The sequence below is a fragment of the Mycetocola spongiae genome, assembly GCF_020424085.1.
In the GTDB taxonomy this organism is placed as follows: Bacteria; Actinomycetota; Actinomycetes; order Actinomycetales; family Microbacteriaceae; genus Mycetocola; species Mycetocola spongiae.
Genome location: NZ_CP080203.1, coordinates 2,801,638 through 3,027,457, shown reverse-complemented (window position 1 = coordinate 3,027,457; position 225,820 = coordinate 2,801,638). Strand labels below are relative to the sequence as shown.

Here is a 225,820-nt window from a genome sequence, read left to right as displayed (position 1 = left end):
GCCCGGGAATCCGGGGCCCGAATGCATACCGATGCGGTGCAGGCCGCCGGCTGGCTCCCCCTGAATATGCGCGAGCTCGGGGTGGATTCCGCGACCGTTTCCGGACATAAGGTGGGCACCCCCAAGGGCATCGGCGCGCTCTATATTCGCGGGCGGGTGCCGCTCGAACCGCTGCACTATGGCGGCGGTCAGGAGCGCGGCTCGCGCTCGGGCACCCAAAACGTGGCGGGGGCCGTGGGGCTCGCCCGCGCGCTGGAGCTGGCCGAGGCGGAGCGCGTGGAGGCATCCGCGCGGCTCGCGGTGCTGCGCGAGGAACTCATTTCGCGGATCCTTGCGGAGGTTCCCGGATCCGTGCTGACCGGGCATCGCACGCGCCGGCTTCCCGCACACGCGTCGTTTCTTTTTGAGGGCACCGCGGGCGAGGCGGTACTCCTGGAGCTGGAGCGCTCCTCGATCCTGTGTTCCAGCGGTTCGGCCTGCGCCGCGGGCAGCACCGAGCCCTCCCCCGCGCTCCTGGCCCTGGGCGTGGATTCCGGCCTCGCGCAGACCGCCGTGCGCCTGAGCCTGCCCCGCAGTTTTGGGGTGGCCGATAGTGTACGTATCGTGGCGGCGGTGCGCCATGCGGTCGAGACGCTGCGCGGGGCGTTCCCCGGGCGAGCCGCGCGCCCCGCCGCGGGGGAAGGCGAATAGAGTGGTAAATATGAAACGCATTATTCCGATTCTTGCCGCGGTTCTCCTGCTCGCCGGCTGTGCCCAGCCGAAGCCGGAGTCCCCGAGCGCCTCCGCCTCGGCGTCCCCGAGCGCCTCGGCCTCGGCCTCGCCGAGCGGGGAGCCCACCCCCGAGGAGACCTCGAATCCCGAGCCCACCGAGGCTCCCGCACCCGAGGAAACCTCGGGCGGGCCCAACCCGGTACCGCCGACGGTGGAGACCTCCCCGGGTATCGCCGCCCAAACCCAGACCGCGCTGCTCGCCTCGCTGGACATCGCGAGTTTCCGCGACGCCTGCTCGGTGGGTAGCCCGTACTGCTATGTGGATTCGATCGTGGAGAGCGCCGCGGGTACCGTGACCGTGAACTTCACCGGTGCCGTGCAGTCCGGAAACGCCGGCCCGATCGCGGGTGACGTGATGAATCGCGTGGCCGCCTCCGTTCCCGGCCTGAACACGCTGAATACCTCGATTGCGGGTGCGCAGGTCGGCTCGGCCGCTCGCCCCTAGTCCGCAGCGATAAAGCCCCGGCCCCGGCGGCCGGGGCTTTTTGCGCTCTACGGGGTCTGCTGCCCCCAAAGAACGGCCCCCTGCGCCCGCGCCCACTGCTTCCCCCAGCTATCGATTCCGTGCACCAGGGGACGCAGGGTCTCGCCCAGCGGCGTAAGCGCATATTCCACGCGCGGCGGAACCTCCGCAAAAACGGTGCGGCTGACCAGGCCATCGGCCTCCAGCTCGCGCAGCTGCCGCGTAAGTACACGATCGGTCACGGCACCCACGGCGCGGCGCAGCTCGCCAAAGCGCAGCGTGCCATCCAGGAGGTGTTCGATGATGGTGAGCTTCCAGCAGCCGCCGATCACGCTCATCGTGACCTCTACCGGGCAGACCTCGAGCGCGCTTTTTGTGGCTTCCCGCATTCCAATACTATCCTTTTGGTCGGTATGTGACATTAAAGTGCATACTTCACAGATCGTGAGGTACCTGTTGAAATGGTCTCATGACCGTTTCAGACACACAAGCACTCCCCCACGCCCTCTATGTTTTTGCGCATCCCGCGGAGCACTCCCTCAACCGTCACCTCTTTGACGCGGCCCGCGCGGAGCTGGAAAATACCCATACCGTTGCCACGAGCGATCTTTATAAAATGGGGTTCCAGCCGCTGCTGAGCCCCGCCGATCTGGAGCATGCCACCGATTCCGGAGCCGGTTTCCTCGAAAACTGGATCGCGGCGCAGCACGCCGGCGAGCTTCCCGCGGATGTCCGGGCCGAGCAGCAAAAACTCTTTGATGCCGACCTGCTGGTGATCCAGTTCCCGCTCTGGTGGTACGGCGTTCCCGCCATGTTGAAGGGCTGGATCGACCGGGTCTTTGGTGCCGGGCTGGGCACCGATGGCGTGGATTCCGAGACCGGGCTTCCCGAGCGCTATGGCGCCGGAAGGCTCGCGGGAAAACGCGCCCTTCTCATCGTGACCGCGGGAGAGGATGCCCGCACCCTGGGCCCGCGCGGGATCAGCGGCGACCTCGATTCGATCCTGTTTGGCCTGCGCCACGGCACCCTGTTTTATTCGGGCATCGACCCCTATGAGACCCACGCGATCTTTAACGCCGATGGGCTTGACCCCGAGGGCGTGGCCGCCGAGGTCACCCGTCTGCGCACCCGCATCGCCGGGCTCGCAACCGAGGAACCGGTGCGCTTCCGCACGCTGCGCAGCGGCGATTACCGCCCCGCCCGCGCGCTGCGCGAGGAGTTCGCCCCGGGCCGCCGGGATCTGGAGATCCACAGGGCGTAGCTGTACCCGGGCTCTCCTTGGGGATACAAATACCCTGCGCCCTAGCGGTTCTCCATCAGATTTACGTATAAACCGTAAGAACGGCGGTGCTCTTTCATCATAAAAAGCTATGCACCTCATAACCAACCCTGTTCCAGCCCGACGATCACTCTCTCGCGGGTAAAATCGCATTGCTTACGGGTAGCTCGTCGCGACTGGGGCACGGATCCAACCGCCTAGAGTCCCCCTTGACCCGAGACAGCGACCTTTCGTATCAGCCAGCGTACACAACGAGAAAATGGGCCGCGATTCGAATATCGACTAGCGAAGGGCGTGCTACATAAAAAGTATCGACAAAGTTACTAAATTCAGATTTACCTTCGCTTCAAGAAAGGAAATGTAATTCAGATCAGAATCTAACACTCACAAGAAAGCCATTCAGGCGTTGAATCCGATTACTTCTTTCATCACGAGTTCAAAAAGCTCAAAAGGTTCATTCGTTGCACCTTGTCCGCCATGTTTACGGACTTCAGCGACGTGCTCTGGGTGACGCGAGCTGGAATATACGATTAGAGGCGTAGTATCATGACGAGCTCGCATTGCGTCCAGAAGAACGTAACCTTCGCGTTCACCCTCGACTCGTCCCATGTCTGTGATAACAACGCTGAACGTATTTTTGTCAAGAAGCTCAAGCGCCTGTGTCGTGGTAGAAACCAAGACGCTAGGGAGACCTCCCGTTTCAAAAGTCTCTCGTTCCAGCGAGACCCATTCCGGATTGTCATCAACCCAGAGGATCTGTGCCGCATTCTTAATCGGAACAGCGGAGGCGGCCTGCACGTGAGCCACCTGTTCCTGGGTCAAAGGAGGTTTCGATTTCGATTTCTGCGACTTGTTGAAAAGACGGATTAAGACTCTGACTTTATCGTTCGCCGAACCCGAATTTCGTTCTGCGGCCTCGGATATTAGCCTAATCTCCTCTAGGAGATTTTTCTGTTCAGCGGCGTGAACTCTTGCTTGCGTTTCTTGATTTCGAAAAATCATAATCGCTAAATAAGCGGCGAAAGACGTAATAGCTAAGGATAGAAAGGCCAAAAAATCCAAGATATTTCTAGGAAACCCCTGCTCTGTGAATGCGGTAAAACTGATCACGAATGCCAGCCCAGCGAGACAAAGGAAAAATAAACTAGACACTCTAGAACCGTGGCTAAACACCCGATTCGAATTCGAACCTCGCGACCTGCTCATTCTGCCGCACGTAATTTCCGACAGACGGTCATGTTAGACATTAAAGCGGAACTCGACCACGTCGCCATCCTGCATGATGTATTCCTTGCCCTCCATGCGGGCCTTGCCCTTGGAGCGGGCCTCGGCCACCGAGCCGGTCTCGACCAGGTCGGCGAAGGAGATGATCTCGGCCTTGATGAAGCCACGCTCGAAGTCGGTGTGGATCACGCCGGCGGCCTGCGGGGCCTTGGCACCCTTGGGGATGGTCCAGGCACGCGATTCCTTGGGGCCCGCGGTCAGATAGGTCTGCAGGCCGAGGGTATCAAAACCGATGCGGGCGAGCTGGTCCAGGCCGGACTCGGTCTGGCCGGTGGAGGCCAGCAGCTCGGCGGCGTCCTCCTCGTCGAGGTCGATCAGCTCGGACTCCAGCTTGGCGTCCAGGAAGATGGCCTTCGCGGGGGCCACCAGGGCGGCGAGCTCGGCGAGCTTCTCCTCGCTCTGCAGCACCTCCTCGTCCACGTTAAAGACATAGATAAAGGGCTTCGAGGTGAGCAGGCCGAGCTCGCGGAGGGGCTCCAGGTCCACCTTCGCGGCCGAGAGGGGCGTGCCCGCCTCCAGCGCGGCGATGGCCTGGGTGGCCGCATCCAGCACGGCCGGGTCCAGGCGCTTGCCCTTGACGTCCTTCTCATAGCGGGGCAGGGCCTTTTCCAGGGTCTGCAGATCCGCGAGCATCAGCTCGGTGTTAATGGTCTCCATATCGCCGGCGGGGTTCACCTTGCCGTCCACGTGCACCACGTCGGAATCGGCAAAGCCACGCACCACCTGGGCGATGGCATCGGCCTCACGGATATTGGCGAGGAACTGGTTACCCAGGCCCTCACCCTCGCTCGCGCCGCGCACAATTCCGGCGATATCCACAAAGGACACCATCGCGGGCAGCAGTTTCTCGCTGCCGAAGATCTCCGCGAGCTGCTTTAGGCGCGGGTCGGGAAGGTTAACCACCCCGATATTCGGCTCAATCGTCGCGAACGGATAGTTCGCCGCGAGAACCTGATTCTTCGTCAGGGCGTTAAACAGGGTTGACTTGCCAACGTTGGGCAGTCCGACAATTCCAATAGTGAGGGCCACGAGGGTCTATCGTACCCGGCAACCGCCCCACACGGCCAGTCGGCGACCGAACCGGTGCGCCCCGTCGCCGATACCGGTAACCGCCAAACCCTACCGATTTTCAACAACGAGTGCTATTGTCCCCACATACCACAGCTTTATACGGCGCACCCCGGGAGTACAAATGAACGCTCAGAGTGAATCCCCCACCGATATCTTTATGGACCTCGATCGCTCCGGTCCGGTTCCCCTCTACCACCAGCTGTCCACCCGCATCGAGCGGGCGATCCAGGACGGCACGCTGCCCCCGGGCGCGAAACTCGAAAACGAGATCGCGCTGGCCGAACGGCTGGGGCTGTCCCGCCCCACCGTGCGTCGCGCGATCCAGGAGATCGTGGATAAGGGCCTGCTGGTGCGCCGGCGCGGCATCGGAACCCAGGTAGTTCAGGGCCAGGTGAGTCGCAAGATGGCGCTCACCAGTCTCTTTGACGATCTTGCCCGGGCCGGAAAAAACCCCGGCACCGAGGTGCTCACCCATGAGGTGGTCCCGGCACCCGCCGAGGTGGCCGCGGAGCTGAGCGTGCCCGTGGGCAGCGAGGTACTGCATATTCGCCGGCTGCGGCTCTCCGAGGGCAAGCCCCTCGCGATCATGGATAATTATCTTCCCGCCGCACACGCCGGAATCGGCGCCGAGGATCTTGCCACCTTTGGGCTATATCAGATCCTGCGCAATCGTGGCGTGAACCTGCGGGTGGCCCAGCAACGCATCGGGGCCCGCCTGGCGTCGCCCGTGGAGGCCGAGCTGCTGGATCAGCGCGGGGATACCGCGGTCCTCACCATGACCCGCTGCGCCTACGATAATGCCGGCGCGGCGATCGAGTTCTCGCATCATACGTTCCGTCCCGACCGCTATAGCTTTGAGGTCACCCTCGTAGATAAATAGGCCACCGCGCGCGGGGCCCGCCGGTCCCGGCAATGTCGGGGGTATGCCGCACACTTAGGACATGGACCCCCTACTTCTTCTCCTCCTCGGCCTGTTCCTGGGTCTCGCCCTGGGCGGCACCCTCGGGTGGTTGCTTGCGCGCGGCCGCGGCCCGGCCGCCGCCGCGGGGTTCCCCGATCCCGAGCTGCTGGAGGCCCGGCATCGCGCCGAGCTGGTCTCCCAGCGCGCGCAGGAGGCCGAGCTGCGTTCGGCCATGCGCGTGGAACTCGCCGCGCTTGAGGCTACCGCCGCGGAGCTGCGCGAGCAGGTGGGCGAACAGCACCGCCGCTTTGTGGAGCTCGATCAGCGCCAGCGCGAGGAGCGCGCGGCCCAGCGCGAGCGCGAGGGCTCCGAGAGTAAGGTGCTCGAGGCCCTGGCCCCGGTGCGTGCCACGCTCAACACCATGCAGGCCACGGTCACGGAGCTGGAGGCCCAGCGCTCGCGGCAGCACGGCGAGCTCAGCGAGCAGCTGCGCTCGGCCACCGAATCCGAGGAGCGGCTGCGCTCCACCGCGGAATCACTCGCGGGGGCGCTCCGGTCCAATAATATTCGCGGGGTCTGGGGCGAAACCCAGCTGCGCAACGTGGTGGAGGCCGCGGGGCTGATCGAGCGCGTGGACTTCACCGTACAGTCCAGCATCCTCAGCGATTCCGGCGCTGGCCGCCCCGATATGGTGGTGCACCTGCCCGGGGGCAAAAATATTGCGGTAGACGCCAAGGTGCCCTCTAACGCCTATCTGGAGGCCAGCGGCATCGCCGCCCAGGCCACCGGGGCCGAGGGGGCGCGGCGCGAGGCGCTGCTGCGAGACCACGTAAAGGCCGTGCGCGAGCACGTCACCGCCCTGGGCTCCAAGGCCTATTGGGAGGGGCTGGATGCCTCGCCCGAGCTGGTCATCGCCTTCATCCCCAGCGAGTCCCTGGTGTCCTCGGCGCTTGAGGCCGACCGCGGGCTCCTCGATTTTGCGTTCTCGAAGCGGGTCGCGCTGGCCTCCCCGGTCACGCTCTGGTCGGTCCTTAAAACCGTGGCCTTCAGCTGGCAACAGGACGTCCTCACCACCGAGGCCAAGGAGCTATTTGACCTCAGCCGCGAATTGCACTCGCGCCTGGCCACCACCGCGAGCCACCTGGATAAGCTCGGTCGTTCCATCGAGCGCACCGTAAAAAACTACAACGTTTTTGTGGGGTCCATGGAGCGGCAGGTGCTGCCCAGCGCGCGGCGGCTCGGCCGACTCGACGAATCCAAATTCATCGCCCCGCTCCCCGAGATCGAAGATACCCCGCGCGAGCTCACGGCCCACGAACTCGTGGAGGCCCTCGACGCCGAGCGGGAGGGCCCGGGCCTTAACGTCCCGGATGCCCGCGGGCGCGGCACGGTTCCGGGCGAGGACGAGGCAGAGGCAGAGGCAGAGGCAGAGGCAGAGGCAGAGGCAGAGGCAGAGGCAGAGGAGGCTCCCACACAATCCGGTGCCCCCGCGGATATCGCCCCTCCCCAAAACACCGCCGGGCCCGCGACCGCCCCCACCGAGGGCTCCGATCGCCGGACCGAAAAAACGGCCCCGGGCCTTCCCTCGACGTCCGGCCCGGAAGCGGGCCTGTTCTAGCCGCCACCCCGAGGCCACACCGGGTTCACCCCGGCCTCACCCCGCCCCCAGAAGTCGGCCGCCACCGGCAGCCCCCGGGCAGCGGACCTATTACCGACCGCCAAACGGGAAATCCTGCCCCCTCCCCTCGCGGAGGCCCAGGGCGGGCCTATCCCGGCATCAACCGCCCCGCACGCCCGCCGAGTGTGGCTCGGGAACGGCGGCAACCCCGCCGCGCAACTGCCTCTAAAGGAGCGCGCAGCCGCCAGACTCGCCGCCGCGACGCCATCCACCGGCAGGCCCCGCCACCTCGCCCTCCGAAACCAGGCAGGACGAGGAGCCGCGTAGGCCCGCGGGCCGAAACCACACAGGAACCCGGGCCGGAGCCATGCCGGGCCGCGGGCGGAAGCCACTCAGAGCCACGGGCCGGAGCCGCGCAGAGCCACGGGCCGCGCAGCACCACGGTTCCAAACCACACAGCACCACGGACTGAAGCCACACGGCACCACGCACCCGGACCGCGCAGAAACGCGCAGGGGCCCGGACCGAGGTCATGCAGGACCACGGGCCCGGCCCCGCAGCACCAGGGGCCGGCATCTCGCAGGATCACGAACCGCGCAGGACCACGGGCAGAAGCCACACAGCACCACGCACCCGAACCGCGCAAACGCAGGAGCCCGGACCGAGGTCTTGCAGGACCACGGGCCGAAGTCGCGCAAAACCACGAGCCGGAGTCACACAGAACCGTGGGACGCAGAGCGCCACGGGCCGGAACCGCACAGCACCACGGACCGAAGCCACGCAAAACCACGGGCCGAAGCCACGCAGAACCACGGGACACAGAACGCCACCGGCGGGAACCGCACAGCACCAAGCACCCGAACCACACAGCACCAAGCACCCGAACCACACAGCACCAAGCACCCGAACCACACAGCACCACGGATGGGAACCGCACAGTGCCACGGGCCGAAGCCACACAGAACCACGGGACGCAGAGCGCCACGGGCAGGAACCACGCAGCACCGAGGGCACGAACCGCACAGGACCCGAACCACGCAGCACCACGGGCCGGGCCACCCAGCACCACGGGCCGGGCCACCGAGCACCACGGTCGGGTGCCACCCGGAACCACGAGCCGCGCAGCACCACGCCCCGTGCCGGCAAAAAACCGGACCGGGTTCTGTCAAGAACCCGGTCCGGTTGTCGCCCCGAGGAGCTAAAAATGCGCGCTTAGGAGAGCCACTTCTCGGCCTGGTGATCGGCGATCACGCGGCGAATCGTGCCCGACTTCGAGCGCAGAACCACACTCTCCGTGCGGATGATCGGGCCGAGGCGGCGCACTCCGGCCACCAGACCACCATCGGTCACACCCGTGGCCACAAAGAAGGTGTTATCGCTGTTGACCAGCTCATTGGCCTCATAAACATAGTCCATCTTGAGCCCGGCATCGATGCCTCGCTGACGCTCCTCATCGGTCTGCGGATACAGACGACCCTGGATCAGCCCGCCCAGCGCCTTCACCGCACACGCGGTCACGATGCCCTCGGGGCTGCCCCCCACACCGATACACATATCGATCCGGGTCTCATAGCGGGCCGCGTTGATACCGCCGGCCACATCGCCGTCGAGCATCAGGCGGGTGCCCGCACCGGCCTGGCGAATCTCCTCGATCAGGCCCTCGTGCCGGGGACGATCCAGCACGGCCACCGTAATATCGGCCACGGAAACACCCTTGGCCTTGGCCAGCGCCCGAATATTCTCGGCCACGGGCTGGCGGATATCCACCACACCCACACCCTCGGGACCGGTCACGATTTTATCCATATAAAACACGCTCGAGGCATCCAGCATCGAGCCACGATCGGATACCGCGATCACCGAGAGCGCGTTCTGGCGGCCCGCGGCCGTGAGGCTTGTACCATCGATGGGATCCACCGCGATATCGCAGGCCGGGCCGCGCCCGTTGCCCACCCGCTCGCCGTTAAAGAGCATCGGGGCCTCATCCTTCTCGCCCTCCCCGATCACCACGACGCCGTCGAAGTTCACGGTGCCCAGGAAGGCACGCATGGCGTCCACCGCGGCACCATCGGCCGCGAGCTTATCGCCGCGCCCGATATAGGGAACCGCGCGAATGGCCGCGGCCTCGGTGGCTCGAACCAGCTCCAGCGCCAGGTTTCGTCCGGGCTGCAGATAGAGGGATTCGGTTTCGGGACTGGTCATCGCGAAGGACTCCTAGAAATTTATGGGACAGATGGCCGGCCACACGGGCCGTCCTGATGCCCTCAGCCTACCCGTCGGCGCTCCCCCCGGACCCGGTAAAGGCACGCCACAGAGAATTAAATTTCTGTATTCTTAACGTAATTTTCGAAAATAGGGCGGTGTGTGACCGTCCCGCGCGCCGCGTCGTCGCGGCACACCGCAAATCTTGCGCGCGGGCACAACCGGGCTAGGCGCCCCAGGACCAGATTTTCTCCTCCAGGCCGCTGCCGCTCACGCCGCCCATGGGTGAGCCGGGCACGATATCGCAATCGGTCACGGCGGTGACAAAAATCGCCGCCGGCCCGGCGCACAGCTCGTCGAGACCCAGGACCCGGTCCACGGCGATTCCCTCGCGCCCGAGCCGGGCACGCTCGCCCCGGCTCTGCGGCGCGAGCCGCACCTGCATCTGGCCGCCAAGCGCGCGGGCAGCCCCGGCCACGATCAGTGCCTCGGGCGCCCCACCGATGCCCACCAGGAGGTCCACGGGCGAATCCTCGTGCAGGATATTCAGCCCGCGCTCGACGTCGCCGTGCTCAAAGAGCACACACTCGGCCCCGGCCGCGCGCACCGCGGCAATGGCCTCGGCATTACGCGGGCGGTCCTGAATCGCGACCCGCACCGCCCCGGTGTCCACCCCGCGGGCCCGCGCGATCTTGAGGATCGTCTCGCCCAGCGGATCGGCGAGACTCAGGCCGGGCACCCGCCCCGAAGCGATAAATTTCTCGGCATAAAAGGCCGACCCGATCTCGGCAAAGGCCCCGCGCCCGGCCACCGCCACAACCACCATCGAGCCCGGCAGCCCGGCCGCGGCCAGGCGCGTGCCATCCACGGGATCCACGGCAATATCCACCTCGGGGCCGCCCGTGCCAAAAAGCTCACCCGCGGGCAGCATCGGCGCCTCGTCCTTCTCGCCCTCCCCCGCGATGATCCGGCCCGCCACGGCAATGCCGGCAAACTCGGCGCGCAGCGCGGTGACCGCCGCAAGATCCACGGCATCACCATCGCCGCCGCCCACGCGGGTCGAGGCGGCACGGGCCGCGGCCACGGTGGCGCGGCGGAACTGCTGGCGGAGTTCGGGGGACAAAAGGGATGCGCTCATGCCCCCATTCTGCCCGATCCGGGCGCCGGGTGGCCGCGCACGGAGGGATCGGCACGCGCGCGGCCAGAACCGGGGCCGACCGGGGCGCGGGTCGGGGCCGCACAAACGTGCACACCCTCCGGTCGTGACACCTCCCGGAGGCGTCGCACCGGGTTAAGATCCGCACAATTTACCGAACATGCCGCGGCCTCCCCTGGGTAGACTCGATACGAGTACTCACTAGACATCGCCACGAAGGAGAAGTAATGCCTATCGCAACCCCGGAGCAGTACGCACAGATGCTCGACACCGCCAAGGCGAAGACATTTGCCTTCCCGGCCATCAACGTGTCGTCCTCGCAGACCATCCACGCCGTGCTGCAGGGTCTGACCGAGGCCGGATCCGACGGCATCATCCAGGTCACCACCGGTGGCGCCGATTATTTCGCGGGACATACCGTGAAAAACCGCGCCTCGGGAGCCCTGGCCTTCGCCCGCTTTGTGCACTCGATCGCCGATAACTACCCGATCACCGTGGCCCTGCACACCGATCACTGCCCCAAAAACGCGCTTGACGACTTCGTCTACCCGCTGATCGCCGCCTCCGAGGAGGAGGTAAAGGCAGGCCGCAACCCCATCTTCCAGTCGCATATGTGGGATGGCTCGGCCGTGCCGCTGGGCGAGAACCTGGAGATCGCGCAGAAGATCATCAAGATGACCAAAAACATCAACGCCATTCTTGAGGTCGAGATCGGCGTGGTTGGTGGCGAGGAGGACGGCGTCAGCCACGACATCAACGAGCACCTGTACACCACGCTGGAGGATGCCATCCAGACCGTGGATGCCCTGGGCCTCGGGGAGCAGGGCCGCTATATGGCCGCGCTCACCTTCGGAAACGTGCACGGAATCTATAAGCCCGGCAACGTTAAGCTTCAGCCCTCGCTGCTCAAGGAAATCCAGGACGGCCTGGCCGCCAAATACGGCACCGCCGCCAAGCCCCTGGACCTGGTCTTCCACGGCGGTTCGGGCTCCACCGACGCCGAGATCACCGAGGCCGTGCAGAACGGTGTGATCAAGATGAATATCGACACCGATACCCAGTACGCATTCTCGCGTTCGGTGGCCGATAGCGTGCTGCGCAATTACGACGGCTTCCTCAAGGTTGACGGTGAGGTGGGCAATAAGAAGGTTTATGACCCCCGCGCCTGGGGCAAGACCGCCGAGAACGCGATGGCCGCGCGCGTGGTTGAGGCCACCCGCCAGCTCGGTTCCTACGGGCAGTCGCTCAGCATCTAGGCACAGAAAAACCCTCGCCGCGAATCTCGCGGCGAGGGTTTTTTATGCCCGGATACTACCCAAACGTGGTGAAGACGTCCTCCAGCGAGGGTTTAAAGTCCTGGAAGCTCGGGTCGATCTGCATTGCGGCGGCCATCACGATCAGGATCAGGACAAAACCGATGACCCCGGCGATCAGCGGAATCCACCACGAGAGCTTGCCGCGGTTCACCCGGCGAATGGTGAGGATCGCGGCTCCGGCCCAGGCGGCGATGGTCAGCGCGAGCGCAATCCAGCCAAAGATATTCGCGGTGCCCACCGAGTCATAACCCTCGACGTTAAACGCGCGCAGGGTGCGCTCGATCTCGGTGCCGAGGCTCAGATAGAGCGGCAGCGTATTAAAGATCATGAACAGGCCAAAGCCCAGCAGGATAAAGCTGATGATCCGATCGCGCGGCGGCTGCACGGGGGCATCCGCGGAGGCCGGGCGGTTACCCACCGGGCGATTCGCGAGCGAACCCGCCGGACGAATCGGCACCTCGCCACCCGCCGGGGTTTTCCCCAGCGGCCGGTTTGCGAGCGAACCCGCCGGACGGATCGGTACCTCGCCCGGGGCCGAGGCGGGCCGGGATGTCGTATCGTCCGCGGCGGGGCCGGCACCATAGAGCCCCGCATTGGGGCGCTGCGCCGCGGGGGTCACCGCGGTGGGGGCATGAGCCCCTCCCGCGCCGCCCATCCGGGCGGCCTGCTCCTCGGGGGTGGCATATTCGCCATATTCCGGACGCGCGGGGCGCGCCGCGGGTGTCTTCGCCGGTGCCGGGGCCTCCGCGGATGCGGGGGACCCCTCGGCCGGCGCGGCGGGCCCGGGCTCGGGAGCGCCGGGCGCGGTGCTCTCCGCCGCGGAATCGGTCAGCTCGTTAAATACGTCCAGCCCGCGGGCGGGCTCGGCCGGCTCCGCGGGGGTGGGGGTCTCCGCCTCGGAGGTATCCGGGGTGGGCCGATCCGCCGAGGCCGGGGCGTATTCGCCGAAGCGCGGTTCGGGGCGCGTCATCGGGTGCGCCCGCCGAGCGCACGGGCATCGCGGTTTCCGGCGAGGTCCTTACGCAGTTCCTTGGGGAGCGAGAACATCAGGTCCTCCTCCGCGGTTTTTACTTCCTGCACGTCGAGATAGCCGGCACCGGCCAGATCCCGGAGCACCTCGTCCACCAGAACCTCGGGGACGGACGCGCCGCTGGTCACGCCCACGGTCTCCACGCCGTCGAGCCACTCCTGGCGAATCTCGGTGGAATAGTCCACCCGATAGGCCGCGCGGGCACCGTATTCCAGCGCCACCTCCACGAGGCGCACCGAGTTGGAGGAATTGGCCGAGCCCACCACGATCACCAGATCGGAGTCATTGGCGATCTTCTTAATCGCAACCTGACGGTTCTGGGTGGCATAGCAAATATCATCGGAGGGCGGATCCTGCAGGTTCGGGAAGCGCTCGCGCAGCAGGCGAACGGTCTCCATGGTCTCGTCCACGCTGAGCGTGGTCTGCGAGAGCCACACCACCTTATTGGGGTTTTTGACAACCACGTGGGGAACATCCTCGGGGCCGTTCACGATGGTGGTGGCCTCGAGCGCGTGCCCGGCGGTGCCCTCCACTTCCTCGTGACCGGCGTGGCCGATCAGCAGGATTTCAAAATCATCGCGGTCAAAGCGCACGGCCTCGCGGTGCACCTTGGTGACCAGGGGGCACGTGGCGTCGATGGCCTGGAGTCCGCGGTCGGCCGCGGCGTTCACCACGGCCGGGGACACGCCGTGGGCGCTAAAAACAATATGGGATCCCTCGGGAACCTCGTCTACCTCCTCGACGAAGATGGCTCCCTGCTCCTCCAGTTCGGCCACAACATGCACGTTGTGGACGATCTGTTTACGCACATAAACGGGTGCGCCATAGAGGTTGAGGGCCTTCTCCACGGCAATCACCGCGCGGTCGACTCCGGCGCAATAGCCCCGGGGCGCGGCCAGGAGCACCTTCTTGGACCCGTTGACCGGGGTATTCTGGAGCCGGTTGCGGGCTCCGGGGATCCTCGGCATCGGCAGACTAATAGTTGTGTCACTCACGCCTCAATTGTAGGCCGACACAATGGATAACGGGTGAGAGGAGCAAATCATGGCGATTCAGCCAGCAACCGCGGAGGATCCGTGGCCGGTTTCCGTGCTCGGAACCAAGATTCGCGACTATATCGACCGCCTGGGCACGGTATGGGTCGAGGGTGAGATCACCCAGTGGGGTCAATCCGGCGGCAATGTTTACGGAAAGCTCAAGGATGTGGATCAGGATGCCACCGTGAGCTTCACCATCTGGTCCTCGGTGCGCGCAAAACTTCCCCAAAATCTGAAGCAGGGCGACCGGGTGGTGGCCCTCGTCAAGGCCAATTATTGGGTCAAGGGCGGCAGCCTCACGATGCAGGTCATGCAGATGAAGCATGTTGGGCTCGGCGATCTGCTGGAGCGGCTCGAGCGGCTGCGCCGCGCGCTCGCCGCGGAGGGGCTCTTTGATCCGGCCAGAAAAAAGCGTCTGCCGTTCCTACCCGGCGTGATCGGGCTGATCACGGGTAAGGATTCCGACGCCGAGAAGGACGTGCTGCGCAATGCGCAGCTGCGCTGGCCCGCCGTGGCCTTCCGGGTGCGGCATGCGGCGGTGCAGGGCGAGCGCACCGTGGGCGAGGTGGTTGCGGCCATCGAGGCGCTGGATGCCGATCCCGAGGCGGAGGTGATCATCATCGCGCGCGGCGGCGGTGATTTCCAAAACCTCCTGGGCTTCAGCGATGAACGGGTGGTGCGGGCGGCCGCGGCGGCCCACACACCGATCGTGAGTGCGATTGGGCATGAGGCCGACCGGCCGCTGCTGGATGATGTGGCCGATCTGCGGGCCTCGACCCCCACCGATGCCGCGAAGCGCGTGGTCCCGGATGTGGGCGAGGAACTCGCCGGGGTGGCGCAGGCACGTTCGCGGCTGAGCGGGCGCCTGGCGCAGTTTATTGGCGCGGAGATCAGCCGGATCGAGCAGATTCGAAGCCGCCCCGCGCTCGCCTTCGGGGACCGAATCGTGACCGAACGCTCCGAGGAGATCACCCGGTTTGTGGCGCGCGGGGCCGAGCTGATCGACCGCCGCATCGAACGGGCCGAGTCCTCCCTCGTGGATCTCACGGCGCGGCTGCGCACGCTGTCCCCGCAGCAGACGCTCGCCCGCGGTTATGCGATCGTGCAGGGCGCGGACGGAGCCGTGATTCGGGGGGTTGCGGATGCCCCCGAGGGTGTGACGCTGCGGGTGAGCCTGGCCGATGGCGCCGTGCGGGCCACGTCCACGGGGCCCGAATAATCACGCCGACGAACGCGATAGGATGAACACCATGTCTTCCTTTCCCGAGATCGATTCCCTCAGCTACGAAGAGGCCCGCGACGAACTGATCCGGGTGGTCGGCGAATTGGAGCAGGGCTCCTCCACGCTGGAACATTCTCTGGAGCTGTGGGAGCGCGGCGAGGCCCTCGCCGATCGCTGCCAGCAGTGGCTGATCGGCGCCAAGGCGCGCCTGGATGCCGCGCGTGCCGCGGCCGCCGGTGGCGAGGCCGCTCCCGCGGTCGCCGCCGAGGAGGAAGCGTTTTAATAATGGCCAAAAAGAACTCCGAACCGCGCGTTGTTGCCGAGCTGGGACGCCCCGAGACCGCGGCCGAGACCGCGGATCGGAAGGCCACCCAGTCGCGCAATTATCGGATGCGTAAGACCGTAAATAACCTGGTCTTTTCGCTGCTGGTCACGGTGGGCCTGGTCGCGGTGATTGTTCTTGCCGTGCCGCGCAGCACCGAATCACTCCTGAAGACCGTGGACTATGCGGAGGTTGCGTCTCACGCGCAGGACTCGGTGTCTCAGGTTTTAGTGACCCCAGAACTTCCCACGGGCTGGAGCTCCAATTACGCCGAGATGCGTAAAAAGAGCTCCGTGACGTCGTGGGAGATCGGCTTCCTCACCCCCAAGGAAGAGTTCATCGCGCTCGCGCAGGGCCTGGATGCCAATGACACCTGGACCGCCCAGCTGATGAAAAACACCCCGGCGAGTTCCGTCCGCACCATCGATGGGATCGAGTGGACCATCTACGATAACCGCAGCTCTCGTGCCGAGGTGGGCAATGCCCGCTATGGCATGACCACCGCGGCCGGTGCGTCCACCTACGTCCTGTGGGGCACCGCCCCCACCGAGGAGTTTGACGTTCTCGCCACTGCACTCACCCCCCAAATCAAGAACGAGGCAACCCGATAATGTCCGAAATGACCCCCGCCGAGGCCTGGCAGCAGATGAAGGCCGGCAACGAAAGATTTGTTGCTGGTAAGCCCAATCACCCGCGTCAGGATGTGGAGCGCCGGCATCAGCTGGCCACCATCCAGGTCCCGGATGCCGCGCTATTTGGCTGCTCCGATTCGCGTCTCTCGGCCGAGATCATTTTTGATAAGGGCCTCGGAGACCTGTTTGTGGTGCGTAATGCCGGACAGGTGATTTCCGATTCGGTGCTGGGTTCGCTGGAGTATGCGGTGGCGGTGCTGAAGGTTCCGCTGATCGTGGTGCTGGGTCACGATGCCTGTGGTGCCGTGCATGAGGCCATCGTGTCCTGCGGCCCCGAGGCCAAGCCCCTGCCTCCCCATATCGCCAATATCATTCGTCAGATTGTGCCCTCCGTGGTGAAGGTGGCCGGTCAGTCCGGCTCCGCGATCGTGGATGCCGACCCGATGGAGGTCGGAAAGCTCCATTTGCGCGGCACCGTCGCCGAAATGTTGGGCCGGTCTGAGATGATTAGTGCAGCGGTCGCCGAGGGAACTCTGGCGATCGTGGGTGCCAACTATCGTTTGATGGAGGGCACCGCTGTTGCCGATGTGATCATCGGCAACGTAGATCCCATCGACGCCGCTGGCGTCACAACCCCGAACGCGATGTAGCGTTCACACATCGAGGAGAGCAGCACACCGTGTCTGAGACCGCATCCGCCGAGTACCGTATTGAACATGACACCATGGGCGAAGTCCGTGTTCCGATCAATGCCCTCTATAGCGCGCAGACCCAGCGCGCGGTAGAGAACTTCCCGATCTCCGGATCGCGGCTTGAGCCGGCCCAGATTGTGGCCCTCGCCCGGGTGAAGAAGGCCGCCGCCGCGGCCAATGCCAAGCTGGGTGTGCTGGATGCCGGCATCGCCGAGGCCATTCAGGGTGCCGCCGATCAGATCATCGCGGGTGAGTACGCCGATCAGTTCCCGATCGATGTTTATCAGACCGGTTCGGGCACCAGCTCGAATATGAACATGAACGAGGTTCTGTCGAACCTGGCCACCACCCGCCTGGGTGCGCCGGTTCACCCGAACGACCACGTGAACTGCTCGCAGTCCTCCAATGATGTATTCCCCACCTCGGTGCATATTGCCGTGACCGGCGCCCTGATCGAGACCCTCATCCCGGCCCTGGAGCACCTGGCGGTGGCCCTGGAGAAGAAGGCCGTGCTGTGGAAGGACGCCGTGAAGCCGGGTCGCACCCACCTCATGGACGCCACCCCGGTGACCCTCGGCCAGGAGTTTGGTGGATATGCCCGCCAGGTGCGCCTGGGTATCGAGCGGATTAACTCGGCGCTGCCGCGCGTGGCCGAGGTGCCCCTCGGTGGAACCGCCGTGGGTACCGGCATTAACACGCCGATCGGTTTCCCGCAGGAGGTTATCCGCCTGCTCGCCGCCGATACCAAGCTCCCGATCACGGAGGCCCTGGACCACTTCGAGGCCCAGGCAAACCGCGATGGCCTCGTGGATGCCTCGGGTGCGCTGCGGACCATCGCCGTGAGCTTCACCAAGATTTGCAACGACCTGCGCTGGATGGGTTCCGGCCCGAATACCGGCCTGGGCGAGCTGCACATCCCCGACCTGCAGCCGGGCTCCTCGATCATGCCCGGCAAGGTAAACCCGGTGATTCCGGAGGCCGTGCTGATGGTGGCCTCGCGCGTGATTGGCAACGACGCCGCGATTGCCATCGGTGGCGCCTCGGGTGCGTTTGAGCTGAACGTGCAGATTCCGATCATGGGTACCGCCCTTCTGGAGTCGATTCGTCTGCTGGCCAATGCCGCGATCGTGCTGGCCGATAAGACCGTGGATGGCCTGGAGGCCAACGTGGAGCGCGCCGCCGCACTCGCCGGTATGTCGCCCTCGATCGTGACGCCGCTGAATAAGATCATCGGCTATGAGGCCGCCGCCAAGATTGCCAAGTATTCCGTGGCCGAGGGCATCACGGTGCGCGAGGCAGTGGTGGCGCTGGGCTTTGTGGAGCGCGGTGACATCACCGAGGAGCAGCTGGATAAGGCCCTCGACCTGCTGTCGATGACCCACGCCGGCTAGTTTTAGGCATTTTCTGCGGCCGTCCACCCCTCGGGGTGGGCGGCCGCTGTGCTGTCCGCCCCTTGACGCGGTCCGCCCGTCAATACTGTCGCGCTTCTAAGCTGACCTCCCTTCGAAGCTGACCTCCTTTCGAAGCTGACCTGCCTTCGAAGCTGATCTGCCTCCAAGACTTGTTGGCCTTCGAAACTCACGGGTCTCCATGCGGACCAATCGTCGCCCGGGCACGGCACTCACGGAGAACAACACCGGCCGGGAACCGTGCTGGGCGGCTACCGCGCCCGGGTCAGGGTGGCAGGAGAAAGACCAGCCAGAAGGCGGCGAGGAGCACGGGGCCAAGGGCGATCGTAGCGCGGGCGCGCGCGCCGTTCCCGGAGGTTTTGTGGAGGGCGGCCCGGGGCGGTCCGGGCCACCTTCGCCGCGGAGGGCGAGGGGCCGCTCTGGGGCGCGGGTCGGCGCGCGCCGTTCCGGGCCGTCTGCCGAGATATCGAGCGGCCCCGAGGCAGGTTGCGCCCACGGAGAGTACCAGGAGCCACAGTGCGATTCGGGGTGTCTCCGCGGGTGCGCGGCAGGCGAGAAGGGGAAGTAGGAGCGCCAGGAGCTTGGCGTCCCCCATGCCCCAGGCTCCGCGGAGCGCCGCCAGGACCGCCGCGGCAATGATTAGCGCGCAGATCAGGATGTTCGTGAGCGGCTCGGCCCGGGCAGGCAGGAGTCCGGGCGGCGGCTCCCCCGGGGAGGCGGGTCCCCCACCCACCAGATACTCACCTGCTGGGCACGCTCCCGGCGGAACCGCACCCGCCACACCTATATTCGCCACACCTGTATTCGCCGTACCTGAACGCGGAATTCCCGGAATCGGGAAACCCCGACCCCGTGCGCCCAGACCGTGCGGGTCGGTGCGTGAGTTGGAGAGTCCTGCGCCGCCCATCGCGGTTGAGAATAGGCCGGGCGGGGCCGAGTCCTGCGCCGCGTGCGGTGGCACAGCCGGGTGTAATGGCACAGCCGGGTGTAGTGCCGCGAATTCTGGCACCGACGGTTGGAGCGCCGCGAGTTGGGGCACCACCGGTTTTGGTGCCACGGGTGGTGGCTCCGCCAAGTGGGGAGCCACTTGTTGAGGGACCCCTTGTTGGGGAGCCACTTGTTGAGGGACCCCTTGTTGGGGAGCCCGTTGTTGGGGAGCCGCTAGGTGAAACAGAGCCGCATCCGCGGGGCACGCACCGGTCGGGCCGGAACCCAAGGCCCCGGACCTCGGGGCCACCCCTAAGCCGTGGAGCAGGAGGCCCATAAGCATTAGAGCCAGGCCGGGGAGTAACAGGAGATTGGGGAGGCGGCGCTGGCGCAGGTCACAGGCTATGAGCGGGCCCGTGACGACGGCAACCCAGGCCAGCGCGGGCCACAGGCCCGGCGGAAGCATCGGCCATGCCCCCGAGAACACTGACCCCGAAAGCGCAGGCCCAGAGAACACTGACCCAGAGAACACTTCCCCGGAGAGCGCTGGCCCAAAAAGCGCTGGACCGGAGAACTCCGCCCCGGAGTACATTGAGCCGGAGAACACCGAGCCAGAGAACACCGAGCCGGAGAACAGCGACCCAGAAAGCACCGAGATCAGGAGCGTCACCGCCCCTTCACATATCGGCCCTCCGAATATGATGCCGTCGAATAGTGTGCCGCCACATACCGGCCCGCCGGATATCGGCCCACAAAACTCGGGTCCCGCGGAAACCCCGGCGAGGCCCGAGAGCTCCGCGCCCCCGGGCACTACGCACCCTCCGGATACTCGCCCCGTGGAAAAATCTCGGGGACGGGCCCCGCCCCCGGGAACACGGGCTCGCGGGCCCCGAGGAGGACCCGTTGCGCCGCCTGCTGGAGTGAATTAATCATGCCTCCAGGCTAAAAACCGGCGGCGCGCCCGCGCGGAAAAAACTGCGGGCTGTGCACAACCATCGCGCCACTTCCGGGCTGGGGATAGCGATCCCTTTACCGCCTCCGTGCCGGATTCATCAGCCCCGGATTCATCAGCCCCGCAGGTCCGCGCCCGGGGCACAAGAATCACCCCGAGATCGCCCCGTCCCCACTCCCCCGGCCCCACGCGAGACCCGGGTTCTCGGCTCCCGCCGAGCCCGCCCCTAGGCCACGAAGTCGGCCGTGACCTCCGCGGAAACCTGAATCTCCCGCGGCGTCAGATCAAAGGATCCCCCACCCGCGGCATCCGCCGACATCATCATCGACTTCGCCATCATCGCCCCGCCCGGGCCCGCCGGCGCAGCGGTGCGCAGCCCCGGTTCGTAGATCGCGGTGAGTGCGGGGGTTCCCGCCCCCGCAGCACCCGCATAGACCCCGGCCCGCGCCACCGCATCGGTGACCGCCCGCGCCCGCATCAGCTCGGTGGCCTCCGCGAGTGCGCGCTCCGAGACATCCCAGGTGAGCGATTCGATCCGCACCGCGGCCTCGGCCCCGAGGAAATCCACCCACTCCTGTAGCGCCCCAAAATCGGAAAATCTCAGCATAAATGCCGAGCTCGCGCGCTGGGCATCGGCCCCGCGTACCCCGTCGGGACCCCAGGTGGGGGTGGTGCCGATGCTCACGCTATCGGCGTTCCAGCGCGTGGTGGCCCCGGCCGCGGCCAGCTCCGCCGCGCGCACACTCAGCTCGCGATGAATCCGCGCGGCCTCGGCCACCACCTCGGCGCGTGAGGCTCCCTCGCACTCCACGCGGGCACGCACGGTTCCGCGGGTGGCGGGCAGCGCGCTCTCGGCATATCCGGTCACGGCAATGGTGATCATCGGTTTATCCCCTGTTTCTCTCATCGAATAACGGCATCCGGTGGCGGGACGGTTTAGGGTCCCGCGAGATCCTGAATCTGCGGTCGCGCACCGCACAGCGAGGCCATCGCCTCGCGCAGCATGCGCAGGGTTTCGCGGTCGGTACCGGCGTGCACGGAGAGGCGGGTGCGCCCCTCGCGCAGCGTCGCCGTGATCCCGGCATTATGAAGCGCGGCGGCCAGCAGCCCGGCGTCGTCTCCCTCGGGCTCCAGCACCACGATGCCCGCCCTCCTATGGGCCTCTCGCGGGCTCACCACGGGCAGGTTGTACTCGGAGGCCATCTCGATGATTTCGCCCGCCAGATCGCTAATCACGGCCGCTATGGAGGAGACTCCCGCCGCGGCCGTCTCCTCGAGCGACGCGGCAAAGCGCGACTGAGCCAGCCGATCCGGATTGGAGACCGCATAGGCCGAGGCTCCCGGGCCCGGCTCGACCACGCGCCCCCAGGGCTCCACGTCGCCGGTCCCCATGAACCCGCTGATCACCGGCGTCATCAAATCCAGTGCCAGATCCGACAGCGCCAAAAAGCCCGTGCCCCAGCCGGCCCGCGCCCATTTATGGCCGCCCGCGGCGAGCACATCGGCCGCCGCATAATCGGCATCAACCACGCCAAAGCCCTGGATTGCGTCCACGATCAGCAGGCGATCGCCGATCACATCGCGGATACCCGCGAGGTCCGCGACAAATCCCGTGCGATAGTCCACGAGGCTCACCACCACCGCATCAATATCCACGCTCAGCTGTGCGCGCACCGCCTCGGGGGTGACGCGGCCATCCTCGGTCTTCAGCCAGTGCGGGGTGAGTCGCCCCACGTGCTCATGCGAGCGTGCCGCGGCGAGGGGAACACTCGGGAAGTCCTGGGCGCTCACCAGGAGCCCGCCGGAGAGCCCAAACATCGCCTGCATCAGCGCCGTTCCGGTATTGGGCTGGGCCACCACCTGCTCGGGGGCAAAACCGGTAAGCGCGCTCACCGCCGATTGAAACCGCGGGCCCTCCTCGGCGAGGAACGGCATCGTTCCGAACCGGCCGCGGCCGAGGGCCTCGGTATGCACCCGAATATCCTCGCGCACCGCGACGCTGAGCGGCCCCATCCGGGCATAGTCCAGATAGCCGGCCTCCTGATCGGCAAATCCGGCAATAAATTTTTTGATACCGCTCATAAATCTTTAGCCTCCGTAGCGGCGGTTGCGGCGGGAAAAATCTCGCAGCGCCCGTAGGAAATCAACCTCGCGCAGATCGGGCCCGAGGGCCTCGACAAAATAAAACTCGCTATGCGCGCTTTGCCACAGCATAAAGTCACTGAGGCGTTGTTCGCCAGAGGTACGGATCACTAAATCGGGATCGGGCTGCCCCCCGGTATAGAGGTGCTCGCCGATCAGGTCGGGGGTTAGGAGCTCCGCAAGACCCGCGATGGTCCCGCCGTTGGTGCCCTCATAATCGCTCACGATCGAGCGCATCGCGTCCACGATTTCGGTGCGTCCGCCATAGCCCACGGCAAGGTTAATATGCAGGCCGGGATTGTCCCGGGTGCGTTCCTCGGCCCCGCGCAGCGCGGCGATCAGCTCGGGCGGCAGGCCCTTGGTGGCCCCGACGTGTTGCACGGCCCAGTCGCGATAGTGCGAGAGTTCCTCGGCGAGATCCGCGATGATCTCGATCAGATCGCCGAGTTCCTCGGATTCGCGCTGCACGAGGTTATCGCTGGAGAGCAGATAGAGGGTGACGGTTTTGATGCCGAGGTCATCGCACCATTCCAAAAACTCACGCATCTTGGCGGCCCCGGCGCGGTGACCGTGTGCGGGGGTATCAAAACCGAGCTGCTTGGCCCAGCGCCGGTTTCCATCGATGATCATGGCCACATGCCGCGGCAGCGTCTCCGGGTTCAGGTTCCGGCGGATCTTTTTTTGGTACAGCGCATAGAGGAGTTCTCTGCCCGGCCGCGTCTTGCTATTCGTCACAACGTTACGCTAGCTCACTTTTCCTGATGTTCCTGTATTCGATCGCTAGGCTGGGGGCATGGTAGGCAAGAATGGGTCGGCGGCTCGCGGCCGCGCACACGGTGAAATCCCCGACGAGGGCGTAAACCTTCCCAAGCTGCCGCTGGTGGAGGCCGGGAAAATTGCCCCGGAGGAGGTCAAACCCACCTGGCGCGGATGGATCCATGCCGGAACATTCCCGGTGTCTATCGCCGCGGGAATCGTGCTGATCGCGCTCGCGCAGGGCGGCCCGGCCAAGTGGAGTAGCGCGGTATTTATGCTCACCTCGCTGCTGCTCTTTGGCAATTCCGCGCTCTATCACCGCATCAATTGGACACCGCGCGTGAAGATGATCTTTAAACGCATCGATCATGCCAATATTTTTCTGCTGATTGCCGGCACGTATACGCCGATCGCGGTGCTGGCCCTGCCGCCCGCGAAGGGCACGCTGCTGCTGGTCATCGTCTGGACCGGTGCGCTGCTGGGGATCGCCTTCCGGGTGTTTTGGATCGGCGCCCCGCGCTGGCTCTATGTGATTCTTTATCTGGCGCTGGGCTGGGCGGCCGTGATGTATCTGGGCGATATTGTGCGGGCCAACGCCGCCACGATGCTGCTCGTGGTCATCGGAGGATTGCTGTACTCGGCCGGCGCGGTTGTCTATGGCATGAAAAAGCCCAATCCGTTCCCGGGCCATTTTGGATTCCATGAGATCTTCCATGTCTGCACGGTCCTGGCGTTCCTGTGCCACTGGACCGGAATCCTGCTGCTGGCCCTGCACCCCGAGTTTCACGCCGGTTAACGCCCGGGCGGGACGGGACACCCCGTGGGGGTCCCGTCCCGCCCGGATACCGCCGGTTCCGGTTTAGGTGGGGACCACCACGATCGGATCGGTGGTGGGGGTCTGCGAGCCGCCCCGGGGTTCCACGGTGACGCCGATGGTATCCCCGGGCGCAAGCGTGCCCTCCAGCAGGGCCCAGGTGACGCCCTCGGCCTCGGGGCCGAAGGTTCCGGCGGGGGTTGCCCCGTTGCCATCGATCAGCCAGAGTTCCAGGACCCGATCGGCGGGCAGCGCGGGCAGATCGCTGACGGCAATCGCCGCGCCCGTGTGCCGGGCCGACCAGACCACGGTGGCGGTGCCGCCGCCGTCCACCGGTGTGACCACACGCTCCAGATCATCCGCGGCGAGCAGCGCTGACAGCCGCGCCTCCGCGGTGATCGCGGCGGGAGGGGCCTGCGGGGCGAGGAGCCCCTGACCGAGCGTGAGGCCCCCAAAAAACAGGCCCACGCCGGCGGCCACCCCGGCGATGATCCAGACCGGGCGCGATCGCCGGGAACGGGCAGCGCCGATCGGGGTCACGGTGCCCGCGGCGGAATCGGTTTCCGCGGGGCTCTCGGCCGGGGTGCTTGCGCGCGGCGCGGTGGAGTCGGCTCCGGTCTCCGCGGCGAGCGCCTCCTCCGCCCCGAGCTGGGGCAGGGAGTCCAGGCGGTCCAGGATGCTCGCGCGCAGCCCGGCCGAGGGCTGCACGGGTTCGGCCGCGAGGCCCAGCTCGGCGGCCACGGCCTCAAACTCGGCAATCTCGCGATCCAGATCGGCATCGCGTGAGCGCTCATTGCGCAGCTGCGCGGCCCGCGCGCTCTCCAGGGCGTGCAGGGCATAGGCGGCCGCATCCTCGCTGCCGGGGTTCTGGGTGTCCCGTGTGGGAGTCATCGTGCCACCTCCTGTCCTAAGAGTTCTCGTAATTTGATCATGCCATCGCGAATCCGGGTTTTCACCGTGCCGAGCGGTATCTTGAGCCGCTCCGCTATTTCCGTCTGGGTGAAGCCCGCATAATAGGCGAGGATCACGGCCTCGCGTTGATTTTCGCCGAGCCTCTCGAGCGCCCGGGCTACCCGTTCGTGTTCCACCCGTATCTCGGCGTTCTCCGCCACGCTATCGAAGGCCACCGGGATATCGCGGATTCCGATGCGTTCATCGCGCTCGCGGCTGGATTGCGCGGCGCGCACCCGGTCCACCGCCCGGCGATGCGCGAGGGTCATCAGCCAGGCCGTGACCGTGCCGCGATCGGGATCAAATCCCGCGGCCCGCTGCCAGACCTCCAGGAAAACCTCCTGGGCGATCTCCTCGGACTGGGCCGGATCCACCAACACCCGGCGGATCAGGCCCAGTACCCGGGGGGCAAAGAGGTCGTAGAGTTCCGCAAAGGCCTCCCGATCCGCGTCCCGGATGCGGAGCATCAGGGCAGCGGCGCGTTCAGCGATGGTCGCCGCGGGGGCGGGGCCCGCGGGTGGTGGGTCCTCGGGGACCCCGTGTGCACCGTACATCACGCTAGTTTGGCAAAGATTTGGGGATGGTGTGTACCGCCACTCCCCCGCACCCCGCACCCCGCCCGGAATCGGGCGGGGCCGCGCGGGCCTATCCAAACGTAAAGGAGTAGGCATCAACGCCCCCCGAGACGGTCACCGTGAGCTCCCCCGTGGACGAGGAATCGGCCCGGAAGATTTGATAGGAATTGGGAACGCCGCTCACGGGGATGGTCCGGGTATCGGAGCCGTTTTTCACCGTGATCTCGCCCTCTCCGCCCAGTACCATCCGAATCTCGGAGGCCGTATAGGTCAGCCGGATCCGGCCGTTTTCGGAGCCGATGGCCTGGCTGGTGAGATCCCAGGTGCCGTCGAGGGTGAACGTATCCGCGGGCTGCGAATCGGGGAAGGCAAACGTGCCCTCTCCCGTGCCATAGGTTTCCGAGCCCGCAAAATTTGTCATTTTGGTGGGGGCCAGATAGGTCTCCGGGGTGGTGGAGCCCAGCTCGGGGGTGGCATCCGTGGTCTCGGTGGCGGCGGAAAGCGTGACCCCCGGGGTCGCCGCGGTGAGCAATTCGCGGATCAGCTTCTCGGTATTGGCATAGCCGCCCTCACCAAATTTGATATGCCGCACGGTGCCCTCGGCATCGATCAGATAGTGGGCGGGCCAATAACGGTTGCGGTAGTTGGTCCAGGTGGAGAGATTATTATCCAGCGCCACCGGATAGGTGATTTTCTGCGCGGCGATGGCTGCCTGCACGTTGGCGGGCTCCTTCTCAAACGCATATTCCGGGGAGTGCACGCCGATCACCTCGAGGCCGGCATCTCGATAGGTATCGGCCCAGGCGGTGGTATGCGGCACCGAGCGCAGGCAGTTAATGCAGCTATAGGCCCAGAAGTCCACCAGGACCACCTTGCCGCGCAGCTCCTCCAGCGCGATCGGCCGATCCCCCTCGGTGTTATACCAGCGGTCGATATTTTTCAGATCGGGGGCGGTGCCGCAGCTCTCCAGCTCGCTTGCTCCATTGCTGCACTTATCCAGGTCGCGGTTTTGATCGTTGACCAGCCCGCCCAGGTCCAGGGCCTGGGACACCTGCTCGGAGTTATTAAAGCCGTCCTGCAGCCCGGCGGTATAGTCCGGGATGAGTCGCTGCAGCGCCTGGGGCACGTTAAAGACCAGCCCGATCGCGAGGGCCACCATCAGGATTCCGCCGGTGATGCGGATTCCCTTCTGCCGGCTGCGGAACGCCTTGACCCGCTCCGCGACGCGGCGCCCGGCCAGGGCAAAAAACAGCAGCGGGATCGAGGTACCCAGGGCGAAGCTCACGGTGAGCACCACGGTCTCCCACCCGATCGTGCCCGTGGAGCCCGCCACGGTGATCGCCGCGAGGATCGGTCCGGCACACGGAACATAAACGGCACCCAGCGCGAGGCCCAGGCCAAATCCGCGCCGCTCGGGCTTAATGGCGCGCTGCGGGAAGCGGGCGAAGGGACGCTCCAGCAGGTGCTGCAGGGGCTCAAAAATCAGGCCCAGGCCGATCGCGACCAGCACGATCAGTGCCGCCCAGCGCAGCACATCCTGCGGCAGGCCCAGCACGCTCAGTAGCAGCGAGCCGAGGAGCGTGAAGATGCTGAAGCTCACCACCAGCCCGGCCACCACCTGATAGGGACGCCAGCGCGAGGGGGGCTTCACCGCGGGGAGGGGCTGCCCGTCCGCACCTTTTTCCCCGGGCACGCGGGCACTCTCCGCACCCCCCGAGAAGAAGATCACGGGAAGCACGGGCAGGATACAGGGGGAGATGCCGGTGATGAGGCCACCGACCAATCCGATCAACGCCAGGGTAAGCATGGGAACAACCTTTCCGGGCCGGCTGTGTGGGGATACCCACGTGCGGCTGATGAACGGTATTCGGTGCGCCGCCCCGATCGGATTGGAACCCCCATTTTTCCGCGGGATTCCGGGGCTCGAAAAAAACTTTGATTTATTTCCCATCCGTTTGCCCGGGGGTTCCGAATACCTGTCAACAGCCGCCACAACACCGTGGCGGATTCGGTTCCGAGACACAGCCGTATCACCCTCGGATAGCGAATTCCTCGAATCAGGAGAAGATCATGAAGACTCGCCGCGCACTCATCACCGCTTCCACGCTTGCCGCACTGTCGCTGTTCGCCCTCGCCGGATGTTCGGCCACCACCGATACCGCCGGTTCCTCCCCCGCCGCCTCCACCATGGAGACCCCGAAGGCCTCGGCCTCCCCCGATGCCGCACTCACCGCCAACCTGGTGGGCGCAGGCTGCTCGGCCTATGCCGAGGCCGTTCCCACCGGTGCCGGTTCGATCCTCGGAATGTCCCAGGACCCGGTGGCCGTGGCCGCCTCCAATAACCCGATGCTGACCACCCTGGTGGCCGCCGTTTCCGGCCAGCTGAACCCCGATGTGAACCTCGTTGATACCCTGAACGGTTCCGAGTTCACGGTATTTGCCCCCGTGGATGACGCGTTTGCGAAGATCGACGCCGGCACCATCGACACCCTGAAGACCGATTCGGCGCTGCTGAGCAAGATCCTGACCTACCACGTGGTGCCCGGCCAGATCCTGCCCGATAAGATCGCCGGCTCGCACACCACCGTTGAGGGTCAGGACGTGACCGTGACCGGTTCCGGCAATGACCTCAAGGTCGGCGATGCCACCGTGATCTGTGGTGGAGTGAAGACCGCCAACGCCACGGTATACCTGATCGACTCGGTACTGATGCCCCCCATGTAATACCCGCTGTATACCCCACGGGGCCCCTCCGCACGCGCGGAGGGGCCCCGTTTTTTGGGAGCTGCGCGGCGCATCCCGGGGGTGCAAAAGAGAAACGGCGGGCCCGGAGGATTCTCCTCCGGGCCCGCCGCGGGGTATCTCGGGTTATTTACCCGGGGGCGTCTCGCCGGGCTCGGGCTGCTCGCGATCGAGCGCGGGCAGTCCGGCCTCGGCGCGAGCGAGGTCTTCCTTTTCGTGCTCCAGGCGCTCCACGATCTCGGCGCGATAATTGGTGCGGCGGATGCGGCGCATCATGTCCCAGACCAGGAAACACGCGGCAACGGCGACAAACGCGATCGCGAGGAAGCCGATAACACCCGGGGTCACCAGGTTATTATCCGGGGCCACGCCGGGGGTGCGCGGCGACGGGGACGGGGAGACGCTGAGCGTCCAACCGAGCAGGGTGGCGATCATGACAGGTCCTCAATTCCGGCGAACAGGTCGCTTTCGGGGATGGTGGTGGGCACGGTGCTCCGCGCCAGTTCAAAGTCTTCATAGGGCCAGGCGCGGCGCTGCAGGTCGTTGCTCCAGAAGAAAAATCCGGAGTCCGGCGGCACCTGGCAGGCATGGGCGCGCAGGGCGGCATCGCGCTTTTCAAAAAACTCGCCCACCTCCACATGGGTGGTGGCGCGATCGGGTCGGTCCCGCATCCAGGACATGCGCTCCTCCATCGCCGCGAGCTGCGGGGAATCGGGTTCGCTGCGCTGCATCTCGGCAAAATTGGCATTCACGCGGGCGGAGTTAAAGACCTGGTCGTAATAGAGCTTGGAGACCTGCCAGGCCGGGCCCAGCTCGGGATAGGCGCTCGGATCGGCGGCCACCTCATAGGCGGCCTCGGCGATCTGATTGGTGCGGATATGATCCGGGTGCGGATAGCCGCCGTTTTCGTCATAGGCGGTCATGACGTGCGGGCGATACTCGCGGATCAGGCGCACCAGCGGCTGCACGGAGATCTCCAGGGGGATCGCGGCGAAGCTTCCCGCGGGAACCGTACCGTCCTCCTGGGCCATACCCGAGTCGTAATAGCCGAGCCAGCGGTGCTGAATATCGAGGATGCGGGCGGCCTCGGCCATCTCCAGCCGGCGCAGGCCGGTGAGATCGCGGTGGGCCAGGTGGATCAGGGGCAGATTGTCATTTTGAATATCTCCCCGCTCGCCGCCCGTGCAGCTCACAACCATCACCTCGGCGCCGCGGGCGCGATAGGCGGCCAGCGTGGCCGCGCCCTTGCTCGATTCGTCATCGGGGTGGGCGTGCACGGCCAGAAGTCTCGGTGCCACGTGTGTTGTCTCCTTGGTATTGATAAGCGCCCGGAGGACTCATGTGGACGCACACGGCTCGCGAAACGGTTAACCTAGTACCAATAGTACTAATCCTTTGAACGGGTGTGAGTTGATGAGCCAGACAGATCTGTCTTTACCGGGTAAAGACCAGGCTGCCGATCCCGAGACCGTGCTGGCCGACCGCTATGGTCGCACGCCGCGCACCCATAAACGCGACCGACGCATTCTCGTGATCGTGGCCGCCGCGTTTGCCGTGGTACTGGGTGCCTGGGTGGTCTGGGGGGCGCTAGACGGCGATTCTGCCACGATCGAGGCCCGGGATACCGCGCATGCGATCCTCGACGACCATAACGTGGACGTGAGCTTTATGCTCACCGCCCCGCCCGGGTCCAGCCCGCTGTGCGTGGTGCAGGCGATGAACGATGAGTTCACCGTGGTGGGGTGGAAGCTGATCCAGATCCAGCCCGGGGAACAGAACGTTCGCACCTTCACGCAGCGGGTGAAGACCACCCAAATCGCGAGCACAGGGTTGATTAAGAACTGCTGGCTGCCCTAGGCTCGACGGATACCCGCGCTTTTGCTGCCGGGTAGTCCCAGCGCCTCGACCACCCGTCGAGGCGCTCGTTTATGTATTTAGGAGTTCACGATGGCTGACGACACGCAGGTCTCATTCCTCACCCAGGAAACCTTCGATCGACTGACCGCCGAGCTGGAAACGCTCTCCACGGAAGGCCGCACCGAGATTGCCAAGCGCATCGAGGCCGCCCGCGAGGAGGGTGACCTCAAGGAAAACGGCGGTTACCACGCCGCCAAGGATGAGCAGGGCAAGATCGAGCTGCGCATTCGCACGCTCACGCAGATGCTGCGCGATGCTGTGGTCGGTGAGACCCCCACCTCCAATGGCGTGGTTGAGCCCGGCACCGTCATCACCGCGAATGTCGCGGGCGATGAGGAGGTCTTCCTGCTGGGCAACCGCGAGATCGCGGGCAACTCCGAGCTTGATGTATATAGCGAGTCCAGCCCGCTTGGTGCCGCGATCCGCGGCCTGAAGGTCGGCGCGAAGACTGTTTATCAGGCCCCGAATGGCCGCGATATCAACGTGGAGATTCTGAAGGTGGAAACCTACGCCGGCCAGTAGTCCCGGCCGAAATACACGGGGCCCCGGCCCCACACCGCGCGGTGTGGGACCGGGGCCCCCGTGTTTTATCAGACCGGTTAGTCCTCCACCACGCGCGGGGTATAGGCGGCATCTCGCAGCGTCTCCAGCACCAGTTCGCGGTGTTCGGAGCCGCGGGTCTCGATGCTGATCTTCAGCTCCACCTGACCGATCTGCAGGCCGTTCCCGTGCCGGGTATGCAGGACCTCAATCACGTTGGCATTGGCCTGCGCGATCAGTTCGGAGATGCGCGCGAGCTGACCGGGGCGGTCGGGCAGCGGAATGCTCAGCGTGAGATAGCGGTCCGAGGCCACCAGGCCGTGGTTCACCACGATCTGCATCAGCCGCGGATCGATATTGCCGCCCGAGAGAATCAGCACCGTGGGTCCCGAAGCGGAGATTTTCCCGGCCAGGATCGCGGCCACACCCACGGCACCCGCGGGCTCCACCACCAGCTTTGCGCGCTCCAAGAGCACCACCAGTGCGCGGGCGATATCGTCCTCGGTTACGGTGATGATCTCGTCCACCAGCTCGCGGATAATCGCAAAATTGAGGTTGCCCGGACGGGCCACGGCGATACCATCGGCGATCGTCGGGGTGGTGATAATCGAGGTGACCTCCCCCGCGGCGAGCGATACGGGATAGGCCGCCGCATTGGCCGCCTGCACACCGATGATGCGCACCGTGCGCCCCTCCTGCTCGGCGCGCAGCCGGGCGGCCGTGGCCACACCGGAGATCAGTCCACCGCCGCCGATGGGCACGATGATGGTCTCCACATCGGGCACCTGCTCAAAGATTTCCAGGCCCAGCGTGCCCTGCCCGGTGATCACATCGGGGTGGTCAAACGGGGGAATGAAGATGGCCCCGGTTTCCTCGGCATATTCCGCCGCGGCCCGCAGGGGCTCCTCCACGGTATGTCCGCGCAGCACGATCTGGGCGCCATAATTCTTGGTGGCCTGCAGCTTTGGCAGCGGCACCCCCACGGGCATAAAGATCGTGGCGTTAATGCCCAGCTCGCGGGCGGCCAGCGCCACACCCTGGGCGTGGTTTCCCGCGGATGCGGCCACAACCCCGCGCGCGCGCTCCTCGGCGGTGAGGGAGGCGAGCCGGTTATAGGCCCCGCGAATCTTATAGGAGCCGGTGCGCTGCAGGTTTTCGCACTTCATGTGCACGGGAACGCCCAGCAGCTCGGCCAGATAGCGCGAGGATTCCATCGGGGTGATCTCGGCCACGCGGCCGACCACCTCGCGGGCGGCCTTCAGTGCGTCCAGGGTGGGTCCCAGGTTATTAGCGATCACGGTTTTCTCCCGGCTCCCCGCGAGCGCGGGGGCCTGTCTCTCTCGGAATTACGGGTATGGTGTTGCCGGCGCGGGACGGCGGCGGACCGGGGATAAGGGTTCCGGCTAGGCGGAGGGCGAGCTATCGGAGTCCCGGGGCGTTGCCGGGGTATCCGGGGTGGCCTCCGTGCCGGGTGTGGCGGCCTTCGGGTTCGGCTCGGTGGCGTTGCGGGCGGCAGCACCGGATTTTACGGCGCCGGCGATCTTGGCCGCGAGCCCCGAGAGTTCCACCGGGTCCGGGTTTGGGTCGGGGTCCGCCACCCGTGGGGCGGCCATCGCGAGTGCCTGAGGATCGTTTTTCCATCTGGCCCCGGCAATATAGCGGGTCATCTGGTTGATCACGGCGGTCACGGGCACCGCAAACAGTGCGCCCGGGATTCCGGCCAGCATTGCCCCACCGGTCACCACCAGCACCACGGCCAGCGGGTGGATCTTCACGGCGCTGCCCATGAGCAGCGGCTGCAGGACATGGCCCTCAACCTGCTGCACGATCAGGACCACCGCGAGCATGATCACGGCGATCCACAGGCCGTTATATACCAGCGCGATAAATACGGCCACGGCGCCGGTCAGCACGGCACCCACGATCGGGATAAACGAGCCCAGGAAGACCAGCACCGCGATCGGCAATGCCATCGGGATCCCGAGGAAAAAGGCACCCGCGCCGATACCCACGGCATCGATCGTGGCCACCAAAATCTGGGTGCGCGCATAATTGGCGAGGGTATTCCAGCCATCGCGGCCGGCCCCGTCAATCGCGGGGCGCGCGCGGCGCGGGAACAGGCGCACAATAAAGCGCCAGATTCCGGGGCCGTCGATCAGGAAAAACAGCAGCGAGAAGAGCGTGAGCAGCAGTCCGGTGCCCACATGTCCCAGCGTGGAGCCCACCGAGAGCGCGCCCGACCACAGCGCGGAACTATCCTTTTGGATCATCTCCATAAGCGACTGCAAATACGCCGTTAGATCGGCATCACCGATATGCAGCGGGGAATCGCGCAGCCACACCTTAAAGGCCTCAAAGGAGGCGATGGTGCGGTCCTTGACCTCGCCCGAGTCCTGGGCGATCTGGTTACCCGCGAGCCAGAGCAGGCCCGCGACCACCGCGATCGTCCCGAGCAGGGATACCGCCACGGAGAGCCCCTTGGGCACACCACGCTTGACCATAAACCGGTGGACGGGGGTGATCAGCGAGGAGATCAGCAGCGCCACGAGCAACGGAATCACCAGGAGCCGCAGCTCCATGATGAGGAAGATAAATACCGCCAGCACCCCAAAGAGCGCCAACAGCCGCCAGGACCAGGCCCCGGCAATGCGAATGCCACGCGGCACGGTGTCCTGAATATCGGTCTTCAGCACGCGCACGTCCGCGGCCTCGGTGTCCACCGATTCGGACCCGGAATCCGGGGCAGTACTATCCGTTATTTTCGACACAGGCTCAGTCTAAGCGCGGCAATATGCAGGAACGAGAAAATACGACCGAACGTGCGTTCGTGTCCGCTTTTCGGGGACGCCTAGAAGCGCTCCGAGTTTTCCTCGAGGCGGCGAATGCGGTCGGCAATCGGGGGGTGCGTGCTGAAGAGTTTGGCCATCGTGCCCGATTTAAGCGGGTTGGCGATCCACAGGTGTGCCATCGAGGAGTTCTGCTTTTGCATCGGCCGGCCGTAGGCATCCAGCTTGGCCAGCGCGCTCGCAAGCGCCTCGGGGTGCCGGGTGGTCAGGGCGCCCGTGGCATCGGCGAGATACTCGCGCTGGCGCGAGACCGCGAGCTGCACGAGGCTCGCAAGCAGCGGCGCGACCAGCATGGCCACGATGCCAAAGATCAGCATGAGCGGGTTATTGCCGCCGCCGTTATTGGAGTTATTATTACGGCCCATTCCGCCAAAAAAAGCCATCCGCATGAACATATCGGAGATAAAACCGATCACCACGACCAGGGCAAATACGATCATGGAGACGCGGATATCGTAATTGCGCACATGCCCCAGCTCATGCGCCATGACGCCCTCGAGTTCGGCGTCGGTCATGATCTCCAGCAGCCCCGTGGTGGCGGCCACGGAGGCGTGGGCGGGATCCCGGCCCGTGGCAAAGGCGTTGGGCGCGGGATCCTGAATCAGATAGACGGCGGGCATCGGTGTGCCCGTGGTGATCGCCAGGTTTTCCACGATGCGATAGAGCCGGGGGTTATCCTGCAGGGTGATCTGCTGGCCGCCGCTGATGGTTAGTGCCTGCCGGGAACCGGCGTAGTACTGAATGATCGCAAAGATAATCGCGCCAATAAACACCGCAATGGTCATGCCCGGGCTGTTATTTAGATAGCCCACCAGCCAGCCCAATAGCCCGATGATCAGGATGAAGATGACCATGATGACCACGGTGTTGATTTTATTTGCGCGTATCGCTCGATACATGTTTTAGTGCTTCACTTTCCGAAAAGTACGGCCGTCTGCCCGGCGCCGTATCCGGCCCGGCCGCTAGAACTGGATGCGGGGAGGCTCGGCGATGGACGCGGCATCCGCGACCTCAAAAAACTCGCGCTGGGAGAAGCCGAGCTGCCGGGCGAACATGTTATTCGGGAAGACCTGGATCTTGGTATTCAGCTCGCGCACGCCGCCGTTGAAGAACCGACGCGAGGCCTGCACCTTATTTTCGGTGTCCACGAGCTCGCTCTGCAGCTGCAGGAAGTTCTGACTCGCCTGGAGCTGGGGGTAGGCCTCGGCCACCGCGAAGATGGACTTCAGGGCCGACTGCATGTGGTTCTCCGCCGCGGAGGCCTCGGCGGGGCTCTGCGCGCTCAGGGTCTCGGAGCGTGCCCGGGTGACGGCCTCAAAAACCGACTTCTCGTGCGCGGCATAGCCCTTCACCGTCTCGATGAGGTTGGGGATGAGGTCGGCGCGACGCTTCAGCTGCACCGTGATATCGCTCCACGCCTCGTCTACGCGGACCTTCAGCGCCACGAGCGAGTTATAGGTGGCCCAGAGGTAGATACCGACGATGACCACGAGGGCCACGACGATGAGGACGGGAATGAGCCACTGCGACATGCGGGGCGCTCCTTAGGGGTAGCTGTGATTGCGAATGAGTTGGCCCCATTCTACGCACTCGGAGCGCACCTGGTCCGTGAATCTACCGGGAGAGGGTGCCCGGGCGACGTACCACGCCCGGGATTTTGGCGGCGCGCGATTGCAACGTTTATCTGGGAATGATTGCCTTTTGGGTCCGATGTCTTTGACAACGCCCCCGGTTCGGGCTGGAATGGGTGGTATCGTGTCGCCCACATCCACGAGATTCTCCCTTCTTCCCGCGTCGGCACCGCCCGCGGGGGGTTCGGTGACGGCCATCGCGCGCCGCTCCCGGATGCGGGGCCTTCCGCTTTTTGCCGCGCTCGCGCCGTTGCTGGCGCTGGCCCTCCTGCTGCCGACCGCGGGTGCCTCGGCCACGCCCCAGGTTCTTCCGGAATCGGCGGTGGCCGCAAGCCCCTCGCCCGGGCCCAGCGAGCCCGGCCTGGGCACCCCGGCCCCGGGCGCCACCACCATCTCCTCCCCCGCCAATGGCGCCTTCTTCGGAACCGATTCCCTCACCGCCTCCGGCTCCAAACCCGCGGGCTCCTCGGTGGTCATCTATGCCGAGGGTTCCGCCGTATGCCGGGTCGAGGCCACTCAGGACACCCGCTATGAGTGTCGGGTCCGCGGGCTCATCAGCGGCCCGGCCGTGCGCCTGACCGCCGCCTCGGTCAGCGGCAGCGATGGCACCCAGCGGGGCCTCTCGCAGCCCGTGACCATCGCGGTACTCACGCCCCCGACCATCGGCACCGATCCCGGGGCCGCGAGTGCCGGGCTGATCCGCGGCACCGGCTATCCGGGTGCCACCGTGCGGCTGAGCATCGCCGGGGTGGGCGCCTGGGATACCCCCGTGCAAAGCTCCGGTCGCTGGGCCTATTCCGTGCCGCTGGGCCTTCGGGGTTCCTATACCGCAACCGCCCGCCAATCGGCGAGCTTTAGCAACGGCGCCTCCTCCGATCCCAGCCCGGCGCTGAATATTACGATCGATAATGCCCCGCCGCCCGCCCCGAAGATTCTGCAACCCGCCACGGGCTCCTCGCTGCAGGGCGCCACCGTATTTTCCGGCGAGGGCGAAAACGGGTCCACCGTGACCGTCTACGCGGTGCCCGATTCCGGCGGCGATGCGGTGCTCTGCACCGCCCCGGTGAGTGCCGGGGCCTGGAACTGCACGGGAAGCTTTGCGATAAACGGCCCCGCCACGGTGGTGGCCTATCAGACCGATGCCGCGGGCAACCCCGGCGCGGGCAGCGGAACGCTGCGCGTGGTCTTTGGGCCCAATCCCGGCGGCGCAATCCCGCCTCCGCCGCCCGCCCCCGGGGCCTCGGCACCGCCGGCCAGCGCGCCGCCCACCACGCCCGAACCCACCCCCGGCGAGCCCGCGCCCGAAACCACACAGCCCACCCCCGAGCCTCCGCATGATCACTCCTGGGACTGGACCGCGGGCACCCGCTATACCCACGTTCTGCAACCCGCGCTCGGCGATACCGCCGCCGGGGTCTGGATCCGCGCGGCCGCCCTGGCCCTCGCTACGATCGGGCTGATCCTGGTGCCCGCCCGGATGCTCGCGGGTGGGTTGCGCCGCGGCGGCGGCCCGCTGCGATTCACCGGGCGCAACCGCGGGCCGCTCCCCGCCGAAACCGAGGAGCCCCTGCAGGTGCGCTATCCGTGGGCCACCTCGCTCGTGAGCATCCTCGCGCTGAGCGCAATTGTGTTATTTGCGATGCCCGTGCGTTCGGATGCCGCCTATCTGCGGCTCTACCTGGCGGCCGTGGTCTCCCTGACCCTCGTGAATGCGGCCGGCACCGTGATTCCCGCCTGGCTCAGCCGCCGCCGCATCAGCGGGGAACCCAGCGTGTTAATCGCGCCGCGCTATCTCGGGGCGGCCGTGGTGGTCTCGGTGATCTCGCGGGTGCTTGGCCTCGAACCCGCCCTGCTCTTTGGCCTGGCCTTTGCGCTGGGGCTCGGCGCCGATTCCACGCGCGGGCAGCGCGGGCGCAGCGGCCTGTTCCGGGTGATCGGGGTATTCCTGATCGGCGTGATCGGCTGGATCGGCTCCACCCTGCTGGGCACGGGAAGCGATGCGCTGGGCCTGTTTATCGCCGAACTCTTTAACGTGATGGCGATGGCCGGCATCGGCTCGGCGGCGATCCTGCTGATCCCGCTGGGCAAAACCAGCGGTCGCGCGCTCCTGGCCTGGGATTGGCGGATCTGGGTTGCCGCCGCGGTGCCCGCCTACACCACGCTCTTTGCGCTGCTGGCCCCCGCAATCGACCATATCCACAACCCCGGAAACGCCGTGCTCCTGCTTATTTTTGCGCTGCTTTTTGGCGGGGTCGGGCTCTCCTCCTATCTCTGGCGGCGGCTGATCCGCCCCGCGCTCTGGCCCGCCGAGAATACCGGGGCGCTCCCCCTGCGCTAGCGCGGATCGCGTGGCGCGCGCGGTTGTCGGCGGTGCGCGGCAGAATGGGGGCATGTATGTGCTGCTCACCGGCTCCCCGCACTCCGGTGCCACACTCACCCTTCTCGATGCCGAGGGCGCCCCGGCCGGCCCCGCGCGCACGGTATCGCCCGGCGATCTGGCAGCGGTCTGTGCCGAATATGAGGCCACACACGCCCCGCGCTGGGTCTGGTCCGATGCCACCCAGTGGTATCCGCAGCTGCTGCGTGCAGGGGTCACCCTCGCGCGCTGCGTTGACCTTCGGCTGGGCCACGCGGTTCTTGCGCACTCCCCCGCCGTACCCGCGGGGGCGTTTTTTGTGGCCGCGGATTCACCGTGGCCGCGCACCGATCCGGCGCTGGAACCGGATGTTCCCGAGGATCTGGTCACGCTCTTTGACGCGGTGGATCGGCGCGGCGACTTCGAGCCCGCGGAGGTATTTTCCGAGTTTTCCCGGCAGCGCGCGGCGCTGGCCACGGCCGTCGCGGCCGATCCAATCGCGGGCTCCCGGCTGCGCCTGCTGCTCGCGGCGGAGTCCGGTGGGGCGCTGATTGCGGCGGAGATTTACGCGCGGGGCCTGCCCTGGTCGGCAGCGGAGCACGACCGCATTCTCACCCGCGAGCTGGGCCCGCGGCCGCGTTTTGGCGGCCGCCCCGAGCGCCTCGAGGAGCTTGCCGTGGTGATCCGCGCCGAGCTGGACGCGCCCACCCTGAACCCGGATTCGCCGCAGGAGGTGCTGCGCGCACTTAATCGCGCGGGCATCGCCGTGGCCAGCACCAGCAAGTGGCTCCTGAAGGATATTAAGCATCCGGTGATCGAGCCGCTGCTGCGCTATAAATCGCTGTCCCGGCTACTCACCGCCAATGGCTGGACGTGGCTGGATACCTGGGTGCGCGACGGCCGCTACCGCCCGGAATATGTGGTGGCCGGAACCGCCACGGGCCGCTGGGCCACCAGCGCGGGCGGGGCCATGCAGCTGCCCGCGCAGATTCGGGCGGCCGTGCGCTCGGATCCCGGCTGGACCCTCGTGGTGGCCGATGCCGCGCAGCTGGAGCCGCGCATCATCGCGGGGATGTCGCGGGACGAGGCGATGGCCGCGGCGGGCGCGGGAAAGGACCTCTATCAGGGGCTGGTGGACGCGGGCGTGGTCCCCACGCGCGCGCAGGCCAAGCTCGCGATGCTTGGGGCTCTTTATGGTGCCACCGGCGGCGAGAGTGGCGCGCTGATGCCGCGGCTGCGGCGGGCGTTTCCGCGTTCGATAGAGCTCGTGGAATCCGCGGCGCGCGCGGGCGAACGCGGCCGCTCGGTATCCACCTGGCTGGGCCGGGCCTCGCCCGTTCCCGAGCCCGAGTGGTTTGAATTTCAGCGCCGGGCCGGGCAGGTGGACGGCAGCGAGGCCGAGCGGCGGCGCGCGGGCACCCTCGCGCGGGATTGGGGGCGGTTCAGCCGCAATTTTATCGCCCAGGGCACCGCCGCCGAATGGGCGCTGTGCTGGATGGCGGGGTTGCGCACGCGGCTGGCCGCGATGGATCCCGATCCCGTCGCCCGCCCGCACCTGGTGTATTTTTTGCACGATGAGGTGGTGGTGCATGCGCCGGTGCGCCGGGCCGCGGAGGTGGCCGCCGCGATCGAGGAGGCCGCGAGCGAGGCCGGGCGGCTCCTCTTTGGCCGGTTCCCGCTGGACTTTCCGCTGAGTGTGGCCATCGTCGAGCGCTATGACGAGGCCAAATAGCCCCGCGTACCCGGCTAGGGGCCGCGGGAAGTGGACGGCCCACGACCGGACACGGCCGATCGGAGCCTAATTTTGGTGATCGTCGGGCTTTCACCCGCCGACCTGAAACGAGATTAACGCGCCAGTCTTAACGCCGGGTAAGTGCCTGCTGAACAGTTCTTATGCGTGCGGGAAGCGCTCGCGCAGGAACGCCGGAATCTCCCGGCGCACGGTATGCGAGGGCACGGTGCCCAGGTGATCCGCCCCGGAAATCTCCCGATAGCGGGCATCGGGGAGGAGTTCGGATAGCTCCCGCGCGGCGGCGGCGGGCACCACCCGATCGCGATCGCCGTGCAGGATGAGCGTGGGAAGCGTCAGGTCGCGGGCGGGCGGCGCGATAAAACTCTGCGCATATTCCACATCGCTTGCGCTGCCCGCCATCCGCGGGCGATAGGGGAAGGTGGCGGCGGTCATCCGGCGCACATGGCGGCGCGGGTCCCAGCCATCCGCGGCGGGCTCCACGCAGCGGGTCATCGCGAGCTGCACGGGCGCGGAGACCGCGGCCCGGGCGATGCCGCGGCGGGTCAGCAGCAGGTCCACCAGCGCGGATCCCCGAATATTCTGGCGGCGCACAAGCGCCTCGATCAGCACCAGTGCACCAATCCGCTCGGGATCGCGCGCGGCGGCCCAGAGCGCGGCCATGCCGCCCGCGGACACGCCCGCGACCGCGGCACGCTCGATTCCCAGCTCATCCAACACCGCGTGCACCAGGGCACCCTGTGCGAGCGGGCCGGGGGCGGTGGACAGTGGGGTGCGCAGATAGCCGGGGCGCGAGAGCGCGATCACGCGCACGCCGGAATCCTCCCCCAGGACATCGGCGAGCAGCAGCCCCTGATCATAGCCCCCCGAGGTGCCGTGCAGGACGATCAGCGGGATACCGCTGCCGCGCTCGGCATATTCGACGGGGCCCAGCGCGGTGGGGAGGAGACGGGAGGCGGGACTCAGGGACGTGATCGACATGACGCTCTGACCTTTCCGGCGTCGATCCGTGGCGCCGATAGATTCCAGGATAACCCCGCGGGCGCGCCGAATAAAGGGTGTTCTCTCAGGGCTTGCCGCGAGTATCCTGCGCGGGAAAATACCGCCGTCCGCCCGCGGGCGGACGGCGGCCCGGCGGGTATCTTAGCGGTGGCCGCCGGCCGCTGAAATCAGCGCCGCGAGATTGCTAAAGCCGTTATTCAGGGCGTTATTAAGCGGGGTGCTTCCGCGCTTATCGCGCAGGTTTACGTCCGCGCCCCCGGCGATCAGGCGGCGCACGCTCTCCTGGTGGTTCTCGCCGTCGGTGCCGAGCAGCACCGCCTCCTGGAGGGCGGTCCAACCGGGATTATTAATGTGGTTGGGGTTGATCCCGGCGTCCAGCAGGATCTGAATGGTATCGGCATAACCGTGCTCCGCGGCGGGGATGATCGCGGTGCCGCCGTAGCGGTTCACGCTCTCCAGCTCGGCACCGTGTGCGATGGTGAGCTCCAGGATCCGGTTATAGCCCTCGGCCCCGGCATAAAGATAGGCGCTGTCCTGGAGATCGTCCTTCGCGTTCACGTCGGCGCCGGCCAGGATCAGGGCCTCCGCGGCGTCATCGAGCTGGGATTTGGTGGCCGCGATCACGGGGGTCTGATTGCGGTCGTTACGGGATTCGAGGTTGGCCCCGTCGGCGAGGGCCTGCGCGATGGCCTCGGGGTTATTCGCGGCGACCGCGTCAAAGAGGCGCGCATTGGCCTCGGGCGTCTCGGCGGGGATTTCCGCGGCGGCGGGCGCGGAGGAGGAGGCTTCGGGGGTGGGGGTCATGGCTGTCTCCGGTTTGCTGGCACATCCGGCGAGCAGGAACAGCGCGAGTGCGCCGCCACCGAGCGCCGTACCCACGCGGGCGCGCGGGCTTCGGGTGTCGATCATCTGTCTTTCCTTTGTGTCGGGTCGCCATGCGGGGTATCCCCGCGGCGGCCGGTCCCGTCACGCTACCCGGGGCCCCTGATACGACCCTGATAACGGTTCAAATGTGACGCCGCGGGTGTCGGATGCCCCCGAGCGGTCCCGGCCTAAGCCGCGCCCGGCCCGGCAGCGTCAAGCCCCGTGATCCGATAATCGCGGGCGATCCCGGCGGTCTCCCGACCCCATTCGCTCGCCCCCACGCGCGCCTGATGCGCGGCAAAACTTGCGGCATCGATAAAGCGCTCGGTCACGTCCCAGACCAGGGGATCATCGCTTTTCCGCACCTCAAAATGCAGGCACCCGGGCTCGGCCCGGGTCAGCTCGAGATGGCGCGGCAGATGGGCGCGTACCCGCGCACTCTGCTCCTGGTTCTCGCAGATTAGCCGGCCGTTCAGCGTAATGATGGACACGCTCAGAATCTAGCACGGCGGAGGGTCAAAAGGGCCCAGGATCGTGATGATCCTGGGCCCTGACGGTACCCCCAGTGGGACTCGAACCCACACTGGAGCGATTTTAAGTCGCCTGTCTCTGCCATTGGACTATGGGGGCAAGCGCGTGAGCGCCGAATTTAGTCTACGGGATGGGCCGCGCGATCCCCGCCGCGTGGGGATCGGGGTCGGCCCGCTCGCGCGCGCCGCACGGCAAAGGCGGCGATACTCCCCACCACCGGTGGAAAATATCGCCGCCTCGGAGCAGACCAAAAACTACTTGGTCTCCTCGGCCTTCTTGGCCGGAGCCTTCTTCGCCGCGGGCTTCTTGGCCGCGGGGGCCTTAACCTCGGCGGCGGGGGCTGCCTCGTCCTTGGCGGCGGCCTTCTTGGCCGGTGCGGCCTTGGCCTTGGGCTCCGCCTTGGGGGCGGCGGCCTCGGGGGCCGGTGCCTCGGCGGGCTTGGGACGCGAGGCAAACTCCTCAAATGCGCGACGCGGCGTCAGCGTGGCGCTCAGGCCCACGATGTCGCGGCCGAGCCATACGTTGTGCCACCAGCCCCAGATGACGCGCCACTTGCGCTCCCAGGTCGGCATGGCCAGACCGTGGTAGCCGCGGTGCGCGACCCAGGCGAGGAAGCCCTTCATCGAGAACTTGCCCGACTGGAAGACTCCGATGCCGATACCGAGGCCGGCAACCGCACCCATGTTCTTGTGCAGGTACTGCTTGGGCTGCTCGCCGCGCAGGACCGCCACGACGTTCTTGGCCAGCAGGCGGCCCTGACGCACGGCGTGCTGCGCGTTGGGAACGCACATGCCGCCCACTCCGCCACCCGAGAGATCGGGAACGGCGGTGACGTCACCGGCACCCCAGGCACCCTCGAAGATCTCGTCCTCGGTACCGATACGCAGGTCGGCGCGGGTGACCAGGCGGCCACGGCCCTCGACGGGAAGATCGGTATTGCGGACGATCTGCGGGGTCGCCATAACACCGGCGGTCCAGATGATCAGGTCCGACTCAAACTTGGTGCCGTCCGAGAGCTCCACATTGCCGTCCACGCAGGACGAGAACTGGGTCTCCAGGTATACCTTGGCGCCACGCTCGGCGAGGTTCTTCAGCACCCAGTGGCTGGTCTCCAGCGAAACCTCGGGCATGATGCGCGGGGCGGCCTCAACCAGGTTGAAGTGGATATCGTCAAACGTGAGCTGCGGGTAGAACTTGATCAGCGCGGAGGCGAAGCTACGCAGCTCGGCGAAGACCTCAATACCGGCAAATCCTCCACCCACCACGGTCACGGTGAGCAGGCGATCGCGCAGGGCACCGGCGGGCAGCTGGGCGGCACGATCAAAATTGGTGAGCATGCGGTCGCGGATCGCGACGGCCTCCTCGATGGTCTTCAGACCCAGGGCCTCATCGGCGACACCCGGAATCGGGAAGGTACGCGAGACGGCACCGGCGGTGATGACAATCTGGTCATACTCGAAGTCATAGGCCTCGCCGAGCGGCGGCTGAATCGTGGCCTTCTTCTCGGCGTGGTTGATATAGGTGACCTTGGCGGTGACCACATTGGTCTTCTTCAGGTGGCGACGGTGGGCGACCACCGCGTGACGCGGCTCGATCGAGCCCGCGGCCACCTCGGGAAGGAAGGGCTGATAGGTCATATACGGCAGCGGGTCAACCATCGTGACCTCGGCCTCACCGTTGCGAAGGTGCTTTTCCAGCTTCCAAGCGGTATAAAAACCCGCATAGCCGCCACCGACGATCAATATTTTAGGCACTGTGACAATTCTCCTGATAGAGGTGTGTAGGTCAAAATACGGGGTTCCCTCGCTGCCATCCGCATCTCGTGCCGGCATCATCGCTGGCGCCGAGCATAATAACGATATCACTGCCGCGACCCGGGGTCAGACCGCAAGTCAGATTCGGCAGGATGTGCAGCTGGATAAACCCTGTGAGCCCGGAGGGGCCGGAAACCCGGGGCTTAGGCCGGGTCCACCCCATAATCGGGGCACTGGCAGACCTCGGGAGACCAGGTAGCGCGCTCCAGCGCGAGGTCACCAATCGGGTTGACTCCGGGGCCCGCGGCGAGGGCGTGACCGGCGAGGGCGTGCAGGCACTTCACGCGCACGGGCATTCCGCCGGCGGAGATTCCCGCAACCTCCTCCACGTCGGCGATCTGCAGGCGGTCGGCGAGGAACGCCTCATGCGCGCGGCCATACTGCGCGCGCAGCTCCTCATCCTCGGCCAGGAGGTCGTTAAATTCGTTCATGACATGCTCGGCCTCAAGCTGCGAGATCGACGCGGTGGCCGCCGGGTGGCACAGGTAATAAAACGTGGGGAACGGCGTGCCATCGGCCAGGCGCGGGGCGGTGGAGACCACGGTGGGTGCACCGCAAACGCAGCGCGCGGAGATTCCCACCACATCGCGGGCCGGGCGGCCCAGCTGCGCGCTGACAATCGCGATATCGCGTTCGGTTACCGGGTCAAAGGGCGGGGTGGTCATGACAGAAATCTCGCTTTGTTCTACGGGTGAGTTAGGGGGTGGGGGCGTTTTCTCCGAGCCCCGCCTCCAGGAAGGACCCCAGGAGGCCGCGGGACCAATCGGAACTGGTGGCCTGAACCTCTTCGCTGATGGGCGGTTGGGAGCCGCCAAGCCGCCCCGGGTCAAGATCGTTTTTTACAATAAACGTGATCTCTCCGGGATTCACATAATACAGGCGATCCCGGGCCTGGGTTTCAATATAGGTTTTATCGTTCCAGCGCTGCCGCTCCGCGGTGAGGTCCTTCACCACGGTTTTATCCTCGGCCACAAGCTTTTCCAGCGCCGCGATCTGCTGGCGCTGCTCCACATACATTTTGAGGTTCGGGGCCACGATCAGCACACCCACGATGATCACGCCGAGCATGATCGCCGAGAACCCGGAAAACCGCAGGCGGCGCACCCAGCCGGCGCGGGCTGCGGTGCTCTCGGTGGTGCTCGTCATGCGGGCGCTCCTTTATCTAGCGGATCAAAAAAGCGCCCCCGGGAGACGGCACGCAATTTCTGCGGCCACCACCCGGGGGCGATTCACGTCTGGCTTAAGCCTACGCCTGGAAGCGGGGGAAAGCTCCGCGACCCGCGTAAACGGCGGCGGTGTCGAGCTCCTCCTCGATGCGCAGGAGCTGGTTGTACTTGGCAACTCGCTCGGAGCGGGCCGGGGCGCCGGTCTTGATCTGACCACAGTTGGTGGCCACGGCGAGGTCGGCGATCGTGGTGTCCTCGGTCTCGCCGGAGCGGTGCGAGAGGATCGCGGTATAGCCGGCGTTCTGCGCCATCGACACGGCGTCGAGGGTCTCGGTGAGGGTACCGATCTGGTTGACCTTCACGAGCAGCGAGTTGGCATCGCCGCGCTGGATTCCCTTGGACAGGCGCACCGGGTTGGTGACAAACAGGTCGTCGCCGACGATCTGAACCTTCTTGCCCAGCTCGGCGGTGAGGATGGAATAGCCATCCCAGTCGTCCTCGTCCAGCGGGTCCTCGATGGTGGCCATCGGGTAGTTGGCGACCAGGTCGGCGTAGTAGGAGGTCATCTCGGCGGCGCTGCGCGCCTTGCCCTCGAACTGGTAGGCACCCTCGCGGTAGAACTCGGAGGAGGCCACATCCAGGCCCAGCGTGATGTCCTTGCCGGGGGTATAGCCGGCCTTCTCGATCGCGGCCATCAGGAAGTCCAGGGCGGCGCGGTTGCTCGCGAGGTCGGGGGCGAAGCCACCCTCATCGCCGAGGCCGGTGGCGAGGCCATTGGCCTTGAGCTCACCCTTGAGGACGTGGTAGATCTCGGTGCCCCAGCGCAATGCCTCGCTGAAGGACTCGGCACCCTGGGGAACCAGGAAGAACTCCTGGATGTCCACGGAGGTATCGGCGTGCGAACCACCGTTGATGACGTTCATGAGGGGAACGGGCAGCACGTGCGCGTTCGGGCCGCCGAGGTAGCGGTACAGGGGCAGACCCGAGGAGTCGGCGGCGGCGCGGGCCACGGCGAGGCTCACGCCGAGGATCGAGTTGGCACCCACACGCTTTTTATTATCGGTGCCGTCCAGCGCGATCAGCGTCTGGTCGATGATGCGCTGGTCATCGGCGGGCAGGCCCTCGATGGCGGGAGCGAGTTCCTCGATGACGGCCTCCACGGCCTTGAGAACACCCTTGCCCTGATAGCGGTCCTTGTCGCCGTCGCGCAGCTCATAGGCCTCGAAGGCACCGGTGGACGCACCGGAGGGTACGGCGGCGCGGCTGAAGGAGCCGTCGTCCAGGCCGACCTCGACCTCAACCGTGGGGTTTCCACGGGAGTCAAGAATTTCGCGAGCGGTTACAAATTCAACAAGTGCCACAGTTGTATCTCCTCTGTAGGGGGCTTAGGTCCCAGTGTATCCGGGGGTGCGCGCTAGGCGAGCGGTTTTATGTCCAGATCCGCGGCGGAAGCGGTCTCGGAAGTCACGGTGGCGAAGGATCCATAGCCCGCGTCGGCCGCGCGGGCAAGCAGGGCGGTGAAGTTCTTTGCACGTTTGTCCAGGCGTACCCGCAGCCCGCGAGCCGCGAGCTCGTTTTTCAGCGCAAGCAGGTGCCCGGGGGCCACATTCTTGTCATAGACCAGGACCACGGAGTTCTCGGCATCGGCCGGGTCCAGCGCGATCAGATCCACGATCCGCTCGAAGCCAATCGAGAAACCGGCGGCCGGAACATCCTGGCCGAGGAAGCGGCCGATCATGCCGTCATAGCGGCCGCCGCCCCCCAGGGAATAGCCCAGCTCGGGGTGTTCAATCTCGAAGATCGGCCCGGTGTAATAGCCCATGCCGCGCACGAGGAACGGGTCAAAGAGCAGGCTGGAGGGCGCGGAGGGATCCTCGCGCGCGGCATCCACGGCGGCACCGATCTCGGCGAGTTCCGCGATCACCGCGGGATCGGCCCCGGCGGGGAGGCTCGCGGCAATCGAGGCGACCGTGAATCCCTCGGCCGCGGGGCGCTCGGAGCCCAGGTACTGATCGAGGGCATCCACGGCGGCGGCGGTGGCCCCGCGCTCGCGCAGCTCGGCGATCACTCCGGCGGCGGCGACCTTATCAAGCTTATCGATCGTGATCAGCACGGACTCATATTCGGACTCGGCAAAGCCAAAGCCCGCGAGCATGCCGATCAGCAGGCGGCGGTCGTTAATGCGCACGCGGGTGCCGCTCACGCCCAGCTCGGCAAGCACGCGCGTGGTGGCCGCGATCAGCTCGATCTCGGCGAGGATGCCGGGCTCGCCGATGATATCGATATCGGCCTGCACAAACTGACGGAAACGGCCCTTCTGTGGGCGCTCGGCCCGCCAGACCGGGGCGATCTGGATCGAGCGGAAAACGCCGGGCAGCTCGGCGCGGTGGCTGGCATAGAACCGCGCGAGCGGCACCGTGAGATCAAATCGCAGGCCCAGATCGGTCAGGGCCGAGAGGTCGCCGGAGGCGGCCGCGGCGGTCAGCGCGTCGGCGTCGAGCCCGCGGCGCAGGATGTTATAGGCGAGCTTCTCGTTATCGCCGCCGAGCCCGGAGTGCAGGCGGTCGAAGTTTTCCAGCACCGGGGTCTCGATCTCGTCAAAACCAAAACGGCGATATACCGAGCGCAGGACGCCGAGGGCGTGTTCGCGGCGGGCCTTATCGGCGGGGAGGAAATCGCGCATGCCGCGCGGCGCAGTTACGGAAGCCATAGCCCCAATTCTGGCACAGGGGTGCCCGCGGCGCCGACCGGGCGGGCGCGGCTAGTCCCGCGCTACCGCCTCCGCCGCGGCAATCTTCCGCGCGAGGTCTCCCACGGCGCCCTGAAGTGCCGACTCGGCGTCCAGGCCCAACCGCTCGGAGCGCCGCGCAATCGCATAGAGCAGCTCCCCCAGCTCCGCCTCATCCGCGAACTCCGGAAGCGCTGTATCCGGGAGCGCGGGCGCGTCCACGCCCTCCCCGAGCGGCGAGCGCGCGAGCCGGGAGGCCACCTTTTGGGCGCGGGCCAGGCCCGGCAGCGTCGGCGCGATGCCCGCGAGTAGCCCCGCACGGTCGGCCTTTTCGCGGGCCTTCGCGGCACCCCAGACGCTCTCCACCTCGGCCACGGTGCCCGCGCTCTCCGACCCAAATACGTGCGGGTGGCGGCGGATCATCTTGTCCCGGGTGGCGGCGGCCACGTCGTTGAGGTCAAATCCCTCCGCGATTTCGGCATGAAAAACCACCTGCAGCAGCAGATCGCCGAGTTCCTCGCGGATGCCCGCGGAATCCCCCGCCTGCACCGCCTCCAGAAACTCGTGTGATTCCTCCAGCAGATAGCGCAGCAGCGATTCGTGGGTCATCGAGGCCGACCAGACGCAGTCCCCGCGGACCTCGTGCATCGCCGCCGCGAGCTCCCCCATCGCGGGAAGCTCGGCGGCGGCGCGGGGATCGTCCGTCATAGGGTGTCGCCCCGGCGCCCGCGCAGCATGACCGCGGCGATGAGCCGCTTGCGCTCGAGGGTATAGGGAGGATAGATCAGGCGCAGCGTATCGGGCCGGGTGCCCTTGATCAGCACCGATTTTTCGTGGCTAAACGTGGTGATCGAGGCCTCACCGTGATACGCGCCGTGGCCGCTCTGGCCCACTCCCCCAAAGGGCAGGCCGGGCACCGTGAGGTGCGCAATCGGGATGCCCACACCCACGCCACCCGAGGAGGTGCGGCGCAGGAAGTGGCGGCGCACCCGCGCACTCTCCGAGAACAGATAGAGCGCCAGCGGCTTCTCCCGCGCGTTTATAAACTCGATGGCCTCCTCCGCGCCCGCCACGTGCACGATCGGGAGGATCGGGCCGAAGATCTCCTCGGCCATCACGGCGCTCTCCGGATCGGCACCGTTGATCACGGTGGGCGCAACATACAGGGATTCGGCGGAGGACTCCCCGCCGATCTGGGGGCTCTGCCCGCTCAGCAGCGCGCCGAGCCGGTCGAAGTGGTGCCGGTTCACGATGCGGCCATAATCGGGCGAGGCCGCGGGGTCCAGCCCATACATCTCGGTGATCGCCGCCCCCAGCTCGGGCAGCAGCAGCGCCGCGGTCTTGGGGCTGGCCAGCACATAATCGGGGGCCACACAGGTTTGCCCCGCATTGGTCATCTTGCCCCAGATCAGGCGGCGCGCCACGTCGCGCAGATTGGCCGACTCATCGATGAAAACCGGGGATTTGCCGCCGAGTTCCAGCGTGGTGGGGGTGAGGTATTCGGCGGCGGCCCGCGCCACGATCCGCCCCACCACGGCATTTCCCGTATAAAAAATGTGGTCAAAGCGCTGCGCGAGCAGCGCCGTGGTCTCGGGAACCGCGCCCTCCACGATCGATACCGCGCGCGCGTCCAGAAAACGCGGGACCAGCCGCGCCAGCAGCGCCGAGGTGGCCGGGGCCATCTCGCTGGGCTTCACCACGGCGGTATTACCCGCGGCCAGCGCGCCCAGCAGCGGCACCAGGAGCAGCTGCAACGGATAATTCCACGGCCCGATGATCAGCGCCACACCCAGCGGTTCGCGGATGATCCGGGCGCGGGCGGGCGCGAGCGAGACCGGGGCGGCCACGCGGCGCGGCCGCAGCCAGCGGCGCAGGTGGCGCAGCGTGTGATCAATCTCGCCCACGGTAAAGGAAATCTCGGTGAGCTGGGCCTCGGTGGCGCCCTTGCCCACATCGGCGAGGAGCGTGTGTTCAAACTCATGCCCGTGCGTGATCAGCATCGCGCGCAGGGCCCGGAGCTGGGCAACCCGCCAGCGATAGGAGTGGGTGGCCCCGGTACGGAAAAACGCGCGGCGGTCCCGAACCAGATTTTCCGCATCCAGCGCGGAAAAGTCCTGCTGTGAAACGATCATGCTGTGCCTCCTTGAGCCGAGCAACACGGGCGTCGCCCGCGATCCACCCTATGCGTTACGCCTGGGAAGGATAAGATGATGTTCGGTGAGCCGGGAAGTCTGGTCGGCACGTGAACTTCGCATTCGAAGTTACGGATGAGTAGGAAACGCGCATGAACGTGTTTCCTCTACGATCGGAATCCTGATGAACAGACTACGTTCGGAGCGCTTTAGCGCCTCCCTCCTGCTTGGCGCCGCCGTGCTGGGCCTCCTCCTGGCCAATACCGCCCTCGGGCCCTGGCTGATCGGGCTCCAGGGCACCCACCTGGGCGTGGCCGGCTTTGATCTCAGCGTGGGCCATTGGATCAGCGATGGGCTGCTGGCCGTGTTTTTCTTTATCGTCGCGGTGGAGCTTAAGCAGGAGATGACCACGGGTGAGCTTAATAGCGTGCGCCGCGCACTGCACCCGGCCATCGCCGCCCTCGGGGGCGTGATTATTCCCGCGGGACTCTATCTGCTGCTGACCTCCTCGAGCGGGGAAACCGGCGGCTGGCCCATCCCCACCGCGACCGATATCGCGTTTGCGGTGGGGGTCCTGGCGATGTTTGGCCGCGGCCTGCCGAGCCGAATTCGGGTATTCCTCCTCGCGCTGGCAGTGCTGGATGACCTCGTGGCTATCCTCATCATCGCGGTGTTTTTCACGGCCGATCCCGATCTGCTGGCGCTCGGTTTTGCGGCGCTCTCGCTGCTCGCATTTGCGATCCTCTCGCGGATCTTCGCCCGCCGCGGCGGGCCCATCCTGGGCGGCGCGCTGATCCTGCTGGCCGTGCTCACCTGGGGGCTGGTCTATCAGTCCGGCGTGCATGCCACCATTGCCGGTGTCCTGCTGGGCCTGGTGATGCCCGCGCTGCCCGCGCAGCGCCTGACCCACCGCCTGGAACCGTTCTCCAATGGGCTGGTCCTGCCGCTCTTTGCCTTCTCCGCCACGCTCGTGATGATCCCGCAGCTGCCGGTATCCGAACTCTCCGCCCCGTTCTGGGCCATCCTGATCGCCCTCCCGGTGGGCAAGCTGCTGGGCATCACCGCGGGTGGCCTGCTGGGCAGCGCCGTGATGCGCGGCGGCGGCTCGGGCATGCGCCCGGGCGAGATCGTCCTGGTGGCGCTGCTGGGCGGCATCGGATTCACCGTATCGCTGCTGATGACCGAACTCGCGTTTACGGGTGACGGCCCGCTGAAGGATCAGGGTATCCTCGCGGTGCTTCTGGGATCGCTCCTCGCCGTGATCGCCTCCGCAATTGCGCTCACCCTCGCCGCGCGGCGCGCGCGCCGCACTGCCTCCATCACGCGCGGATAATCACAGTATTTGCGGCGGCGGCCCCGCCCGGCACCGCTAGGGTGGGGGCATGCCGCCGCAGATACGCCCGTTCCACCCCGCGGATGCCCCCGGGCTCACCCGGATGCTGCACCTCGCCTATGCCGAACTCGGCGCGCGCGGGCTCAATTTCACCGCGGTGGATCAGGACGTGGGCACCACCCTGGAGCGCTGCGCGGGTGGGCTCAGCTGGGTCGCCGAGGCGCCCGGGCCGCACCGCTCGGCTCCCCCGCTGGGAACACTCACCCTGACGATCCCTCCCGGCACGGGTATCCGGGCGCTCACCCCCGCCGCACGGGTACCGGGGCGAGCCTGGCTGAACCAGCTTGCCGTGGATCCCGGGGCGCGCGGAACCGGCCTGGCCCGCATCCTCTGGGAGACCGGCCTGCGGGCAGCCCGCGCCGCGGGATGCACCTCGATTGGCCTCGATACCGCCGAGCCGGCCAGCCATCTGCTTGCGCTCTATGAGCGCTGGGGATTCACCCGGGCCGATACCGTGCGCTGGCCCGAGAAAAACTATGACAGCGCGATCCTGTTGCGCCCGCTGGCCTAACCGCCGAGGCGCAGTTCAAAAATCTCCGACTGGTTATGCCGCACCGAATCCACCACGGTATAGCCCGCGGCCTCGAGTGCGGGCAGATATTCGGCGCTGCGCTCGGGATCGGTGCTGAACTTCTCCGAGGCCTGCACAAACCATACGGTTGTGGCCCCGTCGAGCCGGGCGATGGTATCGTCCAGGCCATAGCTGCGGTCCCAGAGCCCATCAGTGAGATCAAAGCGCGTGCGCAGGCCCACATCCTCCAGCCCGGCAAAGGCCTCGGGGTAGAGGTGCAGCGCGAGCCGCGGCTTGCGGGCGTTAATCGGGGTGGAATCAAAGATCACGGCATCCCCGGGCTGCGCGCGCCGGTCCATGGTATCGGCGATCGCATTCCAGTCGGTTCCACCATTGCGCGGGAACGGGGTGCGCTGATCCAGATATACGGGAATCGTCGCCGCGATCATCGCGAGCGTGAGCAGGGGCGCAAGCCACGCCGCGCGCAGCGCCTGGGCCAGGGCCACCACTCCCACCGCCATCAGCAGGGCCACGGCCGGCGCGGTGAAGGCCAGATAACGCGGGGAATAGAGCGGGGTGATGAGGGTTCCCGCGGCGAGCAGCAGCGAGGGCACCACCAGCCAGATCACGCCGACGCTCAGCACCGTGGGCAGCGCGGCCCCGCCCTCGCTGCGCGGGGCAAATACCGCGGCCAGGCCGGGGCGCACGGCCAGGCCGCGCCGCAGGCGCACCCGGGTAATCACCCCGAGCAGCAGCCCGATCAGGATCGCCGACCAGCCGATCCAGGCCAGCAGGGTATTGGTGAACCACGGGGTCTCAAAAAGAGCCTTCGCGGTAAAGCCATTACGGGAGTGGAGGAAGGCGATCTGCTCGCGTTCCAGATAGGCAAAAACCAGCACCGGGAGCGAGACCAGCGCGCCGGCGCCGATCCAGAGGGCCCCGCGCCACGCGGTCGCGGCACCGGGCCGCATCAGCAGCCCAATCGCGGCAAAAACCAGGGCAAAAAGCACCGTATAGATAAACAGAATATTGGCCACCGCAAAAAGCGCGGCAAAACCCAGCCACGGCAGAACGCGCGTTTCGCGGCGCGCCACCAGCGAGATCAACAGCAGCAGCAGCCAGATCACCAGCACCATCGTAAACGCATAGGCGCGGGTCTCCATGCCGTAATACGTGGTGCGCGGCAGCGTGGCAAACAGGGCCGCCGCGGTGATGCCCACGGCCGGGCGGGAGAGCCGGGCACCCAGCACCGCGAGGCTCGCGGTGGCCAGCCCCACGGCCAGCGCGCTGGGCAGGCGCACCGAGAACGGGCTCGCCCCAAACAGATCGATCCAGACGTGCAGGAACGCATAATATAAGCCGTGTACCGCGTCCACCGTGCCCAGCATGGGCCAGAGCGAGGCCCAGGAACGCTCGGCCGACATGATGCTCGCCGCCTCATCACCCCAGAACGACGGGATCCAGGAACCGGTCACGGAGATTGCCGTGCCTGCCACACCCAGGAGTACCAGCAGCGGCCACGGAATCCGGCCCCGCGTGGGGGGAACGGGCGCGGGCAGGGGCGGGGAGGAAACGGCGGTAGTCACCGACTCATTCAACCATGTTCCACCACACCCGCCGCGCCCGCCCGACCCGCGCCCACCTACCAGGCTGGCGCCCACCCGCCTAGCCCGCGGCGGCGTCCCGCGGCAGCGGGAATAGCGCGTCCAGCAGCTCGCGAACCCAGGCGATCAGCTCGGCATCGGCCAGCGCCTCGCCGTTGATCACGGGCATCGGCACCACCAGGGCATCGCCATTGGCCAGGTATTTGGCGCTGGGATACATGCGCCGCAGCCGCGCCTGAAGCGAATCGGGCAGATGCGCGGGCGCGATGCGCAGATTGGAGCCCATCGTGACCACATCGCTCAGGCCCGAGGCCTGGGCGCGGCGGCGCAGGCGCGCAATATCGATCAGGTTTTGGACCACCTGCGGGGGCTCGCCATAGCGATCGCGCAGCTCCTCAAGCACGAGGTCGATGCGGTCCACATCGGCGACCACCTGGCCCGAGGCGGCACTCGACAGCTTCTGATAGGCCTCCAGGCGCAGCCGTTCGCTATCCACATAATCATCGGGGATATGGGCGTCGATGGGGAGCTCAAGGCGCAGCTCGGCCGGGCCCTCGGTATCGTCGCCGCGGAACGTGCTCACGGCCTCGCCCACCATGCGCAGGTAGAGGTCAAAACCCACCCCCGCGATATGTCCGGCCTGCTCGCCGCCCAGCAGGTTGCCGGCCCCGCGGATCTCCAGATCCTTGAGCGCCACCTGCATGCCCGCACCGAGCTCGTTATTGGCCGCGATGGTGGCGAGGCGGTCGTGGGCGGTCTCGGAGAGCGGCTTGGCCGGATCGTAGAGGAAATACGCATAGGCGCGCTCGCGCCCGCGGCCCACGCGCCCGCGCAGCTGGTGCAGCTGGCTCAGGCCGTATTTATCGGCGCGATCGATGATGATGGTATTGGCATTGGAGATATCCAGGCCGGTCTCGATGATGGTGGTACACACCAGCACATCAAATTTGCGCTCCCAGAAATCCACCACCACCTGCTCCAGCTGCGCCTCGGAGAGCTGACCATGCGCGATCGCGATGCGCGCCTCGGGCACCAGCTCGGCCAGCTGACTCGCGACCCGGCCGATGCTGGACACGCGGTTATGGACAAAAAAGATCTGCCCCTCGCGCAGCAGCTCGCGGCGAATCGACGCGGCCACCTGCTTTTCGTTATAGGGCCCCACAAAGCTCAGCACGGGCTGGCGCTCCTCGGGCGGGGTGGCCAGCGTGGACATTTCGCGGATGCCGGTCACGGCCATCTCCAACGTGCGCGGGATAGGGGTGGCGCTCATCGCGAGGATATCCACGTTGGTCTTAAGCTTTTTGAGCTTATCCTTATGCTCCACACCGAAGCGCTGTTCCTCGTCGATGATCACGAGGCCGAGGTCTTTAAAGACCACGTTATCGGTGAGCAGGCGATGGGTTCCGATCACCAGGTCCACGGTGCCGCGTTCCAGGCCGTCGATGACCTCCTTGGCCTCCTTTGCGGTCTGGAAGCGGCTGAGCGCGCGCAGGTGGATGGGGAACCCGGCATAGCGCTCGGCGAAGGTCTCGAAGTGCTGCTTCACGAGCAGGGTGGTGGGAACCAGGATGGCCACCTGCTTGCCGTCCTGAATGGCCTTAAACGCGGCGCGCACCGCCACCTCGGTTTTACCAAAGCCCACGTCTCCCGAGAGCAGGCGGTCCATGGGAATGGACTTCTCCATATCCGCCTTGACCTCCTCGATGGTGGTGAGCTGATCGGGGGTCTCCGCAAACGGGAACGCCTCCTCCAGCTCGCGCTGCCACGGGGTATCCGGGCCAAAGGCATGCCCGCGGCTGGCCATCCGCGCGGAATAGAGCTTCACCAGCTCCACCGCGATATCGCGCACGGCCTTGCGCGCCTTGCTCTTGGCCTGGGACCAATCCGAGCCGCCCATCTTGGAGAGCTGCGGGGCCTCGCCACCCACATAGCGCGAGAGGAGGTCGAGCTGATCCGTGGGAACAAGGAGCTTATCGCCCGGATAGCCGCGCTTATTCGGCGCGTATTCCAGCACCAGATATTCGCGCAGGGTTTTGGTGGGATTGCGGCCGCCACCCGAGACGGTGCGCTGGGTGAGCTCCACAAATTTTCCGATGCCGTGGGTCTGGTGAACCACAAAATCGCCCGGCGTGAGCTGGAGCGGGTCCACCACGTTTTTGCGGCGCGAGGCGAGCTTTTTTACGGCCCGGGAATCGTAGCCCACCGCGCGGCCATAAAACTCGGCCTCGCTGATCAGGGCCAGGCGAATCTCGGTCTCCTCGAAGCCGTGCTCGGCCGCGGCCTGCACCAGATAGGCCACACCGGTATCCAGCTCGGCGGGCAGGGAGTCCACCATGCGGGCGGCCAGCCCGCGCTCGCTGAGTACATCGCGGGCGCGCTCCACGAGGCCCGCGCCGCGCGCCGAGACCACCACGCTCCAGCCCTCGCCGAGGCGCTGGGCGATATGGTCGATCGCGCCCTCCACATTGCCGTGGAAGGTGGGCACGGCCTCGGCATCGATGCGGATCTCCAGCATCGCGTCCACATCGATCAGGTTGGTATCCTCGGGGCCCTGCTGGAATGAGCTCAGCGTCCACCACGGGTGATCGCCCGCGCTCTCGCCCGGGCGGGAGTATTTCAGCGAATCGCGGAACGCCCCGAGCGTGATGAACTCTCCGCTCTCGAGGTCGATTGGGGCGCCGGCCCCGGCCGTGGCGGCATTCCAGGCGGCGGCGAGAAACTCGCGGTTGGTCTCGCTCAGGCTGATGGCGCGCGTGGTGACACGCTCGGGGGCGATCACGGCCACGGCCGTGCCCTCGGGCAGATAGTGGCCCAGATTCACGAGCCGCTCCAGGAGCGCGGGGGCCAGCGATTCCATGCCCTCCACGGGGATACCCTCGGAGATTTTTTCGAGCATCGAGGAGAGATTGGGGAACTCGTGCAGCATCTCCCGGGCGCGCTGGCGCACGGGGGCCGTGAGCAGCAGCTCGCGGCTCGGGCCCAGCTCCAGGCCCGGGATGGGCTCGGGCAGGGAGCGCTGATCGGCCACCGAGAACGCGCGGATCTGCTCGACCTCATCGCCGAAAAAATCGACCCGGTAGGGGTGATCGGCCACGGGCGGGAAGACGTCGAGGATGCCGCCGCGCAGCGCAAACTCGCCGCGGCGGGACACCATGTCTACGCGCGCATAGGCGAGTTCCACGAGCTCGGCGGCGAGGCCGTGTAGATCGTAGCCGCGGCCCCCGGCCACGAGGGTGATCGGGTCTCCCGCGGCGAGGTTATCGGCGATGGGTTGCAGCGCGGCGCGCACCGAGGCCACCAGCACCAGCGGGGTTTTGCCGTCCCAGGTGCGCAGGCTGCGCAGGGCGGCGAGGCGCTTCCCCACGATCTCCGCGGAGGGGCTCAGGCGCTCATGCGGCAGGGTCTCCCAGGCCGGGAAGTCCACGATGAGGCCCCCGGGCAGCAGGGATTCGAGTGCCGCGATGAGGGACTCGGAATCGCGCCCGGTGGCGGTGATGGCCAGGAGCGCGGGCGGGGCACCCGCGGCCCCGCGCTCGGCAAGCAGCCCCGCCAGCAGCGGGGCGCGGAGCCCCTCGGTGACCGAGAAGTCGGCATCCCGCGGCGCATAGCCGAGGGCATTACGGAACGAGGGGGCACCCGAGAGTGCGGAAATCAAACCCGAAAGCATCACCGAGTAAGTCTAATCCGCGCCACCGACACCCGCGGCCCGCGCGGGTTGGTTTTTGCCCCGCGTTAACACCACACTCGTAATAATTACCCCCGGTTGGGGGGCTTTTTTGCCCGATTTGGGACGCCGCGCCCGGGAAGCCGACGCGACGTGATTCAATCCCGGACAGGCCCCCTTTGGTCGACGAAAAAACGGTGTTAGCCTGACCGCTCAACCACCGATCACGCACCCCCCAAATTTTGGCGTGAACCCGACACAGAAGGCTCCCCCACGATGAGTTTAGAGTCACCGCTCGATGAGACCACCGAGCTCCCCCTGCCCGTGGATCGCTTCCTCGCACTCCTGGGCGATAAAAACGCCCCGGCCGCCCTGGATCTTTTTGCCCCCGATGCCCAGATCACCTCGCGCTCGGGGCGGGTTTTCCGCGGCCACGGCGAGGTCATCGAATGGCTGAAGCAGGCCACCCCGAGCTATGCCTATAGCGTGACCCGCTTTGGCATCGAGCGCGATAACCGGCTGCTCACGGTGCTCAGCCGGGTCTCGGGAGACTTCCCGGCCGGCGCGGAGAACCTCGCGTTCCGCTTTAGCCTGAACCGCGATGAGAGCGAGATCACCTCGCTCTCGGTGGCGCTCGACGCCTAGGCCCCGGTGGCCCCGCCGCGCGGGCGGGGCCACCACCCGGCATTATTTGCCGGTATGAAACTTCAGCTGCGCGGCCGTCAGGCCCTCCTCGGCGAGGAGTTCCACGGCATCCGCGGCATCATCGATCAGGATCGGCAGCGTCTTGCGCTCCTCGGCGCTAAAGGGCGCGAGCACAAAATCGGCCGCGTCCTGTCGGCCCGGCGGGCGGCCGATGCCCGTGCGCACCCGCAGAAACTCGGGGGTACCCAGCGCCGCCGCGATATCGCGCAGACCGTTATGGCCGCCGTGTCCGCCGCCGATCTTAATCTTGATCGAATCAAACGGAATATCCAGCTCATCATGCACCACGATGATGCGCTCGGCCGGAACGCTATAAAACTGCGCCAGGGCGGCGGTCTGCTTACCCGAAACATTCATATAGCTGGTGAGCGTGGCCACCACCAGCTTGGGCCCGCCCGGTCGCAGGAAGCCCTCGGATACCTGGGCACCGCTGCGGTGACGCTTAAACGCCTGCCCGAGCCGGGCCGCGAGTACCGCCGCGACCATCTGGCCGATGTTATGGCGCGTGCGCTCATACTGGGGGCCGGGGTTGCCGAGGCCAATCACAAGCCAGGTATCTGCTGCTGCCACGGGAACGTGAGCCTTTCGCCGAAAAATTTGGGTCCATAGGCGGCGTCCGCCAGCCCGATCTGTCATGCCACTACCCTAGCCTCCCGGCCCCGGGCACCAAAAAACCGGCCGGACCGCGCGCCGTGAGGCGCGGATCCGACCGGTCTGGGTCTTCCGGGGAAGAAACCGATCCGAGATTACTCGGCGGCGGCCTCGGCTGCTGCCTCGGCGGGCTCCTCGTTCACCGCGGCGGCGGAGACGTTGATGATCAGGATGTCTCCCTCATCGGCGAGCTCGGCGCCGGCGGGCAGAACAACGTCCTTGGCGAAGACGTGCTGTCCCTCGCCCAGGCCCTCGATCGACACGACAACGTTATTCGGGATGTCGATGGCCGAAACCAGCAGACGCAGGGTGTTGGTGTCCACCGAGACGAAGGTGGACGGTGCGGCCTGACCCTCAACGTGGATCGGAACCTCAACCTCAACCTTTTCGCCCTTCTTGATGACGGCGAGGTCGATGTGCTCGATGATGCGCAGTACGGGGTCCTTCTGGATATCGCGAACCAGAACGAGCTCCTCGTTGCCCTCGATGTCGAGCGTGATCAGTGCGTTCGACTGGCGAACGATCAGGCCGGTGGCGTGGGCGGGCAGCGAAACGTGCTTGGGCTCGGAACCGTGACCGTAGATAACGGCGGGGATCTTGCCGAGGACGCGGAGCTTGCGAGCCGCACCCTTACCGAAGCTGGTGCGAAGCTCTGCTTCAAGCTTATAGCTGTTATCAGCCATGATTACTCCTTAATTGGGGCCGAGGCGACCCGGGATAGATTTCAACTCGAACGCATATCAGCGTGAGGAAAAGCCGAGGCCTTGCCCACCGCGTCGATAACGGCCGGAACCCACAGGGGGGTTCGGCCCTCGCCGAAGTACCTCAGCAGTCTAGCCCACCGCGGGCGGAGCGCGAAATTGCGCCCGGGACCGCGGCCCCGGGCAGCACGCGGCGGCGCCCGGCGCGGAGATTCCCGCGCCGGGCGCCACCGCCGCCGGCCGCTACCAGTCGTGCACGGTCCCGTCATGCAGGCGGTTAAAGGGCAGATACGCGGTCTGATACGGATATTTTCCCGCGGCATCCACGTCCAGGTCCACGCCCAGGCCGGGGCGCTCCCCCGGGTGCAGATAGCCGTCGTTAAAGGTAAACGACTGCTGGAAGACCTCATTGGTCATCTCGCCGTGCTTCATATACTCCTGGATACCGAAGTTATGGATCGCAAGGTCCAGGTGCACGGCCGCGGCCATACCCACGGGCGAAATATCGGTGGGGCCGTGGATGCCCGAACGGATCTGATATTGCGCGGCATAGTCGAGGATCTTTTTCATCGGCGAGATTCCGCCGGTATGGGTCACGGCCGAGCGCACATAATCGATCAGCTGCTCCTCGATCAGGGTCTGATAATCCCAGACGGTATTAAAGACCTCGCCGATGGCGAGCGGGGTGGTGGTGTGCTGGCGCACCAGCCGCAGCGCCTTCTGATTCTCCGCGGGTGTGCAATCCTCCAGCCAGAACAGGTCATAGGGCTCCAGCGATTTACCCAGCTTGGCGGCCTGGATCGGCGTCATCCGATGATGGCCATCGTGCAGCAGCGGCAGCTCGGGGCCAAACTCCGCCCGCACCGCCTCAAATACGCTCGGAAGATGCCGCAGATAGGCGCGGGTATCCCAGTCCTCCTCCACGGGCAGGTCCGCGCGCTGGGCCGGATCATAATCATAGCGACGCCCGGTATTGCCCTCGGCGGCGGCATTCGAGGCCACACCGTAGATGGACTTCAGCCCGGGCACACCCGTCTGCACGCGGATCGCGCGATAGCCCTGGTCCAGGTGCGAGCGGATCGAGTCAAAGAGCTCCGGGATATCCTTGCCACTCGCGTGGCCATAGGCCAGCACGCCCTCGCGCGAGGCCCCGCCCAGCAGCTGATAGAGCGGCATCCCGGCGGCCTTGGCCTTAATATCCCATAGCGCCACGTCCACCGCGGCGATCGCGGCCATCGTGACCGGCCCGCGCCGCCAATAGGCGCTGCGATAGAGGAACTGCCAGGTATCCTCGATCCGGTGCGGATCCTTCCCGATCAGCAGCGGCACGACGTGCTCGGTGAGATAGGCAACCACCGCGAGCTCGCGGCCGTTCAGGGTGGCATCGCCCAGCCCGGTGAGGCCGTCATCGGTGGTGATCTTCAGCGTCACAAAATTCCGGTCGGGACTCGTGACAATAACCTCTGCCCTATCGATTTTCACGGGGTTCTCCTTAGGTGGGGGTGGCGGTAGGCGCCAGGTCGGGGGCGAGCACCCGATAGAGGTGCTCGCTCGTGGGGGTTCCGGAGAGGATGTCTCCCTCGGAACCGGGGGTATCCGCGCGGCCCAGATAGGCCAGCCAGTCCAGGGCGATGCGCGGGGCCTCGCGCGCGGGTTCCAGGCCCGCGGCCCGGCGCGCACGCATCAGGTCAAATACGCGCGGCGGCAGCTTATGCGCTCCCCCGCGGGCAATCTGTTCCAGGTGGTGCCGGATCCGCGGATTGGCAAAGCGCGTGCGCAGCGCCGCGGTGGCCGCCGCGATCTCCGCGGCATCCAGCGGCAGGACCTCCGCGGCCTCGGCCCAGAGTGTTTCCACGCGCCCGGCGAGCACGGGATCGGCAAAGGCCTCGTCCACGGTATGGTGTCCGCGCGGCAGCCCGGCATAGGCCAGGAGCGAGTGCGCGGCGTTGAGTAGCCACAGCTTGCGGCGCTCATAGGGGTCAATATCGGTGACCTCGCGCACGCCCACGCTCGCCCAATCGGGGCTGCCCGCGGGAAATACCCCGGCGAGGATCCACTCCGAGAACGGCTCGGTCACCACGGGCATCGCATCGTGATGGCCCGTCTCGGCAAGCACGGTTGCGCGATCCTCGGCGGTGGTGGCCGGGGTGATCCGGTCCACCATCGAGGAGATAAAGGACACGTTTTGGGTGATCCAGGCGGCCAGGGCGGGATCCACCGCCGCGGCCAGCTCGGTCACCACCGTGCGGGTCACCTCGCCGTTGCCCGCGAGATTATCGCAGCTCAGGATCGCGAGCGGGCCCGCCCCTGCCTCGCGCCGCGCCCGCAGGCCGCGCACCAGTTTTCCGGGGGCGGTCACGGGTGCGCCGGGCTCCCCCGAGCCCAGCAGCCGGAGATCGGCGGCGACCTCCGGATCGGCCAGATCCAGCCCGCCGCCCGGGGCCAGGCGATACCCGGCCTCGGTCACGGTGAGCGTGATGATCGCGGTATCGGGGTGGCCCAGGCGTGCGTTCCAGGCCGCGTCCTCCGCCCCGCTGATGGCCGAGACTATCGACTCGATGGTCGTGAACGTATCGCCCTCGGCGGCGCGGGTCACCAGGGTATATACCCCGTCCTGTGCCGCGAGCGCGGTGGCGGCCGCGGGGCCGCGACCGGTATAGGCCTCGATGCCCCAGTCGCCGGGGGCCGCGCGCTGGATCCGCTCCAGATACCAGGCCTGGTGCGCGCGATGAAACGCCCCCAGGCCCAGGTGCACGATGCGCACCCGGGAGCGGGGGCGCGAGCGTGCGGGGGCGTCGCTAGCGGCGGGCACGATCCACCAGTTCCCGAATATAGGCGAGGTTATCGGCGGTGCGCCGGGCGAGGGGCAGCTCGGTGGAGAAGTCCTCGAGCGTAATCCAGCCGTCATAACCGTGGGCCACCAGATCGGCCACATAGGCGGCGATATCGGCCTGGCCGGCGCGCAGCGTGGCCCAGCCGTGGGTCCACGGAATCGAGCCATCCGCGCGGGCCTCCCCCGGCACCCAGCGCGCATTTTTAATGTGCACATGCGCGAGATATTCGCCCAGCAGCTCAAGCCCGGCGCGGTGGTTTTCGAAGCCCTCGATCACGAGGTTGCCCACGTCGTGGATCACCCCGATATGGGCGGGATCCAGGCCCTCCACGAGGCGGCGCGCGGCCGAGGCCGAGGGGGTGATCGTCTCGTGATGCAGCTCCACCAGCGCCATGACGCCGTGGCGGCGCGCGGCCTCGGCCACCCACTCCAGGTCGCCGCGGGTGCGCGCAAATAGCTCGGGATAGTTCCGGCCGTCCACGCGCGGCATCGCGATGCGCACCCGCCGGGCACCCAGCGCGGCGGTCGCGGCAAGCATACGCTCGGAGTTAACCCGATCGGAGGCCTGCGCATAGCCGCCGATTCCGGAGAATTCCAGGCCCGCGGAGGCGGTGATCTCGGCTATCTGCGGGATCGACTCCTCGAGGCCCTCGAGGGTCCAGGTGGCGAGGTTACCGGCCCAGAATCCGGGCGGGGTCGCGGCGGCCTGATCCGTCACGCGCCACTCGATGCCGTCCCAGCCCTGGGCGGCGAGGGTGGTGGCCGCCTCGGCGGGGGTCCACTCGGGCGTGGAGGCGGTAAAGACCGAATACTTCATGATGCGTTCCCCGTTTTCAGTGTCAGATCGTCGTATTTTCCGGCCAGGACATCCGCAAAAAGCACCGCGGTGCCCAGCGTCGCGGAGGCATAGAGTGCGTGCACCAGCGCGAGCGAATCGGTGGCATCGCGCGCGGTGATTCCCGGGGCCTCGCCGCCGCCGCCGAGGGCGCGCGCGAGGTCGTCATATTGGCGCGAGTGTGAGCGAATGAACTCGTCCTCGCGGCGCGGGGCCGCGGAGGTCTCACCCGCATCGATCACGCTATCCACCTGGTTGCCGCTGCCCACAGCGCTCAGGCCGTGGCCCGCGATGGATTCGCCGTCATCGGCCGCGTGGAAAAACTCCAGCCGGTCATTATCGATGATTGCGGAGCCGCGCGATCCCATGATCTGCAGCCGGGCACTCAGGCCCGGATATGCGGCGGTCGTGCAGTGGATTACGCCCAGGGCCCCCGAGGCGAAGCGCACGGTGGCCACCGCTGTATCCTCCACCTCGATGCGCTCATGGGCCAGGCGCGCGGTCTGCGCGGAGATCTCCACGGGCGTGCCGAGGCACCAGCGCAGCAGGTCCACTGTATGCACACCCTGGTTCATCACGGCCCCGCCGCCGTCCAGCTCCCACGTGCCGCGCCAGCTGCCGCCGTCATAATATTCCTGGCCGCGCCACCAGGCCACCGAGGCCACACCCGAGGTGATGGTCCCGAAGCGGCCCTGCGAAATTGCCGCCTTTACCAGCACGCTGGCGGGGTCAAAGCGGTGCTGGCTGATCACGGTGACAATCAGCCCGCGGGTCGCCGCCTCATCGGCCAGATCCGCGATCCGGCGGGCCTTCACGAGGCTCACGTCGATGGGCTTTTCGATCACCACATGCGCGCCCGCGGCGAGCGCCTCGCGTGCGGCCGCCACGTGCAGGCCGCTCGGGGTGGTGATCACCACCAGGTCGATCCCGCCCGCGGCGAGCGCCTCGGTGAGCGTGCCGTGGGTGCGCGGCGCCGGCACGGGGAACTCCCCGGCCAGCAGATCGGCGAGCGACCGGGTGGCCTCGGGCACCACGTCCACCACGGCCTCCACGCTAAAGCTCGGGTGTCCGGCGATCACGCGGGCGTGATGGGTTCCGATCACGCCGCAGCCCACGATCACGGCCCGATATACGGTGGTGCCGGTTCCCTCGCCGGCGAGCACGGCGTTGATATCGGTGAGTGTCATACCAGTTCCACCCCGAGCTCATCGGTCAGGCCCCGGAAGGCGCGCGCGGCCACCCCAAACGCGGCCGCCCCCGAGAAGCCCCCGGTGGCAAAGGCGCTCGCGAGGTGCGGTTCGAGCGAGGCGAAGCCCGAATAGCCATCCGCGGCGAGCGCCGCGAGGGTCTCGCGCAGCTGGCCGTCGCCCTCCCCCGCGGGCACCACGGAGTGATCCGCGGCGCGGGCGTCCTTGACCTGCAGATACTCCAGATAGGGGCGCAGCGCGGCGAAACCCTCGTCGAAGGGAACCGAGCCCACCTGTACGTAATTGGCGTTATCCCAGGCCACGCGCAGCGCCGGGGAGTTAACCGAGGTGATCAGGTCCAGGACCCGGGCGGGGGTATCCCCGTAGATATCCTTTTCGTTCTCGTGCAGCAGGATGACTCCGGCGCTTTCGGCGCGGCGGGCGAACTCGGCCAGGCGCTCGATCACGGGCTCGCGGATCGAGTCCACGTCCACACCCTCGCCGTAATAGAAGGAGAAGATGCGGATATAGCGGCTCTCCAATACCCGGGCGGCGTTGAGAGCGCGGTCCAGGCGGGCCAGCTCCGCGTCAAAATCGGAGGTGATATCCACCTTGCCGAGGGGGGAGGCGATCGCCGATACCCCCATCTCGGATTCCGCGAGCAGGGCCCGCAGCTCCTCGAGCCGGTCATCGCGCAGCTCCACAATATTGATGCCCCAGGCGCTGCGCACCTCGATATGCTTCGCGCCGAGTGCCTGCAGGACCGCGATCTGAATGCGCGGGTCCTCGTCGATTTCATCGCCGAACCCGGAGAGGGTCCAGCTGCTGGTGGTTTTGGTCATGTTATTTCACGCCTCCGGCGGTCAGGCCACCCACGAGGTAGCGCTGGAAAATGAGATAAAGAACAACAACGGGCACGGCACAGACCAGGGCGGCGGCCATCATCTGGCCATAGACGGGCACGGCCCCGCCCTCCTGGGTGGCCCCAAATATCTGTAGGGCCACGGCCACCGTGCGGGTCTCGGGTCTGGTCATCACCGACGCAAACATCACGTCATTCCAGCCGAGCAGGAAGGCGAAGATTCCCGAGACCACGATCCCGGGCCAGCTCAGCGGCACGATGATCTTGGTGAGGATGGTGAACGGCGAGGCGCCGTCCAGCCGCGCCGCCTCCTCCAGCTCGCGCGGCAGCCCGCGCAGATACGTCACCATGACCCAGGTGGAGAACGGCAGGGCAAACGTGAGATAGGTCAGGAACAGGCCCCAGCGGGTACCGATGATCTGGATCCCAAACGTGGACGCGGCACTGGAAAAGAGCACAAATACGGGCAGCAGCAGCAGGGTTCCGGGGATCGACTGCAGCGCGAGCAGGCCGCGCAGGAAGAGCAGCCGGCCGCGGAACGCATAGCGCACCAGCACATAGGCGGTGGTGACCGAGAGCGCGGCACAGACCAGCGCCACCGATCCGGCCACCAGCACCGAGTTCATGAGGCCTGTGCCCAGATCCACGGTGGTCCAGATCTTGGCGTAGTTATCCAGCGTGAGCTCGGTGGGCCAGAAGGCCCCGCGGGCCACCTGGATATCGGAGTTAATCGACGCAAAGAAGATATAGAGCACGGGCACCATGGCAAATACCAGGAGCACGGAGATCACGGCGATCAGCAGGGGGCGCGGCAGCAACCGGTGAATATGGGAGGTGCGCGCCTCGCTCTTGCGGGCGGAGGCCCGGCGCTCGGCGCCGGGACGTGGGGAGGCCAGGACGGCACTATTTCTTGACACGGGCGGCACCATCGTCTCCGGTATCGAGTTTCACGGCCCGCAGATAGGCAAACAGCGGGATGGCAATGAGGATCAGGGAGACCACGGCCATCGCGGCCGAGAGCCCAAAGCGGAAGTTCTGGAAGCCGGTGATATAGGTCAGTACCGGCAGCACGTTCACATCGGCCGGGGCCGGGATGCCAAAGAGCACAAACGGAAGCGTGAAGTTATTCACCGAGTGCAGGAAGGAGATGATCAGCGCGAGCGTGATCGGCCCCTTCAGATACGGGAAGATCACATAGCGCAGCTTGGTCCACCAGCCCGCGCCGTCCAGCGCGCAGGCCTCGTGAACCTCGCTGTCCACCGATTGCAGTCCCGAGAGCACCAGCAGATAGATAAACGGCCAGGAGGCCCAGATCTGCACAAAAACCAGCGCCCAATAGGACTGCGGCCCGTTGAGCCAGAGGCCGCCGTCGATGCCGAGGTTGCCCAGCATCTTATTGCCCACCCCATCGGGCTGCAGCATCGTGCGCCAGACGGTACCCACCACAAACATCGGCAGGACATAGGGCACCAGGAAGAGCGAGCGGACCAGCCCGCGACCGCGGAAGCGGTTCTGGGTGGCGAGGGCCGCGGCCACTCCCAGCGGCAGGCAGATCAGGGTCACCAGGACCGAATAGCCCACGCTGATGCCGATCGACTGGATCAGCGAGGACTTGGTGAGCGCCTCCACATAATTGGCCAGGCCAATAAAGGGGGCGTTAATCCACTGCCGCAGGCTGTACTGGTCGAGGTCCATCATGGAGATCGCCACACCCAGCAGCAGCGGGACGAGGATGACCAGGGCCATCAGGATACCGCCGGGGGCGAGCATCCACAGCGGCCGGTTGCGTTCTACCGGTTCCCGCGAGCGACGCGGGCGTCTCGGGCGCGGTGCCGCGGGCGGCGGGTCGCTGGGACCCGCCGCGCTACGGGCCGCGCGAGCATCGGTACGTTCGCGTACCGGAACTGGCGTAACCATCATGAACTCTTTTCGTACCGGTGTGTGGGGATTATTTGGCGCGGTCCAGGGCGGACTGAGCCTTTTCCTGCTCGGCACGCAGGGCCGTGGAGATCTGCTCGCTGCTGACCGATCCGGCGCTCAGCGCGGGGATGGCCTGCACGGCCACATTGGTCAGGCCCAGCTGGATGTCTCCCCAGGCCCCGGTGAACGGGGTGCCCACGGAGAGCTTGGAGGCCTCCACGATCGGGGCGAGCGTGGCATCCTCCTTTTCGAGGGTCGCGGCGGCATCGGCATTGGTGGGCATCTCACCAAATACATCAAAATAGATGCGCTGTTCCTCGGCGGTGGTGAGCATCTCGATCAGGGCGAGCGAGAGGTCCTTATTTTTGGAATAATCGGCGACCACAAAATTGGAGCCGGAGAGGATGCTCGCGGCCTCAACACCATCGGCGGGGCGCTTGGTCTCGCCCGGGGCCACGGTGGGCATCACGACGTATTTATACTTGCCGGCCACGGAGGACGCATCCAGCGTGTTAATCGAGGTGGCGGTGACCATCGGCATAAACGCGCTCTTGCCCTCGGCAAATGCGGCGAGTGCCTGGCTGGACTTCCAGCCCACCGAGGCGGGGTCCACGATCTTATCGGTCGCGAGCCAGCCAAAATAGGTTTCGAAGGCCTTCTGGGTGGCCGGATCGTCCAGGCGCACCTTCTTGCCGTCCACGATCGGGTTGCCGGCCTGGACCGACATGGCCCAGATGAACTTCCACGGGTCGAAGTTATCGGCATAGGCGATGCTCATGCCGTAGACGTCTCCCGAGGTGAGCTGCTTGGCCTGATCGCGCAGCCCGTCCCAGGTATCGGCGGGCTTATCAATTCCGGCGGCGGCAAGCAGCTCGGTGTTATAGGCCATCACAAACGGGCGGCTGCGGGCGGGGATGCCCACCTCGTTATCCTTATCGGGTCCGGAGATGCCGAGGCTGGCCTCGGTGAAGCGATCGCGGCCGCCCACCTTCTTCCAGGAGTCCTCGTCGAGCTTCAGGAACGCGCCGGTGGCATAGGCGGTGGGGGTGAACGTGGTGCCGAGGGTATAGATATCGGGGCCCTGCCCGGAGACCACCGAGGTCTGAATCTTGGTGAGCTCGTCATTGGCGGTGGCGAAGGTTTCAAATTTCACCTCGGCGCCGGTCTTGGCCTTGAACTTATCGTTGACGTCTTTAAACCACTGCTGCTGTTCCTGGGGGTAGAGGTTATTGGCATCCACCAGGACGTTGAGGGTCTGACCCTTTCCGTCGATCTCCCCGGGCGTGGCCGATCCCTCGGCCTCGGGGCTGCCGCCGGAACAGGCGGTGAGCGCCAGGCCCGCCGTCGTGAGCGTGGCCAGGGCCATAAATGCTCGTCTTTTCATCATCCGAACTCCTCCTTGAGTGGGTGCGATAAAACCGCTGTGACCCCGACTCTAGACACAACGGCAACGTTGTTGCAACCGTTTGCCATTATTTGCCAAGTGTGGTTTTATCTCCCTATGACCACGGAAGATGCCTCCCTCAGCGAGCGCCCCGCCACCATCGGCGATGTGGCGCGTCTCAGCGGCTTTGCCACCTCCACGGTGTCGCGCGCCCTGTCGAATCCGACGCGGGTGAATGCGCATACCCGGGAGAAAATCCTCGCGGCGGCGCGGGAGCTGAGCTATACCCCCAACGCGCAGGCGCAGGCGCTCACCTCGGGGCAGACCCGGGCCGTGGCCGTCCTGGTCTCGGATATCACCAACCCGTTTTATTTTGGCCTGATCCGCGGCACCCAGCAGCAGCTGAAGGCCGCCGATTATATGCAGATGCTGGTGGATACCGCCGAATCCGGCGAGTCCGAGGCCGCCACGATCGGCTCGCTGCGCCGCTCGGCCGATGGCGCGATCCTGACCGCCTCGCGGCTGAGCGATCAGCAGCTCGCGGCGGTCGCGGCGCGGATGCCGCTGGTCACGATCAACCGGCTCGCGCCGGATATCCCCAGCGTCGTGATCGATACCCCGCTGGGCATCGATCAGGCCCTGGACCACCTCGCCTCGCTGGGCCACCGCAGGATCACCTATATCTCCGGCCCCAATAGCTCCTGGTCCAATGAGCGCCGCTGGCTGCGGATGGAAAAATCCGCCACCAAGCTCGGCGTGGAGGCTGTGCGCAGCCGCGAATACTCCCCCGATATGAGTTCCGGGGCCGCCGCGGCCGAGGCCATGATCAACTCCACGTCCACCGCGTGCATCGTTTTTAACGACCTCCTCGCGATCGGAATGCTGGAGCGCTTCCGCGAGCGCGGGGTGCGGGTGCCCGAGGACGTCTCGGTGGTGGGCTGCGACGATATTTTTGGGGCCGATTTTTGTAATCCCCCGCTCACCACGCTCACCGCGCCAATCGAGCGCGCGGGCCGCGTGGCCGTGTCGATGCTGCTCGCGCGGCTGAGCGCGGGCCCCAATACCCCCGCGGGCCAGTCCGTGCTGCTGCCCACGCATCTCACGGTGCGCAAGTCCACGGGCCCGGCTCCGCAACGCTAGCCTTCCACCACCCAGCCAACGAAGACAGGGAAAAATTATCGTGACAGCACTCTCGCCGCACCCCGACCGCCTCCTGCCCAGCGACCCCACCGAGCGGGCCATCGCCCGCCGGCTCTATGCGGAGATCGCGGGGCTTCCCATCATCTCCCCGCACGGACATGTGGACGCGGCGCTGCTGCGCGATAACCGCCCCTTTGGGGATCCCGCCGAGCTGCTGATCACTCCCGATCACTATGTCACCCGGCTACTGCACGCCCACGGCGTGGGCCTGGGCCGGCTGGGCATCGCCGAAAACGGGGCGCCCTCCCCCGCGAGCGCGCGGGAAATCTGGGCGGAGTTTTGCGCGGGCTGGTCCCATTTTGCCGGCACCCCGGTGCGCTATTGGTTCGAGACCGAGCTGCACGATGTCTTTGGCATCACCCGGGCCCCCTCCGCGGCCAATGCCGGGGAGCTCTATGACGCGATCGCCGAGCGCCTGGCCACACCCGAGTATTTGCCGCGGGCCCTCTTTGAGCGCTTTAATATCGAGGTCCTGGCCACCACGGATGATCCCGCGGATGATCTTGCGGCGCATCGCGACCTGGCCGCGGACCCCGGCTTTAGCGGGCGCGTCCTGCCCACGTTCCGGGCCGATCGTTATATGGACCCCGCGGAGTCCACGTGGATCGCCGCGCTGGGGCGGCTCGCGGCGGCCTCCGATATCGACACGGGAAGCTATGCGGGACTGCTCGCGGCACTGCGCGATCGCCGCGCCTATTTTGCCCGGCACGGGGGCACATCCACCGATACCGGGGTGATCGAGGCCACGGGTGAGCCGCTGGCCGAGGCCGAGGCCGAGCGCATCCACGCCGCCGCCCTGGCCGGCACGCTGGCCCCCGGGGACGCCGTGGCCTATCGCCGCAATATGCTCTATCGCCTCGCCGAGATGGCCTCCCAGGACGGGCTGGTGATGCAGCTGCATCCGGGCGTGATCCGCAGCCACCATGCCGCTACGCTGGCCCGTTTTGGCCCGGATACCGGGCACGACCTGCCCGATAGCGGGGCCTTTACCCGGCCGCTGCGCCGGATCCTCAACGATTTTGGCGTGAATCCCACGTTCCGCCTCGCCCTCTTTACCGTGGACGAGACGGTGTTCTCGCGCGAGATCGGCCCGCTCGCGGGCTTTTATCCCTCGGTATATGCGGGCGCACCGTGGTGGTTCATCGATACGCCGGGCGCGATTGGCCGCTATCGCGCGGCGGTAACCGATAGCGCCGGTTTCGGGAAGACCACCGGGTTTATCGACGATACCCGCGCGTTTTGCTCGATCCCCGCGAGGCACGATATGTCGCGCCGCGCGGATGCCGCATTCCTCGCGGGGCTCGTGGCGGGGCACCAGCTTGGCGAGGACGAGGCGGCACGGATCGCGGTGGATCTCACCGTGACCCAGCCGCGCGAGGTCTTCCGGCTCTAACGCGGCGGCGGGGTCGGCGCGGGATACGGCCCCGCGCCCAGCTCCACCCCGGGGGCGGCGGCGGCCTCCGGCCCGGCCTCGCCCCCGAGTGCGGCCACGAGGCGCTCCCGCGCGCGGGAGAGGTGATCGTTAAGCAGGCCCGCGGCCCCCTCGCCGTCCCCCGCCGCGAGCAGCTCCAGGATGCGATCGTGCTCGGCGCAGATCAGCTCGGGTTCCAGGAGCCCGCGGCCCTGCACCTGGGCCATACACATCTTGACCTCGCGCACCAGCGAGCCATACATTTTGGACGTGCGCGGGCTGCCCAGCGCCGCGATCAGCGAGGCGTGGAAGCGCATATCCGGCTCCACGATGCCCAGCGCGGGCACGCTATTCATGATCCGGCCGATCTCGGCATTGGCCGCGCGCGCATCCTCGGGCACAATCCGCCCGGCGGCAAGCCGGCGCAGAACCTCGGATTCCAGCACCGCCCGCGTGTGATAAACATCGCGGACATCCTCGGGCCCCAGCTCGGGAACCCGCGCCGTGCGATGCGCGCCGCGCACCAGCAGGCCCTCGCCCACGATTTTTTCGATCGCGGCCTTGGCGGTGGGGCGGGCCACACCATAGGTACCCGAGACCTCGGCCTCGGTGAAGCCGGTTCCGCCGGGAAACTCGGCGGCGAAGAGTCGCTCGCGCAGATCGCGGGCCACGGCATCCACGATGGATACGGCCTCAACTCGGGGATTCGCCACTACCGACTCCTTCATTCCGTCACTACAGGACACTACCGTGTTTGCCCCGCGGGCAGCGCCCGTCGGCCCCCTCCGCGGCCGCCGCGATGCGACAGCGCGGAGGCCAAAAATCGGCATCGGGGTCGCCGCCTCGGAATTATGCGCGAGGATTTCCCACGAGGATTGCCTGTTAAGTAAACTTGTAAGACAATTATGTTGGTTTATCAGACACCCGGGCACGGAGCCCGCCGCCCCTCCCCCCGGGGAAAGCGGCGAGTACCCCCGTGGACCCCACGGCCGAAGGCGTCGCGCGCACCCTCACAGTGACGCTAAAAATTCGCAAAGACGCTAACCTTCGGAGCCCTCACCGTGTTTGAACAGATCCTCGATCCGATATTCGGATCCCTCGCCCTCTCGGCGCTCTTCGCCGCCTCCCCGCTGATCCTGCTATTTATCCTGCTGGGCGTATTCCGGGTGAAGGCCGCCTATGCGGCGCTCGCGGGCCTCGGGCTCTCGATCATCCTCGCGCTGGTGGGCTGGCAGATGCCCGCCCTCCAGGTATTGGGCGCCACCACGGCGGGCCTGTTTTATGGCGTTTTCCCCATCCTCTGGATCCTGATCAACGCACTCTGGGTCTATCGGCTCACCCTCGCGACCGGCTGGTTCTCGGTGCTCGGCGCGACCATCCGCACGGTATCCGATGACCTGCGGGTCCTCGCGATCCTGATCGCATTCTGTTTTGGCGCGCTCCTGGAATCCCTCGCGGGCTTTGGTGCCCCCGTGGCGATCTCCGCGGCGATGCTGATCGCCGCCGGCATGAAACCGTTTAAGGCCGCGCTGGTATCGCTGCTGGCCAATACCGCGCCGGTCGCATTTGGCGCGATGGGTGCGCCGATCATCGTGCTGCACGGCGTGACCGGCCTGCCGATGAACGAGCTGGCCGCGATGGCCGGCCGGCAGACGCCCCTGATCGCCGTGCTGATCCCGCTCGTGCTGGTGTTCATCGTGGACGGAAAGCGCGGAGTGCGCGAGACCTGGCCCGTGGCGCTGATCGCCGGTGTTGCATTTGCCGGGGCCCAGTTCATCACCGCCAGCTATTTTGCCGTGGAGCTCACCGATGTGGTGGCCTCCGTGGTGACCGTGGGCGCCGTGCTGCTCACGATGCGCTTCTGGAAGCCGCGCCACGTGCAGACCCTGACCCCCGCGGATTCCGCGGAGGAGAACCTCGGCGAGACCGAGGGCGAGGGCGAGGCCCTGGATCGCGCCGCCGGCGTCGGCACGCTCACCCGCACCCGCCCGCTTCCCACCGGAACCGCGCGCCGCACCTGGGGCGCACTGGCCCCCTATCTGGTGATCATGGCGATCTTCACGCTCGCGCAGATCCCCGTGATTAAGACGTGGCTCGCCGAGGTGGGTTCGGTCACATTCCGCTGGCCCGGCCTGGATATCGTGGACGCCGCGGGCGAACCCGTGCGCGCCCAGAACATGACGTTTGACCATCTCAAGGCCACCGGCACCCTGCTGCTGTTCTCCGGTATCGCCACGATGGCGCTCTATGGCGTGGGCATCCGCGAAGGCCTGCGGGTCTATCGCGAGACCGTCTATCAGCTGCGCTGGACCATCCTCACCGTGACCTCCGTACTCGCGCTGGCCTTTGTCATGAACCTCTCCGGTCAGACCGCAAGCCTGGGCTTCGCCCTCGCCGCCACGGGTGGATTTTTTGCCCTGCTCTCGCCGCTGATCGGCTGGATCGGCGTGGCCCTGACCGGCTCCGATACCTCCTCCAACTCCCTGTTTGGCCTCCTCCAGGTGACCGCGGCGAATCAGGCGGGCCTGAGCCCCGTGCTGATGGCCGCGTCCAATTCCTCCGCCGGCGTACTGGGCAAGATGCTCTCCCTGCAAAACCTCGCGGTGGCCGCAGCCGCGGTGAACCTGCCGGGCTCCGAGGGCACCCTGTTCCGTAAACTACTGCCATGGAGCCTCGGGCTTCTGGCCTTCATCACCGTGATCATCTTCCTCCAGTCCACACCCGTGCTGGGCTGGATGGTGCCCTAACCCCATCCCTCCATCGAACGGTCGCCCCTATGTCGCTTCTCGCCCCCGCCCCTCGCCCCGAGCACGCTCCCTTCCTGGACACCCTGCGCGGTGCCCTCGGCGAGCGCGATCGGATCCGCACGCGACCGATCGATATTCATGCCAATGCGCATGATGCCTCGCACTTCCTGCTGCTGCCCGAGGCCGTGGCCATTGCCGAGGACGCGGCCGAGGTGGGGGCGCTCTTTGCCGCGGCCGCGCGCGCGGGACGCCCCGTGACGCTGCGCTCGGGCGGGACCAGCCTGAGCGGGCAGGCGCTGACCGATGGGGTGCTGATCGATGTGCGCCGCAATTTTAAGAAGATCGAGGTGCTGGACGGCGGCGACCGGGTGCGGGTCCAGCCCGGCGTGACCGTGCGGGCACTCAACGCGCACCTCGCGCGCTTTGGCAAGAAATTTGGTCCCGATCCCGCGAGCGAGGCCGCATGCACGATCGGCGGCGTGGTGGCCAATAACTCCTCGGGCATGTCCTGCGGCACCACCGAGAACTCCTATCGCACACTCGAATCGCTCACAGTGGTGCTTGCGAGCGGGACCGTGATCGATACCGGCGCCGCCGATGCCGAGGAGCGGCTGCGCGCGCTGGAGCCCGAGCTTTATCGCGGGCTGCTGACCCTCGCCGAGCGGGTGCGTTCCAATCCCGCCTCGGTGCAGACCATTCGCCGCCAGTTCGCGATGAAAAACACCATGGGCTACGGCATTAACTCGCTGCTGGACTATACCCGCGCGGTGGATATCCTGGCGCACCTGATCATCGGCAGCGAGGGCACGCTGGGCTTTGTTGCCGAGGCGGTGTTCCGCACCGTGGATCGCCCCAGCCACGCCTCGACCGGCCTGCTGATCTTCGACAGCCTGGAGGCGGCCAATAGTGCGCTCCCGGATCTGGTGGATACCGGGGCGGCCACGCTTGAGCTGCTGGATGCGCTCTCGCTGCGCATCGGTCAGCGCGCGGAGGATGCCCCCGCGGAGATTCGCGGCCTGAACGTGGACCGGCACGCGGCGCTGCTCGTGGAATATCAGTCAGGCAGCGCCGAGCACCTCGCCGATCTGCAGGCGGCGGGCGATGCCCTGATGCCGCGCCTGGGCCTGAGCCGCGAGGCGGCGTTTAGCTCGGATGCGGGCACGCGGGCCGATCTCTGGCACCTGCGCAAGGGGCTCTATACCACCGTGGCCGGTGCGCGCCCGCAGGGAACCACGGCGCTGCTTGAGGATGTGGTGGTCCCGGTCGAGCGCCTCGCCGCGACCTGCAACGGGCTGATTGATCTCTTTGATCGCTATGAATACGAAAATAGCGTGATCTTTGGCCATGCCAAGGACGGCAATGTGCACTTTATGCTCACCGATGGGTTTATCGAGGCCGATCAGGTGGCGCGCTATGCGGCGTTCACCGAGGATCTTGTGGACCTGATCCTCGGCGAGGGCGGCTCGCTCAAGGCCGAGCACGGCACGGGCCGCGTAATGGCCCCGTTTGTGCGCCGCCAATACGGCGATGAGCTCTATGACGTGATGCGTGAGATTAAGCGCCTGTGTGACCCCGCGGGTCTGCTGAACCCGGGCGTGATTCTTGATGAGGACCCCGAGGCCCACCTGCGCCATATTAAGGCCGCAATGCCCGTGGACGAGGAGGTGGATCGCTGCGTCGAGTGTGGTTATTGCGAGCCGGTATGCCCGAGCCGCGATATCACCCTGACCCCGCGCCAGCGCATCGTGACCTTGCGCGCCATCGAACAGGCCAAGCGCGATGGGGACCACGCGCTGGTGAAGAGCCTAGAGAAGGACTATGTCTATGACGGTGTGCGCACGTGCGCCGTGGACGGCATGTGTCAGACAGCCTGCCCGGTATCAATTAACACCGGTTCGCTCGTGAAGAAGCTGCGCCGCGAGGAGAATAACGCGGTCGAGAAGGCCGTGTGGAATACCGCCGCGAAGCACTGGGGCGCGGTGACCGTGGGGGCCGGAATGGCCCTGAACGTGGTGGATAAGATTCCGATGCCGATTATTTCCGGGCCCAATAAGCTCGCCCGGGCGGTGCTGGGTAAGGACACCGTGCCGCTGTATTCCGCCGAGCTGCCCGCGGGAGGCGTCTCGCGTTCGCGCCCCGCCCCCACCGCCCCGGCCGATGTGGTGTATATGCCGGCCTGCGTGAATACGATGTTTGGTCCGGCCGCGGATGGCAGCGGCCGGGTGAGCCCGGGTGTGCAGCTGAGCTTTGAGCAGCTCTGCGAGAGCGTGGGCCTCGTGCTCCTGGTGCCCGAGTCGATTAACTCGCTGTGCTGCGGCACCCCGTGGTCCTCCAAGGGGCAGGTGGACGGCCAGCATGCGATGCGGGAGCGCACCGTGGCGGCGCTGCGCGAGGCGAGCCGCGATGGCGAACTGACCATCGTGTGCGATGCGTCCTCCTGCACCGAGGGAATCCTGCACGCGATTGAGGAGTCCAATGCCTCCTCCGAGCGCTCGCTGCGGGTCGTGGATGCCGTGGATTTTGTGGCCGAGCGCGTGCTGCCGCTGCTGCCCGAGCATAATAAAATGGAGCGCCTGGTGCTGCACCCCACGTGTTCCTCCACGCGCATGGGCGGCAATGATGCGCTGAATACAGTGGCGAAGGCCGTGGCCAAGGACGTGGTCGTCCCGGAAAACTGGGGCTGCTGCGCATTTGCCGGGGACCGCGGAATGCTGCATCCCGAGCTCACCGCCTCGGCCACCGCGCGCGAGGCCGCCGAGGTAGCCGAGATCGACGCCTCCGCCTATGCCTCGTGTAACCGCACGTGTGAACTGGGCATGACCCGGGCCACCGGCGAGGAGTATAACCACGTCCTGGAGCTGCTCGCGCAGCTCACCCGCAGCGAATAAGTCGGACGTAGCTGAACAAAGGTGCACCCCCGGAACCCCACACCCGGGGGTGCTCTTTGCTAGCGTGGACCTAGGCTTTGATTTTCATCCCGGATATCCCCTTAACCAAGGAGCACTAATGGCGGACGCACCCCAGGCAAATATTGGCGTTATCGGAATGGCGGTGATGGGCAGCAACCTCGCCCGTAACCTCGCCAGCCGCGAGGGAAACACGGTTGCCGTGTATAACCGCTCGCCCGAGCGCACCCGCGTTCTGGTCGCGGCCCACCCCGAGGCGGGCTTTGTCGCGAGCGAGGACATCGACGCCTTTGTGGCCTCGCTGCAGAAGCCGCGCACCGCGATCATCATGGTGCAGGCCGGCGCCGGCACCGATGCCGTGATCGACCAGCTGACCGAGCGCTTTGAGCCCGGCGATATCATCGTGGACGGCGGAAACGCCCTGTTCACCGATACCATCCGCCGCGAAAAGGCCGTGCGTGCCACGGGCATCCACTTCGTGGGCGCCGGAATCTCCGGCGGCGAGGAGGGCGCGCTGAAGGGCCCGTCGATCATGCCCGGCGGTTCCGCCGAGTCCTATGAGACCCTCGGCCCGATCCTCTCCTCGATCGCCGCGGTGGCCGAGGGTGAGCCCTGCGTGACCCACGTGGGCACCGATGGGGCCGGTCACTTCGTGAAGATGATCCATAACGGCATCGAGTACGCCGATATGCAGCTCATCGCCGAGGCCTATGACCTGCTGCGCCGCAACGCCGGGCTGACCCCCGCCGAGATCGCCGAGGTTTTCACCGAGTGGAATAAGGGCGAGCTCGAGAGCTACCTGATCGAGATCACCGCCGAGGTACTGAAGCAGGTGGATGCCGCCACCGGCAAGCCCCTGGTCGACGTAATCCTGGACCAGGCCGGCTCCAAGGGCACCGGCGTATGGACCGTGCAGAACGCACTGGCCCTGGGCGTTCCGGTTTCCGGCATCGCCGAGGCCGTATTTGCCCGCTCGCTGTCCTCGCACCCCGAGCAGCGCGAGGCCGCCTCGGCCCTGCCCGGCCCGGCACAGCCCGTGGCCGTGGAGGACCGCGCCGCGTTCATCGAGGACGTCCGCCAGGCCCTCTACGCATCCAAGATCGTCGCCTATTCGCAGGGCTTTGACGCCATCCGCGCGGGTGCCGCCGAGTATAACTGGAACATCGACCTGGGTGCCGTTTCGCGCATCTGGCGCGGGGGCTGCATCATCCGCGCGCAGTTCCTGAACCGCATCGCCGATGCCTATGCCGAGGCCCCCAACCTCTCGGCCCTGCTCACCGCCCCGTATTTTGCGGATGCCATCACGGCAACGCAGGAGGCCTGGCGTCGCGTGGTCATCTCGGCCACCGCCACCGGCATCCCCGCCCCGGCGTTCTCGAGCTCGCTTGCGTATTATGACGGCCTGCGCGCCGAGCGCCTGCCCGCCGCACTGGTCCAGGGCCAGCGCGATTTCTTCGGGGCCCACACCTATAAGCGCGTGGACCGCGAGGGTACGTTCCACACGCTGTGGTCGGGAGACCGCACCGAGATTAGCGCCACCGACTCGCACTAATACTCCGCCACGATCGGCCCGGACCCGCTGGGTCCGGGCCGATCGTTTTTGAGGGAAGGCTTCCGATGACCACACTGACCGTCCGCGCCGAGGCGTGGGATACCCCGGAGGGGGTCGCGCTGCGCGCCGCCCAGCGCCGCGAGCTGGACGCCCGCTATGGCAGCGATACTCATGAGGCCGGGGCCGAGCCCACGGCCGAGTCGGTGCCGGTATTTTTGATTGCCCGCACCCTCGGCGGCATCGCGGTGGGATGCGCGGGCCTGCGCCCGATCAGCCTCACGGCGGACGGCGATGTGCTGCCCGGCGGGCCGATCACAACGGCCGAGATTAAACGCATGTTTGTGGCGCCCGACTACCGCGGCACGGGCGTCTCCCGGGCGCTACTGGCCGGGCTGGAGGAGGCCGCGCGCGGCCTCGGCCTGGACCGCCTGGTCCTGGAAACCGGCGCGCTTCAGCCCGATGCGATGCGCTTCTATGAGCGCGAGGGCTATCTGCCGATCCCCACGTTTGGGGATTATCGGGTGGATGAACTCTCGCGCTGCTATCAGCGCATCCTCTAGCGGGGTGGGCTAGACCAGCCCCAGTTCCCCGAGCTTGGCCTCGACCTCGCGATCGCTTGGCTCCACCTGGTGGGTGCCATCGGGGAAAACCACAACCGGAATCTGGGTGCGGCCGCTGATGGCGCGGGCCCGATCGGCCGCGCTCTCCTCTGCCACCAGGTCCACGTAGGTATAGTCCACGCCGAGCCGGTCCAGGAGCGCCTTGGAGCGCACACAATCGCGGCACCAATCGGCTCCGTATATCGTGATGGGGGTCGCGGAAGCGGGTGAGAGGGTCATGCCTCCCAGGATACGCGCCGCGCGCCGTTAGCGCCCGGCGAGTCCGCGCGCGGCGGCCGTGACCTGGGCGACCAGGGCTTCCCGGCGGCGCGCGGTGCGGCCGGCGAGCACCGCGGGATCGGCGCTCGCGGCGTGCCCCAGAATAAACCCGCCCATCTGCGGCAGGCTCCACCAGGCCGAGGCGAGCGTGACGATGCTCAGCAGCAGCTGGGCGGCATCCTCCTCCCCCACCCCCGGCAGGGCCCCCTCGAGCGTGCCGATGACTCCGGCGCAGCTCGCGGTGCGCTCGGGTCCCCCCAGGCAGGCCTCGGCCCATTCCAACCCCTCCCAGGCCAGCAGGCGAGGCAGATGCGGGGCGGCGCTGAAGCGATCCCAGAGCGCCCCGGCAAACGCGCCCACCGCCTCCGCGCCGGTCCCGGGGGCGGATACCCCCTCCAGGAGCCCCTCAAGCTCGCGCTCCAGCACGGCCTCAAAGAGCCCCTCCTTATTGCCAAAATACGAGTAGATGCGCTCCTTATTCACCCCGGCCTCGCGCGCAATCGCGTCGATGCGGGTGCCCGCAAGGCCGGCCCGCGCAAAAAGCGTGGTGGCGGCATCAAGCAGGAGCGTGCGTGTGCGTTGAGTGTCCCAGGCCATAACCCCAGTGTATGGCTCGATCCGACAGACAGGATTATCATGCTCACGAACAGATAGAGCATCGACAACAAATATCACCGGTTAGGATGTTGATGTCATCTTTTACCGCAATCGCGGGCCCACAACTTTCCTGGAGTCATTAGTTCATGGATTCGCTTCGCCGGATTATCAAGATATTGGTTGCACCGCTTATTTTGGTGGTGGCCAGTGGGATTTTTGTTGGCCATCACGTCGCGGCACACGTACAGATCTCCCCGATCGACGAATACGTATATATCGATTATTTTGAGAAATCTGCCTCACAGCTCGGCGTAGCCCATGGCGAAAAGACCGGCGATTTTGCCCGCAATTATCTCGCCTGCGTGGGAGTCGCTCCCGCCGGTCCCTGGGCTCCCGAAAAATGTGATCTTGGTGACTATTCCGAGGATTCCCGATTTCCCTATATGGGGATCAACTCGGCAGATATCTACACCCCCATTTATTTTGTAACCTCGCGTATTATCGCGGCACCAATTCAGACGCTGCTTGGGGTAGACCTCGTCACGGCCGGGCGGCTCACGGGAGCGGTATGGCTCGCCGCCAGCGCAATCCTCATCTTTGCCTCCCTGCGGAGACTCGGACAGAAGTGGCTTTTTTCCACGGCCGTCCCCTTCTTTCTTATTGCGTCCCTCCCGGCCTGGTGGTCGACCACGTATATCAGCACCGATGCGGTGGCGATGTTCTTCGGCGCACTGCTCGGATATCTCTTGATTCGCTACCTGCAGACCCGGAGACACGGCTGGATAATCATGTTGGTGAGCGGGCTTGCAGTGCTCGCTAAGTTCCAAAACCTGATGATTGTTGCCCTTGTCACACTGGTACTTCTTGGCGACTTTTTCTATTCGAAGTATCTGCAACGCGCACAACGGGCCGGGCGGATTCTGGAAACCGTGCCGAGCGCCGGAAACGATAACCTCACGGCGTTTGGTTCCGTAGTTGCACTCCCCGCGTCCCGGGCAAGAAACGGCAACTCCGTCGCGGTTGACGAGGCACCTCGACACGGCGCAGGCACAACTAATACCGCGCAGGTGCAGCCCCCGCGCGCCGGTCGACGACAGCTTTTCATCGGCTTCGGCATTCCTCTGGTCGCCCTGTTCTCGCAGGCTCTCTGGATGATCATTCGCCCGTATCCGGAGGGCGCCGAAGACCCCGACCAGGGTACCGCCACTCCCCTGGGAATCACCCAGCTCATTCGCGAAGCGTTTAAGTTCTTCGGCAGCCTGACCGAAGGCGCAACGGGAGCCGAACCGTTTGGCGCCTCGGGAATTATCGTCTCGCTTTCACTGGGCTGGATTTTGATCGCCGCCATCCTCGGTAGCACCACACTGTCGGGCTTTCCGCTCCTGAAGCAGATCAGCCTCGCTTTCCTGGTCACGACATTTATCGGCGGACCCGCACTTGCATTGGCAACCTATATCGCCGAGGGATACTACTTTGTCCTCCCCAGCCGTTACGGGCTGTCCCTGTTCCCCATCATGCTCGTCGTGATGGCCGCCTTCTTCGGCCGATTCCGATACTGGCGTGCCGTTCTTATCGCGTTGGCCGCGCTGTGCTTTATCGTGTCCTTCGCGTTCAGCTTTCACTAGCATCCACGTCGTGTGACTGCGGGACAATCGGCCGGCCGAGTGGGCCGACCTGCAGTCACACGGTGGAGAATCTGACGGGGACGGACGCGGCTGAGTTCCCCGAGCCCCGGCGCATGTCGCCACCTCCGGGCAGGGATGTCCACCGAAGCCCAGTCGCTTAGGCCTCGCCCGGCAGCACTTTTTCGCTCTCCCTCCCGCGATCATCGCGGAACGACGAGGCCGGAAAAATTGGCGGTTGCCCCGGGAGCCGTGATCCGCCGGACACCCGGCGAATGGCGCATGACCAGCTCCCCTGCCTGCGGTCCCACCGGGATGATTGCGCGACGGCGCCGTGCGTTCTCTACCGGATCGCGGGCCGAAACGACCAATCGCGAGCAGCCTACGCCCCACCCAAACTCCAAACGTTTAGTTGCAGATTTCGGGAAATCCCCCTATCGTTAATCTGCAACCAAACAGTTGGAGATTATTCATGCATCACGCCTCCCCCCGGGCACCCGGCATCCATACCCGTGCCGCCCTCACCTGGCTCGCGATCTTTCCGCTCGTGACCCTCGGCACCTGGGCCCTCGCCCCGCTCACCGCGGGCTGGCCCCTGCCGCTGGGCACGCTTGCGCTGACCCTCGTGGTTGTGCCGCTCGCCGTTTATCTGGTGGTCCCCGCCCTGCTCTCGCTGCGCGTGGCGATCCTGCGCCGCGGAACACGCGCATGAGCGCGATCCTGGTTCTGGGCGGCGGCGGCGCGGTGGGCAGCGAGATTCTCGCCGACCTGCGCTCGCGCGGGCACCGCGTGGGCAGCGCCGGTCGCTCGCTGCACCCGGACCCCGCGGCGGGCAGCTACCGGCTCGATATCCGCGCCGATCCGGATTCCCTCGGCGCGGCCGCCGCGGGCTGGGACGCCGTGATCAACGCGTCCGGGCTCGAGGACCCCACCCTCCCCGCCCGCGCCCCGCACGCCCTCTGGGTGGATATCTCCGCCACGGGCGAGTATCTTGCCGCCCTGGCCCGGCCCGGGATCGCGCCGGGTGGCGCGGTCCTGGGCGTGGGCATAGCCCCCGGGATCACCGGAATCCTGGCCGCGGCCGTAGTGCGCCGCGATCCGGGCCCGATCGATACCGCGATCCTGCTGGGCTCGGGGGAAAAACACGGGCCCGCGGCCCTGGACTGGACCTTCGGCGCGCTCGGCCAGCGCCTGACCGATCCGGAGACCGGCGAAAAAATTCTCGCCTATACCCGGCCGCGACGCTTCCGCGATGGCACGCGCTGGCGCACCCTGACCCGCGTGGATTTTGCCGATCCGCTGCTCCTCTCGCCGCGCCTGGGCGTGCCCGTGCGCACGTATTTTGCCACCGAGAGCCGCCTGGCCAATGCCGCGCTGCGCATCGGGGCCCGGGCGCCGATCATCGCCCCGCTCCTGAAGCGCATCGCGCTCCCCGGCTCCGAGGACTGGTGGATCGCAGCCCACGGGCGCTCGGGCACGGTGATCGAGGCGCGCGGCTCCCGGCAGTCGCTCGCCACCGCACTCGTGGCCGCGCGGGCCACCGAGGCGGCGCTGAACGCCTCGGATCCGGGCCGCATCTGGTACGGCCCGGATCTGCTCGGCCCGGCCGAGCTCGCGGCAATCCCGGGGATTACCGTGCGCGATTAGTGGGCGTGACCGGCAACCCCGGTGAGCTCATTAATCGCATGGGGGAGCGTGGCCGAACCGGTCACGCTCGCCGTGTTGAGGTCCACGGTATGCAGCTTCTTCTGACCGGGCTCGCTGATATAGGCGGTGGAGCCGCGCACAAAAAGCGTGGGGCGCGGATCCTGCCATTTGGTGGGCTCGGTCCACTCCCGCGTGACGGGCACGGTGGCCAGGCTCGCGCCGGACGTGGCGTCAAAAACATGCAGCGCACCATCGGTGCCGAGGATCAGGGCCTCGCCCTGCGGGCCGCGGCCCAGCGATCGGAAGGAATAGCTCACGCCCGCGGGCAGATCCACCACGCGCATCGCCGCTGCCTCGGTATCCACCAGCACAAACCGCTCGGGGCGCTCAAGCTCGGCGTCCTCATCGGTCTTATAATCGGCCAGCACGATGGCGGAGTCGTGACTTCCCGCGGAGTTTCCGCTGCGGCCATATGCATCCGGGGCCGAAACCTTGCGGATCTCGCCGCCGGCATAAACCAGCACACCATCGGTGCATCCCACCACCAGGGCGTCCCCGCGAGCGGCGGACTCGCCGTGCACGCCGGGGCACTGCTCATTACGGGTGATTTCGCGGCGCTCGGAGTCCAGCACCAGGATTCCGCTGCGGGCCTCCTCGGTTCCGATCGTATGCATCAGCTCGCCGTTTTCCAGGGCCACGGCCACGCCGTGATGGGCGGCCTCGGTCCTGAGCACCTCGGTGCGCGGCAGGGCCGAGGAGGTGAGGTCCTCGGGGTTAAAGAGGGTGATCTCGCCGCTGCCATCGGCAAAGAGCGCGGTTTTACCCCCGTGCACCACGGCATGGCCGGGTTTTTCGGCGGCAAATTCCAGGCCGGAGAGTTCCCCGTGGGCGGCATCCAGCAGCCGGAATCCGCTCGCGGTGGACACCAACACATGGTCGCTATCGCCCGCCGGGTTGATCCGGTTAAAGCCGTCGAGGGTGATATCGGAGCGCACCGCGAAGCTCTCGCCATCCAACACCAGGACGCCGCCGTCATAGGTGGCCACGAGGGGATTCACGGGGTTATCGTCATGCCCGGCATGGGCATCTCCGGTCGCGGGGGCCGGGGCCCCCGCGGCACAGCCCGTGAGCGCCACGGCTCCGAGCGTGAGGAGCAGCGCACCCGTCAAAAAGGAGGGGTTTATGGTCATGTTATTTCTTTCTTTTCTGGGGACCGCGGGACTCAGCGAACGGTGTCCGGGACGCGGTCGGGGGGATCAAAACTCTGTGCCAGGGCGTCGATATTGCCGCTCATCATCTCGAGATAGCTCGCCGCACCGCCTCCGGGCGCGGTGAGCGACTCGGTGGCAAGCGAGCGGATCTGCACGTCTATTCCCGCGCGATCGGCGAGCACGCGGGCGAGGCGATCGGGCTGCGAGGAGTCCACAAAGATGGTGTGCACCCCGGAGGCGGTGATCGCGCCGGCCAGGGACTCCAGGTCGCGGGCGCTCGGCGCTGCCAGGGTGGAGCCGCCGGGGATGACCGCCCCCACCACGGTGATCCGATAGCGCTCCGCGAGATATCCAAATACGTGGTGATTGGTCACCAGCCGGCGGTTCTCGGCGGGGATCGCGGCGAAGCGCTCGCGCGCGGATTCGGCGAGGGCACTCACGCGCTCCCGATAGGCCCCGGCGGGGGCCGGGTCCAGATCGGGCACGTGGGCACGCACGGCCTCCTCGATCGCGTCCAGGGCGCTCAGCATGCGGTAGGGATCGGTCCAGAAGTGCGGATCGGGTTCCCCCTCCTCCCCCACCGGGATCGGGTCCAGCAGCTCGGCCACCCGCAGGACGTCCACGCCCGAGTCCTCCGCCGCGTCCACATGGCGCAGCACCCCCTCCTCCAGGCCCAGCCCATTGGCGATCACCAGGGTGGCGCCCTGTAATAGATCGGCCTCGTGTGCGCTGATTCCGAAGGAGTGTGGGTCGGCCCCGGCGGGCATCAGGACCCGCACCGGGAGGGCATCGCCGATAAGTTCGCGCACCACATCGCCCAGGATATTGGTGGTGACCACAATCTCCGCGCTGCGCTGCGGGGTCGCGCAGGCGGCGAGCGGGAGGGCCAGGGCGAGCGCCAGGAGGCCGCCCCAGAGCCGGGTCACAGTCCCACCTGGGCGACGTGGATCGCGGAGAGCCCCACCGGGAGTTCCCGGGCTGTGCGCAGCCCATCGCGGAAGTCGATCTCGAGGATTCGCGGGGAGCCCGAATCCGCCACATAGGCGCGCTCGCCATCGGCCACGAGGCTCGGGGTACCCAGGATTTCCAGCTGCCGCTGCACCTGCGGCTCCCCGCCCGCGGCGCTATGGGAGCGCAGGATACCGACATCATCCAGGGTCAGCACGGTCTCGGCATCGGGCACGGCCACGGCACGCACCCCGTCCTGCCGGATCTCGCGCCACACGGAGTTTTCCAGGTCCAGCACCCGGATCCCGCCGGGGATCGGCCCGGCCAGGACGGTGCCGCGCGGGCGGTGCTCTAGCGTTGTCACCCGCTCCCCCGCGATCGCGGGCACCTGTTGTGCGCTCACGGTGCCCGAGCGGTCCCGCAGAATCAGGGCGCCCTCGGCGCAGTCGATCACGAGGCCGCGCCGGGTGGAGGCGGTGGCGCCGGGATCGGTGCAGGTCTGGGTAATCTCCCCCGCCAGGCCGCGCAGGCTCACGGTCCCCGCGGAAATATGCACGGTGCCCGCGCCGAGGGGCGCAATGGCATCATCCTCCAGAGCCCGCGGACCGGGGGCCTCGGGGCCGCCCAGGGCCTCGCGGTCCAGAACCTGCGTCCGCCCGGCGGCGCGCAGGATCACGTGGGCGGCGCCCTCCGCTGCGGCGATGCTCAGCGGGCCGGGGGCGGTGCCGGGGATCGTGATCGCCCGGGCCGGGGCGGTGTAATAGTGCGAGTGATCGCCGTGGTCCGCGGTCCAGGAGCCGCCGTCGATCACGCGCAGGCCCGCCTCCGTGTCCAGATACGCAAAGCGCTCATCGGCGGAGAAGCCGCGCGGGGCATCGCCGCCGGGCAGGTTTTCCACGTCGCCGCCGCTCAGATCCAGCAGGGCCACCCGCCCGGCCGGATCGATCAGGATCAGGCGGGCCCGCGGTTCGGATAATTCGCTGGCCCCGTCGATATGCCCGTGGGGCACCGCGGGCTCGGGTTCGGGAACGGGGGCGGCGCAGGCCGCCAGCACGGGCAGCAGCGCGATGAGGCCCGCGGCGGCGAGGCGTCTCGGGGTGGGGAAATACATGGGGGCCTTTCAGGGGGAAACGGGGGTGGTGATCAGGGCGTGGTGCACGGAGCGGTTGCGGACGCGGGAGGAGCCGCGCAGCCGGCGCCCCAGCAGCACCACGAGGAAGAGGAGTACGGCCACTGCGGTGATGCTTGCGCCCGCGGCCGTGCGGGCATGCCAGGACAGCAGCAGCCCGCCGATCACCGCGGCGATCCCGAGGGCACTTGCCAGCAGCATTGCCTGCGGGATGCGCCGACATACCAGCAGTGCGGTGGCGGCGGGGGCGATCAGCAGCCCAAACACCAGCAGGGTGCCCACGAGGTGAAAGGACACGATATTGGCCACGGCCACGAGGGAGATCAGCACGGCCTGGGCGAGGCCCGGGCGCAGCCCCAGGGTATGCGCTACCCGCGGGTCGAAGCTCAGCGCGAGGAATGCCCGGTGCCCGCCGAGGATCACGATCAGCACCAGCCCCAGCGCCATCAGCAGCGGAGGCAGGTCCCCCGCGCGCACGGCCAGCACATCGCCAAAGAGAAAGCCGGTGAGGTCCACGGCAAAATTATCCGAGCGCGAAACGATGATGACCCCGGCGGCGAGCATGCCCGCAAAGAGCACGCCGATTGCGGTATCGGAGCGCAGCCGGGTGAGGCGGTCGATTGTGCTCACCCCGAGGGCCATGACCGCCACCGCGAGGGCCGCGCCGAGCATCGGGTTGCCGCCGAGGAGCGCGGCGATGGCCACGCCGGGAAGCATCCCGTGTGACATCGCATCGCCAAAAAAGGCGAGTCCGCGCAGCACCACCCAGACGCCCACGAGGGCGCAGATAATCGCCACGCAGACGCCCGCAAGCAGGGCGCGTTGCAGCAGCGGGGAGGCGGCGGGGTCGGTGATCCAGTCGAACATAAAAGCCACCCTATACTATTAATGAGAATGATTTTCATTACCAACAAAGGGGTATTTATGTCCGTGGTCATCAACGCCGTCCATTTTTCCTACCGGGATCGGGTGGTCTTTGAGGACCTCTCGGTCACGTTTCCGGGCTCCACAATCACGGCGATCACGGGCGCAAACGGCTCCGGAAAATCCACCCTGATCGGGCTGCTCACCGGAATCCTCCGCCCGCAACGCGGAGACATTCTGCTGCCGCGCGGCGGGGTCGCCTTTATCCCCCAGGGCGGCGCGGGCGGCACGGAACTCCCCCTCACCCTGGCGGAGACCGTGGCCATGGGAACCTGGCGAAATCGGGGCCTGCGCGGGCGTGTCCCGGCGGCGCGCCGCGAGCGGGCCGCGCTCTGGATCCACCGCCTGGGCCTCGACGCCCATGCGCGCTCCCCGCTGGCCGAACTCTCGGGCGGCCAGCGCCAGCGTGCGCTACTCGCGCAGGGCCTGGTACAGGATACGCCGGTGCTGATCCTGGATGAGCCCGATGCGCACCTGGACGCGGGGAGCCGGGAGCTGATCGCGGAGGTCCTGGCCGAGGCGGCCGCCGGGGGTCGCACGGTGATAATCGCGACCCATGATCCCGAGGCCGCGGCCCGCGCCACCACCCGGGTTCACCTGGAGCCCGGGAACTAAAAAGCCGCCCGTCCCCTCGCGGGGCGGGCGGCTTTTGGGGCGGTGGTTAGGCCGCGCCGTCAAACATGGAGGTCACGGAACCGTCCTCAAAGACCTCGTGGATCGCGCGCCCGATCAGCGGGGCGATCGGCAGGATCGTGAGGGTCGGGAAGCGCTTTTCCGCGGGGATCGGCAGGGTATCGGTGACCACAACCTCGTCCACACAATCGGACTGCAGGATCTCGCTTGCGGGATCGGAGAAGACGGCGTGGGTGGCCGCCACGATCACGCGGGTGGCGCCGTTATCCTTGAGGGCCTGGGCGGCCTTCACGATGGTGCCACCGGTGTCGATCATATCGTCCACGATCAGGCAGACGCGGCCGGCCACGTTTCCGACAATCTCGTGCACGCTGACCTGGTTGGGTACCAGCGGGTCGCGACGCTTATGGATGATCGCGAGCGGCGCACCCAGCTGATCGCTCCAGATATCGGCCACGCGCACGCGACCCATATCGGGCGACACAATGGTGAGGGTATCGGGGTCCAGCTGCGCGCGGAAGTGCTCCAGGAGCACCGGCATCGCAAACAGGTGGTCCACGGGGCCGTCGAAGAAGCCCTGAATCTGCGAGGCATGCAGATCCACCGACATGATGCGGTTGGCACCGGCGGTTTTGAAGAGGTCGGCCACGAGGCGGGCCGAGATGGGCTCGCGTCCGCGGCCCTTCTTATCCTGGCGCGCATAGGGGTAGAACGGGGCCACCACCGTGATGCGCTTGGCCGAGGCCCGCTTGAGCGCGTCCACCATGATGAGCTGCTCCATGAGCCACTCGTTGATGGGCGCCGCATGGGACTGAATCACAAACGCATCGCAGCCGCGCACGCTCTCGTCATAGCGCGCGTAGATCTCGCCGTTGGCGAAGGTTCGCGCATCGGTGGGGACCAGCTCGGAACCGAGTTCCCGGGCAATCGCCTCCGCGAGTTCGGGGTGCGAACGCCCCGCGACCAAAACCAGTCGCTTTTCGCCGTTCTTCTTAATGCCGGACACCACTCCTGCTTCCTGCCAACCTGGGTTGACGTTGCACATGTATATTCAGTTTTTAGTTCGGGGAGGTTTCTGTGTTTTTTGAGGATTCCTCGTCGGCCGCGCGGGCGGCGTCTGCCGAGGAGCTCGTGGGGCGCTTGGACTGGGTCCATCCCTCAAGATTGCGCTGAGGGGCCACGTTGATGGCCAGCGAGCCGGCGGGTACGTCCTTGCGGACAACCGTGCCGGCGCCGGAGAACGCACCGTCTCCAATTGTAACCGGTGCCACCAGCACGCTGTGCGACCCGATTCGGACGTGCGAACCCACGGTCGAGGCGTGCTTTTTTTCGCCGTCATAATTGGCGAAGATGGTGCCGGCACCGATATTGGTATTCTCGCCGATCACGGCGTCACCCACATAGGACAGGTGCGGTACCTTGCTGCCGGTGCCGATCTGCGCGTTTTTGGTTTCCACAAAGCCGCCGATCTTGCCGTCCTCGCCGAGGATGGTGCCCGGGCGCAGATAGCTGAACGGGCCCACGGTGGCGCCCGCCCCGATCACGGAGTGGCTGGCCTCGGAGCGCTTAATCTCGGCTCCCTCGCCCACCTCCACGGCGAAGAGCGTGGTATCCGGGCCGATGATGGCATCGCGGGCCACGGTGCTCGGGCCGAGGATCTGGGTGCCGGGCTTCAGGGTGACATCGGGCTCAAACGTGGCCTGCACGTCGATCCAGGTGGTGGCGGGGTCCTGCACGGTGACGCCGGCGCGCTGCCAGCGCTCGATGGTCTGGGCGTTGAGGCGCGCGGCGGCCGCGGAGAGCTGCACGCGGTCGTTAATGCCCTCAACCTCGTGGGCATCGCTCACCGCGAGGGCGGCCACGGCGGATCCGGCCTCGCGCAGCAGGCCCAACACATCGGTGATGTACTTCTCGCCCTGGGCGTTTTCGGTGGTGAGTGCGGCCAGCTGCGTGCGCAGGGCGGCGAGACCAAAAAGATAGATGCCGGCGTTGATCTCGTTGACAGCGAGTTCCGCGGCGGAGGCGTCCTTATGCTCCACGATATAGTCGAGGTTTCCGCCGTCCTGACGGATGATGCGGCCATAACCGGTGGCATCGTCGAGGAGGGCCGAGAGGATGGTGGCGGCGGCATGCGAGGCGCGGTGGCGGGCCACCAGATCCGCGAGGGTCTCGGCGGTGAGCAGCGGAACGTCTCCGTTGAGCACCAGCACATCGCCGTCAAAATCGGCGGGCAGTGCGGCCACGGCCTGCTCCACGGCGCGACCGGTGCCGGGGATATCGTCCTGATCCACGATGATGGCCCCGGGCAGGGCGTCGAGGACCACGGCGGATACGGCGTCACGCTCGTGGCGGACCACGGCGAGGATATGCTCGGCGCCGAGGCCACGCGCCGCCTCCATGACGTGCCCCACCACGGGGCGACCGCCCAGGGGATGCAGGAGTTTGGGGGTGCGGGACTTCATGCGCGTGCCCTGTCCGGCGGCAAGAATAATCACGGCGAGGCGCTGATCGCTCACTCGGGTCCCTTCCTTAAGGATGAATTTGATCGCTCCGCCTCCAGGATTCGAACCTGGACCGGACAGCTCCAAAGGCTGCCGTGCTGCCGTTACACTAAGGCGGATCACGCCCGCCACCGCGGACGTGTACCGTTCCAGTCTGCCAGATTCCCGGGGTGCCCGTGAACGCCACGGCGGTCATTCCCCGGCAAATCACGCCATTCCGGGTGGCTCGGGGCAATAATCTGAGCGGGGCTGACGCAAAACTCTCTCGAAGTCGAGATAATAGGAGAATGCCCGCACAAACCGATGAAGTCGATCTGATCGTAGAGTCGTGGGAACGCGAGCGCCCGGATCTGGATTTTGCCCCGCTGCGCGTTCTCTCCCGCGTGGATCGACTGAGCCGCCACCTGGATCGCGCCCGCCGCTCGGCATTTGCGGATTCCGGGCTGGAGGCCTGGGAGTTTGATGTCCTGGCCTCGCTGCGGCGCGCGGGTGCCCCCTATACGCTGAGCCCCAAGCGGCTCCTCACCCAGACGCTGGTATCCAGCGGCACGATGACCAATCGCATCGACCGGCTCTATTCGCGCGGGCTGGTCCGGCGCGAGACCGATCCCAATGACGGCCGCGGCATCCTGGTGGTCATGACCGGGGCGGGCCTGGCCGCGGTGGACTCGGCGATTGCCGCACTGCTCGAGGCCGAGGCCGTGCTGCTCTCCGCGATCTCGGAGGAGGACCAGGCCGCGCTCTCGGCGCTGCTGCGCCGCCTGAGCCTGGACGCCCCCGAGTCCGGCGGCGCGGATGCCGGAGCGCCCGCGGAGACGCCGGCCCCCTAGGCGGTTGGCCGTGTCCCCGGCATGCCGCGGGTGGGTTCCGGGCGCGGATCGGTGGGGCCCTCTACCGCCAAATCTCCGGATGCCACGCCAATAACCCCGCGTTATACACCGCATCAAACGGCTGCGACCCGTCATCGTTCCAGCCCCCCTCCTCGGGATCCAAATACCCCGACCCCGGCCCCGCCAACGCACCCCCATCCGCCGAAACCAAAAGCGCCGCCAACTCCTCCAATGAATACCGATAAAGCATCGAAAACCGGCTTAAGAAAATCGGGTTCGGCGACTGCCACGTTATGCCGGTGGCCTCCTGGACAAGCTCCCAGGACTCTAATGAGCCATCCGTAATCACAAATCCCTCAACCGTGTGCTCCCAGGGCACCGAGTCAAAATCCGGTGCGGGATCAACCGAGGTCGGCAAATTCAATTCCGTCATCCCCATGCTGCGTCGCGCCTCGTCATAAAGCATCAACAGGCTCACCCGCACCATATCCTCCACACTCCCCCCATATAAGAGCCGCTCCTGCACCGGATAACGCTCATCGGTCAACCAATACTGCAACTCCCCCTCCACCTCATAAACACTGCCCGCCACCGACGGCCGGATATACCGATACGTCACACCCGCCTGCAACCCCATCCCCGGCGGCGCGGAAATATCGCGCCCCTCCTCCACCAGCACACACGCCACCCGCAACGGCACCGCCACCCGCTCCAATAACCCCGCAAACTCCACCACCCGACTCACCAGCAGGCCCCCTCTACCGCCAAATCTCCGGATGCCACGCCAATAACCCCGCGTTATACGCCGCATCATACGGACGAGAACGATCATCATTCCAGCCCCGCTGCGAAGGATCCCACCAGCCCGACCCCGGCCCCGCCAACGCACCCCCATCCGACGAAACCAAAAGCGCCGCCAACTCCTCCAACGGATACCGATATACCACCGAAAAATCGGTCAGCAGATAGGGCTGATCCGAGCTCCACATTTTCCCCGTGGCCACTTCGGTGAGCCGCGCGGATTCCAGCCGTTCCTGATGAATCATAAATCCCGCCGCCACGGGCTCCGGAGGCAACGAGTTCTCGGCCCGCACCGCAACAACCGGCGTCGGAGGCACCACCAGGTCTAGCCCCGTCATCCCCATGCTGCGTCGCGCCTCACCATAAAGCATCAACAGGCTCACCCGCACCATATCCTCCACACTCCCACCGGAAAAAACCCTCTCCTGCACCGGATAACGCTCATCGGTCAACCAATACTGCAACTCCCCCTCCACCTCATAAACGCTGCCTGCCACCGACGGCTGCCAATACCGATACGTCACCCCCGCCTGCAACCCCATCCCCGGCGGCGCGGAAATATCGCGCCCCTCCTCCACCAGCACACACGCCACCCGCAACGGCACCGCCACCCGCTCCAATAACCCCGCAAACTCCACCACGCGACTCATCGCCCCGCACCCTCCGGCCCCACCTCGGGCCAATACGTTTTCTTGATCACAAGCACCTGACGTTTTGTCGCCCCGACCTGTGACACCTCCGCATAAAGATCATCTAGCGGATAGTCCTCCAGGAGATCCGCCCGCCGCCTCGCCCCGATACCGGCGTTGCGCTCCAGCCGCTCCAGCGTATGGCGCAGCCCGGGATCGCTGATCTCGTGCCCCGCGCGGGGCGCCAGGATCCGGAGCTGCCCGGCGCCGCCCGGCTGCCCCATCGCGGGGGCCGCGCGCGAGGTATGAATGATCCAGTCCCCGGCGGGTTCCGGGAGCCGGGGCACCAGAAACCCGCGGCTATAGGGGGCGTCCATCAGCGCGTGAATATCCATTGCGCGCGCCTCGAAGCTAAACGGCACCCCGTCGATCACGATGCCAAAATATTTTCCGGTTTTTGGGCCAATGCGGTCCACGGTGAAGCCGGGATTATGCTCGTGGAACTCCTCCCAGCCGCGGGCATAAACCCGATCGTTTCCCGCAATCGAGCCACCCGCGCTCGGGAAACGCGACCAGTGCAGCCCCGTGCGATCATCGATCTGGTGCAGCAGGTATTTCCGCTGATACTCCGCGGCCGAGAGCGCATGCAGGTCGGCATCAAAACCATAGGGATGTGCGCGGTCCTCAACCAGGTCCAGGACGTGCTCATCAATCCGCTTCCAGTCCAGTTCCGAGGGCGGCGCCACATGCTTCAGCTCGTGAAAACCATAGGAATCGGCGTCGATCGCGAGCCGCCGCGCCTCCGCATAAATGCCTCCCTCGCCGATGCGCACGATGCGCTCGGGGGCTCGCGAGAGCAGGCCCTGCCCGGTGGGCCGCACACCCACCGAGAGTATGGGGGCACCGGAGGGGCTCAGCAGGCGGCGATGGTAATACTCCCGGCCAATGCCCGGAAGCACCCCCGCGTTTTCGGGCCGGAGCGAATAGGAGCCCAGCTGCGGCCGCATCCCGGTGCCCGATGGGCCCCGGGCAGCCCGTGCGCTCCAAAAGCGGGAACCCATAACGTGCCCAAGCGCCCCGCCGATCGCGCTGCCGGCCAGGCCGTTCACGACAGAGGACTCCAGATCGAAGTCCTCGCCGCGCACAATCCACTCGGCCGTGACCGAACTGGCGGTGCCGCCCACCACGGTGGCCGCACTTCGCCCGCTAAAGAGCACCGCGCGGGTGGTCACGGCCTCAAACCGCCGGCCGGTGAGCGTGAGCCGCCCCACCACCGCGGCGATCCGCGCGGCCGAGGCCTGCGCCCGGATCCCAAGATTGGCCACAAAGCCCGCGATGCGGCCCGCGGAAAGCGCCACCCGGCCGGTGATCGCCGCCCCCTCCACCACCGCCGAGGCCCCCAGCGTGAAGAAGCTGGTGACCGCGGCAAACCCGATCGAGATGTCCAGCTCCACCAGGAGCACGTTCACCTCGCTCAGGGTATCGGCCCGGGTCTGCTGGATGCCCTCGGGGCCCGCCGAAAAATCGTGGAGCGCCGCGGCGGTCTCCCCGGCACCCTCCCGGAGGGAACTCAGACCGTCGAGGAGGGTATCTACCCGCTCCTCGATCTGCGGAATCTCCGGGGAGACGACGCGCGCCAGGTGGTCAAGGATCCCGCGGGCCCTGCCCCGCAGCCCGGTCATGTCCTCGGCCAGCTCCCGCCAGGCACCCTCGGCGCGGGCCAGCGCATCGGTATCGCCATCGGGCCACAGGGCCAATAGAAAATCCGCCACCCACTCGGGAACATCGGGCAGAGCGGAGTTGGGCTCCCCCGCGGCCGACGCCGGGGCGGCACGACAGCGCCGCGGCGCCGCGGGGGTCACCGCGATCTCGGGCGCGCTTCCCGGTTGCAGGCGCGAGGACCACTCGCCCCAGACGTGATTGCGCGCCGTGAGCTCCAGCCCGTACCGGAGCTGGTCCAGCGCAGCCTCGAGGGTATCCAGACCCTCCATAATCTGCGCCGCCGCGGCATCATAATCCGCGGCGAAGGCCACCGCGGCGTCACAGGACCCGGCCATGCCGGCGCACTCGCGCAACTCCGCGAGCCAGCGCTCGGTGGCCTCCGCGGCGTCGTCACGCAGCCGCCCGCAGAGCTCCGCCGCATCCAGGTAGGACTCGGGATGAATATCGATGACCGAATAGGACATCAGGACCACACCCCCCGATTGGCCGCGGCCACCGCCGCATAATTATCGATGCCGATCGCCGCGGCGGCGCTCATCCGGGCCGAGGCCTCGGTCATCTCCCGGGCCCCCACCTGCCAGCGCTCGTAGAGGTCCAGGAACGCCGCCTGCGCGGGCCCCGACCAATCGGCACCCAGCCCCTCCGCGGTGGCCCGCACGCGACCGAGGATCTCGTGTTGGAACTCCTCAAACCCGGAGAGCGTGGTCAGGAGCCCCTCCAGCTGCGTGGCCTCCACCCGATAGCCGCGCATCAGCGGGCCGCCCCACCCGGTGCGCCCGGCGACGGCACCGAGGATTGCTCCGCGGTGCGGGTGACGTGCCGCTCGGTATCGGTATAGAGGATCGCGGCGTTGCCCAGCAGCACCGCGAGGTGGTGCAGGGTATCGTGCACCCGCGAGGCGCCGTCCAGCCACTCCTGCCAGCCCGCGATGAACTCATCGGCGGCGGTGCCCGTCCAGCCCCCGGCGTTCACGCCGTGGACCATGCCGGTGGCGGTATCCACCCCGGCCTCAAATTGACTCATGATCGATTTCATCGAGTCTCCCGCGTGGGAAATCGCGGCGGAAGACACGGAGAACGTTGCCATTTTTCCCCCTTTATACTCACCCCCGGACCGGGGATTGGGGGCAACATAACAACGCCAACCGAGTATGGGCTTAAAGCCCGGAAGATTTTTCCGCCCGGAATGCCAAACGCCCGGATATCCTCGAGGGATATCCGGGCGTTCCGACGTGCGGGAGCGTCAGCGGCGCATGAGCTTGCGCGCCAGCGCATTGCCGGCGAACTGCACGATCTGCACGATCACCACCACCACAAATACAGCGGACCAGGTGACCGCCGGGTTGAACTGCCGGAAGCCATACGTGATCGCATAGTTTCCGAGTCCACCGCCGCCGACATAACCGGCGAGGGCCGACATGTCCACGATCACCACCACCACAAACGTATAGCCGAGAATCAGCGGGCCCAGGGCCTCGGGCAGCAGCACGGTAAAGACGGTGCGCAGCCGCGAGGCACCCACCGAGCGGGCGGCCTCGATCACGCCGGGCGAGACCGTGAGCAGGTTCTGCTCCACGATCCGGGAGATCCCAAACGTCGCGGCAATCGAGATCGTGAAGATCATCGCGTTATTGCCGATACCGGTGCCCACCACCGCACGGGTGAGCGGTTGCAGGGCCGCCAACAGAATAATGAACGGGATCGGACGGAAAATATTCACGATCACGTTAAGGATGCCAAACACCGCGCGATTGGCAAAGAGGTTGCCCGAGCGCGTGAGATACATCGTGAGCCCGATCAGCAGGCCCGCCGCACCACCCACGATGAGGCTCGCGGAGACCAGATACAGCGTCTCGCCGGTGGCGCTCAGCAGCTTTTCGAACAGCGGGTTCATGCTTGTGCCTCCACAACATCGGCAATGCGGGCCACAGATTCCAGCGCCGCGTCTATCGCGGGGGCCTCCCCGGTCAGCGCCAGCGTGAGGTGGCCAAAGGTGCGGCCCTGAACATCATTCATTCCGCCGTAGATCAGCTCAAAGCCGATACCCGCGGAGCCGAGCACCGCAAAAACATCGGCCTGGCTCTGTGCCCCCTCCACAAAGGACACCGTGACGATTCGGCCGGGGTGCCGCGCGCGCAGTGCCGCGAGCTCCTCGCCCGCGGGGACCGAACGCACCACGGTGGATACAAAGCGGCGCGTGGCGTGATGCCGCGGCTCGGAGAAAATCTCGAAGACGTCGCCGTCCTCCACGACCTTCCCGTTTTCCATGACGGCCACGCGGGTGGCGATCTGCTGGATCACCTCCATCTCGTGGGTGATCACGATGATGGTGATGCCCAGCTCCCGGTTCACCCGCTTCAGCAGGGCCAGGACCTCGTGGGTGGTCTCGGGGTCAAGCGCACTCGTGGCCTCATCGGCCAGCAGGATGCGCGGCGAGCTCGCGAGTGCCCGGGCGATACCCACGCGCTGCTTTTGCCCGCCCGAGAGCTGATCGGGATAGCTTCCGGACTTCTCGGTGAGCCCCACAAATTCTAGGAGCTCCGCGACCCGGGCGCGACGCTGGGCCGCGGGCATCCCGGCGACCCGCAGCGGATACTCGATATTGCCGCGCACGGTCTTGGAGCCAAAAAGATTAAACTGCTGGAAAATCATGCCCACGCCCAGGCGCAGGGTGCGCAGCTCCGATTCGCGCATCCGGGTAACATCGGCGCCATCCACGTGGATGCTGCCCGAGGTCACCGGCTCCAGCGCGTTAATCAGGCGCACCAGCGTGGACTTACCGGCTCCGGAATAACCGATGATGCCGTAGATTTCGCCGGCCTCGATATCGAGGCTGACGCCGTCCACCGCGGCCACGGTCTGCCGTTTTTCGGTCGCCGAGGGGTATCGTTTGGTCACATCGACCAGGCTCACGAGGGCCACTATTACTCCTTGCACAATCGGCATCGGGCCGGCCGCAGAGCTGCGGCCGACCCGAAAGAGACTACCGGACGTTCACGCTTCCGGTGATTCTCAGTGTTACTTATTGTCCTTGATCAGCTTGATCTGGTCCTCAAGGGTCTTCTGCAGATCCGCGGCGGGGATCTTCGCGAAGACGGCGGTGTTGTTATTGGTCTTCTGTACGCCGTCGAGGACCTTCTGGTCGTTCTGGTAGATCTCCACCAGCTTCTTGAAGGTGGGGTTGTCCTTATCGGCACCGCGGGCGGCGAAGATATTGACATAGGCCTGGGACTTGGGGTCCTCGGCGCTGTCCTTGGCGATGGCCGACTGAATATCGATACCGGCCTTGGTGGCCCAGTCGTTATTGATGACGGCTCCGGCCACGGCCGGGTCATCCAGCAGCGTGGGGGCGAGTGCGCCGTCCACGGCGGTGACCTCCACCTTGGACTCCGGCAGGACGTCCTCGGGGGTCGAGATGGTCGAGCCACCATCCTTGAGCTTCACGAGTCCGGCGGACTGCAGCACGAGGAGTGCGCGGGCCTGGTTGGACTCGTCATTCGGGATGGCGATCTTCGAATCCGCGGGGATCTCCTCGGGGGTCTTGTACTTATTCGAGTACAGGCTCAGCGGGAAGATTGCGGTGGAACCCACGGGAACCAGGTCGTCTCCGGTCGCGGCATCGTGCTGCGCGAGGTAGATGATGTGCTGGAACTGGTTGAGGTCGATATCTCCGGCCTGCAGGGCCGGGTTGGGGAGGGGGTACTCGGCGAAACCAACGATCTCGACGTTGATGCCCTCCTTCTTCGCGGCCTCAACGTAGTCCTTCCAATAGGCTTCGCTCTCGTTGACCACACCAATCTTGATCGGCTTATCCGTGCCATCCGCGGGGGTGGTCTTATCGGCGCTAGCCGAGCAACCGGCCAGGAGACCGATGAGGGTCATACCGGCAATAACTCCGGCAATTTTACGCTTAACAGACATCTCAGTCATCCTTTCTCGGTTGGGACTGTCCCGCTCGTTATTTCCAACCTAGGCGGGGCACCGGCGTGCCGAAAAAACCGATCCGTAACAAACCGAGATATGCCCGCCGCTCCCCTCCGGTTGCGCCGCGGAATTCCGCGGGAACGGGCCCCGGCCGTAATCAAAACGTCACCGATTAATTTGGGTAGGCCGCGGCCGGCACAGACAAAATGGGTCGTTCCCCGCGGGGAACGACCCATTTAGTTATGCGGTAATGCCTAGCCCTCGATGCGCGCGGATACGTCGAGCCAGGCGAGCTCCTGCTCGTCGATCTCGTCCCGCAGCTTGGCGATGCGGGCGCTGATCTCGCCCAGCCCGGTGTAATCGGACTGATCGTGGGTTGCCAGGCTGGCATGCAGCGTGGCGATCTCCTTTTCGCGGCTCGCGATCTTGCGCGTGATCGCCGCGAGTTCCTTCTTTGCCTTATGCAGGTCGCCGCCGGTCAGGCCGGTCGAGGCCGCCTTCGCGCCGCCGGCCACCAGCTCATCCGGGCGCTGGGCGCTCGCGGGGGTGGCCGCGCGCAGCTCCAGATACTGGTCTACCCCACCGGGCAGGTGCCGGAACTTACCGTTCATCACGGCAAACTGCTGATCGGTCACGCGCTCCAGCAGATAGCGGTCATGCGAGACCACCAGGAGCGTCCCGGGCCAGGAGTCCAGGAGGTCCTCCATGGCCGCGAGCATATCGGTGTCCAGGTCGTTGGTGGGCTCATCGAGGATCAGCACGTTCGGCTCGTCCAGGAGGATCAGCAGCAGCTGCAGGCGGCGACGCTGGCCACCCGAAAGATCCTTCACCGGGGTCTGCAGCTGGGGCGAAGTGAAGCCCATCTGCTCAAGGAGCTGACCGGGGGTCATCTCCTTATCGCCCGTGGCATAGCTGGTGCGATAGCGGCCGATCACATCGGATACACGATCGTTGGCGATCTCCTCCAGCTCGGAGAGCTGCTGGGTGAGCGAGGCGATCTTCACGGTCTGGCCGCGCTTCACGCGGCCCTCGGTGGGTTCCACGTCCCCCGTGACCAGGCCCAGGAGGGTGGACTTGCCGGCGCCGTTCACGCCGAGAATTCCGGTGCGCTCACCCGGCGCGATACGCCACTCAATATTATCGAGAATGGTTTTTTCGCCGTATTTTACGGTGACATCAAGCAGATCCACGACGTCCTTGCCGAGGCGCGAGGAGGCCATCTGGCTCATCGCCACGGTATTACGCGGCGGCGGAACATCCTCGATCAGGGCGTTGGCGGCCTCGATCCGGAACTTGGGCTTCGCGGTGCGCGCGGGGGCACCGCGGCGCAGCCACGCCAGCTCCTTTTTCATCAGGTTCTGGCGCTTCGCCTCCATCGTGGAGGCCATCCGGTCGCGCTCGACGCGCTGCAGGATATACGCGGCATAACCACCCTCGAAGGGTTCGATGATGCCGTCGTGCACCTCCCAGGTATCGGTAGAGACCTCATCGAGGAACCACCGGTCGTGGGTCACCACCAGCAGGCCGCCGGAATTGGCCGCCCAGCGCTTCTTGAGGTGACCGGCCAGCCAGGCGATGCCCTCCACGTCGAGGTGGTTGGTGGGCTCATCCAGGAAGATAACGTCCCAATCGCCCACGAGGAGCGCGGCGAGGGCCACGCGGCGGCGCTGGCCTCCCGAGAGATTACCCACCTTCTCGGTCCAGGGCAGATCCGAGAGCAGGCCACCGATTACATCGCGCACGCGGGCATCGCCCGCCCAGACGTGTTCCTCGGTATCGCCCACGATGGCCTCGGCCACGGTGAGATCGGAGTCGAGAATATCGCGCTGATCGAGGAAGCCGATGGTCACGCCGCGGCGGCGCGTCACGCGCCCCGAGTCGGGTTCCAGCCGTCCATCAAGCAGCGAGAGGAGGGTCGACTTACCATCGCCGTTTTTACCGACGATGCCGATCCGGTCGCCCTCATTAATCCCCACAGTGATGTTCTCAAAGATCACGCGGGTCGGAAATTCTAGGTGGAGCTGTTCCGCTCCGAGAAGATGTGCCACACCCCCAGCTTAGTGGCGTGCGGGCGCGGCACCCACCAGGGGCTATTCGGTGATGAGGCGGGCACCCGAGACCGGGCCCTGCGCGCGCACCGTGCGGATGCCGTTGGCGCTCAGCGATACCTGAATCTCAAGCGCCGAATCCACATCCGAGGCGAGGAAGGCCACGGTGGGTCCCGAGCCGGACACGATCCCGGCGAGGGCGCCGCTGCGCTCCCCCAGCTCGATCACGGAGCTCAGGCCGGGCTGCATCTGCAACGCCGCCACCTGCATGTCGTTATGCATGGAATCGGCGAGCATCGCGGCATCACCCGCGCGGATCGCCTGCAAGACGTTGGGGTCCACCTGCGGGACGGTGCTGGCCGGGGAGATATCCAGCGCATGCTTCTCGCGGTGCTCATCAAGCCGGCGATAAACGGCGGGGGTGGACAGGCCCTGCTCGGCCAGCGCAAAGACCCAGGTGAAGTTTCCGGTGGTCAGTGCCGGGCTCAGCCGGTCGCCGCGACCCGATCCCAGGGCGGTGCCCCCGACCAGGGCAAAGGGCACATCCGCGCCGAGCTTCGCGGCCAGGCGCACCAGGTCCTCGCGGGTCAGCCCGGTGCCCCACAGCGCATCACAGGCCAGGAGCGTGGCGGCCGCATCGGCCGAGCCCCCGCCCATGCCGCCGGCCACGGGCACGTTTTTTTCGATTTCGAGGCGGACGCCGCCACGATAACCGGTTTTGCGGGCCAGTAGGCGCGCGGCTTTAATGGCCAGGTTGGAGCCGTCCGTGGGGACCGTGGAGGTATTAATCCGGCCGCTGAAGCTCACCGAAAAATCATCCGCGGGATAGGCGTGTACGTCCTCGTACAGCGATACCGCCTGATAGGCCGTGGCGACGTCGTGATACCCGTCCTCCATGACGGCCCCGACCGACAGAAACAGGTTGACCTTGCCCGGTGCACGGGCGGCGACCACCTGTGAAGACTGCTCTGCACTCATAGTTCCAACCTAGTGCAGGATAACTGCGCTTATTTACCCGCCGCGGCGATCTGCACGCGGGCCACCGCGAGAAAATCATGAACCGTGAGCGATTCGCCCCGCGAAGTGGGCGCAATTCCCGCGGCCTCCAGGGTGGCGCTTGCGGCCTCGGTGCCCCCGAGGAGCTGGCCGAGGGACTGCCGCAGCATCTTCCGGCGCTGCCCAAACGCTGCATCCACCAGCGCAAAGGTGGCCTGACGCTCGGCGAGGGTGCCGATCGGCTCGCCGCGGCGATCAAAGCCCACAAGCACGGAGTCCACATTGGGGACCGGCCAAAATACCTGGCGGCTCACGGTGCCGGCGATGCGCCAGGCCCCGTACCACTCGGCCTTCACGCTGGGGCTGCCGTAAATCTTCGAACCGGGGCGTGCCGCGAGGCGGTGTCCCACCTCGGCCTGCACCATGACCACGCCGGCCGCGAGCGAGTCGAAGTGCTCCAGCAGGTGCAGCAGCACCGGCACCGAAATGTTATAGGGGAGGTTCGCCACGAGGCGGGTGGGGGCGATCGGCAGCTCGGTGACCTTCAGGGCATCCTCGTGCACCACGATCAGCTCGGACTCCGGGGCCATCTCGGCCACGGTGCGCGGCAGCTGCGCGGCCAGGCGGGCATCGATTTCCACCGCGACCACGCGCGCGCCGGCCTCCAGCAGGCCCAGCGTGAGCGATCCCAGGCCCGGGCCAATCTCGATCACATCGTCGCCGGCTTCCACATGCGCAGCCTTCACGATCTTGCGCACGGTATTGCCGTCCACCACAAAGTTCTGGCCCAGTTTTTTGGTGGGCTGAACGCCAAGCAGGTCGGCAAGGTCACGGATTTCGGCGGGGCCGAGAAGATTCATGGGGTACTTTTCTTAGGTTCTCTGATGCGGGAGGGATCGGGCCGCGCGGGACAGTTGAGGTTATCAGCCGCGGCAGGCTTCCGGAATTCTGTGCCGAGGCCCGGGGGCCGGGCATCTCGTGTCTGGCTAGGCCCGGGCGTCGGGGATTTCGTGTATGTCTAGGCCCGGGGCCGGGGATCTCGTGTCTGGTTAGGCCCGGGCGTCGGGGATTTCGTAGGGTCCGGTCTGGGACGCGAGCGGGGTATCGTCCCAGCGGCCGTAGACGTATTCGGTATTGGAGCACAGCTGGGTGGCAAGCATCCCGGGGTCCACCGCGAGGTGATCGGCGATCGCGCGCAGAGTATGCGGGATCAGATAGGGCGCATTGGGGCGGCCGCGATAGGGAACCGGCGTGAGATAGGGCGCATCGGTTTCGATCAGCAGCAGCGAGCGCGGCACGAGGTCCAGGACGCGGCGCAGGTTATCGGCGTTTTTAAACGTGGCGGTGCCGGACATCGACATATACCAGCCATTGTCCACGCAGATCTGCGCGAGGTCCACGTCCCCCGAGAAGCAGTGGAATACGGTGCGTTCGGGGGCGCCCACGCGCAGCAGGGTCTCGACAACCTCAGCGTGGGCATCGCGGTCGTGGATCTGGAGGGCAAGATCGTGTTCCTTGGCGATGCCGATATGCGCCTCAAACGAGCGGAACTGCGCGGCGCGCCCCTCCTGCCCGGTGCGGAAAAAATCCAGGCCGGTCTCGCCAATCGCGCGCACGCGCGGCTCGGCGGCCAGGGCACGAATGCCCGCGAGGTGCTCATCGAGCAGCCCGGCCTCCTCCAGCGCGGGGGCCTCATTGGGGTGCAGCGCCACGGCGGCCAGCACGCGCGGTTCAATCGCGGCCACGCGCGCGCTCCACTGCGCGGTGACCAGATCGGTGCCCACCTGCACCACGCCCTTCACGCCCACGCTTGAGGCGCGGTCGAGGTGCTCGCGATAGTCGAGGCTGGACTCGCCATCGGCGATCTCCAGATGCGTGTGATTATCGTAAACGCCGGAGGTGAGCGGTTGCGGAAGCGGCGGATAGCTCAGTTCCTTGCGGTCCGAGCCCCCGCGCGTGCGCAGATGTGCTTCGTTCATACTCTCGACGGTACTCGCTTCCGCGCGCCGGGGCATCCTTTCCCCGCGAATACCGGGAAAGGATGCCACGCGCGGACTAGGACTCGGTGGACTCCACGCGCGGGAACAGCGCCTCGAGCGTGCCCACCGTGGTACCCACGGGGAGCTGACCCCAGGTGCCGGCCTCGCGCAGGGGCTGCGCGGTGAGTGCACCCAGGGTGTCCTCCACGCCGAGCGCGCTCCAGAGCTTGGTGGTGGCCTTGGGGATCGCCGGGGACAGCAGCACGGCGAGGGCGCGCAGGCCCTCGGCGGCGGTATAGAGCACGGTGCCCAGGCGCTCGCGCGTGGCATCGTCCTTGGCCAAAACCCAGGGCTCCTGCACGGTGATATAGCCGTTCAGTTCGTCCACGACGGTCCAGATGGCCGCGAGGGCATCGTGCATCTGGATGGCCTCGATCGCCGCATCGGCATCGCGCGCGGCGGCGGCCAGGGTCTCCTGCACGTGCAGATCGGCCTCGGTATAGGCACCCGGCGCGGGCAGCACACCCTCGTAATAGCGGTTGATCATCGCGATCACGCGCGAGGCGAGGTTGCCAAAACCGTTTGCCAGCTCGGCCTGATAGCGGGCCGCGAGGTCCTCCCAGCTGAACGAGCCGTCCTGGCCGAAGTGGATCGCGCGCATGAAGTAATAGCGGAACGCATCCGAGCCAAACGTATCGGTGATCTCGTTCGGGGCGATACCGGTGAGCTTGGACTTGCTCATCTTTTCGCCACCCACAAGCAGCCAGCCGTGGCCAAATACGCGGTGCGGCACGGGCAGATCCGCGGCGAGCAGCATCGCGGGCCAGATCACGGCATGGAAGCGCAGAATATCCTTGCCCACCAGGTGGGTGGCGGGCCAGTGGCGCTCAAACTCGGCGTTGTCCTGGCCGTAGCCGATCGCGGTGATGTAGTTGAGCAGTGCGTCAAACCACACATAAACCACGTGGCTATCGTCCCAGGGCACCTTCACGCCCCAGTCGAAGCTTGAGCGCGAGATGGACAGGTCGCTCAGGCCCTGGCGCACAAACTGCATAACCTCATTGCGCGCCGATTCGGGCTGCACAAACTCGGGGTTCTCCTCGTAGAGGGCCAGCAGGCGCTCGCCAAAATCGCTCATCCGGAAGAAATAATTCTTCTCCTGGAGCAGTTCGAGGGGCTTGGAGTGGATCGCACATACCTTCTGTCCGATGAAGGCACCGGTGCCGTCAACGATCTCGCTCTGCGGCTTAAACTCCTCGCAGCCCACACAGTAGAGGGCCTCGTACTCACCCGAGTAGATATAGCCGTCATCGTAGAGCTTCTGCAGGAATACCTGCACGTTCTTCTCGTGGCGGGGATCGGTGGTGCGGATGAAGTCATCGTTGGAGATATCGATGGTCTTCAGCAGCGGCTTCCAGGATTCCTCCACGAGCCTATCCGCCCACTGCTGGGGCGTGGTGCCGTTTGCGGTGGCGGTGCGCAGGATCTTCTCGCCGTGCTCATCGGTTCCGGTGAGCGACCAGGTGTCATCGCCCGCCTGGCGGTGCCAGCGCGCCAACATGTCCGCGGCCACCTCGGTATACGCATGCCCGATATGCGGGGCATCGTTTACATAGAAGATGGGCGTGGTGACATAAAAAGACTTACCGGACGACATAGAGACAATCCTAGGCCGTTTCGGGCGGCGCGTTTGCTCGGTTACGGCCCGAGCCGGAAAACGAGTCTTTTTGATCCTGATGGGGGCGTCCGCCGCGCGGATATGCGCCCGGGCCGGATGACAATCCGGGTGGGCCGCTATTTGGCGGCGAGCGCACCCTCGTAGAGATCGCGCTTGCTGATGCCGGTCTCGTTGGATACCTGCGCCGCGGCATCCTTCATCCGGGTCCCCGCGGCGGCGAGGGCCTGTACCCGCGCCACGGAGTCCTCGAGGCTATATACGGCGGCCTCGGCCCCCGCGATCACGATGCAGATTTCCCCGCGCACACCCTCTGCCGCCCATTCGGCGAGCTCGGCGGCGGTGCCGCGGCGGACCTCCTCAAAGAGCTTGGTGAGTTCGCGGCACACCACGACCCGGCGCTCCGGCCCAAAAACCTCCACGATGTCCAGCAGGCTCGCGGCCAGGCGATTCGGGGAGTCAAAAAAGACCATCGTGCGGCGTTCGCCGGCGAGCCCGCGCAGGGTGTCCCGGCGCTCGCCCTGCTTCCGCCCGAGGAATCCCTCAAAGCAGAACCGGTCGGTGGGCAGGCCCGAGACCGCAAGCGCGGATAATACGGCGCTCGGTCCAGGCAGCACGCTCACGCGCACCCCGGCGAGCGCGGCGGCCTCCACGAGGTGATAGCCGGGATCGGAGACCGTGGGCATGCCCGCATCGCTGAGCACCAGGATGTCCTCCTCGCGCGCCCGCTCCACGAGCTCCGCGGCCTTCATGCGCTCGTTATGATCGTGCAGGGCAAAAAGCTCCGGGCGGTTTGTGATCTCCAGGCCGCGCATGAGTTTAATGGCGTTGCGGGTGTCCTCGGCGGCCACGATCCGCACGGATTCCAGCGTCTCGACAAGACGCAGCGTGGCGTCGGAGAGGTTGCCGATGGGGGTCGCGCCGAGGATGATCATGACTCCAGTGTGCCACCGCCCGGGAAGATTTTCTCGCGCGGCCCCAGCCGATTCCGAGGTAGCTGGCTAACATGGCAGAGTGTCGCACACCGAATCGGACCCCGCAGAGCCCGCCCTCCCCGCTCCCCCGGCCGTTCCCCTCCCGGAAAACCCCGCCGCCGCGCAGCCGCGAGTGCCGTCCACGCCGCTTATCTCCACCCACGTCATCCCCGCGCCCGGCGAGGCGGGGCTCCCCCCGGCCACCGCCGCGCATGCCGCCCCCACGCCCGATGCCGCAGCGATCCCCCTGACCGATACCGGCCGCATCCGCGCCCTGCGCGCGGCGGGCCCCGCCGCGGCGAGCGATGCGAGTGGCCCGCGCCATGCCGAGACCCCCGCCTGGGGTGAGCTGCTGCGCGAAGGCTCGGCCGCCGCGGGCCGCACCCTGACCGCCGTGACCGGTCCGATCGGATCGCGCCTGGACGAGTTCTGGGCGCGCCTGATCTGCACCCCGGCGCGCGGCCGCCTCGTGGCCTGGCTGCTACCCACGCTGATCATCCTGCTCGCCGCGGTCCTGCGGCTGTGGAACCTCGGGTTTCCGCACGCGCTGGTCTTTGACGAGACGTTTTATGTGAAGGACGCCTGGACCCTCTGGCATAACGGTTACGAGTCCACGTGGCCGGAGGGCGCGGATGAGCGCTTTAACGCCGGCGATGTGATGGGTTTCACCACCCAGGCCTCCTATGTGGTGCATCCGCCGCTGGGCAAGTGGATCATTGGGCTTGGCATGGGCCTCTTTGGGGCCGAGAGCGCGTGGGCCTGGCGCATCACCACCGCGCTGCTGGGAATCTTCGCCGTGGGCCTGATCATGGCCGTGGCCCGCCGCCTCTTCCACTCCCGCACCCTCGCGCTTATCGCCGGTTTCCTGCTCGCCATCGACGGCCATGCCATCGTGATGAGCCGCGTCGCGATCCTCGATAACTCGGTCATGGTCCTCGCGCTGATCGGGTTCTATTGTGTGCTGCGCGATCGGCCGTGGGCAGAGAGCCGCCTCGCCTCCTATGTCTCCGCGCAGCGCTCCGCGGGGCGCGAACCCGAGTGGGGTCCCACCCTGTGGAACCGGCCGTGGGTCATCGCCGCGGGCCTCGCCTTTGGGGCCACGTCCGCCGTGAAGTGGTCGGGCCTGTATTTCCTCGCGGCCTTTGGCCTCTACCTGGTGATCGTGGATCTGCTCGCCCGCCGCCGCGCGGGCCTCCCCGCCTATTTCTCCGCGGCCATCGTGAAGCAGGGCCCCGCCACGGCACTGCTTTTTGTGATTCCCGCGGCCCTGGTCTACCTCGCCAGCTGGACCGGCTGGCTGCGCACCTCGGGCGGCTATTACCGGCAGTGGGCCGAGGACCCGGCCAATGCCTGGAACGGCCTGTTCTCCTGGGTGCCCACCGCGCTGCAGAGCCTCGTCCACTATCACCAGGAAATGTATAAATTCCATGTGGGCCTGGTGACCCCGCATAGCTATCAGGCCAACCCGCTGGGCTGGCTGGCGATGATTCGCCCCACCAGCATGTGGTACAAAACACCGCCTCCCGAGGACTGCGGGGCCGCGATCTGCTCGCAGGCGATCACCTCGATCGCGAACCCGCTGATCTGGTGGGTCGCGGTGGCCGCCACGCTCTACCTGGTCTATCGCCTGACCCGCTATATGGAGTGGCAGGTGGGCCTGATCCTGGTGGGTTTTGCGGCCGGCTATCTGCCGTGGCTGATGTATACCGAACGCACCGTCTTCCAGTTTTATACGATCGCGTTTGAGCCCTATCTGCTGCTTGCGCTCACCCTGGTGATTGGGCTGATCGTGGGTAAACGCACCGATCCCCGGCATCGCCGGGTATCCGGGCTCGCCTCGGCCGGGGTATTCCTGGGGCTGGCCGCGCTACTCTCGGTGTTCTGGTATCCGCTGTGGACGGCCACCACCGTGCCGCTGTGGTTCTGGCAGCTGCACTCCTGGATCCCCGGCTGGGTTTAGGAGCGGCTGCGCGGGGTTAGCCCTCGCGCAGCTGCTCAACCCCGCGCAAAATCAGCACCAGCGCGAGGGCGGCAAAAACCACACCCGCCACATAGAGGCCCCAGGCCGTGGCGGTGAAAAACGTGGCTACGGCAAAAACCGCGCTCAGGGCCGCCAATATCAGGAAGGTGATTCCGAGCAGGCGATGATGGGTGCCGTCTCGGCGCGAGGTATCCATGCAAAAAGTGTAGCCCGGGGTGGGCGGTACTAGTGCGCGGCATCCACCATTTTCAGACCGACCACACAGCCAACGATTCCCAGGATCAGCAGCACCTTGAGGATCGAGGCGGGCTCACCGCCAAAAATCATCGCGTATAAAACGGTCAGTGACGCGCCGATCCCCACCCAGATCGCATAGGCGGTGCCGGTGGGAATATCGCGCATGGCAAAGGCCAGGCCGGCCATACTCGCGGCGAGCGCCACGCCGAAGGTCACGGTGGGCCAGAGCCGGGTGAACCCCTCGGACTTGCCCAGTGCGGTGGCCCAGACGGCCTCCAGAACTCCGGAAATAATCAAAACGATCCACGACATAAGAGACTCCCTTTTCCGAACCATGGCATCGCCAATGGTTCCTGGTCAGTCTTGTCGCGTTCCGGGTACTGCGCCCTCGTCCGGGGAATCAACCGAGAGTCGATCCACGTCCCATTTTGGCACACTTGGGTGATTTTGGCAGGGAAAAATCCGGGCCCGGGGTTTATGACCCCGGGTTACGACATATTGCCCGCCGCCGCCGTGCGGCGCGATAGCGTGTGTTCATGGCAGATCGAGAATATGGTTTCCGCACGCGCGCGATCCATGCGGGGAATATCCCCGACCAGGCAACCGGCGCCCGCGCCCTCCCCATTTACCAGTCCACGGCCTTCGTTTTTGACGATGCCGCCGATGCCGCGAGCCGCTTTGCCCTGCAAAAATACGGCACCATCTATTCGCGCCTGGCCAATCCCACCGTCTCGGCCTTTGAGGAGCGCATCGCGAGCCTCGAGGGTGGGCTCGGGGCCGTGGCCACCGCGAGTGGGCTCGCCGCCCAGTACATTACTTTTGCAAGCCTCGCGGGTCAGGGTGACCATATCGTCGCCTCCGCGAATCTCTATGGCGGGTCCATCACCCAGCTCGATGTGACGCTGCGCCGCTTCGGCGTGGAGACCACATTTGTGCGCTCCAGCGAGGCCGCCGATTATGCCGCCGCGATCACCGAGCGCACGCGCTTCATCTTCGCCGAGACCATCGCCAACCCCTCGGGAGAGATCGCCGATATCGAGGCGCTCGCCGAGGTGGCCCATGCCCACGGCATTCCGCTGATCATCGATTCCACGCTGTCCTCCCCATATCTGAACCGGCCGTTTGAGTGGGGCGCGGATATCATCACGCACTCCGCCACCAAGTTCATCGGCGGGCACGGCACCACCCTCGGCGGCGTGGTCGTGGAATCCGGAAAATTTGACTGGTCCACCGCGAAGTTCCCGCTGTTCACCGAGCCCGTGGCCAGCTATGGCGGCCTGGAATGGTCGGGCAATTTTGGCGAATATGCGTTCCTGACCCGGCTGCGTGCCGAGCAGCTGCGTGATATCGGTCCCTCGCTCTCGGCCCATTCGGCGTTCCTGCTCGCGCAGGGCGTGGAGACCCTGCCGTTCCGGATGCAGGCACACGTGGATAATGCGCGGGCCGTGGCGGAATGGCTCGAGGCCGATCCGCGCATCGAGACCGTGTACTGGGCGGGCCTACCCAATCACCCGCACCACGAGCGCGCCCGGAAATATCTGCCGCTTGGCCCCGGCTCGGTCTTCAGCTTTGTGGTCCGCGGCGGCCGCGCGGTGGGCCAGAAGCTCATCGAATCGGTGGAGCTCGCGAGCCACCTCGCCAATGTGGGCGATGCCAAGACCCTGATCATCCACCCGGCCTCCACCACACACGCGCAGCTCACCGAGCAGCAGCTCCTCGATGCGGGTGTGCTGCCCGGCCTGGTGCGCCTGAGCGTGGGTATCGAGGATGCCGCCGATATCATCCACGACCTGGACCAGGCCCTCGGCCAGGCCACGAAGGAAAGCGCATGAGCGAGTCACTGCCCGAGGCCGGAATCAGCTGCGCCCTGCCCACCCCCTCCGCCCCCGTGGGCGAGCGCACCTGGGTGGGTCCGGATGCGCGCGAGCGGCTGCGCATCATCCAGTCGGCGCGCAGCGTGGCGATCGTGGGCGCGAGCCCCAATCCCGCCCGCTCGAGCTATTTTGTGGGCACGTATCTGCAGCAGTCCACCAATCTGCGGGTATATTTTGTGAACCCCCGCGCCGATGTGATCCTCGGCGAGAAGGCCTATCCCGATCTGGCCTCGCTGCCCGAGGTGCCCGATATCGTGGATGTTTTCCGCAAGCCCTCCGATATCCCCTCGGTCGTGGATGACGCGGTGGCCGTGGGCGCCAAGGTGCTGTGGCTGCAGCTGGGTATCTGGAACGAGGAGGCCGCGCGTGATGCCGAGGCCCGCGGGCTCACCGTGGTCATGGATCGCTGCCTCAAGATCGAGCATGCCCGCTTCCACGGCGGGCTCAACCTGATGGGCTTTGATACCGGCCAGATCAGCGCGCGCCGCCGCCGCGGCTAGCCGATTCCGCCGCCGGGTGGGTTCCAGCGGGAGCCCACCCGGCGGCCGTTAATTCCCGAATGCGGGCTGTGCCCGCGTTATGTGCCCCCTGGGAGAACCCGGCGAAGAGTTACCCCGTGTTGCGTGCCCCTCGACCCGGGGCCCGCGGGCGATTAGCGTGGAGACCATGTCCCCCGTATTTGACGGCCCCCTCGTCTCGACCCAGTGGCTCGCCGACCATCTGGGCAGCCCCACCCTCGTGGTCATCGATGCCACCGTGCGCCGCGAGCCCGACGGCACGTTCCGCTCCGGCCGCGAGGCCCATCACGGCGCGGGACATATCCCGGGCGCACAGTTCACCGAGCTGCTGCACGGCTGCGGCGAGACCGAGCCCGCGAGCATCCTCTTTGCCCGGCCCGACGCCGGCCGGCTCGCTGCCGAGATCGCCCGCCTGGGCCTCGGCGCCGAGAGCCGCGTGGTGGTTTACGATAGCGATCTGGGCCAGTGGGCGGCGCGCTTCTGGTGGCTGCTACGCAGCGCGGGCCTCGAATCCGTGGCGGTACTCGACGGCGGCCTGACCGCGTGGCTTGGCGAGCACCGCTCGGTGGAAACCGGCACCCTTATGCTCCCGGCCGATCCGCGGCCCGCGTTTATTCCCGTGCCCCGCCCCGAGCTCTGGGCCGGCCCCGAGCTGATGGGTGCGGCGCTGGATGGTTCGCGCCCCGCCACCCTGATTTCCGCGGTGCCGCGCGAGCAGTTCCGCCCGCCCGGGGCGGGTGCCCCGTCCACCACCCTGAATATTCCGCTGGCCACCCTGATGTCCGGCACCGATCACACGCTGCTGCCCGAAGGGCGCCTGCGCGAGCTTTATGCCCCCGCCCTCGCCTCGGGGCTTCCCATCATCAGCTATTGCGCCGCGGGAATCGAGGCGAGCGCAAACGCCCTTGGGCTCGCCGTGCTGGGCGCCCGGGACGTGCGCGTCTTCGACGGCAGCCTGGAATCGCTCGCCGCCTAAACCCCGGTTTTGCTCCGCGAGATAAAACGCATAAAGTTAGGGTATGCATACCTTAGAGAACGCCGGAACGATCGAGCGCACCGACCGCCCGGGCTATCGCCCGTTCCGCGTGAGCGTCGCCGCGCGCAAGACGCTCTCCCCGCACCTCGTGCGGATCACGTTTAGCGGCGAGGACCTGCACCTCTTTGGCACCGACGGCCTGGATCAGCGCGTGAAGATTGTGATGCCCGTGGACGGCATCCCGCTCTGCGACCTGGAGGCGGCCGAGCGGGGCCCCACCGATGGCGGCGGCTGGTACGACGCCTGGCGCGCCCTGCCCGATCACCTGCGCACACCGTTCCGCACCTATACGGTGCGGGCCGTGCGTCCCGCCGCGCGCGAGGTGGATATCGACTTCGTCTGGCACGGCGATGGCGGCCCCGCTGCCCGCTGGCTCGCGGGAGCCGGCGTGGGCGATCCCGCGTATATCGTGGGCCCGGATGCGCGCAGCATTCACTCCGGAATCGGCATCGACTGGCATCCCGGCGGCGCCCATAACCTGCTCCTGGTGGGCGATGAGACCGCCGCGCCCGCGATCTGCGCGATCCTGGAAACCCTCCCCTCCACCGCCCGCGGCCACGCCTACATCGAGGTCCCCACCGCGGAGGACGCCCTGTCCGTGGAACACCCCGCGGGCGTGACCCTCACCTGGCTGGCCCGCGGCGAGGCCAACCACGGCGGGGCGCTCACCGCCGCCCTCGAGGAGTGGATTGCCCGCAACCCCGCGCTGATCGAGGCCTCCCGGGCCCCGCGCCAGCAGGCGCTTGAGGACGTCGACATCGATACCGAAATTCTCTGGGAGTCGCCCGAGGCCGCGGCCACGGGCGAGCTCTATGCCTGGCTCGCGGGCGAGTCGGGCGTGATCAAAACGCTGCGCCGCATGCTGGTCACCGGCAGCGGCGTGGACCGCAAACGCGTGGCCTTTATGGGCTATTGGCGGCACGGTCGCGCCGAAATGTAGGCCGCCCCGTGGCCCCCGTTTTCGGGGGCCGCGGGCCCTGGTATTCCCCCGAATTCTCGCTAGCCTTAATGCAGGGGAAGGGGAAAGATGTTTTTGATCGGGGAAAACTCCATGTTGCGCGCGCGCTCACGCACGCTCGCCGTGGTCGAGGCCACCCCCGCGGCCCCGGTTGCCGAGAGCATCGCCGCCGCCGTGCAGCCGCTCCCCCTGCCCGCGGTAGGCGCGCCCCCGATCACCGATGCCCCCTCGGCGGTGCTCGCCCGGGCCCGCGCCACGGCCAATACGCCGCGCGGCCGCGCCAACGGCCGTCGCGCCGCCGTTTTTCTCACGTTCCTCGCGCTGCTGGCCCTCGCGATCGCCCTTCCGCAGTACTGGGAGGCGCAGGGATTTCCCCCCGCCGGCCCCGGCACCCCCGCCGTGATCGGCGAGCAGCCCCGGCAATAGTCTTTCCCCGCACTTACGCGGTAGAATAGAACGTTATGTCACTTGCAATCACGTTCCCGCCCGAGCTGCCGGTTTCGCAGAAACGCGATGAGATCGCGGCCGCCATCGCGGGTAACCAGGTTGTGATCCTGGCCGGGGCCACGGGCTCCGGAAAGACCACCCAGCTGCCCAAGATCTGCCTCGAGCTGGGCCGCGAAAATATCGGCCATACCCAGCCGCGCCGCATCGCCGCGCGCACCATCGCCGAGCGCATCGCCGAGGAACTGGGCGAGGAGGTGGGCGGCACCGTGGGCTATCAGGTGCGTTTCACCGATCGGGCAAGCGCCGATACCAAGATCAAGCTCATGACCGACGGTATTCTCCTGAACGAGATTCACCACGACCGGCTCCTGCGTCGATATGACACGATCATCATCGATGAGGCCCACGAGCGTAGCCTTAATATCGACTTTTTGCTGGGCTATCTGAAGCAGCTGCTGCCCAAGCGCCCCGATCTGAAGATCATCGTGACCTCCGCGACGATCGACCCGGAATCCTTTTCCAAACACTTTAACGATGCCCCGATCATCGAGGTCTCGGGCCGCACCTATCCCGTGGAGATCCGCTACCGCCCGCTCGTGGCCGATGCCCAGGAGGGCGAGGAAGACCCCGATGAGCCGCAGCGCGATGACCGCAACTATATCGAGGGCATCATCGAGGGCCTGGATGAGCTCGCGCGCGAATCCCTCGGCGATGTGCTGGTATTCCTCTCCGGCGAGGCCGAGATCCGCGATGCCGCCGATGCGCTGCGCGCGCATTTTGCCGGCTCCGCCGGGGGCGTCACGGAGATCCTGCCGCTTTATGGCCGGCTCAGCTCCGAGGAGCAGCACCGGGTATTCCGTCCGGGCTCGGGCGCGGGTGTGCGCCGCCGGGTAATCCTCGCAACCAACGTGGCCGAGACCAGCCTCACGGTGCCCGGCATCAAATATGTGATCGATGCCGGTACCGCGCGCATCTCGCGCTATAGCGTGCGCGCCAAGATCCAGCGCCTGCCCATCGAGGCCATCTCCCAGGCCTCCGCAAATCAGCGCTCGGGCCGCACGGGCCGCACGAGCCCCGGAATCGCGATCCGGCTGTACTCCGAGGATGATTTTTCCAAGCGTCCCGAGTTCACGGAACCCGAGGTTCTGCGCACCAACCTGGCCGCCGTGATCCTACAGATGGTCTCGCTGGGCCTCGGCGATATCGCCGCGTTCCCGTTCCTGCAGGCCCCCGAATCACGGGGCATTAAGGACGGCCTGGACCTGCTCACCGAGCTAGGTGCCGTCCAGGCCGGAACCTCGCTGACCCCGCGGCTCACCCGCGTGGGCAAGGACCTCTCCCGGCTGCCCATCGATCCGCGCTTTGCCCGGATGGTGCTGGAGTCCAAGAAACACGGCACCACCCGCGAGGTCATGGTGATCGTGGCGGCCCTGACCATTCAGGACCCGCGCGAACGCCCCGTGGAAAAACGCCAGCAGGCCGATGAATTCCATGCCCGCTTCGCCGACCCCATCAGCGATTTCCTCTCGCTGCTGGGGCTCTGGAACTATCTGGAGGAAAAGCAGCGCGAGCTGTCCTCCTCGGCGTTCCGCCGCCTGTGCAAGAGCGAGTTCCTGAACTATCTGCGCATCCGCGAATGGCAGGATGTTTACCGCCAGCTCAAGCGCCTGTCCTCCCCGCTGGGGCTGCGGGTGGGCGATCCCGCGGCCAATCCCGAGGGTGTGCACCGCTCGATCCTCGCCGGACTACTCTCCCAGATCGGCATTAAGGACGAATCGGCGGCCGCCGCCGCGGCCGCGGCCAAGAAGCGCGGCACCGGCGCGGGCGCGGGCCCACGCAAGAAGGGCGACTATATCGGCGCGCGCCAGGCCCGATTTGTGATCTTCCCCGGCTCCTCACTGATCAAAAAACAGCCCGCCGCGATCATGGCCGCCGAGCTTGTGGAAACCAGCCGGCTCTTTGCCCGCACGGTGGCCGCAATCGACCCGGCCTGGGCCGAGGAGATTGCCCCCGATCTGTGTAAACGCAATTATTCGGAGCCGCACTGGGAGAAGTCCCAGGGCGCGGTGGTGGCCTATGAGAAGGTCACGCTTTTTGGCGTGCCGATCATTCCGCGCCGCCGGGTGCAGTATTCCCGCATCGATCCCGAGGTCAGCCGCGACCTCTTCATCCGGCATGCCCTCGTGGAGCGCGACGCCGATTTCAGCCGCCTCAACCAGAAGCTCTTTGCGTTTGACCGGCAAAATGCCGGGCTGCGCCGCGAACTGGCCGAGCGCGAGGAGCGCACCCGTCGCCGCGATATCCTCTTTGACGATGAGGCCGTTTACGATTTTTATCACGCCCGCATCCCGGCCACGGTCACGGATCTGCGCGGCTTTGAGAAGTGGTGGCGCACCGAATCGGCGGCCTCCCCCAAGCTGCTCACGATGCGCCCCGAGGATCTGCTGCCCGAGGACGCCGAGGAGATCGACGTCACGCTCTTCCCGCCCATCTGGGTGCAGGGCGATCAAAGGCTCACGCTGCGCTATCGCTTTGAGCCCGGCACGGCCGATGACGGGGTGACCGTGGTGGTGCCGCTAGCGCTGCTGCCGCGGATCTCCCCGCTGGGCTTTGACTGGCAGGTTCCGGGGCTGCGCGCCGAGCTGGTCACGGCGATGATTAAGTCCCTCCCCAAGCCCATCCGGCGCAATGTGGTGCCCGCGGCCGATTGGGCCGCGAAGCTGCTCGCGGATCTGCCCGCCGATCCGCCCCAGCCCAATGGCACGCAGGACGATACCCTCGCGGCGCGGCTCGCCATCGCGATTAAACGCCAGGTCTATATCCCGGTTGAGGCCTCCGATTTTGACGTGAATCGCATTCCCGATCACCTGCGGATCAGCTTCCGCGCGGTGGATGAGCGCGGGCGCGCGCTCGGCGTGGAAAAGGATCTCACGCTCCTGCAGGCCAAGCTCGCCGAAAAAACCCGCACCCAGGTGGCCAAGGTGGCCCAGGCCCGCCGCGCCGATCCGATCGAGCGCACCGGACTCACCAAATGGGACTTTGACGAGCTGCCGCGCTTCATCGACAGCGATCAGGGCGGACATACCGTGCGCGGCTATCCGGCGCTCGTGGATCACCGCGATTCCGTGGCCATCGAAATCATGGCCACCGAGGCCGATCAACTGCGCGCGCTGCCCGGCGGCGTGCGCCGCCTGCTGCTCCTGCAGACGGCCTCGCCGGTGTCCTATGTCCAAAACCATCTCACGGCCCCCGAGAAGCTCACGCTCGCCGCGAGCCCGTATCCCTCCACCCCGGCGCTCTTTGAGGACTGCCTCGCGGCATGCATTAACGACGTGCTGTATCGAATGAATCCGAGCGGTGCAGTGTTTATGCGGGCCGAGTTTGAGAAGATCCGCGATCGGGTATCCCAGTCGGTCATGAACTCGATGTTTGAGACCGTCTCGCTCGTTTCGCGTGTGCTCGGGGCTGCCCGCGAGGCCGATAAGGCGCTGTCCTCCGCGACCAGCCTGAGCCTGCTGCCCGCGCTGGCGGATATGAAGGCCCAGCGCGCGGGCCTGGTCTATCCGGGTTTTGTCTCGGCCACCGGCCTCACCCGGCTGCGGGATCTGCCGCGCTATCTCGCCGGGATCACGCATCGTGCGCAGCGGCTGCCGGATAATCCCAATCGCGATCGCGCCTGGCAAAACGATATCGAGGCGGCCACGGCGCGCTTCACCGCCGCGGGCGGGAAGATCCCCCTGCCCGAACACGCCGCGGAAAACCTGGTGCGGGCGCGCTGGATGCTGGAGGAGTTCCGGATCAGCCTATTTGCGCAGCATCTGGGCACCAGCGAGTCCACGTCCCTGCAGCGCATCACCAAGGTTCTGGACGCCGGCTAGCCGGACACGGGCGGGCGGGGAATGCAAATTCCCCGCCCGTTTTTTGTCACGCTGATTACACGGTGCGTCACGCGGCTTCATATTTCGACTTATAGCCCGCCCGGGCTTGCCCGGATCGTTCCCGCGGAGCATCGTGGAGGGCAGACCCATACCCGCGGCGGGGAATAAATTCACCCCGCGGAGGGTCTGACTCTATATGCGTAATAACCGAGGAGAACCCGAGCAGATGACCAGTGCAGCGAATATCCTGCCCGAACCCGCGGATACCCCCGAGGTATTGCGCGCGGTGGCATCCGATGTGGTGTCCGGCGCCGAGGCCGAGCAGGAGGCCGTGGGCTTTGATGCCGGGCTGGCCCCCGATGACTTTAAGGCCGCCTTCCGCAACCACCCCGCGGGCGTGGCCGTGGTCACCGCCGATGACGGCACCGGGCCCGTGGCCATGACCGTCACCTCGGTTTTTTCGGTCAGCGCCGATCCCGCGCTGCTGGTATTTTCGGTCTCCGATCTGTCCTCCAGCGCCAAGACCATCATTGCCGCCGATACCCTCGTGGTGCACCTGCTGGGTGCCGATCAGCTGGATATTGCGCAGCTCGGGGCCACGAGCGGCATCGATCGTTTTGCCGATACCTCGCTGTGGTCGCGCCTGATCACGGGTGAGCCGTTTTATCCCTCCGCCCAGACCTGGATCCGCGGCCGGGTGGTGAATAGCCTGCGCGCGGGTGCCTCCACCGTCGTGGTGGTACACGCCCTGCAGGCCAATGCCCCGGAGCCCGGAAGCCCCGAGGCCGAGGCCCACGAGACCCGCCCGCTGGTTTATCACAACCGCACGTGGCATAAGCTCGATGCCCAGAGCGAGCTGCCGCCCACCGCGAAGAAGTAGCGCCGCGCGGTTTCACGCCCGAGGCCCCCGTCCCTGCCCCGGCAGGGACGGGGGCTTTTTCGCGCCGGGAATCGGATAATTATCCGCGGCAGCCATAGGAAACGCCGGTCACAGGTGCTATCTTCTGATCAAAGCGAAGGAGCACAGCATGTCAGAGAATACTGTCGGCGAGCCCGACGAAAATAGCACGGTCCCGGAGGGTGCCGCGGCACCGGATGAGTCCCATCCCCGGGCCTATCCCGCCGAGGCCGGCGTGACCGAGCCCGCCTATCCCGCCCCGGAGAGCCTCGGGGCAGAGGCACATGCTGCCCCCGGCGCCGAGGCGGCCTTTGACCGTGCGGCCCCCGCCGGCCGCGAACCCGCCTATCCCGCACCCGAGAGCCTCGGGGCCGAGGCACACGCCCCCGGCCACTTTGCCCCGGGTGGGCCCGGGGTGCCTCCCGCGCCCCCGGTCGCGGGCTATCCGGCCCCGGCCGCGCCTGCGCAGGGCTATGGGCAGGCCCCCGTGCCGGGCAAAACGCTGGGCATCGTCGGGTTTATCCTCGCGTTCCTCGGTCCGCTCTCGCTCGTGGGCCTCGTCCTGAGCATCGTGGCGCTTATGCAGTCCAAGCGTGCGCAGGTATCCAATGGCCTCGCGGTGGCCGGAATTGTGGTCGCCTCCATCGTGCTGGTCGGCAGCATCATCTCGATCTTCGGGATGATCGCGGTACTTTTTGGGTTCGCCTCGGTCTGCGGGGAGCTGGGTCCGGGCGTGCACAGCTATCAGGGCGGCACGATCAGCTGCGGCTAGTTCCGATTTCGGCCGCGGCTCCCGCGCGGGGGCCGCGGCCAGCGCCGCGGCGATGCCTAGGCGGGGCCGCCGGCGAGGTCGGAGGCGATGCTCTCCCCGATTCGGGTGAGGAGCCCGGCGGCCCCCGCCATACTCCGCACGGGATCCGGCTCCAGATCGCTCAGTCGATAGCGCGCGGCAAATCCCGCGTCGTGGAGTCGCTGCTCGGGTAAATCGCTGATTCCGCATACCGCGATCACGGGAACCCCCGCGGCGCGGGCGGCCGCGGCCACCCCCATCGGTGTTTTACCGCCCAGGCTCTGCGCGTCGAGGCTCCCCTCGCCCGTGATCACCAGATCGGCCCCGGCGAGGGCCTCGGCCAGGCCCGCCAGCTCGAGGATCACCGCGGTGCCCGGCTCGCGTTTGGCGCCCAGCAGCATAAGCGAGCCAAATCCCAGACCGCCCGCGGCCCCGGCCCCCGGCGCCTCGGCGCACTCGGCCGCGCGCGGCACCCCGGCGCGTTCCAGGCACTCCATCAGGCGGCGAAGTCCCGACTCCAGCACCGCGATATCGGCATAATCGGCGCCCTTCTGCGGCCCAAAGATCGCCGCCGCACCCCGGGGACCCAGCAGGGGATTATCCACATCGCTGGCCAGAATAAACTCGGTCCGCGCGATCCGCGGGTCCAGGCCCGCGGTCTCCACGCGGTCTAGCTCGCGGAGCGCCGCCCCGCCATCGGCCAGTGCGTCGCCGCGGGCATCATAGAGCCCCAACCCCAGGGCCGCGAGGGCTCCCGCGCCGCCGTCGGTGCAGGCACTTCCGCCAATCGCGAGGATCACCCGGGTCGCGCCGCGATCCAGCGCCTCCCGAATCAGCTCCCCGGTTCCCCGGCTGCTCGCGGTGCGGGCGCGGCGAATCCCGCCCGGCAGCGCGTCCAGGCCGGAGGCCTCCGCCATCTCCACGAGGGCCTCGCGCCCGCCCCCGGATCGCTCGCGCAGGCCAAGGGCGGCGCGGACCGGCTCCCCGGTGGGTCCGCTCACCGTGGCCTCGTAGCGGGTGAAGCCCGCGCGCAAAGCGGCATCCAGGCTGCCCTCGCCGCCATCGGCCACCGGAACCGTCACGATTCGGGCCTCGGGCAGGCCCGCAAGCAGCCCGCGGGTGAGCGCCCGCGCCACCCCGGCCCCGTCCAGGGAACCCTTAAACTTATCGGCGGCAATCACGATGCGGGGACGGGCGTTCCGGGGCGCGCTCATGCGGGTCTCCTAGGTTCTGGGCCGGGGAGCGCAGCGGGGCGTCCTCGGCGGCGAGGGCTCCCCGCGGGTGATCGCACTGCGGTGCGACTGCGGGGATGCACCCCACGATATCCGCAACCGCGGGAGTCCGGGGCTTAGGCGCGCAGCCAGGAGAGTACGGCGAGCACACGACGATGATCGCTGCCGGAATCCTCCAGGCCCAGCTTGCCAAAGATCGCGGTGACATTTTTCTCCACCGCGCCCTGCCCGATCATGAGTCGCTCCGAGATGGCCCGGTTGGTCAGGCCCTCGGCCATCAGCTCCAGGACCTCGCGCTCGCGCGGCGTGAGCGTGGCCAGCGGATCGCGGTGGCGCGAGAACAGCGCGCCCACCACCTCGGGGTCCAGCACGGTGCCGCCCTCGGCCACGCGGATCACCGCCGAGCGAATATCCTCAAGCGAGGCCACCCGGTCCTTCAGCAGATAGCCCAGCCCGGATGCGCCCGCCGCCAGGAGTTCCTGGGCATAAACGCTCTCGACGTATTGGCTCAGCAACAGGATGCCAATTTCGGGCCAGCGGCGGCGGATCTCGATGGCCGCCAGCACACCCTCATCGCGGAATGTGGGGGGCATCCGCACGTCGAGCACGAGGGCGCGCGGCCGCCGGTCGGCGGGCACCGATTCCAAGAATGCGATCAGTTCCACGGCGTCCCCGCAGGACGCGACCGTATTAAAGCCGGCCTCGGCAAAGAGCCGGACCAGGCCCTCGCGCAGCAGGACGGAGTCATCGGCCACGGCTATCCGCAGGGGTTCACTGGTCATAACCCCCATTATCCCGTGCGGCCGGGGGTGCGGTGTATCGCCGCCGCGCGATGACGCACCGCCGGGCGCACCCGCGGGGTGCGCCCGGCGGTACCGGCTAGCCGAGCGGGATCGTGGCGTCCACCACGGTGGGTCCACCGAGGGGGCTGTGTACCGCGAGGGTTCCGCGCAGTCCCCGCACCCGGCCGTCGAGCCCGGCCAGGCCGTGTCCGGGGCGGGCGAGGGCTCCACCCTGCCCGGCATCGCTGACCCGCAGCCACAGGGTATCCGCGGGGGTGCCCTCCCCTCCCGAGGGGATGAGCGACAGGGAGATATCCGCGGCGGCGGCCCCCGAGTGCTTCACCGCATTGGTCAGCAGTTCGGAGACGATGAAATACGCGCCGAGTTCCACCTCGGGCTTTAACACCACGGATTCCGGAAGGTCGTTATGCACGGTCACGGCGAGCGGGCTGGACTCGGCCATCGCCGCGACGGCCGCGATCAGTCCGCGGTCCTGGAGCAGGGGCGGGGCAAAGCCGCGCGAGAGCGCGCGCAACTCGTCCAGGGTGGCCCCGGCGTGGCCGCGGGCCTCGCTGAGGATCTGTCCGGCCCACTCGGGGTCCTCCGCGCTCAGGGCGCGCTCGGCGGCGGCAAGATCCATCTGCAGGCGGATCAGGCGCTGCTGCGGTCCGTCATGAATATCGCGTTCCAGGCGGCGCAGGCCCACGTTTTCGGCGGAGACGGCGGCGCTGCGCGAGGCCGAGAGGCTGCTGATCTCCTCGGCCAGATCATCCGAGTGATAGCGTCCGAGCATCTGCGCGGCCACCACGCGGTGCAGCGAGACCAGGCCATCGAGGATCAGCGGGAGCAGCGCCAGCATCACCACGCCCAGCGCGATATTGGTTATATCGGTCACGAGGTTGGGGTTGGCGATCATTCCCGCGGGAAGAATCAGCGCCAGAAGGTCACCGATCTGCTGATTATCGGGACCCACCGGGATGAAGTGACGCCAATACCAGGACGTGGTTCCGGCGAGGGCCACCGAGACGGCACCAAGCATCAGGGTCCAGGTGAACAGGCCCAGCACCGGCTGCACAATTCCGGCATAGAGCAGATAGCCCCAGCGGTGCGGATCGCGCAGCATCTCGCCGATCACGCTCAGGGGCCCGCCGCCGGTGGGGCGCCAGACCGGTCGCGGGAGGCTGTCTCGGCGCACCGCCTCGAGGCGGCGCAGCTCCATTTCGCCCCAGCCGCGGGCCGTCATAAACATCGCGATGAGGATAAAAACACCGATATAGAGGATCAGGAGGCTCAGCCCCAGCGAGAAGAGCGTGATAAAAACCACGAGGCCCGCGACCGCGATAAAAAACGTGGGGATGAGATAGCCCAGGTTGGGGAGCACCCGGGCCCAGCGCGCGCCATAGCCGCGCCGATAGCCGGGGTCTATGCCGCGGTCCGGGGCGAGGAAGGGTGCCGGGGTGGGGATACTTTCATTCATTGCCATGTCTCAATTCTGCGCGGCGGGGAGGATATCCGATATGACGCCTACCCCCGGGTTTCTCCGGGGGTTATCCCCCCTAGCGCGCGGGACCGGTCTCCACCGGCAGGTCATCGCGCCGGGACCACTGGCTCCAGGAACCGGGATAAATATCCGCGGCGATTCCGGCCTCGGCGAGGGCGAGTGCGGCATGGGCCGCGGTGATGCCCGAACCGCAGGAGGTGCCCAGCGGCTCGCCGCTATCGATTCCGACCTCTGCAAGCAACCCGCGCAGGCGCGCCGGAGACATAAACAGGCCGTCCTCCAGATAGTGCAGAAACGGCAGGTTCCGGGCCCCCGGAATATGGCCGGCGCGGGGGTCCATGGGCTCATTCTCGCCGCGGAATCTTTCGGCCGCCCGCACATCCAGGAGGCCACCCGCGGCGGCCCGTTCCCCCGCGGCCCGGGCGTCCAGGACGCCCGCGGTGGAATAGCCGGGGAGCGTCACGGTGCCCGGCTCGGGGATCACATCGCCGCTATCGAGCGGATGACCCGCCGCGGTCCAGGCCGCGAGCCCACCATTTAGCACCCGCAGGCCGGGAAGGCCGGCCTGCCGCAGCAGCCACCAGGCACGCGCGGCGGGCAGCTGGTGGAAGTTGTCTTAGGCGATCACGGTGCTGCCGGGGTGCAGGCCCCAGCGGCGGGCGGCGGCGCGCAGGTCCTCGATCTCCGGGACCGGATGCCTGCCCTCGGTGGCCGGCAAGCCCGGGGCCGCCAATTCGGTGTCCAGGTCCACATAGACTGCACCGGGCAGATGTCCCTCGCGATACTCCGCGCGGCCATCGGGGCGGTCGAGCCGCCAGCGCACGTCAAGAATGACCACGGGCTCGGAACCGGCCAGTAGCGTATGCAGTTCCGCGACGGAAATCAGGTTGCTCATGCCCTCCACCCTAATCCCCGAGGGGGCAGGGGTCGGCGGCGAAAACTCGACTCCGGGCCTTTCCGGGGAGAATCGCCGCCGACGGGGCACGCGCCACCCCGGCGCGGCCGCGCCCACGCGTAGGGAGCAGGGCGCGGCCGTTATCGGCCGGGGATCGGCAATCGGGGACAGCCAGGTCACAACCGGGTGACCCCGCCCGGCACGACTAGGGATCGGGCCGGGGCATCGTGTGGCACCCGTCTTCCCACGGGCGCCCTCCCCCTATCGCTCCGCACCACGCACGAGGGGCGGCATGGACGGGCGATACTGCGAGGGCTTTCACCCTCATGAATAAAAGACACCGCCGCTATCGCGTTTTTACGGGTCGGTCGCAAATTCACCGAAACGCTGTCGCTAGGCCGCCCGCACGCTGCGCTCGGCGATTCCGAGGATCACCCGGCGGGGCAGCAGCCTGGTCACGCAGCGGGCAATCAGGGCATTGGCCGCGCCGTCCACAAAGCTCGGCTTTCCACCCTCGAGTTCGCGGAGAGTGCGCTCAACCAGGAGCCGCGGCGAGCGTTTGGTACCCGAGGCCGCGGCCTCCCCCGCCGTCTCAAAAAACGCGGTATCGGTGGCCCCGGGGCAGACCGCCAGAATGCGGATCCCGTGCCGGCGGTTCTCGGCCCACAGCGCCTCGGTGAAGGAGAGAACAAAGGCCTTGGCCGCCCCATATACCGCCATATGTGGCAGCGGTTGGAACGCCGCGGTGGAGGCGATATTCACGATCGTGCCGCGCCCGCGTTCCCGCATTGCCGGGAGGAATCGGGCGGTGAGGTCGGCGAGTGTGGAGCAGTTGAGCTGGATCTGTTCCACCATGCGGACCGGATCCGCGTCCACGATATCGCCGTGTGTGGCGAAACCGGCGTTATTCACCAGGGTGTTGATCTCCAGGCCCATCCGCCGCGTGGTTTCGACCAGGGCCTCGGCCGATCCCGGTCGCGCCAGGTCCAGGGCGATCACCTCGACGCGGATGCCGTGCGCTGCCCTGAGTTCCGCGGCCAGCCGTTCCAGTTTTTTCTCGCTGCGGGCGACCAGGATCAGGCCGTGTCCGCGGGCGGCATAGGCCCGCGCGAATTGTTCGCCGATTCCCGAGGAAGCTCCCGTGATGAGTATAGACATTGATTTCTCCAAACCGCATAGTTCGTTTGTTTTTTAATGAAGGAAAACGGCGGGATCCGCCGCCCGGGCCTCAGGCCCGGATTCCCGTTTCCAGAAGGGATACCAGGAGGCGCGCCCGCCGGGTAAACGCCGCGCGCTCATCCTCACCGAGGGCGTCACTGATGGCCTTCAGCCCGTCAAAGGAGGCCACCACGGCCACGGCCACATCGGCGGCCGAATGCCGCTTATCAAACACTCCCTGCCGCTGCCCGCGCCGAATTACCTCATCCATCAGGGCAATCCAATCGGTCATGGGCCCCGCGGAGGCCGCGATATCCGCCGCCGAGTGCACGCCCACCTGCTCGGCGAGACGCACCACGCTCCATGTGGACTCATCCGCGGATGAGAGGCGGATCAGCAGTTCGGCGAGCCGCCGAAACTGCTCCAGCGCCTCGGTGCTGGATTCGACCTCATCGCGCGCGAGCTCCAGCCAGCGCCGCTTATGATCCTCCACCACGGCCCAGGCCAGCGCCTCCTTCGAGGCGAAGTGAAAATAAACGGCACCCTTGGTAAGACCGGTCGCCGCAAAGATATCGTCCATGCGCGTGCCGGCATAACCCTGCCGCGCAAAAACGCCGGCGGCCGCGGCCAAAATTGCCTGCCGCGTTGCCACCCCCTTGGGAGTCTTGCCCGCCATATGCGTCCCTTCGTTCCCCTCAGAATAAAACCGCATAGTCGGTCTGTCAAACGGGTGACGCATTTCAGCCCCGCTCGCGCGCAAAAGGCCCGACCCGCGAGTACTCACGAGCCGGGCCTCAAAACCTCGGAGAAACGGGCTAGAAGTCCCAGTCCTCGTCCTCGGTGACCACTGCCTTGCCGATCACATAGGATGAGCCCGAACCGCTGAAGAAGTCGTGGTTCTCGTCCGAGTTGGGCGAGAGGGCCGACAGGATTGCGGGGTTCACATCGGTCACGGCCTTCGGGAACATCGGCTCGAAGCCGAGGTTCATCAGGGCCTTATTGGCGTTATAGTGCAGGAACTTCTTGACGTCCTCGGTCAGGCCGACGTTATCGTAGAGGTCCTGCGTATAGTGCACCTCGTTGTCGTACAGCTCATAAAGCAGGTTGAAGGTATAGTCCTTCAGCTCCTCCTGGCGCTCCGGGGTTTCCTTATTATAGGCAACCTGGAACTTATAGCCGATGTAATAACCGTGCACTGCCTCATCGCGGATGATCAGGCGGATCAGGTCGGCCGTGTTGGTGAGCTTCGCGCGGCTGGACCAGTACATCGGCAGGTAGAAGCCCGAGTAGAACAGGAACGATTCCAGCAGCGTGGACGCGATCTTGCGCTTCAGGGGGTCGTCTCCGCGGTAATAACCGAGGATGATCTGCGCCTTCTTCTGCAGATTCTGGTTTTCCTCCGACCAGCGGAACGCCTCGTCGATCTCCTTGGTGGAGGCCAGCGTGGAGAAGATGGAGGAATAGCTCTTGGCGTGCACCGACTCCATGAACGCGATATTGGTATATACCGCCTCCTCGTGGGGGGTGATCGCATCGGGGATCAGCGAGACAGCACCCACGGTGCCCTGGATGGTATCCAGGAGCGTAAGACCCGTGAATACCCGCATCGTCATGAGCTTCTCATCCTCGGTGAGGGTGGCCCAGGACTGGACGTCATTGGACAGCGGAATCTTTTCCGGAAGCCAGAAGTTATTGCACAGCCGGTTCCAGACCTCGACGTCTTTTTCGTCCTCGATCTTATTCCAGTTGATCGCGTGCACCGCGCTCACGAGCTTAAGCTTTTCAGCCAATGTCTATTTCCTTCACTCTTTATGGTTGACCGGGCGGACTAAAGCATGCAGCTGACGCAGCCGTCAACCTCGGTGCCCTCGAGGGCGAGCTGACGCAGACGGATGTAATAGATCGTCTTGATGCCCTTGCGCCATGCGTAGATCTGCGCACGGTTGATGTCACGCGTGGTGGCGGTGTCCTTGAAGAACAGCGTAAGGGACAGACCCTGATCCACGTGCTGCGTTGCCGCGGCATAGGTGTCGATGATCTTCTCCGGGCCAATCTCATAGGCATCCTGGTAGTAGTCCAGGTTGTCATTGGTCATGAACGGCGCGGGATAGTACACGCGGCCGAGCTTGCCCTCCTTGCGGATCTCAATCTTCGACGCGATCGGGTGGATCGAGGACGTCGAGTTATTGATATAGGAGATCGAACCGGTGGGCGGGACCGCCTGCAGGTTCTGGTTATAGATACCGTGCTGCTGGATCGCTGCCTTGAGCTCCACCCAGTCCTGCTGGGTCGGGATGCTCACCTCGGAGGCGGCAAAAAGCTCGGCGGCGCGGGCCGTGGCCGGCACCCACTCCTGGGTGATGTACTTATCAAAGAACTCACCCGAGGCATACGTGGAGTTCTCGAAGCCATCAAACGTGGTGCCACGCTCGGTCGCGATGCGGTTGGAGGCTCGCAGGGCGTGGAACAGCACCGTATAGAAGTAGATATTGGTGAAGTCGATGGCTTCCTCGGTGCCGTAATACACGCGCTCCCGGGCCAGATAGCCGTGCAGGTTCATCTGGCCGAGGCCGATGGCATGCGACTTATCGTTGCCGTCCTCGATCGAACGCACGGAGGAGATGTGGCTCTGATCGGAGACCGAGGTGAGTCCACGGATGGCGGTCTCGATGGTGAGGCCAAAATCGGGCGAGTCCATGGCCGCGGCGATATTCATCGAGCCGAGGTTGCAGGAGATGTCCTTACCTATCTCCTTATAGGAGAGGTCCTCGTTATAGGTGGTCGGGGTATTGACCTGGAGGATCTCCGAGCACAGGTTCGACATGTTGATGCGACCGGCGATGGGGTTGGCCTTATTTACGGTGTCCTCAAACACGATATAGGGGTAGCCCGATTCGAACTGGATCTCGGCGATGGTCTGGAAGAACTCACGCGCGTTGATCTTGGTCTTCTTGATGCGGGCATCGTCCACCATCTCGTGATACTTCTCGGTGATCGAAATATCACCAAACGGGATGCCGTAGACGCGCTCGACGTCATAGGGGGAGAACAGGTACATGTCCTCGCCGTTACGGGCCAGCTCGAAGGCGATATCGGGAATAACCACACCCAGCGAGAGGGTCTTAATGCGGATCTTCTCGTCGGCGTTCTCGCGCTTGGTATCGAGGAAGCTCATGATGTCGGGGTGGTGGGCGCTGAGGTATACGGCGCCGGCACCCTGACGGGCACCCAGCTGGTTGGCATAGGAGAAGGAGTCTTCGAGCAGCTTCATCACGGGGATGATTCCGGAGGACTGGTTTTCGATCTGCTTAATGGGGGCGCCGGCCTCGCGAATATTCGAGAGGTTCAGGGCCACTCCGCCGCCGCGCTTGGACAGCTGCAGCGAGGAGTTGATGCCGCGGGAGATCGACTCCATGTTGTCTTCGATGCGCAGCAGGAAGCAGCTCACGAGCTCGCCGCGCTGGGCCTTACCGGAGTTCAGGAACGTGGGGGTCGCGGGCTGGAAACGGCCGGCGATGATCTCCTCCACGAGGTTCACGGCGAGGGCCTCATCACCGTCGGCCAGGCCGAGGGCGGTCATCACGACGCGGTCCTCGAAGCGCTCCAGATAGCGCTTTCCGTCGAAGGTTTTGAGGGTATAGGACGTGTAGTACTTAAACGCGCCGAGGAACGTGGCGAAGCGGAACTTCTTGGAATAGGCCAGGTCGTTAAGCTTCGTGATGAACTCAAAGGAGTACTTATCCAGGACCTCGGGGTCGTAGTATTCCTTCTCCACGAGGTAGTCCAGGCGCTCCCGCAGGGAATGGAAGAACACGGTGTTCTGGTTGACGTGCTGGAGGAAAAACTCCCGCGCGGCCTGACGGTCCTTATCAAACTGGATCTCGCCGTTCGGTCCGTACAGGTTGAGCATGGCGTTCAGGGAGTGGTAGTCCATACCCTGAGCCACGGGCGACTCCGTTAGTGCTGTTCCCAAAATTTATCCAATCCATCTTGGACGATGGCCACATCGTCCGGGGTTCCAAATACTTCGAAGCGGTACATAACTGGTACCTGACATTTTTGGGAGATGATGTCTCCCGCGAGGCAAAACGCCTCACCAAAATTGGTGTTGCCTCCGGCGATAACCCCGCGAATCAGGCTCCGGTTTTCCACGTCATTGAGGAATCGGATGACCTGTTTGGGCACCGCCGTGCTGGTGAGCCCCCCGCCGTAGGTGGGGAGAACCAGGACATATGGTCTGGTGACCTCGAGGGCCGGGTCTTTCGGAAAGAGAGGTATCCGGGAGGCGGGGCGGGCGAGTTTATCGACGAATCGACGAGTGTTACCAGAAACACTGGAGAAGTACACGAGTTCGGAACCCATGCGTGCTCCTTTGCTATCAAGGATGGAGCAATATTGCTGTGGTGGTGAGGGTTCGGCGCATCGTTACGTCGACCGGGAGCGACGGCTCAGAAAATGCGGGTGGACCGTTAGGCCAGGCGCTGCGCGAGCTCGTCGATCTTATCGGGACGGAAGCCCGACCAGTGACCCTCATCGGTGATCACCACGGGAGCCTGCAGGTACCCGAGGGCCTTCACCGCTTCGAGGGCGTTTTCATCGGCGGAGAGGTCAAGAACCTCGTATTCCAGACCCTTATTATCCAGTGCGCGATAGGTCGCGGTGCACTGTACGCAGGATGGCTTCGTATAAACCGTAATCGTCATCTTCGCAGTTCCCCTTCTGGTGGATTTCTTGGTTTGTGCTGGCTGTTCCGGGGGGCGTTGCGTAGTGCTGCGCCCCGGGTTCAATACTACATGTAGTTGCTCGGGAACGGGTATACCCCAACAACTAGTAGTTACGTGGCTGTAGTTATCCACGGGAGTTTCCACCGATTTCGAGAGTTATCCACGCTTCATCCACGGGGTTGTCCACAGGTGGGAGCTCCCCGGGAAGGCCAGCAGATCGGGGGTTTAAGCCCCCCTCGCGGCGTGTCATCCACAGGGTGCACACTAAACCGGGCCGCCGACATTTAAAACCTAAATATTTACCGCCCCCGGCGTGTCTGAATGGGGGTCAAAATCTCTCCCCGGCGAGGGCTGGCGGGAAGCTCCCGGGGATGCTACTGCGGCCCCCGCGGCGGGCCGCTCCACCCCGGGGCGCGGGCGGCCATACCCCTCACTCGGGAATCTAGCGGGACCTCCCCCGGCGAGCCGTATCACTCGGGCGCGCCGCGATCTAGGATGGAAGGCATGAGTGCATATTCGAATCTCCTGGCTACCCCGGGAGTCGGTCGGATCATCACTGCCCAGCTTGTAGCGCGTTTTCCATTTGGGATGATCTCCCTGGCATTCCTGCTGCACGTCGAGCAGGTAACGGGTTCCTATGGCCAGGCCGGGCTAGTTCTTGCGGCGACCAGTCTGGGGCAGGCGGTGGCCGGCCCCCTGACCAGTAGATGGATGGGTATCTGGGGCATCCGCCCGGTACTCATCCTCACCACCATCATCTGCACCGCCGCCGGAACCACCATCGCACTCGTTGAGGCCGATGTTCTCTTTTATATCCCCATCGCGATCATCTGCGGCCTGAGCACTCCCCCGGTGCAGCCCGCCGTGCGCACCATCTACCCCAAGATGGTCAACTCCAAGCAGCTCACCCCGCTGTTCTCCCTCGACGCCTCGGCCCAGGAGATCATCTGGGTGCTCGGCCCGGTTATCACCACGTTTGTCTCCACCCAGGTGGGCACCCAGTGGGGCATCCTGCTGGCAATGGTGCTGATGGTCGCAGGAGGCGTGTGGTTTATTGTGCTGCCCGAGGTGGGCCGCGTGCGCATCCCGCGCAGCCGCCGCAAGCTCGGCGTGGTCCTGAAGCGCCCGCCGGTGCTGCTCGCCACCGTGGTGGGCTTCCTCCTGATCGGTGGAACCGCCGCCATCGAGGCCGGCGTAGTGGCCAATTTTGGTCACGACGGCATCGAGGCCGGGCTGGTCCTGGCGATCTTCTCGATCGGTAGCCTCGCCGGCGGCCTCTCGATGGGTCACCTGCCGATCGGCCCGTGGGCCCTGGCCCGCCGCATGTTTATCGTATTTGTGGGCACCGCGGCCGCGCTGGCCGTGATGAACTTCTGGGGCCTCGCCCTGATGCTTTTCATCGCCGGAATCGGCATCGCCCCGGCCCTCGCCGTGCTCTTTGCAATCGTCTCCTCGAGCGTGAAGTTCTCCGATACCGCCGAGGCCTATGGCTGGGTGGGTACCGGCCAGCTGATCGGCTCGGCGCTCGGATCGGCCGCCGCCGGTTTCCTGATCGACCACAACGGCCCGCACGGCGCGTTTATCGCCGCGGCCATCTTCCTCGCCGTGGGCTTCCTGGTGCCGCTCTTTGGCAAGCGCTGGCATCCCGATCTGCGCGGGCGCGAGGTGGGCCCCCTGCCCGATACCGAACCGATCACGCTCCCCAGCGCCGGCTAGCATCCCCGCCGCGGCCGTCGTCCCACCCGGGACGACGGCCGCTTTATTTTGGGCGCGGCCCAAAAAGAGGCGCGGCCGAGGCGTAGGCTGGACCCATGAGCGAATCCCGTGCCGGCGCCGCGCGCCCCAACGTCCTGACCCCGGAGCTGCTGGCCGCGATCCACGGCCGCGCACCCGAATACGACCGCCGCAACGAATTTTTCCACGAGGACCTCGCCGAGCTGGCCGCGGCCGGCTATCTGCGCGCCGCGGTCCCCACCGAGTTGGGTGGGCTGGGCCTGAGCCTGGCCGAGATGAGCGCGCAGCAGCGGCTACTCGCGGCCGCGGCCCCCGCCACCGCACTGGCCGTGAATATGCACCAGGTCTGGGTCACGGTGGCCCGCTATCTGCACGATAACGGCGATCACTCGCTGGATTTTGTGCTGACCGGGGCGGCCGCGGGAGAGGTATATGCGTTTGGCGTGAGCGAGGCCGGCAACGACCTGGTGCTCTTTGACTCCGATACCGTGGCCGAGCCCGCCGCCGATGGCGGCTATCGGTTCACCGGCACCAAAATCTTCACGTCCCTCTCGCCCGCGTGGACCTCCCTCGGCACGATGGGGCGGGATAATACCTCCCCGGATGCCCCGCGCCTGGTTTTTGGTTTTGTCTCGCGCGATGAGAACGTGGTGCACCGCGAGGACTGGGATACCGTGGGGATGCGCGCGAGCCAGTCCCGCACCACCGAGCTGCACGGCGCCCATGCACCCGCCGAGCATGTGGTGCGCCGCCTCGAGATCGGTCCCTCCGCCGATCCGCTGATCTTTGGCATCTTCGCGATGTTTGAGATCCTGCTGGCCTCGGTATATACCGGCATCGCCGAGCGCGCGCTCGAGATCGCCGTGGATACCGTGCGCACGCGCCGCTCCAAAAAAACCGGGCTGCGCTATGCCGATGATCCCGATATCCGCTGGCAGATCGCCTCGGCCGGGCTTATCCTCGACGGCATCCTGCCGCAGCTGCACGCCCTCGCGGGGGATGTGGATGCCCGTGCCGCTCACGGGGCGCGCTGGTTTGCGCTGCTCTCGGGGCTGAAACATCGCGCCGTGGAGGCCGCACGCGAGGTCGTGGATCACGCGATCCGCGTCTCGGGTGGCTCCAGCTATTTCTCCGCGGGAGAGCTCGGCCGGCTCTATCGCGATGTGCTTGCCGGGATCTTCCACCCCTCGGATGCCGAATCGGCCCATTCCACCGTGGCCGCGAGCCTCCTCGGCCCGATCCGGCACCACGACTAACCACCCCAACCACCGGCCCACCCAAACCGATCCGGCACCACGACTAACTACCGCGGCCACCGGCTCAACCGGACCGATCCGGCACCACGACTAACCACCGCGGCCACCGGCCGGGCCAAGCAGGCCCGGCCGCGGGGAGCCGCTAGCGGTTATTGCTCAGTTCAAATACCTTAATCAGCTCGGCGAGCGCTGCCTCCTTGGCCTCGCCCCCGCTCTCAAACATGTCCACAACGTGGGTACGCAGGTGGTTTTCCACGAGCAGCTTATTCAGCGAGCCGAGCGATTTTTGAATCGCGAGCGACTGCGTAATGATGTCGATGCAGTAGTCCTCGTTTTCGACCTGCTTTTCGAGGCCGCGCATCTGTCCTTCGAGGATCTTGATGCGGTGCAGGGCACGTTTCTTAATATCTGCGATCACCGCTTCAGAATACCCGCTCCGGGTATCGAAGCCTAGGCTCGCCGCGTGTGCTCCCAGCGAACTCGCGCGCGGCTAGCGGATCTGCACACCATTGGAGTCATAAAACGTGGTGCCCGGGTTATTACGCACATAGTCCACGAGGGCATCGCGCCCGGTCGCGGTCATCGGCGGCCAGGTCCAGTTTTCGATATCGGGCAGGTGGGCAGCCACCGCGCGATAGAGGTCAAATTCCACCTGCTGGCCGAGGTGCTTGCGCGGGATGACCACCTGCACCACGCGGGCGCGGGTGAATACCGTCTCGACCTGGATCCGGGAGCCCGTTTTATCGTCGCGCAGAATATATTCGCGCGCGCCCGGCTCATCCGCGGGGATCTGCACGATATCAAAGCGGGTGGCATCGGCGGCGGCGCCCTGGGCCGTGACCGTGCCCTCCACGCCGGGCTTTTCGAAGGCCTTGCGCCCGCGGCGCAGGAACAGAATCAGCACAACGATGACGATCAGGATGGACAGCAGTATCCCGAGGCTCATGGGGTCTCCCGTGGTTGGGGCGGGTGGTGGGCGCGGGGCCCGGACCCCTTAAGGATACCGGGCCTCGCGCGCGGGGTTTAGGCCCGGTCCGTGCCGGGGGCCAAAAACTCGGCCAGGGTGAGCGGCGGGCGCCCGATCAGCTCGCCGAGGATCGGATCGATCAGCGCCATCTCGCCCGCGGCGATCGCCGTATAGGTGGATACCCAGGCGTCCTCGCGCCAGGGCTCCACGCCATAATGGGCGCGCGAGGCATAGGCCTCCTCGATCGTCTCGTTAATAAACGCGACCGGCTGGGTGCCCGCCGCCGCGAGGATCGCCGCCACCTCGCTGAGGGTGGGGGCCTCGCGGCCGGTGAGGTTATATACCCGGCCGCGGTGGCGTGCCGGATCGGTCAGCACCGCGACGGCCGCGCGGGCCACGTCATCGCGGGCCACCGCCGATACCCGGCCCTCGCCCGCGGGCCCGCGGATCTCGCCCTCGGCGGAGGCCAGGTGCGGGAGGCCATCCAGATACAGGCTATCGCGCAGAATTGTATAGTTCATGCCGCTGGCACGCAGGTGTTGCTCGGTGTGGAAATGATCGCGCGCGAGCGTAAACGTGGCATCCTCGGCGGCACCCAGGAAGGACGTATAGACGATATGGGCCACCCCGGCGGCCTCGGCCGCATCGATAAACCCCAACTGCTCGGCAACCCGGTCGGCGCTCTCCGCCGCCGAGACCATAAACAGCACGTTTACGCCGCGCAGGGCATCGCGCGCCTCGGGGGTATAACCATAGGAGGCCGTGACGATGCTCGCGTTATTATGCCGGGGCGCGCGGCCGGGGCTGCGCACCACAAGCCTCTGCTCAACATCCTGCCCGGACAGCAGTTCGGCGACCCTCCCCCCGAGATATCCGGTGGAACCGGTGACGGCGATGACGGGCGTGGTGCTGGGCATATGCGGTACCTTCCGACGGGGAGTTACCCCTCAGCTTGTCAGCCCTGGCCGAGAGTTTCCAGAGTTCTTTCAGAAATGGGTGACGCGGTTGCGGGCCGCCCATAGCGGCCCAGCGGCAGGACCAGCGGGGTTCCCGAGATCGGATCGGTCATGATCGCGCATTCCAATCCAAAAACCTCCCACACCATATCCGCGGTGATGACCTCGGCGGGCGGGCCCTCGGCCACGATCACGCCATCGCGCATCGCGATGATATGCGTGGCATAGCGCGCGGCGTGATTGAGGTCGTGCAGCACCGCGATCAGCGTGCGCCCCTCCGCGTTCAGATCCTCAAAAAGATCCAGCAGCTCGATCTGATGCGCGATATCCAAAAACGTGGTGGGCTCATCCAACAGCAGCAGCGGGGTCTCCTGGGCCAGGACCATCGCCGCCCAGACCCGCTGGCGCTGCCCGCCCGAGAGCTCGTCCACAAGCCGCGCGGAAAGCTCCGCGGTATGAGTCTTTTCCAGGGCGTTCACGACCGCCGCCTCATCCGCCGCGGACCACTGCCTCAGGAGCTTCTGGTGCGGGAAGCGGCCGCGGGCCACCAGCTCGGCCACGGTGATGCCATCGGGTGAGAGCGAGGTCTGCGGCAGGAGGCCCAACCGGCGCGCAACCTCCTTGGCCCCATAGGAGGAGATCTCCCGCCCGTCCAGGATCACCGCGCCCGAGCTGGGCTTAAGCAGCCGGGAGAGCCCCCGCAACAGCGTGGATTTTCCGCAGGCATTGGGGCCCACGATCACGGTGAAGGAGCCGTCCGGGATCCGCACCGAGAGGTTCTCGGAGATCACCCGGCCGTCATAGCCGATCGTGACATCGCGGGCGTGCAGGCGATGCGCGGCATCCGCGGGCGCGGCAATCGGGGAGGCGGGTATGGGGCTGGGTCGGGTCATGACGGGTCCTTCGAGGGCGAGGGTGAAAACGGGGAGGCGGCGCGGCGCATCAGGATTTTTTTCCCTCGCGCACCAGGAGCCAGAGGAAGTAGAACCCGCCGATCGACACGGTGAGCACACCCACCGGGAGCACCGTGGGCGAGAACAGGCGCTGGGCGGCAAAATCGGCGAGCGCCAGCAGGAACGCGCCCATCACCGCTGCCGGCAGCAGCGAGACGCCCGCCGAGCGGGTGAGCCGGCGCGCGAGCTGCGGGGCCACCAGCGAGACAAATCCGATCGGGCCCGCGGCCGCGGTCACCAGCGCGGTCAGGGCCACACCCAGCACCACCAGGATCAGGCGGGAGCGATTGCCGGAGACCCCGAGGGCCGCGGAGGCATCATCGCCGAGCTCCATCTGGCGCAGGGTCGGGCCGTGGGCGAGCACCACGGGAATGATGATCGCCGAGAGGATCAGCACGGGCCAGAGCTTATCCAGGCCCAGCCCGTTGAGCGAGCCCGCGCCCCAGACCGCGGCGATCAGGGCATCGTCCAGGCTCGCGCGCAGGATCAGCCAGGTATTCACGGCGGCGAGCATCGCCGAGACGCCGATCCCCACGATGATCAGCCGGAAGCCCTGCACTCCCCCGCGCCAGGCCAGCACATAAACGATGCCCGCGGTGGCGATTCCGCCCAGCAGCGAGCCGAGCGCTACCTGATAATAGCCGCCCCCGACCAGGAGGATCACGATCAGGGCCCCGGTATAGGACCCCGTGGAAAAGCCGATGATATCCGGGGAGCCGAGCGGATTACGGGTCAGGGACTGAAAGACCGCGCCCGAGAGCGCCAGGGCGGCGCCGAGCACAATGGCCAGCAGCGCGCGCGGCAGCCGCCACTCCAGGACCACCATGCGGTTGGCCGGATCGCCGCCGCCCAGCAATACCCGGATGACCTCGTCCATCGCCACCTCAAAATCGCCAAACGCGAGGGAACACAGGAAGACCCCGAGCGTGGCCAGGGCGATGATCGTGGTCACGATGGCCGTGCGCCGGTCAAAGCGCAGCTGCCAGTAGCGGGTGCGCGAGGTGAGGCCGCGGCGGCCAAAATCCACGCGGCCCGGGGCGGGGAGAAGTTTTGTCATTTAGAGTCCACTGATCTTGGCTCGGCGCACCAGCCCGATAAGCACGGGGGCGCCCACAAACGCGGTGACGATACCCACCTGAAGCTCCATAGGGGCCAGGACCACGCGGCCCAGCACATCGGAGAACAGCAGCAGGATGGGCGCACACAGGAGGGTATAGGGCATGATCCAGCGCTGATCGGGGCCCACCAGCCAGCGCACAGCATGGGGAACCATGAGGCCCACAAAACCGATCGGCCCGGCGGCGGCCGTGGCCGCACCGGCCAGGAGCGTGACCGCGATGATCACAAGGATGCGGGTGCGGATAATATTGGCGCCGAGCGAGCGGGCCAGGTCATCCCCCAGCGCCACCGCGTTGAGCGGCCGCGCGCTCATCAGCGCGAGCAGCAGGCCCAGCGCGATAAACGGCGCCACGGTGAGGATCACATCCCAGCCGCGTCCCGAGAGCGAGCCGGCACCCCACATCCGCATCTTATCCAGCGTCTGCGGATTCAGCAGCGTGATGCCCATGGAGATTCCGGAGAGCAGCGCACCAAGCGCCACACCCACGAGGGTGAGCCGGATGGGGGTGGCCCCGGCGCGGCCCACCGAGCCCAGCGCATATACCAGCACGGTCACGGCCATCGCGCCGATAAACGCAAACCAGATATAGCCGGAGACCGCGGTGATACCAAAATAACCCGCGCCGATGGTCACCGCGAAGCTCGCCCCGGCACCCACCCCGAGGATTCCGGGATCGGCGAGGGGGTTGCGGGTGAGCGCCTGGATGAGAGCGCCGGAGACGCCGAGGGCGGCGCCCACCAGCAGGCCCAGCGCGGCGCGCGGCACCCGCATATCGCGCACGATATAGGCGTCCTCGGAGCCGTCGCCGCGCAGCAGCACACTCCACACCACGGCCGGGTCGATGGTTTTGGACCCAAACGCGAGGCTCGCAATCGCTACCAGCACCAGGATGATGGCCACGATAAGAAGCCCCAGGAGCCGTCCCCCGGTGGAGCGCACGAGACCGCGCGGTCCGTCCTCGGGGGTGGCGCCCAGGCCCGTGGCCGGCGGGGTACGCCCCGGTCCGCTCAGAGACTCCCCCGCGTTGGTTGTCTGTGTCGGACCGGGACGGGTCATGAAACTCAGGGTGGGGACGGGGGGCTGCGTGCTCATTCGGCGGCCTCGTCGATCCAATAGCCGATGACCTTATGGCCCTCGGGGTCATATCCGCGCTCGCGCTTGAGGTGGCGGCGCGTGGCCTTAAGCTCGCCCGCCTCCCCCGCGACCCAGAGATAGCTGCCGGGGGCAAGATCCAGCCGCGCCACGGCCGCGGTCAGGCCCGAGGGCAGGCCGGTTCCGTTGCCGCTGCCCACGAGCCACTCCACGCCGAGGCGCGCCGGGGAGGACAGCACCTGACGGTGACTCTCCTCGGCAACCTCCACGATGCAGCGGGCGCGCGTCCCGGGGGATAGCTGTTCCAGCAGGCGGGCCAGGGCGGGCAGCCCGGTGGCATCGGTGAGAAATACCAGATCGGTGGCGCCCGCGGGCGGGGCAAAGAGGCCGCGGGGTTCCCCAAAGGCCACCTCCCCGCCCACGTCCACGCCGCGCGCCCACTCGGTGGCAACCCCGCGCTCGTGCATCACAAAATCGATATCGATCTCCCCCGCGGCGGCGTCATGGCGGCGCAGCGTATACGGTGCCACCGGCGGATACCGCCCCGGCGCATACGTCCAATTACCCTCGGCGTCCACCGCGGGGGTGGGCAGCTCGCCATCGGGAAACGGGAAGTGTACGCGCACATATTCGTCGCCGATGCCGGTTCCGGGGAAGCTACATAGGCTCGGATCGCTCAGGGTGATGCGAATCATGCCGGGCGTCAGCCAGGTTTTTGCGCTCACGCGGGGGCGGAAATAGGTCTGCCGGGTGGTCACCGTGGTGCTCATTTATTCAGGGCCGCGCGAATCTGATCGAGGAGGGGAACGATATCGGTGAGGTTATCGCTGCCCCACGCGAAGGAGGAGGTCACGGCCGCGGGGATGGTCTTAAAGACCAGCCCGTTTTCCACCGCGGGAAGGCCGGTCCACAGCGCGTTCCCTGACTGGGCCGCAATAAAATCGTCCAGGACATACGGGTAGACGATGATATCGGCATTATTCAGCTTGCCCATCTGTTCCAGCGGCAGCCAGGTGCTGACCGATCCGGGAATCTCGGGGGCCTCGCCCTCGGTGAACTCGCGGAAGCGGGCTCCTAGCGCATCCCAGACCGGGGCATAGAAGTGGCCGGAGGGATAGGTGGCCCACTCGGTTTCGTCCATATTTGCGGTGAAGAGCGCGAGGCTGTGTTCCGTGAGAACGTCCCGATACTCGGCGGCGACCACGGCGGCCTGGGCGAGGAATTCCTCCTGCTGGGCCTCGGCCTCTGCCCGCTTATTCACGGCATCGCCGATCATTACGCTGCGCGCCATCCAGGCGTCCTTCCCGGCGGCGTCCAGCTGCACCACGGGCGCGATCTTTTTCAGGCGGTCCAATTCGCCATCGCCCAGGAAGCGGGTTTCGGCGAGGATCAGATCGGGCTTTTGCTTAAGCACGGCCTCGATATTCAGCTCATAATAGGTGCCCACGGTGGGGGTCTGGGCGAGGGCCGCGCGATAGCGATCGGGCCGGGTATTGGGGTCATCGCTATCAAAGCCCTCCACCACCCCGACGGGCTTGATGCCGAGGTCCACAAGCATCGCGGGGGAATAATAATCCACCGAGACGATGCGCTGCGGGTCGGTGGGGATGGTGACCTCGCCGGCGATATCGGTGATCGTGCGGGTCGGGATTTGGGACTCGGGGGCCGCGGTGCCCGAGCAGGCGGCGAGGCCGGCCAGGAGGGTAAGGCTCAGGCCGAGGGCTACCGCGAGGCGGCGCGGGGAGGTGGGGAGAGAAGACGGAATCACGGGGTGCTTTCTGGGGATGACTGCTCGAATAAAAGGAGGCTAGCCTTACCTAATTACTCTACGGCCGTCGGCATCAGGTTTTGTGGACGTGTCGTGCCGGTAACTGGACAAAACCGGCACAACACGTCCCGATGCCTAGCGGTTGATGGCCGCGCGCACCTCGGCGAGGATCGTCTCCACCGAGGCGAGGTCATCCAGCCCCCAGGTGAAGGAGGAGATCGTGGCGGCCGGTACATCCTGGAATACCAGGCCCGCGGTCACGGCGGGGAGGTTCTCCCAGATCGCGTTCCCGGCCATGCGCCGCCCGAAGTCCTCGTCACCCTCGCCGCGCGAGACGATGATGATATCGGCGTTACCCACCAGGCCCAGCTGCTCCATCGGCAGCCAGACGTGCATATTGGGGGTTTCCGGATCCGGCTCGGCCGCGGTGGCCTCGCGCATCGTGGCGCCGATCGAGTCCCAGGTGGGCACATAGAAGTGGCCCGCGGGGTAGGTGCTCCAATTGCTATAGTCATCGCGCTCATTAAGCACCGCGAAAGTCTTGGTCGCGAGGATATCCGCGTATTCCTCGTGGACCCGCTGCGCACGGGCATCAAACTCGGCCTCCTGCGCGGCGGCCTCGGCGTCCTTCCCCACGGCGGCGGCCACAAAACGGGCACGCTCACGCCAGGCATCGGGCCCGCTGCCGTCGATCTGCACCACGGGCGCAATCTTCTTCAAGCGATCCAGCTGGCCGTCCTGCATGAAGCGATTCTCGGCGAGGATCAGGTCCGGCTTGGCCGCGAGCACCGCCTCGATATTCACGTCATAAAACATGCCCACCGTGGGGGCATCGCGCAGGGCCTCGTGATAGCGGGTCGGGCGCAGATCGGGATCGTCCACCCCAAAGCCCTCCACCACGGCCACCGGGGTATAACCCAGATCCAGCAGCATCGCGGGAGAGTAGAAATCCACCGAGACGATGCGCTGCGGATCCTCGGGAACCTCCACGGTGCCCGCGGCATCGGTTACGGTGCGGGTTTTAATATCACCGGCCGCGGCGGAATCGGGGCCCGCGGAGCAGGCCGATAGGCCCAGGACCATGGCGAGGCCCGCGGCGAGCGCCGCGGTCAGGGATCGGGAAGACAACACAATAACCACTCTCATTTCACTCATTCTGCCCGCGGAAAACCGGGATCTGCGGAGGGGGATATCCGCGCCCAGATAGGCAAGGCTTACCTCATAAGAGTAGGCGGAGTGTTCCGAGTTATGTGGACAACAGGTTCCGTTATCCGGACGAATCATCGCGGGATACCTCGCGATGAACGCCGTGAATATCGGCGAAGGAGCTGAAATAGGCCGCCGGGGTATGCCCGGTGACCTGGCGAAAGAGGTCGATGAACGTGGACGGGTTGGCATATCCCAGCCGGGCGGCCACGGCCGTGACCGGGCGGCCCGCGGCGATATCCAGGAGCGCCGCGCGCACCCGCACCAGGATGCGCCAGCGGGTCAGGCTCAGCCCGGTCTCGCGATTAAAGGCGCGGGTCAGGGTGCGCCCACTCACGCCCAGGCGCGCGGCCCACTGCTCGGTGGTGGCATCATCGGCGGGATCGGCGAGGATCGTCTCGGCGAGCACCCGCAGGGAGGCGGTGGTGGGGAGGCGAATATCGAGGGAATCGGAGACCACGGGGCTGATCAGCTCCGCCGCGAGATCCTGGATCACGCGGCGGCGCGCATCGGGCATCTCATCGCGGCGATTGGAGAGCAGGAGTTCACGCAGCAGGCCGCTGACGTTAATGCCCATCACGCCGGTCCACGGGAAATCGCGGCGGCGCGGGTCGATAAACGTGGCATAGCTGAGCGCACCCCGGTCGGCGCGCACCCGGTGGGGCATTCCGGCGGGGATCCAGATGCCCAGCATCGCCGGGACCATCCACAGCCGGCCATCGGCCTCCACCGTGATGGTGCCGCCGCCGGACCACAGCAGTTCATGCTCCACATGGGTGCCCAGCCCCCAGACGCGGCGGGAGTCCTCGCTCGCATAGCGCTTGGTGGACAGCGTCCATCCCTCGGGGACAAAACGATGGTCCTCGGGCCAGTCCTCGACCGGGCGCACGAGGTTTTCCGGGGCAAGCGCGGGCACACCCCAGAGCCCCACCGCGGTCCCGGGGTCCCCCGGTTCCGCGGGCTCGGGGCCGGCGGGGCGGGCCGGATACTCGCGATGTCCCGTGCCGCTCGCTGGGCCGCCGGAGGAGGGGGAATCGGCGTGCATGATCTCTCCGTCCGGTTGCCGTTACGTCGGGCAAATATACCCGATCCGGGGCCGGAAGTTACCGACGGTGTATCGGCGTCCCGGGCCGCTACGCTGGACGAACATGAGTATTCACGCCCGGCTTGCCCGCCTCGAGGCCCACCAGGTTCCGCTGTGCCTGGCGGCCATCGCCGCCGGTGCCGCCCTGGGATGGGGTATTCCGGCGCTGGGCCCCGCGCTGGAGCCGCTGCTGTCGCCGATCATCGCGCTGCTGCTGTATGCCACGTTTCTCGCGGTGCCGCTCGCCCGGCTGGGGAGGGCGCTGCGCGATTGGCGCTTTATGCTCGCGATTCTTGCGGTGAATTTCCTCGCGGTTCCGCCGGTGGTCTGGCTGCTGACCCGCCCGCTCGCGGACTCCCCCGCGCTCCTTATGGGCGCCCTGCTGGTGCTGCTGGCCCCGTGTGTGGACTATGTGATCGCGTTCACCGCGCTGGCCGGGGGTGCGCGGGATCGGCTCCTGGCCGCCGCCCCGCTCCTCATGCTGACCCAGGCGCTTGCGCTGCCCGTGCTCCTGCCGCTCTTTGCCGGGCCCGGGGCGGTGCGGATCGAGCCCGGCCCGTTCCTGGAGGCACTCGTGGTGCTGATCCTGCTGCCCGCGCTGCTGGCCGCGGCCACGCAGTGGGCGGCCTCCCGGGGCGGGCGACCCGGGAGCGCCGGCCGCGCCCTGATCGGGGCGGCGGGGTCGGCGATGGTGCCGCTGATGATGCTCACGCTGCTCACGGTGGTGGCCTCGCAGAGCGCCGCGGTGGGGGCCCACCTGGGCGAGCTGAGCGCCGTGCTGCCGGTGTTCCTCGGATTTTTGCTGATCATGCTGCCCGTGGGCGCGCTGATCTCCCGCGCCGCGCGGCTGGATGTGCCCGGGCGCCGCGCGATCATTTTCAGCGGCGCCACCCGCAACTCGCTGGTGGTGCTTCCGCTGGCCCTCGCACTGCCCGAGCCGCTGGCCCTCGCGGCGCTTGTGGTGGTCACCCAGACCCTCGTGGAGCTGATCGGGATGCCGCTGTATGTGCGGCTCGTCCCGCGGCTGATCCGCGGGCCTAAAAAATAGACCAGCCGGTGCGGCTCGTGAACTCGTCCAGGGCCGCGATACCCGCCGCCGAATTACCCGAGCGATCCAGGCGCGGACCCCATACCGCGATGGTGCAGCGCCCCGGGATCACGGCGAGGATTCCGCCACCCACGCCGCTCTTGGCGGGCAGGCCCACGCGATAGGCGAAGTCCCCCGCGGCATCGTACATGCCACAGGTCAGCATGATCGCGTTGATGCGCTTCACCTGGCGCGGGGCGAGCACCGCACCCCCGTCGGCCCCCACTCCGCCGCGCGCCAAAAAGCCGCCCGCGAGCGCCAAATCGCGGCAGCTCATCTCCAGCGAACACTGCCAAAAATAGGTTTCCAGCACCTCCAGCACCGAGCCGCGCAGATTGCCCATGCTCGCCAGGAAGTGGGTGAGGGCGGCATTACGATGCCCGGTCTCGCGCTCGGAGGCGAATACCGCGGGGTCCACGGAAATCTCGGAGTTTCCGCTCTCGGTACGCAGCAGGTTCAGCAGCCGCATCCGCACGTCCCCCGCGGTGTCCAGGAGATGATCGGTGACCACAAGCGCCCCGGCGTTTATAAACGGATTGCGCGGGATCCCGGCCTCGGTCTCCAGCTGCACCAGCGAGTTAAACGGGGTACCCGAGGGTTCCCGATGCACGCGGGTCCACAGCCGGTCGCCGTCCTCATCCAGCGCGAGGGCCAGCGTAAACAGCTTCGAGATGCTCTGGATGGAGAAGGGAATATCGGCGTCCCCGGCGGTATATACCTCGCCCGAGTTCATGGCCACGGCGATGCCAAAGCGATCGGGGTCCACGCGGCTGAGCCCGGGAATATAATCGGCCACGGTTCCCGCGGGCGCGGCCGCCCCGGCATAGGCAGCGATATCATCCACGAGCGTTTGCATATCCATCTGGGGGGCCTTTCGTGACGCACAAAACCGGCGCGCAATAACCGGCGCGCAATAACCGGCGAGGTTATTGCGCGCCGTGGACCAACAGTCTACGACCGCCGGAACTAGGCCAGGTTCTTGGCCTTGGTTTCCGGCAGGAACCAGACAAATACGGTGGAGATCAGCAGCAGTGCCACCGCATAGATCGCGAAGGCTGTATGACCAAACTGCGATCCCATCCATACCTGCAGATACGGGGCGGTTCCACCAAATAGTGCCACACACAGGGCATAGGGCAGGCCCACACCCACCGCGCGCACGCTGGTCGGGAACAGCTCGGCATAAACGGCCGGGGCGATCGCGAGGAACGCCGAGAGGGCGATCAGCATCACGCTCATCGAGGCGATCAGCTGCCACATCGAATCCTGCAGCAGGAAGACCATCGGGAAATACGCGATGGCGGAACCGAGGGTACCCACCAGCAGCACGGGGCGGCGGCCGATCTTATCGGAGAGCATTCCCCACAGCGGCAGTGCGGCCATAAAGACCAGGTTGCAGATGATGCCGGCCCACAGCGTCTGGCCGCGGTCGATGCCAAGGCTAGAGGCAGCAAACGCGGGGGCGTTAATGGCCCAGGCGTAATAGGCCACGGTGATACCCAGGGTCATACCGATAACCTGCATGGCCGCCTTGCGGTGGCGATAGATCTGCGGCCAGACGGGATCGTGTGCGCGCTTCTCGGCGAGGTTCTTCTCAAAGACCTCGGACTCCTTCATTCCGCTGCGCATATACAGCGAGAACAGGCCAAATACGGCACCCAGCAGGAACGGGATGCGCCAACCGAAGTCGTCCATCGCCTGCGCGCTCATGGTGCTATTCAGCACCGCGCCCACGAGCAGACCAAAGAGGATTCCGAAGGTTCCGGTGATGTACATCCAGCTGGACCACAGCCCGCGGCGCTCGCGCGGGGCTGCCTCCGAGAGATAGGTCTGCGCGGAGGGCAGCTCGCCACCGTGGGCGAGTCCCTGCATCAGGCGGGCCACCAGCAGCATCAGCGAGGAGAAGACTCCCGCGGTCTCAAACGTGGGGGTCAGGCCGATCATCAGGCTGCCCAGCGAGGCCAGCGCAATCGCGAGCATCAGCGAGAACTTGCGGCCGCGGCGGTCGGCGATCCAGCCAAAGAGGAACCCACCAAACGGGCGGGCCACAAAGCCCACCGCGAAGATCGCGAGGGTGGCCAGCACGGCCGAGGTGGGGTTGTCGTTATTAAAGATCTGCGCGGCGATAAAAACCGTGAACGCCGCATAAACGTTCCAGTCGTACCATTCCAGCGCATTGCCCACACCGGTCCCGATGAGGGTCCGGCGATGATCGCGACGCTGCGATTTCTCGGGGCTAAGAGAGGTTTTTGTCATTCCAGGTCCTTCGATGGGGGTTGGGATAGGCGCGGGCGCGGGCTAGGAAATGCCCGCGGCCAGCCGGGTCACGGCGAGGTGGGTGAGGAGCTCGATGCCCCGCGGTACCACCTCGTCGTCGAAGACGGCGTGCGGTGAGTGGTTATAGGCGGCGGAGGAGACATCGTCCCCGATGGGGATGGCGCCGAGCCCAATAAAGGCCCCGGGCACCTCCTCCAGCACGCGGGAGAAGTCCTCGGAGGCACTCATGGGGTGATCGAGTACGGCGAGGGCTTCGGGTCCACCAAGCGCCACGATGGCGGCCTCGGCAAAGCGGGTTTCCTCCGGGTCGTTCACGGTGGGCGGATAGCCGGGCACATAGTCCACGTCCACCTCCACGCCGTGGGCCGAGGCGATGCCGCGGAGCAGATCGGGCACAGTGGCCATCATCTTCTCGCGGGCGGCCACCGAGAAGGTGCGCACGGTGGCGCGGAACTCGGCACGATCGGGGATGACGTTCTCGGCGATGCCCGCCGACAGCACCCCCACCGAGATCACGGCGGGATCAAATACGTCAAAGGTGCGGGTGATCATGACCTGAAGCGCGGTGATCATCTCGGCCGCGGCGGTCACGGGGTCCTTGGCGCGATACGGTGTGGAGCCGTGCCCGCCCTGGCCGCGCACGGTTACGGCGAGCACATCGGAGGCCGACATGATGGTGCCGGGGCGCAGCGCAAAGCGGCCGTTTTCGGTGCCGGAGGAGAAGACGTGCAGCGCATAGGCGGCGAGCGGGCGCGGGCCCGCGGCCTCCAGGACGCCCTCGCGGATCATGACGGAGGCCCCGTCGAAGCCCTCCTCGCCGGGCTGGAACATGAGGATCACATCGCCCGCGAGGCTGTCCCGGCGGGCGGCGAGGACGCGGGTCGCGCCGATCAGCATCGCCATGTGCAGGTCGTGGCCACAGGCGTGCATCGCGCCGGGGATCTCCGAGGCGAAGTCCACGCCGGTATCCTCGCGCACGGGCAGCCCGTCCATATCGGCGCGCAGCAGCACCACGGGGGCCGGGGATACGGTGGGGGCGCCGCCGCGCAGCACCGCGGTGATCGAGGTGCATCCTTCGCCGAGCGAAATCTCCAGCCCGAGGCCCTCGAGCTCGCGCAGCAGCGTGGCGCGGGTCTCGGGCAGGTCCAGGCCCACCTCCGGGCGGCGGTGCAGTTCGCGGCGCAGCCGAATGGCATCGGCGGCAATGCGGGCGAAATCGGTGGGGGCGACCGTGGTCGCGCCGTCCTGGCCCGGCGTGGGTGCCAAATGGGTCATCGTCTCGATCGCTTTCTCAACATTGGGGGCGGTGTACGCGTGACCTCCATTCTGAAATAGACTGCGCTGCTTTCCCTGTATTTTATGGAATCGTGCAGAATAGCTTTAAAATACTAAGATTCACTGCATACGGAAAGGGGTCACGATGCGTCTTCGCGAGGAGGACCTCACGCTGATTCACGCCCTCCAGCTGGCCCCGCGCGCCACATGGGCGCAACTGGCCGATGTGCTGGGCACCCATCCCACCACGCTCGCCGGGCGCTGGGAGCGGCTGCGCGAGTCGGGCCTGGCCTGGGTCACCGGCAACCTCGTGGGCACCTCGATGGAGACCTCACTCTCGTTTGTCGAGCTGGAGTGTTCCCTGGATCAAAAACGGGTAATCCTGGAGCGGGTATGCGCGATTCCCGAGGTGGCCTCGGTGGAGGAATCGGCGCGTAATCGCGACCTGATGCTGACCGTAATCGCCCCGTCCCTGGCCGAGCTGGGCCGCGATGTGATGCCCATGATCACGCAAATCCCGGGCATCACCAAATACCAGGTATCGGTGTGCACGGCACTGCACGCGGGCGGGCAAACCTGGCATCTGAACACGCTGGATCGCGCGCAGGAGGTGGCCTTGCGGGCCCTGAACCCCGCCCCCGAACCGCACCGCGACCCGCTTCCCGCGAGCCACTGGCGCGTGGTGCACGAGCTGGTGCGCGATGGGCGGGCCTCGGCCGCGCAGATTGCCCGCGCCATCGGGGTGCATCCGACCACCGCGAGCCGGCAGCTTAACCGGGTACTGCGAAGCAATGTGCTCACGTTTCGCTGCGAGATCGCGCAGTCCGAATCGGGTTTCCCGGTGAGTATTCAGTGGTTCGGGCGGCTGCCCGCGGGTGAGCATGCGGCGGCGGCCCAGGCGCTGCGCCGCCACCCCAATGTGCGCTTCTGCGCCTCCACCACGGGCACCACCAATTTTACGATCGTGATGTGGCTGCGCTCGGTGAGCGATGTGCTCACGGGGGAGCTCTCGATCCTGAAGCTGGCCCCCGAGATCGAGCTGGTGGAGAGCACCCTCACGCTGCGCTTTGTGAAGCGCATCGGTTGGATGCTCGACGAGGACGGGGCCGCGGTGGGCGAGCCCACGCTGCCGCGCCTGCCCGCGCGCGTACTCGAATCCGGCGTGATCTTTTAGCCCGCCGGGCGCGCTAGCCCGGGCGGCGGCGTGCCCCGACCTCCCGGATATCCGGCGTTTCGGCCGCGCGCAGGGCCCGCTCGGCCAGGGCCCGAAACGCATCGGCCAGGCCCGGGGGCTCCAGCACCTCCACCTCGGCGTCCAGCAGCAGCAGCCAGCGCGCCACCGCCGTCAGGTTTTCTACCCCCGCCTGGATCACGCAGCTGCCCTCGGGCTCCTCCTGCACCCGCACGCGCGGGGAGCGCACCCACGGCCAGACGCACTGCACCTCCGCATAGACCCGGACCCGGATGTTATACCGGAAGCTATCCGGGCCCACCCGCACCCGGATATAGTCGTCGAGATCCTGTGCGGGAGGATGCCGGGGAAAGCTGGAGGCCTCGGTGATACGCACGTTGTGTAGGCGGTCCACCCGCAGCAGCGCCCACTCGCGCCGGTCCAGGCAATACGCGATCAGATACCAGTAGTGCCCCACATGGGCGAGCCGGAGCGGTTCGATGCGGCGATTTATCCGGGTGAGCGAGGGGTCAAGATAGTTCACCTCCACGCGGCGGCGCTCGCGGCAGGCGCGGGCCAGCCGAATCAGAACCGTGATATCGAGGATGTCCTCCGCGGGCCCCATGGCCCCGGCCAGCGAGTGGAATCCGGAGTGCCGATCCAGCGCGCGCAGGGTGGTATCGATGCGCCCGGGGAGGGTCTGGACAAGCTTCTCGCTGGCGCTGCGCAGCAGATCGTTTTCGGCGGGCTGGCGATACTGGGCGGCCCGCAGTGCCAGGAGGGCGGCCACGGCCTCATCGGCGTTGAGTAGGACGGGGGGCACCGCGGCCCCGGGCTCGAGCAGATAGCCCCCGCCCGAGCCAAAATTGGTGACGATCGGATAGCCCAGATCCCGCAACCGCGACATATCGCGGCGCACCGTGCGGGTGGTCACGCCGAGGCGCTCGGAGACGTCCAGGGCCGTCCAGGCCTCGTGCGTCTGCAAGAGTTCTAATAGCCGCAACAGGCGGCCCGAAGTTTCCCACATATACCCTCCCTATCGGCCCGCCTGACGATAACGCGGCGCGGCATATTCGGGGGCCCGCCACGGGAGCGCCGGGCCCCCGGGAGCGCCACGGGCCCACGGGCTTCCCCCAAATCGGACCCGGCATCGTCACCCGGGTGTGCCTAATATATGTGCCCCTTCCGGGGTGCTAAAAACCCGATCTCTCGATTCTCATGGGATTCTTAGGCCGGGCCGGATGCCCCCGCGGTGGAGGCAGCGGCTCCCGCGGGGTTGCCCCCTTCCGCTTAATGTCCTACATTTGGATCTATGGAAAAACCGCGCCGCAATATCCCGCTCTCCCGCCAGGCCGCCGAGCAATTGCGCGAGCAGATCATCGCGGGCGACTGGGCCGTGGGAACCCGCATCCCCACCGAGGCCGAGCTCGGTGCCCGCTGGGGAATCAGCCGCAATAGCGTGCGCGAGGCCGTGCGCTCCCTCGTCTACGCCGGCCTCCTGGAGGCGCGCGCGGGCGATGGCACCTATGTGCGCGCCCGCAGCGAACTCGGCGAGGTGCTGCGTCGCCGGATCACCCCCACCCAGCTTGGTGAGCTGAGCGAATTACGCGCCCTGCTGGAAAAATATGCCGCGGGCCGCGCCGCCACCCACGCCGATGCCGCCGCCCTGACGGCCCTCGAGGAGGCGCTGGATGCCCGCGATCACGCCCCCAGCGTCGCGGAATATGTGCGCCATGATGCGGCGTTCCATCAGATCATCGCCGAGGCATCGGGCAATAGCCTGCTCGCCGAGCTCTATGCCAATCTCGACGCCGTGGCCACCCAGCTCGACGGCACCACCGTGAGCCTGGACACGCTACAGACGCTCGCCGAACCCGAGGGGGCCACCCACCGCGACCTCCTCCGTGCGATCGCCTCGGGCGAGAGTGAACGCGCCGAGTCCGTGGCCGGACGCCTGATCGCCGCGGCCCACCGCACCCAGCACTAACCCCCGACCGCTAGGATCCCATGACCTCCCCCCTCCCCCGCCCGCATCCCGGCCTGCTCCTCGTGGGCATCCTCCTGGTCGGCGCCAATCTACGCGCCGGAATCACCGCGGTGGGCCCCGTGCTCGGCGATATCCAGGCGGACCTGGGCATCAGCGCCGCCGTCGCCTCGATCCTGATCAGCATCCCGCTGATCGCGTTTGCCGTGGTCTCCCCGCTGGCCCCCGTGCTGGCCACGCGGGTGGGCATGGAGCGGGCCCTGGGCCTCGCGCTGGCCGTCCTGGCCGCGGCCATCGTGATTCGCTCTCTCCCGTGGGCACCCGGCATCTGGCTCGGCACGGCCCTGCTGGGCATCGCCATCGCGGTGCTCAACGTGGTTTTGCCCTCGCTGATTAAGCGCGATTTCCCGGATCGGGTGGGCTCGGTCACGGGCCTCTACTCGGCGGTGCAGGGTGCGGCCGCGGCCGCCGCCTCGGGGATCGCGGTGCCGATCGCGGGCCTGGGAAACGAGGGCTGGCGACTGGCGCTCGGGGTCTGGGCGGGACTCGCACTGATCGCGCTGGCCGTGTTCTGGCCGCAGCTACGCACCCGCACCCTGCCGCGCGCGCATCCCGCGGGCGAAAGCACGCCGCGGCGCTCGCCGTGGACCAGCGCGCTCGCCTGGCAGGTTACGGCCTTTATGGGCCTGCAGTCCACGCTGTTTTATGCCGCAATCACCTGGCTTCCCTCGATCGAGCGCTCCGCCGGGATCGGCGCGGGTACCGCGGGCCTGCACCTGCTGGAGATGCAGCTCTTTGGGGTATTGGCCAATATTCTGACCGCCGCAATCCTGCAGCGCACGCGTTCGCAGAGCCTGCTCGCGGTGGTCGTGACCGCCCTCGCGGCGGTGGGGGTGATCGGGCTCGCGCTGGCCCCCGGGAACGCAGCGATCTGGGTGGCCTTTATTGGGCTCGGCTGCGGATCCACGATCGTGATCGCACTCTCGCTCTTTGGCCTGCGCGCGGTGGATCACCATCAGGCCGCCGCGCTCTCGGGTATGGCGCAGGCGGTGGGCTATACGTTTGCCGCGCTGGGGCCGATCGCGATTGGCCTGCTGCACGATGCCACACGGGGCTGGGATATTCCGCTCCTGACCCTGCTGATTATCCTGGTGGCGCAGGCCATTGCGGGCGCACTCGCGGGTCGCGATCGGCGCATCGGCGAGGCCCACCCCCGGCGCACTCCCGCGCGCGGTGGCGCCTAGAGTCCGCGCGGATATCCGCCGGCGGGGGCCGCGGGCGGCGGCGCATCGGGCGTGGCCGTGAGGGTGCACTCCGGCGCGGGGGCGCCCGGGCGGCGCGGATCTACCCGCGCCCGGGAGACGAGGCGCCGCAGCGCCCACCCCGAACCGACGGCCCTCCACTCGGGCTCGCCCGGGCCATGATGCACCGCGAGGGCATAGCGGGTATGCCAGCGCGCGGGGACGGAAAAGCTCGCGACCCAGAGCGAGGTATCGCTCAGCGGCTCGAGCTCCAGATCGGCGGCCCCGGCGGGCGATCCCAGGCCGCGGGCGCTCACCACGGCGGCTAGGGCAAGCGGATCGTCCAGCAGGAACGTGACGATCCAGGCGGAATCCTCCGCCTCCCCCGCGCGCTGATAGAGCGGCCAGGATGCGGCCATGAGCGCCATCGAGAGCCGGCCGCGCTCGCCCTGCCCCGCGGCATTCCAGTGATGCACCAACGGCGAGCATATTCGCCGGGGCTCGGGAACCATCCCGCCGCCCACGGGGCGCAGGGCACTCCCCCGCTCCCTGGCGGTCGCCGCCCGGGGTGAGCCGTCACTCATCGGGCATGCCTCCACACTCCGGCCTCGCCGGGTCAGCACCGCCCACCTGGACGGCTGTACTTAGCGTAGCCTTACCTCATTAGTGAAGTCTAGTTGGCGGCGTCCTGGGCCTCGGCGCGGGCCTCGGCGCGGGCCTCGGCTCGGCCGCGGCGAATCACGATTCGCCACGCGATCACCAGCCCAATCACCAGCACGGCAAGCGCCAGGAACGCGAGGTCGCCCACGCGCGATCCCGCGCGCGAGGCCCACTGTTCCGCGGCAAATTGCTGCGTGATGGTGAGCATCCCTCCCAGGCCCGCGGTGCCCTCGGTGAGCAGCATCAGCACACCGATCCCGATCATCAAGACCCCGGAGACCAGCTCCAGCACGGTGGTTTTCCAGCGCCCAATCACCACGGGACGCGGCCGCAACCAGCGGCTGCGGCCCAGGTCCAGGCCGTCCCAGAGCAGCGCCAGGATAAACATCGGCACGGCCATCCCGGCGGCATATACGGCGAGCAGCAGCCCACCATAGGCGGCGTTCCCGCCGAGCGCCGCGACGGTCAGGATCGCGCCCAGCACGGGCCCCGAACACGTGCCGGCCACACCAAATGCGATGCCCAGGATATATACCGAGAGCACCCCCGTGCCCTCGCGCTGGCGCAGGCTCGGCAGGCGCAGCCGCATACCCGAGAGCTGGGCCACCCCAAAAAGAATGATCAGGATCGCGGCGATCCCCACGATCACTGCGCGGTGATCCATGACCAGCGCACCGAGACTCCCGGCGAAGATCCCCACCGGAACCAGGGCCGTGATCAGGCCCAGAAAAAAGATCAGGGTGCGCGCAAAAAGCTGCGTGCGCGAGGAGAACGCATAGGCAAAAAACGAGGGCAGCAGCATCACCGAACACGGGCTCAGCAGCGCCAGCATTCCCCCGAGGAAGGCCCCGGCGAGGCCGATGCTCACGGGCGCGCCGCCTGCCTCTCGATGGCGGCCTGGAAGATTTCCATCGGCTGCATTCCGCTCATCGCCTCGCCGCCGATCAGGAATGCCGGGGTACCGGTGATCCCCAGCGACTGCGCCTCGCGCACATCCGCGCCAATGGCCTGGGCGTGCGCGGGATTATCCATTGCGGTCTCAAATGCCGCCAGATCGGGAACCCCCGCGGCGCTCGCGAGCGCGATCAGCTTCTCGCGCGGCAGATCGGGGTGGCCACGCTCGGGTGCCTCGGCGTGCAGCGCGTGCTGATACTCCCAGAACTTCCCCTGTTCGCCCGCGGCCCGGCCCGCCATCGCGGCGGCCTCGGACTGCTCCCCGAAGATCGGCAGATCGCGCCACTCGATGCGCAGCGTGCCATCGGCCACATAGGTATCGATCAGCGTGGGCAGGATATCCCGCGAGAATAGGCTGCAATACGGGCAGCGATAATCCGAGTACTCGATCATGACCACGGGGGCATCCACGCTGCCGATGGCCAGCGGGTCGCCCTGCACGCGGCGGGCCAGATCGGGCACCTGCGGCGCGGGTGCGGCCGTGGTCGCCCCCGGGGTGGCGCCCGCGGTGGGCCCGGCAACCGGGGCCTCGGTGGCCGGGGTCAGGGAGGCGATCACCACGGCCGTGACCACGGCACCGGCCGCGGCGGCCGTGATTGCCGTGAGCAAAAGCGTGCTCAGTCCATAGCGTTTTTTGGTCTGTGTCATCGTGGTGATGCCTCCCCGTTTATGCCCAAAGCTCCAGCCTAACCCCTGCTAGCTGCGAGGAGCCGAGGCGGGGCGGGTAGGCAGGGTTCCGCGGGCGGGTACGCCGCGCTCGCGCACCCGTTCGCTGCTCCCGGCGCTGCCGGAAACGGAGCGCGGATGGGTTCCGCGCGCGCTCGCGGGCGGGGCCAGATAGCGTTCGAGGCTATCGTCGAGCTCATCCAGCCACGGCGTGTGATGCCGCGAGGCCATGGTGCCGGTCATCACCGAACGATAGGTCTGGTCGCGATAGGAGGCGATGTTGACGTGCTTATCGCGCTGCCAGGCGAGGAAGATCCGCACCACCTCGTCCAGGTCAAAGAGCGGATAATCGGTGCGCTCGATCAGGTCGCGAATATAGTCGGCCTGGAAAACCACCTCGGAATCGTGATCGGGCAGCGCGGCATAGCGGGCCTGCCAATCGGCGATATCCGCGGCTCGCTCGGCCTCCCCGGGCAGGCTCACGCGCCCCAGGATCACATCGCGCACATACCAGGCCTGCGCGTCAAACATGTTAAACGTGAACCACTGGTCCTGCGCCCCCACATAAAAAATATTCGGGTTATTCTGCCAGACGGCACCCTTATATAGCCCCGCGGGATAGAGATTATTGGGGGAATCCAGGGCGAGCGCGGTGGGCAGATACGGATATTTATGCAGATAGCCGGTGCACAGCACCACCGCGTCAAAGCGCCGGGTTGAGCCATCGCTGAAGAGCACGTTTTCGCCGTCAAAGCGCGTGAGGAGCGGAAGCTCCTCCACGCCCTCGGGCCAGTCAAAGCCCATCGGGTGGCTGCGATAGCTCAGCGTGACCGAGGAGGCGCCCATCTTATAGGCCTGCATGCCGATGTCCTCGGCGGAATAGCTCGCGCCGATCAGCAGCACATCGCGCCCGTCGAGGTTTTCCGCGCCGCGGAAATCATGGGCGTGGGAGATCGTGCCGGGGAAGGTATGAATGCCCTCAAACTCGGGCACATTGGGGAAGGAGAAATGCCCCGAGGCGACGATGATCTTATCAAAGTGCTCGCGCACGGTGGTGCCCGCGATCAGATCCTGGGACGTGAGGAAAAAACCATCCTCGGTTTCCTCGACCCAGCGCGCCACGGTGCTAAAGCGCACATATTTACGGACATCGGATTTTTCCACGCGCCCGGCGATATAGTCCCACAGCACGGCGCGCGGCGGATAGGAGGAGATGGGGCGGCCAAAATGCTCATCAAAGCTATAGTCGGCGAATTCCAGGGCCTCCTTGGGGCCATTGGACCACAGGTTGCGGTACATGCTGGAGTGCACGGGCTCGCCGTGATCGTCGATTCCGGTGCGCCAGGAGTAGTTCCACTGGCCACCCCAGTCGGCCTGCTTTTCAAAACACACGATGTCGGGAATGACGGCCCCGCGCGCCCGGGCGGCCTCAAAGGCTCGCAGCTGTGCCATCCCGCTGGGTCCGGCTCCGATAATTGCAATGCGTTCTACCACAGCATCCTCTCCGGCCTCTTGGCCTGTGGTTCATATGGCTCGGTGAAGCGATTTCACCGGGCAGAAAAACCACCGCTCACGCAATGCGAAACGACGCTAGGAACACTCCCTAGCCGACATACATTGCGGCATCGGGTCTTCCTGCAATACCCTCTACCCTAGCAAAATGGCCGATCAGGGGCCATCTGAGCGCTGCACGAATGCGTCAAACCGCTGGTCACCGCGGGGTTATCGCGGGCGCGGACGAGCGCCCGCCGCGGCCCGCGCGGACCGCCGGGACGTCCCGCGCGGCTCCCCGGAAGCGGGCCCCGGCTGCACGCGCGGGCGCCCATTGCGCGGGATTAATCGCGCGCGATGGGCGCCGGGATCGCGCCGGTGACCGCGGCCAGATCCGCGGCGGTGATTTCGATATCCAGGCCGCGGCGGCCGCCCGAGATAAAAATGGTGGGCAGCTCCCAGGCCCCGCTCTCCAGCACCGTGGCGAGGCGGGTCTTCTGCCCGATCGGGCTGATGCCCCCGGCCACATAGCCGGTCTTGCGCTCGGCCAGATCCATCGGCGCCAGTTCGGCCTTTTTGCCGCCCACCGCGTGCGCCAGCGCCTTGAGGTCAAGCCTTCCGGCCACCGGAACCACGGCCACGGTGGGGGTACCGTCCACCAGCGTGACGAGGGTTTTAAACACGCGCCCCGGATCCACCCCGAGTTCGCGGGCCGCCTCCTCGCCAAAATTGGTCTCGGCGGGATCATGGTCATAGGCGTGCACGGCCACGGTGATTCCGGCGCGAGCGAGCGCGATGAGCGCCGGTGTACCTGCCGGTTTAGCCGCCTTTTTGGCCATCGGAATGCCCCTCTCGCTCGCGGGTCGCGCGCGCGGACCCGGCCCCAGAATAGCAAGACTGCCCCGCGCCGGGGCGCGCGGCGTCCGGGCCCGCACCCGCGGTTTCGTGTGCATCCCCGGCGCTCTGCGAGAATGGACCCATGAGCGCAACCCTCGTGGCCCAGGGCCTCGCCGGAGGCCACGGCCACCGTACCCTCTTTGATTCCCTCGATCTCACCGTCGCTCCGCGCGATGTGGTGGGGGTGGTGGGGGTGAATGGCGCCGGAAAATCCACGCTGCTACGCCTGCTGGCCGGCCTGGATATTCCGCAGGCGGGCACGATCACGCTGAGCCCCGCGGATGCCTTTATCGGCTATCTGCCGCAGGAGCCCGAGCGGGTCGTGGGCGAGACGATCACCGATTATCTGGCCCGGCGCACAGGCTGCGCCCGGGCAACCGCCGAGATGGATGCTGCCGCCGCGGCGCTGGCCGAGCCCGCGCCCGCGGGCGGCGAGGACCCCGCCGATGTGTATTCGGTCGCGCTGGATCGCTGGCTCGCGAGCGGGGCGGCCGATCTGGAGGAGCGCACCCCGGCGGTGCTCGCCGATCTTGGGCTCACGATCCCCGAGGACACCGCGATGACCTCGCTTTCGGGCGGCCAGGCCGCGCGCGTGGGCCTCGCCGCGCTGCTGCTCTCGCGATTTGATATTGTCCTGCTGGATGAGCCCACCAACGATCTGGACCTCGACGGCCTGGACCGCCTGGAGGCGTTTGTGCGCGGCCTGCGCGGCGGGGTGGTTCTGGTCAGCCACGACCGCGAATTCCTGGCGCGCTGCGTGACGCGGGTGCTGGAACTGGATCTGGCGCAGTCCCGCAACCGGGTATTTGGTGGCGGTTATGAGTCCTATCTGGAGGAGCGGGAGACCGAGCGTCGCCACCGCCGCGAGGACTATGACGAATTTGCCCAGAAGAAGGCCGACCTGGTGGGCCGGGCCCGCACCCAGCGCGAGTGGTCCAGCCAGGGGGTGCGGAACGCCATGAAGAAGTCCCCCGATAACGATAAAATCCGCCGCAAGGCAGCAACGGAATCCAGCGAGAAGCAGGCGCAGAAGGTGCGTCAGATGGAGAGCCGCATCGCGCGCCTCGACGAGGTGGAGGAGCCGCGGAAGGAGTGGAAGCTGGAGTTCACGATCGGCTCCGCGCCGCGCTCCAGCACCGTGGTATCCACGCTGAGCGAGGCCGTGGTGCGCCAGGGTGGGTTCACGCTGGGCCCCGTCTCGCTGCAGGTCAACGCGGGGGAACGCATCGGCATTACCGGCCCCAATGGCGCGGGTAAGTCCACGCTGCTGCGCGTGCTGCTCGGGCGGCGCACCCCGGATGAGGGTTCGGCCAGCCTCGGCGGCAATGTCGCCATCGGCGAGATCGATCAGGCGCGCTCGCTGCTACAGGGCACGGCGCCGCTTGCCGAGGCGATTGAGGCCCAGCTGCCCGATCTGCCGGCCGCGGAGGTGCGCACGCTGCTGGCCAAATTTGGGCTGCGGGCCGATCATGTCTTGCGCCCCGTGGGTGAGCTCTCCCCGGGTGAGCGCACGCGCGCGGCGCTCGCGCTGCTTCAGGCGCGCGGCGTGAATCTGCTGGTCCTGGACGAGCCCACCAACCACCTGGATCTGGCGGCCATCGAGCAGCTTGAGGAGGCGCTCGCGAGCTATACCGGCACGCTCCTGCTGGTCACCCACGATCGCCGGATGCTCAATAACGTGCAGACCGATCGCCGCTGGCATGTCGAGGCGGGGCGGGTTCGGGAGACGTTCGCCTAGCGGCACCGTGCCGGCCAATGGCGGACGGCCGAGAGAAATCTTTTGGGGCGTCCCGCCTGCCCGCGGCGAGCGCCCCCATCCGCAAACACGGATACTAAAAACGCGCCGCACCCCCGGCGGGGATGCGGCGCGGTCGAGCCTGATGAGGAACGGGTTAGGCCTTTTTCACGATGCTTGATTTAAGCTGCATCGGCCCAAAGCCGTCCACCTTGCAGTCGATATCGTGGCCGTTCACGCCGTCCACAAGCCGAATATTGCGCACCTTTGTGCCCACCTTAATCGACTGGGACTGGCCCTTCACCTTGAGATCCTTGATCACGGTGACGGAATCACCATCGGCCAGCGGCGTGCCAAAGGCATCGGTGATCACGCCGTCGGCGGTCTCGGCCGCCTCCTCCTCGATGCCCCACTCATGGGCGCACTCGGGGCACACCAGGAGCGCACCCATCTCATAGGTATAGGCGCTGGAACACTCGGGGCAGGCAGGCAGGGTTTCGGTCATGCGACCCATCGTAGCCGCCCGGGTTTTCCGGCGCCGCAATCGGGCGTATTCCGCCCTCCCGAAACCCCAGCCTATTTCCGCCGCGTTCTGCTAGGTTTCCCCGTCAGAGCGAGGCACCCGGGCCGAGCTCACCCAGCCGGTAATGCACATATCGGGCCTCACACGGCCCTCGTGCATCACCCAAAGGAAACCACGTCATCTTTCGAGGAGAGCCACCATGAGTAGCCAGATTACCGATCCCATTACCGCGCAGGCCGCCGCCCCGCATACCTCCCGCCCCCGGGTGGTCCGGGCGATTCTCGCCGGGGGCCTAGTCCTCGGGCTGGGGTCCGCCCTCACCCTCGCCGCCTGGAACGATTCCGAATTCGCCGGCGGGCTCTTCTCCGCCGGGTCGTTTAACCTCGAGGGCTCCACCACGGATGGCGCCACGGGGTTCAGCGATCACAACACCACCGCGGGCAACGCCGCCGCCACCCTCACCTTCTCGCTGCCGGTAAACGGAAACCTCTCCCCCGGCAGCACCGTTTTTGCGCCGCTGTGGCTGCGCCTGGCCGCCGGCACCACCGACGCGGCCGAGCTGCGCACCGAGGCCCTCACCACCGTGGATACCGGCGGCGATAACTCCACCCGGCTCGGCTATGGCGTATATGCGCTGAACTCGGCAACCGCCGCCTGCGATGCCACCGGGGTGGCCGCGGGCACCCGCCTGGCCGGCGCGCCCACCCTCGCCACGGATACCGGAATAGATTCCGCCGCGGTGGCGCTCCCGCAGGGTGCCGATACCCACACCGCGGGCGCCGCCACCAAGCTATGCATCGTGGTCACCGCCGCTCCCTCCCTGGCCCAGGGCGGGAGCACCACGGCCACGTGGCAGTTCAGCGCCTCGTCGAAATAGGGCCGGGCATGGCGCGGCACGCGGCCCCACCGGGGCCCACCCCAACGTTTCGATTGCGGGTGCGGGCGCTTCTCGCGGCGGCCCTGGTCCTCGGGGTCGGTTCGGCCCTGACCCTCGCGGCCTGGACCGACCGGGAAAACGCGGCGGGCAGGTTTGGGGCGGGCACCTTCGGCATCGTGGGCAGCACCGATGGCAGCACGTTTGCCGAGCATCCCAGCGATGCGGCGGCCGCCACGCTGGCCTTCACGCCCGGCGGGGCGGCGGCCAGCGCGCTCACCCCGGGACGCACGGTCTACGCGGCGTTCAGTGTGCGCACCACCGCCGATAGCGTGGCGGGAACCATCCTGCTCTCGGCGGCCCCCGGAAACGGCGCGGGTCTCGGCGCGTGGCTGCGCTATGGCGTAAAAACCGTGCCCACCCCGGCCTGCGATGCGGCGAGCTACTCGGCCTCCACGGCGGTGCAGATCGCCGCGGGTTCCCCGCTCACCGCCGGGGGCACGGCCACGAGTGTGCTGCCCGCGGGCGGGACCGGGAGCGTGAATTATTGCTTTGAGTTCACGCTCCCCAGCACCGCCCCCAATGAGGCGCAGGGGTCCAACCTCGGCGGTCGCTGGTCGGTGGATGCCACCTCCAGCTAGTACAAGGAGAAGGAATAAATATGATCTCCAGGAGCGCACGCGTGGCCGGGACCGCGGGCAATATTCTGCTGAATATTGCGGCGGTGGGTGGCGCAATCTGCATCGTCCTGGCGGGCCTCGCGTTTTTCTTTAACATCACCCTGATCATGTTCAAGACGGGGTCGATGTCCCCGGGTATTCCCGCGGGCTCGGTGGCGGTGGTGCGGGAGATCCCGGCCTCCGAGATCGCGGTGGGCGATGTGGTCACGGTGGACCGGGCCGGGGCACTGCCGATTACCCACCGGGTCACGAGCATCACCCCGGGCGGCAACGCGGCCGAGCGCAGCATCACGATGCGCGGGGATGCCAATGCCCAGGACGACCCGGCGCCCTATCTGGTGAGCACGGTCCGCATTATGCTCGCCTCGGTTCCGGGGCTCGCCGCGGTCCTGGTCTGGCTGGGGCAGGCCCCCGTGATCGGCGGCATCACCCTCGCGGCCACGGCCCTGGTGACCTGGGCCTTTTGGCCGCGGGCTGCCTCCCCTCGCCCCCGGGGCGGCGGGCGTGGGGAGGTAGCCGAGGGAGAGCCCCCGCGCGGTCGGCATGCGGCACCCGCAGGTCGGGCTCTTGTGCTGGTCCTGATCGCCGGGTGCGCTGCGGGGCTGGGCCTGCTCCCCGCACCCGCGGCCCGGGCCGCCCCCGCCGGGCCCACGGAACAGGTGATCCGCGGGCGCGCACTCACGCTTATCTCGATCGGCGATCCCGCGCTCATGTCCACGATGGTGCCGGGGCGCACCGAGCTCTGGCAGGTCGGCGTCGAGATGAGCGCACAGATCCTCCCGCCCGTGGAGATCTCGGTATCGGCCACGGGCGATGACGCGCTTGGCCTGATGACCTCGATCAGCCGCTGCGCCACGCGCTGGGTGGGCACAACCTGCGCCGAGGGAGAAACCCGGATCGGCGAGCCCGGCCCCGCGCGCGTGGACGGAATCACCCGGCAGATCGCGGAGCTACGGGACCACACCCCGGCATGGTTCCTCGTTTCGGCCTGGCTCGCACCGGGCCCGCGGGGCGGACACGAGGGCGGCGTGGAGCTGCGCCTCTCCGCCGCGGGCATGGGCGAGGACGGGGGTGAGAGCGAGGTCATCGCCGCACCCGGCACCCGGCTGGGCGCACTACCGCGGGCCGGTTCGGATCTCACGGCGCCTCTCGCCGCGGCCGTGGGCGTGATTCTGCTGGGGGCCGCCGTGGCTCGGCTCGCCGGGGAGGGACAATCGTGACGGCACGTCATGCCCGGCCGCGCCGACGCCCGCGCCTACTCGCTCTGGTTCTGGTGGGAGGGCTGGTGCTCGCCGCGCCGGGGCTGGTCTCGCGGTTCTCCGCCACCACCGCCGAGTGGCGCGACTCCGAGACTGCGGCCGGAATCCTGCGGGCAGCCACCATCCCGCCCGTGACCTCTCCCCTGGCCTGCACCCAGTATGGGGTACTGATGCCCACCTGGATCGTGGTGACCTGGGCCGCCCCCGCATCGCTTCCGGCCGGCGCGGAATACGAGATCCGGGTATCCCTCGGCCCCCGCAATACCCGGCTCTATTCGGCGACCCCCTCGGTGAAATTTGAGGTGGCCCTGCTCACCAATATCCTGGATTTTTTGATTAATCCGGCCAATCCGCCGGCCACCATGGAGGTGCGTCCGGTTCTCCGCGATGCGGGGGGCGCGGTACTGTGGCGCGCGCCGGTGGCCGCAACCCGCACCATCTACTATATTTCGCCCATCCTGGGGCTCCTGCTGGGCGGGTTCCGCTGCGGCAATTAGCGGCGGAAGAGCCGCGCCCAGGGTCCGCGTCGTTCCGGCTTCGGATGTCCCGCGCAGCGGGCCGAGCGGGGCACCCCGGCCAGGGCGCTCTCGATATGTTGGCCGCATCCGGCCCATGTGGGCTTGGCGCAGGTTTTACAGATAATGAGGCGACACAAGATGATTCTCCTTCGTTTCCCCCAATATACCCCAGGGGGTATCGGTCGAGGGTCACACTGATACGATCCGTATATGAGGATCCTCTTTGACGCGCGCTATATCCGGACCGATTTCCACGACGGGATCAGCCGCTATTCCGCCTCTCTCGGCGAGGCCCTGGCCTATCTGGCCCCGGTCACCTTCCTCATTCACGACGACCGCCAGCGCGCGAGCCTCCCGGAGGGCGCGAGCGTGCTGAAGATCCACGCTCCCACCTCCATCCGGGAGCCCTTCACCGCGCGCATCCTCAACCGCTATAACCCCGAGGTGGTTTTCTCCCCGATGCAGACGATGGGCACGGGCGGGCGACGCTTTGGCCTGATCCTGACCCTGCACGACATGATCTACTATCGCCACCGCACTCCCCCGCGCGATCTGGCCTGGCCCATCCGGCTCGGCTGGCGGCTCTTTCACCTGAGCTATATTCCGCAGCGCATCACGCTGAATCACGCGGATGCGGTGGCCACCGTGAGTGAGACCACCGCGCGCGATTTTGAGCGGGTACGCCTGACCAAACGCCCCGTGGTGGTCATCCCCAATGCGCCGCAGCCGCGCGAGGATGCCCCACTCGCCGATATCTCCCGCGCTCCGCGCAATCTGGTGTATATGGGCTCCTTTATGGACTATAAAAACGTCGAGACCCTGATTCGCGGCATGGAGTTCCTGCCCGAACACACGCTGCACCTGCTCAGCCGGATCTCCCCCGCCCGCCGCGCCGAGCTCAACGCGCTTGCCCCCGCGGGCGCCAATATCACGTTCCATAACGGCGTTAGCGATGAGGAGTATCTGGCCGCGCTGCGCGATAACGCCGTGCTGGTCACCGCGAGCCTCGACGAGGGCTACGGCCTGCCCCTCGCGGAGGCGCTTGAGCTCGGGGTGCCCGCGGTGGCCAGCGATATGCCCATCTTCCGCGAGGTCGCGGGCGAGGGCGCCGGCTTTTTTGCCGCCCGCGATCCGCGGGATTTTGCCGCGCGGGTCACCGAGCTCGATGACGCCGCGCTGCGCGCCGAGCGCGTGCGGCTGGGGCTCGAGCATATTGGTCGTTTCTCCTGGACCGCCTCGGCGCAGGCCCTCCTGGATACCATGACCCGGATCGTGGGCCCGGAGCGGGACTAGCGCCGCAGCGTGCGCAGCGAGGGGATCCGTGTCGCGGCAAAGGACCCCAGCGCCGCGAGGATAAAGACGATCATGATGCCCACGCAGTACAGCGCCACCGTGCCATATCCGTTCGCCGGGTCCAGGAACGGATAGGGCACCCAGCCATCGGTGGCACCGCGGGCGAGGACTACCGCGGTCCATACCGCCGGATAGATCAGGGCCACCCAGAGCCGCCGCCAGGCAATAACTTTGCGATCGGCGCAGAGCACCCAGTCCAGCACCGCATAGAGCGGGAAGATCACGTGCAGCACGGTATTGGCCCAGGGCACGGTGGCCCCGCCGGCCTGGCCGATCAGCAGGGTGTTATACACCACACCGATCACGGCCATATAGGACACCGCGCAGGCGCGCAGCAGCGTCCACCCGCGCGTGGGTTCGCGGCCCGCGAGCGAGCGCAGCGCTGCCTCCAGCAGCGCAAAGACCATGAGGATATTTCCCTGCATCGTGAAATATCCGAAGAAGTTCAGCGGGTTTACCGTTTCCCGGGAGGAGGTTTCGATGAACGTGGCCGCAATCGCCGCCGCCACCAGGGCAATCAGGGCCAGGCGCACCACCGCCAGTATCCGCGTGGCCGGGGCTATCTCCGGTGCCGAACCTTCATACATGGGATGTCCCACTTCCGTCTCGGACCCATATTATCGGGCCCGAGACGGCGTGAAAAGGGGGCCGGGCTAGCGGGTGGAACCTGTATGCGTGGCGGGACCCTCGGGCGTCGCGCCGCCCTCATCCGACCAGTCGCTTCCCACCCGGGCATCATGCGCCGGATCGGATTCGTGATCGGCCGGGCGCCGTGCGGCGGGCGCGGTGGAGCGGTGCAGATGCGGGCCGGGCTTTACCTGGACGCCGGGCTTCGGAGTTTCTTCGGTCATGATCTGTTCTCTCCCTCCGAGAGGTATGGGCCTCACGTGTTTCCTGAAACCTACACCCGGGAGCGGCATCGTGGCCAGACCCACCTCCGCGCGGGCCACCCAAAATCGCACCTCACGTTTTATCCCGCCGCGGCGTCTACAGTGTGATGAACATGAAACGGATCTTTGAAACGGTGGTCACCGAGCATCAAGACATGGTGCTTCGGGTGTGCCGCGGCGTGCTCGGCGCGCATGCCGATGCCGAGGATGCGTGGTCCGAAACCTTTATGGCGGCCCTGCGCGCGTGGCCCACGCTGCCCGAGGACACCAATATCGAGGCCTGGTTGGTGACCATCGCGCATCGCAAGGCCATCGATATCACGCGCTCCCGGGCCCGCCGCGCGATCACCGTGGAGCACCTCCCCGAGACCGCCTCCACGCGGGGCATCCCGGGGGAGGAACACGAGCTCTGGGCGGCGGTGCGCGCGCTGCCCGAACGCCAGCGCCTCGCCCTGAGCTATCACTATTTTGGGGGGCTGCCCTATTCCGAGGTGGCCGCACTGATCGGGGGCAGCGCCGAGGCCGCGCGCCGCGCCGGCTCCGCGGGCGTGGCCACGCTGCGCACCCACCACCACACGAAGGGACCCCTGAGATGACCTGGCTACCACCGCAAACCGAGGCCACGACACTTGAGCGACTGCGCGGCCGGCTGGCCGCGGAGGCCGAGCGCGCCGATCTGCTGGGGATCGGCTATCGCACCGTGGATACCCCCGTGGGTTCCCTGCTGCTGGCGGCCACGGAGCGCGGGCTGATCCGCGTGGCGTTTGCCCGCGAGGATCACGATGCCGTGCTGGAGGACCTGGCCACAAGGATCGGCCCGCGCATCCTCCACGCACCCGCCCGCCTGGACGCCGTGGCCACCCAGCTGGAGGAGTATTTTTCCGGCACGCGCACGGGATTTTCAGTGCCACTGGATCACACCCTCTCCACCCCGTTCCGCCGCATCGTGCAGGAGTTTCTCCCGCATATCGGGTACGGCCATACCCTCACCTATCGCGAGGTGGCGGGGCGCGTGGGGAATCCGCGGGCCATGCGCGCGGTGGGCTCCGCATGTGCCACCAACCCCCTGCCGATTGTCCTGCCCTGCCACCGGGTGCTGCGCACCGATGGGGGCCTCGGCGGCTATATCGGCGGGCTGGAGGCCAAAACCGCGCTGCTGGAACTGGAGCACGCGCGATGAGCACGCTGTTTTCAGGGGATTTTCTGCCGCGCGAGCGCAGCACCCCCTCCCCCGGGGCCACCCATATTCCGGGCTGGCTCACGCTGGAGCAGCAGCACTGGATCGTGGAGCGGTTTCGCGAGTGGGCGCGCGGCCCGGTTCCCCCGCGCGCGGCCCGGATCGGTGCCTACCCGATGTCGGTGCGCACGGTCTGCCTGGGCTGGCACTGGCGACCCTATGCCTATAGCCGCGAGGCGGTGGACGTGAACGGCAACCGGGTGCTGGATTTCCCCGAGTGGCTGCTGCAATTGGGCCGCCGCGCGGTGACCGAGGCCACGGGAGATCCCGCCGCGGGTGCGGCCTATACCCCCGATACGGCGCTCGTGAATTTTTATGATTCCGCCGCCAGCATGGGCATGCATCAGGACCGCGATGAGCGCTCCCGGGCCCCGGTGGTCTCGCTCTCGATCGGCGATGCGTGCCGTTTCCGCTGGGGAAATACCGAGGGGCGCGGGCGGCCATATCGTGACCTGGACCTCCTCTCGGGGGATCTTTTTGTTTTTGGTGGGCCGTCCCGGCTCGCGTATCACGGGGTCACCCGGATCGAATCGGGAAGCGCGCCCGCCGGCTGCGGGCTGGAGAGCGGGCGGCTCAATATCACGCTGCGCGAGACGGGACTCGGCGAGTCCTAGGTTTTTTCCGTTTCCGGATGCCGGGTGCCCCGCGGGCAAATACACTGGGAGCGGAACGCGGCAGCAGGCCGCGCCCACCGATCCGGATCGGAGACACTCCCCCATGACCACCTCACCCGCACGCCGCCCCGTTTTTCTCGACTGCGATACCGGCATCGACGACGCACTGGCCCTCGCCCTCCTGCTGGCCTCCCCCGAGATTGAGCTGGTGGGAATCGGCTCCGTGAGCGGCAATACCAGTGCCGAGCGCGGCGCGATTAACACGCTGGACCTGCTGGCCCTGGCCGGGCGCACCGATATTCCGGTGGCCCTGGGCGCACACGATCCGCTGAGCCACCCGTTTAACGGCGGCGTTCCGCATATTCACGGCCATAACGGCATCGGCGATGTCCAGATTCCCGATTCCGGGCGCGAGGTGGCCCCGGTGGATGCCGCGCAGCTGCTGATCGACCTGGCCCATGAGCACGGCGGCGCGCTGGAACTGATCACGATCGGCCCGGTCACCAATATTGCCCACGCCCTGCGCCGCGACCCGGCCCTCGCGGGCCTGATCCGCGAGGTCACCCTGATGGGCGGCGCCGCGATGGTCCCGGGCAATGTGACCCCGCTGGCCGAGGCCAATATTTGGAACGACCCCGAGGCGTTTGCGGTCATGCTGGAGGCCGAGTGGGACCTCGTGCTGGTGCCGCTGGATGTCACGATGGAAAACGTATTCACGGAGGAGGACCGCCAGGCCCTGCTCGCCTCGCCCTCGCCGTTTGCGCAGGCCCTGGGTAATATCCTCGATCTTTATTTCAACTTCTATGTCAGCGTTTATGGGCACCGCAGCTGTGCGCTGCACGATCCGCTCGCCGTGGCCCTCGCGGTGGGCACCGTGACCGCCACACGCGCACCCGCCGTGGACATGGTGGTGGATACCACCGATGGCCCGGGCCGCGGCCAGACCATCTGCGATCTGCGCGCCCAGCGCCTGGGCACGGTGGACACCCCCGGCGTGCGCACGCGCGTGGTGCTGGATACCGATGTTCCGCTGGCCCCGATCCTGCTGCAGCGCATCCTGGACTTCTCCAACGCGCTCCCGCGCGACTAAAAACCACCACCGGCGGCCCCGGACCCCGCGGGGTTCGGGGCCGCCGGCGTTCGTGCGGGGCCTAGCCGGGCTCGCCGGGCCCGGCCTCCAGCCGGCGCATCCCGCGCAGCAGGGCACCCAGTTCGGCCTCGCCCAGGACACCAAAAAACTCGCGATCCGCCGCCTCCACGGCGCCATTGGCCCGGTTGGCCGCCTCGATCCCGGCCGCGGTGGGCTGTACCAGCATCGCGCGCCGGTCCGTGGGATGCGGGGTGCGCAGCACCAGGCCCAGGGCCTCCAGCGCGCGCAGCACCTGCGAGGTCATCATCGCATCGGTTCCGGCCAGCTCCGCGAGCCGGCGCTGGGTCACGGGCGTGCCGTGGTCCATCCAGGCCAGCGAGGCCAGCAGCACAAATTGCACATGGGTGAGGCCGTGCGGGGCCAGGGCCGCCCGGATCCGGCGCTGCCAGGAGTGGGTGACCCGCCACAGGGCCAGGCCGGGGCTGCCCGCGGGATCGGGATAATCGGTTTTCAGGCGCGGGGTCATGGCTCCATCCTCTCGCATAGCGTGTGACCGCGCGCCTCGGGAAGCGCCGCGAGTAGCCCGGTGACGCTCAGGCGCGCGGCGGGGCCCAGTGGGCGGCGCAGGATCCGGGCCCAGAGTGGGCGCAGCGCCCCGTGCACCCGCACGGTCACGCAGATGCGCGATCCCGCGGGATCGGGCTCCACGAGGTGCTCAAATTCGAGGTGCGCACCGGGGAGTGCCGCGCGGTTCGTGAACTCCCGATCGGGCCGCAGCGTGCTAATGATAAATGCCTGCGCCGGGCCGCTGGCAGGGGTGAGCCGGCCGCGTGCGCCGACTATCGCGGGGCCCTCGAACCGCACCGAGGCCACCTCGGGGTCCCAGTCCGACCAGGTCGCGGGATCGGCCCAGCGCGCGTAGATTTCGGCGCAGGAATGGTGGGTGGTGGTCACATAGCTACTCAGAACCGTCATGGAAATAGTATGCGCGCATATAATATTAAAGTCAAAACACGGCGGGCCCGCACGCCCCGAGGGGTGCGCGGGCCCGCCGGCCGATCCCTAGATCACGCGGTCATTGCCACCATCCACCGGCACCTGCGCCCCCGTGGTCACGGCAAATGTCTCGGTGACCATCGAGCCCACCATGCGCGCCACGTTTTTGCTTGTCACCTCGGCCGAGAGCAGGTTGCGACGCTTATAGTCCTCCACGCTCATGCCGTATTTGGCGGCCCGCTCATTCAGCAGATCCTCCGTCCACAGCCCGGTATCAAATACCGCATCCGGGTGCACCGTATTCACGCGGATTCCCGCGGGGGCCCACTCCAGCGCGGCCACGCGGGCCAGCTGGGTCAGCGCGGCCTTGGACGCGGAATACGCCGCGGCCCCGGGACCCGGTGCTGCCACGTTCTTCGAGCCGATCACCACAACCCTGCCACAGCCCGGCGCATGCGCGAGCAGCGGATAGGCCTGCGCAAAGAGCGACTGCACCGAGCCCACGTTGATCGCAAACGTGCGCTCCCACACGGCGGCATCCAGCTCCGAAATCGGCGAGCTCTGGGCAAAGACCCCCGCGGCCACCACCAGAATATCCAGGCCACCAAAACGCTCCACGCCCAGGCGCAGCGCCTCGGCCATGCCCGCCGGATCGCAGACATCGGCCTGTACGCCGAGCCAGCGCGGATCGGAGTGCAGGTCCACCACCGCGGCCGAGATATCCACGGCGATCACGGCGGCCCCGAGGCCCATCAGATACTCGGCACAGCCGCGGCCGATACCCGAGGAGGCACCGGTGACCAGGGCGATCTGCCCGGCCAGCTCCGCGGGGGCACCGCTCATGCGCAGCTTGGCCTGCTCCAGCTCCCAATACTCCACATCAAAGAGGTCGCCCTCGCCAAGCGCGGTATAGGTGCCCACGCGCTCGCTGGAGTCGATGATGTTAAACGTATGCCGCGCGATATCGCGCACGATCTGGGCATCCTTCACGGTATTGCCCACCGAGAGCATGCCAAAACCGGGGTCCAGGATGATGCGCGGCGTGGGATCCAGCAGCGCCACCGGCTCGCTTGAACGATTCTTATTGCGCTCAAAATACGCGCGATACTCCTCCACATAGCCGGCAATATCGGTGCCCACCAGCGGGAGCCGCTTGGTGCGAATCACGTGATCCGGGGTGGCCGGGCCGCGCGAGGCCACCGAGGCCAGATCCGGCCGGGCCACAAATGCCGCGACCTCGGAATCGGTATCGGAGGAGACGATCAGCGCGCGCCCGGCCTGCGCCGAAAGCTCCCCGCGGAGCCGGGCGATACGCTCGGGGTCCAGCGCCTTCACGGGGGCGGCGGGGGCGGACTCGGCCGCGCCCAGGCGCTCCTCGGCGAGCGTGATCAGTTCCACGTGGCGGCCATAGGCCTCCTCCATCGTGTCGCCAAAGGTAAATAGCCCGTGGTTCAGCAGCACCATTCCGCGGGTATCGGGGCCGGCCTGCTCGGCCCAGACCCGGGCGCAGACGCGGGCCAGGTCAAAGCCCGGCATGACATAGGGAATCACCACAACATCGCTGCCGTAGATCTCCCGGATCAGCGCCTCGGGGTTCTCCTGATTGGTGAGGCTCACGATCGCATCGGCATGCGAGTGCAGTACAGCGCGCGCGGGAAGCAGCGCGTGCAGGAGCGCCTCGATGCTCGCATCGGGGGCATCCGAGCGGATCATCGCGCAGCGCAGCTCGTTGACCAGCACACTATCGGTGATCGACTCGATCGACAGCAGCTCGCGCAGCCGGTCCATGCGCAGCGGCGCAAAACCGGCCGGCTCGATCGTGGCCATATTCCAGCCGCTGCCCTTCACATAGAGCACCTCTACCTCGGCGCCGGTGACATCGGTCACGGTGTCCTTAATGGAGGAGTTACCGCCGCCGTGCAACACCAGGTCCTCGTGGGCGCCGATGGTGCGCGATCCGCGCACCACCTCCGCGAGTGCTCCGGTTTCGCTCCGGGTCGGGGCGAGAGACTGCCACAGGTTTTTCATGATGTCCTTAGGTGTGTAGTGAAGCGAGGGGAAGAGGAGGGGTGACTAGGCCTTGCCATGGCTCGAGCGCGAGCGGCGCGAGACGGCATCGAGGATCACCGCGAGCAGCAGAACCGCGCCGGTCACCATATAGCGGAACGAGGAGTCCAGGTTCATCAGGGTCAGGCCGCTGGAGATGGACTGGATCACGATGATTCCCAGCAGCGCGGCAAAGGCCGAGCCGCGGCCACCAAAGAGGCTGGTTCCGCCGATCACCGCGGCGGCGATCGCGTTCAGGTTGACGTCTCCCGCGCCGCTGCTCTGCGAGGAGGCGGCGAGGCGTCCGGCGGCCATCAGCCCACCAAAGGCGGCGAGCGAGGAACACAGGATAAATACCGAGGTATATACGCTCTTAACCCGGATTCCCGAGCGGCGGGCGGCCTCGGCGTTGCCGCCCACGGCGAAGACCGAACGGCCCCACGCGGTGCGGGTATAGGCATAGTTCATGATCAGCACCAGGGCGATGAACAGCACAAACATCCAGCCGATTCCCCGGGCCTGGTTGAGATACCAGGTCACAAAGAGCAGCGGCACGGCCAGCGCCGCGGTCTTCACAAAGATGCTGGTGCGGGACTGGGCGGAGAGCCCGGCCCGGGTGCGGCGGCGCGCGGTGGCCAGGGCCATTGCGGCATAGCCGGCCACGGCCAGCACCACGAGGGCATAGGACAGCGGCTCGGAGACAAACGCCTTCTGACCAAACCAGACCAGGCCCGAGTCAAACGGAATATTAATGGTTCCCGTGGGTCCCAGGACAAAAAGCTGCAGGCCCAGGAAGCCCAGCAGACCCGCGAGGGTAATCACAAATGTCGGAACACCAAAGCGGTTGTGGATCTGGCCATAGAGCCAGCCGATCAGCGCACCCGCGGCCACGGCCGCGAGCATCGCGAGGATCAGGGGCCAGCGCTGGTTGACAAACGTGACGCCCACGATCGCGGCGGCCAGGCCCGAGACCGAGCCCACGGAGAGGTCGATCTCACCCACCAGCAGCACACCCACGATGCCGAGGGCGATGATGCCGATGGCGGCGGATTCCATCGCGAGGTTAACGAGGTTTCCGGGGGAGAGGAAAAACGGGTTCAGGATCTGGAAGATGGTCCAGATCACCAGCAGCCCGATGATCACGGGCAGCGAGCCCAGATCACCCGAGCGCACCCGGTCGATGCCGTTCGCGATCGCGCCGCGCACGCCGCTGCGGGTGCGCAGGCGCTCGTCCTGAAGATCGGTGGCCACGGGAGGGGCGGAGGATTGAGTATCGGTCATGATCGGTTCCCTTAGCTCTCGCGACCGGCTGCGCGCCGGGTCACCACGTTGTCGTGGGCGCCGGTGATCGCCGCAATCAGGTCTTCGCTGGAGACGTCCTTCACCGCAAACGTTCCGTTATTTTTCCCGAGGCGGAGCACCGCTACCCGGTCGGCCACGGCCTTCACATCGGCCATATTATGGCTGATCATGATCACGCCGAGGCCCTGCTCGCGCAGCCGCTCCACGAGGTTCAGAACCTCCGCGGTCTGGGCCACGCCGAGGGCCGCGGTGGGCTCATCCAGGATGATCAGCTTGGGCTCGCCCAGTAGCGAGCGGGCGATTGCGACGGTCTGTCGCTGCCCGCCCGAGAGCGAGGCCACCGGGATGCGCACGGAGGGGATCTTCGCCGAGAGCTGCCGCAGCAGCTCCCAGCTCTTGACCTCCATGTCCACCTCGTTCAGGCGCAGCGGCGAGAGCTCGCGACCCAGAAAGAGGTTATTCACCACGTCCAGGTTGTCGCACAGGGCGAGGTCCTGGAACACGGTGGCAATGCCCATCTGCATCGCCGCCATCGGGCTGACGATCTCCACCGGTTCCCCGGCGAAGGTGATCGATCCCGAGCTCGGCGCGTGAACCCCGGACAGGATCTTGACCAGCGTGGACTTACCGGCGCCGTTATCGCCGACGATGGCGACCACCTCGCTGGAGTGCACGTCAAGATCGATATCGGTCAGCGCGGCTACCGCGCCAAAGTTTTTACTGACGCCACGCAGGCTCAACACCTGGTGCAGGGAACTCGGGTCGTACCCGGGATCGGTCATGATGATCTCTTTGTCTTTCGTGTAGCGCGGTGGGGGTTACTTGATGCCGAGGGCGTCGCAGGCGGCCTTATAGTCGGCGGTGCAGACCTCCGCGGCGGTATAGATCTTGCCGTCGAAGATGACCTCCTTCACGTTCTCGCTGGTGACCACGGTGGGGATAAAGATCCGGGCGGAGGTGCCAAAAACATCGGCGTCACCGGTGGGCTTTTCGCCCTTGAGGAAGGCCATCGAGGCCTCGGCCGCGGCCTCGGCGACGATCTTGATCGGCTTGGAGATGGTGTTGTACTGCGAGCCCGAGACGATGCGCTGGATCGCGGCGATCTCGGCGTCGTTTCCGGTCACCGGGGGGACGGTGGCCCAGCCGGCGGCCTTAAAGGCGGCGATGCTGCCGCCTCCGGTGCCGTCATTGGCGGCCACAACGCCGATGATCTTGTCACCAAACTGGGTGATCTGTCCGGAGACCCAGTCCTGGGCCTTCTTGGGGTCCCAGTCGGGGGTGTCGTATTCGGCGAGGACGGTATAGTCGCTCGCGTCCACCGACTTATGGATGCCATCGCGGATCAGGCCGGCGGCGTTATCGGCGGGCGAACCGTTTACGATCAGGATGCCCTGCTCGCCGGTGGCCGGGGGCAGGTGGTCCACGAGGCTCTGCGCGATCGAGCGGCCGATCTCCTCGTTATCGAAGGAGATATACAGGTCGGCCTCGACCTTGGGGATGGGGCGGTCATAGGTGATCACGGCGACGCCCTGGGACTGCGCGGAGTCCACGATCGAGGCGGCGGCGGTGGTATCCACGGCGTTCAGGACCAGGACCTTTGCGCCCTGGGTGATCGCGGCATCGGCCTGCTGCTGCTGCTTCGCGGCATCACCATCGGCGTTCTGATAGATGACCTCGCAGCCCTCGCAGAGTTCCTTGATCTTGGCCTTGAACAGCGGGCTGTCCTGCTGCTCAAAGCGGGTGCTGGCGAGGTTGGGCATCAGGAAGGCGACCTTGCCGTTGGCGGCGTCTCCGCCGCCTCCGTTTCCGCCGTCCTCGCTACTACAGGCCGCGAGCGACAGGGTGAGGGCGGCGATAACGCCGACCACGGCAATCTTGCGCTTATAGAACTTCATCATTGAATCTCCTCGGGCTAAACCACAGCTCTGTGGTTTGTGGGGGTTGGTGTTCTTGGTGCAGCTGTCAGCGAGAATAACACTAAAAACGTGATTACTACCACCCGGAATGATATTTTTATCGTCGCGTTATCAAATTGAGTCGATAGGATGGCCTGACATGACCAACTCTGGGGGCGGAAAACTTTGAAGGACACACAGCACAATAAGCGTTCCGAACGGCACCAGCGCATCATCGCCTATGTGGCCGAGCACGGGTCCGCGACCGCCGCCGAGCTCGCCGAACTCACCGAAAAATCGGCCATGACCATCCACCGCGATATTGACGAGCTCGCGGGCCGCGGCTTCCTGCGCCGCTTCCACGGGGGCGTATCCGCCCAGGCCACCAGCGCGTTTGAATCCAGCTCCGAATTCCGCATGCAACAGAACTCCGCGGCCAAGGATGCCCTCGCCCGCAAGGCGCTGGAGCTGATCGAACCCGGCATGTCCGTGATGCTGGACGATAGCACCACGGTCTTCGCCCTGGCCCGGATTCTCGCGGAGGTACAGCCCCTCACCGTGGTCTCCAACTTCCGTCCCATCGCGGATCTATTTGTGGATATCGACGAGATTCAGCTCTTCATGATCGGCGGGCGCTACTCGCGCTCGCATAACTCCTTCATCAGCCCGGCCTCGCTCACGGGCCTGGATAATTACGCCGTGGACTTCACGTTCCACTCCTCCTCGGCCATGGATACCACGCGCACCTACCATCAGGAACAGAGCATTATCGAGATGAAGCAGGCCATGCTGGACTGCGGAACCCGCACGGTGCTGCTCATGGATTCCAGCAAGGTGGGCAAGACCTCGCTGCACCGTTTTGCCGAGCTGAGCGAGTTCAGCGATGTGATTCTCACCTCGGATGTCAGCGAGGAATTTATCGCCCAGATCCGCGATATCACCACGGTTCACGTGGCCGAACTCTAAAAAATCACAACTTCGCTGTTAAAACTTAACATTTGTGCTGTTAGTATCTGAACTCAGCGCTCGATCTTCCGTCGCGCAACACCCTTCAATGTAGAAAAGGTTGCTCATGACACACGTCCTCTCCTCCGGAGATCACTTCATCCTCGCCGAGACACTCTCGGCGTCGCTGAGCGAGGAACTGCACGCGGCGGGCGCGGCCCCGGCCACGTACACCGAGGTCACCCTGGACTGGCCGCTCACCCCGTTTGGCCCGGTCGAGGGCGTGGACGAGGCCAGCGGCGATGTGGATGAGCTGATCGCGAGCCTGCGCGGGGCCGAGGTGGCCCTGACCCAGATGGCCCCGTTCACCGCGCGCGTATTTGATGCCTGCCCCGAGCTGCGCTTTATCGGTGTCTGCCGCGGCGGCCCCGTGAACGTGGACCTTGAGGCCGCGACCCGCGCGGGAGTTGTGGTGTCCTTCGCGCCCGCCCGTAATGCCCAGGCCGCCGCCGAATTTGCCGTGGGCCTGATGCTCGCGGCGATGCGCAAGATCGCCGTGGCCGATGGCGAACTGAAAAACGGCCAGTGGCGCGGCGATTACTATACCTATGCGCAGACCGGGCGGGAGATCTCCGGCAATACGATCGGCCTCGTGGGCTATGGCGCAATCGGCCGGATCGTTGCCAAGATCCTGCAGGCCTTTGGGGCGCGCGTGCTCGCCTATGACCCCTATGCCAATGTGGAGGCCGCCGCGGCCGAGGGCGTGAGTGTGCTCCCGCTCGAGGATGTGCTGCGCGCGAGCAATGTGATCAGCATCCACGCCCGGCTCACCCCGGAGACCCACCACCTGCTGAACGCCGAGAACCTCGCCCTGCTGCCGCACGGCGCGGTGCTGGTTAATAGCGCGCGCGGCGGGCTCCTCGACTATGCCCCGCTGCCCGCACTCCTGGAGAGCGGAGCCCTCGGGGCCCTCGCCCTGGACGTTTATGACGAGGAGCCCCCGGGACCCACCTGGCCGCTGTTTTCCGCCCCCAATGTGGTGATGACCCCGCACCTCGCGGGGGCCACCCGGCAGACCGCCGAGCGCGCCGCCCGCGTGATCGCCCACGAGGCCGCGCTCTTTTTGGCCGGCGAGCGCCCGCTCTATGTGGCCAATCCCGCCGTGCTGGATGCCGCTCCCACCAGCGCGTCATGATCCTCGGAATCGACGTGGGAACGTCGGTGACCAAGGCCGCCCTGATCGATCGCGACGGCCGGGTTATCGCCCATGCCAGCCGCTCCTCACAGCTCTTGCGCTATCCCGATGGCCGCGTGGAGCAGGACCTCGAGGAGGTCATCAGCACGGTGCGGGCAGTGGCCCGCGAGGTTGCGGTGCGCGCCCCGGGCGGGGTCGAGGCCGTGGCCATCACCGCGCAGGGGGATGGACTGTGGCTGCGTGATGAGCGCGGCCGCGCCGTGCGCCCCCCGATCTCCTGGCTGGATGCCCGGGCGAGCGATATCGTGGCCGAGTGGAATCGCGGCGGTGCCACCTCGGTGGTGCAGCGCGCCTTTGAGCTGACAGGTTCGGGTATTTTTGCCGGCTCGCATGCGGGCCTGATCGCCTATCTGGCGCGGCATGAGCCCGAGTCCCTGGAGCGCGCGGCCGTGGCCGGGCACTGCGCGGATGCCGTGGTTCAGCGCCTGACCGGCGTGATCACCGTGGACCCCGCGGATGCGTCGATGCCGTTTTTGGACGTGGTCACGCGCACCTATAACGAGGAGGCCATCGCCCTGTGTGGCATCTCCGAGTGGCGGCACCTGCTCGCGCCGCCCACTCCCCCGGGCGTTCTTTTTGCCCTGAACGCCGAGGGTGCCGACCTGCTGGGGCTGCCCATCGGCACCCCGGTGAGCGGCGGTCCGTTTGATGTTCAGGCCTGCGGAATCGGCTGCGGCTCGCTGAACGAGGGCGAGGGAACCGTGGTGCTGGGCACCACCCTGAGCTGCCAGTCCTATACCCGCGATGCCACGGTCATCCCCGGCAGCGAGCCCGCGGGTATGTGGCAAACCACCCCCGAGGAGGGCCTCTATCTGCGGGTTATGCCCTCGATGGTGGGCACCACCAGCGTGGACTGGATGCGCGGCCTCTTTGGTTTTGCAATGGAGGATCTGGGCTCGCTGATCGAGGGCAGCCCGGTGGGTGCCAACGGCGTGCGGGCGCTGTCCTTCCTCTCCCCCTCGGGCGAGCGCGCCCCGTTTGTGGCCCCCGCCGCGCGCGGCCAGTTCACCGGGCTGGAACTCGGCAGCACCCAGGCCGATATCATCCGGGCGATGTGTGAGGCCGTGGCCTATTCCGCGCGGCATATCTTCGATACCATCGGGCTGAGCGGCGAGCTCTCGGCCACGGGCGGCGGCATGAAGTCCCGCGCCTGGGCCCAGCTGTTCTCGGATGTGCTGGGCCGGCCGATTCATCTGCCGCGCCAGGAGCTGGTGGGCGCGCGCGGCGCGGCACTCGTGGCCTGGGATAGCCTGGGCGACCCAATCGACCGCGCCGCGTGGCGGGCCGATCGCGATGTGATCACCCCCAACCGCGAAAATACCCGCGCCTATGACGCGGGCTTTGCGCGCTATCGCGATGACCTGGGCACGGCGCGCGAGAAATGGCGCGGCTAGTGTCCGGACCGCTGTGGCTGGGCATCGACCTGGGCACCCAGAGCGTGAAGGCCCTGGTGGTGGACGAGGCGGGCGAGATCCTGGCCCAGGCCGGTCATCCCCTGGGTGGTGTGCGCGAGGGAGTGCGGCACGAACAGGATCCCGCGGAGTGGATCGCCGCGTGTGCGGATATTGCCGCCCGGGTGTGCGCCGCGCTGGGCGCGCGGGTGCACGATCTGCGGGCACTCGCGATCTGCTCGACCTCGGGCACAATCATTCCCGTGGATGCCGCGGGCCGCGCCACGGGTGCGGCGATCATGTATGACGATGCCCGCGGTGCGGCCCATGGCCCGGAGGTGCATGCCGCCGAACCCGCGCTCTGGGCCCGGCTCGGGGTGCGCATTCAGCCGTCCTGGGCGCTGCCCTCGCTGATGGATCTGCTGCGCCGCGGGCTGCCCGCGGGTACCGCCCGGATCGCTCATCAGGGCGATGTGATCGGCGCGGCACTGGCCGGGCACGCGGTCCCCACCGATTGGACCAGCGCGCTGAAGACCGGGTATAATACCCAGGATCTATGCTGGCCCGAGGCCGTGCTGGAACGCCTCGGGGTGCCCCCGGAGCTGCTGCCTAAGGTGGTCGCGCCGGGCACGGTGCTGGGCGAGACCTCGGCTGCGTGGTGCGAGCGCACGGGGATGCCCGCGGGTATCCCGATCCTCGCCGGGACCACCGATGGCTGCGCCGCCCAGTTTGGTGCGGGGGCCCTCGGCCTGGGTGATCGCCACAGCGTGATCGGGACCACCCTCGTGATTAAGGGGGTCTCGCCCGCCCCGGTGGCGGATGATTCCGGCGTGGTGTATTCGCATCGCTCGCCCGAGCCCGGGGCCTGGTTTCCCGGGGGCGCGTCCAGCGCCGGGGCCGGTGCGCTGAGCCTCGCACTGCCCGGCCGCGACCTGGACGCGCTGGGTTCCGGGCTGGAGGCCACCCTCGCCCCGGGCGGCCCGGCCGCCGCGCTCCCGGTGGCCTATCCCCTCGTGGGGCGGGGCGAACGCTTTCCGCTGGCCCTGCCCCGGGCCAGCGGCTTTTTGCGCAGCGAGGGCTCGACCACGCCGCTGCCCGCCACCGGGCCGGGCAGCGGCGGCGATACCACGGTATTTGCGGGGATTCTCGGCGGCGTAGCGTGTGTGGAGCGGCTCGCCTATGACCGGCTAAACGCCCTCGGTGCGGGCCTGACAGGCAGGCTCACCTCCTCGGGTGGCGGCACCCGCAGCCCGCTCTGGAATCGGCTGCGCGCCACGATGCTGGATACCCCCGTATCCATTCCGGCCTCCACCGAGGGCGCGCTGGGTATGGCCATTTTGGCGGCCTGGTCCGCGACGGGCGGGGGCCACTCGCTCGCCGATACCGCGCGCAGGCTCGGGCGCATCAGCCGGATCATCGACCCCGACCCGGCCCTGCGTCCGCGCACCGAAGACCTCTACGCCCGCTTCCGGGCCACCCTCGCCGAGCTTGATTGGATCCATCCATGACTACCCGCCTCTTCCTCGTGCGCCATGCCGAGACCACCTGGCACGCCGAGAACCGCTATACCGGTAGCAGCAATATTGGACTGACCACACGCGGCTTTGCCCAGGCCGATGCGCTCGGGCGCTGGGCCCGCGGTGCGCGCCTGGACGCGATCTACTCCTCGGATCTGACCCGCTCGCGGCTGACCGCGCAGCCCTCGGCCGAGGCCACCGGGCTGGGGGTGCGGATCGACCCGCGCGTGCGCGAGATTGATTTTGGCCGCGGCGAGGGACTGACCCGCACCGAGATGGCGGCGCAGTTCCCGGAGGCACTCGCCGCGTTTTTGGCCAATCCCGGGCGCAGCCCGCTGCCCGGCGGGGAGAGCGGCGTGGCCGGGATCGCCCGGGCCCGCCCCGCACTGCATGAGATCGCGGCGGCCCATCCCGGCGGCCGGGTTCTGGTGGTCATGCATTCCACGCTGCTGCGCCTGATGCTGACCGATCTGCTGGGCATAAACCCCGATGGCTATCGGAGGATTTTCCCGGAGACGGAGAACTGCGCGCTGAACGAGATCCTGCTCGGCGCGGAGCCCGGTGATCCCGCGGCCATCGTCCGCCTGAACGCACCCACCGGCGCCTAGCCGGCGGAGCCACAGCCCGGGGCCTATTCGGCCCAGGATTCCGGGATAAATGCAAAAGCCCCGGCCAGAGGCCGGGGCTTTCTCGGTGTGGATCTGGGGGGAATTGAACCCCCGACCTCTTCATTGCGAACGAAGCGCGCTACCAACTGCGCCACAGACCCTTATGGGTTAAAACATTATCACGCCGCCGGACCCGATGCCGACCATTGGCCGCGTAAATTGCCCCGGTGTCGCGTATGGCTTAGCCGGCGTTGCGGCGACGGGCGATCAGATCCACGGTCTCCACGCCGCCCTCGGCATATTCGTCCACCACGCCCATATGCGCGAAGCGGCTCGGCGGGCCCTGCCGCGTCTCGGGGGCCTGCGGCGGGGTGATCGCCACGGGCTCGGGCGGGGAGAGCTGTTCGGCGCGCTCGGCCAAGACCTGCGCGAGTGCCGCGCGACGCAGGGCGTCCTGGGCATCGGCGCGGGCCATCGCGGTGGCCGCGGCGGAACCCTGCGAGTTATACAGGGGCTGCGGAAGCTCGGTGGGCAGCCAGCCGGGCTCCAGCGGCGCCGCCTGCGGGATATTGGGGGTGAGCGGATCGGCCAGGTCCACGAGCGGCTGCGAGGCCGCCGGGGCGCTCGCGGGCGCCGGCTCGACCCGCACCATGCGCACGGGACGGGCGAGCAGCGTGACGGCGCTCACGCCGCCCACGGCAGCGAGGCCACCCACGATCGCGAGGATCGGGGCCCCGCCACCCAGAAGAATAATGACGCCCCAGACCAGCGCGATGGCACCCATCAGCATCGTGGCGGCGGCGGTGCGCCGGGCACGCTTGCGACCGCGGCTGCGCTGGGCGGCCACGGGGGGACGTGCGGTGAGTTCGGCACGCAGTTTTGCGGCCTCCTCCAGAGCCTCGGCCCGGGCACGCTCGCGCGCCTCGGCCTGCACCTTGCGCAGGACCTTTTGTTTTTCGGCCACCTCGCGCGCCGAAATCTCCAGGTGTACCTGGCCGGGAAGCTCGGTGGTCTCCGCGAGGATGCGCATGGTCTGCTGCAATCGCACGGCATTGCGTTCGGTGGCGAGATACTCGCTGCGCCGACGCCAGGTAGGAACCAGATAGATGAGCCAGAGCACTGCGGCGATCGCGATCACGATGCCGCCGCTCATCATTCCACCACCAGTCATAGCTCCACGGTACGGGCTTCCGCCGCGGATTGCGCCATTCGGAGGGGTGTGTCCCGATAACGACTAACGGGTATGGCTAATAGAGGTGAAATCCGGGTGGCACGGTATGAATCGGGTGGGCCGCGGCCTCGCGATCGGCCTCCGGAATCGCGGCGGCCGCGGGGTCCACGAGGCCCAGCTTCCAGCGCTCCAGCACGCCCCCGGGCACCTCCTCGTTCACGAGGGCAAAGCAGAAATGATCGCGCCAATCGCCGTCGATATGGATATAGCGCCGCCGTAACCCCTCATAGCGGAACCCGAGCTTTTTGACCACCGCGAGGCTCGGCGCGTTCTCCGGGCGGATGCAGATCTCCATGCGGTGAAGCCCCAGCTCCCGAAACGCGTATTCGGTGGCGAGGGCCACGCCCGTGGGCGTGATCCCGAGCCCGGCAAAGCGGTGCGAGACCCAGTAGCCCAGGCTCGCCGAGGACAGCGAGCCATAGGTAATCCCCGAGACGTTCAGCTGTCCCGCCATCCGCCCCTCGTATTCCATGATCAGCGGCAGGCCCTCGCCCGCGCGCGCGGCCGCGAGCATCCCGCGGATGCTGCCGCGCACGTCAAAGGAGCGCAGCCCGCGCGGGCTCGTGGCCTCCCAGGGCCGCAGCCACGCGCGGTTGACCATGAGCTCGCGTTCGAGCTCGCGGGCATCGCGCAGGCGCACCGGACGCAGCGATATGGGTCCGTCGCTGAGGACGGGAAAGGAGAATGCGGCCATGCCGGCTCGCCCCCGATCGGTGAGGTGGGTGGAGGGTTTTAGTCGGCCAGGCCCGCGACGAAGTCTTTGAGCCAGGGCTTAAGCTCCCGGCCGAGGTCCTCGCGGTCCACGGCGAGCTGCACGATGGCCTTAATATAGTCGGCGCGGTCACCCGTGTCATAGCGGCGACCCGTGAAGATCACGCCATAAACACCGCCCGCGATCTCCTCATCGGCGGCCAGTTCCTGGAGCGCATCGGTCAGCTGGATCTCGCCGCCCTTGCCGGGCTTGGTGTGCTCCAGGATTCCAAAAACCTCGGGGCGCAGCACATAGCGGCCGATGATCGCGAGGTTGGAGGGGGCGTCCTCGACCGCGGGCTTTTCCACCAGCCCGGTCACGCGCACCACCTGCGGGTCCTCCGTGGGCTCCACCGCGGCGGCACCGTAGAGCGAGATGGCCTCGGGCGCAACCTCCATCAGGGCGATGATCGTGGCCTGGCGCTTGCCCTGCTCCTCGATCATCTTGCTCAGCAGGGGATCGCGCGCGTCGATCAGGTCGTCGCCGAGCATCACGGCGAAGGGCTCATTGCCGATATGGCGGCGGGCGCGCAGCACCGCGTGCCCCAGGCCCAGCGGGTCGCCCTGGCGCAGGAAGTGGATATCGGCCAGATCGCTGGCCTCCTCCACCTGCTCGAGGTGATCGTGGTCACCCTTGCGCTTGAGGTTTAGCTCCAGCTCCGTTACCCGGTCAAAATGGTTGGCAAGAGCGTTTTTATTGCGGCCGATGATCATGAGTACATCGGAGAGCCCGGCATCCACCGCCTCCTCGACCACGTATTGAATGGCGGGCTTATCCACCACGGGGAGCATTTCCTTGGGCATGGCCTTGGTGGCCGGGAGAAAACGCGTCCCCAGGCCGGCGGCGGGGATAACAACCTTACGCACGGAGTTAGACATGGCCCCAGCCTATCGGCGTCGGGTTCGCTAGACGAGTAATTTCCTCCGCCGGGGCCGGATTGGCCCGAGACCCGCGGTTCCCGCCTAGAATGAGTGCATGGCCACACAGGCAGATCATCAAAAGCGGGCGCTGCGCGCCGAACTCCGTGAGCGTCGCCGGAATCTCACCAGCACCGAGCTCGAGAATTCCGCGAGCGGTCTCACCGCCAACCTCATCGACCTCGTCACCCGCACCGGTGCCACCAATATTGCGTGTTACCTGTCCCGGGCCACCGAGCCCAATACCCGTCCGTTCCTGAACTGGGCCGGCGAGCGGGGCATGCGTGTGCTGTTCCCGATCAGCCGCGAGGATGGCCTGCTGGACTGGACCGTGGGCGAGACCGGAGCCGAGACCGAGGGCCTCTTTGGTATCAACGAGGCCGTGGGTGAGCTGCTGGGGCCGATTGCCATCAACGATGTTGACCTCATCATCGTGCCGGCCGCCGCGGTGGACCGCACGGGTATGCGCATGGGCTGGGGCCGCGGCTATTTTGATAAGACCCTCGGGTCGATGGATCGCTGCCCTCCCGTTTTTGCCGTTCTTTTTGATAATGAAATCCTGGATACCGTTCCGCAGGAGGTGCACGACCGCCCGGTAAACGGCGTTGTGACCCCCGCGCAGGTCCTCGAGTTCTAAGTTCTCCCTCCCGCTTTTCCCTTCGTTACACAGGACTGATCAACATGCCGCTTTACTCTTATAAATGCACCGAGTGCGGAAACGCCTTTGATATCAATCAGGCACTTTCTGATGAAACACTGAAAGAATGCCCCAAGTGTTCTGGCAAATTGCGTAAGCTCTTTGGCACGGTCGGGGTCACCTTTAACGGCTCCGGCTTTTATAGCACCGACTCCCGTTCGGGCTCCGCAAAGGGCTCCTCGGGGGGCGCTAAATAGGTCGGCGTTCCGCCCGGAGGAACGCCGCTTTATACCCCAAAAGCTCGCGTTTTGAGAAAGGCTAAACGATGATTAAAGGCTTCAAAGAATTTATCCTCCGCGGCAATGTCATTGACCTCGCCGTAGCCGTCGTCATTGGTGCGGCCTTCACCGCGGTGGTCAACGCCATCGTTGAGAAGGTCTTCAACCCGCTGATCGGTGCCCTGTTTAAGGCCGATAGCCTTGATAACGCGTGGGTCATTAAGATCCCCACGCTGGATCCCAATACCCCCGCCGAAATCGGCCTGGGTGCCGTGGCCGGGGCCCTCATCCAGTTCCTGATCGTGGCCGTTGTGGTCTACTTCGCCTTTGTTCTGCCGATCAACCACTTTAAGAAGAAGGCCGACGCCCTCCTCAAGACCCAGCCCAGCGCCGAGGAGCCCGAGGAGATCGCTCCCGATCTGGCGCTGCTCGCCGAGATCCGCGACCTGCTCGCCAATGCCAACCCGGAGGCCGCGAAGGCCGCCGAGGCTGCCGCCGCCAAGGCCGCGGGCAAGCACGCCGGGGACGCCTCCTAGCCTCATCCCAAAAACGGCGATCGACTCCCCCGAGTCGGTCGCCGTTTTTTAGTGCGAGTGGGTGCCCCAGTGCGGGGGCACATCCGCGCGCAGCTGCGCATCGTTTCCACCCTGCTCCGGGCGCTGGCCCCAGCCGCCGTCGGTATCCTCGCCCGCCCGAATAGCGCGGGACCCGGCCTGGGGCTCGGGATCGGAACCGGGCACCGGCGGGGTCATCACGCGGCGCGAGCCGGGAACGCGGCGGACGGGAAGCGGTGCATCGGTCATGCCTCCAGGATACCCCCGGCAGTCCCCTCCCCCGGAAACACACAACGCCACCCCGGGAGGGGCGGCGCAGTGGGTGGGGGCGAGGAGCCGTGACGGACGGGAAACGGGGCATCGGTCATGCCTCCCCGATGCACCCGGATACGTCCCGGGGAAACACACAACGCCACCCCCGGGAGGGGCGGCGCAGCGGATGGAGGCGAGAAGCCGTGACGGACGGGAAACGGGGCATCGGTCAAGCCGTCCGGAAACACACAACGCCACCCCCGGGAGGGGCGGCGCAGTGGGTGGAGGCTAGGAGCCGTGTCGGCCCGGATCGGTATGCGCCGCCGGAATCTCCTCGGGGACCCCGAGCAGCGCGGTGACCTTGGAGGCCACCCCCTCGGGATCGGCAAAGAGATCAAAGCTGTGGACCCGCAGATAGTGCCAGCCGAGGCGGCGCAGCACATCGGGGCGCAGCCGCAGGGACTCGCGCAGCGATTCCGAGGTGACCTCGGGATCGGATTCCACGGCAATCGCCTTGCCACCATAGCTGGCGACAAGCGCAATCGACCCGCGATAGCCCACCTCCACGTCGAGCCCGCGGCGGTAGAGGCGCTCGGCCAGGTCCACCATCATCGGCTCGGCGCCCTCGGTATTGGGCGGCGCGGGAACGTGCTGCACGGGCTGACGCAGGATCTCGGCGAGGGCCGCGATGCCGTGATGCGTGCGCGCGGGGTCGATATCCTCGGGCCGGATACAGGACACGATGACCATCGAGCGCCGGGCCCGGGTCATTCCCACCGCGAGCAGGCGGTCGCCACCCGGCTCGCCAAGCGAACCGAAGTGCGAGAGTACCCGGCCGTGCGGGGTCAGGCCATAACCGAGCGAGAAGATCACGCGGTCCCGGCTCTCCGCGACCGACTGATCCAGGGTGAATACGGCAAAGGGCTCGGCGCGGTCCTTCAGGATAAACTCGGCCAGATCGGAGCGCTGCGAGAACGCGGAGAGCACGGCCTGGTGCACGCGCGTGGCATGCTTCACGCTCGCGGTGACCACCATGAGCGATTCGCGCGGGCGCGAGGCCGCGTGCTCCAGCACAAGATTCACCACGCGGGAGACCTCGGCATCCACCGATTCCACGCCGCCGGTATCGGCATCGGGCATGCCGCGGCCGCCCGAGACATAGTCCACCGTGAGGCTACCGTGGCCGAGGAACGAGCCGGCCCAGGGCAGCGACTCGATCTCTCCGTCATAAAAACGCTGATTCACCAGCTGGCTGAGGTCCTCGCCGCCCGCGCGATAGCTGCGGGTCAGGGTGAGGGTGGGCAGCAGATCGCCGAGCCGGGCGAGTGCCGAGTCGCGGTGCATGGCCTCCACGTCATAGGCGGGGGTCTGCACGCGCGAGGGATCGGCCGCCGCGATGTTAAAGGGAATGGGGCTCTGGGTGACCGGATCGCCAAAGGCCACAACCTGCTTGGCGCGGCCAATTGCCGCCGCGTTTTCGGCGAGCGTGGTGGCCCCCGCGTCCACGAGGAAAACCGCGTCGAAGCGCAGCGACTCGGGGATCAGGTGGACCTCATAGGGCGAGGCGATCCACACCGGGGAGAGAATCCGCGAGAGGTGCGGGGCCGCACCCTCAAGATCGGCGGGGTCCACGGCGGCGGCGCGCAGCAGCGTGCGCAGCGCGGCGGCCTCCTCGGCGTGATCCACGAGGCCAATCTTCCAGGTATCGGCGAGCAGCGTGGCCAGCTGGGCCCCCGAGGCGGAGGCGTGGGCCTCGTCCACGAGCCGGAAATCCGCCTCAAGACGGTCGATCACGCTGGTATTTGCCCCGAGCAGTGCCTTATCGGTGGCCAGCAGGTGTTCCAGCACCGACTGCCACCAGGCGAGTTCCAGCTCATCGGCCACGCGCTCCTCGGGAACGTGCCGCACCGACATATCGGTGATCAGCGGGGCGAGCCCCATACCCTTCAGCTCGGCGATCAGCGTGGTGCGCTCCTGCAGGTTTTCCATGACCTCGGAGTCCGCGGCCAGGCCCGCCATCAGGCGCACCAGTTCCTTGACCGGCAGTGCCACCAGGCGCTCGTCCTTGGTGACGCGGCCGAGCGGCCCGTCGAGGCGACCCAGGTCGTCCACGACGCGCTGATAGCTCACCTGCACATCGGCGATGCCCAGCGGCACCTCGGGCACCGCACCGGTGGAAACATAGCGCTGCCAGAGCACGCGCTGGCCCTGAATCTTGCGCAGCGACTCATACATATCGGCGATATGCACGCCGGGGCGCACATATTCGCGCGCAAGCTTTTTCAGGCGGCGGCGATTGGCCGCGCTCATCTCCGGGGAATCCCGACGCGAGCTGGAGGCGATGATCAGCTCGTCCAGCGAGCGGTCGAAGACCGCGGGCGAGAAGCGATCCAGGGTATCGCGGATATCCAGCAGCAGGCGCAGATAGATACCCAGCTCCTCGACCGATTCAAACGGCCGCATCCGGGTCTGACCGATCAGGTCATAGCCGCGCTCAAGCAGCCGCGGCAGCTCGGTGCGGTTGAGTTTTTTGGCCAGCGCATGGGTGGCCTTGGCCTCGACCGTGGTGGCAAAACGCGCGCCGTACCACGGCGAATCATCGGGGCCGTATTGGAACTCCCCGAGGGCCGCGGCGGTGGCCAGCTTATGCGCCACCGGGCGGCGGTTGCCGGCGAGGCCCGCCATGGAGGCGGTATCCAGGCGCGCGGCGGTGCTCGGCGGAACAGGGAGGTTGCCCAGGCGCGTGAGCGAGCCCAGCGCGTCCAGGACCGATACCTTCAGCTCGGGATCCACCCGGCCGAGGGAACCGCGATAGTCCAGCAGGACCCGGCGCAGGCGCACCAGGGCATCGTCCACATCGGCGATCTTCGGGGCCACGGCCTTTTCATTGCGGCTGATCGCCTCGATCAGGTCCCGGCGCACGGTGGTGGGGCCCACGGACAGGCCGGGCAGACCCACCTTGCTCAGCCGGTGGCGAATGCTATCCAGGCCGGAACGGCGCGCACCCACCACCAGCACGCGGCGGTGCTGGCCCACGAGTGCGCCGAGCGCGTTCACGACCGTCTGGGTGCCGCCGGTACCGGGCAGCGTGGTGACCACCAGCGAGTTGCCGGCGGTGATCTGCGCAATGACGTTTTCCTGCTCGGCATCGGCGTCGAGCAGCAGGGTATCGGTGGTGGGCGGGCGCTCGTCCTGGCGCACGGCGTCCACGGGGAGGAAGAGGCTCTCCACGATCTTGCGGGCACCGGCATCACCCGTGAGGGCCTCCAGGATGGGGTGTTCGCGCGCGGCCACATCGCGGGCGAGCGCGGCCCCCACATCGGCGAAGGAGGACACCAGCAGGCGCGGCTGCACGCTAAACCAGTCGAGCTGGCGGGTGATGCCGCGCAGTTCATCGATCACGGGCTGCGGCTGGAATACGCCGTTGGTGACCGAGAGCGCCTCAAAACGCTCGGCGTTCAGTGCAATACCGAAGTGATCACGCATCGCGCGCACCAGCTCCGGGTTCATGACCGAGCGGCCTTTAAGCTTCAGCTCAAAATCCTTGCCATAGCGGCGGATCGCCACGGGGCGCAGCAGCACGGGGGCGCAGAAGTCCTCGCCCTCGTGACGCCACTGGGCGAGGCCAATTGCGAGGTGGATCGACTCGATACCGCGCACGGTGCGCAGTTCCACACCCTTGGTGGTGATCACATCGGCCGCGGATTTGGCGCGGCGCAGCGCGAGCTCATCGCGGATGAGATTGCTCAGCAGCGTGGAGTGCCCCGTGATGAACTGCGGCAGGCCACCGGGATGGGTGGAGCTCAGCTCGATCCGGGTGCGCGGCTCATCGGGAAAATGGAGGAGGGGGGATCGCCCACCGACGGCGCGGATCTGTTCGATCCAGCGGTCGCGTTCGGCGCGCGGATCCACCGCTACCGGGGCCTCCCGCACGGGATCCTCGGGGCCGCTGGCCTCGCCTTCGGGCTCACCGGACACGGTCAGGTGATCGTCAACACCCTGCGGGGAGTCGCGATCGTCGGAAGTTCTATCGAGCGGCCACACAACCACACTTTAGGCGCTTTCGGGGCTTAATGGTGTGACCCGGGGCGGGTGTTGTGGCGATTGGGCCCAATTTATGGTTATTCTGACCCATATCGGGTGGGTGTTATCCATTCCGTTTTGCGATCGGAGACACTCGGCTATGAAAAATAAGATCGGCCAATACGGCGCGTTCAGGCTCGGCTTTGTGATGGCGCTCGGGGTGCTTGGCGCCCTCGCGGTGGGAATGGCCACCGCCTCGCTATCAGGCCCGCTCACCCTGATTTTTGCCGCGCTGTTTATCAGCCTCGGCCTGGATCCGCTTGTGCGCTGGCTGCAGCGCCAGGGGCTCTCCCGCGGCGGTTCGGTCGCGGTGGTGGCGCTGGGCTTTGTGCTGGTTGTGGCCGCGCTGGTCTGGGCCATTGTGCCCCTGGTCACGCATCAGGCAATGGAGCTGATCCGCACGGCGCCGCGCCACTTTAGCGATGTCGAGAATCAGGCCTGGTATCTCTCGGTGAACGGGGCCACCGGCGGCGCCGCGAAGGGCGTGCTGGACTGGGCCTATGAGGCGCTGGAGGACCCCAATTTTTGGCTCGGCGTGGGAGGCGGCGTATTCCAGGTGGGATCGGCCGTGGCCGGCGGAACCGTGGGTGCCCTGTTTGTGGTGATCCTCACGATCTATATGGTGTCCTCGCTGGATTCGATCTCGCGCGCACTGTACTCGCTGGTTCCCGCGTCCAAGCGCGGCAGCTTTGTCCCGATCGCCGAGGAGATTGCGAAATCCATCGGAACCTATCTGAGCGGAATGGTTATCCTTGCGTTCCTGAACTCGGTCTTCAGTTTTATCCTGCTCAGTATTCTCGGCGTGCGCTATGCGTTCCTGCTGGCCGTGATCGCGTTTGTGGTATCGCTTGTGCCGCTGATCGGTTCCGTGGTGAGCACCGCCGTGATCACCACCGTCTCGCTGTTTACCTCCCCGGGTACCGCGCTGATCGCGCTCATCTGCCTCGTCATCTATATGCAGATCGAGGCCTATGTGCTGACGCCGAAGATCGTGGGTAAAACGCTGAATATCCCGGGGTCGCTGGTGATCATCGGTGCGATGCTCGGCGGGACCCTGCTGGGGCTGCTCGGCGCGCTTGTGGCCGTGCCGATCGTGGCCTCGATTGTGCTCGTGGTGCGCAAGGTGGTTGTGCCCAAACAAAACGCCGCCTAGGCATAAAAAGAGGGGGTGTCCCACACGGGACACCCCCTCTTTTTATGCGCTACCGGCGGGTGAGGTGGCCGATCTCGTTTCCGGCGGCGTCCAGAACGGTGAGGGTATCGCCGTCCACGGTTCCGGTGGCGGCGGCGGAGAGCCAGGTATCCACGCCCTCGCAGGCCATCCGGGTCGAGCCGATCGCCCCAAAGGTGAGGGTATCGCCCTGGATATTCCAGTCGCCGATCAGCGAGTTACAGCCATCGCTTCCGCCGAGGCGGCCGCCGGCCTCCAGGATCAGGGTGGGTGCGGCACCCGCGGCGGGGGCCTCGGCGCTCCAGGTGCCGGCCACGTCGAGGACCTCGGAGCCGCCCGCGGCGGGATCGGTGCTCGGCGCGGTTCCGGTTTCCAGGGTCACCAGTTCCTTCTTCTCGGCATCGATCAGCACCAGCTTGCCCTCGCGCAGCTCGGCGCGCGCGGCGGTGGACATAAAGAGGGGCAGCGGTGCGCCCTCGCAGGCGATCAGCGTGCTGGGGCCGGCCGTGACGGTGAGGTCCCCGGTCTTGCCCAGATCCCAGGTTCCGGTGACGGTATTACAGCCATCGGAGCTGGTCCAATCGCCGCCGTCCTCGATGGTCAGATAGGGCGGTGCGCTCAGGGTGGGATAGCTTTCGCCGGTAACCCAGGTACCCACCAGATCGGAATCCTTGATCGGATCGGGTGAGGGGCCGGCACAACCGGCCAGGACGAGGGCCGCGAGCGCGGCGACCGGGGCGAGGAGACGCAGTGCGGACGTGTGGTGCCTTTCGAAGGAGCCGGAGTGTCGGAAAGGGGCATCCGCGCGACCGGCCTGACTGAGCGAAATCTTATCGGTCCCCGGGGTCCGGATGGAAGAGTCCGCGGCCGGTCGCGCGCGTGCCGCTAGGAGCGACCGGCGGGGCGCGGGAACGGCCCGGGCTTGGGAACCGGGCGCGGGGCCTCGGCGGCGCGGGCGGGGGCGATAAACGGGGTGGTGCGGGGTGCGAACATGGCGAACCTTCCGAATGGCCGCGGGCCGACGTTGGCCGCGGGGTGAGGGACAGCCTATCCTGTGTGGCCCGCGCGGCCGCCAGCCGGGCCACGGATCGCGCCGTAGCGGCGATAAAGGTTTCGCCGGGCAGTGCTAACAGTGGCTGATAGGCTGGCGGCATGCGCACACGGATCCTGCAAATCACCGCCGACCTGCTGGCCCAGTCCGCGACCGCCGATGTGTCCACGCGCGCGGTCTGCGAGGCCGCGGGCATTCAGCAGCCCACGCTGTATCGGATGTTTGGTGATAAAAACGGCCTGATCGCGGCGGCCGTGGACTATGGTTTTGGCTCCTATCTGGAGGGGAAGCGCGCGGCCGTACCCTCCGCGGATCCCGTGGCCGACCTGATCTCCGGCTGGGACGGGCATACGGCATTTGCCCTCGACCACCCCAATCTCTATCGGCTGATGTATGCCCCCGGACTCACCGTGGTACCCGAGGCCGTGGGCGAGGCGCATGCCCTCCTGCGCGCCGTCATCGAGCGCTGCGCCGCGGCCGGCCGGCTGCGGGTGCCCGCCGAGACGGCGACCCGCATGGTGATGTCCGCCAATAGCGGGGTGGCGCTCTCCCTCATCACCCGCCCCGAGGCCTATCCCGATCCCGCAATCTCCGCGGCGGTGCGCGATGCGCTCCTCGCGGATATCCTCACCCCCGCGGGCGCGGACCACCCCGCCGCGGGCGCGGGGGGCCTGGCCGGGGCCGCAATCACCCTCGCCGCGCGGCTGGACGAATCCGCGGGCACCCCCGAGGGGGCCATCCTCAGCCCCGCCGAGCGCGCGCTCCTCGGCGAATGGCTGCGCCTACTCTCCGCCCCCGAGAACCCCTAACCCCGGGCGTTCGCTCAGGGCGAGCGCAACGTTTGTCATACTCGGGTGCTCACCCTCGACGGGCCGAAAGACTCGGCGTAGGGTGAGGGCATGACCACAAATCCCGCCATCCCCACGCTCACCCTGAACTCCGGTTTCACCATCCCCCAGCTCGGTTTTGGTGTCTTTAAGGTAGACCCCGAGGAGACCGAACGCATCGTCAGCGACGCCCTCGAGGTGGGCTATCGCCATATCGATACCGCCGCGATCTACGGCAACGAGGAGGGTGTGGGCCGCGCCATCGCCGCCTCCGGCATCCCCCGCGAGCAGCTCTTCATCACCACCAAGCTCTGGAACGACAACCAGGGCACCGAATCCGCGCACCGCGCGCTCGATGAGAGCCTCGGCAAGCTGGGCCTCGACTATGTGGACCTCTACCTCATCCACTGGCCCACCCCCGCGCGCGATCGCTATCTGGAAAGCTGGCTCGCCCTGGAGCAGCTCGCCGCCGCCGGAAAGACCCGCTCGATTGGCGTCTCCAATTTCCTCGTGGAGCACCTCACCCGGGTGATCGAGGGCAGCTCCACGGTGCCCGCCGTGAACCAGATCGAGCTGCACCCCGCCTATCAGCAGCGCGAGGTCACCGGCTTTGGCCGCGAACACGGCATCCTCACCGAGGCCTGGGGCCCCCTGGGTCAGGGCAAATATCCGCTCTTCGAGGAGGACGCGGTGGCCTCGGCGGCCGCCGCCCACGGCAAGTCCCCCGCCCAGGTTGTCATTCGCTGGCACCTGCAGATCGGCAATATTGTCTTCCCGAAGTCCAATAGCCGCGAGCGTATCGCCGAGAACTTCGACGTCTTCGATTTTGAACTCAGCGACGCCGAGGTGGCTGCCATCACCGCCCTCGAGCGCGATGGCCGCGTGAGCGCCCACCCGCTCGAGGTGAACTAACCGCATCCCCGGGGGTGGCGGCACCGGGAATCGGTGCCGCCACCCCCGTTTTAATGCGACTGCACCGGGAGTGCCGCGATGATCGGATGATCAAAATCGAAGGTTCCGCTGCGATTGGCGCCGCCCGGGGAACCAATCTCGCGGAAAAACTCCACATTGGCCGAATAATAATCGGCCCATTCCTCGGGCAAATCATCCTCATAATAGATGGCCTCAACCGGGCATACCGGATCGCAGGCCCCGCAGTCGATGCACTCATCGGGGTGAATATACAGCGAACGGGCGCCCTCGTAGATGCAGTCCACGGGGCATTCGTCCACACACGCGCGATCCTTCAGGTCCACACAGGGCTGGGCAATTACATAGGTCATAGGTCCTCCCGCGGCGTTCGGGTCGCCGCGCTCCTCGTGGCCCCAGGCTAGGGCCTCAAGCCCACTTGAGGGCAAATTTTGGCAACCCCTCGTGTCGGCGGCGGGCGAGGCGATATTCTGCACTACGGAACCACCGCGACATACTCGCGTTCATCGACGAACGGATATCGGCAATGACAGAAAACACCGGGCGACTCATCTTTGGTTGCATGGGACTCGGCGGGGAATGGACCGCCCCGGAGGTCACCCCCGCGGCCACCGAACACGCCACACGCGCGCTGCGCGCCGCCCTCGACGCCGGCATCACCACGTTTGATCACGCCAATATTTACGGCCGAGGCAAGGCCGAGAGCGTTTTTGGCGCCGTGCGCGCCGCCCATCCCGACTGGTTCACCGACACCACCGTGCAAACCAAATGTGGCATCCGCCTGGGCACCCCAGAGCTCGGCGGGCGCTATGACCTCTCCGCGGCGGCGGTCCTGGAATCCGTGACCGCCTCCCTCGCCCGGCTGGATGCCCCCGGCGTGGACCTGCTGCTCCTGCACCGCCCCGATCCGCTGCTGAACGTGGGCGAACTGCGCGTGGCCATCAACGAGCTGCTCGCGAGCGGACGCATCGGCGCGCTGGGGGTCTCCAATATGTCGGCCGCGCAGATCGACTACCTCCAGGAGGGGCTCGATGTTCCGATCGTGGTGAACCAGATCGAGGCGAGCCTCTACCGCAGCGATTTTGCGGAGAGCGGCGTGCTGATTAACCACCCCGAGGGCACCGCCGTATCCTTCCCGCACGGCACGCTGGAATGGTGTGCCCGCAACGGCGTGGCACTCCAGGCCTGGGGACCCCTGGCCAAGGGCCGCTATTCGCAGCGCACCCCCGAGCAAAGCCCCGCCGATGCGGCCACAACCGATCTGGTGCTGGATCTCGCGCGCAGCTACGGCGTGGGCCCCGAGGCCGTGGTTCTCGGCTGGCTGCTGAAGCATCCCGCCGATATCTCGGCGGTCCTGGGCACCGCCAACCCCGGGCGCATCGCCGCGAGCGCGGGGGCCGAGACGGCCGCCGCCGCGATGACCGGCGATGAGTGGTATGCGCTGTGGACCGCGGCGCGCGGGCGTCCCCTGCCCTAGCGATAATCCGGGTGCGGGTGGCCGCGGCCACCCGCACCCGGGCTAGACCTCCTCGGGTCTTTTCTGCTGCGCCGGACGGGCCGGGATATTCTCGCCGTTCCAGACGCTGATGATGCCCCAGGCCACGGCCGCAATCGGCACGGCCAGCACCGCGCCGAGGATGCCGCCGATCAGCGTGCCCGCGGTCAGCGCCAGCAGGATCACGAGGGCATGCAGCTTCAGCGAACGCCCCATCAGCACCGGCTGCAGCAGGTTGCCCTCGAGCTGGTTTACCCCGATCACGATCGCCACCACGATGATCGCGCTCACCGGCCCATTGGCCACCAGCGCGACCAGCGCGGCGAGCGCCCCCGCCACCGTGGCACCCACGATGGGGATAAACGCAAAAACAAACACGATGATCGCGAGGGGCAGGGCGAGCGGGACGCCCAGAATCGCCAGGCCCACGCCGATACCGATGGCATCCACCGCGGCCACCGCCGCGGTGCCGCGCACGTATTCGCCAAGCACCGAGACCGTCTTATCGCCCACGCGGCGGGCCCGCAGATAGGCCTCCCCGCGGAAGGGGCGCAGCAGGAACTCCCAAATCTTCGGGCCATCCTTGAGGAAAAAGAACAGCACCACAATCATCAGGAAGAGGCCGGTGAGGAAGCTCGTGGCGGCCGAGACTCCGGCGAGCGCCCCCGAACCAAACTGGCTGCTGGTCAGAAAACCGGTGATGGTTTCCTTGAAGGAGTCGATCTGCTCCTCGTCGATGGTGAAGGGCAGGTCTTTAAAATAGTCCTGAAGCTGGTTAAAGCCATCCACCGCGGAATCGGCCAGGTCGGCCCACTGATCGCGCACCGCCCAGACGATCAGGGTACCCACCGCACCCAGCAGCACCAGGATCGCGATCAGCGCGGCCCAGGTGGCGAGCATCGAGGGGATGCCGCGGCGCCGCATCCAGCCGATCACCGGGGACATGGCCGAGGCCAGAATCAGGGCGAGGATCACCGCGATCAGGATCAATCCCACCTGGGACATCAGGAAGAGCAGTGCCGCCACCAGGCCCAGCACCAGGAGGGTCTGCAGGCTGCGGGTCGCAACCCTGCCATAACCATCGCGCCAGAGCGAGGGCGGACCCGCCGGCGGACCGGAGGGCTTGGGGGGCTTACGGGCGAAGAGCGCCATAGGGGTGGTGTCCAATCTGTGACCGTGCGTATCTGCCAGGGTGTCATGCCGGCCGCGACCCGGGCAACCCTAGGCGCCGTGCCGGGCAACCCTAATCACCGCGCCGGGCACCCCTAGACGCCGTACCGGGCAGTCTCCGCGGCCAGTAATTCGCGCAGATCGGCGCGTTCACGCGCGAGGCGGCGCAGCGCGTGCTCGCTCGCGGACAGGCGCGCGGCGAGGAGCTCGCGCAGCGTCGCGGCCGATTCGGGGGCCGGGTCCAGGGCCGCAAGCGGCAGCCCGAGGCGGCGCGCGGCGGCGGCCCGGCGCAGCAGCCGCACATGCTGTTCGTCATAATCGCGATAGCCATTGGCGAGGCGGCGCGGGGCCGGGATGATCCCGCGCGCCTCATAAAAGCGGATGGTTTCGGGATGAACCCCGGTGCGTCTGGCCAGCTCGCCGCGTCTCATGGGGCCCACCTTAACACGCGGGCGCGGGGCGATCGCGGCGGCGGAAAAGAGTATCCCGGGAGTTTGCCTCGCGGCCACCCGGGGGCCTCCCGTTACACCCGGTGGCGATTTATGACCCCCGATGACGGCCGGGCCTCGTGAGCCCCCGGGCGCTTCCGTAATGTGAGATTCACGGCGCTCCCGTGCCCAGGAATCGGGGCCGCGGCGCCCCCGATTTCCCGAGGGAGGGACCCGATGCACGCAGCGCTCACCGCCGCCGGCACCCATCGCGGGCCCGCCCAGGCCCCCGTGCGAGGCCCCCGATGACCTTCATTCTGGCGGTTGCGGTGGATCTCACCGCCGATCTTGATCCGGCCCAGGGCGGCCCGGCCCGGCTGCGGGCGGTGCGTGCGTTGGAGGCCGCGGGCGCGGATTTTGTCACGCTCGGGGAGGGCCCCGGCGCGGCCGATTCCACGCTTGGTGCGCTGGATGTGCTCGCGAAGATCGCGCCGATCACGGCGAATATTGGGCTGGTACCCACCGTGACGGTGGCGCGCCGGGAGCCGGTCCTGGTCTCCACCGCGACCGCCACGCTCGACTATGCCTCGCGCGGCCGCTCGGGCTGGCAGGCGGCGGTGGACGGCGGGGATCCCGCGGGCGAATGGGAGCGCGCGGAGGCGCTGATCGACGTGGTGCGAGAGCTCTGGGACGCATGGGAGGACCGCGCGGTGCGCGATGAGGTGGCCGAGCGCTATATCGATCGCGACCGCCTGCGCTATGAGAATTTTTTGCCCGCCGAGGGGGCCCGGGGCGCGGGCGCAATGCCGCGACCCCCGCAGGGTAATCCCCCGGTGGTCATCGGTGTCTCCGATACCGCATCCCTGGATACCGCGGCGCGCACCGCCGATGTGGTGGTGCTCGCCGATGGTGCGGGCCTGACCACCACGGATGTGCGCTCGCGGATCGTGGCCCACGGGCGCGGCGCCCTCCCCGTGCGCATCCTGCTCTCGGTGCCCTATCCCTATCCGGGCGGGGATGCACTGATCGCGCGCGTGCATACCGAGCTGCGTGATGGGCCGCTGGACGGCCTGCACCTGCGCCCACTCTCGCTGGCCGGCGATGCCCGCGGTATCGCGCATGATCTGATTCCGCGGCTGCGCGCCGAGGGCATCCTGGGGGCCGCGGGCCTGGGCTCGCTGCGCCGCCGCCTGGGGCTCGGGGCCGCGCTGCGCCCCTCGGCCTAAACCGCGCTAGCGGGCCTCGGCCGCCCGCGATCCCTCGGGCCGACCGGCATGCTCGGAGAGTCCATCGAGGATCAGGTTCACGCCAAAACCAAAGCCATCGGCACCGCGCGGATGGGTGATGGCCGCGGGGGCCGCGGCGCTCTCGGGGGCCACCGCCCCGATGCTATCGGCCTGGATGCGCTGCTGCTCATGCGAGACATAGCCCAGCGCGAAGTGAATAAGCACGGCCGCGGCGGCGGAGGCGGTTTCCGGATCCACTCCCCCATCCTCAAAAATCCGGGTGAGCCGGCGCGCGGGTGCATCCGCGCCCAGGCCCAGCGCGAGCGTGCTTGAGACCACCTCGGCCCCGTCCCGATAGGCGAGCAGGCTCGCGCGCAGCGCCTCGGCCTCGGCGGAGGCGGCGGCGCGCCACGGGCCGGGCCGGGCCGGGTTATCCGCGGGCTCGGCCTCGGGGCGGTCCACGATCAGATCGGCGAGGTGTGCCAGGAGCGTCTGCTTATTGGAGAAATGCCAGTACAGCGCGCTCGGCTGCACATCCAGCGTGGCGGCAAGGCGGCGCATCGTGAGATCGGCGAGCCCGTAGTCATCGAGGATCTTGAGGGCGGCCGCGGCCACGTCCTCGCGCGAATGACGGGTCTGCGGGAACCGGGAGTTGCGGGAGGTGGCCATCCCCACACTATACTCAATCCAGGCCTACCTGAACAGCGTTCAAGTGAACGTCGTTCAGGTGGATTTTTCCCCCGAGCGAAAGGGCCCCCGTGTCCACCATCCCCACCCCCACCCGCACCGCGGCAACCTCGCGCCGCTTTGCCAGCGCCGATATCGCGCGCATCGCCGTATTTGCGGCCCTGATCGCCGCGCTGGGGCTGCCGGGCCCCATCCCCATCTTTGGCGGGGGTGTCCCGATCACCGCCCAGACCCTCGGCATCATGCTCGCGGGCGCCGTGCTCGGCCCGTGGCGCGGAGCCACGGCCGTGCTGATCTTTAATATCCTCGTTGCCGTGGGACTCCCGCTGCTCTCGGGGGCACGCGGCGGGCTGGGCGTGTTTATCGGCCCGAGCGGCGGCTATGTCCTCGGCTGGATCCTCGGCGCGTTTCTCACCGGGCTCATCGTGCACTCCGGCGTCGTTCCCACCTGGTGGCGCACCGCCCTGGGCACCGTGGTCGGCGGAATCCTCGCGATCTACGCGGTGGGCATTCCCGTGCAGTCCGCGGTAACCGGCCTGGCGCTCCCGCAGGCGGCCCTGCAATCGCTCGTTTTCCTCCCGGGGGACCTGCTTAAGGCCACCGTGGCCACGGTGCTCACGATGGCCCTATGGCGCGCCTATCCGCGCGCCTTCGGCCGCACCCCCGCCGCCCGGTGAGCGAACCCGACCGGGCGATCCCCGCGCTGCGCCTGAGCGATGTCTCGGTCACCCTCGGGGGCCACGAGGCACTCGCGGGCGTCAGCCTGGCACTCGATCAGACCCGCATCGGGGTGATTGGGCTCAACGGCTCCGGGAAATCCACGTTTGCCCGGCTCCTGAACGGCCTAGCCACGGCCACCTCGGGCAGCGTGAGCGTACTGGGCCTGGACCCCGCGCGCGAGGCCCGCGAGGTGCGCCGCGCGGTCGGATTTATCTTCTCCAATCCCGATGCCCAGATCATCGCCCCCACGGTGGCCGAGGATATCGCGTTTTCCCTGCGCGGCCGCGGGCTCTCGCGCGCCGAGATCGCCCGGCGCGTGGCGCAGGCCCTGCCGAGGTTTGGCCTGGACGCGCGCGCAGACGCACCCGCCCACGATCTCTCGGGAGGGCAAAAGCAGCTGCTCGCGCTGTGCTCGGTGCTGATTGGCGGCCCGCGCCTGGTGGTGGCCGATGAGCCCACCGCCCTGCTGGATGCGGTGAATCGCCGCGTGGTCTCCGATCATCTCTTCTCCGCGGCGGTACCGCGCCTGGTCCTGGTCACCCACGATATGCGGCTCGCCGCGCGCTGCGAGGTGGTATTGCGCTTCGAAAACGGCCGCCTGCACGAGAGCGGCGAGCCGGCCGCGGTGATCGCCCGCTATGAGAGCGATCACGCATGATCGCCCTGTACCGGCCGGGCGTCAGCGTGCTGCATCGCGCCCCGGCCGGGATCAAGCTGCTGCTGATCGGGGCACTCATCGCGGTGGTCTCGGCGGTCCCGCGCTCCCCGTGGGTGCTCGCGGGGGCCGCCGCGCTCCTCGTCTTGGGCTATCTGCTGGCCGGACTGGGCTGGCGCGAGCTGGCCCGCCAGGCCTGGCTCCTGCGCTGGCTCCTGGCGTTTACGATCCTGTTCCAGCTGCTTTTTGTGGAGCCCGCGGCCGTGGCCCAGAACGCCGGGCGCATCCTGGTGGTGGTGATGCTCGCCGCGTTGATCACGCTCACAACCCGCACCACGGAGCTGCTGGATACGCTCGGGCGGGCCCTGGAACCGCTGCGCCGCATCGGCATCAACGCCACGCGGGTGAGCCTGCTGCTCACCCTCACGATCACGGTGATCCCCGTGATTGCCTCCTTTGCCGGGGAGATCCGCGATGCGCTGCGGGCGCGCGGGATTCCCGCGCGGCCCACTACGTTTATCATTCCCCTCCTGGTGGCCTCGATGCGCTATGCCGATGAGCTATCCGACGCGCTTACAGCCCGGGGGCTCGACGCCTAAGATACCCCTCGGGGGTACGTGTTAGGGTGGGGCCGTTAGTCCCCGAACCGGAAGGCCCCAGACCCCGTGACCTCGCTGCGCACCCTCGTTTTGCCCCTGCTTCTTGCCGCCACCCTGGTGGGGTGCTCCGTCTCCGAACCCACCGATACCGATATCCGCGAATCGATGCCGGCCGCGGTAAACGAGGTGGATCTGCACTTTTTGGGCATGATGACCCCGCACCACGTGCAGGCGGTGGATATGAGCGATATCATCCTCGCCGCGGAGAATATCTCCGAGCCCACGCGGGACCTCGCGCGGCGCATCTCCGCGGGGCAATCGGAGGAGATCCGCACCATGACGGAATGGGCCTCGGAATGGGATCAGGGTGCGGTCATGCAGATGCACGCCCCCCATGTGGCCAATGGGATGCTCACCGCGGAACAGCTGGAGGGCCTGGCCAGCGTGACCGGGCCCGAGGCCGAACGGCTCTTTTTGGAACTCATGCATGCGCATCATGAGGGGGCGCTCGCGATGACCCGGGACGAGGTTTCCGGCGGCGGCTACCCCGAGCTCACCACCCTCGCCCAGCATATGATCGACGTGCAGACCGCGGAGATGGCGGAGATGACGCAGCTGCTCGCGGGCTAGCCCGGTGCGCCGCGGGTTAGACTAGGGGCGCATCGATCATCGATACCGGCACAGATGCCCGCCGCGGCGGGCAGCCGATCAAGGAGATTCAACATGAGTTCCGAAGAAGACGCGCAAAAAGCCGCGGCCGAGGAAAGCAAGCGGAAGTTCCGCGAGGCACTCGACCGCAAGAAGGCGCGCACGCAGGGCAAGGGCCAGGACCATATGGACGCCTCGGGTGCGGTACAGCACACGCAGGGTAAGGCCTCCCAGCAGCGCGAGTTCCGCCGCAAGAGCGGATAAAATCCACCGCTATCCACGGTTTTTCCCCGCGGGGTCGCCCGGCATCATGCCGGGCGACCCCGCGTTTTTATCCCCCGTGGGCCTAGCCGGCCAGCGGGCGGTTATTCAGGTTCACCTCGCTCAGGCCGAAGCGGGCCTGTAGTTCCGCGAGGACCGCGGCCACCCGCGCCACCTGGCCGGGATCGGCGCCGTCCAGGGTCCAGGCGCCGAGCCGGCCCCCACCCACCTCCACGGTGGCCACGGCGCCGGCATCCCGGAGCGCCCGATACTGTTCGGCAAGGGCCGTAAACGCATTGGGCAGCCCGGCCTCGAGCACGAGTGAGCGGCCCGGGGCCACGCGCATCTCGGGGATTACCCCGTCGCCGCTGCCCGGGATATAAAAGGTCACACCGCTGCCGCCGCTGCCGCCCTCTCGGGCGAGAATCTCGTCGGTGAGCTCCTGCAGGGCGTCGATATCGGTCACCGTGAAGACCACGTCATTCCCGCGCACATCGCCGGTGGCGCCCAGGCTCGCGGCCAGTTCATCCCGCAGAGCGAGCGCCGGCGCCGTGGCCTGGGCATCCGCGGAGCCGTTCTCGGCGGCGGTCACGATGATCTCCAGCCCGGCATAGCGTTCGGGGCTGAGGCCGTCCAGGAGGGTGCTCACGGCGGCCGAGCTCGGGATAATTCCCTCAAAACCGAGGCGCACGCCGCTCCCGATGGTCACGCTCGCGAGCTGATAGCTCTCCCCGAGGACCCGCATATCGCCGAGATAGCCGGCCAGGTCGGCGCGCGGGGCGTCCACGTCCAGGGCGGGGCTGCGATAGGAGATACCCATGTCCGGCAGGGTCGGGGCGATCGCCTCCCCCAGGGTCAGGGCCTCGGCGAGGTTTTTCTCCGCGGAGGAGCGCCGGACCGTGGTCCGTCCCTCGCCCTCGGCCGGATAGCTGCGCTTAATCTCCAGCGTGGCGGGGAAGCCCACCGCGGCGGCCGCGCGCGTGACGTCCACGATGTTAATGCCCTCACCCGCGCAGGTGGGGCCATCGCCGCTCACGGTGGCGGCACCCTCGCTCACCACATAGTCCACCTCCACGGAGGAGGCCGGGCGCTCAGCACACACCACCTTTTGGGCATCGGCGAGCACAATCGGATCCGCGGGAATGGCCACGGTCACGGTGCCGTTAATCACGCCGGGCAGCGGCTGAGACACGCGAGCCTCGGCCGAGACCACGCCGGGTACCGCGCGCAGGGCCGTGACAAACTCATCCACGCTCTCGCGGGATTGTGGAACGCAACCCGCGGCGGCCAGGACCACCGCGAGCAGGAGCGGCGCGGCAAGAAGGGTGCGGGTGGTATTCCGTGTCATGAGTCTCCGGGATAAAACCTAGGCGGGGGCGAAAAAGAGAAGAGGGGCCCGCGCTGGGTCACCCTCCCCGCGGGGTGGCCCGGGCCAGAAACTAAGCATAGCTATTGTGATCTGTCCCGTATAACGCTCGCGGCATTCGCCCGTTTAGCCGAGCAGTTCGCGGATATCCTGCGCGGTCAGCGCCGAGCTAAACAGCTCCTCGTCGTTAATCACCGCATCAAAGAGCGCGGCCTTGCGCTGCTTTAACACCATCACCTTCTCCTCGATGGTATCCGCGGCGATCATCCGATAGACAAAGACATTTTTGGACTGGCCGATGCGATGGGTGCGGTCCACCGCCTGCTCCTCGCTCGCCGGGTTCCACCACGGATCCAGCAGGAAGACATAATCGGCCTCGGTGAGGTTGAGGCCAAATCCGCCCGCCTTGAGGCTGATCAGGAATACCGGGGCCTCCCCCGTTTTAAAGCCGTTAATGACCTCGGAGCGTTTGCGTGTGGAACCGTCCAGATAGGCATAGGCGATCCCCGCGGCCTCCAGCCTCCGCGCCACGAGCGCCAGATAGGACGTGAACTGGCTAAATACCAGCGTGCGATGGCCCTCCACCACCACGTCGGCGAGCTGATCCATCAGCACGTCCAGCTTGGCGGCGGGCACATCCGCGTGCTCCTCCCCCAGCAGCGCCGGGTCCAGCGCCAGCAGGCGCAGCAGGGTCAGCGAACGGAATACGATAAAGCGGTTGCGGTCGAGGTCTTCAAGCAGCCCAAAGAGCTTTTGCCGCTCGCGCTGCAAAAAGAGATCGTAGAGCGCACGGTGTTCGGGGTGCAGCTCCACCCGCAGCACCTGCTCCTGCTTGGCCGGCAGATCCGCGGCCACGGCCTCCTTCACGCGGCGCAGCATAAAGGGCCGCACCCGGCGGCGCAGCCGGGCCAGCCGCAGCTGCCGGGCACCGCCGATCGCGACCTCGCTGCGCCCGGCACCGATGCCCGTGGAGATGCCGGGTGCGACGCGTTCGATGGGACGCACGTATTCCTCGCGGAAGCGCCGCGCCGAGGCGAAAAGCCCGGGGGTCACGATGGCCAGCAGCGCGTGCAGCTCGGTAAGGGAGTTTTCCAGCGGGGTGCCCGTGACGGCGATCTTCACCCGCACGTCGAGTTCCAGCGCGCATGCGTGAATGCGGGACTCGGCATTTTTCACAAATTGCGCCTCGTCCAGGATCAGCCCGGACCAGCCGGTATCGCGGGCGATGGCCTGATAGGCCTCAAAATCCAGCCGCAGCAGCGCATAGCTGGTCACGATGATATCGGCCCCGGCGGCGAGCCCGGCCAGGGGGCGGCCCGAGCGCGCCTCGGTCGCGGTGATCTCGTGCACCCGCAGGCCGGGCGCAAAGCGCGCCGCCTCGGCCACCCAATTGGATACCACCGAGGTGGGGGCCACCACGAGGAAGGGCGCCTGCCCGGGGCGTTGATCGTGGGCGTGCCGGATCAGGGCGAGGCACTGGAGCGTCTTGCCGAGCCCCATATCATCGGCGAGGATGCCGCCCAGGTGATGCCTCCAGAGGAAGGCCAGCCAGGCAAAACCCTCCTCCTGATACGGGCGCAGCTCGGCGTGGATGCCCGCGGGCAGCGGCACCGGGGCGGGGGCGGCACCCTCGGCCACCGCCGCGAGCAGCTCGCGCCATTCCCGGGCCGGGGTGGCCTGCTCGGCCAGGTCCTCAAACTCGGCCCAGAGATCCACCCGATAGCGGCTGATCACCGGATTGGCCTCCCATTCGGGCAGGTCCTGGGACTCGCGGATCAGCTCGATCAGCGGCTGAAACGCCGGGTGGCCCAGCGAGAGATAGCTGCCGTCCACCAGCAGCAGCTTGCGCCGCCCCTTCGCGAGGGCTTTAAACAGTGGGACAAAGGGGATATCGTGGCCGTCCACCGTGACGATCACGCCCAGGCTGAACCAGTCGTCCTTTTCGGTGGGGACGGCGCTGATCTTCAGCAGCGGTTCGCCGGTGAGTTCCCGATAATCGGGCGCGGTACCGCGGCGATCCACGCGCACCCCGGGCAGCTTTTCCAGGCGCGGCAGCAGCGTGGCCGCGCACTCGGCGGCGTCCATCCCGCGCAGCGATACGGGAAGCGGCAGGTCCTCGCCGGAGCGCCACTCCGCGGGCAGCGTACCCTCGGGCAGGACCGCGGCGAGCGCGGGGGCCTGCGCCCCGCGGCGGGTATTTTCCCAGCGCCAGTGCAGGGCGAGCGTATGCCGCGCCTCAAATGATGCGGTGAGGATCAGCAGCGGGGGCGGGAGCGCGGGCAGCTCCACGCTGCCATCGGCGCTGAGAATCTCGAGCCTTCCGCGCAGCTCGGGCAAATAATCGCTCAGGAACTCCCCCACGCCCGCGGGCGGGATGCTCACCGCATGCGGCACTGTGCTGCGCGGGCGCAGCAGCTCGCGCTGTTCGGGGCCCAGCTCGGCGGGGGCCAATACCAGCCGGGCGGGCGCGGCGAGGCGGAAGCCGTAGACGCCGTGGTCGGCGATCGCGCGGGCGCGTTCCAGCGGCCAGGCCTCCTCGCCGAGGGTCAGGGCGGGGGTGAGCCGCAGGCCCGCGGCGGTGCGGGAGGCGTCCAGGCTCAGCCGGGCGTCTCCCGCGCGGCGCACGGCGGTTTTGGCGGAGGAGCCCACGAGTGCGATGCCAAGCGCATCGGCCTGATCCAGCAGGGTCCAGAGCACGGGGTTGGCAAAATCATCCAGCAGCACCCAATCGGCATCCTGCCCGGGGACCGCGGGGACCGCCGCGCGATAGAGCGCACCAAACTGGCAGAACCAGCTGTGCTGGGCGGGGTCAAGCCCCAGCCGGTTGAGCATATAGGGGAGGTTGGACCAGGTGAGGCTGCCGCGGGCCCAGCCGCGCGCGGTGCGGGTCACGGGGCGCACGCCGAGCGAGAGATCGGCGAGGTCCTCGGTGCCGGATCTCGCGGCGCGCGCGGCCGGCCCGTTCCAGCGATCGCCGCCGCGCGGAATGGCCTCGCGCAGCTCCAGCTGCAGCGCGAGCGCGGTATGGCGCGGCGCGGGGGCGGCCGCGGTATCGGGTACCAGGAGGCCCTCCAGCGCGCGACGCCAGGAGTCTCCGGCGGCGGGGCGTGTGGGCATGGGCAACGGCTCTTCCTGTGCGAGGGATATGGCGCGTTACACCACCCTAGGTACGCTACACCCCGGCACCGACGCGCGGCGGATCGCCTCGTTGCGGGGCATCTCGCCGGCCCACGCCCACACCGGCGCGAACGGGCCGCGGCTCAAAAGGCAACCTTTCACCCCTTTGGGAAAAACCCCAAAATATTTTTCCGGGGGCCGCCTGAACCCACGATATGCGATCACGAGGCGGTAAAGAGGCCACTCGATGCGACCCGAGGTTCGGCATGTTTCCGCGTTAAAACGGCAATAGCGACATGAAAAGCGTGCATTTTGCGACACTTTTCTCGGCATCCTGAGTTCGGGGTTAGTTTTCATCTCAATTGCGTTCTTTGTTCTTAGGTTCACTGTCAACGCAGATTCGCTCTGCATTGGATAAACAAGGATTGGGATTTCATGCTTGAAACATCGTTGCGACAATCGTCGCCGCGCTCGTTGCCTAGTGGCGATGGGGTACCAAAGAGAAGGGGCTTTGCGATTCTCCTCGCATCGCTCCTGGCCACGGGCGGTCTTATCGCGACCCCGATGGCCGCGAATGCCGCTACGGGCGCCGTGGGTGCCATCCACAGCGTGGAGGTCACCCAGACGGGATCGCTTCCGCTGCCGCCTCTGGATCCCAGCTTGACGGACGATATCGTCGCCTCGGGCGATATCGTCAAATGGGCGGCGTCTTATCAGGTGTCCACCCCCGGAACCTATACCTTGACCGCCACGGCCCCGGTGGGTTCACGCTTTAGCGAGTCCTCCATTTCGCTGGGTGAGCCCAAGGGCTCAAGCATCAGCGAGGACGGCCGAACCGCGGTACTCCAGCTCACGGCCGATACCGCGGAGAGTAACGTCTGGGCATTGGAAGCAACGGTTTCCGGCGCTAACGGTGGCGAAGCCGCAATTAGCGTCTCCGCCGAGGGCGGTGCCACGGCGAAGTCTGCGCCGACAAAGATCGTGGCCACCCCCGCCTACGATATTGACGCGCTTGGGCACGGCACGGGTCCCGTCACGCTGGATGGCGTGAACGGCGTCGAGATGCGCTATAACTACGGTGTTTTTGTTCCGTACGATGCCGCCATCCAAACGCGCGGGCACGAACCGTTGCGGGCAAAGGACAGCCTGAGCTTCGATCTTGACCTCAGTGCTCTTCCCGACGGGGTCAGGGCGTCTGCACAAAACTCGCCTATCCATTTCAGCTCGCCTTTCCCCGGTAGCTCGGGCGGTGCCGCAAACTCAGTGACAAATTCCGGAACCCAGCGCGTGGTCGTTGACGAGGCGGCGAAGACCGCCCGCGTCACCATCTCCGGAGCCGATACGACGGCGCAACACGTTCCCACTATTTCCAGCGCGGGCGGTGCCATTCCCGGGGATCGGGCCTATGTGATTACTCACTCGATCAAGCTCTGGGTTCCCTCCACGAATGTGCCGGAAAACACCTCGCGGCAGCCCATCGGGATTTCCAATCTTGAAATCCACTCGCTGAGCGATTCACCTAACTCCATCACTCCGGCGCAGATCCAGCCCACCGTGACCATTAATAATGCTTCCGGAGGCGGTTTCTCCGGGCGCTACATGATTCAGGAGGTGGGCGGCGCGGCCCTTCCCGGATGGGAAAGCCCCCAGACGAGCGGCGGCCCGCTGTATCCCGGTCAGCCGATTGAATACCGCTTGCAGTTGAATAACGACAACCCCCTCGGATTGGAGCGTTCAGACTCCCGCGGGGCCATCGTCCTGACCGGTGACGGGCAGGCGCCCACGGGCGACCTGGAACTCTTTGGGACCGCCTTTACCTTCAAGGATGTTGAATACGGAACCCTGGTCTACCCCGATGACGCCGCGCGAGCAGCGGACCAGGGAGAGCCCGGAGACGGTACACCCGGTTGGTATAAGACGCGACGCGACGCGGAGGCCGCGGGAACTATCTCCGCGGTTCGCTTCAGCATAAATGAGAATATTCCGGCCACCCAGTACGCCCGACTCCTGTGGCCGATCACCGTTGGGGAGTCCGCGGGACAGACCGGTCAAAAGATTGGCTTTTTGGGTCAGCACTTCTCCACCGGCATGGCACGTCCGGCCAGTAGCGAGCGTTATGGATCGTCCTTCAACAGCCAACTCCGCGTAGATATCTCAGGCGCGGAGGGCAAAAACGTTGGTCCCGCTGGTACCCGTGAAGTGGTCCTCAAAACGAGCGTTTTGAATGAGTATATTCCCGGCGCGCAGGTCTCGGATAAGGATGTGTCCGTCAAGGTGGTCCTTCCCCCGTCGGTCTCCTATCAGGGAGGAAGCGCCTCGCAGAACCCGAGCAACGCCGAGACGGATGCTGAGGGAACCACCACGCTGACCTTCACGTTTGCGGAATTAACCTCGGCAGACTCCGATGCAATCACGTTTAACGTGGTCGCAAACCCCAACGCCGCAATGCCGGAAACGGTTAACCTTTCGGCGGAGATCGCCTCGGCCACAAATGCGGAACCCGCGTCCGTTCGAACCGGCACGGACTTTTTTTATATCAATGCACCGTCCAATTTTGGTTATGAGCTGTCCGAATCAACCCGGGTGATTGAGCCCGGGGACGAGATCACCTATAACCTCGCGGGTTTTAACACCCTCGCCACATCCGTCGGCGAGTTTACCGCGGTGAGCGTTCTCCCCTATGACGGAGATATCAACGGAAGTACCGGGATTAAAACCACGCTTCGTTCGATGGAGATCGCCGATACGCTTCGCGCCTGGATCACCGCGGATGACGCGGCATCGGTTCGCACCGCGGTACAGTCCGATGTTAATTCAACGGCCGTTACCTGGATCGCGTTTACCCCCGGCATGGACGGTCTTGAGAAGGCCACCGCCATCAAATTCCAGAAGCCCACTCTGAACGCGGGCGAGTCCGTCTCGGCAAAATACATTGTGTCCGCGGAACTCCTGGGACAGCCGCAGAAGGCGGTCGTGAAGAACTCGCTGACCGCTGTGAGCGCCTCCGCTATCGCCTCGGGCAGCATCTCGAAGGATGTGGCGGGAGTCTCCGCCGATCTGGTGCAGTCCAGCCTGACCGGTATTGCGTATCGGGACGATAACTTCAACGGTAAACACGATGCGAGCGATAAAAAGGTCGCGTCCGCCGTGGCCACCCTCTCGGGCTATTCCTTTGGTCCCGACGGCATCGATTCCGGTGGAAACGGCGATGATGTGGCCGTGCCCGCGGGGGTAACCGTCACCACCGATAACTCCGGCAAGTTTATTTTTGCCGGGTTGCACTCGGGACGGTACTCGGTCTCCGTGGATGCTCCCGCCGGTTTTGAAACCAATGGCGATGTCCTCTCCGAGGTTGTGGTGGCCAGCGATACCGAGGTCATCTCGACGTCAAATATTGGCTTTGTGGATTCCTCGGCTCTTCCCGTAGCCGCGAACGATAGTGTCCGCATTGCCGATGCGAAGGCGACACTGGATGTGGTCTCCGGCACCACCGGCGGGCTGGTCGCCGACGCGGGAACCGATATTAAGCTGAACCCCAAGCACACGCCCGTGGTTGCCCCGCAGGGAGCGGCGACGGCCTCCTATGAGGGTGGCAAGCTCATGCTGACCCCGAAGATCACCTGGGCCGACGCGGAAACCTCACGCGTCGTCACGGTGACCTACGAAATCATCGGTGTGCTGGGCAAGACCAGCACCGCACAGGTTGAGGCAGTGGTCCAGCGTGCCCCGGTGAATACCGGAGACACCACTCTCCCCACCCTGGCCCGGTCCGGGGCACAGGCAACCACAACGGTCTCGGTTGCGACGCTTAATGCCGCCGCGCTGAGCACCGTCGCGGTGAAGACCCAGCCCGCCGGCGACCCCGAGGTCACCGTCACGGGCGATCAGCTCCTCGTGGACTCGAAGGGGGCAGCGGCCGGTGACTATAGCTTTGTCCTGACACTGACCGATGACCTCGGCCAAAAAACCGATGTGACCTATACGTTCTCGGTCCAGGCCGCCCCCACGGGTGCCGCACAGGATCTGGGCAAGGTCGCGGTGGGACAGAGCCTCGCGCCGTTTACCCCCGAGGTCAGCGGCGTGGGTGTCACCAGCGCGCAGAGCGCCGATCCGGCCCCCAGCAAGGGAACAGTGGCGTTTGACGCCGACGGCCGGATCACCTATACCGCGCAGGATGTGGGCGGCAAGGACACGTTCTCCGTGACCTATGTTGACAACCTAGACCAGAGCGTGGTGGTGGTCTATACGGTTGAGGTCGTGGAGGGCATCACCGTGGCACCGGTCGAGGCGCAGCGAGTGGCGCTGAGCGGCACCACCGTCTTCAGCAATGTGATCGGTATCCCCACGGGGAACTCGCTGATCGCGTCCGAGCTCACCGCCGAGGCGGCCACGCTGGGTACCGCGACGGTTTCGGCCGATGGCACATCGGTCAGCTATGTTGCCGGTGACAGCGCGGGCACCGATACCTTCTCGGTCCTGTTCACGGGTGCGTTTGGTGCACCCGTGACCGTGACCTATGAGGTACTCATCCAGGAACTGCCGACGGCAACCGCCGGCAGCGCCACCGTGGTGGAAAAGGGAACGAGTAGCTATAACGCCGCACCGGTTTCCCCCGGTGGGCTGGCCGTGACGGAGGCCCGGGTAACCGGTTTCCCCGATTCGGTATCCTTTAGTGCCGACCCGAGCGGTGAGGTTACCTTTGACGCCAAGGATAATACCGCGGGTACCTTCAGTGCCCAGGTGTCCTTCCGCGATGAACTCGGACAGTGGTCCGTGCCGGTGACCTATACCGTCACTGTTCAGACCAAGCCCGCCGCGGCGGATTTGAGCGCCGTTATCGGTGTGGGCAAGGCCCATACCTTCACCACGGGTGTCACCGGAACCGCGGTCTCGGCCGCGGTAACGCAGCAGCCCACCACGGGTACCGTAGTGGTATCCGCCGATGGCGCGACCGTGAGCTATACCGCGGCGTCCACGGACGGTGCCATGTCCTTTACCGTCACGTATACCGATGATCTGGGTCAGAGCACCGAGGCCCAGTATCGGGTGGTTGTGCAGGCGGCACCGGCGGTCAGCGGAGATACCTCCCTGATCCTGGGTGAGGACCAGAGCGCGGCCTTTGATGCCTCGCTGAGTACCGAGGCCGGACTGGCCTCGGCACGGGTCACGGGTGCACTGCCCGATGGCCTGAGCGTGGACATCGACCCGGTCACGGGCACCGTAACGGTACACTCCGGTGACGCCGCCGCGGGGGAACACCGCTTCACGGTGACCTATACCGATACGCACGGAAATACCTCCGACGTGGAGTACACCGTGACTGTGCAGGCCAAGCCCGTGATCAACGACGGTCTCCCGGTGGAGACCATCGTGCCGCAGAACGGGGAGGTCCAGCTTGATGAGGTTATGTCAAGCACGGGCTCGATCCTGACGCGCGAGGTTATCTCGGCTCCTGCCGCGGGCAGCGTGCGCCTGGCATCGGTACACTACAACGCCGAGGGTGCCGAGGCGGGAACCTACGGGTTCACCGTGCGGTATACCGATGACCTGGGTCAGAGCGTGGACGCCGAATATCTGCCGACCGTCCAGCCCGCTCCCTCCGGAATCGGGCGCACCGTGACCGTGAACTACGGCACCGAGCAGATTGCGCTGGACCCGATCGCCGATGCGAACGGAACCAACCTGATCCCGCTGACCGATAGCGATATTTCGCGGGTCAGTGCGGGTTCGGCCCGGGTAGCCGATGCCCTCGTGGTATTCAGCCCCCCGGCCGAGACGAGCGGGTCGTATACCCTGAGCGTTCAGGTCTCCGATGACCTGGGCCAGAGCGTTGTTCTGGACTATACGGTGATCGTGACCGAGGCCAAGGTTGTGGCCGAGGAGAGCGATAACTCCCTGGCCATCACCGGCGCGCAGATCGGTGGGGCCCTGGGTGTCATGGCCCTGCTCCTGGGGGCGGGGGCCGTGCTGCTATTCCTGCGCCGCCGTCGCGCGGAACAGGAGTAAATAGCCGTTAGCGTTTACGACTAAAAACTAAATATCTGGAGTGCCCCAGCCCTTTCGGGCTGGGGCACTCCGGTGTTATTATGCACTCCAGAATCCAAACAACGGTTATGAATTACGTTTGTTTAAAGCTCCGGATAGTGTCCACGCGAAGAAAGGGTCGCTTGTTGACTCACGACGCTCAAGAATTAGCCGCGCAGAATCCACGGGACTCGGCGCAGCCGGATAAGTTTAAGCGCGACCAAAGACTCCTCCAGGCCCTGCGCGAGGGAGATACCGCGGCCGCCGAGGAGCTTTACCGGCTCCATATCGATGCCGCCAGGGCCCTTGCCTATCGACTCACCGGCTCCTCGGCACTCGCCGAAGACATCGCCTCCGAGGCCTTCACCCGGGTCTTAGAGGCCATCGACCGGGGCAGCGGCCCCACCGTTTCGATGGATTTTTATCTCGCCACCAGCGTGCGTTCGGTGGTCTATAACCAGGCTAGCGATCATGAGCATCCCGTGGACGGCGACTATCTGACCCAGCTCGCCGATGAAAACACTTTTATAGAATCCACCGCCACGGAGAATAGCGATCTTGAGGTGGCGGCCGTCACCGCCTTTAACAGCCTCGGCGAAGCCGATCGAAACCTGGTCTGGTCGCGCGCCATCGAGAATATTCGGGTCATCGACCTCGCGGAAACTCTGGGCATCTCCCCCACCGCCGTCTCCGTTCGTTATAACCGGGCGCGGGCCCGGTTTAGGGATTATTTTCTGCGCGCGCTCTCCTCCGAGGCCGATAACGACGAGTGCAGGCAGATCCGAGACAGCCTCGGGAAGCTCGCGATTGGAACACTCCCGGCAAAGCGAAAGGCCGAGGTGGAACGGCACCTCGCCGGGTGCCCAGACTGTACCGCCGTGGCACAGCGACACCGCGCGATGGCCCAGCGCTTCCTGGTGCTCATTCCCTCCTTCGGAGCGGGAACGGCGCTGGCGCAGGCGGCTCGTACCCCCGCGGCGAGCGCCCTCGCGGGCCTGACCAAGGCGGGCGCGGCGCTGCCCGTGGCCCTGGCCGGCGCGGCGGCAATCCTGCTTGTGGTCGCCGGCTTTGGCCTCGTGCAGCGCGTGCAGGAAACCCGTTCCGCAAGCGAGTTCGCGCTGGCGGGGCTCGGCCCCACGGGAACCTGTTTGGTGGAGTTTGACGACGGTCATGACGGGGAAAAACCGGCCTTTAATATTCTGAACGAGAGTGGCGATAGCTGCGTGGTGACCTATAGCTGGCAGGGATCCCATCTCACCACGGTGAGCGCGCGGGCCGGAACAACCGTGCTGGATGCACCACGAAACGGAACCTATTCCATCACGATCGAGACCTCCGCCGGTCAGATCTCCCGAGACTATACGGTGGGCTAACCCGCGCTTCGCGTATGACAGATTAACCCCGCCCGATTCACCCCCGGGACCACCGCGGTGATTTTGCCGTTTTGGCCGGGATACGCGCGGCGGATCCCCACCATGCGCTACTATTCCAATATTCAATGGAATAAGGGAGTAGCGGCGATGAACGACGCACCATATGAGGACGTGGCGAGGCTCGGGAAGGCCATCGGGCACGGCACCCGGCTCGAATTATTGGAGCTGTTGGCCCAGGCCGAGCAGAGCGTCGAGACGATGGCCGGGTTCACCGGCGCCGGGCTCACCTCGGTATCCGCTCACCTCCAGGTGCTGAAGGGGGCCGGGCTGGTCCTGACCCGCCGCGAGGGCACCCGCATCTTCTATCGCCTCGCCGATCCCGATGTGGCGGGCCTCTTTGTGGCGCTTAAGGCCGTGGCCGCCCGCACCGCCGGGGCCGCCCCGGACGCACTCACGCTCGCCCGGCTCGCCCCCTCCGACCTGCAAAACGCCGTGGTCCTGGACGTGCGCCCCGAACGCGAATATCGCGCGGGCCACTTCGCCGGGGCCGTCTCGCTCCCCCTCGCCGAGCTGCCCGCGCGCGCCGGCGAGCTGCCCGCGGGCCGCCCCGTGATCATCTATTGCCGCGGGGAGTTTTGCCACCTCGCGGCCGAGGCTGCCGAGATCCTGCGCGGCCTCGGCGTGGATGCCCGCGCCCTGGACGAGGGCATCCTGGAGTGGCGCTCGCGCGCCGATATCGCGCTGGAGAAGAGCGCGTGAGCGCCCGCACGCGGGCACTGCCCGAGGAACTCATCGCACACTATCGGGCCGATCCGGCGCGGCGGCAGGCGCTCTATCGCCGCACGCTGAGCATCGTTATCGTCTCGCAGATTTTTGGGGGCGCCGGCCTGGCCGCGGGCGTCACCGTGGGGGCCCTCCTCGCCCGGGACATGCTGGGCTCCACCGGCCTCGCGGGCCTGCCCGCGGCCCTACTCACGCTGGGTTCGGCCGCGGCCGCATTCCTGGTCGGGCGGCTCTCGCAGCGCCGCGGCCGGCGCGCGGGCCTGACCAGCGGATTCCTCGCCGGGGGGATCGGCGCGCTGGGCGTGGTCCTCGCCGCGGTCCTCAATAACGTGCCGCTGCTGTTTATGGCCCTGCTGATCTACGGCGCGGGCACCGCGACCAACCTCCAGGCGCGCTATGCGGGCACCGATCTGGCCACCCCCAAACGGCGCGCAACGGCCGTGAGCATGGCGATGGTCTCCACCACGCTCGGGGCCGTGGCCGGACCCAATCTGGTCACGCCCATGGGACACCTCGCGGAGGGCCTGGGCATCCCCGCATTGGCCGCACCATTCCTGCTGGGTGCCGCCGCCTATCTGGCCGCCGGGATCGTGCTGCTGATCTGGCTGCGGCCCGATCCGTTCCTACTCGCCGCGGCCCTCGCCGAGCACGACCCCGCACCCGCCGCGGATCCCACCCACCCGGATTCCACCCCCGCCGCGCGCAACCGCGGGGTGGTGGTGGGCACCACCGTGATGGTGCTCACCCAGGTGGCCATGGTCGCGATCATGACCATGACCCCGGTGCATATGAGCGCACACGGCCACGACCTGAGCGCGGTGGGCGCCGTGATCGGCGTGCATATCGGCGCCATGTATCTACCCTCGCTCTTCACCGGGATCCTCGTGGACCGGCTGGGCCGGCAGTTCATGTCGCTCACCGCGGGGGTGACCCTGCTGCTCGCGGGAATCACCGCGGCCCTGGCCCCGGCCGATTCGGTCCCGCTGATCATGCTGGCGCTGGCACTGCTGGGGCTGGGCTGGAACTTCGGCCTGATCTCCGGTACCGCGCAGATCATCGATGCCACCCCGCTCGCCACCCGCGCCAAAACCCAGGGCTCGGTGGACGTGCTGATCGCCCTCGCGGGGGCCGGCGGGGGTGCCCTCTCGGGCATGGTCATGGCCGGCTCGGGCTTCACCGTGCTCTCGCTCGCGGGGGGAATCCTCTCGCTCCTGCTGATCCCCGTGGTGCTGTGGTCCCGCCGTCCCCCCGCCGTCGCCGCGGAAGAAACGCTCGGCTAATACCCAGGCTCGCGGCCCTGTCCGCGGGTGGAGGGGTGTGTCAGGATTGAATCATGAGCAGCGAACCCGTCACACTCCCCCGCCCGCTGAGCGCCCGCGTGAGCGCCCCCACCACCGTCACCACCCCGAGCGCCGGGGCCGATCTCACCTGGCGTCCCGCAACCCCCGCCGATCTTCCCGCCATCCTCGACCTGATGCATGCAGCGAGCGCCCTGGACAACCCGCATTTTGTGATGACGATGGACCAGCTGCGCAGCGAATACGAAACCAGCGGCTTTAACCCGGTCACCGATTCGATGCTGGCCCTCGACCCCGCGGGCCGCGCCGTGGCCTATGGTGTGGCGCAGCTCTCCCCCGGCCAGGACACCCTCGTGAAGGTGGAGATCCCCGGCAGCATCCACCCCGATCTCCGCCGCCGGGGCCTCGGCACGGCGCTGCTGACCTGGCAGGAGGAGCGCGGCCTACAGCTGCTCGCGGGCTCCGAGAAGACCGTCCCCGGCTGGCTCAGCACCAGCGCGATGGAACACTCCGCGGGCGTGCGCGCCCTGGCCGCGGCCCACGGCTATGCCGAGGCACGCTGGTGGTTTGAGCTGCGCCGCGACCTCGCCGCCCCGATCCCCGAGGTCGCGCTGGATTCCGAGCTGCGCCTCGCGGTTCCCGATGAGGAGCTCTCCGAGCCCACGCGCGAGGCGTTTAATGATTCCTTCCGCGATCACTGGGGCTCCCAGCCCACCACGCGCGAGGACTGGGAATCCCAGGCCAAGCTGGATACCTTCCGCGGCGATCTTTCGCGCGTGGCCGTGGCCCCGGATGGCACCGTCGCGGCCCTGGTCATGAGCGAGGTGAACCGCGCCGAGTGGGAGCCCGCGGGCTTCAGCTTTGGTTATATCGGCCTCGTCGCCGTGCGCCGCGCCTGGCGCGGCCGGGGCCTCGCCCAGTCCCTGATCGGGGAGGTGCTCGCCGCCTATCGCGCGGAGGGCTTCGAGAAGGCCATGCTGCATGTGGACTCCGAGAGCCCCACCGGCGCCCTCGGCCTCTATACCAAGCTGGGCTTCAGCCCGGATGAGCGCTCGGTGAGCCTGGTCCGCGAGTTTTAGCCATTAACGCAGGGGCGGCGCCCGCTCCCCCACCGGGAACGGGCGCCGCCGGCATAGTGCGGGTTAGCGGACCACCGTGAAGGTCGCGCGCAGCAGTGCCTCCTCGCGCGAGGAGGGACCCACGCGCAGCTCAAACGCGCCGTCCTCGATGATGCGGTTACCCTCGGCATCCACGATCGTGCACTCGGCCACGGGCACCTCCACGCTCACGGTCACCTCGGCACCGGGCTCCACGTCCACCTGCCGATAGGCCTTGAGCTCCTTCTCGGCCCAGCTCACCGAGGTCACGGTATCGCTCACATAAACCTGCACGGTCTCGCGCGCGGGCCGGGAACCGGTGTTTTTCAGGGTGATCTCGGCGCGCACGGTATCGGCATGACCCAGCGTGGTCGCGGCCAGGCGCAGATCCGAATATTCCACGGTGCTGAAGGACAGGCCCTCACCAAAGGCAAACGTGGGGCTCTGCGTGAGGTCGGCATAGCGGCTACCGTGCTGTCCGCGGATCTGGTTGTAATACGTGGGCTGCTGGCCCGCGTGCTTGGCAAAGGAGATCGGCAGGCGGCCGCTCGGCTCAATCTGACCCAGCGCGATCTCGGCGATCGCCTGGCCACCCAGCATGCCCGGGCTCGCGGCCCAGATCACGGCGGCGGCATTCAGCGCCGATTCGGGCAGCACCAGCGGCTTGGAGGCGATCAGGACCACGATCAGCGGCGTTCCCGTCTCGGCGAGCGCGTCCAGCAGCGCCACCTGGCCACCAATCAGCTCGAGGGTCGCGGTCGAGCGGCCCTCTCCCACGAGCTCAATATGATCGCCCACCACGGCAACCACATAATCGGCCGCGCGGGCGGCCTCCACGGCCTCGGCGATCTGCGCGGCATCGGGCTCCACGGGCACCACCACCTGCGGGCGCGGCTGACCATCGGGGAAAAACTCCCCCTCGGGATCGGCCGCGAGGGTCAGGATATCGGCGCCGCGGTGATAGCTCACGTCCCAGTCGGCGGGGCTCGCCTCGCGGAAGCCGTCAAGCACGGTGCGGATCATCTCGCGCGGGTGGCCATCGGGCAGCCAGCCGGCCTGTCCCGAGTTGCCGGCCCAGTCTCCGAGCTGGTTCTGGGCGTCATCGGCCACCGGGCCCACCACGGCGATGCGGGTGCGCGGGGCCGCGGGCAGCGGCAGCACACCCTCGTTGCGCAGCAGCACGATGGAGCGGCGGGCCACCTCGAGGTTCAGTGCCGTGTGCTCGGCGCTGGCGATCACGCGCTCCTGCGCCTCGGAATCGGGGTGGCGCGGGTTTTCAAAGAGGCCCAGCTCAAATTTCAGCGTGAGGATGCGGCGCACGGCGGGGTGCAGCTCCTCCTCGGTCAGCAGGCCCTGGGAAATGGCGTCCAGTGCACCGCGGAAGAACTTCGGCGTGGTCATCACCATATCGTTGCCGGCCTTCACGGCGGCGGCCGAGGCGTGGGCATAATCGGGCTGCACCTGCTGCTCCCAGACCATCCGGCCCACGTTATCCCAGTCGGTGACCAGGGTTCCGGTATAGCCCCATTCGCCGCGCAGCACGTCGTTGAGCAGCCAGTTATTCACGGTGATCGGCACACCATCGGTGCTCTGATAGCCGAGCATAAACGTGCGGCATCCCTCGCGGGCCACGCGCTCAAACGGCGGCAGGAACCACGAGCGCAGCTTGCGGCGCGAGATATCGGCCTCGCTGGCATCGCGGCCGCCCTGGGTCTCGGAATAGCCGGCGAAGTGCTTTGCGGTCGCGAGGATCGCGGTGGGATCGCCGAGCCCGTCGCCCTGATAGCCGCGGACCATGGCCGAGGCCAGCTCGCCGATCAGGAACGGATCCTCACCGAAGGTCTCGTTAACCCGACCCCAGCGCAGGTCGCGGGCGATGCAGAGCACGGGAGAGAACGTCCAGTGCACACCGGTCGCGGCGGTCTCGATTGCGGTGACCCGCGCGACGGCCTCGGTCAGCTCGGTATTCCAGGTGCCGGCCATGCCGAGCTGGGTGGGGAAGATCGTGGCGCCCTCCCAGAAGGAGTTGCCGTGGATGCAGTCCTCGCCCACGAGCAGCGGGATCTGCAGCTCGGTGCGGGCGGTCAGCTCGTGGGCGCGCAGCACCCGCTCGGGCGAGCTGTGCAGGATCGAGCCGACGTGGGTATTCAGCACGTGATCGTCGAGGTCATCGCGGGCATCCAGCTGGAGCATCTGCCCCACCTTCTGCTCGCGGCTCATCCGGCCCAGCAGGTCCTCCACGCGCTCGGGAATGCTCAGGGAGGGATCGCGGAAGGGAAGTTCCGGGGAGGTGTTTTTTACCATGTTGTGTCCTTAAACCCGCGGCGGCACGGGCCGTCCGGGGTGTGTTAAAAGTGGTGGTGGCGGGTTAGTTACCGGCCGGGGGTGCGGGTTCCTCACCCGGGTCCTGGGTGCGCACGGCGGTCACGCTCGAGCTCATCTTGATGCCCTTCTTACGCATCGCGCGGGCCCGCTCGCCGGCGCTACGCAGGCGGGGGTTCACGTATTCATCGATGCCAAAATTGATCAGCGAGAGCGCCATACCCAGCAGCGCGATGCACAGACCGGCGGGCACATACCACCACCAGAAGTCCGGGAACGCACCGTTTTGCTGCGCCCAGAACAGGATGGTTCCCCAGTTCAGGTTGGTGATCGGGATCACGCCGATAAACGCCAGCGTGGTCAGTCCCAGCACCGCGGCGGTCACGGTTCCCACGAAGCTCGACGCGATGATCGCGGTGAGGTTGGGCAGCATTTCCACCGTGATGATGCGGTAGAGCGGCTCGCCATTGGCGCGCGCCGCCTGCACAAAATCGCGGTTGCGCAGCGACATGGTCTGGGCGCGCAGCACGCGCCCACCCCAGGCCCAGCCGGTGATGGCGAGCACACCCGAGATCAGCAGCAGCGAGGGGTTTTGATATTGCGAGGCCACGATGATGATCAGCGGCAGCCCGGGCAGCACCAGGAAGACGTTGGTGATGGCCGAGAGGCCCTCGCTCTTCCACCCGGAGATATAGCCCGCGGTGACACCCACGACCACGGCGATCAGCGTGGCGATGATTCCGGCCGCAAAACCCACCACAAGCACGCCGCGGGTTCCGTAGATGATCTGGCTGAGTACGTCCTCGCCCATATGGGTGGTGCCCAGCCAGTGCGCCGCGGAGGGCGGCTGCTTCAGCGCCGTGAAGTCCTTATCCAGCGGGCCATAGGGCGCGATCAGATCGCTCAGCAGGGCGATCAGGACAAAAAATCCGAGGATGATCAGTCCCGCGATGGACTTGCCGTTGCGGAACATCGAGAACGACTGTCCCAGCTTGGACCAAAAGGTGCGCGGGCGCGGGGCGACCGGGGTGACCGGGGCTGCCGGTTCCTGGGCGGCCAGGACCGCGGTTTCGGGATGAGTCATGGCTTTAGGCCTCCGTCTGGCGGGTGCGCGGGTCGAGGATCGCATAGGCGATATCGGCGAGGATATTCGCCACAAGAATCGTCAGCGTAATGATGAGGAATAGCCCCTGCATCAGCGGGTAGTCCTTGGCGTTGGTGGCGTCCAGCAGGAGCTTTCCCACGCCGGGATAGGAGAACACCAGCTCCATCACGAGCGTTCCACCGACGATAAAGCCGAGGGATAGCGCGAAGCTGGAGAGCTGCGGGAGGATCGCGTTGCGCGCGGCATAATTCATCAGCACGCGGCGCTGGGTGAGGCCCTTGGCCTGGGCCACGGTGACATAGTCCTCATCCATCACGGTCACCATCATGTTGCGCATTCCGAGGATCCAGCCACCGAGCGAGGTGATCACGATGGTCAGGGCCGGCAGGGTGCCGTGTTGGATCACCTGGCCGATGAAGTCCCAGGAGAACGCCGGGGTTGAGCCCTTGTCATAGGCGTGCGAGGCGGGGAACCAGCCGAGCGTGGTGGAGAAGAACGCGATCGCGATCAGACCCATCCAGAAATACGGCACGGTCGAGAAGAACGTGGCCACGGGCACCACAAAATCGGCGCGGCTTCCGCGCCGCCAGCCCACCCAGGCGCCCACGGACGTGCCGATGAAAAAGGACAGCACGGTCGCGATACCCACCAGGCCGATGGTCCAGGGCAGCGCCGAGGAGATCACATCGGTCACGGGGGCGAGGCCCTTGGAGAAGGAGCGCCCCAGGTCGCCCGAGAACAGCAGTCGCCAATAGTCGATGTACTGTTCGAGCAGCGAGCGGCCGTCGTCCAGCCCAAAGAGGGTCTTGAGCGATTCGATCGCGTCGGGGCTGATCTTGCCCTGGTTTTTCGCCAGATAGGCGGAGATCGGATCGCCCTTCATCATCCGCGGGAGGAAGAAGTTAATGGTGATCGCGGCCCACGCGGTGAACAGATAAAACGCGGTGCGGCGGAGGAAAAATCTCACGGGGTCAGCTCCGGGGGGAAGGGGTCGAGCCGGGGGTGGCGAAGTGCTTATCCGGGTCCGGGGACGCATCGCGCAGGGCCCGGGTGTACTCGTGCTGCGGGTTGAGGATCACGTCATCGGCGTTTCCACGCTCGACCACGCGGCCGTGGTGCAGCACCATGATCTCGTCGCTGAAGTGGCGCGCGGTGGCCAGGTCGTGGGTGATATACAGCACCCCGAGGTTGGACTCGCGCTGCAGGTCCCCGAGCAGGTTCAGCACGCCGAGGCGGATCGAGACATCGAGCATCGATACCGGCTCATCGGCGATCAGCAGCGAGGGCCGCGAGGCGAGGGCGCGGGCGATGGCCACGCGCTGGCGCTGCCCACCCGAGAGCTCGTGCGGGCGGCGGTCGATGGTATCCGCGGGAGACAGGCGCACCCGCTCCAGCAGCCGGATCACCTCGTCCTCCACCTGATCCGAGGGCACCACGTGGTCCAGGCGCAGGGGGCGCTCGATGTGGTGCCGGATGGTGTGATACGGGTTCAGCGAGGCGAAGGGGTCCTGGAAGACCATGCGCACCTGCTGGCGATAGCCGCGCAGGGCGCGTCCGCGCTTGGGGATCGGCTTGCCGTCCAGCAGCACCTCGCCCGAGCTTGCGCGCTCCAGCTGGGTGAGGATCTTGGCGATCGTGGACTTGCCGCTGCCGCTCTGGCCCACCAGGGCGATGGTCTTCCCCGAGGTCAGTGTGAAGTTCACCCGGTCGAGGGCGAGAAACTCGCCGGATCCGCGGACCCGGTATTTCTTGGAGACGTCGTTAAATTCGAGGGTCGTCATGGCGGTTATTCTCCGGTTTGCTCGGCGGCGGGCGAGACGGCTCCGCGCACAAAATCGCCGCGCTCACCGGTCAGGCTCGGGAACGAGGCCAGCAGCTTACGCGTGTACTCGTGCTGGGCGTGGGTATAGATCTGCTCGGCGCTGTTAATCTCCACAACCTTGCCCGCGCGCATCACGGCGATCCGGTCGGAGATTTCCAGGAGCAGGGGAAGGTCGTGGGTGATGAAGATCACGGAGAACCCAAATTCGCGGCGCAGCTCGGAGATCTGCTGCAGGATTTCGCGCTGCACCAGCACGTCCAGTGCGGTGGTCGGCTCGTCCATGATCATCAGCTGCGGCTTCAGGGCGAGGGCCATCGCGATCATGACGCGCTGGCGCATACCGCCGGAGAGCTCATGCGGGAATGCGCGCAGGCGGTCCCGGCCCACCCCAACAATATCCAGGAGGCGTCCGCATTCCTCGCGGCGCTCGGCGCGGCCCATCTCGGGGCGGTGGGTCTGGAAAACATCGGCGAGCTGCTTGCCGATATTCACCACGGGGTTCAGGGCGTTCATCGCACCCTGGAACACCATCGAGGCCTTATCCCAGCGGAAGGCGCGCATCTGCTCATCGCTCAGGGTATTCAGGTCGATATCCGTGCCCGATTCATCGTGGAAGATGGCCGAGCCGCCCGTGATCACGGCCGGCGGCTTCAGCAGGCGCTGCACGCCATAGGCGAGGGTGGTTTTTCCGCAGCCGGATTCGCCGGCGAGGCCGAGGATTTCGCCGCGGCGCAGGGTGATCGACACGTCGCGGACGGCTTCGACGGGGGGATCCACGTCGTACATCACGCTGAAGTTCGAGACCGTCAGCAGATTATCGGAGGTCACAATGCTTTCCTGATTCTTTAGAAACGTCACGTTTAGGGGGAGGAGAAAACGTGTTTTCCCGGCAGGGCGGGGGGGGGCCGGACACGCGATGCGTGCCCGGCCCCGACCCCCGGGGTGGCTCGAAGCGGCGAGGCCCCCCGGCCCCCCGCCCCCCCCCCCCGGCCCCCCCCCCCCCCCCCCCCCCCCCCCGGGGTGGCTCGAAGCGGCGAGGTTACTCGGCGGCCTTGAGCTTGGTGAGGATCAGCACGGCGTTCGGCTGGGTCGGGTCCGCGGGAGCATACGCGTCCTTCTCATTGGGCCAGCCGACGTAGCTGCGGGTGTTATACGAACCGATATAGGGGCGGGTTCCGATGGCCATGGCCGGGACGTCCTCCACAAAGATGGTCTGTACCTTGGCGAGGGCCTCGGTGCGGGCGGCATCCTCGGTGGCATTGGCGTATTCGGCCAGCGCGGTGGTCACGGCGGGGTTGTCATAGCGACCGAAGTTGAAGTCGGCGCTTTCGCCGAGGGCCTTCAGGCGGGCGCCGTCCATGATGTCGCCGTAGATGTTGAAGGGCGTGGAACCGGTATCGGTCCAGTGCAGGATGGCCTGGAAGTCACCCGTGCTCTTCTTTTCCCACCAGGTATCGGAATCGGGGGTGGTCACGGTGGCGTCCACGCCGAGGGTCTTCGCGGCGTCGGCGATCAGGCTGATGCCGGTCACGTAGTCGTTCCAGCCCTGGGGCACGGTGATATCAAAGGTCACGGCCTCGCCGGCCGGGTCGTTCAGGGTCTCGCCGGACCAGGTATAACCGGCCTCGGTGAGGGTCTTCTTGGCGGCATCGAGGTCCACCTTGAACTCCTTGCCCTCATACTCGGGCGAGATGAAGGGGTCACCCGCGGGGGTGGGCAGACCGGTGATCGAGCTGATCGAGGGGATTGCACCCTCGCGGGCGATCTCGCGGTGCTTATCGCGGTCGATCACGAGGTTCATGGCCTCGCGGAAGGCGCGGTTATCAAACGGTGCCTTGGTGGTATTCACAAACATCGCGTCGATTCCGAGGCCGGCGGCGGCCCAGTTCACGTTGTGCTCCGGGTCCTTATCCAGGAACGCCTTCTTGACGTTGGGGATGAAGGCCTGGGCCCAGTCGGCATCGCCGTTGGCGAGCGCGGTGGTCAGTGCGGTGTTGTCGTTATAGGACACGTAGTACAGGGTGGGGACGGCGGGCTTGCCACCCCAGTAGTCATCGCGTGCCTTGAGCTCCACGCTCTGGGTGTCAAATTTGCTCAGGGTATAGGGGCCGGTGCCCACGGGGTTGATGTTCTCGAACTCGGCGGGGTTGTCCACCTTCTCCCAGATGTGCTTGGGGACGATGTGCTTATGCAGCACCTTGTCCTGCTTCACGAAGTTGGAGTTGGCGAAGGAGACGGTGACCTTATCGCCGTCCTGCTGCACATCGGTGACGCCGATGGCGGCGGTGTCGAGCTCGGGCTGGTCCTTGAACATGCCAAACGTATAGGCGATGTCATCGGCGGAGAAATCGGTGCCGTCGTTCCACTTCACGTCCTCGCGGGCGGTGAAGGTCACGGACTTATAGTCGTCGGCCCAGACGATCTCCTTGGCGAGCCACGGCTGTGCGGGCTCGTCCGGGGCGATCAGGTTGATCAGGCCCAGGGGCTCCAGGATGGCGTTGATATAGCCGAGCTTAAGGCCGGAGGAGTCGCCAACCCAGGGGTTATTGGACTCGGTGGCGATGGCTCCATCGGGCTTGGCGATGGTCAGGGCCGAGCCCTTGGCGTCGCCTCCGCCAGCGTTATTGCCACCGGCGCAACCGGTGAGCGCGAGTGCGGCCGCCAGCCCCAGGGCGACCAAAGAGGACTTCTTTGTCATGACTCTCTCCTACTGTGAATGGGCGCGCGACGGCCGGATGCCGAGGCGCGGATATTCGATGTGATTGCAGACACCCCGCGGGTGGTGGTGTGTCTTGGGTTACCGCGCTCCTCGATGTCCGAGGCGATTGCGGCCGGAACGGGGTGCACTACGGATAGCGCACTGCCCGGGGCGAGCCGGAATCGGGTTCTGAAAACCCCTCGGCGAGGCGGGGCCGATACCGCGCAGATTTCCCGCGGATTCCACCGTAGCGGTGGTGGCGGGTGACTGCGCTGTCATGGGCTTTCCTCGTCGTTGAGTCGGTAATCTTTTGAAAGGTTACCGGCTTGTCAGTAAGTGCACAAGTGAGAAACAAAAATGTCTGCAATACTTGCCTTCAGGACTTCGCTCCCGGCCCGCCCGGTGGGCGGCCCTCCCCGGCAATACCCGCGAATTCCCGCGGCACACGCGGGGCACCATTCATTTCCGGGGGCGAATTTCGCATGGATCACAGTCAGATAACAGCAGTAGAGGGGGGCGACCGGGACATGGCCACGGCACCACGAAAACCACGCTCGCGCCCCGAGACGATCCTGCGCCGCCGGGAAATCCTCGAGGCCGCCGTCGAAATCTTCGGCAGCAAGGGCTCGGTAAACGGCACGCTCTCCGATATCGCCGAGCAGGTGGGGATGACCCACGCCGGCATCCTGCACCACTTCGGCTCCAAGGATCAGCTGCTCCTTGAGGTCCTGAGCTTCCGCGATCAGAGCGATGTGGAAAACCTCGAGGAACAGCACATCCCTGATGGCATCGATTTTTTCCGGCACCTCGTGCGCACAGCCTTCCGCAACGCCCAGCGCGCCGGAATCGTGCAGGCCTATGCGGTGCTCTCCGCCGAGTCCGTGACCGATAACCACCCGGCCCGCGAATATTTTGAGGACCGCTACCGCACGCTGCAATCCGAGGCCGCCGCGGCATTCGCCTCGGTCTGCGCCGAGCGCGGCGTGGTCCCTCCCGAGACCGTGCGCCACGCCTCCGCGAGCATCCTGGCGGTCATGGATGGGCTGCAGGTGCAGTGGCTGCTCGATCCACTGCACGTGGACCTCGGGGCAGCCAGCGAGTTTGCGATCGAGGCGATCATCGCGCAGGTACTCGACCCGCGCCCGCCGATCCTCGGCGAATAACAACCTCAGGCTTTTTTCAGTCTGTCCCGCTAAGGTGGCCAACGGCCGATTTACGGCCCACGGGAATTGGGGGAATAGGCATGCGCTCTAGCCTCGCCCGCCCCACCCCGCTGCGCGCCCGCGCCACCCTCCTGGCCCTCGCGCTTCTGGCCGTGATCGCCGTGGCGCTCTTTGCGCCGCGCTGCCCCAGCACCGGCCAGGCCCACGTACCGCCGTCCGGCCAGAGCGCCGTGATGGCGCTGGACTCCGCGGCACCGATCGCCTCCGTGGAACCCGCGGCCCCGGCCGCCGACCGCCGCGCCTCGCTTCCCTCCTGCGCGCAGGAATCCTACGCCACCGCGGCGCATCCGCTGGAGCACGGCGTGGATGAGCCCGCACCGGCCCTACCCGCTCCCACCCAGGACGCGGCCGCCGCGGCAGTGCCCGGGCCGGAGATGCCACCCGCGGCCCGACTCGCCTCCCCCACCACACTCACCCCTCAGGATCTGGGGATCTCCCGCACCTAGGCCACCCGCGGCGTCCCCTCCCGGTCGCCCCCGTGCCCGTTCCGGCGATTCCGGCCTGCCCCGGCGTTTTGCGCGCCCGCGCGGACCGGAGTCCCCGATCAGCGCCGCGCCACGTCCGTTATGGACCCGCGCCGCCCCCGCGAGACCTTCCCTCCGTCCTAAGGAATTTCATGAATACCCCCACGAAAAAAACACTCTGGATCGCGGCGACCGCCGTGGCCGCCACCGCCCTCGCGATCGTCATGGTCACGGTGGGCAGCCCCGCGCCCGAGGAGAGCGCCCGGGTCACCTCCCCGATCATCGAATCGGAGGTGCAGCACGGCCCGCAGCCGGAGATCAACCTCGCGCGGCGCATCGACGGCGATACGCTCGCGATCGGCGCGGTGGATGCCCCCGTGGTGATGGTGGAATACGCCGATTATCGCTGCCCGTTCTGCGGCGTTTTCTCCCGCGAAAGCATGCCCAAGCTGACCCAGGAGTTTGTGGACTCCGGGCAGCTGCGCGTGGAATGGCGCGATCTGCCCGTCTTCGGCGAGGAATCGGTGGCCGCCGCCGTGGCCGCGCGCGCCGCGGGCCTGCAGGGCATGTTCTGGGAGTATCACGATGCCCTCTATGCCGCGGCCCCCGAGCGTGGACACCCCGATTATCCGCGCACGGCCCTGGTGGAGTTTGCGCGCGGAATCGGCGTGCCCGATCTGGCCAAATTTGAGGCGGATCTGGATAATACCGAGCTGGAGGACGAGGTCTTTGCCGATCTCGCCGAGGGCAGCGGGCTGGGCATCTACAGCACCCCGAGCTTTGCGATTAACAACACACCGATCGTGGGGGCCCAGCCGCTTGAGGTCTTCCGCGAGGCCATCCTCGATGAGCTGAAGAAGGCCAAATAGTGGATATCGGGTATACCGGGGCCTTTCTGGGCGGGATCCTGACGCTGCTGAGCCCGTGCTCGGTCATGCTCCTGCCGGCGTTTTTTGCCTATGCGTTTTCCAGCCCGGCCAAGCTCTTGCAGCGCACGGGCGTGTTCTATCTGGGGCTGCTCTTTACCCTCGTTCCGCTGGGCCTGCTGGCCGGGGTGCTTGGTTCGCTGCTGACCCAGAATCGCGGGGTCCTGATCACCACGGCCTCGGTGCTGGTGATCGTGATCGGGGCCATCCAGGTTATCGGCATCACCCTGCCCGGGATGACCCGCGGCGCGGCCGGCGAGGGCACCTCGGCGGTATCGGTGTTTATCCTCGGGGCCGTCTACGGTGTGGCCGGGGTCTGTGCCGGACCGATCCTGGGCTCGGTACTCACGGTGGCCGCTACCGGGGGAAACCCGATTTATGGCGGCATCATGCTGGCCATCTTTGCGCTCGGTATGGCGCTCCCGCTGGGCCTGCTCTCGGTGCTGTGGATGCGCTTTAAGCTCGGTTCGCGCGGCTGGCTGAAGCCGCGCCGGTTCCGCATCGGCCCGTGGGAGAACTCGGTCTGGATGGTGGTCTCGGGTGCGCTCTCGATCGGGATCGGTGTGCTGCTGCTCACCACCCAGGGCACCGCATCGCTGGGTGGAATCCTCACCGTGAGCGATCAATACGCGGCCGAGTCCTGGGCCGCCCAGACCTCCTCGCAGGTGTCTAACCTGTGGTTTGTGGTGGTTGCGCTGGGCCTGCTCCTGATCACGGCGACGCTGGTGCTGCTGCGCGGCCGGCGTGCGCGCATGCGCGCCGCGGCATAGCCCGCGCCGCCCCGTGGCACCCGCCGCGGGGCGGCGATTAGGGGCGGGGCTCGGAGGCCAGCAGCGCGTAAATATACTCGCTGCCCCAGGCCCCCTCGGGCGTGAGATCGTTCTCGATCAGGTGTGCCTCGCGGCGCATTCCGAGCCGCTCGCAGAGCCGGGCCGAGGCGGCGTTATCGGCGTCGAGCCGGGCGAAGATCCGGTGGGCGCCGAGCGTGGTGAAGCCATAATCACGCAAGGCCCGGGCCGCCTCGAGGGCATAACCGCGGCCGTGAAACTCGGGGTGGAAGATCCAGCCGATCTCCGTCTGCCGGGCCGCGGCCGAGGTCAGCGTGATGACCACCTCGCCGAGAATGCGAGTATCTTCCGGGCGGCCGACGGCAAAGAGGAGCGAATCGCCGTCCTCCTGCCACCGGGTTGCGGGGGCTACCGTGGCGATCTTCCGCTCACAATCCGCGAGCGTGAGCGGGGCCTGATAGAGATAGCGGGCCACGTCCGGAAGCCCACGATATGCGTGCATATCCGCGGCATTGGCGGGCTCAAAACGACGCAGGATGAGGCGTTCGGTCGGGCGGGGGACGGAGGCGATCGGATCGGTCACCCTCCCAGCCTACGGGGAAATTACGGGGCGTTGTTTTCCGGCACCGGACGGCGTAGGGTGTGTTCCCACCACCCCAATAGTAGGGAGATCAGAATGGGACACCCATCCCCCACCGAGAGCACCCCCGAAAATGCCGAGGAGGAGCGCACCGAGGAGCAGAAAAAATATACGAGGGAGCTCCACGATGCCCAGACCAACGAGGACACCGCCTCCGGGGGCCCCGCCAAGGACTAGGCGCGGGCCGCGGCTCCCGCTAGCGGCGAGGTGGGGCCGCCGCCCGATACGGGGAGACGGTGGCCTCATCGCGTAAATAAAACCGCCAGGGAAACTCCGCGGTCCCCGCGATCCCGCTCACGCCGGTGCGCGGGGAGATCCCCATCTCCGCGGGCGTGATCACGCGCTCCGCGAGCAGGAGCTCGGCACGCGCTCCGGGGGCCCCGTCCAGAGCGTCCACCCCGTCATCTCGTTCCCGGATAAAGCCCAGCGCCTGCGCGAGTCGGCCCGGGCCGCGGGCCAGATCGCGATCCTGATGCGCGGCTCCCCGGCGAGCGCGGGCGAGCTCGACCCCGGTGATGATCTCCCCCGCGCGCAGCAGCACCCCCGAGGCCAGTCCCGCGGGGGAACACACCACATTCACCGCATGATGCATGCCATAGGAAAAATAGACGTAGAGGTGTCCGGGCTCCCCAAACATGCTTGCATTACGTGCGGTCTTCCCCATCCGTGAATGCGATCCGGGATCGGCGCGGTCCCCCACCCCCGGCCCGGTATAGGCCTCGGTCTCGGTGATGCGCACCGTGACCTCCCCCTCGGGCAGGCGCGATATCAGCCGGGCTCCCAGGAGCAGCGGTGCAATCTGTACCGCATCACGCAGAAAAAACTCTCGTTCGGGACGCATATCCCCAGTGTGCCCCGTGCGCGGTCGCCGGGCAATCCCGGCGCTCACCGGGAGGAGCGCCCTTCCCCGGCCGCCGTTCCCGCGTGCTACCGCCGCCGCCCAGGGCAGATCTGCCCCGGGCAGAAAACAGGGCGCTCTCCCCGGGCCGGGCCACACACTGGGGACATGACCGAAAATACTCGACCGCCGTTGCTCGGCGAAGGCGCCCGGGCGGCGCTCAGCGATCGCCGCATCCTGCTCCTGGACGGGGAACTTAATGCCGATAACGGTGTGATGCTCTCGACCCAGCTGATCGCCCTGGCCGCCGCGGATCCCGCCGCCGATATCGCGCTCTGGATTGACTCCCCGGGAGGCTCGGTCTCCTCGATGCTCGCGATTCGTGATCTGATGCGGATCATCCCGTGTGATGTGTCCACCCTCGCGCTGGGTATCGCGTGCAGCGCGGGCCAGTTTCTGCTGTCGGCGGGCACCCCGGGTAAGCGGCGCGCGCTCCCCCACTCGCGGATCCTGATGCATCAGGGCTCGGCGGGTATCGGCGGAACCGCCGTGGATATCGAGGTGCAGGCGGCCGCCCTGCGGCATACCCGCGATACCGTGCTGGGCCTGATCGCC

The 225,820-nt window shown here is 66.8% G+C and carries 211 protein-coding genes, 3 tRNA genes and 1 riboswitch (2 of these 215 running past the window's edge); of the genes, 85 read left to right on the top strand and 129 right to left on the bottom strand.

Annotated elements, in window-relative coordinates; all coding sequences use genetic code 11:
* A protein-coding gene (locus tag KXZ72_RS13920) for a cysteine desulfurase family protein (RefSeq protein WP_226081532.1) crosses the window boundary here: on the top strand, positions 1–690 show its 3' portion. The gene continues 495 nt to the left of window position 1, outside the view; the window shows 690 of its 1,185 coding nt (coding positions 496–1,185); the start codon falls outside the window, past its left edge; the stop codon is at positions 688–690.
* Between the two features lie 10 nt (positions 691–700).
* A complete protein-coding gene (locus KXZ72_RS13915) occupies positions 701–1,216 on the top strand; it encodes a hypothetical protein (protein ID WP_226081531.1) in 516 nt (171 codons plus the stop codon).
* A 47-nt stretch (positions 1,217–1,263) separates the two neighbouring features.
* Here the strand turns inward: KXZ72_RS13915 and KXZ72_RS13910 are convergent, their stop codons facing one another.
* Positions 1,264–1,623, bottom strand: coding sequence for a winged helix-turn-helix transcriptional regulator (locus KXZ72_RS13910; RefSeq protein WP_226081530.1), 360 nt, complete (start codon positions 1,621–1,623; stop codon positions 1,264–1,266).
* An 80-nt stretch (positions 1,624–1,703) separates the two neighbouring features.
* On the opposite strand from KXZ72_RS13910, the gene KXZ72_RS13905 reads away from it, so the two are divergent.
* On the top strand, positions 1,704–2,495 hold the full coding sequence (locus tag KXZ72_RS13905) for an NAD(P)H-dependent oxidoreductase (protein WP_226081529.1): 792 nt from the start codon (positions 1,704–1,706) through the stop codon (positions 2,493–2,495).
* Positions 2,496–2,912: 417 nt separating this feature from the next.
* Here the strand turns inward: KXZ72_RS13905 and KXZ72_RS13900 are convergent, their stop codons facing one another.
* A complete protein-coding gene (locus KXZ72_RS13900; RefSeq protein WP_226081528.1) occupies positions 2,913–3,623 on the bottom strand; it encodes a response regulator in 711 nt (236 codons plus the stop codon).
* 129 nt (positions 3,624–3,752) lie between these two features.
* Entirely contained in the window at positions 3,753–4,826 is a 1,074-nt protein-coding gene (ychF, locus tag KXZ72_RS13895) for a redox-regulated ATPase YchF (protein WP_226081527.1), read from the bottom strand.
* A 163-nt stretch (positions 4,827–4,989) separates the two neighbouring features.
* On the opposite strand from ychF, the gene KXZ72_RS13890 reads away from it, so the two are divergent.
* Positions 4,990–5,748, top strand: coding sequence for a GntR family transcriptional regulator (locus tag KXZ72_RS13890; protein WP_226081526.1), 759 nt, complete (start codon positions 4,990–4,992; stop codon positions 5,746–5,748).
* A gap of 61 nt (positions 5,749–5,809) precedes the next feature.
* Positions 5,810–7,387, top strand: coding sequence for a DNA recombination protein RmuC (gene rmuC, locus KXZ72_RS13885; RefSeq protein WP_226081525.1), 1,578 nt, complete (start codon positions 5,810–5,812; stop codon positions 7,385–7,387).
* A 1,212-nt stretch (positions 7,388–8,599) separates the two neighbouring features.
* Here the strand turns inward: rmuC and glpX are convergent.
* Complete coding sequence (gene glpX / locus KXZ72_RS13880) at positions 8,600–9,589, bottom strand: class II fructose-bisphosphatase (protein ID WP_226081524.1); 990 nt, start codon at positions 9,587–9,589, stop codon at positions 8,600–8,602.
* A gap of 226 nt (positions 9,590–9,815) precedes the next feature.
* A complete protein-coding gene (locus KXZ72_RS13875) occupies positions 9,816–10,727 on the bottom strand; it encodes a fructose-bisphosphatase class II (RefSeq protein ID WP_226081523.1) in 912 nt (303 codons plus the stop codon).
* Between the two features lie 245 nt (positions 10,728–10,972).
* Between KXZ72_RS13875 and fbaA the strand changes: the two genes are divergently transcribed.
* Positions 10,973–12,001 (top strand): class II fructose-bisphosphate aldolase, encoded by a 1,029-nt coding sequence (gene fbaA, locus KXZ72_RS13870; protein ID WP_226081522.1) that lies wholly within the window; start codon positions 10,973–10,975, stop codon positions 11,999–12,001.
* A 55-nt stretch (positions 12,002–12,056) separates the two neighbouring features.
* On the opposite strand, the gene KXZ72_RS13865 is transcribed toward fbaA, so the two are convergent.
* A complete protein-coding gene (locus KXZ72_RS13865; protein WP_226081521.1) occupies positions 12,057–13,031 on the bottom strand; it encodes a DUF6264 family protein in 975 nt (324 codons plus the stop codon).
* A complete protein-coding gene (locus KXZ72_RS13860) occupies positions 13,028–14,059 on the bottom strand; it encodes a 4-hydroxy-3-methylbut-2-enyl diphosphate reductase (RefSeq protein ID WP_226083536.1) in 1,032 nt (343 codons plus the stop codon). The genes KXZ72_RS13865 and KXZ72_RS13860 overlap by 4 nt, the downstream gene beginning before the upstream one ends.
* A 76-nt stretch (positions 14,060–14,135) precedes the next feature.
* On the opposite strand from KXZ72_RS13860, the gene xseA reads away from it, so the two are divergent.
* The 5 genes from xseA (at position 14,136) to KXZ72_RS13835 (ending at position 18,387) form a co-directional block, all read left to right on the top strand.
* Positions 14,136–15,347, top strand: coding sequence for an exodeoxyribonuclease VII large subunit (gene xseA, locus KXZ72_RS13855; protein WP_226081520.1), 1,212 nt, complete (start codon positions 14,136–14,138; stop codon positions 15,345–15,347).
* A 31-nt stretch (positions 15,348–15,378) separates the two neighbouring features.
* On the top strand, positions 15,379–15,633 hold the full coding sequence (locus tag KXZ72_RS13850) for an exodeoxyribonuclease VII small subunit (RefSeq protein ID WP_226081519.1): 255 nt from the start codon (positions 15,379–15,381) through the stop codon (positions 15,631–15,633).
* Between the two features lie 2 nt (positions 15,634–15,635).
* On the top strand, positions 15,636–16,283 hold the full coding sequence (locus KXZ72_RS13845) for a DUF4245 domain-containing protein (RefSeq protein WP_226081518.1): 648 nt from the start codon (positions 15,636–15,638) through the stop codon (positions 16,281–16,283).
* Complete coding sequence (locus tag KXZ72_RS13840; protein WP_226081517.1) at positions 16,283–16,954, top strand: carbonic anhydrase; 672 nt, start codon at positions 16,283–16,285, stop codon at positions 16,952–16,954. Before KXZ72_RS13845 ends, KXZ72_RS13840 begins: the two co-directional genes overlap by 1 nt.
* A gap of 74 nt (positions 16,955–17,028) precedes the next feature.
* On the top strand, positions 17,029–18,387 hold the full coding sequence (locus KXZ72_RS13835; protein ID WP_264159402.1) for a class II fumarate hydratase: 1,359 nt from the start codon (positions 17,029–17,031) through the stop codon (positions 18,385–18,387).
* 1,755 nt (positions 18,388–20,142) lie between these two features.
* Here KXZ72_RS13835 and KXZ72_RS14725 read toward each other — a convergent pair.
* From KXZ72_RS14725 to KXZ72_RS13820, 4 genes are all read right to left on the bottom strand, one after another.
* A complete protein-coding gene (locus tag KXZ72_RS14725) occupies positions 20,143–20,265 on the bottom strand; it encodes a hypothetical protein (RefSeq protein WP_264159401.1) in 123 nt (40 codons plus the stop codon).
* A gap of 245 nt (positions 20,266–20,510) precedes the next feature.
* Positions 20,511–21,167 (bottom strand): SIMPL domain-containing protein, encoded by a 657-nt coding sequence (locus tag KXZ72_RS13830; protein ID WP_226081515.1) that lies wholly within the window; start codon positions 21,165–21,167, stop codon positions 20,511–20,513.
* 53 nt (positions 21,168–21,220) lie between these two features.
* A complete protein-coding gene (locus tag KXZ72_RS13825) occupies positions 21,221–22,366 on the bottom strand; it encodes an aminotransferase class V-fold PLP-dependent enzyme (protein ID WP_226081514.1) in 1,146 nt (381 codons plus the stop codon).
* 6 nt (positions 22,367–22,372) lie between these two features.
* On the bottom strand, positions 22,373–23,161 hold the full coding sequence (locus tag KXZ72_RS13820; RefSeq protein WP_226081513.1) for an isoprenyl transferase: 789 nt from the start codon (positions 23,159–23,161) through the stop codon (positions 22,373–22,375).
* 58 nt (positions 23,162–23,219) lie between these two features.
* Here KXZ72_RS13820 and trhA point away from each other — a divergent pair, with 58 nt between their 5' ends.
* Positions 23,220–23,978 carry a PAQR family membrane homeostasis protein TrhA gene (gene trhA, locus KXZ72_RS13815; protein WP_226081512.1) on the top strand — a complete coding sequence of 253 codons (759 nt, stop codon included), beginning with the start codon at positions 23,220–23,222 and terminating at the stop codon, positions 23,976–23,978.
* A gap of 63 nt (positions 23,979–24,041) precedes the next feature.
* Here the strand turns inward: trhA and KXZ72_RS13810 are convergent, their stop codons facing one another.
* The 3 genes from KXZ72_RS13810 to KXZ72_RS13800 form a co-directional block, all read right to left on the bottom strand.
* Positions 24,042–24,887: an anti-sigma factor gene (locus tag KXZ72_RS13810; RefSeq protein WP_226081511.1), complete on the bottom strand. Its 846-nt coding sequence runs from the start codon at positions 24,885–24,887 to the stop codon at positions 24,042–24,044.
* The gene (sigK, locus tag KXZ72_RS13805) at positions 24,884–25,501 is read right to left on the bottom strand and encodes an ECF RNA polymerase sigma factor SigK (protein ID WP_226081510.1); all 618 of its coding nucleotides are present in this window, start codon (positions 25,499–25,501) and stop codon (positions 24,884–24,886) included. The genes KXZ72_RS13810 and sigK overlap by 4 nt, the downstream gene beginning before the upstream one ends.
* A gap of 91 nt (positions 25,502–25,592) precedes the next feature.
* Positions 25,593–27,329 carry a cytochrome c biogenesis protein DipZ gene (locus tag KXZ72_RS13800; protein ID WP_226081509.1) on the bottom strand — a complete coding sequence of 579 codons (1,737 nt, stop codon included), beginning with the start codon at positions 27,327–27,329 and terminating at the stop codon, positions 25,593–25,595.
* Between the two features lie 263 nt (positions 27,330–27,592).
* On the opposite strand from KXZ72_RS13800, the gene KXZ72_RS13795 reads away from it, so the two are divergent.
* Positions 27,593–28,246: a fasciclin domain-containing protein gene (locus tag KXZ72_RS13795; RefSeq protein WP_226081508.1), complete on the top strand. Its 654-nt coding sequence runs from the start codon at positions 27,593–27,595 to the stop codon at positions 28,244–28,246.
* Positions 28,247–28,390: 144 nt separating this feature from the next.
* On the opposite strand, the gene KXZ72_RS13790 is transcribed toward KXZ72_RS13795, so the two are convergent.
* Entirely contained in the window at positions 28,391–28,699 is a 309-nt protein-coding gene (locus KXZ72_RS13790; protein ID WP_226081507.1) for a hypothetical protein, read from the bottom strand.
* Positions 28,696–29,562, bottom strand: a complete 867-nt coding sequence (gene mca / locus KXZ72_RS13785; protein WP_226081506.1) for a mycothiol conjugate amidase Mca — start codon at positions 29,560–29,562, stop codon at positions 28,696–28,698. Before mca ends, KXZ72_RS13790 begins: the two co-directional genes overlap by 4 nt.
* A 115-nt stretch (positions 29,563–29,677) precedes the next feature.
* Here mca and KXZ72_RS13780 point away from each other — a divergent pair, with 115 nt between their 5' ends.
* Both KXZ72_RS13780 and greA read left to right on the top strand, forming a co-directional pair.
* Positions 29,678–30,121 (top strand): DUF4307 domain-containing protein, encoded by a 444-nt coding sequence (locus tag KXZ72_RS13780; RefSeq protein WP_226081505.1) that lies wholly within the window; start codon positions 29,678–29,680, stop codon positions 30,119–30,121.
* Positions 30,122–30,211: 90 nt separating this feature from the next.
* Positions 30,212–30,703: a transcription elongation factor GreA gene (gene greA, locus KXZ72_RS13775; RefSeq protein ID WP_226081504.1), complete on the top strand. Its 492-nt coding sequence runs from the start codon at positions 30,212–30,214 to the stop codon at positions 30,701–30,703.
* Between the two features lie 77 nt (positions 30,704–30,780).
* Here greA and ilvA read toward each other — a convergent pair whose 3' ends face one another.
* From ilvA to KXZ72_RS13755, 4 genes are all read right to left on the bottom strand, one after another.
* Positions 30,781–32,019 (bottom strand): threonine ammonia-lyase, encoded by a 1,239-nt coding sequence (gene ilvA, locus KXZ72_RS13770; protein WP_226081503.1) that lies wholly within the window; start codon positions 32,017–32,019, stop codon positions 30,781–30,783.
* Between the two features lie 105 nt (positions 32,020–32,124).
* Entirely contained in the window at positions 32,125–33,489 is a 1,365-nt protein-coding gene (locus KXZ72_RS13765; protein WP_226081502.1) for an AI-2E family transporter, read from the bottom strand.
* Positions 33,490–33,569: 80 nt separating this feature from the next.
* Positions 33,570–34,466 (bottom strand): M48 family metalloprotease, encoded by an 897-nt coding sequence (locus KXZ72_RS13760; RefSeq protein ID WP_226081501.1) that lies wholly within the window; start codon positions 34,464–34,466, stop codon positions 33,570–33,572.
* A 63-nt stretch (positions 34,467–34,529) separates the two neighbouring features.
* Positions 34,530–35,099: a LemA family protein gene (locus KXZ72_RS13755; protein ID WP_226081500.1), complete on the bottom strand. Its 570-nt coding sequence runs from the start codon at positions 35,097–35,099 to the stop codon at positions 34,530–34,532.
* Between the two features lie 286 nt (positions 35,100–35,385).
* Between KXZ72_RS13755 and KXZ72_RS13750 the strand changes: the two genes are divergently transcribed.
* Positions 35,386–37,536, top strand: a complete 2,151-nt coding sequence (locus KXZ72_RS13750; protein WP_226081499.1) for an Ig-like domain-containing protein — start codon at positions 35,386–35,388, stop codon at positions 37,534–37,536.
* Positions 37,537–37,588: 52 nt separating this feature from the next.
* Positions 37,589–39,286 carry a bifunctional 3'-5' exonuclease/DNA polymerase gene (locus KXZ72_RS13745; RefSeq protein ID WP_226081498.1) on the top strand — a complete coding sequence of 566 codons (1,698 nt, stop codon included), beginning with the start codon at positions 37,589–37,591 and terminating at the stop codon, positions 39,284–39,286.
* 159 nt (positions 39,287–39,445) lie between these two features.
* Here KXZ72_RS13745 and KXZ72_RS13740 read toward each other — a convergent pair whose 3' ends face one another.
* The 11 genes from KXZ72_RS13740 to KXZ72_RS13690 all read right to left on the bottom strand — a co-directional run bounded on the left by KXZ72_RS13740 (position 39,446) and on the right by KXZ72_RS13690 (position 49,541).
* Positions 39,446–40,285 carry an alpha/beta fold hydrolase gene (locus KXZ72_RS13740; RefSeq protein WP_226081497.1) on the bottom strand — a complete coding sequence of 280 codons (840 nt, stop codon included), beginning with the start codon at positions 40,283–40,285 and terminating at the stop codon, positions 39,446–39,448.
* Between the two features lie 162 nt (positions 40,286–40,447).
* The gene (locus KXZ72_RS13735; protein WP_226081496.1) at positions 40,448–41,215 is read right to left on the bottom strand and encodes an ankyrin repeat domain-containing protein; all 768 of its coding nucleotides are present in this window, start codon (positions 41,213–41,215) and stop codon (positions 40,448–40,450) included.
* A gap of 143 nt (positions 41,216–41,358) precedes the next feature.
* Complete coding sequence (locus KXZ72_RS13730; protein ID WP_226081495.1) at positions 41,359–41,661, bottom strand: putative quinol monooxygenase; 303 nt, start codon at positions 41,659–41,661, stop codon at positions 41,359–41,361.
* 66 nt (positions 41,662–41,727) lie between these two features.
* Positions 41,728–41,800, bottom strand: a tRNA-Leu gene (locus tag KXZ72_RS13725).
* Between the two features lie 155 nt (positions 41,801–41,955).
* The gene (locus tag KXZ72_RS13720; protein WP_226081494.1) at positions 41,956–43,455 is read right to left on the bottom strand and encodes an NAD(P)/FAD-dependent oxidoreductase; all 1,500 of its coding nucleotides are present in this window, start codon (positions 43,453–43,455) and stop codon (positions 41,956–41,958) included.
* 203 nt (positions 43,456–43,658) lie between these two features.
* Positions 43,659–44,180 (bottom strand): DUF501 domain-containing protein, encoded by a 522-nt coding sequence (locus tag KXZ72_RS13715; protein WP_226081493.1) that lies wholly within the window; start codon positions 44,178–44,180, stop codon positions 43,659–43,661.
* A gap of 31 nt (positions 44,181–44,211) precedes the next feature.
* A complete protein-coding gene (locus KXZ72_RS13710; RefSeq protein ID WP_226081492.1) occupies positions 44,212–44,661 on the bottom strand; it encodes an FtsB family cell division protein in 450 nt (149 codons plus the stop codon).
* Positions 44,662–44,761: 100 nt separating this feature from the next.
* Entirely contained in the window at positions 44,762–46,042 is a 1,281-nt protein-coding gene (gene eno, locus KXZ72_RS13705) for a phosphopyruvate hydratase (protein ID WP_226081491.1), read from the bottom strand.
* Positions 46,043–46,095: 53 nt separating this feature from the next.
* Positions 46,096–47,391 carry a histidine--tRNA ligase gene (gene hisS, locus KXZ72_RS13700; protein ID WP_226081490.1) on the bottom strand — a complete coding sequence of 432 codons (1,296 nt, stop codon included), beginning with the start codon at positions 47,389–47,391 and terminating at the stop codon, positions 46,096–46,098.
* 51 nt (positions 47,392–47,442) lie between these two features.
* A complete protein-coding gene (locus KXZ72_RS13695; RefSeq protein ID WP_226081489.1) occupies positions 47,443–48,117 on the bottom strand; it encodes a MazG nucleotide pyrophosphohydrolase domain-containing protein in 675 nt (224 codons plus the stop codon).
* A complete protein-coding gene (locus KXZ72_RS13690; RefSeq protein ID WP_226081488.1) occupies positions 48,114–49,541 on the bottom strand; it encodes an aldehyde dehydrogenase family protein in 1,428 nt (475 codons plus the stop codon). The genes KXZ72_RS13695 and KXZ72_RS13690 overlap by 4 nt, the downstream gene beginning before the upstream one ends.
* Before the next feature lie 184 nt (positions 49,542–49,725).
* Between KXZ72_RS13690 and KXZ72_RS13685 the strand changes: the two genes are divergently transcribed.
* Positions 49,726–50,874 carry a Na+/H+ antiporter NhaA gene (locus tag KXZ72_RS13685; RefSeq protein ID WP_226081487.1) on the top strand — a complete coding sequence of 383 codons (1,149 nt, stop codon included), beginning with the start codon at positions 49,726–49,728 and terminating at the stop codon, positions 50,872–50,874.
* Positions 50,875–50,923: 49 nt separating this feature from the next.
* Entirely contained in the window at positions 50,924–51,445 is a 522-nt protein-coding gene (locus tag KXZ72_RS13680) for a GNAT family N-acetyltransferase (RefSeq protein ID WP_226081486.1), read from the top strand.
* On the opposite strand, the gene KXZ72_RS13675 is transcribed toward KXZ72_RS13680, so the two are convergent.
* Complete coding sequence (locus KXZ72_RS13675) at positions 51,442–53,031, bottom strand: glycosyltransferase family 39 protein (protein ID WP_226081485.1); 1,590 nt, start codon at positions 53,029–53,031, stop codon at positions 51,442–51,444. The genes KXZ72_RS13680 and KXZ72_RS13675 overlap by 4 nt on opposite strands.
* Before the next feature lie 79 nt (positions 53,032–53,110).
* Positions 53,111–56,719 (bottom strand): transcription-repair coupling factor, encoded by a 3,609-nt coding sequence (mfd, locus tag KXZ72_RS13670; RefSeq protein ID WP_226081484.1) that lies wholly within the window; start codon positions 56,717–56,719, stop codon positions 53,111–53,113.
* Positions 56,720–56,989: 270 nt separating this feature from the next.
* Here mfd and KXZ72_RS13665 point away from each other — a divergent pair, with 270 nt between their 5' ends.
* Positions 56,990–57,358: a nuclear transport factor 2 family protein gene (locus KXZ72_RS13665; RefSeq protein ID WP_226081483.1), complete on the top strand. Its 369-nt coding sequence runs from the start codon at positions 56,990–56,992 to the stop codon at positions 57,356–57,358.
* 42 nt (positions 57,359–57,400) lie between these two features.
* Here the strand turns inward: KXZ72_RS13665 and pth are convergent, their stop codons facing one another.
* From pth to KXZ72_RS13615, 10 genes are all read right to left on the bottom strand, one after another.
* On the bottom strand, positions 57,401–57,988 hold the full coding sequence (gene pth / locus KXZ72_RS13660; protein ID WP_226081482.1) for an aminoacyl-tRNA hydrolase: 588 nt from the start codon (positions 57,986–57,988) through the stop codon (positions 57,401–57,403).
* 176 nt (positions 57,989–58,164) lie between these two features.
* The gene (locus KXZ72_RS13655; protein ID WP_226081481.1) at positions 58,165–58,752 is read right to left on the bottom strand and encodes a 50S ribosomal protein L25/general stress protein Ctc; all 588 of its coding nucleotides are present in this window, start codon (positions 58,750–58,752) and stop codon (positions 58,165–58,167) included.
* A gap of 261 nt (positions 58,753–59,013) precedes the next feature.
* The gene (gene manD, locus KXZ72_RS13650) at positions 59,014–60,252 is read right to left on the bottom strand and encodes a D-mannonate dehydratase ManD (protein WP_226081480.1); all 1,239 of its coding nucleotides are present in this window, start codon (positions 60,250–60,252) and stop codon (positions 59,014–59,016) included.
* A gap of 10 nt (positions 60,253–60,262) precedes the next feature.
* On the bottom strand, positions 60,263–61,582 hold the full coding sequence (locus KXZ72_RS13645; RefSeq protein WP_226081479.1) for a mannitol dehydrogenase family protein: 1,320 nt from the start codon (positions 61,580–61,582) through the stop codon (positions 60,263–60,265).
* Positions 61,569–62,420, bottom strand: a complete 852-nt coding sequence (locus tag KXZ72_RS13640; RefSeq protein WP_226081478.1) for a sugar phosphate isomerase/epimerase family protein — start codon at positions 62,418–62,420, stop codon at positions 61,569–61,571. The genes KXZ72_RS13645 and KXZ72_RS13640 overlap by 14 nt, the downstream gene beginning before the upstream one ends.
* The gene (locus tag KXZ72_RS13635) at positions 62,417–63,625 is read right to left on the bottom strand and encodes a Gfo/Idh/MocA family protein (protein ID WP_226081477.1); all 1,209 of its coding nucleotides are present in this window, start codon (positions 63,623–63,625) and stop codon (positions 62,417–62,419) included. The genes KXZ72_RS13640 and KXZ72_RS13635 overlap by 4 nt, the downstream gene beginning before the upstream one ends.
* A complete protein-coding gene (locus KXZ72_RS13630; RefSeq protein WP_226081476.1) occupies positions 63,622–64,467 on the bottom strand; it encodes a sugar phosphate isomerase/epimerase family protein in 846 nt (281 codons plus the stop codon). Before KXZ72_RS13630 ends, KXZ72_RS13635 begins: the two co-directional genes overlap by 4 nt.
* Position 64,468: 1 nt before the next feature.
* Entirely contained in the window at positions 64,469–65,251 is a 783-nt protein-coding gene (locus tag KXZ72_RS13625) for a carbohydrate ABC transporter permease (protein WP_404823685.1), read from the bottom strand.
* Between the two features lie 139 nt (positions 65,252–65,390).
* Positions 65,391–66,407, bottom strand: coding sequence for a carbohydrate ABC transporter permease (locus KXZ72_RS13620; RefSeq protein WP_226081474.1), 1,017 nt, complete (start codon positions 66,405–66,407; stop codon positions 65,391–65,393).
* Between the two features lie 28 nt (positions 66,408–66,435).
* Positions 66,436–67,794 carry a sugar ABC transporter substrate-binding protein gene (locus KXZ72_RS13615; RefSeq protein ID WP_404823651.1) on the bottom strand — a complete coding sequence of 453 codons (1,359 nt, stop codon included), beginning with the start codon at positions 67,792–67,794 and terminating at the stop codon, positions 66,436–66,438.
* A 114-nt stretch (positions 67,795–67,908) separates the two neighbouring features.
* Here KXZ72_RS13615 and KXZ72_RS13610 point away from each other — a divergent pair, with 114 nt between their 5' ends.
* The gene (locus KXZ72_RS13610) at positions 67,909–68,931 is read left to right on the top strand and encodes a LacI family DNA-binding transcriptional regulator (protein ID WP_226081473.1); all 1,023 of its coding nucleotides are present in this window, start codon (positions 67,909–67,911) and stop codon (positions 68,929–68,931) included.
* A 40-nt stretch (positions 68,932–68,971) separates the two neighbouring features.
* On the top strand, positions 68,972–70,384 hold the full coding sequence (gene uxaC, locus KXZ72_RS13605; protein ID WP_226081472.1) for a glucuronate isomerase: 1,413 nt from the start codon (positions 68,972–68,974) through the stop codon (positions 70,382–70,384).
* On the opposite strand, the gene KXZ72_RS13600 is transcribed toward uxaC, so the two are convergent.
* The gene (locus KXZ72_RS13600) at positions 70,381–71,115 is read right to left on the bottom strand and encodes a GntR family transcriptional regulator (protein WP_226081471.1); all 735 of its coding nucleotides are present in this window, start codon (positions 71,113–71,115) and stop codon (positions 70,381–70,383) included. The genes uxaC and KXZ72_RS13600 overlap by 4 nt on opposite strands.
* 348 nt (positions 71,116–71,463) lie before the next feature.
* Between KXZ72_RS13600 and KXZ72_RS13595 the strand changes: the two genes are divergently transcribed.
* From KXZ72_RS13595 to KXZ72_RS13580, 4 genes are all read left to right on the top strand, one after another.
* Entirely contained in the window at positions 71,464–73,149 is a 1,686-nt protein-coding gene (locus tag KXZ72_RS13595; RefSeq protein ID WP_226081470.1) for an L-lactate permease, read from the top strand.
* A gap of 29 nt (positions 73,150–73,178) precedes the next feature.
* Positions 73,179–76,037 (top strand): FAD-binding and (Fe-S)-binding domain-containing protein, encoded by a 2,859-nt coding sequence (locus KXZ72_RS13590; protein WP_226081469.1) that lies wholly within the window; start codon positions 73,179–73,181, stop codon positions 76,035–76,037.
* Positions 76,038–76,155: 118 nt separating this feature from the next.
* Positions 76,156–77,607: an NADP-dependent phosphogluconate dehydrogenase gene (gndA, locus tag KXZ72_RS13585; RefSeq protein ID WP_226081468.1), complete on the top strand. Its 1,452-nt coding sequence runs from the start codon at positions 76,156–76,158 to the stop codon at positions 77,605–77,607.
* 65 nt (positions 77,608–77,672) lie between these two features.
* Positions 77,673–78,167: a GNAT family N-acetyltransferase gene (locus KXZ72_RS13580; RefSeq protein ID WP_226081467.1), complete on the top strand. Its 495-nt coding sequence runs from the start codon at positions 77,673–77,675 to the stop codon at positions 78,165–78,167.
* 9 nt (positions 78,168–78,176) lie between these two features.
* Here the strand turns inward: KXZ72_RS13580 and KXZ72_RS13575 are convergent, their stop codons facing one another.
* The gene (locus KXZ72_RS13575; RefSeq protein ID WP_226081466.1) at positions 78,177–78,446 is read right to left on the bottom strand and encodes a glutaredoxin family protein; all 270 of its coding nucleotides are present in this window, start codon (positions 78,444–78,446) and stop codon (positions 78,177–78,179) included.
* Positions 78,447–78,473: 27 nt separating this feature from the next.
* Positions 78,474–79,082 (bottom strand): TetR/AcrR family transcriptional regulator, encoded by a 609-nt coding sequence (locus KXZ72_RS13570; protein WP_226081465.1) that lies wholly within the window; start codon positions 79,080–79,082, stop codon positions 78,474–78,476.
* A 146-nt stretch (positions 79,083–79,228) separates the two neighbouring features.
* Here KXZ72_RS13570 and KXZ72_RS13565 point away from each other — a divergent pair, with 146 nt between their 5' ends.
* The 3 genes from KXZ72_RS13565 to KXZ72_RS13555 all read left to right on the top strand — a co-directional run bounded on the left by KXZ72_RS13565 (position 79,229) and on the right by KXZ72_RS13555 (position 82,351).
* Entirely contained in the window at positions 79,229–80,707 is a 1,479-nt protein-coding gene (locus KXZ72_RS13565) for a hypothetical protein (RefSeq protein ID WP_226081464.1), read from the top strand.
* A gap of 469 nt (positions 80,708–81,176) precedes the next feature.
* The gene (locus KXZ72_RS13560; protein WP_226081463.1) at positions 81,177–81,416 is read left to right on the top strand and encodes a hypothetical protein; all 240 of its coding nucleotides are present in this window, start codon (positions 81,177–81,179) and stop codon (positions 81,414–81,416) included.
* Positions 81,413–82,351, top strand: a complete 939-nt coding sequence (locus tag KXZ72_RS13555; RefSeq protein ID WP_226081462.1) for a saccharopine dehydrogenase family protein — start codon at positions 81,413–81,415, stop codon at positions 82,349–82,351. The genes KXZ72_RS13560 and KXZ72_RS13555 overlap by 4 nt, the downstream gene beginning before the upstream one ends.
* Here the strand turns inward: KXZ72_RS13555 and aztD are convergent.
* Genes aztD through aztB form a run of 4 tightly spaced genes read right to left on the bottom strand, consistent with a single transcriptional unit; the run spans position 82,348 to position 86,506 of the window.
* Positions 82,348–83,541, bottom strand: coding sequence for a zinc metallochaperone AztD (gene aztD / locus KXZ72_RS13550; RefSeq protein ID WP_226081461.1), 1,194 nt, complete (start codon positions 83,539–83,541; stop codon positions 82,348–82,350). The genes KXZ72_RS13555 and aztD overlap by 4 nt on opposite strands.
* A gap of 32 nt (positions 83,542–83,573) precedes the next feature.
* Entirely contained in the window at positions 83,574–84,488 is a 915-nt protein-coding gene (locus KXZ72_RS13545; protein WP_226081460.1) for a metal ABC transporter substrate-binding protein, read from the bottom strand.
* Positions 84,485–85,621: a hypothetical protein gene (locus tag KXZ72_RS13540; protein WP_226081459.1), complete on the bottom strand. Its 1,137-nt coding sequence runs from the start codon at positions 85,619–85,621 to the stop codon at positions 84,485–84,487. Before KXZ72_RS13540 ends, KXZ72_RS13545 begins: the two co-directional genes overlap by 4 nt.
* A 9-nt stretch (positions 85,622–85,630) precedes the next feature.
* Positions 85,631–86,506, bottom strand: a complete 876-nt coding sequence (gene aztB, locus KXZ72_RS13535) for a zinc ABC transporter permease AztB (RefSeq protein WP_226081458.1) — start codon at positions 86,504–86,506, stop codon at positions 85,631–85,633.
* Between the two features lie 27 nt (positions 86,507–86,533).
* Between aztB and KXZ72_RS13530 the strand changes: the two genes are divergently transcribed.
* Positions 86,534–87,178, top strand: coding sequence for a metal ABC transporter ATP-binding protein (locus KXZ72_RS13530; protein ID WP_226081457.1), 645 nt, complete (start codon positions 86,534–86,536; stop codon positions 87,176–87,178).
* Positions 87,179–87,224: 46 nt separating this feature from the next.
* On the opposite strand, the gene KXZ72_RS13525 is transcribed toward KXZ72_RS13530, so the two are convergent.
* The 3 genes from KXZ72_RS13525 to KXZ72_RS13515 all read right to left on the bottom strand — a co-directional run bounded on the left by KXZ72_RS13525 (position 87,225) and on the right by KXZ72_RS13515 (position 89,816).
* Positions 87,225–88,202: a ribose-phosphate diphosphokinase gene (locus KXZ72_RS13525; RefSeq protein WP_226081456.1), complete on the bottom strand. Its 978-nt coding sequence runs from the start codon at positions 88,200–88,202 to the stop codon at positions 87,225–87,227.
* A gap of 52 nt (positions 88,203–88,254) precedes the next feature.
* Positions 88,255–89,658: a bifunctional UDP-N-acetylglucosamine diphosphorylase/glucosamine-1-phosphate N-acetyltransferase GlmU gene (gene glmU, locus KXZ72_RS13520; protein ID WP_264159505.1), complete on the bottom strand. Its 1,404-nt coding sequence runs from the start codon at positions 89,656–89,658 to the stop codon at positions 88,255–88,257.
* An 86-nt stretch (positions 89,659–89,744) separates the two neighbouring features.
* A tRNA-Gln gene (locus KXZ72_RS13515) sits at positions 89,745–89,816 on the bottom strand.
* A gap of 168 nt (positions 89,817–89,984) precedes the next feature.
* On the opposite strand from KXZ72_RS13515, the gene KXZ72_RS13510 reads away from it, so the two are divergent.
* On the top strand, positions 89,985–90,527 hold the full coding sequence (locus tag KXZ72_RS13510; RefSeq protein ID WP_226081454.1) for a MarR family winged helix-turn-helix transcriptional regulator: 543 nt from the start codon (positions 89,985–89,987) through the stop codon (positions 90,525–90,527).
* A gap of 61 nt (positions 90,528–90,588) precedes the next feature.
* Here KXZ72_RS13510 and KXZ72_RS13505 read toward each other — a convergent pair whose 3' ends face one another.
* The 14 genes from KXZ72_RS13505 to rsmI all read right to left on the bottom strand — a co-directional run bounded on the left by KXZ72_RS13505 (position 90,589) and on the right by rsmI (position 105,235).
* Positions 90,589–91,272, bottom strand: coding sequence for a hypothetical protein (locus tag KXZ72_RS13505; RefSeq protein WP_226081453.1), 684 nt, complete (start codon positions 91,270–91,272; stop codon positions 90,589–90,591).
* 13 nt (positions 91,273–91,285) lie between these two features.
* Positions 91,286–91,978 (bottom strand): hypothetical protein, encoded by a 693-nt coding sequence (locus KXZ72_RS13500; protein WP_226081452.1) that lies wholly within the window; start codon positions 91,976–91,978, stop codon positions 91,286–91,288.
* Positions 91,975–94,143, bottom strand: a complete 2,169-nt coding sequence (locus KXZ72_RS13495) for a TNT domain-containing protein (RefSeq protein WP_226081451.1) — start codon at positions 94,141–94,143, stop codon at positions 91,975–91,977. Before KXZ72_RS13495 ends, KXZ72_RS13500 begins: the two co-directional genes overlap by 4 nt.
* Entirely contained in the window at positions 94,143–94,430 is a 288-nt protein-coding gene (locus KXZ72_RS13490) for a WXG100 family type VII secretion target (protein WP_226081450.1), read from the bottom strand. The genes KXZ72_RS13495 and KXZ72_RS13490 overlap by 1 nt, the downstream gene beginning before the upstream one ends.
* Positions 94,430–94,702 carry a WXG100 family type VII secretion target gene (locus KXZ72_RS13485; RefSeq protein ID WP_264159391.1) on the bottom strand — a complete coding sequence of 91 codons (273 nt, stop codon included), beginning with the start codon at positions 94,700–94,702 and terminating at the stop codon, positions 94,430–94,432. Before KXZ72_RS13485 ends, KXZ72_RS13490 begins: the two co-directional genes overlap by 1 nt.
* A gap of 219 nt (positions 94,703–94,921) precedes the next feature.
* Entirely contained in the window at positions 94,922–95,572 is a 651-nt protein-coding gene (locus KXZ72_RS13480; RefSeq protein WP_226081448.1) for a methionine ABC transporter permease, read from the bottom strand.
* Positions 95,569–96,600, bottom strand: a complete 1,032-nt coding sequence (locus KXZ72_RS13475; protein ID WP_226081447.1) for a methionine ABC transporter ATP-binding protein — start codon at positions 96,598–96,600, stop codon at positions 95,569–95,571. The genes KXZ72_RS13480 and KXZ72_RS13475 overlap by 4 nt, the downstream gene beginning before the upstream one ends.
* 96 nt (positions 96,601–96,696) lie before the next feature.
* Positions 96,697–97,599: a MetQ/NlpA family ABC transporter substrate-binding protein gene (locus tag KXZ72_RS13470; protein ID WP_226081446.1), complete on the bottom strand. Its 903-nt coding sequence runs from the start codon at positions 97,597–97,599 to the stop codon at positions 96,697–96,699.
* A gap of 257 nt (positions 97,600–97,856) precedes the next feature.
* On the bottom strand, positions 97,857–99,650 hold the full coding sequence (locus tag KXZ72_RS13465) for an ABC-F family ATP-binding cassette domain-containing protein (protein ID WP_226081445.1): 1,794 nt from the start codon (positions 99,648–99,650) through the stop codon (positions 97,857–97,859).
* 42 nt (positions 99,651–99,692) lie between these two features.
* The gene (locus tag KXZ72_RS13460; protein ID WP_226081444.1) at positions 99,693–100,628 is read right to left on the bottom strand and encodes a 4-(cytidine 5'-diphospho)-2-C-methyl-D-erythritol kinase; all 936 of its coding nucleotides are present in this window, start codon (positions 100,626–100,628) and stop codon (positions 99,693–99,695) included.
* Between the two features lie 29 nt (positions 100,629–100,657).
* A complete protein-coding gene (gene rsmA / locus KXZ72_RS13455; RefSeq protein WP_226081443.1) occupies positions 100,658–101,506 on the bottom strand; it encodes a 16S rRNA (adenine(1518)-N(6)/adenine(1519)-N(6))-dimethyltransferase RsmA in 849 nt (282 codons plus the stop codon).
* Between the two features lie 189 nt (positions 101,507–101,695).
* Complete coding sequence (locus tag KXZ72_RS13450; RefSeq protein WP_226081442.1) at positions 101,696–102,625, bottom strand: TatD family hydrolase; 930 nt, start codon at positions 102,623–102,625, stop codon at positions 101,696–101,698.
* 76 nt (positions 102,626–102,701) lie between these two features.
* A complete protein-coding gene (metG, locus tag KXZ72_RS13445) occupies positions 102,702–104,282 on the bottom strand; it encodes a methionine--tRNA ligase (RefSeq protein WP_226081441.1) in 1,581 nt (526 codons plus the stop codon).
* A gap of 137 nt (positions 104,283–104,419) precedes the next feature.
* Entirely contained in the window at positions 104,420–105,235 is an 816-nt protein-coding gene (gene rsmI, locus KXZ72_RS13440) for a 16S rRNA (cytidine(1402)-2'-O)-methyltransferase (protein WP_226081440.1), read from the bottom strand.
* A gap of 79 nt (positions 105,236–105,314) precedes the next feature.
* Between rsmI and KXZ72_RS13435 the strand changes: the two genes are divergently transcribed.
* A complete protein-coding gene (locus tag KXZ72_RS13435; RefSeq protein WP_226081439.1) occupies positions 105,315–107,234 on the top strand; it encodes a dolichyl-phosphate-mannose--protein mannosyltransferase in 1,920 nt (639 codons plus the stop codon).
* A 16-nt stretch (positions 107,235–107,250) separates the two neighbouring features.
* On the opposite strand, the gene KXZ72_RS13430 is transcribed toward KXZ72_RS13435, so the two are convergent.
* Entirely contained in the window at positions 107,251–107,451 is a 201-nt protein-coding gene (locus KXZ72_RS13430) for a hypothetical protein (RefSeq protein ID WP_226081438.1), read from the bottom strand.
* Positions 107,452–107,480: 29 nt separating this feature from the next.
* Positions 107,481–107,804: a DMT family transporter gene (locus KXZ72_RS13425; protein ID WP_226081437.1), complete on the bottom strand. Its 324-nt coding sequence runs from the start codon at positions 107,802–107,804 to the stop codon at positions 107,481–107,483.
* 40 nt (positions 107,805–107,844) lie between these two features.
* Positions 107,845–107,912, bottom strand: a riboswitch (guanidine-III (ykkC-III) riboswitch).
* Between the two features lie 116 nt (positions 107,913–108,028).
* On the opposite strand from KXZ72_RS13425, the gene KXZ72_RS13420 reads away from it, so the two are divergent.
* The 8 genes from KXZ72_RS13420 to KXZ72_RS13385 all read left to right on the top strand — a co-directional run bounded on the left by KXZ72_RS13420 (position 108,029) and on the right by KXZ72_RS13385 (position 117,873).
* Positions 108,029–109,324 carry an O-acetylhomoserine aminocarboxypropyltransferase/cysteine synthase family protein gene (locus KXZ72_RS13420; protein ID WP_226081436.1) on the top strand — a complete coding sequence of 432 codons (1,296 nt, stop codon included), beginning with the start codon at positions 108,029–108,031 and terminating at the stop codon, positions 109,322–109,324.
* Positions 109,321–109,866 (top strand): CoA-binding protein, encoded by a 546-nt coding sequence (locus KXZ72_RS13415; protein ID WP_226081435.1) that lies wholly within the window; start codon positions 109,321–109,323, stop codon positions 109,864–109,866. Before KXZ72_RS13420 ends, KXZ72_RS13415 begins: the two co-directional genes overlap by 4 nt.
* 166 nt (positions 109,867–110,032) lie before the next feature.
* Positions 110,033–110,860 carry a sulfurtransferase gene (locus KXZ72_RS13410; protein ID WP_226081434.1) on the top strand — a complete coding sequence of 276 codons (828 nt, stop codon included), beginning with the start codon at positions 110,033–110,035 and terminating at the stop codon, positions 110,858–110,860.
* A gap of 43 nt (positions 110,861–110,903) precedes the next feature.
* A complete protein-coding gene (locus tag KXZ72_RS13405) occupies positions 110,904–111,860 on the top strand; it encodes a siderophore-interacting protein (RefSeq protein WP_226081433.1) in 957 nt (318 codons plus the stop codon).
* A 111-nt stretch (positions 111,861–111,971) separates the two neighbouring features.
* Entirely contained in the window at positions 111,972–112,304 is a 333-nt protein-coding gene (locus KXZ72_RS13400; protein WP_226081432.1) for a hypothetical protein, read from the top strand.
* 35 nt (positions 112,305–112,339) lie between these two features.
* Complete coding sequence (gene hrpA, locus KXZ72_RS13395) at positions 112,340–116,203, top strand: ATP-dependent RNA helicase HrpA (protein WP_226081431.1); 3,864 nt, start codon at positions 112,340–112,342, stop codon at positions 116,201–116,203.
* Positions 116,204–116,429: 226 nt separating this feature from the next.
* Positions 116,430–117,083: a flavin reductase family protein gene (locus tag KXZ72_RS13390; RefSeq protein ID WP_226081430.1), complete on the top strand. Its 654-nt coding sequence runs from the start codon at positions 116,430–116,432 to the stop codon at positions 117,081–117,083.
* A 148-nt stretch (positions 117,084–117,231) separates the two neighbouring features.
* Positions 117,232–117,873 (top strand): DUF4190 domain-containing protein, encoded by a 642-nt coding sequence (locus tag KXZ72_RS13385; RefSeq protein ID WP_226081429.1) that lies wholly within the window; start codon positions 117,232–117,234, stop codon positions 117,871–117,873.
* Between the two features lie 56 nt (positions 117,874–117,929).
* Here the strand turns inward: KXZ72_RS13385 and KXZ72_RS13380 are convergent, their stop codons facing one another.
* From KXZ72_RS13380 to nrdH, 11 genes are all read right to left on the bottom strand, one after another.
* Positions 117,930–119,105 (bottom strand): glycerate kinase, encoded by a 1,176-nt coding sequence (locus tag KXZ72_RS13380; protein WP_226081428.1) that lies wholly within the window; start codon positions 119,103–119,105, stop codon positions 117,930–117,932.
* A gap of 134 nt (positions 119,106–119,239) precedes the next feature.
* A complete protein-coding gene (locus tag KXZ72_RS13375; protein WP_226081427.1) occupies positions 119,240–119,905 on the bottom strand; it encodes a response regulator in 666 nt (221 codons plus the stop codon).
* A gap of 97 nt (positions 119,906–120,002) precedes the next feature.
* Positions 120,003–121,388 (bottom strand): sensor histidine kinase, encoded by a 1,386-nt coding sequence (locus KXZ72_RS13370; protein WP_226081426.1) that lies wholly within the window; start codon positions 121,386–121,388, stop codon positions 120,003–120,005.
* Positions 121,389–121,461: 73 nt separating this feature from the next.
* A complete protein-coding gene (locus tag KXZ72_RS14765) occupies positions 121,462–121,950 on the bottom strand; it encodes a sulfurtransferase (RefSeq protein ID WP_318999874.1) in 489 nt (162 codons plus the stop codon).
* A 72-nt stretch (positions 121,951–122,022) separates the two neighbouring features.
* Positions 122,023–122,301, bottom strand: a complete 279-nt coding sequence (locus tag KXZ72_RS14760) for a sulfurtransferase (RefSeq protein ID WP_318999873.1) — start codon at positions 122,299–122,301, stop codon at positions 122,023–122,025.
* 393 nt (positions 122,302–122,694) lie between these two features.
* A complete protein-coding gene (locus KXZ72_RS13360) occupies positions 122,695–123,459 on the bottom strand; it encodes an SDR family NAD(P)-dependent oxidoreductase (RefSeq protein WP_226081425.1) in 765 nt (254 codons plus the stop codon).
* Positions 123,460–123,529: 70 nt separating this feature from the next.
* A complete protein-coding gene (locus tag KXZ72_RS13355; protein WP_226081424.1) occupies positions 123,530–124,135 on the bottom strand; it encodes a TetR/AcrR family transcriptional regulator in 606 nt (201 codons plus the stop codon).
* A gap of 139 nt (positions 124,136–124,274) precedes the next feature.
* Positions 124,275–125,249, bottom strand: a complete 975-nt coding sequence (gene nrdF, locus KXZ72_RS13350) for a class 1b ribonucleoside-diphosphate reductase subunit beta (protein ID WP_226081423.1) — start codon at positions 125,247–125,249, stop codon at positions 124,275–124,277.
* 38 nt (positions 125,250–125,287) lie between these two features.
* Positions 125,288–127,393, bottom strand: a complete 2,106-nt coding sequence (nrdE, locus tag KXZ72_RS13345; RefSeq protein ID WP_226081422.1) for a class 1b ribonucleoside-diphosphate reductase subunit alpha — start codon at positions 127,391–127,393, stop codon at positions 125,288–125,290.
* Between the two features lie 23 nt (positions 127,394–127,416).
* Entirely contained in the window at positions 127,417–127,821 is a 405-nt protein-coding gene (gene nrdI / locus KXZ72_RS13340; protein ID WP_226081421.1) for a class Ib ribonucleoside-diphosphate reductase assembly flavoprotein NrdI, read from the bottom strand.
* Between the two features lie 107 nt (positions 127,822–127,928).
* Positions 127,929–128,162, bottom strand: a complete 234-nt coding sequence (gene nrdH / locus KXZ72_RS13335) for a glutaredoxin-like protein NrdH (RefSeq protein ID WP_226081420.1) — start codon at positions 128,160–128,162, stop codon at positions 127,929–127,931.
* Between the two features lie 525 nt (positions 128,163–128,687).
* Here nrdH and KXZ72_RS13330 point away from each other — a divergent pair.
* Both KXZ72_RS13330 and KXZ72_RS13325 read left to right on the top strand, forming a co-directional pair.
* Entirely contained in the window at positions 128,688–129,899 is a 1,212-nt protein-coding gene (locus KXZ72_RS13330; RefSeq protein ID WP_226081419.1) for an MFS transporter, read from the top strand.
* A gap of 95 nt (positions 129,900–129,994) precedes the next feature.
* Entirely contained in the window at positions 129,995–131,173 is a 1,179-nt protein-coding gene (locus KXZ72_RS13325; RefSeq protein WP_226081418.1) for an acyl-CoA dehydrogenase family protein, read from the top strand.
* A 142-nt stretch (positions 131,174–131,315) separates the two neighbouring features.
* Here KXZ72_RS13325 and KXZ72_RS13320 read toward each other — a convergent pair whose 3' ends face one another.
* From KXZ72_RS13320 to KXZ72_RS13275, 10 genes are all read right to left on the bottom strand, one after another.
* On the bottom strand, positions 131,316–131,591 hold the full coding sequence (locus KXZ72_RS13320) for a metal-sensitive transcriptional regulator (RefSeq protein WP_226081417.1): 276 nt from the start codon (positions 131,589–131,591) through the stop codon (positions 131,316–131,318).
* 72 nt (positions 131,592–131,663) lie between these two features.
* On the bottom strand, positions 131,664–132,119 hold the full coding sequence (locus KXZ72_RS13315; protein WP_226081416.1) for a hypothetical protein: 456 nt from the start codon (positions 132,117–132,119) through the stop codon (positions 131,664–131,666).
* Between the two features lie 77 nt (positions 132,120–132,196).
* Complete coding sequence (locus tag KXZ72_RS13310) at positions 132,197–133,057, bottom strand: SDR family oxidoreductase (protein WP_226081415.1); 861 nt, start codon at positions 133,055–133,057, stop codon at positions 132,197–132,199.
* A gap of 38 nt (positions 133,058–133,095) precedes the next feature.
* Entirely contained in the window at positions 133,096–133,989 is an 894-nt protein-coding gene (locus tag KXZ72_RS13305; RefSeq protein WP_226081414.1) for an ABC transporter ATP-binding protein, read from the bottom strand.
* Between the two features lie 49 nt (positions 133,990–134,038).
* Positions 134,039–135,106, bottom strand: a complete 1,068-nt coding sequence (locus KXZ72_RS13300; protein ID WP_226081413.1) for a FecCD family ABC transporter permease — start codon at positions 135,104–135,106, stop codon at positions 134,039–134,041.
* Entirely contained in the window at positions 135,107–136,225 is a 1,119-nt protein-coding gene (locus KXZ72_RS13295) for a FecCD family ABC transporter permease (protein WP_226081412.1), read from the bottom strand.
* Between the two features lie 32 nt (positions 136,226–136,257).
* Complete coding sequence (locus tag KXZ72_RS13290) at positions 136,258–137,031, bottom strand: siderophore-interacting protein (protein WP_226081411.1); 774 nt, start codon at positions 137,029–137,031, stop codon at positions 136,258–136,260.
* Positions 137,028–138,029: an ABC transporter substrate-binding protein gene (locus KXZ72_RS13285; protein ID WP_226081410.1), complete on the bottom strand. Its 1,002-nt coding sequence runs from the start codon at positions 138,027–138,029 to the stop codon at positions 137,028–137,030. The genes KXZ72_RS13290 and KXZ72_RS13285 overlap by 4 nt, the downstream gene beginning before the upstream one ends.
* A gap of 135 nt (positions 138,030–138,164) precedes the next feature.
* Entirely contained in the window at positions 138,165–139,160 is a 996-nt protein-coding gene (locus KXZ72_RS13280) for an ABC transporter substrate-binding protein (protein WP_226081409.1), read from the bottom strand.
* Positions 139,161–139,296: 136 nt separating this feature from the next.
* Positions 139,297–140,280, bottom strand: a complete 984-nt coding sequence (locus tag KXZ72_RS13275; protein ID WP_226081408.1) for a helix-turn-helix domain-containing protein — start codon at positions 140,278–140,280, stop codon at positions 139,297–139,299.
* Positions 140,281–140,383: 103 nt separating this feature from the next.
* Between KXZ72_RS13275 and KXZ72_RS13270 the strand changes: the two genes are divergently transcribed.
* Complete coding sequence (locus KXZ72_RS13270; protein WP_226081407.1) at positions 140,384–141,367, top strand: bile acid:sodium symporter; 984 nt, start codon at positions 140,384–140,386, stop codon at positions 141,365–141,367.
* On the opposite strand, the gene KXZ72_RS13265 is transcribed toward KXZ72_RS13270, so the two are convergent.
* From KXZ72_RS13265 to KXZ72_RS13255, 3 genes are all read right to left on the bottom strand, one after another.
* Positions 141,357–142,268, bottom strand: a complete 912-nt coding sequence (locus KXZ72_RS13265) for a glutaminase (protein WP_226081406.1) — start codon at positions 142,266–142,268, stop codon at positions 141,357–141,359. The genes KXZ72_RS13270 and KXZ72_RS13265 overlap by 11 nt on opposite strands.
* 104 nt (positions 142,269–142,372) lie before the next feature.
* On the bottom strand, positions 142,373–143,662 hold the full coding sequence (locus KXZ72_RS13260; protein WP_226081405.1) for an MFS transporter: 1,290 nt from the start codon (positions 143,660–143,662) through the stop codon (positions 142,373–142,375).
* A gap of 42 nt (positions 143,663–143,704) precedes the next feature.
* Positions 143,705–144,958: a M20 metallopeptidase family protein gene (locus KXZ72_RS13255; RefSeq protein WP_226081404.1), complete on the bottom strand. Its 1,254-nt coding sequence runs from the start codon at positions 144,956–144,958 to the stop codon at positions 143,705–143,707.
* 145 nt (positions 144,959–145,103) lie between these two features.
* On the opposite strand from KXZ72_RS13255, the gene KXZ72_RS13250 reads away from it, so the two are divergent.
* Positions 145,104–146,132, top strand: a complete 1,029-nt coding sequence (locus KXZ72_RS13250) for an Lrp/AsnC family transcriptional regulator (protein ID WP_226081403.1) — start codon at positions 145,104–145,106, stop codon at positions 146,130–146,132.
* 13 nt (positions 146,133–146,145) lie between these two features.
* On the opposite strand, the gene KXZ72_RS13245 is transcribed toward KXZ72_RS13250, so the two are convergent.
* A complete protein-coding gene (locus KXZ72_RS13245; protein WP_226081402.1) occupies positions 146,146–147,156 on the bottom strand; it encodes a helix-turn-helix transcriptional regulator in 1,011 nt (336 codons plus the stop codon).
* Positions 147,157–147,441: 285 nt separating this feature from the next.
* On the opposite strand from KXZ72_RS13245, the gene KXZ72_RS13240 reads away from it, so the two are divergent.
* Both KXZ72_RS13240 and KXZ72_RS13235 read left to right on the top strand, forming a co-directional pair.
* Positions 147,442–148,116 carry a FadR/GntR family transcriptional regulator gene (locus tag KXZ72_RS13240; RefSeq protein ID WP_226081401.1) on the top strand — a complete coding sequence of 225 codons (675 nt, stop codon included), beginning with the start codon at positions 147,442–147,444 and terminating at the stop codon, positions 148,114–148,116.
* A 20-nt stretch (positions 148,117–148,136) separates the two neighbouring features.
* Positions 148,137–149,357, top strand: coding sequence for a CynX/NimT family MFS transporter (locus KXZ72_RS13235; protein WP_226081400.1), 1,221 nt, complete (start codon positions 148,137–148,139; stop codon positions 149,355–149,357).
* On the opposite strand, the gene KXZ72_RS13230 is transcribed toward KXZ72_RS13235, so the two are convergent.
* The 5 genes from KXZ72_RS13230 to ybaK all read right to left on the bottom strand — a co-directional run bounded on the left by KXZ72_RS13230 (position 149,354) and on the right by ybaK (position 153,964).
* A complete protein-coding gene (locus KXZ72_RS13230; protein ID WP_226081399.1) occupies positions 149,354–149,830 on the bottom strand; it encodes a hypothetical protein in 477 nt (158 codons plus the stop codon). The two genes, KXZ72_RS13235 and KXZ72_RS13230, sit on opposite strands and share 4 nt — an antisense overlap.
* Positions 149,831–150,027: 197 nt before the next feature.
* On the bottom strand, positions 150,028–150,882 hold the full coding sequence (locus KXZ72_RS13225; RefSeq protein ID WP_226081398.1) for a cytochrome c biogenesis CcdA family protein: 855 nt from the start codon (positions 150,880–150,882) through the stop codon (positions 150,028–150,030).
* Entirely contained in the window at positions 150,879–151,616 is a 738-nt protein-coding gene (locus KXZ72_RS13220) for a DsbA family protein (protein ID WP_226081397.1), read from the bottom strand. Before KXZ72_RS13220 ends, KXZ72_RS13225 begins: the two co-directional genes overlap by 4 nt.
* A gap of 48 nt (positions 151,617–151,664) precedes the next feature.
* The gene (locus KXZ72_RS13215; protein WP_226081396.1) at positions 151,665–153,128 is read right to left on the bottom strand and encodes an NAD(P)-binding domain-containing protein; all 1,464 of its coding nucleotides are present in this window, start codon (positions 153,126–153,128) and stop codon (positions 151,665–151,667) included.
* 341 nt (positions 153,129–153,469) lie between these two features.
* Positions 153,470–153,964 carry a Cys-tRNA(Pro) deacylase gene (gene ybaK / locus KXZ72_RS13210; protein ID WP_226081395.1) on the bottom strand — a complete coding sequence of 165 codons (495 nt, stop codon included), beginning with the start codon at positions 153,962–153,964 and terminating at the stop codon, positions 153,470–153,472.
* A gap of 140 nt (positions 153,965–154,104) precedes the next feature.
* Here ybaK and abc-f point away from each other — a divergent pair, with 140 nt between their 5' ends.
* Entirely contained in the window at positions 154,105–155,760 is a 1,656-nt protein-coding gene (abc-f, locus tag KXZ72_RS13205) for a ribosomal protection-like ABC-F family protein (RefSeq protein WP_226081394.1), read from the top strand.
* Positions 155,761–155,914: 154 nt separating this feature from the next.
* Here the strand turns inward: abc-f and KXZ72_RS13200 are convergent, their stop codons facing one another.
* Positions 155,915–156,262 carry a zinc ribbon domain-containing protein YjdM gene (locus KXZ72_RS13200; RefSeq protein ID WP_226081393.1) on the bottom strand — a complete coding sequence of 116 codons (348 nt, stop codon included), beginning with the start codon at positions 156,260–156,262 and terminating at the stop codon, positions 155,915–155,917.
* Between the two features lie 217 nt (positions 156,263–156,479).
* Between KXZ72_RS13200 and KXZ72_RS13195 the strand changes: the two genes are divergently transcribed.
* The 5 genes from KXZ72_RS13195 to KXZ72_RS13175 all read left to right on the top strand — a co-directional run bounded on the left by KXZ72_RS13195 (position 156,480) and on the right by KXZ72_RS13175 (position 160,904).
* Positions 156,480–157,157 carry a SipW-dependent-type signal peptide-containing protein gene (locus KXZ72_RS13195; protein ID WP_226081392.1) on the top strand — a complete coding sequence of 226 codons (678 nt, stop codon included), beginning with the start codon at positions 156,480–156,482 and terminating at the stop codon, positions 157,155–157,157.
* A 59-nt stretch (positions 157,158–157,216) separates the two neighbouring features.
* Entirely contained in the window at positions 157,217–157,795 is a 579-nt protein-coding gene (locus tag KXZ72_RS13190) for a SipW-dependent-type signal peptide-containing protein (protein ID WP_226081391.1), read from the top strand.
* A 20-nt stretch (positions 157,796–157,815) separates the two neighbouring features.
* Positions 157,816–159,054, top strand: a complete 1,239-nt coding sequence (locus tag KXZ72_RS13185; protein ID WP_226081390.1) for a S24/S26 family peptidase — start codon at positions 157,816–157,818, stop codon at positions 159,052–159,054.
* Positions 159,051–159,590: a hypothetical protein gene (locus KXZ72_RS13180; protein WP_226081389.1), complete on the top strand. Its 540-nt coding sequence runs from the start codon at positions 159,051–159,053 to the stop codon at positions 159,588–159,590. Before KXZ72_RS13185 ends, KXZ72_RS13180 begins: the two co-directional genes overlap by 4 nt.
* 231 nt (positions 159,591–159,821) lie before the next feature.
* On the top strand, positions 159,822–160,904 hold the full coding sequence (locus tag KXZ72_RS13175; protein WP_226081388.1) for a glycosyltransferase family 4 protein: 1,083 nt from the start codon (positions 159,822–159,824) through the stop codon (positions 160,902–160,904).
* Here KXZ72_RS13175 and KXZ72_RS13170 read toward each other — a convergent pair.
* Positions 160,901–161,551 (bottom strand): Pr6Pr family membrane protein, encoded by a 651-nt coding sequence (locus KXZ72_RS13170; RefSeq protein ID WP_226081387.1) that lies wholly within the window; start codon positions 161,549–161,551, stop codon positions 160,901–160,903. The two genes, KXZ72_RS13175 and KXZ72_RS13170, sit on opposite strands and share 4 nt — an antisense overlap.
* Before the next feature lie 66 nt (positions 161,552–161,617).
* Complete coding sequence (locus KXZ72_RS13165) at positions 161,618–161,815, bottom strand: hypothetical protein (RefSeq protein ID WP_226081386.1); 198 nt, start codon at positions 161,813–161,815, stop codon at positions 161,618–161,620.
* 152 nt (positions 161,816–161,967) lie between these two features.
* Here KXZ72_RS13165 and KXZ72_RS13160 point away from each other — a divergent pair, with 152 nt between their 5' ends.
* The 4 genes from KXZ72_RS13160 to KXZ72_RS13145 all read left to right on the top strand — a co-directional run bounded on the left by KXZ72_RS13160 (position 161,968) and on the right by KXZ72_RS13145 (position 164,795).
* A complete protein-coding gene (locus KXZ72_RS13160) occupies positions 161,968–162,450 on the top strand; it encodes an RNA polymerase sigma factor (RefSeq protein ID WP_226081385.1) in 483 nt (160 codons plus the stop codon).
* The gene (locus KXZ72_RS13155; protein ID WP_226081384.1) at positions 162,447–163,034 is read left to right on the top strand and encodes a methylated-DNA--[protein]-cysteine S-methyltransferase; all 588 of its coding nucleotides are present in this window, start codon (positions 162,447–162,449) and stop codon (positions 163,032–163,034) included. Before KXZ72_RS13160 ends, KXZ72_RS13155 begins: the two co-directional genes overlap by 4 nt.
* Positions 163,031–163,705, top strand: a complete 675-nt coding sequence (locus KXZ72_RS13150) for an alpha-ketoglutarate-dependent dioxygenase AlkB family protein (RefSeq protein WP_226081383.1) — start codon at positions 163,031–163,033, stop codon at positions 163,703–163,705. Before KXZ72_RS13155 ends, KXZ72_RS13150 begins: the two co-directional genes overlap by 4 nt.
* A 103-nt stretch (positions 163,706–163,808) precedes the next feature.
* The gene (locus tag KXZ72_RS13145) at positions 163,809–164,795 is read left to right on the top strand and encodes a nucleoside hydrolase (protein ID WP_226081382.1); all 987 of its coding nucleotides are present in this window, start codon (positions 163,809–163,811) and stop codon (positions 164,793–164,795) included.
* 61 nt (positions 164,796–164,856) lie between these two features.
* Here KXZ72_RS13145 and KXZ72_RS13140 read toward each other — a convergent pair whose 3' ends face one another.
* From KXZ72_RS13140 to KXZ72_RS13115, 6 genes are all read right to left on the bottom strand, one after another.
* Positions 164,857–165,321 (bottom strand): MarR family winged helix-turn-helix transcriptional regulator, encoded by a 465-nt coding sequence (locus tag KXZ72_RS13140; protein WP_226081381.1) that lies wholly within the window; start codon positions 165,319–165,321, stop codon positions 164,857–164,859.
* Positions 165,318–165,770: an SRPBCC family protein gene (locus KXZ72_RS13135; protein ID WP_226081380.1), complete on the bottom strand. Its 453-nt coding sequence runs from the start codon at positions 165,768–165,770 to the stop codon at positions 165,318–165,320. The genes KXZ72_RS13140 and KXZ72_RS13135 overlap by 4 nt, the downstream gene beginning before the upstream one ends.
* Before the next feature lie 87 nt (positions 165,771–165,857).
* Entirely contained in the window at positions 165,858–167,819 is a 1,962-nt protein-coding gene (locus KXZ72_RS13130) for a bifunctional aldolase/short-chain dehydrogenase (RefSeq protein ID WP_226081379.1), read from the bottom strand.
* Positions 167,820–167,864: 45 nt separating this feature from the next.
* A complete protein-coding gene (locus KXZ72_RS13125) occupies positions 167,865–169,118 on the bottom strand; it encodes a sugar ABC transporter permease (RefSeq protein ID WP_226081378.1) in 1,254 nt (417 codons plus the stop codon).
* An 11-nt stretch (positions 169,119–169,129) separates the two neighbouring features.
* Complete coding sequence (locus KXZ72_RS13120; protein ID WP_226081377.1) at positions 169,130–169,921, bottom strand: ATP-binding cassette domain-containing protein; 792 nt, start codon at positions 169,919–169,921, stop codon at positions 169,130–169,132.
* Positions 169,922–169,957: 36 nt separating this feature from the next.
* Positions 169,958–171,037 (bottom strand): substrate-binding domain-containing protein, encoded by a 1,080-nt coding sequence (locus KXZ72_RS13115; RefSeq protein WP_226081376.1) that lies wholly within the window; start codon positions 171,035–171,037, stop codon positions 169,958–169,960.
* Positions 171,038–171,220: 183 nt separating this feature from the next.
* Here KXZ72_RS13115 and KXZ72_RS13110 point away from each other — a divergent pair, with 183 nt between their 5' ends.
* The 5 genes from KXZ72_RS13110 (at position 171,221) to KXZ72_RS13090 (ending at position 176,750) form a co-directional block, all read left to right on the top strand.
* Positions 171,221–172,000, top strand: a complete 780-nt coding sequence (locus KXZ72_RS13110) for a DeoR/GlpR family DNA-binding transcription regulator (RefSeq protein WP_226081375.1) — start codon at positions 171,221–171,223, stop codon at positions 171,998–172,000.
* A gap of 106 nt (positions 172,001–172,106) precedes the next feature.
* Positions 172,107–173,174 (top strand): 2-hydroxyacid dehydrogenase, encoded by a 1,068-nt coding sequence (locus tag KXZ72_RS13105; protein ID WP_226081374.1) that lies wholly within the window; start codon positions 172,107–172,109, stop codon positions 173,172–173,174.
* Positions 173,171–174,628, top strand: coding sequence for an FGGY-family carbohydrate kinase (locus KXZ72_RS13100; protein ID WP_226081373.1), 1,458 nt, complete (start codon positions 173,171–173,173; stop codon positions 174,626–174,628). Before KXZ72_RS13105 ends, KXZ72_RS13100 begins: the two co-directional genes overlap by 4 nt.
* Complete coding sequence (locus KXZ72_RS13095; RefSeq protein WP_226081372.1) at positions 174,628–176,133, top strand: FGGY-family carbohydrate kinase; 1,506 nt, start codon at positions 174,628–174,630, stop codon at positions 176,131–176,133. The genes KXZ72_RS13100 and KXZ72_RS13095 overlap by 1 nt, the downstream gene beginning before the upstream one ends.
* Complete coding sequence (locus KXZ72_RS13090) at positions 176,130–176,750, top strand: histidine phosphatase family protein (RefSeq protein ID WP_226081371.1); 621 nt, start codon at positions 176,130–176,132, stop codon at positions 176,748–176,750. Before KXZ72_RS13095 ends, KXZ72_RS13090 begins: the two co-directional genes overlap by 4 nt.
* A gap of 88 nt (positions 176,751–176,838) precedes the next feature.
* Here KXZ72_RS13090 and KXZ72_RS13085 read toward each other — a convergent pair.
* The 4 genes from KXZ72_RS13085 to galU form a co-directional block, all read right to left on the bottom strand.
* Positions 176,839–176,911: transfer RNA gene (locus KXZ72_RS13085), tRNA-Ala, on the bottom strand.
* Positions 176,912–176,991: 80 nt separating this feature from the next.
* Positions 176,992–177,921, bottom strand: coding sequence for a hypothetical protein (locus KXZ72_RS13080; protein ID WP_226081370.1), 930 nt, complete (start codon positions 177,919–177,921; stop codon positions 176,992–176,994).
* A gap of 76 nt (positions 177,922–177,997) precedes the next feature.
* Positions 177,998–178,675, bottom strand: coding sequence for a GNAT family N-acetyltransferase (locus KXZ72_RS13075; RefSeq protein WP_226081369.1), 678 nt, complete (start codon positions 178,673–178,675; stop codon positions 177,998–178,000).
* A 38-nt stretch (positions 178,676–178,713) separates the two neighbouring features.
* The gene (gene galU, locus KXZ72_RS13070; protein WP_226081368.1) at positions 178,714–179,610 is read right to left on the bottom strand and encodes a UTP--glucose-1-phosphate uridylyltransferase GalU; all 897 of its coding nucleotides are present in this window, start codon (positions 179,608–179,610) and stop codon (positions 178,714–178,716) included.
* 97 nt (positions 179,611–179,707) lie between these two features.
* Here galU and KXZ72_RS13065 point away from each other — a divergent pair, with 97 nt between their 5' ends.
* The 3 genes from KXZ72_RS13065 to mscL all read left to right on the top strand — a co-directional run bounded on the left by KXZ72_RS13065 (position 179,708) and on the right by mscL (position 181,100).
* Positions 179,708–180,286, top strand: coding sequence for a 5-formyltetrahydrofolate cyclo-ligase (locus KXZ72_RS13065; RefSeq protein ID WP_226081367.1), 579 nt, complete (start codon positions 179,708–179,710; stop codon positions 180,284–180,286).
* Between the two features lie 44 nt (positions 180,287–180,330).
* Positions 180,331–180,543, top strand: a complete 213-nt coding sequence (locus KXZ72_RS13060; RefSeq protein ID WP_226081366.1) for an FmdB family zinc ribbon protein — start codon at positions 180,331–180,333, stop codon at positions 180,541–180,543.
* 68 nt (positions 180,544–180,611) lie between these two features.
* Positions 180,612–181,100 (top strand): large conductance mechanosensitive channel protein MscL, encoded by a 489-nt coding sequence (gene mscL, locus KXZ72_RS13055; protein WP_226081365.1) that lies wholly within the window; start codon positions 180,612–180,614, stop codon positions 181,098–181,100.
* Between the two features lie 48 nt (positions 181,101–181,148).
* Here mscL and KXZ72_RS13050 read toward each other — a convergent pair whose 3' ends face one another.
* Together KXZ72_RS13050 and KXZ72_RS13045 are read right to left on the bottom strand one after the other, a co-directional pair.
* Complete coding sequence (locus KXZ72_RS13050) at positions 181,149–181,367, bottom strand: hypothetical protein (protein WP_226081364.1); 219 nt, start codon at positions 181,365–181,367, stop codon at positions 181,149–181,151.
* A gap of 291 nt (positions 181,368–181,658) precedes the next feature.
* On the bottom strand, positions 181,659–185,414 hold the full coding sequence (locus KXZ72_RS13045) for an AAA family ATPase (protein ID WP_226081363.1): 3,756 nt from the start codon (positions 185,412–185,414) through the stop codon (positions 181,659–181,661).
* Between the two features lie 139 nt (positions 185,415–185,553).
* Here KXZ72_RS13045 and KXZ72_RS13040 point away from each other — a divergent pair, with 139 nt between their 5' ends.
* The gene (locus KXZ72_RS13040) at positions 185,554–186,606 is read left to right on the top strand and encodes an AI-2E family transporter (RefSeq protein WP_226081362.1); all 1,053 of its coding nucleotides are present in this window, start codon (positions 185,554–185,556) and stop codon (positions 186,604–186,606) included.
* A gap of 49 nt (positions 186,607–186,655) precedes the next feature.
* On the opposite strand, the gene KXZ72_RS13035 is transcribed toward KXZ72_RS13040, so the two are convergent.
* Positions 186,656–187,282, bottom strand: a complete 627-nt coding sequence (locus KXZ72_RS13035; protein ID WP_226081361.1) for an META domain-containing protein — start codon at positions 187,280–187,282, stop codon at positions 186,656–186,658.
* Positions 187,283–187,776: 494 nt separating this feature from the next.
* On the opposite strand from KXZ72_RS13035, the gene KXZ72_RS13030 reads away from it, so the two are divergent.
* Both KXZ72_RS13030 and KXZ72_RS13025 read left to right on the top strand, forming a co-directional pair.
* Entirely contained in the window at positions 187,777–188,484 is a 708-nt protein-coding gene (locus tag KXZ72_RS13030; protein ID WP_226081360.1) for a TetR/AcrR family transcriptional regulator, read from the top strand.
* Positions 188,485–188,574: 90 nt separating this feature from the next.
* Positions 188,575–189,414 (top strand): aldo/keto reductase, encoded by an 840-nt coding sequence (locus tag KXZ72_RS13025; RefSeq protein WP_226081359.1) that lies wholly within the window; start codon positions 188,575–188,577, stop codon positions 189,412–189,414.
* Between the two features lie 50 nt (positions 189,415–189,464).
* Here KXZ72_RS13025 and fdxA read toward each other — a convergent pair whose 3' ends face one another.
* A complete protein-coding gene (fdxA, locus tag KXZ72_RS13020) occupies positions 189,465–189,785 on the bottom strand; it encodes a ferredoxin (protein WP_226081358.1) in 321 nt (106 codons plus the stop codon).
* Positions 189,786–189,958: 173 nt separating this feature from the next.
* On the opposite strand from fdxA, the gene KXZ72_RS13015 reads away from it, so the two are divergent.
* Entirely contained in the window at positions 189,959–190,909 is a 951-nt protein-coding gene (locus KXZ72_RS13015; protein ID WP_226081357.1) for an aldo/keto reductase, read from the top strand.
* 42 nt (positions 190,910–190,951) lie between these two features.
* Here KXZ72_RS13015 and KXZ72_RS13010 read toward each other — a convergent pair whose 3' ends face one another.
* Positions 190,952–192,079 carry an AI-2E family transporter gene (locus KXZ72_RS13010; RefSeq protein WP_226083533.1) on the bottom strand — a complete coding sequence of 376 codons (1,128 nt, stop codon included), beginning with the start codon at positions 192,077–192,079 and terminating at the stop codon, positions 190,952–190,954.
* 113 nt (positions 192,080–192,192) lie between these two features.
* Complete coding sequence (locus KXZ72_RS13005; protein ID WP_226081356.1) at positions 192,193–192,528, bottom strand: MerR family transcriptional regulator; 336 nt, start codon at positions 192,526–192,528, stop codon at positions 192,193–192,195.
* Positions 192,529–192,830: 302 nt separating this feature from the next.
* Here KXZ72_RS13005 and KXZ72_RS13000 point away from each other — a divergent pair, with 302 nt between their 5' ends.
* Positions 192,831–193,751 carry an LLM class flavin-dependent oxidoreductase gene (locus tag KXZ72_RS13000; protein ID WP_226081355.1) on the top strand — a complete coding sequence of 307 codons (921 nt, stop codon included), beginning with the start codon at positions 192,831–192,833 and terminating at the stop codon, positions 193,749–193,751.
* Positions 193,752–193,757: 6 nt separating this feature from the next.
* Here the strand turns inward: KXZ72_RS13000 and KXZ72_RS12995 are convergent, their stop codons facing one another.
* The gene (locus tag KXZ72_RS12995) at positions 193,758–194,420 is read right to left on the bottom strand and encodes a TetR family transcriptional regulator (protein WP_226081354.1); all 663 of its coding nucleotides are present in this window, start codon (positions 194,418–194,420) and stop codon (positions 193,758–193,760) included.
* 89 nt (positions 194,421–194,509) lie between these two features.
* Here KXZ72_RS12995 and KXZ72_RS12990 point away from each other — a divergent pair, with 89 nt between their 5' ends.
* The 5 genes from KXZ72_RS12990 to KXZ72_RS12970 all read left to right on the top strand — a co-directional run bounded on the left by KXZ72_RS12990 (position 194,510) and on the right by KXZ72_RS12970 (position 197,324).
* Positions 194,510–195,115 carry a biotin transporter BioY gene (locus KXZ72_RS12990; RefSeq protein WP_226081353.1) on the top strand — a complete coding sequence of 202 codons (606 nt, stop codon included), beginning with the start codon at positions 194,510–194,512 and terminating at the stop codon, positions 195,113–195,115.
* A complete protein-coding gene (locus KXZ72_RS12985) occupies positions 195,112–195,816 on the top strand; it encodes an energy-coupling factor ABC transporter ATP-binding protein (protein WP_226081352.1) in 705 nt (234 codons plus the stop codon). The genes KXZ72_RS12990 and KXZ72_RS12985 overlap by 4 nt, the downstream gene beginning before the upstream one ends.
* The gene (locus tag KXZ72_RS12980) at positions 195,813–196,412 is read left to right on the top strand and encodes an energy-coupling factor transporter transmembrane component T family protein (protein WP_226081351.1); all 600 of its coding nucleotides are present in this window, start codon (positions 195,813–195,815) and stop codon (positions 196,410–196,412) included. Before KXZ72_RS12985 ends, KXZ72_RS12980 begins: the two co-directional genes overlap by 4 nt.
* A gap of 66 nt (positions 196,413–196,478) precedes the next feature.
* On the top strand, positions 196,479–197,042 hold the full coding sequence (locus tag KXZ72_RS12975) for a DUF305 domain-containing protein (protein WP_226081350.1): 564 nt from the start codon (positions 196,479–196,481) through the stop codon (positions 197,040–197,042).
* A gap of 93 nt (positions 197,043–197,135) precedes the next feature.
* Positions 197,136–197,324 carry a DUF5302 domain-containing protein gene (locus KXZ72_RS12970; protein WP_226081349.1) on the top strand — a complete coding sequence of 63 codons (189 nt, stop codon included), beginning with the start codon at positions 197,136–197,138 and terminating at the stop codon, positions 197,322–197,324.
* An 82-nt stretch (positions 197,325–197,406) separates the two neighbouring features.
* Here KXZ72_RS12970 and KXZ72_RS12965 read toward each other — a convergent pair whose 3' ends face one another.
* Both KXZ72_RS12965 and KXZ72_RS12960 read right to left on the bottom strand, forming a co-directional pair.
* A complete protein-coding gene (locus KXZ72_RS12965) occupies positions 197,407–198,669 on the bottom strand; it encodes a hypothetical protein (protein ID WP_226081348.1) in 1,263 nt (420 codons plus the stop codon).
* A gap of 144 nt (positions 198,670–198,813) precedes the next feature.
* Complete coding sequence (locus tag KXZ72_RS12960) at positions 198,814–201,804, bottom strand: DEAD/DEAH box helicase (protein ID WP_226081347.1); 2,991 nt, start codon at positions 201,802–201,804, stop codon at positions 198,814–198,816.
* Positions 201,805–202,368: 564 nt separating this feature from the next.
* Between KXZ72_RS12960 and KXZ72_RS12955 the strand changes: the two genes are divergently transcribed.
* The 5 genes from KXZ72_RS12955 to KXZ72_RS12935 all read left to right on the top strand — a co-directional run bounded on the left by KXZ72_RS12955 (position 202,369) and on the right by KXZ72_RS12935 (position 212,361).
* Positions 202,369–207,810: a putative Ig domain-containing protein gene (locus KXZ72_RS12955; protein WP_226081346.1), complete on the top strand. Its 5,442-nt coding sequence runs from the start codon at positions 202,369–202,371 to the stop codon at positions 207,808–207,810.
* Positions 207,811–207,974: 164 nt separating this feature from the next.
* On the top strand, positions 207,975–209,201 hold the full coding sequence (locus KXZ72_RS12950) for a sigma-70 family RNA polymerase sigma factor (RefSeq protein WP_226081345.1): 1,227 nt from the start codon (positions 207,975–207,977) through the stop codon (positions 209,199–209,201).
* Between the two features lie 147 nt (positions 209,202–209,348).
* Complete coding sequence (locus tag KXZ72_RS12945) at positions 209,349–209,960, top strand: metalloregulator ArsR/SmtB family transcription factor (protein ID WP_226081344.1); 612 nt, start codon at positions 209,349–209,351, stop codon at positions 209,958–209,960.
* On the top strand, positions 209,957–211,264 hold the full coding sequence (locus KXZ72_RS12940) for an MFS transporter (RefSeq protein WP_226081343.1): 1,308 nt from the start codon (positions 209,957–209,959) through the stop codon (positions 211,262–211,264). The genes KXZ72_RS12945 and KXZ72_RS12940 overlap by 4 nt, the downstream gene beginning before the upstream one ends.
* A gap of 53 nt (positions 211,265–211,317) precedes the next feature.
* A complete protein-coding gene (locus tag KXZ72_RS12935) occupies positions 211,318–212,361 on the top strand; it encodes a GNAT family N-acetyltransferase (RefSeq protein WP_226081342.1) in 1,044 nt (347 codons plus the stop codon).
* Between the two features lie 63 nt (positions 212,362–212,424).
* Here KXZ72_RS12935 and KXZ72_RS12930 read toward each other — a convergent pair whose 3' ends face one another.
* The 6 genes from KXZ72_RS12930 to KXZ72_RS12905 all read right to left on the bottom strand — a co-directional run bounded on the left by KXZ72_RS12930 (position 212,425) and on the right by KXZ72_RS12905 (position 220,326).
* On the bottom strand, positions 212,425–214,683 hold the full coding sequence (locus KXZ72_RS12930; RefSeq protein WP_226081341.1) for an exo-beta-d-1,3/1,6-glucosidase: 2,259 nt from the start codon (positions 214,681–214,683) through the stop codon (positions 212,425–212,427).
* Between the two features lie 64 nt (positions 214,684–214,747).
* On the bottom strand, positions 214,748–215,785 hold the full coding sequence (locus KXZ72_RS12925) for an ABC transporter permease (protein ID WP_226081340.1): 1,038 nt from the start codon (positions 215,783–215,785) through the stop codon (positions 214,748–214,750).
* A 4-nt stretch (positions 215,786–215,789) separates the two neighbouring features.
* Positions 215,790–216,773, bottom strand: coding sequence for an ABC transporter permease (locus KXZ72_RS12920; RefSeq protein ID WP_226081339.1), 984 nt, complete (start codon positions 216,771–216,773; stop codon positions 215,790–215,792).
* Between the two features lie 4 nt (positions 216,774–216,777).
* Positions 216,778–217,587 (bottom strand): ABC transporter ATP-binding protein, encoded by an 810-nt coding sequence (locus tag KXZ72_RS12915; protein ID WP_226081338.1) that lies wholly within the window; start codon positions 217,585–217,587, stop codon positions 216,778–216,780.
* A gap of 5 nt (positions 217,588–217,592) precedes the next feature.
* The gene (locus tag KXZ72_RS12910) at positions 217,593–218,414 is read right to left on the bottom strand and encodes an ABC transporter ATP-binding protein (protein WP_226083531.1); all 822 of its coding nucleotides are present in this window, start codon (positions 218,412–218,414) and stop codon (positions 217,593–217,595) included.
* A gap of 253 nt (positions 218,415–218,667) precedes the next feature.
* Positions 218,668–220,326, bottom strand: coding sequence for an ABC transporter substrate-binding protein (locus KXZ72_RS12905; RefSeq protein WP_226081337.1), 1,659 nt, complete (start codon positions 220,324–220,326; stop codon positions 218,668–218,670).
* 527 nt (positions 220,327–220,853) lie between these two features.
* On the opposite strand from KXZ72_RS12905, the gene KXZ72_RS12900 reads away from it, so the two are divergent.
* From KXZ72_RS12900 to KXZ72_RS12885, 4 genes are all read left to right on the top strand, one after another.
* Positions 220,854–221,489, top strand: a complete 636-nt coding sequence (locus KXZ72_RS12900) for a TetR/AcrR family transcriptional regulator (protein WP_226081336.1) — start codon at positions 220,854–220,856, stop codon at positions 221,487–221,489.
* 80 nt (positions 221,490–221,569) lie between these two features.
* On the top strand, positions 221,570–221,995 hold the full coding sequence (locus KXZ72_RS12895) for a hypothetical protein (RefSeq protein WP_226081335.1): 426 nt from the start codon (positions 221,570–221,572) through the stop codon (positions 221,993–221,995).
* Between the two features lie 170 nt (positions 221,996–222,165).
* Entirely contained in the window at positions 222,166–222,882 is a 717-nt protein-coding gene (locus tag KXZ72_RS12890) for a DsbA family protein (protein WP_226081334.1), read from the top strand.
* Positions 222,882–223,709 (top strand): cytochrome c biogenesis CcdA family protein, encoded by an 828-nt coding sequence (locus KXZ72_RS12885; protein WP_226081333.1) that lies wholly within the window; start codon positions 222,882–222,884, stop codon positions 223,707–223,709. The genes KXZ72_RS12890 and KXZ72_RS12885 overlap by 1 nt, the downstream gene beginning before the upstream one ends.
* Before the next feature lie 37 nt (positions 223,710–223,746).
* Here the strand turns inward: KXZ72_RS12885 and KXZ72_RS12880 are convergent, their stop codons facing one another.
* Positions 223,747–224,310 (bottom strand): GNAT family N-acetyltransferase, encoded by a 564-nt coding sequence (locus KXZ72_RS12880; protein ID WP_226081332.1) that lies wholly within the window; start codon positions 224,308–224,310, stop codon positions 223,747–223,749.
* A 93-nt stretch (positions 224,311–224,403) separates the two neighbouring features.
* Here KXZ72_RS12880 and KXZ72_RS12875 point away from each other — a divergent pair, with 93 nt between their 5' ends.
* Complete coding sequence (locus KXZ72_RS12875) at positions 224,404–224,544, top strand: hypothetical protein (protein ID WP_226081331.1); 141 nt, start codon at positions 224,404–224,406, stop codon at positions 224,542–224,544.
* A 19-nt stretch (positions 224,545–224,563) separates the two neighbouring features.
* Here the strand turns inward: KXZ72_RS12875 and KXZ72_RS12870 are convergent, their stop codons facing one another.
* Positions 224,564–225,208, bottom strand: a complete 645-nt coding sequence (locus tag KXZ72_RS12870) for a DNA-3-methyladenine glycosylase (protein ID WP_226081330.1) — start codon at positions 225,206–225,208, stop codon at positions 224,564–224,566.
* 165 nt (positions 225,209–225,373) lie between these two features.
* On the opposite strand from KXZ72_RS12870, the gene KXZ72_RS12865 reads away from it, so the two are divergent.
* Positions 225,374–225,820 carry the 5' portion of a ClpP family protease gene (locus KXZ72_RS12865; protein WP_226081329.1) on the top strand. 177 nt of this gene lie beyond the right edge of the window, so the window shows 447 of its 624 coding nt (coding positions 1–447); it begins with the start codon at positions 225,374–225,376; its stop codon lies beyond the right edge, outside the window.

What these genes read in the sequence shown, in the direction of transcription:
- KXZ72_RS13245 (WP_226081402.1), bottom strand. Translation starts at nt 147,156, where the DNA reads ATGTGGGAAACTTCGGGCCGCCTGTTGCGGCTATTAGAACTCTTGCAG.
- KXZ72_RS12870 (WP_226081330.1), bottom strand. Translation starts at nt 225,208, where the DNA reads ATGCGTCCCGAACGAGAGTTTTTTCTGCGTGATGCGGTACAGATTGCA.
- KXZ72_RS13090 (WP_226081371.1), top strand. Translation starts at nt 176,130, where the DNA reads ATGACTACCCGCCTCTTCCTCGTGCGCCATGCCGAGACCACCTGGCAC.
- KXZ72_RS13075 (WP_226081369.1), bottom strand. Translation starts at nt 178,675, where the DNA reads ATGGCCGCATTCTCCTTTCCCGTCCTCAGCGACGGACCCATATCGCTG.
- KXZ72_RS13810 (WP_226081511.1), bottom strand. Translation starts at nt 24,887, where the DNA reads ATGACTCCCACACGGGACACCCAGAACCCCGGCAGCGAGGATGCGGCC.
- KXZ72_RS13835 (WP_264159402.1), top strand. Translation starts at nt 17,029, where the DNA reads ATGGGCGAAGTCCGTGTTCCGATCAATGCCCTCTATAGCGCGCAGACC.
- KXZ72_RS13155 (WP_226081384.1), top strand. Translation starts at nt 162,447, where the DNA reads ATGACCTGGCTACCACCGCAAACCGAGGCCACGACACTTGAGCGACTG.
- xseA (WP_226081520.1), top strand. Translation starts at nt 14,136, where the DNA reads ATGGCGATTCAGCCAGCAACCGCGGAGGATCCGTGGCCGGTTTCCGTG.
- KXZ72_RS13270 (WP_226081407.1), top strand. Translation starts at nt 140,384, where the DNA reads ATGAGTATTCACGCCCGGCTTGCCCGCCTCGAGGCCCACCAGGTTCCG.
- KXZ72_RS13510 (WP_226081454.1), top strand. Translation starts at nt 89,985, where the DNA reads ATGCCCGCACAAACCGATGAAGTCGATCTGATCGTAGAGTCGTGGGAA.
- KXZ72_RS13265 (WP_226081406.1), bottom strand. Translation starts at nt 142,268, where the DNA reads ATGGATATGCAAACGCTCGTGGATGATATCGCTGCCTATGCCGGGGCG.
- KXZ72_RS13005 (WP_226081356.1), bottom strand. Translation starts at nt 192,528, where the DNA reads ATGAGACGCGGCGAGCTGGCCAGACGCACCGGGGTTCATCCCGAAACC.
- hisS (WP_226081490.1), bottom strand. Translation starts at nt 47,391, where the DNA reads ATGGCTTCCGTAACTGCGCCGCGCGGCATGCGCGATTTCCTCCCCGCC.
- KXZ72_RS13420 (WP_226081436.1), top strand. Translation starts at nt 108,029, where the DNA reads ATGGCAGATCGAGAATATGGTTTCCGCACGCGCGCGATCCATGCGGGG.
- KXZ72_RS13235 (WP_226081400.1), top strand. Translation starts at nt 148,137, where the DNA reads ATGACCTCCCCCCTCCCCCGCCCGCATCCCGGCCTGCTCCTCGTGGGC.
- KXZ72_RS13140 (WP_226081381.1), bottom strand. Translation starts at nt 165,321, where the DNA reads ATGACCCCGCGCCTGAAAACCGATTATCCCGATCCCGCGGGCAGCCCC.
- KXZ72_RS12915 (WP_226081338.1), bottom strand. Translation starts at nt 217,587, where the DNA reads ATGACGACCCTCGAATTTAACGACGTCTCCAAGAAATACCGGGTCCGC.
- nrdH (WP_226081420.1), bottom strand. Translation starts at nt 128,162, where the DNA reads ATGACGATTACGGTTTATACGAAGCCATCCTGCGTACAGTGCACCGCG.
- KXZ72_RS13840 (WP_226081517.1), top strand. Translation starts at nt 16,283, where the DNA reads ATGTCCGAAATGACCCCCGCCGAGGCCTGGCAGCAGATGAAGGCCGGC.
- KXZ72_RS13400 (WP_226081432.1), top strand. Translation starts at nt 111,972, where the DNA reads ATGTTGCGCGCGCGCTCACGCACGCTCGCCGTGGTCGAGGCCACCCCC.
- galU (WP_226081368.1), bottom strand. Translation starts at nt 179,610, where the DNA reads ATGTCTAACTCCGTGCGTAAGGTTGTTATCCCCGCCGCCGGCCTGGGG.
- KXZ72_RS13655 (WP_226081481.1), bottom strand. Translation starts at nt 58,752, where the DNA reads ATGGCTGATAACAGCTATAAGCTTGAAGCAGAGCTTCGCACCAGCTTC.
- KXZ72_RS13735 (WP_226081496.1), bottom strand. Translation starts at nt 41,215, where the DNA reads ATGATCGACACCCGAAGCCCGCGCGCCCGCGTGGGTACGGCGCTCGGT.
- KXZ72_RS13195 (WP_226081392.1), top strand. Translation starts at nt 156,480, where the DNA reads ATGAGTAGCCAGATTACCGATCCCATTACCGCGCAGGCCGCCGCCCCG.
- KXZ72_RS12970 (WP_226081349.1), top strand. Translation starts at nt 197,136, where the DNA reads ATGAGTTCCGAAGAAGACGCGCAAAAAGCCGCGGCCGAGGAAAGCAAG.
- KXZ72_RS13360 (WP_226081425.1), bottom strand. Translation starts at nt 123,459, where the DNA reads ATGTCTATACTCATCACGGGAGCTTCCTCGGGAATCGGCGAACAATTC.
- KXZ72_RS13330 (WP_226081419.1), top strand. Translation starts at nt 128,688, where the DNA reads ATGAGTGCATATTCGAATCTCCTGGCTACCCCGGGAGTCGGTCGGATC.
- KXZ72_RS13325 (WP_226081418.1), top strand. Translation starts at nt 129,995, where the DNA reads ATGAGCGAATCCCGTGCCGGCGCCGCGCGCCCCAACGTCCTGACCCCG.
- KXZ72_RS13555 (WP_226081462.1), top strand. Translation starts at nt 81,413, where the DNA reads ATGAGCGCGATCCTGGTTCTGGGCGGCGGCGGCGCGGTGGGCAGCGAG.
- KXZ72_RS13490 (WP_226081450.1), bottom strand. Translation starts at nt 94,430, where the DNA reads ATGCGCGGCTATCGGGTGGAGGCCACGCAGCTGGAGGGGCTCCTGACC.
- KXZ72_RS13150 (WP_226081383.1), top strand. Translation starts at nt 163,031, where the DNA reads ATGAGCACGCTGTTTTCAGGGGATTTTCTGCCGCGCGAGCGCAGCACC.
- KXZ72_RS13050 (WP_226081364.1), bottom strand. Translation starts at nt 181,367, where the DNA reads ATGACCGATGCACCGCTTCCCGTCCGCCGCGTTCCCGGCTCGCGCCGC.
- rsmA (WP_226081443.1), bottom strand. Translation starts at nt 101,506, where the DNA reads ATGAATCTTCTCGGCCCCGCCGAAATCCGTGACCTTGCCGACCTGCTT.
- KXZ72_RS14725 (WP_264159401.1), bottom strand. Translation starts at nt 20,265, where the DNA reads ATGATTAATTCACTCCAGCAGGCGGCGCAACGGGTCCTCCTCGGGGCC.
- KXZ72_RS13760 (WP_226081501.1), bottom strand. Translation starts at nt 34,466, where the DNA reads ATGTATCGAGCGATACGCGCAAATAAAATCAACACCGTGGTCATCATG.
- KXZ72_RS13240 (WP_226081401.1), top strand. Translation starts at nt 147,442, where the DNA reads ATGGAAAAACCGCGCCGCAATATCCCGCTCTCCCGCCAGGCCGCCGAG.
- KXZ72_RS13800 (WP_226081509.1), bottom strand. Translation starts at nt 27,329, where the DNA reads ATGCTTACCCTGGCGTTGATCGGATTGGTCGGTGGCCTCATCACCGGC.
- KXZ72_RS12900 (WP_226081336.1), top strand. Translation starts at nt 220,854, where the DNA reads ATGGCCACGGCACCACGAAAACCACGCTCGCGCCCCGAGACGATCCTG.
- KXZ72_RS13125 (WP_226081378.1), bottom strand. Translation starts at nt 169,118, where the DNA reads ATGACCGATACTCAATCCTCCGCCCCTCCCGTGGCCACCGATCTTCAG.
- glpX (WP_226081524.1), bottom strand. Translation starts at nt 9,589, where the DNA reads ATGACCAGTCCCGAAACCGAATCCCTCTATCTGCAGCCCGGACGAAAC.
- KXZ72_RS13635 (WP_226081477.1), bottom strand. Translation starts at nt 63,625, where the DNA reads ATGACACTCACCGATATCAACGCCGTGCTCGCCGGCGAGGGAACCGGC.
- KXZ72_RS13100 (WP_226081373.1), top strand. Translation starts at nt 173,171, where the DNA reads ATGATCCTCGGAATCGACGTGGGAACGTCGGTGACCAAGGCCGCCCTG.
- rmuC (WP_226081525.1), top strand. Translation starts at nt 5,810, where the DNA reads ATGGACCCCCTACTTCTTCTCCTCCTCGGCCTGTTCCTGGGTCTCGCC.
- KXZ72_RS13680 (WP_226081486.1), top strand. Translation starts at nt 50,924, where the DNA reads ATGCCGCCGCAGATACGCCCGTTCCACCCCGCGGATGCCCCCGGGCTC.
- KXZ72_RS13495 (WP_226081451.1), bottom strand. Translation starts at nt 94,143, where the DNA reads ATGTCCTATTCGGTCATCGATATTCATCCCGAGTCCTACCTGGATGCG.
- KXZ72_RS13575 (WP_226081466.1), bottom strand. Translation starts at nt 78,446, where the DNA reads ATGACCCTCTCACCCGCTTCCGCGACCCCCATCACGATATACGGAGCC.
- KXZ72_RS12905 (WP_226081337.1), bottom strand. Translation starts at nt 220,326, where the DNA reads ATGACAAAGAAGTCCTCTTTGGTCGCCCTGGGGCTGGCGGCCGCACTC.
- KXZ72_RS13030 (WP_226081360.1), top strand. Translation starts at nt 187,777, where the DNA reads ATGCGCACACGGATCCTGCAAATCACCGCCGACCTGCTGGCCCAGTCC.
- KXZ72_RS13845 (WP_226081518.1), top strand. Translation starts at nt 15,636, where the DNA reads ATGGCCAAAAAGAACTCCGAACCGCGCGTTGTTGCCGAGCTGGGACGC.
- rsmI (WP_226081440.1), bottom strand. Translation starts at nt 105,235, where the DNA reads ATGATCATCCTCGGCGCGACCCCCATCGGCAACCTCTCCGACGCCACG.
- KXZ72_RS13185 (WP_226081390.1), top strand. Translation starts at nt 157,816, where the DNA reads ATGATCTCCAGGAGCGCACGCGTGGCCGGGACCGCGGGCAATATTCTG.
- sigK (WP_226081510.1), bottom strand. Translation starts at nt 25,501, where the DNA reads ATGTACGGTGCACACGGGGTCCCCGAGGACCCACCACCCGCGGGCCCC.
- metG (WP_226081441.1), bottom strand. Translation starts at nt 104,282, where the DNA reads ATGTCGTCCGGTAAGTCTTTTTATGTCACCACGCCCATCTTCTATGTA.
- KXZ72_RS12910 (WP_226083531.1), bottom strand. Translation starts at nt 218,414, where the DNA reads ATGTACGACGTGGATCCCCCCGTCGAAGCCGTCCGCGACGTGTCGATC.
- KXZ72_RS13560 (WP_226081463.1), top strand. Translation starts at nt 81,177, where the DNA reads ATGCATCACGCCTCCCCCCGGGCACCCGGCATCCATACCCGTGCCGCC.
- KXZ72_RS13275 (WP_226081408.1), bottom strand. Translation starts at nt 140,280, where the DNA reads ATGCACGCCGATTCCCCCTCCTCCGGCGGCCCAGCGAGCGGCACGGGA.
- KXZ72_RS13120 (WP_226081377.1), bottom strand. Translation starts at nt 169,921, where the DNA reads ATGACCGATCCCGGGTACGACCCGAGTTCCCTGCACCAGGTGTTGAGC.
- KXZ72_RS13690 (WP_226081488.1), bottom strand. Translation starts at nt 49,541, where the DNA reads ATGATCGTTTCACAGCAGGACTTTTCCGCGCTGGATGCGGAAAATCTG.
- KXZ72_RS12955 (WP_226081346.1), top strand. Translation starts at nt 202,369, where the DNA reads ATGGCCGCGAATGCCGCTACGGGCGCCGTGGGTGCCATCCACAGCGTG.
- KXZ72_RS13715 (WP_226081493.1), bottom strand. Translation starts at nt 44,180, where the DNA reads ATGACCACCCCGCCCTTTGACCCGGTAACCGAACGCGATATCGCGATT.
- KXZ72_RS13905 (WP_226081529.1), top strand. Translation starts at nt 1,704, where the DNA reads ATGACCGTTTCAGACACACAAGCACTCCCCCACGCCCTCTATGTTTTT.
- KXZ72_RS13310 (WP_226081415.1), bottom strand. Translation starts at nt 133,057, where the DNA reads ATGCCCAGCACCACGCCCGTCATCGCCGTCACCGGTTCCACCGGATAT.
- KXZ72_RS13630 (WP_226081476.1), bottom strand. Translation starts at nt 64,467, where the DNA reads ATGACCAAAACCACCAGCAGCTGGACCCTCTCCGGGTTCGGCGATGAA.
- KXZ72_RS13380 (WP_226081428.1), bottom strand. Translation starts at nt 119,105, where the DNA reads ATGAGCGCGCCCCGGAACGCCCGTCCCCGCATCGTGATTGCCGCCGAT.
- nrdI (WP_226081421.1), bottom strand. Translation starts at nt 127,821, where the DNA reads ATGGGTTCCGAACTCGTGTACTTCTCCAGTGTTTCTGGTAACACTCGT.
- KXZ72_RS12890 (WP_226081334.1), top strand. Translation starts at nt 222,166, where the DNA reads ATGAATACCCCCACGAAAAAAACACTCTGGATCGCGGCGACCGCCGTG.
- KXZ72_RS13485 (WP_264159391.1), bottom strand. Translation starts at nt 94,702, where the DNA reads ATGAGTCAATTTGAGGCCGGGGTGGATACCGCCACCGGCATGGTCCAC.
- KXZ72_RS13410 (WP_226081434.1), top strand. Translation starts at nt 110,033, where the DNA reads ATGTCCCCCGTATTTGACGGCCCCCTCGTCTCGACCCAGTGGCTCGCC.
- KXZ72_RS12895 (WP_226081335.1), top strand. Translation starts at nt 221,570, where the DNA reads ATGCGCTCTAGCCTCGCCCGCCCCACCCCGCTGCGCGCCCGCGCCACC.
- KXZ72_RS13470 (WP_226081446.1), bottom strand. Translation starts at nt 97,599, where the DNA reads ATGTCTGTTAAGCGTAAAATTGCCGGAGTTATTGCCGGTATGACCCTC.
- KXZ72_RS13740 (WP_226081497.1), bottom strand. Translation starts at nt 40,285, where the DNA reads ATGTCGATCACGTCCCTGAGTCCCGCCTCCCGTCTCCTCCCCACCGCG.
- KXZ72_RS13865 (WP_226081521.1), bottom strand. Translation starts at nt 13,031, where the DNA reads ATGACGCGCCCCGAACCGCGCTTCGGCGAATACGCCCCGGCCTCGGCG.
- KXZ72_RS13580 (WP_226081467.1), top strand. Translation starts at nt 77,673, where the DNA reads ATGACCACACTGACCGTCCGCGCCGAGGCGTGGGATACCCCGGAGGGG.
- KXZ72_RS13000 (WP_226081355.1), top strand. Translation starts at nt 192,831, where the DNA reads ATGACCTTCATTCTGGCGGTTGCGGTGGATCTCACCGCCGATCTTGAT.
- KXZ72_RS12960 (WP_226081347.1), bottom strand. Translation starts at nt 201,804, where the DNA reads ATGCCCACACGCCCCGCCGCCGGAGACTCCTGGCGTCGCGCGCTGGAG.
- ybaK (WP_226081395.1), bottom strand. Translation starts at nt 153,964, where the DNA reads ATGGCCAAAAAGGCGGCTAAACCGGCAGGTACACCGGCGCTCATCGCG.
- KXZ72_RS13860 (WP_226083536.1), bottom strand. Translation starts at nt 14,059, where the DNA reads ATGCCGAGGATCCCCGGAGCCCGCAACCGGCTCCAGAATACCCCGGTC.
- abc-f (WP_226081394.1), top strand. Translation starts at nt 154,105, where the DNA reads ATGAGCGCAACCCTCGTGGCCCAGGGCCTCGCCGGAGGCCACGGCCAC.
- KXZ72_RS13250 (WP_226081403.1), top strand. Translation starts at nt 145,104, where the DNA reads ATGCGTCTTCGCGAGGAGGACCTCACGCTGATTCACGCCCTCCAGCTG.
- KXZ72_RS13590 (WP_226081469.1), top strand. Translation starts at nt 73,179, where the DNA reads ATGTCGCTTCTCGCCCCCGCCCCTCGCCCCGAGCACGCTCCCTTCCTG.
- KXZ72_RS13565 (WP_226081464.1), top strand. Translation starts at nt 79,229, where the DNA reads ATGGATTCGCTTCGCCGGATTATCAAGATATTGGTTGCACCGCTTATT.
- KXZ72_RS13370 (WP_226081426.1), bottom strand. Translation starts at nt 121,388, where the DNA reads ATGGCAATGAATGAAAGTATCCCCACCCCGGCACCCTTCCTCGCCCCG.
- KXZ72_RS13200 (WP_226081393.1), bottom strand. Translation starts at nt 156,262, where the DNA reads ATGACCGAAACCCTGCCTGCCTGCCCCGAGTGTTCCAGCGCCTATACC.
- KXZ72_RS13220 (WP_226081397.1), bottom strand. Translation starts at nt 151,616, where the DNA reads ATGACACAGACCAAAAAACGCTATGGACTGAGCACGCTTTTGCTCACG.
- KXZ72_RS13300 (WP_226081413.1), bottom strand. Translation starts at nt 135,106, where the DNA reads ATGACAAAACTTCTCCCCGCCCCGGGCCGCGTGGATTTTGGCCGCCGC.
- hrpA (WP_226081431.1), top strand. Translation starts at nt 112,340, where the DNA reads ATGTCACTTGCAATCACGTTCCCGCCCGAGCTGCCGGTTTCGCAGAAA.
- KXZ72_RS12930 (WP_226081341.1), bottom strand. Translation starts at nt 214,683, where the DNA reads ATGGTAAAAAACACCTCCCCGGAACTTCCCTTCCGCGATCCCTCCCTG.
- KXZ72_RS13060 (WP_226081366.1), top strand. Translation starts at nt 180,331, where the DNA reads ATGCCGCTTTACTCTTATAAATGCACCGAGTGCGGAAACGCCTTTGAT.
- nrdE (WP_226081422.1), bottom strand. Translation starts at nt 127,393, where the DNA reads ATGGACTACCACTCCCTGAACGCCATGCTCAACCTGTACGGACCGAAC.
- KXZ72_RS13610 (WP_226081473.1), top strand. Translation starts at nt 67,909, where the DNA reads ATGACCACGGAAGATGCCTCCCTCAGCGAGCGCCCCGCCACCATCGGC.
- KXZ72_RS13135 (WP_226081380.1), bottom strand. Translation starts at nt 165,770, where the DNA reads ATGACGGTTCTGAGTAGCTATGTGACCACCACCCACCATTCCTGCGCC.
- KXZ72_RS13040 (WP_226081362.1), top strand. Translation starts at nt 185,554, where the DNA reads ATGAAAAATAAGATCGGCCAATACGGCGCGTTCAGGCTCGGCTTTGTG.
- KXZ72_RS13315 (WP_226081416.1), bottom strand. Translation starts at nt 132,119, where the DNA reads ATGAGCCTCGGGATACTGCTGTCCATCCTGATCGTCATCGTTGTGCTG.
- KXZ72_RS13755 (WP_226081500.1), bottom strand. Translation starts at nt 35,099, where the DNA reads ATGTCGCAGTGGCTCATTCCCGTCCTCATCGTCGTGGCCCTCGTGGTC.
- gndA (WP_226081468.1), top strand. Translation starts at nt 76,156, where the DNA reads ATGGCGGACGCACCCCAGGCAAATATTGGCGTTATCGGAATGGCGGTG.
- KXZ72_RS13080 (WP_226081370.1), bottom strand. Translation starts at nt 177,921, where the DNA reads ATGACTGGTGGTGGAATGATGAGCGGCGGCATCGTGATCGCGATCGCC.
- KXZ72_RS13850 (WP_226081519.1), top strand. Translation starts at nt 15,379, where the DNA reads ATGTCTTCCTTTCCCGAGATCGATTCCCTCAGCTACGAAGAGGCCCGC.
- trhA (WP_226081512.1), top strand. Translation starts at nt 23,220, where the DNA reads ATGGTAGGCAAGAATGGGTCGGCGGCTCGCGGCCGCGCACACGGTGAA.
- KXZ72_RS13625 (WP_404823685.1), bottom strand. Translation starts at nt 65,251, where the DNA reads ATGGTGCCCGTGCTCTATATCTTCTTTGCGTCGATTAACTCCGATATC.
- KXZ72_RS13255 (WP_226081404.1), bottom strand. Translation starts at nt 144,958, where the DNA reads ATGACCCATTTGGCACCCACGCCGGGCCAGGACGGCGCGACCACGGTC.
- KXZ72_RS12995 (WP_226081354.1), bottom strand. Translation starts at nt 194,420, where the DNA reads ATGGCCACCTCCCGCAACTCCCGGTTCCCGCAGACCCGTCATTCGCGC.
- KXZ72_RS13460 (WP_226081444.1), bottom strand. Translation starts at nt 100,628, where the DNA reads ATGAGTGCAGAGCAGTCTTCACAGGTGGTCGCCGCCCGTGCACCGGGC.
- KXZ72_RS13530 (WP_226081457.1), top strand. Translation starts at nt 86,534, where the DNA reads ATGATTTTCATTACCAACAAAGGGGTATTTATGTCCGTGGTCATCAAC.
- KXZ72_RS13115 (WP_226081376.1), bottom strand. Translation starts at nt 171,037, where the DNA reads ATGATGAAGTTCTATAAGCGCAAGATTGCCGTGGTCGGCGTTATCGCC.
- KXZ72_RS13165 (WP_226081386.1), bottom strand. Translation starts at nt 161,815, where the DNA reads ATGACCGAAGAAACTCCGAAGCCCGGCGTCCAGGTAAAGCCCGGCCCG.
- KXZ72_RS13430 (WP_226081438.1), bottom strand. Translation starts at nt 107,451, where the DNA reads ATGGATACCTCGCGCCGAGACGGCACCCATCATCGCCTGCTCGGAATC.
- KXZ72_RS13450 (WP_226081442.1), bottom strand. Translation starts at nt 102,625, where the DNA reads ATGAACGAAGCACATCTGCGCACGCGCGGGGGCTCGGACCGCAAGGAA.
- KXZ72_RS13480 (WP_226081448.1), bottom strand. Translation starts at nt 95,572, where the DNA reads ATGAACCCGCTGTTCGAAAAGCTGCTGAGCGCCACCGGCGAGACGCTG.
- KXZ72_RS13790 (WP_226081507.1), bottom strand. Translation starts at nt 28,699, where the DNA reads ATGATCGCCACCCTGCTCGGTTGGACGCTCAGCGTCTCCCCGTCCCCG.
- KXZ72_RS13170 (WP_226081387.1), bottom strand. Translation starts at nt 161,551, where the DNA reads ATGTATGAAGGTTCGGCACCGGAGATAGCCCCGGCCACGCGGATACTG.
- KXZ72_RS12925 (WP_226081340.1), bottom strand. Translation starts at nt 215,785, where the DNA reads ATGACTCATCCCGAAACCGCGGTCCTGGCCGCCCAGGAACCGGCAGCC.
- KXZ72_RS13875 (WP_226081523.1), bottom strand. Translation starts at nt 10,727, where the DNA reads ATGAGCGCATCCCTTTTGTCCCCCGAACTCCGCCAGCAGTTCCGCCGC.
- aztB (WP_226081458.1), bottom strand. Translation starts at nt 86,506, where the DNA reads ATGTTCGACTGGATCACCGACCCCGCCGCCTCCCCGCTGCTGCAACGC.
- KXZ72_RS13305 (WP_226081414.1), bottom strand. Translation starts at nt 133,989, where the DNA reads ATGACCCGACCCAGCCCCATACCCGCCTCCCCGATTGCCGCGCCCGCG.
- KXZ72_RS13405 (WP_226081433.1), top strand. Translation starts at nt 110,904, where the DNA reads ATGCATACCTTAGAGAACGCCGGAACGATCGAGCGCACCGACCGCCCG.
- KXZ72_RS13010 (WP_226083533.1), bottom strand. Translation starts at nt 192,079, where the DNA reads ATGGCGCTCTTCGCCCGTAAGCCCCCCAAGCCCTCCGGTCCGCCGGCG.
- KXZ72_RS13260 (WP_226081405.1), bottom strand. Translation starts at nt 143,662, where the DNA reads ATGACAAAAACCTCTCTTAGCCCCGAGAAATCGCAGCGTCGCGATCAT.
- KXZ72_RS13130 (WP_226081379.1), bottom strand. Translation starts at nt 167,819, where the DNA reads ATGAAAAACCTGTGGCAGTCTCTCGCCCCGACCCGGAGCGAAACCGGA.
- KXZ72_RS13385 (WP_226081429.1), top strand. Translation starts at nt 117,232, where the DNA reads ATGTCAGAGAATACTGTCGGCGAGCCCGACGAAAATAGCACGGTCCCG.
- KXZ72_RS13665 (WP_226081483.1), top strand. Translation starts at nt 56,990, where the DNA reads ATGAGTTTAGAGTCACCGCTCGATGAGACCACCGAGCTCCCCCTGCCC.
- aztD (WP_226081461.1), bottom strand. Translation starts at nt 83,541, where the DNA reads ATGACCATAAACCCCTCCTTTTTGACGGGTGCGCTGCTCCTCACGCTC.
- KXZ72_RS13015 (WP_226081357.1), top strand. Translation starts at nt 189,959, where the DNA reads ATGACAGAAAACACCGGGCGACTCATCTTTGGTTGCATGGGACTCGGC.
- KXZ72_RS13355 (WP_226081424.1), bottom strand. Translation starts at nt 124,135, where the DNA reads ATGGCGGGCAAGACTCCCAAGGGGGTGGCAACGCGGCAGGCAATTTTG.
- KXZ72_RS13025 (WP_226081359.1), top strand. Translation starts at nt 188,575, where the DNA reads ATGACCACAAATCCCGCCATCCCCACGCTCACCCTGAACTCCGGTTTC.
- fdxA (WP_226081358.1), bottom strand. Translation starts at nt 189,785, where the DNA reads ATGACCTATGTAATTGCCCAGCCCTGTGTGGACCTGAAGGATCGCGCG.
- KXZ72_RS13295 (WP_226081412.1), bottom strand. Translation starts at nt 136,225, where the DNA reads ATGACCCGTCCCGGTCCGACACAGACAACCAACGCGGGGGAGTCTCTG.
- KXZ72_RS13620 (WP_226081474.1), bottom strand. Translation starts at nt 66,407, where the DNA reads ATGATGGTTACGCCAGTTCCGGTACGCGAACGTACCGATGCTCGCGCG.
- KXZ72_RS13710 (WP_226081492.1), bottom strand. Translation starts at nt 44,661, where the DNA reads ATGACGAGCACCACCGAGAGCACCGCAGCCCGCGCCGGCTGGGTGCGC.
- KXZ72_RS13390 (WP_226081430.1), top strand. Translation starts at nt 116,430, where the DNA reads ATGACCAGTGCAGCGAATATCCTGCCCGAACCCGCGGATACCCCCGAG.
- KXZ72_RS13065 (WP_226081367.1), top strand. Translation starts at nt 179,708, where the DNA reads ATGGCCACACAGGCAGATCATCAAAAGCGGGCGCTGCGCGCCGAACTC.
- KXZ72_RS13415 (WP_226081435.1), top strand. Translation starts at nt 109,321, where the DNA reads ATGAGCGAGTCACTGCCCGAGGCCGGAATCAGCTGCGCCCTGCCCACC.
- KXZ72_RS13375 (WP_226081427.1), bottom strand. Translation starts at nt 119,905, where the DNA reads ATGACCAGTGAACCCCTGCGGATAGCCGTGGCCGATGACTCCGTCCTG.
- KXZ72_RS13175 (WP_226081388.1), top strand. Translation starts at nt 159,822, where the DNA reads ATGAGGATCCTCTTTGACGCGCGCTATATCCGGACCGATTTCCACGAC.
- KXZ72_RS13570 (WP_226081465.1), bottom strand. Translation starts at nt 79,082, where the DNA reads ATGGCCTGGGACACTCAACGCACACGCACGCTCCTGCTTGATGCCGCC.
- KXZ72_RS13795 (WP_226081508.1), top strand. Translation starts at nt 27,593, where the DNA reads ATGAAGACTCGCCGCGCACTCATCACCGCTTCCACGCTTGCCGCACTG.
- KXZ72_RS13615 (WP_404823651.1), bottom strand. Translation starts at nt 67,794, where the DNA reads ATGATGAAAAGACGAGCATTTATGGCCCTGGCCACGCTCACGACGGCG.
- KXZ72_RS12965 (WP_226081348.1), bottom strand. Translation starts at nt 198,669, where the DNA reads ATGACACGGAATACCACCCGCACCCTTCTTGCCGCGCCGCTCCTGCTC.
- KXZ72_RS13425 (WP_226081437.1), bottom strand. Translation starts at nt 107,804, where the DNA reads ATGTCGTGGATCGTTTTGATTATTTCCGGAGTTCTGGAGGCCGTCTGG.
- KXZ72_RS12875 (WP_226081331.1), top strand. Translation starts at nt 224,404, where the DNA reads ATGGGACACCCATCCCCCACCGAGAGCACCCCCGAAAATGCCGAGGAG.
- KXZ72_RS13540 (WP_226081459.1), bottom strand. Translation starts at nt 85,621, where the DNA reads ATGTATTTCCCCACCCCGAGACGCCTCGCCGCCGCGGGCCTCATCGCG.
- KXZ72_RS13915 (WP_226081531.1), top strand. Translation starts at nt 701, where the DNA reads ATGAAACGCATTATTCCGATTCTTGCCGCGGTTCTCCTGCTCGCCGGC.
- KXZ72_RS13825 (WP_226081514.1), bottom strand. Translation starts at nt 22,366, where the DNA reads ATGAGCGGTATCAAAAAATTTATTGCCGGATTTGCCGATCAGGAGGCC.
- KXZ72_RS12980 (WP_226081351.1), top strand. Translation starts at nt 195,813, where the DNA reads ATGATCGCCCTGTACCGGCCGGGCGTCAGCGTGCTGCATCGCGCCCCG.
- KXZ72_RS13910 (WP_226081530.1), bottom strand. Translation starts at nt 1,623, where the DNA reads ATGCGGGAAGCCACAAAAAGCGCGCTCGAGGTCTGCCCGGTAGAGGTC.
- mscL (WP_226081365.1), top strand. Translation starts at nt 180,612, where the DNA reads ATGATTAAAGGCTTCAAAGAATTTATCCTCCGCGGCAATGTCATTGAC.
- KXZ72_RS14760 (WP_318999873.1), bottom strand. Translation starts at nt 122,301, where the DNA reads ATGAGCAACCTGATTTCCGTCGCGGAACTGCATACGCTACTGGCCGGT.
- KXZ72_RS13160 (WP_226081385.1), top strand. Translation starts at nt 161,968, where the DNA reads ATGAAACGGATCTTTGAAACGGTGGTCACCGAGCATCAAGACATGGTG.
- KXZ72_RS12935 (WP_226081342.1), top strand. Translation starts at nt 211,318, where the DNA reads ATGAGCAGCGAACCCGTCACACTCCCCCGCCCGCTGAGCGCCCGCGTG.
- KXZ72_RS13695 (WP_226081489.1), bottom strand. Translation starts at nt 48,117, where the DNA reads ATGACGGACGATCCCCGCGCCGCCGCCGAGCTTCCCGCGATGGGGGAG.
- fbaA (WP_226081522.1), top strand. Translation starts at nt 10,973, where the DNA reads ATGCCTATCGCAACCCCGGAGCAGTACGCACAGATGCTCGACACCGCC.
- KXZ72_RS13685 (WP_226081487.1), top strand. Translation starts at nt 49,726, where the DNA reads ATGAACAGACTACGTTCGGAGCGCTTTAGCGCCTCCCTCCTGCTTGGC.
- KXZ72_RS13640 (WP_226081478.1), bottom strand. Translation starts at nt 62,420, where the DNA reads ATGAAGTATTCGGTCTTTACCGCCTCCACGCCCGAGTGGACCCCCGCC.
- KXZ72_RS13745 (WP_226081498.1), top strand. Translation starts at nt 37,589, where the DNA reads ATGTATGTGCTGCTCACCGGCTCCCCGCACTCCGGTGCCACACTCACC.
- KXZ72_RS13780 (WP_226081505.1), top strand. Translation starts at nt 29,678, where the DNA reads ATGAGCCAGACAGATCTGTCTTTACCGGGTAAAGACCAGGCTGCCGAT.
- KXZ72_RS13830 (WP_226081515.1), bottom strand. Translation starts at nt 21,167, where the DNA reads ATGATCACCATTGCCGTGACCGGATATGCCGAGAGCGCGCTGCCCGCC.
- KXZ72_RS13290 (WP_226081411.1), bottom strand. Translation starts at nt 137,031, where the DNA reads ATGAGCACCACGGTGACCACCCGGCAGACCTATTTCCGCCCCCGCGTG.
- glmU (WP_264159505.1), bottom strand. Translation starts at nt 89,658, where the DNA reads ATGAAGTCCCGCACCCCCAAACTCCTGCATCCCCTGGGCGGTCGCCCC.
- KXZ72_RS13890 (WP_226081526.1), top strand. Translation starts at nt 4,990, where the DNA reads ATGAACGCTCAGAGTGAATCCCCCACCGATATCTTTATGGACCTCGAT.
- greA (WP_226081504.1), top strand. Translation starts at nt 30,212, where the DNA reads ATGGCTGACGACACGCAGGTCTCATTCCTCACCCAGGAAACCTTCGAT.
- KXZ72_RS12945 (WP_226081344.1), top strand. Translation starts at nt 209,349, where the DNA reads ATGAACGACGCACCATATGAGGACGTGGCGAGGCTCGGGAAGGCCATC.
- KXZ72_RS13500 (WP_226081452.1), bottom strand. Translation starts at nt 91,978, where the DNA reads ATGAGTCGCGTGGTGGAGTTTGCGGGGTTATTGGAGCGGGTGGCGGTG.
- KXZ72_RS13105 (WP_226081374.1), top strand. Translation starts at nt 172,107, where the DNA reads ATGACACACGTCCTCTCCTCCGGAGATCACTTCATCCTCGCCGAGACA.
- KXZ72_RS13145 (WP_226081382.1), top strand. Translation starts at nt 163,809, where the DNA reads ATGACCACCTCACCCGCACGCCGCCCCGTTTTTCTCGACTGCGATACC.